Annotated in this window: 182 protein-coding genes, 4 tRNA genes, 6 pseudogenes and 1 riboswitch (1 of these 193 cut by a window edge); of the genes and pseudogenes, 111 read left to right on the forward strand and 81 right to left on the reverse strand. The window is 50.6% G+C overall.

Annotation, left to right across the window (positions count from 1 at the left end; translation table 11 throughout):
• Positions 1 to 299: 299 nt before the first annotated feature.
• Positions 300 to 1,103 carry a DUF3786 domain-containing protein gene (locus FCL47_RS11510; RefSeq protein WP_136813663.1) on the reverse strand — a complete coding sequence of 268 codons (804 nt, stop codon included), beginning with the start codon at positions 1,101 to 1,103 and terminating at the stop codon, positions 300 to 302.
• A gap of 228 nt (positions 1,104 to 1,331) precedes the next feature.
• Between FCL47_RS11510 and FCL47_RS11515 the strand changes: the two genes are divergently transcribed.
• The 3 genes from FCL47_RS11515 to rbr all read left to right on the forward strand — a co-directional run bounded on the left by FCL47_RS11515 (position 1,332) and on the right by rbr (position 3,526).
• Entirely contained in the window at positions 1,332 to 2,582 is a 1,251-nt protein-coding gene (locus FCL47_RS11515; protein WP_136813664.1) for a DUF2279 domain-containing protein, read from the forward strand.
• Positions 2,583 to 2,748: 166 nt separating this feature from the next.
• Positions 2,749 to 2,940, forward strand: coding sequence for a ferredoxin (locus FCL47_RS11520; RefSeq protein ID WP_136813665.1), 192 nt, complete (start codon positions 2,749 to 2,751; stop codon positions 2,938 to 2,940).
• Positions 2,941 to 2,950: 10 nt separating this feature from the next.
• Positions 2,951 to 3,526 carry a rubrerythrin gene (rbr, locus tag FCL47_RS11525; RefSeq protein ID WP_136813666.1) on the forward strand — a complete coding sequence of 192 codons (576 nt, stop codon included), beginning with the start codon at positions 2,951 to 2,953 and terminating at the stop codon, positions 3,524 to 3,526.
• A 57-nt stretch (positions 3,527 to 3,583) separates the two neighbouring features.
• Here rbr and dfsP read toward each other — a convergent pair whose 3' ends face one another.
• The 5 genes from dfsP to FCL47_RS11550 form a co-directional block, all read right to left on the reverse strand.
• Positions 3,584 to 4,240 (reverse strand): DUF166 family (seleno)protein DfsP, encoded by a 657-nt coding sequence (gene dfsP, locus FCL47_RS11530; RefSeq protein ID WP_136813667.1) that lies wholly within the window; start codon positions 4,238 to 4,240, stop codon positions 3,584 to 3,586.
• A gap of 24 nt (positions 4,241 to 4,264) precedes the next feature.
• Positions 4,265 to 4,651, reverse strand: coding sequence for a hypothetical protein (locus FCL47_RS11535; RefSeq protein WP_136813668.1), 387 nt, complete (start codon positions 4,649 to 4,651; stop codon positions 4,265 to 4,267).
• Positions 4,652 to 4,801: 150 nt separating this feature from the next.
• Positions 4,802 to 7,486 (reverse strand): formate dehydrogenase subunit alpha, encoded by a 2,685-nt coding sequence (gene fdhF, locus FCL47_RS11540; RefSeq protein WP_136813669.1) that lies wholly within the window; start codon positions 7,484 to 7,486, stop codon positions 4,802 to 4,804.
• 5 nt (positions 7,487 to 7,491) lie between these two features.
• Positions 7,492 to 9,273, reverse strand: a complete 1,782-nt coding sequence (nuoF, locus tag FCL47_RS11545; RefSeq protein WP_136813670.1) for an NADH-quinone oxidoreductase subunit NuoF — start codon at positions 9,271 to 9,273, stop codon at positions 7,492 to 7,494.
• A 3-nt stretch (positions 9,274 to 9,276) separates the two neighbouring features.
• A complete protein-coding gene (locus tag FCL47_RS11550) occupies positions 9,277 to 9,744 on the reverse strand; it encodes an NAD(P)H-dependent oxidoreductase subunit E (RefSeq protein WP_136813671.1) in 468 nt (155 codons plus the stop codon).
• A 390-nt stretch (positions 9,745 to 10,134) separates the two neighbouring features.
• On the opposite strand from FCL47_RS11550, the gene FCL47_RS11555 reads away from it, so the two are divergent.
• Positions 10,135 to 11,415, forward strand: coding sequence for a radical SAM protein (locus FCL47_RS11555; protein WP_136813672.1), 1,281 nt, complete (start codon positions 10,135 to 10,137; stop codon positions 11,413 to 11,415).
• Positions 11,416 to 11,534: 119 nt separating this feature from the next.
• Complete coding sequence (locus FCL47_RS11560; RefSeq protein WP_136813673.1) at positions 11,535 to 12,116, forward strand: 5-formyltetrahydrofolate cyclo-ligase; 582 nt, start codon at positions 11,535 to 11,537, stop codon at positions 12,114 to 12,116.
• A 62-nt stretch (positions 12,117 to 12,178) separates the two neighbouring features.
• On the opposite strand, the gene FCL47_RS11565 is transcribed toward FCL47_RS11560, so the two are convergent.
• From FCL47_RS11565 to FCL47_RS11625, 13 genes are all read right to left on the reverse strand, one after another.
• The gene (locus FCL47_RS11565; protein WP_136813674.1) at positions 12,179 to 13,900 is read right to left on the reverse strand and encodes a methyl-accepting chemotaxis protein; all 1,722 of its coding nucleotides are present in this window, start codon (positions 13,898 to 13,900) and stop codon (positions 12,179 to 12,181) included.
• A gap of 706 nt (positions 13,901 to 14,606) precedes the next feature.
• The gene (locus FCL47_RS11570) at positions 14,607 to 14,780 is read right to left on the reverse strand and encodes a hypothetical protein (protein WP_136813675.1); all 174 of its coding nucleotides are present in this window, start codon (positions 14,778 to 14,780) and stop codon (positions 14,607 to 14,609) included.
• Between the two features lie 161 nt (positions 14,781 to 14,941).
• A complete protein-coding gene (locus tag FCL47_RS11575) occupies positions 14,942 to 15,115 on the reverse strand; it encodes a histidine kinase (RefSeq protein WP_136813676.1) in 174 nt (57 codons plus the stop codon).
• Positions 15,116 to 15,133: 18 nt separating this feature from the next.
• The gene (locus tag FCL47_RS11580) at positions 15,134 to 15,529 is read right to left on the reverse strand and encodes a hypothetical protein (protein WP_136813677.1); all 396 of its coding nucleotides are present in this window, start codon (positions 15,527 to 15,529) and stop codon (positions 15,134 to 15,136) included.
• A 95-nt stretch (positions 15,530 to 15,624) separates the two neighbouring features.
• Positions 15,625 to 17,583 (reverse strand): anaerobic carbon-monoxide dehydrogenase catalytic subunit, encoded by a 1,959-nt coding sequence (gene cooS, locus FCL47_RS11585; RefSeq protein WP_136813678.1) that lies wholly within the window; start codon positions 17,581 to 17,583, stop codon positions 15,625 to 15,627.
• A 374-nt stretch (positions 17,584 to 17,957) separates the two neighbouring features.
• On the reverse strand, positions 17,958 to 18,737 hold the full coding sequence (locus FCL47_RS11590; RefSeq protein ID WP_136813679.1) for an AAA family ATPase: 780 nt from the start codon (positions 18,735 to 18,737) through the stop codon (positions 17,958 to 17,960).
• Positions 18,738 to 18,827: 90 nt separating this feature from the next.
• Positions 18,828 to 19,142: a DUF3110 domain-containing protein gene (locus tag FCL47_RS11595; RefSeq protein WP_136813680.1), complete on the reverse strand. Its 315-nt coding sequence runs from the start codon at positions 19,140 to 19,142 to the stop codon at positions 18,828 to 18,830.
• A 92-nt stretch (positions 19,143 to 19,234) separates the two neighbouring features.
• Positions 19,235 to 20,125, reverse strand: coding sequence for a dihydropteroate synthase (locus tag FCL47_RS11600; RefSeq protein ID WP_136813681.1), 891 nt, complete (start codon positions 20,123 to 20,125; stop codon positions 19,235 to 19,237).
• 123 nt (positions 20,126 to 20,248) lie between these two features.
• Positions 20,249 to 21,589 (reverse strand): acetyl-CoA decarbonylase/synthase complex subunit gamma, encoded by a 1,341-nt coding sequence (gene acsC / locus FCL47_RS11605; RefSeq protein WP_136813682.1) that lies wholly within the window; start codon positions 21,587 to 21,589, stop codon positions 20,249 to 20,251.
• Positions 21,590 to 21,674: 85 nt separating this feature from the next.
• A complete protein-coding gene (gene acsB / locus FCL47_RS11610) occupies positions 21,675 to 23,885 on the reverse strand; it encodes an acetyl-CoA decarbonylase/synthase complex subunit alpha/beta (RefSeq protein ID WP_136813683.1) in 2,211 nt (736 codons plus the stop codon).
• 44 nt (positions 23,886 to 23,929) lie between these two features.
• Positions 23,930 to 25,948, reverse strand: a complete 2,019-nt coding sequence (gene cooS, locus FCL47_RS11615) for an anaerobic carbon-monoxide dehydrogenase catalytic subunit (protein ID WP_136813684.1) — start codon at positions 25,946 to 25,948, stop codon at positions 23,930 to 23,932.
• A gap of 81 nt (positions 25,949 to 26,029) precedes the next feature.
• A complete protein-coding gene (locus FCL47_RS11620) occupies positions 26,030 to 27,583 on the reverse strand; it encodes an acetyl-CoA decarbonylase/synthase complex subunit delta (RefSeq protein ID WP_205747300.1) in 1,554 nt (517 codons plus the stop codon).
• Positions 27,584 to 27,776: 193 nt separating this feature from the next.
• Entirely contained in the window at positions 27,777 to 29,717 is a 1,941-nt protein-coding gene (locus FCL47_RS11625; protein ID WP_136813686.1) for an ASKHA domain-containing protein, read from the reverse strand.
• 711 nt (positions 29,718 to 30,428) lie between these two features.
• Here FCL47_RS11625 and FCL47_RS11630 point away from each other — a divergent pair.
• The 3 genes from FCL47_RS11630 to FCL47_RS11640 all read left to right on the forward strand — a co-directional run bounded on the left by FCL47_RS11630 (position 30,429) and on the right by FCL47_RS11640 (position 35,329).
• Positions 30,429 to 31,823: an FAD-binding oxidoreductase gene (locus tag FCL47_RS11630; protein ID WP_136813687.1), complete on the forward strand. Its 1,395-nt coding sequence runs from the start codon at positions 30,429 to 30,431 to the stop codon at positions 31,821 to 31,823.
• A gap of 15 nt (positions 31,824 to 31,838) precedes the next feature.
• A complete protein-coding gene (locus FCL47_RS11635; protein ID WP_136813688.1) occupies positions 31,839 to 33,143 on the forward strand; it encodes a (Fe-S)-binding protein in 1,305 nt (434 codons plus the stop codon).
• 422 nt (positions 33,144 to 33,565) lie between these two features.
• Positions 33,566 to 35,329: a YcaO-like family protein gene (locus FCL47_RS11640; RefSeq protein ID WP_136813689.1), complete on the forward strand. Its 1,764-nt coding sequence runs from the start codon at positions 33,566 to 33,568 to the stop codon at positions 35,327 to 35,329.
• A gap of 10 nt (positions 35,330 to 35,339) precedes the next feature.
• On the opposite strand, the gene FCL47_RS11645 is transcribed toward FCL47_RS11640, so the two are convergent.
• The gene (locus tag FCL47_RS11645; RefSeq protein ID WP_136813928.1) at positions 35,340 to 36,548 is read right to left on the reverse strand and encodes an acetate kinase; all 1,209 of its coding nucleotides are present in this window, start codon (positions 36,546 to 36,548) and stop codon (positions 35,340 to 35,342) included.
• A 169-nt stretch (positions 36,549 to 36,717) separates the two neighbouring features.
• On the opposite strand from FCL47_RS11645, the gene FCL47_RS11650 reads away from it, so the two are divergent.
• Positions 36,718 to 37,932 (forward strand): MFS transporter, encoded by a 1,215-nt coding sequence (locus tag FCL47_RS11650; RefSeq protein ID WP_136813690.1) that lies wholly within the window; start codon positions 36,718 to 36,720, stop codon positions 37,930 to 37,932.
• Positions 37,933 to 38,073: 141 nt separating this feature from the next.
• Here the strand turns inward: FCL47_RS11650 and FCL47_RS11655 are convergent, their stop codons facing one another.
• Positions 38,074 to 39,234, reverse strand: a complete 1,161-nt coding sequence (locus FCL47_RS11655) for a glycosyltransferase family 2 protein (protein ID WP_136813691.1) — start codon at positions 39,232 to 39,234, stop codon at positions 38,074 to 38,076.
• 267 nt (positions 39,235 to 39,501) lie between these two features.
• On the opposite strand from FCL47_RS11655, the gene FCL47_RS11660 reads away from it, so the two are divergent.
• A complete protein-coding gene (locus tag FCL47_RS11660) occupies positions 39,502 to 43,140 on the forward strand; it encodes a DUF3683 domain-containing protein (RefSeq protein WP_136813692.1) in 3,639 nt (1,212 codons plus the stop codon).
• 6 nt (positions 43,141 to 43,146) lie between these two features.
• Here the strand turns inward: FCL47_RS11660 and FCL47_RS11665 are convergent, their stop codons facing one another.
• The 11 genes from FCL47_RS11665 to FCL47_RS11715 all read right to left on the reverse strand — a co-directional run bounded on the left by FCL47_RS11665 (position 43,147) and on the right by FCL47_RS11715 (position 61,545).
• Complete coding sequence (locus FCL47_RS11665; RefSeq protein ID WP_167496469.1) at positions 43,147 to 44,478, reverse strand: TAXI family TRAP transporter solute-binding subunit; 1,332 nt, start codon at positions 44,476 to 44,478, stop codon at positions 43,147 to 43,149.
• A gap of 73 nt (positions 44,479 to 44,551) precedes the next feature.
• The gene (locus FCL47_RS11670) at positions 44,552 to 46,222 is read right to left on the reverse strand and encodes a SpoIIE family protein phosphatase (RefSeq protein ID WP_167496470.1); all 1,671 of its coding nucleotides are present in this window, start codon (positions 46,220 to 46,222) and stop codon (positions 44,552 to 44,554) included.
• A 163-nt stretch (positions 46,223 to 46,385) separates the two neighbouring features.
• Positions 46,386 to 47,732, reverse strand: a complete 1,347-nt coding sequence (locus FCL47_RS11675; RefSeq protein ID WP_136813695.1) for a dynamin family protein — start codon at positions 47,730 to 47,732, stop codon at positions 46,386 to 46,388.
• Between the two features lie 185 nt (positions 47,733 to 47,917).
• Complete coding sequence (locus tag FCL47_RS11680; protein ID WP_136813696.1) at positions 47,918 to 48,691, reverse strand: TSUP family transporter; 774 nt, start codon at positions 48,689 to 48,691, stop codon at positions 47,918 to 47,920.
• A gap of 85 nt (positions 48,692 to 48,776) precedes the next feature.
• Complete coding sequence (locus FCL47_RS11685; RefSeq protein WP_136813697.1) at positions 48,777 to 49,727, reverse strand: universal stress protein; 951 nt, start codon at positions 49,725 to 49,727, stop codon at positions 48,777 to 48,779.
• 25 nt (positions 49,728 to 49,752) lie between these two features.
• Positions 49,753 to 51,543 carry an SLC13 family permease gene (locus FCL47_RS11690; RefSeq protein WP_136813698.1) on the reverse strand — a complete coding sequence of 597 codons (1,791 nt, stop codon included), beginning with the start codon at positions 51,541 to 51,543 and terminating at the stop codon, positions 49,753 to 49,755.
• A 298-nt stretch (positions 51,544 to 51,841) separates the two neighbouring features.
• Positions 51,842 to 52,729, reverse strand: coding sequence for an HAD family hydrolase (locus FCL47_RS11695; RefSeq protein WP_136813699.1), 888 nt, complete (start codon positions 52,727 to 52,729; stop codon positions 51,842 to 51,844).
• A gap of 52 nt (positions 52,730 to 52,781) precedes the next feature.
• Positions 52,782 to 54,425 (reverse strand): exodeoxyribonuclease V subunit alpha, encoded by a 1,644-nt coding sequence (gene recD, locus FCL47_RS11700; protein WP_136813700.1) that lies wholly within the window; start codon positions 54,423 to 54,425, stop codon positions 52,782 to 52,784.
• Positions 54,406 to 57,987 (reverse strand): exodeoxyribonuclease V subunit beta, encoded by a 3,582-nt coding sequence (gene recB / locus FCL47_RS11705; protein ID WP_136813701.1) that lies wholly within the window; start codon positions 57,985 to 57,987, stop codon positions 54,406 to 54,408. The genes recD and recB overlap by 20 nt, the downstream gene beginning before the upstream one ends.
• Positions 57,977 to 61,213, reverse strand: a complete 3,237-nt coding sequence (gene recC, locus FCL47_RS11710) for an exodeoxyribonuclease V subunit gamma (protein WP_136813702.1) — start codon at positions 61,211 to 61,213, stop codon at positions 57,977 to 57,979. The genes recB and recC overlap by 11 nt, the downstream gene beginning before the upstream one ends.
• Before the next feature lie 32 nt (positions 61,214 to 61,245).
• Positions 61,246 to 61,545 (reverse strand): hypothetical protein, encoded by a 300-nt coding sequence (locus tag FCL47_RS11715; RefSeq protein WP_136813703.1) that lies wholly within the window; start codon positions 61,543 to 61,545, stop codon positions 61,246 to 61,248.
• On the opposite strand from FCL47_RS11715, the gene FCL47_RS11720 reads away from it, so the two are divergent.
• The gene (locus tag FCL47_RS11720) at positions 61,546 to 62,643 is read left to right on the forward strand and encodes a hypothetical protein (protein ID WP_136813704.1); all 1,098 of its coding nucleotides are present in this window, start codon (positions 61,546 to 61,548) and stop codon (positions 62,641 to 62,643) included.
• Positions 62,644 to 62,694: 51 nt separating this feature from the next.
• Here the strand turns inward: FCL47_RS11720 and FCL47_RS11725 are convergent, their stop codons facing one another.
• Complete coding sequence (locus FCL47_RS11725) at positions 62,695 to 63,174, reverse strand: universal stress protein (protein WP_136813705.1); 480 nt, start codon at positions 63,172 to 63,174, stop codon at positions 62,695 to 62,697.
• A 251-nt stretch (positions 63,175 to 63,425) separates the two neighbouring features.
• Between FCL47_RS11725 and FCL47_RS11730 the strand changes: the two genes are divergently transcribed.
• Both FCL47_RS11730 and msbA read left to right on the forward strand, forming a co-directional pair.
• A complete protein-coding gene (locus tag FCL47_RS11730) occupies positions 63,426 to 64,397 on the forward strand; it encodes a lysophospholipid acyltransferase family protein (RefSeq protein ID WP_167496471.1) in 972 nt (323 codons plus the stop codon).
• A 73-nt stretch (positions 64,398 to 64,470) separates the two neighbouring features.
• On the forward strand, positions 64,471 to 66,201 hold the full coding sequence (gene msbA, locus FCL47_RS11735; RefSeq protein ID WP_136813707.1) for a lipid A export permease/ATP-binding protein MsbA: 1,731 nt from the start codon (positions 64,471 to 64,473) through the stop codon (positions 66,199 to 66,201).
• A 57-nt stretch (positions 66,202 to 66,258) separates the two neighbouring features.
• Here msbA and FCL47_RS11740 read toward each other — a convergent pair whose 3' ends face one another.
• Both FCL47_RS11740 and FCL47_RS11745 read right to left on the reverse strand, forming a co-directional pair.
• A complete protein-coding gene (locus FCL47_RS11740; protein WP_136813708.1) occupies positions 66,259 to 68,097 on the reverse strand; it encodes a nitrogen regulation protein NR(II) in 1,839 nt (612 codons plus the stop codon).
• Entirely contained in the window at positions 68,075 to 69,775 is a 1,701-nt protein-coding gene (locus FCL47_RS11745) for a hypothetical protein (RefSeq protein ID WP_136813709.1), read from the reverse strand. Before FCL47_RS11745 ends, FCL47_RS11740 begins: the two co-directional genes overlap by 23 nt.
• Positions 69,776 to 69,947: 172 nt before the next feature.
• On the opposite strand from FCL47_RS11745, the gene FCL47_RS24390 reads away from it, so the two are divergent.
• A complete protein-coding gene (locus FCL47_RS24390) occupies positions 69,948 to 70,097 on the forward strand; it encodes a hypothetical protein (RefSeq protein WP_153306367.1) in 150 nt (49 codons plus the stop codon).
• A gap of 40 nt (positions 70,098 to 70,137) precedes the next feature.
• On the opposite strand, the gene yihA is transcribed toward FCL47_RS24390, so the two are convergent.
• The 3 genes from yihA to hisI all read right to left on the reverse strand — a co-directional run bounded on the left by yihA (position 70,138) and on the right by hisI (position 72,256).
• Positions 70,138 to 70,725, reverse strand: a complete 588-nt coding sequence (gene yihA / locus FCL47_RS11750) for a ribosome biogenesis GTP-binding protein YihA/YsxC (protein ID WP_136813710.1) — start codon at positions 70,723 to 70,725, stop codon at positions 70,138 to 70,140.
• A gap of 85 nt (positions 70,726 to 70,810) precedes the next feature.
• Entirely contained in the window at positions 70,811 to 71,686 is an 876-nt protein-coding gene (gene hisG, locus FCL47_RS11755) for an ATP phosphoribosyltransferase (protein ID WP_136813711.1), read from the reverse strand.
• A 186-nt stretch (positions 71,687 to 71,872) separates the two neighbouring features.
• The gene (gene hisI, locus FCL47_RS11760; protein WP_136813712.1) at positions 71,873 to 72,256 is read right to left on the reverse strand and encodes a phosphoribosyl-AMP cyclohydrolase; all 384 of its coding nucleotides are present in this window, start codon (positions 72,254 to 72,256) and stop codon (positions 71,873 to 71,875) included.
• A 335-nt stretch (positions 72,257 to 72,591) separates the two neighbouring features.
• On the opposite strand from hisI, the gene FCL47_RS11765 reads away from it, so the two are divergent.
• From FCL47_RS11765 to FCL47_RS11785, 5 genes are all read left to right on the forward strand, one after another.
• A complete protein-coding gene (locus FCL47_RS11765) occupies positions 72,592 to 73,041 on the forward strand; it encodes a peptidylprolyl isomerase (RefSeq protein WP_136813713.1) in 450 nt (149 codons plus the stop codon).
• A gap of 373 nt (positions 73,042 to 73,414) precedes the next feature.
• A complete protein-coding gene (locus FCL47_RS11770; protein WP_136813714.1) occupies positions 73,415 to 76,276 on the forward strand; it encodes a chemotaxis protein CheW in 2,862 nt (953 codons plus the stop codon).
• Positions 76,277 to 76,292: 16 nt separating this feature from the next.
• Complete coding sequence (locus FCL47_RS11775) at positions 76,293 to 76,751, forward strand: chemotaxis protein CheW (RefSeq protein WP_136813715.1); 459 nt, start codon at positions 76,293 to 76,295, stop codon at positions 76,749 to 76,751.
• 8 nt (positions 76,752 to 76,759) lie between these two features.
• Complete coding sequence (locus FCL47_RS11780; protein ID WP_136813716.1) at positions 76,760 to 77,881, forward strand: chemotaxis response regulator protein-glutamate methylesterase; 1,122 nt, start codon at positions 76,760 to 76,762, stop codon at positions 77,879 to 77,881.
• A 1-nt stretch (position 77,882) separates the two neighbouring features.
• Positions 77,883 to 78,716, forward strand: coding sequence for a protein-glutamate O-methyltransferase CheR (locus FCL47_RS11785; protein ID WP_136813717.1), 834 nt, complete (start codon positions 77,883 to 77,885; stop codon positions 78,714 to 78,716).
• A gap of 61 nt (positions 78,717 to 78,777) precedes the next feature.
• On the opposite strand, the gene FCL47_RS11790 is transcribed toward FCL47_RS11785, so the two are convergent.
• A complete protein-coding gene (locus tag FCL47_RS11790; RefSeq protein WP_167496472.1) occupies positions 78,778 to 79,266 on the reverse strand; it encodes a thermonuclease family protein in 489 nt (162 codons plus the stop codon).
• Between the two features lie 606 nt (positions 79,267 to 79,872).
• Between FCL47_RS11790 and FCL47_RS11795 the strand changes: the two genes are divergently transcribed.
• Positions 79,873 to 80,364 (forward strand): cyclic nucleotide-binding domain-containing protein, encoded by a 492-nt coding sequence (locus tag FCL47_RS11795; RefSeq protein ID WP_136813719.1) that lies wholly within the window; start codon positions 79,873 to 79,875, stop codon positions 80,362 to 80,364.
• Positions 80,365 to 80,414: 50 nt separating this feature from the next.
• A complete protein-coding gene (locus FCL47_RS11800) occupies positions 80,415 to 81,881 on the forward strand; it encodes a sigma-54-dependent Fis family transcriptional regulator (RefSeq protein WP_136813720.1) in 1,467 nt (488 codons plus the stop codon).
• Positions 81,882 to 81,902: 21 nt separating this feature from the next.
• Here the strand turns inward: FCL47_RS11800 and FCL47_RS11805 are convergent, their stop codons facing one another.
• The 4 genes from FCL47_RS11805 to FCL47_RS11820 form a co-directional block, all read right to left on the reverse strand.
• On the reverse strand, positions 81,903 to 84,398 hold the full coding sequence (locus FCL47_RS11805) for a chemotaxis protein CheX (protein WP_136813721.1): 2,496 nt from the start codon (positions 84,396 to 84,398) through the stop codon (positions 81,903 to 81,905).
• A gap of 102 nt (positions 84,399 to 84,500) precedes the next feature.
• Positions 84,501 to 84,974, reverse strand: coding sequence for a chemotaxis protein CheX (locus FCL47_RS11810; RefSeq protein WP_136813722.1), 474 nt, complete (start codon positions 84,972 to 84,974; stop codon positions 84,501 to 84,503).
• Positions 84,975 to 85,103: 129 nt separating this feature from the next.
• Positions 85,104 to 85,559 carry a chemotaxis protein CheX gene (locus tag FCL47_RS11815; protein ID WP_240744216.1) on the reverse strand — a complete coding sequence of 152 codons (456 nt, stop codon included), beginning with the start codon at positions 85,557 to 85,559 and terminating at the stop codon, positions 85,104 to 85,106.
• Between the two features lie 26 nt (positions 85,560 to 85,585).
• On the reverse strand, positions 85,586 to 85,957 hold the full coding sequence (locus FCL47_RS11820; protein WP_136813723.1) for a response regulator: 372 nt from the start codon (positions 85,955 to 85,957) through the stop codon (positions 85,586 to 85,588).
• A gap of 333 nt (positions 85,958 to 86,290) precedes the next feature.
• On the opposite strand from FCL47_RS11820, the gene FCL47_RS11825 reads away from it, so the two are divergent.
• The 55 genes and pseudogenes from FCL47_RS11825 to FCL47_RS12095 all read left to right on the forward strand — a co-directional run bounded on the left by FCL47_RS11825 (position 86,291) and on the right by FCL47_RS12095 (position 135,964).
• Positions 86,291 to 88,705 (forward strand): tetratricopeptide repeat protein, encoded by a 2,415-nt coding sequence (locus tag FCL47_RS11825; protein ID WP_136813724.1) that lies wholly within the window; start codon positions 86,291 to 86,293, stop codon positions 88,703 to 88,705.
• A 23-nt stretch (positions 88,706 to 88,728) separates the two neighbouring features.
• Positions 88,729 to 89,151 carry a flagellar basal body rod protein FlgB gene (gene flgB, locus FCL47_RS11830; RefSeq protein WP_136813725.1) on the forward strand — a complete coding sequence of 141 codons (423 nt, stop codon included), beginning with the start codon at positions 88,729 to 88,731 and terminating at the stop codon, positions 89,149 to 89,151.
• A gap of 104 nt (positions 89,152 to 89,255) precedes the next feature.
• A complete protein-coding gene (flgC, locus tag FCL47_RS11835) occupies positions 89,256 to 89,684 on the forward strand; it encodes a flagellar basal body rod protein FlgC (protein WP_136813726.1) in 429 nt (142 codons plus the stop codon).
• Positions 89,685 to 89,690: 6 nt separating this feature from the next.
• Positions 89,691 to 89,990, forward strand: coding sequence for a flagellar hook-basal body complex protein FliE (fliE, locus tag FCL47_RS11840; RefSeq protein ID WP_136813727.1), 300 nt, complete (start codon positions 89,691 to 89,693; stop codon positions 89,988 to 89,990).
• Positions 89,991 to 90,246: 256 nt separating this feature from the next.
• Entirely contained in the window at positions 90,247 to 91,875 is a 1,629-nt protein-coding gene (gene fliF, locus FCL47_RS11845; RefSeq protein ID WP_240744217.1) for a flagellar basal-body MS-ring/collar protein FliF, read from the forward strand.
• A gap of 6 nt (positions 91,876 to 91,881) precedes the next feature.
• Entirely contained in the window at positions 91,882 to 92,886 is a 1,005-nt protein-coding gene (fliG, locus tag FCL47_RS11850) for a flagellar motor switch protein FliG (protein WP_136813728.1), read from the forward strand.
• Entirely contained in the window at positions 92,873 to 93,688 is an 816-nt protein-coding gene (locus FCL47_RS11855) for a FliH/SctL family protein (RefSeq protein ID WP_136813729.1), read from the forward strand. Before fliG ends, FCL47_RS11855 begins: the two co-directional genes overlap by 14 nt.
• Positions 93,689 to 93,711: 23 nt before the next feature.
• Entirely contained in the window at positions 93,712 to 95,073 is a 1,362-nt protein-coding gene (locus tag FCL47_RS11860; RefSeq protein WP_136813931.1) for a FliI/YscN family ATPase, read from the forward strand.
• A 124-nt stretch (positions 95,074 to 95,197) separates the two neighbouring features.
• Positions 95,198 to 95,641, forward strand: coding sequence for a flagellar export protein FliJ (gene fliJ, locus FCL47_RS11865; RefSeq protein ID WP_136813730.1), 444 nt, complete (start codon positions 95,198 to 95,200; stop codon positions 95,639 to 95,641).
• A 55-nt stretch (positions 95,642 to 95,696) separates the two neighbouring features.
• Positions 95,697 to 96,233: a MotE family protein gene (locus tag FCL47_RS11870; RefSeq protein ID WP_136813731.1), complete on the forward strand. Its 537-nt coding sequence runs from the start codon at positions 95,697 to 95,699 to the stop codon at positions 96,231 to 96,233.
• Between the two features lie 6 nt (positions 96,234 to 96,239).
• Positions 96,240 to 97,877: a flagellar hook-length control protein FliK gene (locus FCL47_RS11875; RefSeq protein WP_136813732.1), complete on the forward strand. Its 1,638-nt coding sequence runs from the start codon at positions 96,240 to 96,242 to the stop codon at positions 97,875 to 97,877.
• A gap of 10 nt (positions 97,878 to 97,887) precedes the next feature.
• Positions 97,888 to 98,595 (forward strand): flagellar hook assembly protein FlgD, encoded by a 708-nt coding sequence (locus tag FCL47_RS11880; protein WP_136813733.1) that lies wholly within the window; start codon positions 97,888 to 97,890, stop codon positions 98,593 to 98,595.
• Positions 98,596 to 98,660: 65 nt separating this feature from the next.
• A complete protein-coding gene (locus FCL47_RS11885) occupies positions 98,661 to 99,962 on the forward strand; it encodes a flagellar hook protein FlgE (protein WP_136813734.1) in 1,302 nt (433 codons plus the stop codon).
• Between the two features lie 363 nt (positions 99,963 to 100,325).
• Entirely contained in the window at positions 100,326 to 101,093 is a 768-nt protein-coding gene (locus FCL47_RS11890) for a motility protein A (protein WP_136813735.1), read from the forward strand.
• A gap of 20 nt (positions 101,094 to 101,113) precedes the next feature.
• Positions 101,114 to 101,896, forward strand: a complete 783-nt coding sequence (locus FCL47_RS11895) for a flagellar motor protein MotB (RefSeq protein ID WP_136813736.1) — start codon at positions 101,114 to 101,116, stop codon at positions 101,894 to 101,896.
• A 286-nt stretch (positions 101,897 to 102,182) separates the two neighbouring features.
• The gene (gene fliL / locus FCL47_RS11900; RefSeq protein ID WP_136813737.1) at positions 102,183 to 102,689 is read left to right on the forward strand and encodes a flagellar basal body-associated protein FliL; all 507 of its coding nucleotides are present in this window, start codon (positions 102,183 to 102,185) and stop codon (positions 102,687 to 102,689) included.
• Between the two features lie 13 nt (positions 102,690 to 102,702).
• A complete protein-coding gene (locus tag FCL47_RS11905; protein ID WP_136813738.1) occupies positions 102,703 to 103,680 on the forward strand; it encodes a flagellar motor switch protein FliM in 978 nt (325 codons plus the stop codon).
• 60 nt (positions 103,681 to 103,740) lie between these two features.
• Entirely contained in the window at positions 103,741 to 104,118 is a 378-nt protein-coding gene (gene fliN / locus FCL47_RS11910) for a flagellar motor switch protein FliN (RefSeq protein ID WP_136813739.1), read from the forward strand.
• Between the two features lie 11 nt (positions 104,119 to 104,129).
• Positions 104,130 to 104,537 carry a flagellar biosynthetic protein FliO gene (locus FCL47_RS11915; protein WP_136813740.1) on the forward strand — a complete coding sequence of 136 codons (408 nt, stop codon included), beginning with the start codon at positions 104,130 to 104,132 and terminating at the stop codon, positions 104,535 to 104,537.
• Positions 104,534 to 105,316, forward strand: coding sequence for a flagellar type III secretion system pore protein FliP (gene fliP, locus FCL47_RS11920; RefSeq protein ID WP_136813741.1), 783 nt, complete (start codon positions 104,534 to 104,536; stop codon positions 105,314 to 105,316). Before FCL47_RS11915 ends, fliP begins: the two co-directional genes overlap by 4 nt.
• Before the next feature lie 33 nt (positions 105,317 to 105,349).
• Entirely contained in the window at positions 105,350 to 105,613 is a 264-nt protein-coding gene (gene fliQ / locus FCL47_RS11925; RefSeq protein ID WP_136813742.1) for a flagellar biosynthesis protein FliQ, read from the forward strand.
• Positions 105,614 to 105,623: 10 nt separating this feature from the next.
• Complete coding sequence (gene fliR / locus FCL47_RS11930; protein ID WP_136813743.1) at positions 105,624 to 106,406, forward strand: flagellar biosynthetic protein FliR; 783 nt, start codon at positions 105,624 to 105,626, stop codon at positions 106,404 to 106,406.
• Positions 106,407 to 106,509: 103 nt separating this feature from the next.
• A complete protein-coding gene (gene flhB / locus FCL47_RS11935; protein WP_136813744.1) occupies positions 106,510 to 107,580 on the forward strand; it encodes a flagellar biosynthesis protein FlhB in 1,071 nt (356 codons plus the stop codon).
• A complete protein-coding gene (gene flhA, locus FCL47_RS11940; protein WP_136813745.1) occupies positions 107,580 to 109,676 on the forward strand; it encodes a flagellar biosynthesis protein FlhA in 2,097 nt (698 codons plus the stop codon). Before flhB ends, flhA begins: the two co-directional genes overlap by 1 nt.
• The gene (gene flhF / locus FCL47_RS11945; protein ID WP_136813746.1) at positions 109,666 to 111,027 is read left to right on the forward strand and encodes a flagellar biosynthesis protein FlhF; all 1,362 of its coding nucleotides are present in this window, start codon (positions 109,666 to 109,668) and stop codon (positions 111,025 to 111,027) included. Before flhA ends, flhF begins: the two co-directional genes overlap by 11 nt.
• On the forward strand, positions 111,020 to 111,919 hold the full coding sequence (locus tag FCL47_RS11950) for a MinD/ParA family protein (RefSeq protein WP_136813747.1): 900 nt from the start codon (positions 111,020 to 111,022) through the stop codon (positions 111,917 to 111,919). Before flhF ends, FCL47_RS11950 begins: the two co-directional genes overlap by 8 nt.
• Before the next feature lie 6 nt (positions 111,920 to 111,925).
• Complete coding sequence (locus tag FCL47_RS11955; protein WP_136813748.1) at positions 111,926 to 112,657, forward strand: FliA/WhiG family RNA polymerase sigma factor; 732 nt, start codon at positions 111,926 to 111,928, stop codon at positions 112,655 to 112,657.
• A gap of 14 nt (positions 112,658 to 112,671) precedes the next feature.
• Positions 112,672 to 113,085 (forward strand): hypothetical protein, encoded by a 414-nt coding sequence (locus FCL47_RS11960; RefSeq protein ID WP_136813749.1) that lies wholly within the window; start codon positions 112,672 to 112,674, stop codon positions 113,083 to 113,085.
• Between the two features lie 100 nt (positions 113,086 to 113,185).
• On the forward strand, positions 113,186 to 113,935 hold the full coding sequence (flgF, locus tag FCL47_RS11965) for a flagellar basal-body rod protein FlgF (RefSeq protein ID WP_136813750.1): 750 nt from the start codon (positions 113,186 to 113,188) through the stop codon (positions 113,933 to 113,935).
• Positions 113,936 to 114,084: 149 nt separating this feature from the next.
• Complete coding sequence (flgG, locus tag FCL47_RS11970; protein WP_136813751.1) at positions 114,085 to 114,870, forward strand: flagellar basal-body rod protein FlgG; 786 nt, start codon at positions 114,085 to 114,087, stop codon at positions 114,868 to 114,870.
• A gap of 2 nt (positions 114,871 to 114,872) precedes the next feature.
• Positions 114,873 to 115,820: a flagellar basal body P-ring formation chaperone FlgA gene (gene flgA, locus FCL47_RS11975; protein ID WP_136813752.1), complete on the forward strand. Its 948-nt coding sequence runs from the start codon at positions 114,873 to 114,875 to the stop codon at positions 115,818 to 115,820.
• A gap of 1 nt (position 115,821) precedes the next feature.
• Entirely contained in the window at positions 115,822 to 116,505 is a 684-nt protein-coding gene (locus tag FCL47_RS11980; protein WP_136813753.1) for a flagellar basal body L-ring protein FlgH, read from the forward strand.
• A 106-nt stretch (positions 116,506 to 116,611) separates the two neighbouring features.
• Positions 116,612 to 117,733 carry a flagellar basal body P-ring protein FlgI gene (locus tag FCL47_RS11985; protein ID WP_136813754.1) on the forward strand — a complete coding sequence of 374 codons (1,122 nt, stop codon included), beginning with the start codon at positions 116,612 to 116,614 and terminating at the stop codon, positions 117,731 to 117,733.
• Between the two features lie 18 nt (positions 117,734 to 117,751).
• Positions 117,752 to 118,063 carry a rod-binding protein gene (locus FCL47_RS11990; protein WP_136813755.1) on the forward strand — a complete coding sequence of 104 codons (312 nt, stop codon included), beginning with the start codon at positions 117,752 to 117,754 and terminating at the stop codon, positions 118,061 to 118,063.
• 442 nt (positions 118,064 to 118,505) lie between these two features.
• Positions 118,506 to 119,111, forward strand: coding sequence for a hypothetical protein (locus FCL47_RS11995; RefSeq protein WP_136813756.1), 606 nt, complete (start codon positions 118,506 to 118,508; stop codon positions 119,109 to 119,111).
• Positions 119,108 to 119,395, forward strand: a complete 288-nt coding sequence (gene flgM / locus FCL47_RS12000; RefSeq protein WP_136813757.1) for a flagellar biosynthesis anti-sigma factor FlgM — start codon at positions 119,108 to 119,110, stop codon at positions 119,393 to 119,395. Before FCL47_RS11995 ends, flgM begins: the two co-directional genes overlap by 4 nt.
• A gap of 1 nt (position 119,396) precedes the next feature.
• Positions 119,397 to 119,750, forward strand: coding sequence for a flagellar protein FlgN (locus tag FCL47_RS12005; protein WP_136813758.1), 354 nt, complete (start codon positions 119,397 to 119,399; stop codon positions 119,748 to 119,750).
• Position 119,751: 1 nt separating this feature from the next.
• Positions 119,752 to 121,197: a flagellar hook-associated protein FlgK gene (gene flgK / locus FCL47_RS12010; RefSeq protein WP_136813759.1), complete on the forward strand. Its 1,446-nt coding sequence runs from the start codon at positions 119,752 to 119,754 to the stop codon at positions 121,195 to 121,197.
• 23 nt (positions 121,198 to 121,220) lie between these two features.
• Complete coding sequence (gene flgL / locus FCL47_RS25070; protein WP_240744219.1) at positions 121,221 to 122,876, forward strand: flagellar hook-associated protein FlgL; 1,656 nt, start codon at positions 121,221 to 121,223, stop codon at positions 122,874 to 122,876.
• A 94-nt stretch (positions 122,877 to 122,970) separates the two neighbouring features.
• On the forward strand, positions 122,971 to 123,213 hold the full coding sequence (gene csrA, locus FCL47_RS25320) for a carbon storage regulator CsrA (RefSeq protein WP_136813760.1): 243 nt from the start codon (positions 122,971 to 122,973) through the stop codon (positions 123,211 to 123,213).
• Positions 123,210 to 123,629: a flagellar assembly protein FliW gene (locus FCL47_RS12030; RefSeq protein ID WP_136813761.1), complete on the forward strand. Its 420-nt coding sequence runs from the start codon at positions 123,210 to 123,212 to the stop codon at positions 123,627 to 123,629. Before csrA ends, FCL47_RS12030 begins: the two co-directional genes overlap by 4 nt.
• Before the next feature lie 333 nt (positions 123,630 to 123,962).
• On the forward strand, positions 123,963 to 125,900 hold the full coding sequence (locus tag FCL47_RS25430; RefSeq protein WP_136813762.1) for a flagellin: 1,938 nt from the start codon (positions 123,963 to 123,965) through the stop codon (positions 125,898 to 125,900).
• Between the two features lie 344 nt (positions 125,901 to 126,244).
• A pseudogene (locus FCL47_RS25435) lies at positions 126,245 to 127,804 on the forward strand (flagellin hook IN motif-containing protein); the annotation flags it as partial.
• Complete coding sequence (locus FCL47_RS25635) at positions 127,781 to 128,407, forward strand: flagellin (protein WP_370459552.1); 627 nt, start codon at positions 127,781 to 127,783, stop codon at positions 128,405 to 128,407. The pseudogene FCL47_RS25435 and the gene FCL47_RS25635, both read left to right, overlap by 24 nt.
• Before the next feature lie 351 nt (positions 128,408 to 128,758).
• Positions 128,759 to 129,112, forward strand: a complete 354-nt coding sequence (locus FCL47_RS12045; protein WP_136813764.1) for a flagellar protein FlaG — start codon at positions 128,759 to 128,761, stop codon at positions 129,110 to 129,112.
• Positions 129,113 to 129,147: 35 nt separating this feature from the next.
• Positions 129,148 to 130,620 (forward strand): flagellar filament capping protein FliD, encoded by a 1,473-nt coding sequence (gene fliD, locus FCL47_RS12050; protein ID WP_136813765.1) that lies wholly within the window; start codon positions 129,148 to 129,150, stop codon positions 130,618 to 130,620.
• Positions 130,617 to 131,072 carry a flagellar export chaperone FliS gene (gene fliS, locus FCL47_RS12055; protein ID WP_136813766.1) on the forward strand — a complete coding sequence of 152 codons (456 nt, stop codon included), beginning with the start codon at positions 130,617 to 130,619 and terminating at the stop codon, positions 131,070 to 131,072. Before fliD ends, fliS begins: the two co-directional genes overlap by 4 nt.
• Positions 131,073 to 131,107: 35 nt before the next feature.
• A complete protein-coding gene (locus tag FCL47_RS12060; RefSeq protein WP_136813767.1) occupies positions 131,108 to 131,551 on the forward strand; it encodes a hypothetical protein in 444 nt (147 codons plus the stop codon).
• 335 nt (positions 131,552 to 131,886) lie between these two features.
• Entirely contained in the window at positions 131,887 to 132,234 is a 348-nt protein-coding gene (locus tag FCL47_RS12065; protein ID WP_136813768.1) for a hypothetical protein, read from the forward strand.
• A gap of 121 nt (positions 132,235 to 132,355) precedes the next feature.
• Positions 132,356 to 132,616: a DUF1778 domain-containing protein gene (locus FCL47_RS12070; RefSeq protein WP_136813769.1), complete on the forward strand. Its 261-nt coding sequence runs from the start codon at positions 132,356 to 132,358 to the stop codon at positions 132,614 to 132,616.
• Positions 132,613 to 133,011 carry a type II toxin-antitoxin system VapC family toxin gene (locus FCL47_RS12075; RefSeq protein WP_136813770.1) on the forward strand — a complete coding sequence of 133 codons (399 nt, stop codon included), beginning with the start codon at positions 132,613 to 132,615 and terminating at the stop codon, positions 133,009 to 133,011. Before FCL47_RS12070 ends, FCL47_RS12075 begins: the two co-directional genes overlap by 4 nt.
• 185 nt (positions 133,012 to 133,196) lie before the next feature.
• Positions 133,197 to 133,883: a PilZ domain-containing protein gene (locus FCL47_RS12080; RefSeq protein ID WP_136813771.1), complete on the forward strand. Its 687-nt coding sequence runs from the start codon at positions 133,197 to 133,199 to the stop codon at positions 133,881 to 133,883.
• Positions 133,884 to 133,885: 2 nt separating this feature from the next.
• The gene (locus FCL47_RS12085; RefSeq protein ID WP_136813772.1) at positions 133,886 to 134,560 is read left to right on the forward strand and encodes a PilZ domain-containing protein; all 675 of its coding nucleotides are present in this window, start codon (positions 133,886 to 133,888) and stop codon (positions 134,558 to 134,560) included.
• Between the two features lie 59 nt (positions 134,561 to 134,619).
• Complete coding sequence (locus tag FCL47_RS12090) at positions 134,620 to 135,663, forward strand: hypothetical protein (protein WP_136813773.1); 1,044 nt, start codon at positions 134,620 to 134,622, stop codon at positions 135,661 to 135,663.
• Between the two features lies 1 nt (position 135,664).
• Positions 135,665 to 135,964 carry an EscU/YscU/HrcU family type III secretion system export apparatus switch protein gene (locus FCL47_RS12095; protein ID WP_136813774.1) on the forward strand — a complete coding sequence of 100 codons (300 nt, stop codon included), beginning with the start codon at positions 135,665 to 135,667 and terminating at the stop codon, positions 135,962 to 135,964.
• A gap of 115 nt (positions 135,965 to 136,079) precedes the next feature.
• On the opposite strand, the gene FCL47_RS12100 is transcribed toward FCL47_RS12095, so the two are convergent.
• The 8 genes from FCL47_RS12100 to FCL47_RS12135 all read right to left on the reverse strand — a co-directional run bounded on the left by FCL47_RS12100 (position 136,080) and on the right by FCL47_RS12135 (position 144,216).
• Entirely contained in the window at positions 136,080 to 137,606 is a 1,527-nt protein-coding gene (locus FCL47_RS12100) for a carbon-nitrogen hydrolase family protein (RefSeq protein ID WP_136813775.1), read from the reverse strand.
• 247 nt (positions 137,607 to 137,853) lie between these two features.
• A tRNA-Asp gene (locus tag FCL47_RS12105) sits at positions 137,854 to 137,930 on the reverse strand.
• A 50-nt stretch (positions 137,931 to 137,980) separates the two neighbouring features.
• Positions 137,981 to 138,056, reverse strand: a tRNA-Val gene (locus FCL47_RS12110).
• Positions 138,057 to 138,176: 120 nt separating this feature from the next.
• Complete coding sequence (gene lon, locus FCL47_RS12115) at positions 138,177 to 140,510, reverse strand: endopeptidase La (protein ID WP_136813933.1); 2,334 nt, start codon at positions 140,508 to 140,510, stop codon at positions 138,177 to 138,179.
• Positions 140,511 to 140,601: 91 nt separating this feature from the next.
• Positions 140,602 to 141,873, reverse strand: a complete 1,272-nt coding sequence (gene clpX / locus FCL47_RS12120; RefSeq protein ID WP_136813776.1) for an ATP-dependent Clp protease ATP-binding subunit ClpX — start codon at positions 141,871 to 141,873, stop codon at positions 140,602 to 140,604.
• Positions 141,874 to 141,876: 3 nt separating this feature from the next.
• Positions 141,877 to 142,476: an ATP-dependent Clp endopeptidase proteolytic subunit ClpP gene (gene clpP, locus FCL47_RS12125; protein ID WP_136813777.1), complete on the reverse strand. Its 600-nt coding sequence runs from the start codon at positions 142,474 to 142,476 to the stop codon at positions 141,877 to 141,879.
• Positions 142,477 to 142,625: 149 nt separating this feature from the next.
• Positions 142,626 to 143,954 (reverse strand): trigger factor, encoded by a 1,329-nt coding sequence (tig, locus tag FCL47_RS12130; protein WP_136813778.1) that lies wholly within the window; start codon positions 143,952 to 143,954, stop codon positions 142,626 to 142,628.
• 177 nt (positions 143,955 to 144,131) lie between these two features.
• A tRNA-Leu gene (locus FCL47_RS12135) sits at positions 144,132 to 144,216 on the reverse strand.
• Positions 144,217 to 144,728: 512 nt separating this feature from the next.
• Here FCL47_RS12135 and FCL47_RS12140 point away from each other — a divergent pair.
• The 6 genes and pseudogenes from FCL47_RS12140 to FCL47_RS12160 all read left to right on the forward strand — a co-directional run bounded on the left by FCL47_RS12140 (position 144,729) and on the right by FCL47_RS12160 (position 147,988).
• The gene (locus FCL47_RS12140) at positions 144,729 to 145,166 is read left to right on the forward strand and encodes a YncE family protein (protein WP_136813779.1); all 438 of its coding nucleotides are present in this window, start codon (positions 144,729 to 144,731) and stop codon (positions 145,164 to 145,166) included.
• Positions 145,167 to 145,178: 12 nt separating this feature from the next.
• A pseudogene (locus tag FCL47_RS12145) lies at positions 145,179 to 145,613 on the forward strand (DsbA family protein); the annotation flags it as partial.
• 9 nt (positions 145,614 to 145,622) lie between these two features.
• Positions 145,623 to 146,579: a PhoH family protein gene (locus FCL47_RS12150; RefSeq protein WP_136813781.1), complete on the forward strand. Its 957-nt coding sequence runs from the start codon at positions 145,623 to 145,625 to the stop codon at positions 146,577 to 146,579.
• A 117-nt stretch (positions 146,580 to 146,696) separates the two neighbouring features.
• A pseudogene (ybeY, locus tag FCL47_RS25640) lies at positions 146,697 to 146,987 on the forward strand (rRNA maturation RNase YbeY); the annotation flags it as partial.
• A gap of 75 nt (positions 146,988 to 147,062) precedes the next feature.
• A complete protein-coding gene (locus tag FCL47_RS25645; protein ID WP_370459553.1) occupies positions 147,063 to 147,794 on the forward strand; it encodes a pyridoxine 5'-phosphate synthase in 732 nt (243 codons plus the stop codon).
• A 106-nt stretch (positions 147,795 to 147,900) separates the two neighbouring features.
• Positions 147,901 to 147,988: transfer RNA gene (locus tag FCL47_RS12160), tRNA-Leu, on the forward strand.
• A 420-nt stretch (positions 147,989 to 148,408) separates the two neighbouring features.
• Here the strand turns inward: FCL47_RS12160 and FCL47_RS12165 are convergent.
• From FCL47_RS12165 to FCL47_RS12185, 5 genes and pseudogenes are all read right to left on the reverse strand, one after another.
• A complete protein-coding gene (locus FCL47_RS12165) occupies positions 148,409 to 148,717 on the reverse strand; it encodes a HigA family addiction module antitoxin (protein ID WP_136813782.1) in 309 nt (102 codons plus the stop codon).
• 11 nt (positions 148,718 to 148,728) lie between these two features.
• A pseudogene (locus tag FCL47_RS12170) lies at positions 148,729 to 149,007 on the reverse strand (type II toxin-antitoxin system RelE/ParE family toxin).
• A gap of 260 nt (positions 149,008 to 149,267) precedes the next feature.
• Positions 149,268 to 149,471, reverse strand: coding sequence for a hypothetical protein (locus FCL47_RS12175; protein WP_136813783.1), 204 nt, complete (start codon positions 149,469 to 149,471; stop codon positions 149,268 to 149,270).
• 79 nt (positions 149,472 to 149,550) lie between these two features.
• Positions 149,551 to 150,072, reverse strand: a complete 522-nt coding sequence (locus FCL47_RS12180) for a GNAT family N-acetyltransferase (RefSeq protein WP_205747301.1) — start codon at positions 150,070 to 150,072, stop codon at positions 149,551 to 149,553.
• Positions 150,073 to 150,351, reverse strand: a complete 279-nt coding sequence (locus FCL47_RS12185) for a DUF1778 domain-containing protein (RefSeq protein WP_136813784.1) — start codon at positions 150,349 to 150,351, stop codon at positions 150,073 to 150,075.
• 363 nt (positions 150,352 to 150,714) lie between these two features.
• Between FCL47_RS12185 and FCL47_RS12190 the strand changes: the two genes are divergently transcribed.
• From FCL47_RS12190 to FCL47_RS12210, 5 genes are read left to right on the forward strand one after another with little or no spacing between them, the layout of a single operon-like run.
• Complete coding sequence (locus FCL47_RS12190) at positions 150,715 to 151,347, forward strand: type IV secretory system conjugative DNA transfer family protein (RefSeq protein WP_240744222.1); 633 nt, start codon at positions 150,715 to 150,717, stop codon at positions 151,345 to 151,347.
• A 54-nt stretch (positions 151,348 to 151,401) separates the two neighbouring features.
• Positions 151,402 to 152,778, forward strand: a complete 1,377-nt coding sequence (locus tag FCL47_RS12195; RefSeq protein WP_136813785.1) for an HD domain-containing protein — start codon at positions 151,402 to 151,404, stop codon at positions 152,776 to 152,778.
• The gene (locus FCL47_RS12200; protein ID WP_240744223.1) at positions 152,775 to 153,494 is read left to right on the forward strand and encodes a hypothetical protein; all 720 of its coding nucleotides are present in this window, start codon (positions 152,775 to 152,777) and stop codon (positions 153,492 to 153,494) included. The genes FCL47_RS12195 and FCL47_RS12200 overlap by 4 nt, the downstream gene beginning before the upstream one ends.
• An 18-nt stretch (positions 153,495 to 153,512) precedes the next feature.
• Complete coding sequence (locus FCL47_RS12205) at positions 153,513 to 153,866, forward strand: recombinase (protein WP_136813786.1); 354 nt, start codon at positions 153,513 to 153,515, stop codon at positions 153,864 to 153,866.
• Positions 153,867 to 153,923: 57 nt separating this feature from the next.
• On the forward strand, positions 153,924 to 154,226 hold the full coding sequence (locus FCL47_RS12210; RefSeq protein ID WP_304992078.1) for an HU family DNA-binding protein: 303 nt from the start codon (positions 153,924 to 153,926) through the stop codon (positions 154,224 to 154,226).
• A gap of 399 nt (positions 154,227 to 154,625) precedes the next feature.
• Here FCL47_RS12210 and FCL47_RS12215 read toward each other — a convergent pair whose 3' ends face one another.
• The 24 genes from FCL47_RS12215 to FCL47_RS12330 form a co-directional block, all read right to left on the reverse strand.
• Positions 154,626 to 155,243, reverse strand: coding sequence for a hypothetical protein (locus tag FCL47_RS12215; protein WP_136813788.1), 618 nt, complete (start codon positions 155,241 to 155,243; stop codon positions 154,626 to 154,628).
• Positions 155,244 to 155,376: 133 nt separating this feature from the next.
• The gene (locus tag FCL47_RS12220) at positions 155,377 to 159,645 is read right to left on the reverse strand and encodes a DUF4157 domain-containing protein (protein ID WP_136813789.1); all 4,269 of its coding nucleotides are present in this window, start codon (positions 159,643 to 159,645) and stop codon (positions 155,377 to 155,379) included.
• 24 nt (positions 159,646 to 159,669) lie between these two features.
• Entirely contained in the window at positions 159,670 to 163,479 is a 3,810-nt protein-coding gene (locus FCL47_RS12225) for a DUF6519 domain-containing protein (protein ID WP_136813790.1), read from the reverse strand.
• On the reverse strand, positions 163,476 to 165,647 hold the full coding sequence (locus FCL47_RS12230) for a hypothetical protein (RefSeq protein ID WP_136813791.1): 2,172 nt from the start codon (positions 165,645 to 165,647) through the stop codon (positions 163,476 to 163,478). The genes FCL47_RS12225 and FCL47_RS12230 overlap by 4 nt, the downstream gene beginning before the upstream one ends.
• The gene (locus tag FCL47_RS12235; protein ID WP_136813792.1) at positions 165,644 to 169,243 is read right to left on the reverse strand and encodes a hypothetical protein; all 3,600 of its coding nucleotides are present in this window, start codon (positions 169,241 to 169,243) and stop codon (positions 165,644 to 165,646) included. The genes FCL47_RS12230 and FCL47_RS12235 overlap by 4 nt, the downstream gene beginning before the upstream one ends.
• A complete protein-coding gene (locus tag FCL47_RS12240) occupies positions 169,240 to 170,430 on the reverse strand; it encodes a hypothetical protein (protein WP_136813793.1) in 1,191 nt (396 codons plus the stop codon). Before FCL47_RS12240 ends, FCL47_RS12235 begins: the two co-directional genes overlap by 4 nt.
• Positions 170,423 to 170,815 carry a GPW/gp25 family protein gene (locus FCL47_RS12245; protein WP_136813794.1) on the reverse strand — a complete coding sequence of 131 codons (393 nt, stop codon included), beginning with the start codon at positions 170,813 to 170,815 and terminating at the stop codon, positions 170,423 to 170,425. Before FCL47_RS12245 ends, FCL47_RS12240 begins: the two co-directional genes overlap by 8 nt.
• A gap of 10 nt (positions 170,816 to 170,825) precedes the next feature.
• Positions 170,826 to 171,647, reverse strand: coding sequence for a phage baseplate assembly protein V (locus FCL47_RS12250; protein WP_136813795.1), 822 nt, complete (start codon positions 171,645 to 171,647; stop codon positions 170,826 to 170,828).
• Between the two features lie 2 nt (positions 171,648 to 171,649).
• Positions 171,650 to 172,768: a phage late control D family protein gene (locus tag FCL47_RS12255; RefSeq protein ID WP_136813796.1), complete on the reverse strand. Its 1,119-nt coding sequence runs from the start codon at positions 172,766 to 172,768 to the stop codon at positions 171,650 to 171,652.
• Positions 172,765 to 173,070 carry a hypothetical protein gene (locus FCL47_RS12260; RefSeq protein WP_136813797.1) on the reverse strand — a complete coding sequence of 102 codons (306 nt, stop codon included), beginning with the start codon at positions 173,068 to 173,070 and terminating at the stop codon, positions 172,765 to 172,767. Before FCL47_RS12260 ends, FCL47_RS12255 begins: the two co-directional genes overlap by 4 nt.
• Positions 173,071 to 173,103: 33 nt before the next feature.
• Positions 173,104 to 173,775, reverse strand: coding sequence for a hypothetical protein (locus FCL47_RS12265; protein ID WP_136813798.1), 672 nt, complete (start codon positions 173,773 to 173,775; stop codon positions 173,104 to 173,106).
• Positions 173,772 to 174,005, reverse strand: coding sequence for a hypothetical protein (locus FCL47_RS12270; RefSeq protein ID WP_136813799.1), 234 nt, complete (start codon positions 174,003 to 174,005; stop codon positions 173,772 to 173,774). The genes FCL47_RS12265 and FCL47_RS12270 overlap by 4 nt, the downstream gene beginning before the upstream one ends.
• Positions 174,005 to 175,321 (reverse strand): ATP-binding protein, encoded by a 1,317-nt coding sequence (locus FCL47_RS12275; protein ID WP_136813800.1) that lies wholly within the window; start codon positions 175,319 to 175,321, stop codon positions 174,005 to 174,007. The genes FCL47_RS12270 and FCL47_RS12275 overlap by 1 nt, the downstream gene beginning before the upstream one ends.
• Positions 175,318 to 176,463, reverse strand: a complete 1,146-nt coding sequence (locus tag FCL47_RS12280) for a DUF4255 domain-containing protein (RefSeq protein ID WP_136813801.1) — start codon at positions 176,461 to 176,463, stop codon at positions 175,318 to 175,320. Before FCL47_RS12280 ends, FCL47_RS12275 begins: the two co-directional genes overlap by 4 nt.
• Positions 176,463 to 177,785, reverse strand: a complete 1,323-nt coding sequence (locus FCL47_RS12285; RefSeq protein ID WP_136813802.1) for a hypothetical protein — start codon at positions 177,783 to 177,785, stop codon at positions 176,463 to 176,465. Before FCL47_RS12285 ends, FCL47_RS12280 begins: the two co-directional genes overlap by 1 nt.
• A 5-nt stretch (positions 177,786 to 177,790) precedes the next feature.
• Positions 177,791 to 178,621: a hypothetical protein gene (locus FCL47_RS12290; RefSeq protein ID WP_136813803.1), complete on the reverse strand. Its 831-nt coding sequence runs from the start codon at positions 178,619 to 178,621 to the stop codon at positions 177,791 to 177,793.
• 12 nt (positions 178,622 to 178,633) lie between these two features.
• Positions 178,634 to 179,143 carry a phage tail protein gene (locus FCL47_RS12295; protein WP_136813804.1) on the reverse strand — a complete coding sequence of 170 codons (510 nt, stop codon included), beginning with the start codon at positions 179,141 to 179,143 and terminating at the stop codon, positions 178,634 to 178,636.
• A gap of 12 nt (positions 179,144 to 179,155) precedes the next feature.
• Entirely contained in the window at positions 179,156 to 181,099 is a 1,944-nt protein-coding gene (locus tag FCL47_RS12300) for a phage tail sheath subtilisin-like domain-containing protein (RefSeq protein ID WP_136813805.1), read from the reverse strand.
• A 59-nt stretch (positions 181,100 to 181,158) separates the two neighbouring features.
• Complete coding sequence (locus FCL47_RS12305) at positions 181,159 to 181,413, reverse strand: hypothetical protein (protein WP_136813806.1); 255 nt, start codon at positions 181,411 to 181,413, stop codon at positions 181,159 to 181,161.
• 549 nt (positions 181,414 to 181,962) lie between these two features.
• Complete coding sequence (locus FCL47_RS12310) at positions 181,963 to 183,201, reverse strand: sigma-54-dependent Fis family transcriptional regulator (protein ID WP_205747302.1); 1,239 nt, start codon at positions 183,199 to 183,201, stop codon at positions 181,963 to 181,965.
• 319 nt (positions 183,202 to 183,520) lie between these two features.
• Positions 183,521 to 184,543, reverse strand: coding sequence for a hypothetical protein (locus FCL47_RS12315; protein ID WP_136813807.1), 1,023 nt, complete (start codon positions 184,541 to 184,543; stop codon positions 183,521 to 183,523).
• A 524-nt stretch (positions 184,544 to 185,067) separates the two neighbouring features.
• Positions 185,068 to 185,146, reverse strand: a riboswitch (cyclic di-GMP riboswitch).
• Positions 185,147 to 186,262: 1,116 nt separating this feature from the next.
• Entirely contained in the window at positions 186,263 to 187,186 is a 924-nt protein-coding gene (locus tag FCL47_RS12320) for a glutaminase (RefSeq protein ID WP_136813808.1), read from the reverse strand.
• 135 nt (positions 187,187 to 187,321) lie between these two features.
• Positions 187,322 to 188,509: a putative zinc-binding metallopeptidase gene (locus tag FCL47_RS12325; RefSeq protein ID WP_136813809.1), complete on the reverse strand. Its 1,188-nt coding sequence runs from the start codon at positions 188,507 to 188,509 to the stop codon at positions 187,322 to 187,324.
• A gap of 249 nt (positions 188,510 to 188,758) precedes the next feature.
• Positions 188,759 to 189,034 carry a hypothetical protein gene (locus tag FCL47_RS12330; protein ID WP_136813810.1) on the reverse strand — a complete coding sequence of 92 codons (276 nt, stop codon included), beginning with the start codon at positions 189,032 to 189,034 and terminating at the stop codon, positions 188,759 to 188,761.
• Between the two features lie 383 nt (positions 189,035 to 189,417).
• Between FCL47_RS12330 and FCL47_RS12335 the strand changes: the two genes are divergently transcribed.
• From FCL47_RS12335 to FCL47_RS25650, 9 genes and pseudogenes are all read left to right on the forward strand, one after another.
• Positions 189,418 to 189,822: a heme-binding protein gene (locus FCL47_RS12335; protein ID WP_136813811.1), complete on the forward strand. Its 405-nt coding sequence runs from the start codon at positions 189,418 to 189,420 to the stop codon at positions 189,820 to 189,822.
• A 165-nt stretch (positions 189,823 to 189,987) separates the two neighbouring features.
• Complete coding sequence (locus tag FCL47_RS12340) at positions 189,988 to 190,443, forward strand: hypothetical protein (protein WP_136813812.1); 456 nt, start codon at positions 189,988 to 189,990, stop codon at positions 190,441 to 190,443.
• Between the two features lie 161 nt (positions 190,444 to 190,604).
• Positions 190,605 to 191,705: an efflux RND transporter periplasmic adaptor subunit gene (locus tag FCL47_RS12345; protein WP_136813813.1), complete on the forward strand. Its 1,101-nt coding sequence runs from the start codon at positions 190,605 to 190,607 to the stop codon at positions 191,703 to 191,705.
• Positions 191,702 to 194,815, forward strand: a complete 3,114-nt coding sequence (locus tag FCL47_RS12350) for an efflux RND transporter permease subunit (RefSeq protein WP_136813814.1) — start codon at positions 191,702 to 191,704, stop codon at positions 194,813 to 194,815. The genes FCL47_RS12345 and FCL47_RS12350 overlap by 4 nt, the downstream gene beginning before the upstream one ends.
• A gap of 787 nt (positions 194,816 to 195,602) precedes the next feature.
• Positions 195,603 to 199,223, forward strand: a complete 3,621-nt coding sequence (locus tag FCL47_RS12355) for a hypothetical protein (RefSeq protein WP_136813815.1) — start codon at positions 195,603 to 195,605, stop codon at positions 199,221 to 199,223.
• Positions 199,224 to 199,324: 101 nt separating this feature from the next.
• On the forward strand, positions 199,325 to 202,318 hold the full coding sequence (locus tag FCL47_RS12360; protein WP_136813816.1) for a pentapeptide repeat-containing protein: 2,994 nt from the start codon (positions 199,325 to 199,327) through the stop codon (positions 202,316 to 202,318).
• A 343-nt stretch (positions 202,319 to 202,661) separates the two neighbouring features.
• Positions 202,662 to 203,843: an ABC transporter substrate-binding protein gene (locus FCL47_RS12365; protein ID WP_136813817.1), complete on the forward strand. Its 1,182-nt coding sequence runs from the start codon at positions 202,662 to 202,664 to the stop codon at positions 203,841 to 203,843.
• 288 nt (positions 203,844 to 204,131) lie between these two features.
• Positions 204,132 to 204,749, forward strand: a complete 618-nt coding sequence (locus tag FCL47_RS12370) for a transposase (RefSeq protein WP_240744224.1) — start codon at positions 204,132 to 204,134, stop codon at positions 204,747 to 204,749.
• 55 nt (positions 204,750 to 204,804) lie between these two features.
• Positions 204,805 to 204,912: pseudogene (locus tag FCL47_RS25650) on the forward strand (hemolysin III family protein); the annotation flags it as partial.
• Between the two features lie 197 nt (positions 204,913 to 205,109).
• Here FCL47_RS25650 and FCL47_RS12380 read toward each other — a convergent pair.
• Positions 205,110 to 205,679: a lipid-binding SYLF domain-containing protein gene (locus FCL47_RS12380; protein ID WP_136813818.1), complete on the reverse strand. Its 570-nt coding sequence runs from the start codon at positions 205,677 to 205,679 to the stop codon at positions 205,110 to 205,112.
• 1,034 nt (positions 205,680 to 206,713) lie between these two features.
• On the opposite strand from FCL47_RS12380, the gene FCL47_RS12385 reads away from it, so the two are divergent.
• The 15 genes and pseudogenes from FCL47_RS12385 to FCL47_RS12450 form a co-directional block, all read left to right on the forward strand.
• A complete protein-coding gene (locus FCL47_RS12385; RefSeq protein ID WP_136813819.1) occupies positions 206,714 to 206,893 on the forward strand; it encodes a CsbD family protein in 180 nt (59 codons plus the stop codon).
• A 598-nt stretch (positions 206,894 to 207,491) separates the two neighbouring features.
• Entirely contained in the window at positions 207,492 to 207,917 is a 426-nt protein-coding gene (locus FCL47_RS12390) for a DUF2914 domain-containing protein (RefSeq protein ID WP_136813820.1), read from the forward strand.
• A gap of 4 nt (positions 207,918 to 207,921) precedes the next feature.
• On the forward strand, positions 207,922 to 209,379 hold the full coding sequence (locus tag FCL47_RS12395; protein WP_136813821.1) for a diadenylate cyclase: 1,458 nt from the start codon (positions 207,922 to 207,924) through the stop codon (positions 209,377 to 209,379).
• Positions 209,380 to 209,625: 246 nt separating this feature from the next.
• Entirely contained in the window at positions 209,626 to 211,788 is a 2,163-nt protein-coding gene (gene glgX, locus FCL47_RS12400) for a glycogen debranching protein GlgX (RefSeq protein ID WP_136813822.1), read from the forward strand.
• A gap of 249 nt (positions 211,789 to 212,037) precedes the next feature.
• The gene (locus FCL47_RS12405; protein WP_136813823.1) at positions 212,038 to 212,940 is read left to right on the forward strand and encodes a YihY/virulence factor BrkB family protein; all 903 of its coding nucleotides are present in this window, start codon (positions 212,038 to 212,040) and stop codon (positions 212,938 to 212,940) included.
• 25 nt (positions 212,941 to 212,965) lie between these two features.
• Positions 212,966 to 213,181 (forward strand): annotated as a pseudogene (locus tag FCL47_RS25655) (hypothetical protein); the annotation flags it as partial.
• A 238-nt stretch (positions 213,182 to 213,419) separates the two neighbouring features.
• Positions 213,420 to 214,964 (forward strand): sigma-54-dependent Fis family transcriptional regulator, encoded by a 1,545-nt coding sequence (locus tag FCL47_RS12415; protein WP_136813825.1) that lies wholly within the window; start codon positions 213,420 to 213,422, stop codon positions 214,962 to 214,964.
• Between the two features lie 360 nt (positions 214,965 to 215,324).
• Entirely contained in the window at positions 215,325 to 215,462 is a 138-nt protein-coding gene (locus tag FCL47_RS24395) for a hypothetical protein (RefSeq protein WP_153306368.1), read from the forward strand.
• A gap of 43 nt (positions 215,463 to 215,505) precedes the next feature.
• Positions 215,506 to 215,766 (forward strand): GlsB/YeaQ/YmgE family stress response membrane protein, encoded by a 261-nt coding sequence (locus tag FCL47_RS12420; protein WP_205747303.1) that lies wholly within the window; start codon positions 215,506 to 215,508, stop codon positions 215,764 to 215,766.
• Between the two features lie 89 nt (positions 215,767 to 215,855).
• Positions 215,856 to 217,349, forward strand: a complete 1,494-nt coding sequence (locus FCL47_RS12425; RefSeq protein WP_240744225.1) for a sigma-54-dependent Fis family transcriptional regulator — start codon at positions 215,856 to 215,858, stop codon at positions 217,347 to 217,349.
• Between the two features lie 96 nt (positions 217,350 to 217,445).
• Positions 217,446 to 218,528, forward strand: coding sequence for an ATP-binding protein (locus FCL47_RS12430; protein ID WP_136813826.1), 1,083 nt, complete (start codon positions 217,446 to 217,448; stop codon positions 218,526 to 218,528).
• Between the two features lie 212 nt (positions 218,529 to 218,740).
• On the forward strand, positions 218,741 to 219,910 hold the full coding sequence (clsB, locus tag FCL47_RS12435; protein ID WP_136813827.1) for a cardiolipin synthase ClsB: 1,170 nt from the start codon (positions 218,741 to 218,743) through the stop codon (positions 219,908 to 219,910).
• Positions 219,911 to 220,179: 269 nt separating this feature from the next.
• Positions 220,180 to 220,401, forward strand: coding sequence for a DUF3185 domain-containing protein (locus FCL47_RS12440; RefSeq protein WP_136813828.1), 222 nt, complete (start codon positions 220,180 to 220,182; stop codon positions 220,399 to 220,401).
• Positions 220,402 to 220,475: 74 nt separating this feature from the next.
• The gene (locus FCL47_RS12445; protein ID WP_167496474.1) at positions 220,476 to 229,685 is read left to right on the forward strand and encodes a GH36-type glycosyl hydrolase domain-containing protein; all 9,210 of its coding nucleotides are present in this window, start codon (positions 220,476 to 220,478) and stop codon (positions 229,683 to 229,685) included.
• Between the two features lie 542 nt (positions 229,686 to 230,227).
• On the forward strand, positions 230,228 to 230,686 hold the 5' portion of the coding sequence (locus tag FCL47_RS12450) for a CheR family methyltransferase (RefSeq protein WP_136813829.1). The gene runs 2,409 nt beyond the window's last position; 459 of the gene's 2,868 nt are visible here — the first part of the coding sequence; it begins with the start codon at positions 230,228 to 230,230; its stop codon lies off the right edge, out of view.

Raw genomic sequence — 230,686 nt, forward strand, 5'->3', positions numbered from 1 at the left:
AAAGCATTGCGGGACTCTTTTTAGTGCCCCCTTGAGGGGTATAAGTTCATTAACGAAATAATTTTCTTGCCAAAAGCGCAAGAAGTTTGTCAACAACTCACCAATCCCGCCAAAAAGCATTGCGGGACTCTTTTTAGTGCCCCCTTGAGGGGTATAAGTTCATTAACGAAATAATTTTCTTGCCAAAAGCGCAAGAAGTTTGTCAACAACTCACCAATCCCGCCAAAAAGCATTGCGGGATAAGTTCATTAACGAAATAATTTTCTTGCCAAAAGCGCAAGAAAATTATTTCTAATTCACTAAAAACCGTGCTGCTCAGCCAACTTATGAAACATATTGGCCAATCCTGTTCCCAGAAAATAAGTTGAGTCAACCCCCAGGTTAACATCCACACTTTTATCGAAAAACAGGTTCAGGCTGGATCCCAGCCCTTCATCCGGTTTCCAGTAGCAGATCATAATCGGCACCAGCGGGAAGGGGTACAGGACAACGGAGACATCGGACTCAAAACGTTTTTCAACTCTTTTGCCATTGAACATATGGACAATATCATCGAAAAAATCAGTATATTTGTCGGCAAGCTGTTTTAAAACATCTTCTCCCCTCTTCTTAAAAAGAGCATATTTTTCTTTTCCACCGATAATTTCCCGAAAAGATATCCAGTCACCGGAAACCGGGACGCCCTGGCAATGCAAAACATAATCCAGCAGCGGAATAATCACCCAGGGGATGACATGCAGGTCGGTGGCAAAAGTTCCGTCCGTACGTATGCCGATATTCTTGCCAAGGATGTTAACCGTCAACACACTGCCATGCATCCGGGCACCTATTCGTTCGGCCACCGGTGGAAAATCGAGTTTGATTACGTCATCAATCAGCTCCGCTATATACGCTTCCTGCTGAGCCTCCGGACTATTCTCATTTGCGGACGGTGTCGTAAACTTTGCAATATCCGCACTGCTCAGATTGGGACAATCCTCAATTCTGCGGTTCCCCATATAGACGGCACCTGCAAACGCCAGGCAGGTTTTTTCACCGCATTTTTTGCAGTTACTTTTGTCGAGAATACTAAAAATCTCCATTGCGTTTTTCGCAACAACCATTTGCCAACCTCCAGGTGCTTTATTCGAAAAACTGCAGCTTGCTGCCGCAGAAATAAATCCTCGTCGATTTAATGCTTACCTTACCGATTGATTTTACCCAACCAGTACTTGACGAAACTTCATAATTCAGAGTATCACTACATTTCTTTTTAATATTTTCTGGAACAATGTCTAGGGCTTTATTCATTTTTTCATTTCTCTTTATCTCAAACACCAACACAATTATTCATGAAAAGTCCCATTCGTACAATTGCTTCTTTGGCATGCCTGCAGGCAATCATTGTTGGCAATGCCCACGGGGTGTTATCAGCTGAAAATGTCGAACCTCGGCAGAATCTAGAAAGACTGATGACAACCAGAGGTTGCCGGGGATGCGATCTTACCGGACTCGACCTGACCAGACTTGATCTGTCGGGGGTTGATGTGGAGGGAGCGGATATGTCGCACACCAAACTCTCTTTAACCAATCTGTCCAGTGCAAATCTTAAAAACACCAGGCTGATCGGTGCCATTTTCGCCGGCACAGACCTTGCCGGCGCCGATCTGCGCGGTGCGGACCTGCAGGACACCTCCCTTGACAATGCATATACTGCAGACGCAGTGCTTGACGACAAACCCATGCCCTCGCAACCAGACAATCCGCCACTCCCTTCGGCCCCGTCTCTTCATCCAGCGACAAACGTTGCCGTTTCCGGCCCAGCTACCGATGTATCTGCCGGAAATACCCCCTCAGACAGCTGGTGGTCCCGTCAACCTAAATCACAGAAGATGCTCTACACCAACCTTGCCGCGGCAACAGCTATCGGCATATGGGGATTGGCAACATGGGACTACGGTTCAGAAGGATTTACTATAGGTCATGAGGAATGGTTCGGTCGTGATACCAAATATGGCGGCGCCGATAAATGTGGTCATTTATGGTCAACGTACGCCTTCTCGGATGCACTAACCAGTCTCTACACGGGCTGGGGCTACGAGCCAAAGAAAGCGAACATATATGCCGCTCTGTCCTCGTGGACTGTGCAATTCGCAATGGAACTAGGCGATGCAACCAGTGAAACACAGGGTTTTTCATGGGAGGATATGACCATGAACACCCTGGGCGCACTGACCAGTGTATTGATGGCAAGATACCCGGAACTCGACCGTAAAATTGACCTCAGAGTGGAGTATGTTATCAATGATTCTATCAAAGGTATTTTTGATGACTATTACAACCAGTATTATTCAATGGTTCTTAAATTGGATGGGTTTGACTCATTTGAAAACACATTTCTAAAATACGTCGAGTTATCGGCGGGATACTACACCAGGGGATTCGGCAATCCCGATAAAGAAGATACCAGATCTCTCTTTGCCGGTATCGGTTTCAACTTTTCCAGACTCCTCAATCAGAGCGGATGGAACAAAACAGCCAAAGTTTTTGAATACATACAAGTACCTTACACGGTACCCAAGGTTTCCTATGATCTTGATTGATCTACCTGCACAGGAAATAATGGGTAAGATACGCATTTCCAGGTGGCAAGATTTTTCAGAGACGATTATCTTAGCTTAAATCCTGACAGATTGATCAACGTTACAGCGGTCGTTGTTACTTCCACAACCATACGATGTGGATAAATATGAACTTAAGGAGAGAACTATGAAAGCAGTGATTTCAAAAGAGTGCATGGGCGACAGAAACTGCAATAAATTATGTCCGGAAGTGTTCGAATATGATGAAGATCAACTTCTTTCCATCGTTAAGTTTGACGAAATTCCCAAGCATCTTGAAGCGGTAGTGCGACAGGCTGCTGCCGAATGCGGTGCCAACGCGATCACTATAGAAGAATAGGAGATCGATAATGGCCGTTTTTCGTGACAGCAAGACAGCCAGAAACCTTCTTCTTTCCTATTCAGCCGAGACCCAGGCGCGAACCCGTTATAATTTTTTTGCAACCCAGGCCAGGGAGGATGGGTATATCCAGATAGCCAATCTTTTTGATGAAACGGCCCAACAGGAATATGAACATGGGCTGCGCTTTTTCAAATTTTTCAATGGCGGTGAACTGGAAATTACCGGAATATTTCCTGCAGGCGTCATAAAAGATACCCATGCTAATCTGATCAGTTCTGCAGAACTTGAGTTGTACGTTCACGACCAAATGTATGCAGTCTTTGCCAGAGAGGCCGAAGAAGAAGGTTTTCACCGGGCAGCCGACACCTTCCATGCCATAAATGTTTCTGAGAAAAACCACGAATTAATGTTTCGGGCTCTTGCCGAAAACCTTGTTTCCGGCAGGGTTTTCAAGCGCGATCAGCCTGTTACCTGGAAATGTCTCAGCTGTGGGTATCTCCACGAAGGCACGAGTCCGCCGGATAAATGTCCCGCCTGTGTGAAACCTCCCGGTTATTTTGAAGTACTCAAGAAGAACTGGTAATACAAAAGGCCATCGCCTGTCGGCGATGGCCTTTTGTATTATTCTACTACGTCTTATTTATAAAAGCGCCAGCACCTTCTCAATCGCCTTCTTGAGTTGCTTGCTATGGATTTTACCGGCAAAATGGACCGGGCTTTTGCCATATATAGGATCCCAGCCAGCCGGATTGGCAGAACAGTAAAACTGCGTTTCAAGACCAACCTTCCGCGCCGCATCCTCTGCCGGATGACCAATAAGCCGCCTTGCCACCTCCCACGATGCCCCGCATGGCGCACCGCGAACGACCGTTACCCCTGCTATCTTGCCATCCTCAATCTCAACTTCAAATTCCGGTGCCCCGAAATACTCACCATAATTACCAAGACCTGTCAGACGGGGAAGACCACAGCAGGTTGGTGGGGTAATCGATTTTTCACCCACTATCTTTTTCCCCGAGGCAATAATCGGAATATCCTTTTGCGCGCAGAGAGCGGCCAGGTCGGTTGATAAATCGTTGTGCCGAAGAAAATCAAGCACCAGATCACAGCTGATATTGCGGGGAAGATAGGCCCGGGTATCATCGAGCACCGGCGGCAATATTTTATCAATATTGATAACTTCCAGCTCAAACAAATCTTTGCCGTAGCGCCGTAAACCATTTATTTTTGTTTCACCGCTTCCATTTTGCTGAAAGATCAAGATCTTCTGTTTTGATTGTTTATTATCATTTTTCACAACGACTACCTCATATAAACTCTATCAAATATCCAGACGGACCCAGCGAGTACAATACCTGTAGGCCGCTTCAAGGAGTTTCTTTCTGTTTTGTGATCCATGGGCCAGAACGTGAAAAGAGCCATCCCCGGTACGATAAAGCACCATCCCATCGTCTATCGAAGTGGATTCTTCGCCACAAGTAATAGTCAGTGGGCTGCCGGCTTCGATAATCTCCAGTTCATCATCCTGATACTGAAAATAGGCCATTTGTGCGAGGGCATGATATTCATGTTTAGCACTGGCACTGTCTTTTGCAGTAAATGTTTTGATAAACCCAGCTTCCTGCAAGGCCATCTCAGGAACGAGAATAACACTCTCGCAATCAGTTATTTTTGTCGCTGCAGTTTCAATAAGTATCGAACTGTTCATCTTGTTTACACGCTCTCGGATCAACGCATGATTTTTTAGGTTTTGCCCAAGCAGCAATCTGATTCACCATAAAAAATGGGAAGTTAAGCGCATCACAACTCAACTTCCCATGATGGACCGTTATGTCTTGTTATAGACAACTATTAATCACTACTTCTCGATACGTACAGCACATACTTTCGCTTCCATGATCTTACAGATTGGATCCATAGCATCACTGGTAAGCAGGTTGGCCGCCGCTTCTTTGTAGTGAAATGGGATAAAGACAACATTCGGCGGCACAATTTTGCTGACCTTTGCCTTCAGTTTAATAGAGCCGCGTCTGGAGCTGACCGTCAAAAACTCACCTTGACCGACTCCGAGAACATCCGCATCGGCTGGATTGACTTCTACAAAAGCTTCCGGGGCTATCCTGTTAAGCCCTGTAGACCTTCTGGTCATCGTGCCGGTATGATAATGGAACAGTTCCCGCCCTGTGGTAAGCACGTAGGGATATTCTTTATCCGGCAATTCATCAGAGGCAACAAACGGAACGGGAGTAAAGAGTGCTTTGCCACCTTCTCTGGAAAAGCTTTGTTCAAACAAAAATTTCGTTCCTGGATGATCTGCGGTTGGACATGGCCACTGCAGACCTTCTTTTTCCAATCGGTCATAATTTATACCGGCAATACCAGGCCAGAGTGCTGCAACCTCATCGAAAAGATCGGATGGATTCGGGGATTGATTGACATCTCCCTCCCCTGATACGCGCTTATAGATCTGGTCGATAATATCCAGATCCAGTCTTACTTCCCCGGGAGATTTGATCGCTTTTCTTACCCGTTGTACCCGTCTTTCAGAACTGGTAAAGGTCCCCTCTTTTTCAGCAAAAGTGGTTCCAGGTAGAACCACGTCGGCCAGCTGGGCAGTTTCGGTCATGAAAATATCCTGAACTACCAGAAAATCGAGCGCCGCAAAAGCTTTCACCGAATGGGTAGTATTGGGGTCAGAAAGTGCTGGATTCTCACCAAAAACATACAATCCCTTCAGTGTTCCATCAAGCATTGCTCCAGTCATTTCAGAGGCTGTCAGGCCGACATTGCCTGAAAGAGTTTTGCCCCAGGCTGTTTCAAACTTCTGCTTGATCGCCGGAATATCAACTTTCTGATAACCGGGATACACATTCGGCAAGCTCCCCATATCGCAGGCACCCTGAACATTGTTCTGGCCCCTCAGTGGATTGACACCGGCTGCATATTTACCCACATTGCCCGTTACCATTGCCAGGTTGCCGACCGCACAGACATTATAGGTACCCATGACATGTTGCGTGATACCCATGGCATAGTATATTCCAGCGTTATTAGCAGAGGCGAAGATTCGCGCAGCTTTTTTTATGTCCTCTGCAGGAACACCGGTGATTTCTTCACCATATTCCGGAGTGAAACTTTCAAGAGACTTGACGAACTCTTCGTATCCTTCAGTTCTGTCCTTTATAAACTTCTTATCCTCTAACCCCTCAGCAAGAATAACATTCATAATCGAGTTCAACAGAGTAGAATCGGTCCCCGGACGGTGTCGCAACCAGAGGGTGGCAAACTTCACCAGTGGAATTTTCCGGGGATCGGCGACAATCAGTTTGGCACCTTTTGCTACCGCCTCTTTCATCCGCAGCGAGATAATCGGATGATTCTCCGTTGTATTGGACCCAATGACTAACATCGCTTCATTTTCAGCAATCTCGGCGACTGAATTGGTCATTGCACCGGAACCAAATTTCGTGGCCAGACCGGCCACTGTTGCACTGTGTCAGTAACGAGCGCAGTGATCGACATTATTGGTCCCGATCCCGGCTCGAAAAAGTTTCTGGAAAAGATAATTCTCCTCGTTGGTACAACGGGCGGAACTGAGTCCGGCAAGGGCATCTGGACCGTTCTTCTCCTTTATTTCGTTAAACTTTTTGGCAATATGGTCAAGAGCTTCATCCCAGGTGGCTTTTTCAAAGTGCCCACCCTTTTCTCTTCTGATAAGAGGGGTCGTTAACCGATCAGTGCTGTTAATAAAGTCAAAACCGAACCGTCCTTTGACACAAAGCCAGCCGCGATTATGGTTGTCCGATTTCGATTCCACCCGGATAACCTGATCACCATGGCTGCGCAAGGTGATATTACAGCCACAGCCGCAGTAGGTACAGGTGGTGTCGGTGAATTTAACACCTTCCATACGAGGCTTGCCTGACCAGATGGAACCGGAGAGAGCGCCTGTTGGGCAAACGGAAATACATTGCCCGCAGAATACGCAGTCCAGATCATGACCGAACGGCGGGATAACTTTTGCCTCAAAGCCCCTTTCTGCATAGCCGATCGCACCAATGCCCTGAACCTCGTCACATACCCGAACACAGAGCCCACACATAACGCATTTGTTCTGATCCCTGGTAATAAAAGGATTATGGTCGACACGTTTATGCTCACGCATCGCACCGGCAAAACGATTTTCGCGAATGCCGTACTGGTAAGCAAGTTCCTGCAATACACATTCTCCCGTCCCGATACAGGTCATACAGTCATTCGGGTGATCGGAAAGCAGGAGTTCCACGGTAGTTTTTCGCAACCTGTAGAGTCTCGCACTTTGCGTCTGCACTGACATGCCAGCGGTGGCCGGGGTGGTACAGGAAGTTACCGGCTTTGGCATTCCGGCGATTTCGACAATACAGAGCCGGCAGGCGCCAAATGGCTTCAGCCGGTCGTCATGACACAGAGTCGGAATTTTTATTCCCAGCTGTTTCGCTGCCTCTAAGACAGTAGTGCCTTCAGCAACCTCAATCGACTTACCATCTATAGTTAGATTTATCATGGTGACTACTCCTTTAATACGGCGCTGAATTTGCAAGCATCAAAACAGGATCCGCATTGAATGCAAAGGTTATTGTCAACCTTATGCGGCATTTTTTTCTCACCGGAAATGGCGTTGACCGGACAGGCCCGGAGGCACATACCGCACCCAACACACATATCTTCACGAATGAAAAATGTCAGCAGTTTATTACACACCTTGGCCGGACATTTCTTGTTCTTGATATGGGCCTCGTACTCATGACGGAAATATTTAATGGTGCTAAGCACTGGATTGGGCGCTGACATACCAAGACCGCACAGACTCGAGTCACGCACATCTTCGGCGAGTTCCTGCAGCAACTCAATATCCCCTTCTTTGCCCTCACCCTCAGTGATCCGGGTAAGGATTTCCAGCAAACGCTTGGTACCGATCCTGCAGGGCACGCACTTGCCGCAGGACTCAGATTGGGTGAATTCCAGGAAAAACTTGGAAATATTGACCATACAGTCGGTTTCATCAAGCACAACCATACCGCCGGAACCCATCATCGAGCCAACCGAAGCCAGCCCTTCATAGTCAACCGGCAGATCGATGTGCTGCTGTGGGATACAGCCGCCGGACGGGCCACCGGTCTGCACTGCCTTAAAGAGCCTGTTGCCCTCTATGCCACCGCCGATATTGAAAATTATGTCTTTCAGCGGCATTCCCATGGGGATTTCAATAAGACCGGTATTCCTGATTTTTCCGGTCAGGGCAATAACCTTGGTCCCCTTACTCTTCTCCGATCCAATCGAGGCATACCAGGCGGCCCCTTTGTTGAGAATATGGGGAAGATTGGCAAAAGTCTCGACGTTGTTGATAATGGTCGGTTTGCCCCACAATCCCTTGTTGGCAGGGAATGGCGGCTTTGCTCGCGGCATCCCCCGCTCCCCTTCGATCGAGGCGATCAGCGCAGTTTCCTCACCGCAGACAAAAGCACCGGCGCCCAGTTTAACTTTTATTTTAAAGTTAAAATCGGTACCGAAAAGCTTTTCACCCAGGTAGCCGTGTTCTTTCGCCGCTTTCAAAGCCATATGCAGCCGGTCGACGGCCAGTGGATACTCAGCGCGAATATAAACATAGCCGATGCTGGCACCAATTGCATAGGCACCGATGATCATTCCTTCAATCACCGCATGGGGATTGCCCTCGACAACCGAACGGTCCATGAAAGCGCCGGGATCACCCTCGTCGGCATTGCAGATAATATAATACTGGTCGGATTTATTGGCGGCACAAAAACTCCATTTCAAGCCAGTCGGAAAGCCACCGCCTCCCCTTCCGCGCAGTCCTGACTCTTTAACCGTGGCGATAACTTCCGCGGGAGTCATGGTCGTCAGTGCCTTTTCGGCAGCCTTATAGCCATCCACACCCAAATAATCATTAATAGATTCCGGATTGATCTTGCCCAAATCACCCAGAACTATCTTGGTCTGATTGTCATGAAAGGTATGGTAATCATCGCCCACCAGCCATTCCTTGACCGGCCGTCCCCCGACAACATGGTCCTGAATAAGTCGACTCACCATTTCAGGTTGAATATATTGATAGGTCGAAACGGCACCATCCACATTTACATCGACCAGAACATCGCGGGCACAAAAACCGCGGCAACCAACTTTGTGGAGTTTGCATTTTTCTTTGACAGTAGCGTTTTCGATACCGGCAGCCTCGAACTGCTTGGTGAACTCCTCCATCACCAGGTCGCCGCCGGCAGCGATACCACCGGTACCCATGCACACATTGACAATTATTTCGCTGCTCATGGTTTATCCCTTATAATCTTTGAGACTCTTAACTATTTTACTTGGGGTTACCTTACCAAGCACCTTTTCATTAATCAGAACAACCGGGGCAATACTGCAGGCACCCACACAGTTGACACGTTCAAGGGTAAACAACATGTCCTTGGTTGTATCCTGATCTTCTTTTAGTTTAAGATCTTCGCGAACCTTGGAGATGACACGAGGGGCGCCTTTGACATGACATACGGTTCCGCAGCAAACGGTGACAATATTTTTACCGCGTGGATTTTGATGAAACTGGGAATAAAAGGTTACAACTCCGTAAAATTTGGAAGGTGGGATATTCGTTCGCTCAGAAAACCAGTTTACAGCTTCTTCCTGTATGTACCCGATTTTACTTTGTATTTCCTGCAATATTGTGATAATATTGTCTTCGTTGGCCATACATTTATCATATATGGCCTCCAGCGTTTCCGTCATCTGCTTTTCCATTTACATACCCCATAAATGATGATTATCTACTCCAGGCATATAGCAACTCTTCTGGAGTGTGGAAAAACTTCGTTTCGCTTCTTCATATAATCACTTCCTATCTGGTACCTTGTCGCATTCTGGTTGTGCTGTTATTCTCTCCCCTTTCGTATTTTCTAGTCTTTAAAGAATAAAATCGATATCTATCATCACAAAACGTCCTACTATAACGCAAAATCGAGATTGTTTCCAATAAGTTTAAAATTTATCATTCACAAAATTATTTAATTGATATTGCGTTGATACTCAGCTGTTTGACAAGATTCAGACTATCCGGTAAGTAACACATCCAGAGTCCCTTTATTTTACATCTTCAGTTTGTTATAAACAGAGATTATGCAGCAGAACTCATTGACCACCGTAGAAAGCAGGATTTATGCCACGAAGGACGTAAAAATTACTCACCTGAAACAGGGCAGTACGACCTACAGCAAAATGAGTTTTCCGATACATTGCGGTATATACAGTGAAATTGAGACAAAAGAGTTCATCTTTCAATTTAATCTGAATAGCGAAATATTTCGGGCTAAAGGCAAAGGAAGAGAGTGGGCCCATCCTCATGAATGGCTCAAGCGAACACCGGGCAATGACTGGGTTTATTATTCAACCGGTGGATATACCGGAGTTTTTGAGGCCACAGGCGAATATTACCTGCCAAATTTCCAGTATCCGACCAACAGCATCCTGGGCGGTCACCCTTTTGCCCACGAAGAGATTACCCGGATTTCCGGCTCATGGTACCAGTTTCTTTTAGAACTGCAGGCACAGCAAACGGATTTACCGCGTCATTTCGGCAATTTTCTCAACCAAGTTATCACCAACAGTCCGGAAAAATTAGAACAGAAAGCGCAGCTGCTGCACGAAATCATCGGCGGACGAATCTCTGTTCTCCCCCCGGATGCCAGACATGTCGATTATAACATCATCCCACTGACAATATCCGAGGGTTGTCTGTACAAGTGCGCATTCTGCAAGGTAAAAAACAACACGGTTTTTACCGAAAAAAGCGATGCGGAGATTCGTGCACAGATCAGCCGCCTTGCAAAACTCTATGGTCGCGATCTCATCAATTATAACAGCCTCTTTCTCGGTGAACACGACGCCCTGCAGTCCAGTCCCGAACGTATTCTCTTTAGTATTGAGACCGCCTGTAAAGAGTTCGACTTTGATCATTCTTATACGGCAGGAACCAATGTTTTCCTTTTTGGTTCAGTCACCTCATTACTAAATAAGCCGGATGCTTTTTTTCGACAGCTGGTCGAATCCGGCGCAATGACTTATATCAATATCGGTCTGGAATCAGCAGATCAGCAAACCCTGGACAAAATTGGCAAGCCTCTGACGGAAAGGCTGGTGCAAGAAGCCTTCTGGCGCGGACAGGATATCAACGACCGTTTTCCTTCGGTGGAAATAACGGCTAATTTTATAATGGATGAAAACCTGCCGGACAACCATTATAAAAAAATTCTCCACCTGATCAGGGAACAACAGGTCCACGTAAAACCCAAGGGCTCTATCTATTTTTCACCTCTGACCTTTGATCGACCGTCGCGCACCCGTCTGTTCGAGTTCAACCGGATCAAGATTCAAAGCAGGCTTCCGACCTATCTCTATATAATTCAACGATTTTAGTGAGATGGTAGCAATTCAGTTGTCTTTTTAAATAATTGTGCGGTGAAAGAATTTATCCGGTTCTTTTGGCCTGATTGATGTAAATATTCGATAATTTAACACTCATTGGAGATCATACCATGCTCGATTCAGCCCAGCTGCGAAAAGACATTCTGGCAGCTCGCAACAAACTTACCCAACAGGAAATTGAGACAAAATCATTCGCCATTCAACAACGCCTGCTGGAACTTGATCAGTTGCGGAAGCACCAGTCGATATTTGTCTATGTCAGTTTCAGAAGCGAAGTCGCGACCCTTTCGCTCATCGACAGCCTGATCGAGCTGGGCAAAACTGTCATTGTACCCATAACCAGAATAAAGGAAAAAAGGCTGGATGCCATTCACATCACCAATCGGCTGACCGATCTCGTTCCCGGATATTGCAATATTCCCGAACCAAAAGATGAACTCTGCACAACGGCATTGGTTGCCCCGGAAGAAATCGAGACAATCCTCCTGCCCGGTTCTGTCTTTGATGAAAGAGGCGGACGATTCGGTTATGGTGGCGGCTACTATGACCGGTTCCTGGCCAAAGTCCCGACGGCGGCCCGAATAGGTCTTGCCTTCGAGTTGCAGATCATCGAAAAAGCCCCGTTACAGGACCACGACGAATTGCTTGATCTGGTCGTCACCGAGAAGAGGGTGATTCGTGGCGGCAGGTAATAGTGAGCAGGATACCAATTGAACAGCCATCCCAATTGGTATCCTGTTGGGGGCAGGCCAAGCTAAATCTTAAAACTGCACACGGCATTATGCAAATCAAGCGAAAGTGACTGCAGATTCTGGCTACTGACCTGAACCTCTGAACTGGTTTTCGAAACATCTGTGGACGCCGAATTGACGAGGGCGATTTCCTGGGTGATTGTTGAAGCAACAACGGAGACCTGACTCACATTGATATTCACCTCGCCGAGCCCCTCTGCTGCCTGGTTAATATTGAGAGCAATTTCCTGGGTGGCTTTCGACTGCTCACCGACAGCCCTGCTAATTGTCGCCACAATTTCGTTTACACTATTTATAACAGAGCTGATTTCCTCAATATCTTCCACGGTACCGCTGGTTGTCTTCTGCACATCATCAATTTTAGTTTTGATATCAAGTGTAGCCATTGCAGTCTGCTTGGCGAGTTCTTTTATTTCATTGGCAACAACGGCAAATCCCTTCCCTGCCTCCCCCGCCCGAGCTGCCTCAATCGTTGCATTGAGTGCCAGGAGATTGGTCTGCTCGGAAATTTCAGTTATCGTTTCAGTGACTTTACTTATCGCATCGGCTGATGCCCCGAGTTGCGCCATTCTGACCGAGGTACCCTCTGCCTGTTTAACCGCCTTCAAGGAGATATCATGTGCTTTTCCAGAGTAGTTGGCAATTTCATTGATAGTGGCAGTCATTTCCTCTGCAGCACTTGCTACCATACTGGTGTTTGTCGTGGATTGTTCCATGGCAGCAGCCACGTTATTAAGATTCGCACTCATCTCTTCTGCGGCAGTTGCGACATTTTCAGATCGAGCCGATGTTCCTTGAGCATTTTCAGCAAGATCTGCGGCAAACTTTGACAGATTCATTGATTCCTGTCCCAATGTCTTCGTATTAATTGAGATGGAATTTATAATCTTCTGCAATTTTTCAATAAAAATATTGAACCATTTGGCCAACTCAGCAATTTCATCCTTTGAGTTGAGAACAATACGCTTGGTCAGATCCCCTTCACCTTCTGCGATATCCTGGAAATTCAGAACCATGACCTTTAACGCTTTTGCTATGCCAAAAATAATAATCAGACACAAGGATATTATCCCAATGAAAATTGCTCCGGCAATGAGAAGCATAGTGGTGACATTTTTGGAGACCTGAGAATTGAGCTCTTCTGCCATGGAGGTTTTATAGGCAGCGATATTATCCAGATAAATTCCTGTACCTATCCACATCTCCGTTCCGGGAATCATCTCAGCGTAGCTCAGTTTTGCCACGTCTCCCGCCCCCGGTTTCGGCCATATATATTCGACAAACCCTCCACCGCCTTTAGCTTTATCCCGCAGATCTCGAACAAGGTAAACTCCATTCTTATCCTTCAAATCTCCAAGATCTTTACCCTGCAATTCTTTTTTCGGCGGTAAGGCCACGTTGGTGGTGCCATTATAGACAAAATAATATCCTGAATTGTCGCTTTCAAAACGGATATCGTCAATTAACTTACGGATAATTTTAATTTTTTCATCAAGAACTTCTGTCTCCTCAACAGCGTGCCCCGCTGCCAAGGCAACTGAATGACTAGCTACTTGCAGTTTGGCCTTCTGATCGACAAGCATTACTTCACCAGTTTTGGCAAGCCCCATATCTCGAACCCTATTCCCGTTTTGAATGGCAAAGAACACCATGATTAGAAACAAAGCCAGGATGGCTACTATGATGAGATACATTCTGCCTTTGACAGAAAATCGGTTCAACATCGTACAACTCCTCATTATAAAATATTATTGATATTACCTGCCCATAGGAGCAGCAGCTATTTTTCAACCAGCTATTATCTGATACCGGCGCGGTTGTTTCATAAACGTAGAGACGTATTCAGGACATATCGCGAGATGTATTATTTGCTGTAAAGACAGATCTGATCAGCCAGCCGAGACGAAAAAGGTCGGCTACGTTTGTTGTTACAAAGAACGGGAAACCAACTTTGGTGTATCACTTGCGATTTTAAAAGTGAAGATAAAAATGGAAATCGAATCTCCATCGCCACAGGCAACAAGACCGAATGTTTTGGATCCAACCAGACCATCTTCACTTTTTCAGATTGAATGCACTCAAAAGATCGGAATAATTGGGGCTAGAAAACCTCGACCAGTGGCTTTTCCTGATTTTACAGCCTCAGGAATCGACAAGGCATACCGAAAACTTAAGCGGGCCAAACAATTAATGACGAACAGCAATCAGCGCAGATGGGCAGATCGTCTGTACCTGGCATTTTACCCGGGATGGAATATATGCAGGATGTGAATATGTGATTACCACTAAAGTTCAGCTTAGAAGATACAGAGGGATCTGAGGTTTAGAGGTAAAATCACATTGGAATAAAAAAAACTCCTCTGAAATAGATAATTCCAGAGGAGTTTAAAGGGGAGTTTTTCTGTCAGGCCAAGCTATAGCAGACCGCAGTTATTTCACAGCACAGGTTTTCGGATCGACCACAGCACCACAAGCGGCGCACTTTGTCTTTTTATCAGCTTCATCGGAAAATATTTCCCACTCTTTGCCACATTCCGGACATCTTACTTTTACTTCTTTCAGTGTTTTGTTGCTTTCAAATCCTGGACAATGTTGATCGGTCATGTCTGTCTCCTTTTGGGCAAAATTAACTGTTCTGCTGCATTTCGACATCAACGAAGATTATACGTCGAAAATCGCAAAACGCCAGAAGAAGATAATTGGACCATGCATAAATAGCATCCATTCCTGAAATAGTTTCCCTGCTGCAGGCTGTGTCCGATAACCTACCGTCTGTCTTTTAATATTTGCAGGAGCTGATCCCGCTCGTCTTCAAGCTGCAAGAGATCCATCATAACTGGCGGCTTCACCGAGTGGGCCGGCAATCTCCGCATTGTCTCGGCGATTTCTTCATCCAGCCTGAGCAATCTTTCTTTTATCCGATCAATTTCAAAATCCATCACTATCCCATGCGCAGCTCATTCCCGTTCGATCACCTGCAATTCAGACTCGAGAGGCCGGCGCTTCGTCGTTTTATAGAGGACAGTCGTGCCAATTTTTGTTGACCGGGAAAATAATATAACTTCATATCTGTCCTCCATCGTCAGAAGATCTTCAACCCACAATACCCTTTCAATATCCAGAGAAAAATCATTGCATATCTGTTTTGCAAATTTTTCGGGGTTTGCCGAAATTGACTGCCCTTCACCTGTCGCTGCGTAGATACAGACATACGGTTTGAGCTGCTGTACTTTGTCAGAAGAAGCCACACATTTGAATATTTTCACGTCGTAGGCACCTGAAGACCAGGCAATAGGGTCACGCTCACCGGTTTTTGTTCCTTCCCACCGGTATCTTCCAGCAAAAATAGCCATATGCTTCTCCCGACAACTTTTGTGAAACTGACAATCTGGCCAGCAGTCAGAGGGAGATGCCAGATTTTTTTTTACCTGGCATCTCCCCGTTAAGATTATTCGATAGCAAGTGCTTGTCTGTCAGCCATATCCATCAGAACCCGATCACGCGCCTTATCAATGCCAAGTTCTTTACGCTTTTTGTCAATATGGGCAATCATCAACCTAGCCATTTCTCTCGGATCGTCAGCAAAGCCCCACTTGCCAAAACCAAGTGTTTCAAGATCTTCAAACAAATGCTTCTCGAATTTAGTCCCCTTCGTCATCGGAAAGTTATGGCCAAAAACAGTATATACGCCGGATGCGACAAAATAATGACCAATGGCAATGGCTTTTTCACTCATCCATTCCGGAGCACAACCGGCGGCAGGAAGGTCGGCAATACAGTCGCCAAGGCCACCTACTTTCACCATTTCCGAAGCTGCTATGAGAATCCGGCTATTGTCGACACAGGATCCCAGACCAAGAACCGGCGGCATGCCGACGGTCTCACAGACTTCGGCTAAGCCAGGACCGGCAAGGGCCGCCGCACCGGGTCCGGTGAGTCCGGCTTTGGCAAGAGCCATTTGTGAGCACCCGGTCTGCAGCACCAGCACATCATTGCGGATCAGTTCTTTTACCAGTTCAACATGGGAATAATCCTGTTTGGATCGTGGGTTGGTACACCCAACCACTCCCGCTACACCGCGAATCCTGCCGTTGATAATGTTCTCGTTAAGTGGCGTATAACTGCCCCTGAACGATCCCCCCAACATATAATTAATGTACTCAAAAGAGAATCCGTGCACTCCCTTGGTTTTATTTCTCGGAATCTGTATTGGTTTTTTACGGTTTTTGAACCTGGTAATCGCCTTGATGACAATCTCATCGGTGCATTCGCGCGGATCATGCTCCTCCAGCTGGATATGCTGGGCGCCTTCGATCTTGGCCCGATAATTGGTGGTAATAAAAGGCGTGTCATAAAAATCTGCAACTTTCTGCAGACCTTGTTTAATGCATTGTATGTCAACGGTCATGGCATCAATGGCACCAGTTACCAGCACAGCTTCGGTACTGGAGAAATTCCCCGCATGCGACAGACCATGCCGCGACAGAGCTTCCAGCCCCGAACAGCACATGCCAACAAGATTAATGCCTTTGGCGCCGGCATTTTTAGCCGCCTCGAGCAAAGTCGGATCCGCGACCGAAACAACCATCGATTCCAGAAGATTAGGTTCATGACCATGAACAATAATATTGACGGAGTCTTCTTTCAGCACTCCCATATCAACTTCAACTTCCACCGGTGATGGTGTACCGAATAAAATATCCGAAATATCTGTCGATACCATCGATCCACCCCATCCATCAGCCAGGGCTGTCCGGGTGATCTGTTTGGTTATGTTTTCATAATCCTGATCCACACCCATGGCCGTACGATGCATCATTTCCATGATTTCCCGCATAGCCCCACGAGGAACCACCCCCGCTGCACGCCAATGCTCAAGGGTTTTGGGCGGTACTCTTTTCATCATTGGAATCTCACCGTCAACCTGCGTATAGGTCCTCTCCAGTTCATGATAGAGATCCATTGCTATATCCTTCAGCTCTCGGCCTTCGGTAACAATGTCCAGTGAGGCTGCTATTTCCATCAGTTTGATTGGATCCTTAATCGAATAATCTTTCGTCTTGCCGCTGATGACATCACGGAACAACTCAAGCATTGCCATGCCATGATCGGTATGAGCTGCAGTTCCTCCTGCGACCATCCGTCCAAAATTACGTGCCACTATAGTGTCTACGGTAGCGCCACACACACCAACCCTATCGTATGGGCTATTCACGTTCATCCTGCATGGCCCCATGGAACACATTTTACAGCACGCTGACTTTTCTCCAATCGGACAGGCCTTCATAGAGTTAGCCCGGTCGAAAAAGAGTTCTACTCCGTCATTTCTTGCTTTGGTGATCATTTGCGCAGTAGACTCGCAAATCGTCAGATCCTTTACATTGATGAGTTCTAGTGGTTTTGCCATAATGCCTCCAATTTCAATGGATATCAGGGATTTTCGGTCTTGAATTCAAGAACACACAGCTCAAGAAAAGACCTTTGCTGTATGGCGGCAATCATGAACAATATCACATGGCTACCGTTGTATACAGGCGCCTTAATTCTCATTTGAGAAGTATTCCCAGTTAACCTCAATATTGCACCACCGTGTGGTATTGTCAAGAGATTTATTGCATCTCTGTCATTGTCTCCCATGTTTCTTGACTGAGAAAATTCGACAGAAAAACCAGAAGATATGATGCGAAGCAAGGAATTTAACGGCAGGTGTGGAACTGCAGAGCCGAACATACCAAAAATTTGTTGGGAGAACGGCTCAAGTGTAGAGATGAAGAAAGTCGATTATTTTTTCATCGCAGCTAATTTTCCGACTATATCGAAAAGTTCTTTTGGCGCACAAGTTATATCATCAAACGCTCTTCTGCCGGCTCGATCAGCCTCAACAATCTCATCTTGCTCGGGAACAAAACCGATAATTTCAAATTCAGACAAAGACTGACGAATTAATTCTTCGTCCTCCGGCCCGTTTACCCGGTTGCCAAGAATGAGAATATTTTTAATACCGATATCTTCGCCGAGTTTTCTGATTTTTGTGGCGGCGGCCCTGCTTCTTGCCCCAGGATTTACGACAACAATAAGCGCATCGACAGAAGATGAAGTAGCTCGGCCAAGATGCTCTACCCCCGCTTCCATATCCATAATAACTATATCATCTCTGACCAGAACAAGATGATTCATCAAGGCTTTCAGGATAGTACTTTCAGGACATATACAGCCGGAGCCACCGCTCTGTACGGTGCCCATAACCAACAGTTTCACCCCATCTCTTTGTAGAGAAAAACGATCCGGAATATCATCGACTTTCGGATTGAGGGTAAAGAAACCGCCCATTGTCCCCGGCTTGGCCCCTGTTCGTTCGGCGATCAGCTCAGTCAGTCCAGAGATTGGTGTGATTGGCTTATCTTCGGGAATGCCGAGTCCAGCCGCCAGGTTTGCCACTGGATCGGCGTCAATGGCGATCACTTTATTGTTCTTATCGGCGGCCAGACATCGGGCCAGAAGAGCGGTTATAGTGGTTTTGCCGACTCCCCCTTTGCCGCCTATTGCTATTTTTAAACTCACCTTGGGAAATCTCCTTCAACTCGTTTTTATTGCATTGTATCGTTGATTGTATACGACCCAGAACAGCATACTCTGAACAAGAGCCTGAAATCACTCTTTGATGACCTTTCCATCACTGTCCACCAGAGCTACAGCAAACCCACTTTTGGTTGCAATATCATGTAACTCCTCGATGTGCACAGCCTGCAGTTCATACTTCTTTCCTTTCTCTCTCGGCAGATTCAAAAAGCAGTCATTTGCTTCCTCTCTGGTTTGAAATGCCGGAATAAAATCAACGTCCTTGTCGGCGTTATAGAGTCCTAGAAAACTCTCATCTTTTCCAGGCTCGCAAACAAATACGTACACCCAGTTAGCGGCCTCTTTATTTGCTTCTGCCATAGCTCCTCTCTTTATTGAAGTATACATAGTATCGGTTCACTATTGATGTAACCATTAAACCGACAAAAAAAAAGCCCCATCCCCGAAAGGATGGAGCTTTTTAGGCGAAAAACAGTTGATCAAATTTCCAGGTATGAATCGGAAAAGAGGCTTTCACCGGTGATAACCTTGACGGTTTTCACGTAGTCGCCAAGTTCTTTGGACAAGGTTGAAAGATCGGGAGCATTGCCGTCCATTGCCTGATAAACCACTTCAACGATATCAGGACGCTTTCCTTTGGCAACGGCAATAAGCTCGGCGTCAAGTGGGTCGGCGATAACCGATTTCATACCATAGCGCTCCAACATGATCATGAAAGTGTTGTTCAGAATTGGGCGCAGGTGAACCGGAGGACCATTGGAGATGTTTGAAAGACCACAGGTAGACATGGCGCCTGGGGCAATATCTTCCAGCATCATTTGGAAATTAAGCAGAGCTACGGATTGTGCCTGCTGGATGTTCACCGGAGTGACAATGCCGTCAACCCAGATTTTTTCATTGGGAATACCGGCTTCATTTGCAGCATACAGTAATTCTACGCAAAGAGAGGCGCGCTCGTTCTCGTCACGCGGAAGACCATCAGGTCCCCACATAAGAGCAACAATGTCTGCCTCGTATTTGGCAGCCATCGGCAGCATCTCAGTATATCGCTCGGGACGAGCCATAATGGAGTTGACGATATGTGGCTTGCTTGAAGGTTTAAGCACCTTCAAACCCGCTTCGATCGCAGCGATATTAGATGTGTCGAGGAGAAGAGGCATTTCGGGTACAACCTCCTGGACGACCTGGCAAACCCAAGGCATCAACTCGTGGCCATCTTTTTTGGCAGGCCCGAGATTGATATCAATATAGTCCATACCAAGTTTTTTTTGTTCTAGACACTCCGCCTGAATAGGTTTCGCGTCACGTTCTCTGTATGCTTTTCCAATTACCTTGGAAATAACATTAAGGCTTTCGCCAAAAAGAATCATATTTCTCTCCCTTTATCTAATTGATAACAAACTTCTAAAATGGACCCGTCTCACGATAGTCTATAAAAAATTTGCCGGCGCTTCACAAGAGAAACAGCCGGCAAAAGATTCTATCGCCTGTATTTATCTGCTTTTCAGGAATCCGGCGATATGAGCAGCCTCTCTTGGACCGACGACAATGTTCCAGCCCGGCAGCTCTTCTTCAACATCACCGGCGATCGCGGCAGCGTACCCAGGGATAATCAGCTCAGTATGCTTAACCTTATCCATGATACCGCTTTTCTTCACGAACATACCGACATCGTCACCGCTAAATTTACCCGCAGCCCACGCGGTAAGAACAGACAGTCCCTCTGAGTCTTTGATGAGCAACCAGGCAGGAACCCTGCTCGCCTCGATCTCACCGGAGACAATGAAGTAGGTCAAAGCGAAGTTGGTGGTAACCAGAACCGGAGAATTCTCGTCCGGATTCCCAATCTCAAATATACCTTCGACAACCGTCATTGGCCGCTGCGGATCGGTATAGATATTCAGACGCTCCAACAGCAAAGGGAAAATGACTTCGGTGGTCATATCGGACAGAACGACGATGCCGCCATACTTGGCGACAAACATACTGGCAATGAGTCCTTCCATCTCGATTGTGGAGGCCATTTCGCTCGGGAAACAGATTGTGGGAAAACCAAGGGAACGATTTCCGTCTTTGAGTGCCGCCCGACGAATTGCAACCTGATCTTCGAGCGCCTGTTTTACTTCTCTTGCTCCTGAATCTATAACCAGATCTTTCAGTCCCATGCCCACCAATTTGTCGGTAAGAGCGGTAATTCCATCAATGGAATCAGCCTTAACCGCCAACGGCAACTCATTATCCAGGGCAATTTTACCAAATGCATCAACGTTTTCAGCGGTCGCTGCATAAATCAAAGGACGCTTGAAGCCGGCGGTGGCAACGGCACCACTGATGACTTCGGCCTTATCACTCATCAAAATAAGATTGAATTCCGAAGTTTCGGCAATCAGTTTGGCAAGGGCAGCAAATGCGACACCGTCACCATTAACGTCTTTCAATGCCACCAGTTCCGGACGCAGATTAAGACCTACCCGCTCATACTGCAGCGCATTCCAGGACTTAAGCTTGGCGGCGACATCCGCTTCTGCGCTATCAGAGGTTATAGTCCCTGCCAACAGTGTAGGATTGAAAAATGTTTTTTCATGCCGGTAAAGAACGGTCTCTCCACCAGTCTTCGTCGCACGGACACCTTTACCAAGAGCCACCGGACGAATAGGAGGTGCAGAAGCTGCGGCAAGCTGCGCCCTGGCATCATCAGACACATACGGGCAAGCATCAAGTTCTGCTTTGCCAGACGCGAGGTTCATGGCAAAAGCGAGGCACGTCGGAACTCCACACTCCTTACAGTTGGTTTTAGGCAGGAGTTTGAAGATTTGAATTCCTGTTAACGCCATTTGTGTTGTCTCCTTAAATATATTTCACAGCTGGATGTGCCCGGTTGCAGCTGATGCTGAAACCGGGCATCTGCTAAAAAAATAATCAAATAATCGAAGGCATGCTCAAGGCAGGATGGCCTTTTTCTTTGAGCCATGGCAAAATCTCGTCTTCCGTGATCCCAACAGTCTCATCGGCGATCATATCAGCGAAATTCTCAACGCCCATTTCCGCGCCTCGCTTGTTCAATCTGTCGCGGATTTCATCCTTGACAATTTTAGGCATCCAGACCATTCGGAGTAAGCCACCATCACCGAGGATGAACTTCTTCTGGGTAATGTTAAATTTTGAATGGCCAACAAATCCTGGCGAAGAAGCCCCGCCGCCCATGACACCAGCAAGCGTGGTAAACTTCATACCGGAAGGAGTCTCACCGGTGTAATCGCGACCAACAGTCATGATACCGTTGCAACCAGGCAGCATGGCGGCAATACATTCACAGCAGCCACAGGTGGTCATCGGGGCCTGAACCATGGAGTAGAGATTATAGGTATCGATTGCACCTTTAGATGCACTCTTGATGAATTCATCAACACCTTCAAAACGGCCAAGAACCGGATCAAGGAGTTTACCTTTAGGGATTGGCTGGTTAGGTCCTGTCGGATTGATCTCATAAGACGCTTTACAATCCATCCAGTTATAAGCTCCGCAAAGCCCAGTTCTTTCAGGGCTTACCGTACATACATGACTCGGCGCGAAAGATTGACAGAGACTGCAGGAATAAAACAGCTCAACATCTTCGTCGGTCATTTTGTCGACCCGCTCATCACGGACTTTATATTCGGCCCTGGCTTTGGTCGTCATCTTGTCAACATCTTCTTTGTTGGTAAACAGAGTGACCTGAACCTTATCAACAATCTTCTGGAAATCCTGATGGAATTTAGCATGCAGCACAACGCCGATATCCTTCAGGCTAAAGCCTTTCTCAACTGCGGCTTTACTTATGCGAATCCAGGAGATATCACGTTGTCCAATGTGCATTATTCCCTGGATATAGTTGACCAGGTGATGAATCTGCCTCTCCATGATCGGCTCGAAATCAGACTGGAACTCACGACCGGCTATCTGCACAAAAATACCCAGCGGCAGCGTGTCGCCTTCTTTCATATCCTTGATGTCAGGACCAACAACGGTAACTTTACCATCCTCAATCTCACCCATCTCAGCCATATTGACCAGCTCAGTACACTGGGTTTTACCACCGCCCATCTGACCAAAGAGATCACCGCCACGTACCCGCTCACCCTCAAAGGCCGGTCCAAATGCCAGAGGAATATCAATCTCGGTGACATTGATCTTCAGACCGCGAACCTCAACGGATTTCTGGCAGATCTCATCGTGCGGCACGTTGGCAACAACATGCTCGTAAGTACAGATACCAGTCGGCAGAATTTCCGGAATGTCGGTATCGGCAAGAGTCGGGAAGCCCCAGTTAACACAACCGGCAGCGGCAACAGCCCACTCGGTTCCAACATCGCCCAGTGCGTTGACAAAGGCAAAGATACGATTTTTATTGTACATCAACATCTTGCGATAGTCGCCAGGCTGCACGCCACCAAAGGCCATTGCCGCTCTATTGGCAAAACCGAGGGCGAAGACTGCCGAAGAAATATCCGGACCAAAAGGTACAATACGGGTATTCCAGCCGATCTGCATACCGGCCTGGAGGCACTGCTCGATCACTGTCTTACCGTTGTGGTTGGCGGCGCAGAAGATATAGAGGTTTTTCTTCTGATAATCTTCGACGATCATCTTGGCAATCTCGGCATTGGGGGCTGCACCAACGATTGCCGCAAAGCCGGGGGCCGAGCCGTCAACGAATTCGACGCCACGCTTTCTGAGAATAATGTCACTGGCAGGACCAACCCAGAGTTTCCCGGCATCGATATCCGGATCTTCAGCATCCAGGTAGAAATCCGGCTCACGAAGGATACGCAGGGCCTCCTTGATCTCATAGGCAAATATTCCAGCCATACCTGCATCGAGAAGCGGCCCAAGATAAGGCAGATGATTGCTTCCTTTAATGTGCGGTGGCAACAATCCGCGAGCAAATTCCATGGGTTTTTTCAGATCTTCCAGGGTCTCACACTTCATACCAGTGAGAGAATAGATTACCGGAAGATAGTACGCGGTATTTGGAAAACCAATTTTTGTGCTGGCATCATAGGTCTGAAGAGCCCTTTCAAGATCACCTTCCACCTGGGACACAACCTTGTACCCGCCCTGTATAGCTGCAAATGCTACTAGTCTAGACATGCTTTACTCCTTATATTAGTAATAACGTAATCGCTGATATTATATTATTCCATTCCAAGGGCTTGTCTGTCAGCCATATCCATAAGAACCCTGTCACGGGCTTTATCGATGCCAAGTTCCTTACGTTTCTTGTCAATATGGGCGATCATTTTATGTGCATGCTTTACAGGATCGGGCTCACAATCCCACATGCCGCCATACATTTTCTCCATGTCTTTATAGAGATAGTCTTTGAAGACCGGGGCACCTTCAACAGGCATATGATACCCAAAGACGGTGTAGACACCCGAGGCGACAAAATATTGACCAATAGAGATAGCCTTCTCGCTCATCCACTCAGGCGCACTGCCCGCGGCCGGCAGATCACAGATATCGTTGCCGAGACCACCGGCTTTAACAACCTCCGTTGCGGCAAGCAGGATCCGGCTGTTATCGACACAGGAGCCGAGATGCAGGACAGGCGGGATGCCAACAGTCTCACAAACCTCACGAAGGCCGGGACCACAATGGACGGCAGCCGACTCAGGAGTGCAAAGCCCGTGCATACCGGCAGCAATGGCACTACAACCAGTGGTCAAAACGATGACATCGTTCTTGATCAATTCTTTAATGATAGTGATATGTTCGTCATTGTGCTTGGTACGGGCGTTATTACAGCCAACAACACCAGCGATACCACGAATACGGCCGTTGATGATATTGTCATTCAAGGTGAAATAATCGCCTCGGAAACTTCCACCCAGGTGGTATTTGATTGACTCCACGCCAAAGCCGGCAACCTGGCTTGATTTATGACGGGGAATCATAACCTCGGCACCACGATTCTCATAGTTATCAATAGCAATTTTAACAATGCGGATCGCATCTTCCATTGCATGGTGCTCATCAAACTCGATGTGCAGAACATTCGGCTGCTCCATCCTGGCAATTGGATGCGTAGTGATCAGCTTGGTATGAAAGCACTTGGCAACATTGGCCAGGTTCTGGAAGATACACTGGACGTCAACAACCATTGCATCACAGGCACCGGTAATGATGGCGAGTTCCTGCTGGAGGAAGGTTCCTGCGGGTGGAACGCCATGGCGTTGGAGCACTTCGTTAGCGGTACAGCAAATACCGGCCAACTGTATTCCTTTCGCACCCTTCGATTTAGAATAGTCTATCAACTCCTGGGACTGTGCAGCAGCAACGATCATTTCGGACAAGAGAGGCTCATGACCATGCACGATGATGTTTACGTGGTCCGCTTTCATGACGCCAAGATCAGCCTCGGCCTGCAGAGGAGTAGGAGTGCCGAACATAACGTCCTGCAGGTCGGTCCCGATCATGGAACCACCCCAGCCATCAGCAAGAGATGCCCTGGTTCCCTGCTTCATCAGATTTTTGTAGTCCTGATCAACGCCCATATGGGTACGATGCATGATTTCAACTATCTCGCGATCGACGTTACGGGGAATGACACCTTGTTCCGCCCACTTATCCTGGAGGGGTTGTGGTGCTCTTTTGATCATATGGAGATTGCCGGTTGGTTTACCCCATTCTGCCACAGCCACTTCGCCAACCGCAATGGCAACTTCTCTGAGATCACGATCCTTGACCACGCCATCAACCTCTACGGTGGTGGCAACACCATAATACGGCGCAATCTGAAAGAGTTTTACCGGATCCTTGATCTTGTAATCTTCGACTTCTCCCTTAGCCGCGGCCAGGAAGGTAATAGCGACATTTCGGCCATGGTCGGAGTGAGCGGCTGCTCCACCGGCGATCATACGAATAAAGTTTCTGGCACAGATGGTGTTGGCGGTAGCGCCGCAAAGCCCTTTGCGGGTATCTTCGCCCTGGATGCCATCTTTAGGCAACGGCAGTCGGCATGGTCCCATTGCACAGTTCTTACAACAGATACCCTGCATACCGATGGCACAGGGCTTCATGGTTACCGCCCGGTCAAACACGGTTTCAACGCCGAGCTGTTGGGCTCTGCGGATCATCTCCTGGGTAGACTGGTCAATTGACGCGGTGCTTGCATCAGCTAATTTAACGATTTTTTCTTTTAATTCTGCCATATCAATGTTCCTCTTCATAGAGTTTTGAGATTTTTTTATTATCTCAAGAGCTTTGCTTCATGCATAAATTGATATTCTGATTTATTTTCTCTTGTGGAATCTATCCAACATATCGAGAATTTTTTCCTGGGCGGTTTTTTGCTCCGCAGCGGCGGTCATCGCCATTTCAGCAACAGGTTTACTTGCGGCAGACTCATCATGAGCTTTTTTAGCCTGCGCTCTCAGCCTCTTCAAAGCCTTCTCGTCGTCTTCTCTTTGCTGTGCTTCGGCCTTCAATTTATCTGCTTCAGCTTTTGCTTTGGCTTCGGCATCAGCTTTTGCCTTGGCTTCGGCATCAGCTTTAGCTTTGACCTCGGCGGCAGCTTTGGCCTTGGCATCGGCTTCAGCTTTAGCAGCAGCTTTGGCCTCAGCCTCGGCAGCAGCTTTGGCGGCTGCGGCAGGATCTACGGCAGGTGCAGCTTTTTCTTCTGCTTTTGGCGCAGCCGGGGCAGGTGCGGCGGGAGCGGCAGCCTGAGCAGCAGGTGCAGCGGGTGCTTTAGCGGCAGGGGCAGCGGGAGCGGCCTTCTTGGCAGGACCTGCTTTCTTTTCTTCCTCGACAATGGTCAGATCGGGGGCCGGGGCAAGCGCTGCAAAATCAATTTTCGCTTCTTCCAGGATTTTGGTTATGGCGGCGGCATCAGTCAGCGAGCCACCATCAGCCAGCGCATTGATGAATTGCTTGACCAATTTGATCGCTTCAGGATGACGCATAATAAGAATGTTGGAACCACTGAGCAGATAGGTTACCGCACCAACGGCTTCCATCATGATCCCTCGTTTTTCCTGATCCCCGAGAAGAGGGGCTTCGGCAGATGGCTGCTTGGCTTCTTTGCATTTCCAGATCTCATTGCCAAGGTTGTTGATCATCGGAAACTGGAGTTTTTCATCACCCTGGACCATTGCTGCCATGGCTAATCGCTCCATGACCGAGTAGGTGTATTCCAGACCGTAGCCGAGGCCACCGGTGGTCGGATCAACCAACACGCGCTCCATTGGCATACCGAGGTTTTCCAGGAGGATGTTCACCTGCTTGGCAAGGTTGACATCAATAGGGGAAGAGGAGATGACCGCATGGCCGTAGCCCATGGCCGCAGCGCCGATCCCCTTGTAGTTCTTCTCTTCGACCGGGCCAAGCACCAGATTCTGGCCCTGACATTCCTCGGCAACAACCTTTAATACCGCTTCATCTTTCGCTGGATTTGCACAGCCCCATACGATGACGGGAACGTTGACTGCCGCCAGAACTTTTTTAACCGTTTCGGCAGCTGATTGAGGACTTGCATCTTTGTCATTCGGGTCAATACTTTTCAGCTGCACGACGATTGCATCGGCACCAAATTTTTCGACGCATTTTTTTGCCCAGGCGGCGGGATCGGAGGCTACATCTTTGAATTGGGCCATTACAGGTTCTGCCCAGTCCTCAGGCTCCATATCCCAGATTTCCATTGCAATAATGGGCTTGTTCGGCATGCTGCCTTCGAATGTATAGAAGGGAAAGCATGTCTCACCTCCCACAGTAATAGCTGCATCACCTTTTCCAATGGAAATTGCTTTAATGCCGCCGCTATAGGATTCCTTCTTTAGTTTAAATCCCACTTTTGCCTCCTTACTGGTGAGTAATTTTTCTCCTGAAGGTTGCATCTGACTTCAACATCAACCCTCCCTTTTAACACTAGCCAAACAACAAGAGGTACAAAATGTTTACTAAAAATATTTAATTCATGCAGTACAGCGTTCCGTTCAGACCGGGCAAGAGACGTGCGTTATGCTCTTATTATGCTTTTATATCTCACTTCCCCCTTGCCTTCAAACGTGCCTGCAGTCGTGGAAATTTCTCTATTTCCGTGTGCGGCAGAAACATCGCTGCAATGTAATTATTCATATATGATGGCGTCTCAGAAAGTTCAAAGTTGGTCATTTTCTGAGTCACCGACACGACGTCCTGACGAATTCTGTTCGTCAAAGAACTCATCCGTGCACCCATAAGTGAACCGTTGCCGATAAAGGTAACACGCTCCGGATCGACCTCGGGCAAAAGTCCCAGGACCATCGCTTTTTCCAGATCAATATAACTGCCGAAGCCGCCGGCCAAGATGATGTGATCGACTTCGGCCATCGACAATCCTACTTCTTCAAGCAATGTCATGCAACCACTATAGATAGCGCCTTTAGCCCGAATAAGATTGTCGAGATCCGGTTCGGTCAAGACAATATCCCGATCAAGCTGGGTCTCTTCTTTCCAGGCAATGACATATTCCCACACATGATTGGATTTTCTAACGCGGGAGGTGCCGAGATCGCGATTAAACTTACCCCGATTATTGATCAAACCCATTTCGAACATAACGGCGGCCATGGTAATCAGGCCGGAACCGCAAATACCCTTTGGCCGAACATCACCGATGGTGAAGATCATCGGTTCAAAAGTGATGGGATCAAGAGAAAAATCCTCAATAGCTCCTTGAGCGGCGCGCATGCCGAATTCAATGCCGCCTCCTTCAAAAGCCGGGCCGGCTGAGCAGGCGGTGCAGGCCAGCCAGTCCTTATTGCCGACCACTAATTCTGCATTGGTGCCGATATCGAGAAAAAGTGTCAGCTCTTCTTTGCGATACATTCCGGAACCCATGACGCCGGCAACTATATCGCCACCGACGAAACTGGAAACCTGCGGGTAGATAAGCGCTATGGCATGCTGGTTTATGTTGATGCCGATGGATCCCGCGGTAAACGGCGGATACAGCGTGGCAGTCGGGACGTAGGGGGCTCTGCGGATATTGCGTGGATCAATTTTAAGAAACAGCTGCGTCATGGTGGTGTTGCCGGAAAGCGTAATGGTCGAAATATCTTCCCGGTCGACCTTCGCCTTACGGATGATCTTTTCAAGCACGCTGTTCATGGTGCTGACCACAACCTCCTGAAGTTTCTCGAGTCCCCCAGGTTTTTCCGCATAGATTATACGGGTAATGACGTCTTCTCCGTAACTTATCTGACCATTAAAATCTCCCGCTTCAGCCAGGCACTTGCCGGTGGTCAGATGAATCAGCTGCCCATAAATGGTTGTCGTACCGATATCCATGGCAACGGCGTAAATCTCGTTGGTCGTATCGCCAGGCTGGACATTGATAATAAGATTTTTCCCGTCGCTTCTTACGGGACGGATCACCGTGACTGTTACCTGAAAATCACTTTCCCGCATGACCGAAGGGAGTTTGCGGATAACTTCCAGGGTGAGTTCCAGCTTATGTTCATTAGCCTCCAGCTTGAGATGCTCGATCAGCCTGGTGACATCAGGCATATTATTCTGCGCATCTGGAGGGGTGAGAGTCAGGAATATTTTGGCGACGGGGGGGATAAACAGGCCTTCTTCCTTCAGGCTCTCAAAGTCCATCTGCCGAATAGCGGCAGTCCTGCGTGGAGTCGCCAGCAGGTTCATTACACTTTTGTCGATGGAAGATTCGATCGGAATGCGGACGGTGACGTCTTCAGTTACGCGTGCCAGACAGGCCAGACGGTACCCTTTCGCACTGTCCTCTTTGCTGAGCCTTTCGGAGATACCGCCTGCAACGCTTCCTTTTTCGACAAGGACACGACATTTTCCGCAGACGCCTTCGCCACCGCACGAGGCGTTAATATGAACACCGGCCTGAAGCGCAGCCCGAATGAGACTTTCCCCCGAAGAGACAGTTATGGCTCTATCATGGGGTAGAAATGTGATGGTGCATTCACTCATTCGGTTTTCCTTCTCCGCTCAGGAATTAAAGGGATTTAACTGTTTTCTTTAATTCGCGGTTCAGCAATATCCACCATCAGCAGCATTGATCAGCACAATGTACGAATATTACTTTATTCATAACCTGGCATTGCAAAATCAGACACTTCGATACATCTCTTACTTTCGATTGCTTATCGGGCCCAAATATATCATATATTTTCACACTTACAACTTGTAATTGGGAATTTTTCTCTTGGAACTCCACAAAGTAGATCACAATCAATATTTCTTTTTCTTTGTTATATCACATCGCTAATTCTTATACATGAAGCAAACCGTCCTCATCTCCTTAATATTAGGAGAGATGTTGATGGTGGCTCGAAACACCTTTTCGTTATACCCGCAAAGAACACAATACTAGTCAGTTTTATTTGAGTTTCTCTTCAAAAATATTCATAAATAAATGTCAAGCTAAGCGACTACTGTGTTTCTTCTTTTCAATTATCCTTTCCCATGGCAGACACGGCATAGGCCTATTGGTAATACCAATTTAATCCTGCCCTGGCGTCCCACCACGCCAAATATATTTATATAGTTATATTAGTTGGTTAATAATTTTACCTGGTATTTATTATTATTCTTGACAAGACCATTGGTACATTTTAAGATTGGTACTACCTTTAGAACACTGCAGCCTCGCAAGCTGTTTCAACGTCAACGGAGCACGACATGATTAGAAGTAAAGTTGAGGAATTACAAGCTATTTTTGGTGAAAAGAACGTCCTCACCGAAATCGAGGATATGGTAGCATATAGCTATGACGCCTCGCATGTGGAAATTCAACCGGAGGCAGTTGTGTTTGCAACCGCCACCGAGCAGGTCAGCAAACTGATGCAATTCGCTTATCGCGAAAAAATTCCCGTCACCCCCCGCGGTCAGGGGAGCGGCTTATCAGGTGGTTCGGTTCCCTTGAAAAAAGGCATTGTCCTGTGTATGGACAAAATGAATCGTCTTATTGACTTTGATCCTGCCAACCGCCTGATCACTGTTGAAGCCGGCATGACCACTGCCGACATCGACCCGATAGCCGCCAAGGCTAATCTCTTTTATCCGCCCGACCCGGGCAGCGTCGCTTTTTCAACAATCGGCGGCAACGTCGCGGAAAATGCCGGCGGCCTTCGCGGTTTGAAATATGGCGTTACCAAGGATTATGTGAAAATGATGAAAGTCGTCCTCCCCCAGGGCGATATCGTCACGATGGGCAATAAATGCGTCAAGCATGTCGCAGGATTCAACATGGAAGGCATTTTCGTCGGCAGTGAGGGATTGCTCGGGATCATGACTGAGGTAACCCTTGCCTTATTGCCTGTGCCGGAACATCGCGAGTCTGCTCTGGCAATATTCAACAGCCTAGATGGCGCCGCGCGTGCCGTTTCCGCTATCATCGCCGCCGGAGTAACGCCCTCGACGATGGAGTTTATGGATAATGTGACGATCAATTCTATCCAGAATTTCAAGGATTGCGGACTTCCCCGGGACGGTGCGGCGGTACTGCTGATCGAGACGGATGGCGAGAAAAATTCCGCTATTGCCGAAATGGCTAAAGTTGAAGTGGAAGTCAAAAAGAATGACATCCGTGAATTTGCCAGAGCAAAAAGCACCGAAGAGCGCAACCGGCTATTCGAGGGACGCCGCGTGGCCTTGAACGCCCTGGCCAGCGTCAGACCCAATCTCATTCTCGAAGACGCGACAGTCATGCGGTCCAAATTGCCGGACATGGTCCGCGGCATCAGTCAGATCGCTGCAAAATACGGTCTGCAGATAGGTATCTTCGGGCACGCCGGTGACGGCAACCTCCATCCAACTATCCTGCTGGATATGCAGGACAAAGACGAAAAGGCCCGGGCTGAAAAGGGCGTTGCGGAACTCTTCCAGCTGGCCATCGACCTTGAGGGAACTATCTCCGGAGAGCACGGCATCGGCTTGGAAAAAAAACCATTTTTACAAAATCAGATAGGCGCTGAAGGGATCAGGATGCTCCAGAACATCAAAAAGACCTTTGATCCGCTTAACCTGCTCAACCCAGGCAAGATGTTTGACATGCCTGAGCAACAGTCGGCGTAAGTGAGGTAACAAGATATGAATACGCACGCTGCTGTAAAAAAACAGGCTGAAAACCATCTGCTGCAAGCTGCCAAGGAATTTCAAAAATGCATGCAATGCGGCAAATGTCGGTCAGTCTGTCCTGTTTTTAAAGAAATGGGCAATGAACTCTATGTTGCCCGGGGTAAAAACAAACTGGCGGAAAAAATTGTCTCCGGCGATCTCCAGATCACCCAGAGGGTAAAAGACGCCATCAATGAATGTTTGAATTGCAAGACCTGTTCAGCCAACTGCCCTGCCGGCGTCAGCCCCGAGCACGTTGTTCTGAGATTGCGCTGGTATATTACCACCCAGGAAGGACTCGGTTTTTTGCGGGCGCTTATTTTCCGCCAGCTGCTCTGGCGTAAATGGCCAATCACCGTCGGCGCCATGTTGATTGGCGTTGCCCAGCGAGCTCTCTTTGGTATTGGCCCGAAGAATCCGGTGCGCCATCTCTTTCCCCTTTTCGGCTTTTCCAAGAGAAGATTCTTTCCCCAGATGGCTCTCAGGAGCGCGCAAAGCCAATACCCTGAGGTAATTCCACCTAAAACGGGCCCGACCAAAGGGCGTATCGGTTATTTCACTGGCTGTGCCGGCAATCTGATCTATACCAACGTCGCCAAGTCGGTGGTTGATATCCTCACCGGCTTCGGCTATGAAGTGGTCATTCCCAAGCAACAAAAATGCAATGGCACCCCGGTACTCGCCAACGGCGATTACGAAGGGGCAAAAATGCTTATGGAGCATAATTTTAATTTATTCCAGCGCTATGATCTGGATGCCATTGTCGTCGCCTGTTCGTCCTGCGGGATGTCCCTTAAAAAGGAGATCAAAGTCTTCATCGAAGACAGCCGGGAATTACGGGCTTTCACCGAGAAAGTCTATGACATCAATGAGTTTATTGATAAAAATATCGATATTAAAGAAGATCAGTTAGGTCGCCTGCCCTACCGGGTATCCTACCATGATCCCTGTCATATGGTACGCGGCCAGGGAATCAGCGAACAACCGAGAAGGTTGTTGAAGATGATCCCGGGAGTGCAGTTTAAAGAGATGAAAGACGCTGCGGTCTGTTGCGGAAGCGCGGGAAGTTACTGCATAACCCACTATGATACGGCAATTAAAATCAACAACCACAAGGTAAAAAACATCCAGGACGCAGATGTAGAATACGTCGCCACCGGCTGCCCGACTTGCGTAATGCATATTCAGGACAACCTGCAGCAACACGGATCAGATGAGAAAATGCGTTTTGTCGTGGAAATGCTGGCTGACTCCCTGCGCTCTGCCGGGACTATTTAGTGACTTAGAAGTAATACTCTTGCGCTCTTTGCAAGAGTATTACTTCGTGAAGGAACTTACACCCCTCAAGGGGGTACTGAAAAGAGTCCCGCGAATCTTTTGGGCGGGATTCGACTTAGAAATAATTTTCTTGTGCTTTTTCAAGAAAATTATTTCGTTAAGGAACTTATCCCGCGAAGCTTTTAGGCGGGATTAGTGACCAATTATCAATACTCTTGCGCTCTTTGCAAGAGTATTACTTCGTGAAGGAACTCATCCCGCGAAGCTTTTGGGCGGGATAAGTGGCCAATTATCAATCTCCTTGTGCTTTTTCCAGAAAATTGTTTCATTAAGGAACGTATCCCCCGCACAACACGGGACCGTACTGAGTCCCGCGAAGCTTTTGGGCGGGACGAGTTCCTTAACGAAACAATGAGTACTCCATGACCTGCAAAACACTGCTGCCCGGTAAAGATCTCGCCTTAGAAGATACCATCGATAACGCGACAGCTTTACTGACGGCAATGGATCTTCCGACCGAAGCAGTGAGCTGGTTGAATCCGGCGCCGAACTGCTGGTCCGTCCATATCCAGTCTGTTGCCTGCCCCCATCTCTACACCAACGGCAAAGGGACATCACAGCTGGCGAGTCTTGCCAGTGGCCTTGGCGAGTTTTTTGAGAGACTGGCAACAAATCTGTTTTTTGCCGACTATTTCCTGGGTGACAAGGCGGTCGCCCAACCTTTCTATTTTTATCCCGATGAGGTGTGGTTTCCTCCCGGTGACGACGATTCCATTCCGCACCACAATCGCCAGGGAGTTGAACTGCTGAATAAAGACCTGCGGTCCTTTTACCATAGAGATGAAGAACTGACCGCTGCCCATCTCCGCGACAGCAATATCGACTCGCGGGACGGGGCCATCTGCACCCTGCCCTTCCAGTCTCTCTCAACCGGCCAAACGACCTATTTCCCGGTAAGCCTGCTCAACAATTTATATGTCAGCAACGGTATGGCCGCCGGTAACTCTCCCGCTGAATGCTGCTCCCAGGCACTTTCGGAAATCATCGAACGCTATGTGAAAAATAGAGTTATCGCGCAAGGTATAAGTCTGCCTGATGTACCGCAGACCCGCCTTGCGAAATACCCCAAACTGTGCACCATCCTGGACATGCTTGCCGAAAGAAAACTATCGGTCCGGGTGAAAGATGCCTCTCTTGGCGGCCAATATCCGGTAGTCACGGTACTTGTCGCGGACCCCGACAGCGGCGGGGTCTTTGCCGCTTTCGGGGCCAACTGCCGGTTTGAAACCGCGGTTGAGCGAACCCTGACTGAACTGCTCCAGGGCAGGAACCTTGACCAGTTTAAAGGGTTCCAGCCACCATGTCATGATCTTGAACAGGTGGCCGATCCCTTTAATCTGGAGAGTCATTTTGTCGACTCCGACGGCCTGCTGTCCTGGAATATGTTTAAGGACAAAGCGGATTATAATTTTTCTCCCTGGGATTTCATCGGCTCAACAGAACAGGAATTACACCGGCTGCAGCAGCTGATCACCACCAGTGGTTTCCATGCGTACCGCGCCGAGTACCTGCACTGCGGGATGTATAGCTGCCGGATACTTGTCCCGGGCATGTCGGAAATTTACCCTGTCGACGATATGGTCTGGAACAACAAAGGGAGTGGTGCTGCGCTGCGCCCTTCACTGCTCCGCCTGACGGAGATGAATCAAAGAGAGCTTACCCGGCTGTTTACCCTGCTGGAAACGCTTGGACTCAGTGACGAACAGTTGATTTCGCAAACGATCGGTGTTCTCTTTGACGAGCAGTCACCGTGGGGTACCCTGCGTATCGGTGAACTGAAAGCACTTCTTCTTCTTGCCCTGGGCAGAAAGGAAGAAGCATTTGGCTGGTGCAGTTGGTGTATCGATTATGGTGCGCTCCCTGCAGCCAGAACACGCCTCTACCGGCTACTGCAGTCATTGCTTGATTTTCATAGAACCGGGGCAGATATCCACGACTTCACCGCAAGCCTCACTCTATTTTACCGGGAAAATGAATTGCACGAAGCGATATCGATCGTCAACGGCACAACCCGATTTCCCGGTCTCAATTTCGCGGGAAGCTGGCCGGAGATTTCCGCTGAACATAAAAATATGCTGCAGATCTATAATAAAATCCACAGCATAAAAGCCACATTTCCGGCCTGAATTTTCTTTTTTACGAATTAAGTACAGCTTTGGCTTCTCTGGCTATGGCCAATTCCTCATTCGTTGGAATTCCCCAAATCTGCACCCGACTTTCAGCTTTGCTGAGAAGAGTAGGTGCTTTAACCCGCTGATTATTCGCCGCAGGATCCATAACGACCCCAAAGGACTCCAGCCCGCGCAGCGTCATTTCCCGCACGATTTCATCATTTTCGCCGATGCCTGCAGTAAAGATGATCGCATCCACCCGGCCGAGTACCGCCATATAGGCACCCACATATTTTTTATTGCGATAGGTCTGTACATCAAGAGCAAGTTTTGCGAGCTTATTCCCCTTGGCAATCGCCTCGTGGATATCGCGCATATCGTTCATCCCGCAGAGCCCTTTCAACCCCGAGTCCTTGTTGAGCATCGCATCGATGCCCTCGATATCCATACTGCAGTTACGCACCAGAAAAGCATGAATAGCCGGATCGATGTCACCGCTGCGGGTGCCCATCACCAGCCCTTCCAGGGGAGTGAGGCCAAGCGTTGTGTCGATACTTTGACCATTCTGGATAGCGGTCATGGAACAACCATTGCCAAGATGAATGGAAATCATATTGAGTTCCTCAAGCGGTTTGCCCATGAGCCGTGCACACTCGCTGGCCACGAATTTATGCGATGTTCCGTGAAAACCGTAGCGGCGCACCCGCTGCTGCTCATACAAAGCATAGGGAATGGCATACAGATAGGCATGTGGCGGAATGGTCTGATGAAAGGCGGTATCAAAAATTGCCACCTGCGGGACCCCGGCGAACAATTCCTGCGCCACGCGAATTCCGTCAAGATTGGCCGGATTATGCAGCGGTGCCAGGGGAATGTTTCTTTCAATGGCCGCCAGAACATCCCCGGTAATAACGGTAGGTTTATGAAAATCCTCGCCGCCATGCACCACGCGATGGCCGATTGCATCGATATCGCCTGAATTGGAAATCACTCCCTGACGGGCATCAGACAGCAGGTCAACGACCATCCGCATGCCGCTCTTATGATCGGCTACGACGGTAGCATTTTTGACCACCAGTTCATCTTTTCTCCCTGGTCGCATTGTACATTTTATCAAACCCTCGGTTTCGCCAATTCTCTCGACCAGACCTGATGCCAGAACAGATTCGTCCGCCATCTCAAGAAGTTGAAATTTAATTGAAGAACTACCTGAATTTATAACTAATATTTTCATCATTTCCATCCATTTTTATTGAATAAGCATCATATGAACCCAACTTCATAACCTGTCGATAAAAAGAGAGCAACAATTTATTCCGCTCTTTTGCTCACTTTTGAAATCCTTGACAAACTGCACAGGGAACGAGTAGAAAAATCGTTTTTTATCAATCTCCGGTGACTTCATGCGATTTATAATTCTTCTCTCTGCCTTCATGATGCAGATGTGCCTTGGAGCTACCTACTCCTGGAGTGTCTACGTCCAGCCAATCAAAACAATGCTCGGGCTCGAACAAGGTCCGGTGCAGATTCCGTTTACCGTCTTTTACTTTATGTTTCCTCTTACCATGATGGCTGCGGGAACTTTTTTGCCCAGGATTGGCCCCAGGATCTGTGCCATGGTCGGGGGACTGCTTTTTGGCGGTGGCTGGCTCCTGGCCAGTCTCGGCAGCAACAACTTTATCTTCACTGTTCTTGGCATCGGCGTTCTCAGCGGCATTGGTGCCGGAATGGCCTATATCGTCCCGATTGCCGTGTGCATTCGCTGGTTTCCAAAAAATAAAGGCCTGGTCACCGGCATCGCTGTCGCGGGTTTTGGCGGCGGCGCAGCCCTGGTCAGCCAGACCGGCGGATGGCTGATGAACACAGGCTTGACCCCGTTCCAGACATTTTTTATCTTTGGCCTATGTTTCATGGGTATCATCGTTGCTTCGGGCGCCTGCATGCGCTTTCCGCAACGGATTCGTTTTACCAAGCCATCTCCCATAAAAATTTCAGAAATTCTGACCCACCCGAGTTTTCGCCTGCTTTACGGGGCGATGTTCATTGGTCTTGCCGCAGGTTTTGCCGTCAATGCCAATCTCAAAGAGCTGTTCCCGGCGGGCGACGATGCGGTGCAGATCGGCATCACCGGCGTGTCATTGTTTGCTCTGGCCAACGCCACCGGACGAATCGTCTGGGGCGTGATATTTGACCGGGTTCAGTCGGCAACTGCGATACAGGCCAATTTGTTGCTCCAGGCAATCGTCCTGCTTGCCGCCCCGCTTATGCTTCATTCGGCGGCCGGTTTCTGGCTTTTTTCGATCCTTACCGGCTTCAACTACGGCGGGGTGCTGGTTCTTTACGTAGCATCGGCCGCTCGCTGCTGGGGGGCCGACCGGGTGAGCCATATTTATGGCTGGCTGTTTTCCAGCAATATCCTCGCCTCATTTTCACCGATCCTGGCTGGTCTGGTTTTTGACACCTTCCATACCTTCACCTTCGCCCTCACCGGGCTGGCCGGCTTGCTTATTGCCTGCACCGTCATGATATACACCAAATCACCGGTTGTAAATCAGAAGCGCAGCGTGCACCACTCAGCGAAGAACACACTAACCCCGCCAAAAAGCGTTGCGGGGTAAGTTCCTTCACGAAATAATTTTCTTAAAAAAGCACAAGGGAATTGTCAATTGGCCACTAATCCCGCCCAAAAGCTTCGCGGGATAAGTTCCTTAACGAAAAAATACTCTTGCAAACAGCGCAAAAGTATTTTTTCTAAGTCACTAAAAGATAAATGGGGTTGTCTTGCGCAGCTCGGACAGCGCATAGTGTTGGCCTCGCCAGGTAATTCCTCTGTTTATCAGCGTAACAAGTGCCGATTTCACAATGATATAACACGAAATATAAGGTGTCAGAAGACATCCGGGCAAGTAGCAGCCCGGCAGACCCTGCCGCACTAAGCCCTGATAGAATGTTGCCAGTCGAATAGCTATCGTGGCAAGACAAATACTCCGGACATATCCACTCCCGAAACTCACCCCCCACAGTGGCCAGATACTGGGTATAATAATTGCCAAAAGCGCAACCGGAACAAGAGCAATGCGGTAGTGGAGCACGGCAAACATGTTTTTCTCAAGACCTTTTATCATTTCGCTGACCGAATCGTACCAGGGAACAACGACGAAATCGTAGGCCAGCAGACAATCCTGCGCAAAGCCATTATCTTTTACGGCCCTGCCAAGCATCATATCGTCAACGGGATGCATTTTGATTGCTTCGTGCCCGCCAATCGAGCTGTATACCCGGCGGCGGATCATATTAAAAGCACCAATGCCGACAAACCAATGCGTACCTTTTTTTTTGGCGAGCCAGGGCTTGAAGACAACCATAAGACCGATAGCCGAATCAAGGATAAGACTGTTGAGCAGCCAGCCGTGGGTCATATTTTTGAATATCAGCGTCAGGTGATCCAGCTGATTGCGCTCCATGTATGCAACCGATCTGGCAACCGTCGTCTTCTCCATAACAACATCAGCATCGGTGAAAAGCAGATATTCACCCCTGGCCAGGAGTGCACCGGCAGAAAGGGCGTGACTCTTGCCCATCCACCCCGCGGGCAATTTTTTAACGTCATGAACGATAAGCCCGGGAAAGCGTTTTTTTACTGCATCGAGTACTTGCGAAGTTCGGTCAGTAGAACGATCATTTACGACAATTATCTCTACCTTTTGATATTCCTGTGCAAAAAGCGACAGCAGGGACCTTTCGATATTCTTCTCTTCATTGCAGGCAGGTACGACGATTGATATCAGTGGGCAATCCACCCTTTCTCCGACCGGCATATCGTCTAATTTACGCATTTTTTTCATGCCGACTGCGAACGTTGCCGACGAAATGATGATCGCACAACATCCTACCAGAGATATCATCAGGAATATTGACATACAGTCACCCAACCGAACATGTACCAGCCCATTGTCATCATCTCCGCTCCTGTTTTGTCGGTTTTTTTGACAAAACTACTGGCAAAAATCGACTGACGTGGTAAATGAAAAGGTTCGTCAGTCCTCACTCCCGCTCAGAACAGAGTATTCCGGTCTGATACAGGCAACTATTATAAAGCAGATCGCGCGTATTGCTATACCATCACTTCTCTGCCCAATCCACCCCGATCGACGGGATAAATTTATCGTGCCAAGAACACCTCCAAAATGAACAAAAATATTTATCGTGAAATCCCCTATAATTTCACCTCGGCAGACGACAAGCTGATCATCAACCTGCTCTTTGGCCCCGAAGTCTGGGACGACCTTGAAGAATTGCGAAGCCAGCGTATCAGCGGGCGGTCAGCAAGACTGGTCATGCGTTTTATGGGCGATCTCTTTATTCTCAGGCGCAACCCTTTTCTGTATCAGGAACTTATCGACTCCTCAACCCGGAGACAAAAATTTCTCCAAACCGCGGAGGAAGACCTGACCGTCATTGAAGAGGCGGCCAAAATAGGCAGAGTAGGAACAGAACGAAGCGCCAAAGTGCTCCGTCTCGTCCGCCTGTGTCACGAGCGTCTCGGGGAACTGAAAGAAGAAATTACCGAAGCCGCCGGTCAACGTCAACATATCCAAAAAAAACTGGGCGCGATCGTCGGCAGAGAAAATATCCGTTTCGACCCTTTCACCCTCATCAGCCACGCCACGGATGCCACCGATTGGCGGCTCTTCCTGCCGGTCGCCGTCGTCAGACCGACCAGTGAAGACCAGGTGCCCGCTCTCATAAAAACAATCGGTGAACTGGGCCTGAAAATAATTCCCCGCGGCGGTGGGACCGGTCTGACCGGCGGCGCCGTTCCGGTAACCGGCAACTGCGTCATCATCAACACCGAGAGACTGACCGGAATAGGCGAGATTGAATACCGAGACTTCCCGCACCTGGGCGAGGGTACCAGAATTCCGGTTCTTCATGTTGAGGCTGGCGTGGTAACCTCGGATGCCATGGCCCATGCCGCAGCCAAAAATCTGGTTTTTGCCACCGATCCGACCAGCGCCTGGGCGTCAACCATCGGCGGCAATATTGCCGAGAACGCCGGGGGAAAAACGGCCGTACTCTGGGGAACGGCCATCGACAATATCCTCTCGTATACCATAGCTATGCCGGGGCAGGGTCTTCTCACGGTACAGCGCGTCAAGCATCCGATGCGTAAAATTCTTCCCGATGACAGTGTCTGTTTTCAGGTACTGGACCACCACCATAAGATTCTCCGCGAAGTTACCCTGGCCGGAACCGATATCCGCAAAAAAGGCTTATGGAAAGATATCACCAATAAGGCCTTACTGGGGCTTCCCGGCTTTCAGAAAGAGGGAACCGATGGCGTTATCACTTCAGGAACATTTGTCCTGCACCGGGAATATGAAAAGAAGATAACCTTCTGCCTTGAATTTTTCGGCGCCGATATGGATGAAGCCAGTCGGGTTATCGTCGAAATATCCGAAGAATTTACCAATGAAGGCCAGGAGGCCCTGATGGCCCTGGAGCACTTTGACGAGGAGTATATCCGGGCCATCAAATATAAATTTAAGGCGGCAAGAAGCAGTCACCCGAAAGCCGTTCTGTTAATCGACATGGTGGGCCACACCTCCGAACAGGTATTACGCGGCAAAAAAAGGTTGGAAGAACTCCTCATCCCTTACAAAAACACCGAATTATTTACGGCGCAGGATGCCGATGAGGCGGCTCGTTTCTGGCGTGATCGCAAGCGGCTGGGAGCGATCTCCGCCCGGACAAACGCCTTTAAACTTAATGAAGATATTGTCCTGCCGCTGCACGGCCTTGCCGAATTCGCCCGCTTTGTCGATGAATACAATATTGAAGAAGATATCTACAACAAGGAACAGTTCATCCGTGCTATCAGTCAATACCTGAAAACTGCCGAGCCGATAGAGGATCCGGACTGGCTCGAGGCGAAGATCCCCAAAGCCGAGGAACTCTGCAGAGAGACCATAACGGAGCTTTCTTTGCGCACCATCGAATCGGTTCGGCACGAGGCTTCAATCAAAAAATTGATGGCTGAACTGCTGGAACTGTTCAGCGGGTATGAAATGGTCAGCCGCAACATCGAGACCATCCACCGCGAAATCCGTGCTAAACGGATAATCATCGCCACCCATATGCACGCGGGTGACGGCAATATCCATGTGAACATTCCGGTCTTCTCCAATGACCGCGAGATGATGAAGCGGGCGGAAAAAACCGCCGAGGATGTGATGGCCAAAGCAGTCGAACTCGGCGGCGTAGTCAGCGGCGAGCACGGCATCGGCATCACAAAGATGAAGTTTCTGGAAGAAAACCGGTTGGCAGAATTGACCGCCTACCGGAAAAAAGTCGATCCCGATAATATTATGAATCCGGGAATGTTGTGCGATCCAGCCATCATCGACAAGGTTTTCACCCCTTCCTTCAATCTGCTCGAGCTGGAGGCAAAAATACTGCAGCACGGCTCTCTGGCCGCACTGTCATCGATGATTTCGAAATGTATTCGCTGCGGTAAGTGCATGCCGGTCTGCTGTGTGTATCATCCGGGAAGCAATATCTTTTTTCACCCGAGAAACAAGAACATGGTTATCGGTTCGTTGATCGAGGCCCTGTTGTACGACATGCAGCGTTCCCACCTGCCGCGTTTTAACCAGCTGAAAAACCTTGAAGAGATTGCCGACCACTGCACCATGTGCCGGAAATGCCTCACCCCCTGTCCGGTCGACATCGACACCGCAGAGGTTTCCCTGCTGGAGCGCGAAATCCTCAGCGATCTCGGTTATAAACATACCGCACCGGCCACCAGGCTCTCCCTGTTGTATCTGCAGAACAGAAATGAAACGGTGAATAGTGTTTTCCGAAAAGCAGTTTTAGGGTGGGGCGGCTCCCTGCAGCGCCTTGCGGTCAAAGCCCTGCAAAAAGCACCGGCCTCGATCAGTGAAAAAGACTGGCAGCCGTTGCATCTGCTGAAATCGCCAATGACACCGGCATCACCTTTTACCCTGACCTCTATGCTGCCCCGGTGCACCGAACGCGAAGCGTTGAAGATTCGGCCGCAGGGGGAAATCAGCAAAACCGTCTTCTATTTTCCAGGGTGCGGCTCGGAACGGCTGTATGGCGATATAGGGATGGCTTCGATCTACCTGCTGCTGAAAAACAACATCAGAGTCATCCTGCCGCCCCCCTACCTCTGCTGCGGTTTTCCGGCCAAAGTTAATGCCAAAAAGAAAATGGCCGGACAGATATCGCTCCGCGATACGATCATTCTCAGTCAGATCAGGGAAATGCTCGGGCACCTGAATTTTGATGCATTTCTCATCAGCTGCGGGACCTGTCGTGAGTCTCTGCACGAAATGGGCTGTGCGGAAATATTTGGTTGCCGTATCGAGGATGTATCCCAGTTTGTCCTGGAGAATGGCCCCCCCCAATACGGCACCAAACGAGTGGAACCCATACTCTATCATACCCCGTGCCATGACTCCTTCAACGGTGAAGGAAAAAGCCTGCTCGGCAGACTCTATACATCGGTAACCGGCGTTGCCAACTGCTGCTCCGAAGCCGGCACCCTTGCCATCTCCAGACCGGATATTTCCTATGCCATGCTGCAGCGGAAACGGCAAGCGATTGGTGCCGCCAAAACCGGAACAGAGTCAACAATTATGGCTACGAATTGTCCGTCGTGCATCTCAGGGCTTGGGCGTAATAAAGATATGCATATAGAGCCAAAGCATATGGCGGTTCTTCTTGCCGAGTCAGTTGGCGGACTGGAGTGGGCGCAGGAATTTGCCGGGCTGCTGGGAGAAGCGGAAAAAGTCACATTTTGATGCGGCTCACGCGCCGGGATCAATTTCTGCCTGTCGACTCAGCTGGTTGCGCAGCATTTCAATATGCAATCGCAGGTTGTACAGCTCGTCGGAATAGGAAAGCGGCACCGCCACCTGCCGCACATCGTTCTCTATTGCATCAAGGCCGGCTATGGCTGAGGCAATACCGCTCTTACCAGCGGTTTCCCTCGCCTGCCGGTCAAGCTCATGCAGTTCATCGTACCAGCGATAGATCCGGGAACGCATGCGCCAGCGGTACGTGGGCGGCAGGACCTTGGTCAGAGGAAGGATAAGGGCCACCAGCGGCAGAAGCATTACCTTGAGCCGATCGACGAGGGACGCGGCCCAGAACGGCAGATATCGCTGCAGAAACGGCGGCCCGTTGCGATAAAAACGTTCGGCTTCCTTATTGAGTGGAAGGTCGACCTTTTCCGGCGACGGAAATTCCTGTCCCGCAGTCAGAATCGTCGTATCCTTATGTACGGCTGCGGTCACCTGCATCAACAGATCCGTCAACGCTGGATGCAGCACATCATTGGCGACCAGAGTTGCAGCCGGGGCGACAAGATGAATGTCGCGGGCAGGAATGTTGCGTTCCATATCGAGAACCCCTTCCGGCAAAACAATATGGGAAAGATAGGTATGCAGACGGGTATAGGCTTCAGCGCGCACGAGGTTAACCAGTTGTACGCGCGGATCAAGCAGAAGTTCACGGAGTAGAGGTGTACCGGCCCTGGTAACCACAAAAAGCGCATCGATGTTGTGCGCGAGAAGCTCCTTTGCACCCTCCTTTCCACTGAGCGGCAGGATGGTTAATTTTCCTGATCCGGATAAATTATTGTCATGCAGCATCTGCATGACGACGTGCCGCGTGCCGCTTCCTTCAGGCCCTATTGCAACACGCTTGCCGACAAGATCATGCATGTTGCCCACTTCGAGGTCTTTTTTAACAAATATCCATAGAGGCTCCAGGTATAAACTCGCCAGCCCTCTCAACCCGGGATACTCCTGCTCTGTGCCTATTCCACCCTGCAAAAAGGCCACCTCAACCTTTTTCTCGGCAAGAAGTTTGAGATTTTCCACCGATCCTGATGTCTCAATAATCTGCAGATCAATGTTTTGTCTGGCAAAAAGTTTTCGATATTGCTGCGCAAAGGCAAAATATGCCCCATCGGCGCCGGCCGTGGCAATAGTCAGCGTCTTCGGCGGTGCCGGAGCGACAAACTGATAGGCACCCACTATGATCAGGCAGGCAATGAAAAAAGCGAGTCCATATATTTTTACCAGCTCTTTCAAGGTACTTTTGATTCTGAGCAGCTTGGTGTGGTTCTTTTTCATAGACCGTGGTCCTCTGGCAGCCGGCTGGAAAATTGTACGAGCCGATGAAGACATCTCGAACGTGTCTCGGTATCTACTCAAATTCGTTATTTTTTATCACTACAAGGGTAATATCGTCCTCGGACTTTTGCCCCAATGTAAACTGATGCAGTTCTTCATACACCGCATCAAGGATATCGCCGGCAGCCCTGTCTGCTTTTCTGCGGATAATGTCGCGTAAACGATTTTTGCCGAACATTTCACCCCGCCGATTTAACGCCTCCCAGATACCGTCTGTGCCAATGGTAATGATCTGGCCGCTCGTTAAACCGTCTTTCCGGTTTTCGCTGTATGCGTAACTCTCTGTGACGCCAAGCGCAATGCCACTGCCTTTCAGTTCTTCAAATACATCTTTTGCCGGATCATAGAACAGTGCAGGGTCATGACCTGCACGAACCCAGGAAAGGCATTTCTGTTCCGGATCAAGATTCAGATAGAAAAGCGTCATAAACCGCCCCGTCTCAAGAACATCCTGGGCCAGATGGTGATTCATGGCGGTAATCACTTCGGCAATAGTTCCCGGCTGCGATGCCCTCATCCGCAGAAAGGCCCTGGCCGCGGTCATCAACAGAGCCGAATCCACGCCATGACCGGAGATATCGCCGACCACCACACTGAACGGGCCACTTTTTGACTCGCGCCGCCAGAAAAAATCGTAATAATCACCGCCGATTTCATCGCAAGAAATATTTCGTCCAGCAATATCAAACCCTTGCACATGGGGTTTGTCGTGAGGAAGTAAACTTTTCTGAACTTCCCCGGCAAGTACCAAGGCTTTCTTATGTTCTGTCATGTCGGTAATAAAGGCCATATTGCCGATGACCTGGCCTTTATCGTTTCGCAGGGTATTGCCATGAATCAGTACCGGGATATGTCGTCCGTCCCTGGTGACTACGACCCCTTCCGTCTCGCGCGACTCCTTGGCCTGCAGTATTTCTCTATGGGAGGTCATAAATTGCCGGAACTGGTCGGTGAAAAAATCGAGCGGCATTTTTCCGATCATCTCCTCCCGCCCATAGCCCAGCATCCTGCAGCTGGCATTATTGACATCAACGATAAGAAATTTCTCGTCCATGAGAAAAAAACCCTCCGTTGCCGTTTCGACAATGCGACGGAATTTTTCCTCGCTCTTGCGCAGGGCATCCTCCGCCAGTTTTCGGTTGGTGATATCAATCAGGATACCCTGATTATGGGTTTTCTCACCTGCTTCATTGCGGACAACCGATGTCTGGTCTTCAACCCACCGTATCTCGCCGGTTTTGGTCAGACATCTATATATCTGTGCATATTCCTCGACATCAGCACTCGCATACTGACTGATCTCATCTCTGATTCTGTCCCGGTCATCGGGATGGACAATATCACGAAAAGAAAGACGGCCGGAAAGAAAGTCTTCAGGCTCATAGCCGAATTGCCGCAAATTCTCTGAGATATATTCAAGATGCAGCCGGTCTCCTGCCGGTCGGCGAAATAAAATAACCGGACTCCGCTCAACAATCAAATTCAGCATCAACAACGCTTTTTTGATCTTATTATGCTGCCTGGACTCCAGCTCGAAATCTCTGTTAAGATCATCGTAATTCTTTTTCAGATCGGCGTATTTGTCTTCCAGACTCGTCATTTTTGCCTGCAATACGGCAACTTCTTCAACCCTGGTTCGCAGCGCATCCAACTCAAGAATGAGTGCATCGTTTGTTTTTTCCATATCTGTCTGCATCATATTTCCCGGACAAATCTCACCAATAAGACTCCTGATACCGCATCTACCGTTTCAGGAACAACCGAACAAAGCAGACCACAAAAAAAATGGGCCGATAAATGGACACATTCCATCTGTCGACCCAATCACACAGCCCGGACGAAATCTGTCAGGTTACAATCTTCTCGTAATATTTCTTGAGATCATTGTTCAAAAAGTATTGAATCTTGGCCATTCCTCTACCATAACCACTCCACAGGTCTTTGACCTTCAGATCCTGCAGGTTTTCTTTGACCTTTGTTTCCATTTTTCGCCAAAGATTTTTGCGGTAATCATTGTTGAGCAGGACAAGATCCGCCCCGTTGAGCATCGCTTTTTTACGCTGCTTCTTGAAGGCGATCTTGCTATAGCCAAACGATCCGATGAGCAGAGTGAGCGCGGCAAGCGCGCAGGGGATGATCAGGTTGCCCAGAGAAAACTGACTATTTCTGATCGAGGTGATCAGAGTGGTATCGGGAAATGAGAATATGGCATTCAGGACAACATCGCCAAAGAAAAAGAGCAATATTGCAACACTGACAGTTATTTTGGCATATTTCCAGAAAACCCTCGTCGCTCGATTGAGAAATTCACTGACAGCTTCAGCGACAATCTGCACTTCGTTTACCTGGCGGTCGATATCCTCCAGGATATGACCAATACGAAATCCCGGTGCCCTTTTAATTTTTTCGATGAGCTCGTCGCGCTCCTGAGGCCAGCCTTCAGCCACGGTGTTCGGGTCGACGGCCGACGGCGCGTAGGTCAGGTAAATATGGGGAATGTCCTTGCGCCCGGTCATCTGTGACATATTCCAACAGAGCGTGCCGTAAGAACGGGTAAAATCGCTCAGACTATCGCACTCGTCAATCCTGCTCATGACGAAAACAATCCGATGTTCCCCCGATTTCTCTGGCAGCGTGTGTCGAATGGTATCGTAGGATTCCTTGATGGTCCCGGTCTTATGCGAATCGAACATCAGCACAATAAGGTCGGCAATCTTGGCAAACTCGCCAAGCACCTTCATGTAATCGTATCCTCGATCATTTTCGCTGGTGGCGTCAATCATGCCGGGGCTGTCGATAATGGCCATATTTTCCAACACCGGGCTGACGACCTGCTTCATGCAGATGTGAGAAATCAGTTTTTCGCCAAAGCCCCGGAAATGCTGAAAAGGCAGCCTCTCATCGTTGACCAGGGTCGAGCCGGGAGTCTCTACATTGTTGATGCCGGGATCGGAGGTGATGATGGTAAAGGAGTCATCGGTTGGAGCCTGGCCGGTGCGCTGAATATGCTGCCCCACTAGCTCATTTATAAGAGTTGATTTGCCCGATGAATAGTTGCCGATAATGAGCACGATCGGTTTCCATTTCAAGGCTGCATCAATCCCGCCAAAGTCCATTTTATATCGGGCAAAAAGCGGTTCGAGTTTTTTCTTCACCTTCGTCTGTAATTGCTTCTGCAGCTCTTTTTCGTTCATCGCATAACCCAGTTAAGAATTAATCTGAAAAATACAATTTTGACATTAGTGCACCATAGTACCCGAACTAACAAAAACTCTCGAACATTTATTAACCTTTTATTGCCGGAAAAGGACAGGTTCAGGCCAAATATTTCTCCGCAGCGTCATAAAAACAACACTACTCCAGGCGCGCTCATTCAAAATCAACCAAGCCAACCTTTGGAAAAAGCATATTTTGCCAGCATTCCCAGGCACATGACTACAACAAAGAATCTTAAATATTTAGCATCCATTCTCAACAAACAGTGTGAGCCGCCCCAGGCGCCGACAAATTGTCCAACCATCATGACAATACCGACAAGCCAGACAACTTTTCCAGCCCATAAAAAAATGCACAAAGAGGCAATATTTGTGGAGAAATTAAGAGTTTTGGCAACGGCCGTGGCATCAATTAAACCATGGCCTCGAAGAGACACCCCCGCCAGCGCAAAAAATGAACCGGTTCCCGGGCCAAACATGCCATCATACCAGCCTATTGAAGGGACGATGAACTTCTGATATATCTCTTTGGACAGTCTTGGCTGGGTGTTTATATTGACAGGCTGGGGTGATATGAGGAAATAAACGGCAATCAGCAGCAGGACAGCAGGTATTATCAGACTCAAAACCTCTGTATTGAGAAATTGGACGGCTATTGTACCCAATACCGCACCGATAAAAGCTGAAAGCATGAGAAACTTTACATCAAGCCATTTGACCCTGCTGTTTTTCAGCATCATATAGGTAGCCGTAGCGGTTCCCACAGTCCCCTGCAATTTATTGGTACCTAATGCTGACAACGGTGGTAACCCACTCATCATTAAGGCAGGGAGTACTATCAACCCACCGCCACCGGCAAGAGTGTCAATAAAGCCGGCCACAAAAGCGGTTAAAAATAAAAAAAACAGCAATTCTGCCGTAAAGCCGTACAGTTCCATCCCTGTTCCATATGTTTATGTTGATTTATACAAATTTCAAGCTGCTGGATGATATCCGGATCAGCGGACCATCCGGATTGCACCATCAACTCACCAGCACTATCGTTCTTTCCCGGCAGCGATTGACAAAATCACTGCTTACCGAACCAAGCAGGACCTCGGCGATTTTCGATCGATCCCTTCGGCCGACATAGCACATTGTCGCCCCGAGAGTCTGCGCATGTTCTTTCAAAATCTTACCAGGTTTACCAAAGAGGACGGTGGAAACTATTTTTATCTTCTCCACCCCCTCCCCGACCAGGATATCTTCTGCTTCCTGCATATATTTGTAACCGGTTATGCTTCGCTGCTGGTTATCAAGACCGCTCTTGTCATAAAACCCGGAGGGATCAATAACGTTGACAAGGAAAACCTGTTCGATCTGCGCAACTGCTCTGCCGAGTATTGCCGCAGCCTCATGGACTGCGCGCAGACAGGTCGATGAACCGTCGATGCCGATCATCACTCGAGCCGCAGGAGATACCCCTGGCGCAGGACCTTCTTCCCCGACAAGATAGAGACTGGCGCTGATATGCCGGTTCATGATCCCGGTGATGACCGTTCCCATGAAAAAACTATCTTCCTCCCCTTTTCTGCGGCTCAAAACCAAAGTTGAATATTCCTCTTTCTCACAGATCGCGGTGATTTTTTTCACCGGATCACCATCTTCTATACGAACCTTAGCCCTAAGACCAACGCCACTCTTCTGCAAGAGTTCCTGGATCTGGGACAGCAGCGGGTTGACAAATTCCTGGTAGTGTTTTTCGCGCAGTCGCTGCATGAGCTCTGATGAGAGAACGCGGTCAGCACGAAAATCGATGTTGCGCAGGTGGGTGCTCATAAATGAGCCGCCGACTACATGCAGCAGATCAACCTTCTCCAGTTTGTCGTCCATCGTACTCGACACCAGTTCAACGAGGGGCAGGATGTTTTTGAACAGCTCATAATCTTTTACCGGCAGAAGCAGACGGGTAAGAGCGGGGATACGCTTTCTCATGAACGGACTCCTTCGTTATCCAACCTTAATAGGCGAGCAACAGCCAGACATTAGCCACAACAACACTGAGCAGCATGAACGGAAAGGCTATCTTCATGAACTGGAAAAATTGTATCGGGTAGCCGGCCGACTCGGCAATGCCCAAGGTGACGACATTGGCGCTGGCACCTATCATCGTCCCATTGCCGCCAAAACAGGCGCCAAAGGCCAGTGCCCACCATAATACTCCGGACTCCGCGCCAGGAATCACCTGGGTTAAATAGGCGACAATCGGCAGCATGGTGGCGGTAAACGGAATGTTGTCGACAAAGGCGCTCATGATAGCCGACACCCAAAGGATCAGGCAGATGGAGACAATGAGATTACCGTGGGCGAGATACAGCACCCCGTCGGCGATAATATCGAGCAGTCCGGTTTCCTCAACACCACCAACCAGGATGAACAAAAACATGAAAAACAGCAGAGTCGCCCATTCGATATCCTTTTCAATCAACTCCAGCATATCTACTTTTTTGGTCAGAAGGCCAAAGGTAAAGAGCAGCGACGCCCCGAAGAGAGCGGCGATACTGACCTCCATATGCCAGATACCGTGGGTGAGAAAAAGCGCGACAACGATTCCCATGATAACCAGGCCAACGCCGAGCAGGGTTGCATCGGTGATTTTATATTCCTCGCGCAGCTCGATAATGAACTGCTGAATGTCGTCAACCTTGGCTTTATTATATTCTTTACCAAAGAGATATTTGGAAAATACGAACAGCAAAACCATAACCATGACACAGACCGGGGCGAGATTTTCAGCAAATTGCACAAACGTCAGATTGGCAAAGGAGCCGATCATGATATTAGGTGGATCGCCGATGAGAGTAGCCGTACCACCGATATTGGAGGCGAGAATCTCGGGGATAAGCAGGGCCAGCGGGGTAATCCCCAGCGAGACGGCGATCTCGATTGTCACCGGGGTGAGCAGAAGCATGGTGGTTACATTATCGAGAAAAGCCGAGGCGAAAGCGGTAAAACCCATAAGGATAATAGCCAGCATGTAGACATTGCCGCGGGCCAGCTGGTAGCACTTATAAGCACACCACTGAAAAAGCCCGGTATGTTTTAGAATACCGACGATGATCATCATACCCATCAACAGGAAGATGACATTCATATCGATGGCCTTGATGGCGCTTTCGTAGGAAAGGATATGATATTCGGGATTCATCGTGCCGAAGGTGTAGGAAATCACCAGCATAATGGACGCGCCGAGCATGGCAGCCATGGTTCGATGCAGCAGCTCAAATGAGATCAGGATATAAGCCAGGACAAAAACGACTGTTGCGATCCAGAAGGCGGGCCCGGTGGTGCGGGCAATCTTGATATCGGCAAGGCCAAGGAAGTTCTCGCCATCCCGGGTCAGCTCGTGCCGTTTGATCTCATAGCTGTTCTTGGTAAAACTCGGCTTATAGGCGGTAATCTGCAATGTGCTTTCGCTCGTCAATAACCCGGCCTGCAACCAGAACCGGACCTGGTAGCTGCCGTCCCTCTCGGTATTGAGGCTATCGTCGCCATCACCATGCTGTTTTCCGCCAGCTATTTTCAACGGGGTTCCATCCAGCAGAATCTGGATTTTGGCATCGCCGACGCCGATATTGTGCGAGTTAAGAACCTTCCCAAAAATTTCCATCCGGACCATTCCTGCGGAAGATACCGGTTGGTCCGACGCCAGGCTCAGGGAGGCAAAGAAGAGAACAAAAAAAAGAATCGACAACACGGCGAGTGCATCATCGGTACGACACCTATTTCGAACTCCTCCCACTCGAACCATACCGGCCTCCTCCAGACGTCAAGAGCAACAAAGCTATCTATTCATCCCCGTCGAGACATCATCGGATGACATTGAACCTGTCATACCGATGTCATTTCGCGAAACAACGCGTCGGATCGCAATATGTCACCTCGGCTATTTTCTGTAAAGATGAATTCTTGTTCCACATCAGGGAAATTAACAATAGCTCTGCATAAGATGCCGCATTTAACAGAGCCAGTTGCGCTCGCCGGCATTCTACACACTAGTCTGGCCGGATATTTTAATGGATATCTTCGCCACTTTTTGTTACTCCATTTTACGGCTCAAGCGACAGCAGCCACCGCGCAGCAGCTTCGCCAACGCCACCATTATTATTGGAGGCTACCCCCTCAAAATGAGCTTTCAAGGACGGCGGACCGTTTGCAACAATAAAGCTCCGTCCGGCATAGCGCAGAAGATCCTGGTCATTATAGTCATTACCAACGGCACAGATAGTATGTTGCGCAAGACCAAGGGTGTCGGCGAGCCACTTGACCCCCTTGCTCTTTGAAACGGTGGGAGCGAAGATTTCAACCCAGACAGATTGACCATCCAGCGGGGAGGTGGCCTTAATGACACTGCACTGCTTGAGGGCTCCGGCAATTTCCGCTGCGACCTGATGTCCGGTGCGGGCTGGAACTATACAGAGAACTTGAGTCGCTCCGCCAAAGCTGTCGAGATCTCCAGGAGTGAGACAGGTGGCAAACTTACGATACATTTTCAGTCGCGTGTGGAAGTCAGGGTTACTCCCCCCATTGACGCTATAGAGAAAATAACGCGTATCGGGTACCGGCCTGTGGATCATATAGTCAAGACCGGACCGTGTCAGATATTCGGCGGTAAAACGCACGTCCTCCGGACAGAGGGAGAAACTTTTCAAAAGTCTTTTGCCGGGAAAGTCCATGACCCCGGCCCCCGTTGAAAAAACAACATAATCGACGGGCAGCGAACTTGCGGGCCCTGAGTCTCCGAGATGTGCCAGCAACTGATCAAAAGAATAATTGGACCTTCCCGTGGCAATGGCAACGAGATATTCCTTCTCCCGCAACCGGGCAAGGGCATGCAGATCTTCCCGCGCGATCTGCCGATCCGAGTTCAACAACGTCCCGTCCAGGTCGACGACAAATAACCCACGGTATTTTTTTTTATCACAGCCTTGATTCATCGCCGGCGAAATCCCTCTTCCATGGAACAATTTCTAGTTTTGTCGCAAACCATCACGGCACTCTCGATGACTGTTCGCGGAGCAGATCGACCAGCCCGCTGCAACGCTCAATGTTTCGCGACAAGGCCTGCTTGAAAACCTGTTGATCGGTAACAAGCTTCACCGATTTTTTCGCCCGGGTGACAGCGGTATAGATCAGTTCCCGGCTCAGAATTCGGTTGTCTGCTTCCGGCAGGACCACCACCACTTCATCAAATTCCGATCCCTGGCTTTTGTGGATGGTCATGGCAAAGACTGTTTCACAGGGAGGCAGGCGATAAGGCGAATAACTCCTGACGCCGCCAGCCGATCTTTCGAACCAGACCTGAACAGAGCCATTCGCCGAATCGGGTAAACAAATACCGATATCACCATTGAAAAGATCAAGACTGTAGTCATTTCTGGTTATAAGCACCGGCCTGCCCGGATACCAGCTCTCCGAGCGGCAGGAAAACCCCCTGCGGGCAAGCGCCAGCTCGATCCGGCGATTAAGCCCGTCAACTCCCCGGGCGCCGAAATGGACTGCGCAAAGAACCTGGAAACGGTTAAATGCGATAAAGAGATCTTTCACTGCTGGCCGGGGATTCCGAGCCACCTCTGTCATAAATTGTGCATACTGCTGGCCGATATATTCGATTAAATCCGTTTGCAGCACGGCAATGTTCGCGGCTGCCGATTCCGCCAGCAGCGCCCAGGCGGTGGCACTGTCACCCCTGTTAATACTTGCGGCCAGCTGTTTAATGTTGTCGTCGAAACGGTAGGTTTTCTGCAGTTCAACACTGTTTTCCGGCAGGCTTTTTATAAGATCGCCCAGCACCGCACCGGATTCAACCGAAGCAAGCTGATCTTTGTCCCCGAGGAGCACCACCCTGGCGCCAGGCTTCAGGGCATCGACAAGCTTGCTCATCAGCGCCAGGTCGACCATTGACGCCTCATCAACCACCACCACGTCCCAGCCCATCGGGTTTTGCCGGTTATGGCGAAACTGCGGCGAATGTCGCCGGTAGCCAAGCAAACGGTGCAGGGTTGTCGCCTGGGTCGGTAGAAAGCGGGCGATCTCATCCGGCAGCTGCATCCGGTCAAGACTGCTGCCGATGGATTCGCTGAGCCGCATGGCAGCCTTGCCGGTGGGAGCGGCGAGGGCTATATCCAGCTTTCGACCGGTCACCTGCAGCAGCAGGGCGAGAATTTTTACCACCGTGGTGGTCTTGCCGGTCCCGGGACCGCCGCAAATGATCGTCGGTGTCTTGCGTAAGGCGATCCTGGCCGCCTCTTTCTGCCAGTCGGTGCCCGCTCCGTCAGACGTAAAATGCCTCTCGAATAGATTTTCCGGTACATCCAGCGATACGTTTGTCGCCGCCAGGGCGCTGAGCTGTCCGGCAAGTCGTTTTTCATAGTGATAATACCGGTGCAGATACAACCGGCGGTTGTGCAGGACCAGCGGCGTTTGCCCGCCGTCCGATACGAGGGGGATGTCCTGCAGAAACAGTGCATCACTCTGGCTGACAGGCAGACAGGCGTGTCCGGCATCATACGCCCCACTGAGGGTGCTGACCAAATGCAGAAACCTGTCTTTGTCAGCCCCGCCCAACCGGGATCGATCGGCCAGGAACCTGGAAAAATGCATATCGAGAAGATTAAATTCCGGCCTGCTCATCTTCCTCTCCTCCTATCGCCTGATCCAGCGCCAGCAGCCTATCGTAGTCAGGAATGGTATAATACACCCCGCTTCCTGGAATTTCCGGCGACATGCCCCGAACAAACAGATACATCACTCCGCCGAAATGGAGGTCATAACGATAATCCGGCAACAGGTTCTGGAGATGGCGGTGCAGCACGAGGGTGTAAATCCAGTACTGCAGTCCATAATTGTGCGACTGCATGGCGGCGACCAGCTTATCGGCGGCGTAATCGGTTCTCAAGTCGCCAAGATAGTTTGTTTTATAATCGAAAATATAATATTTGCCTGCATACTCGCCAATAAGGTCGACAAAACCGGTGAGATACCCCCGCATTTCCTTATGACCAAGAGGGGCGACCGTCGACTCATCGGCCAGGATGCTGTTGATCTGCTCAGTTGCCAGGCGGCTGAGATGGAAATAAAAACCCATCTCTTTCAGACACTGACTCTCGGTAAGCATGGCCAGACAAAAGCTCTTTTCGGCAAGCGGCGTGGTGACTACCAGCTCGAGCAACTTCTGCATGGCTTCCGGCGCGGCTTCCACCCCATAACGGGCACATTTCTGCCTGAGAAGTTCCTCCAGTATTTTCTGCTCTCTTTGCCCGGCAATTGCCGAAAACGACAAAGATTCCAGCAGATCGTGAACGACATTACCAAAATTCGGACCGGCAGGAAGGCCGGTAACCGCAACAGTCCCAGGCAGAACTCCCACCGTAGCCGCGCCCTTCTCCGGGCCCTCTTCATGGTCGTATTCGCTGATCGATGCCAGTGCCGAAAAGCTCGACAGCTGCCAGTCGGTATACAGGGAACGTCCGGAGGGGGGCATTGGACGCAGGTCCTGTGTCCGGACAATCTTCGGCTGAATGAGAATCGGCTGATTGATGTCAATGATATGGTGCTGTACCGCCCTGTCTTCAGCGAGCGAAACGAATTTTTGCTGTTGCGCCTGATACCCGGTCGAGCCGTCCGGAAAAAGCAGGTACCCCAGGGCCGACAAACAGGAATCGCCGACCATTCCGGATGGCTTGACATCGGCCCAGGCGGTATAACAGCGGATCTGCGCCCTGGTCAGGGCAACGTAGAGCAGCCGCAGATCTTCAGCCATCTCTTCTTGAGCCGCCTGCTCGCGACGGGCCGCAAACTGGTCGGAACCGAGATCGATAACCAGCTGGTGGGCGGCGTCATGGCAGCGAATCTGAAATTTCTCTGCCTGTATCCGGCTGCCTGAATACCAGAGATAAGGACAGAAAATCACCGGATACTCCAGTCCCTTGGCGCTGTGCATCGTCACAATGCGCACCGCCTGTTCGTCGCTTTCCAGCAACAGTTCCGTGTTCTCACCCGTCCGGTCATCGCGGCTCATCCGGTGCAGCCACTGGAGAAGCTGGGCCATGCCCATATTTTCCAGATTTTCCTGTTCCTGAATTAATTCAAGCAGGTGCTGAATATTGGCGATAGTCCTTTCGGCCAGCCGCCCGGCGGCAAGGGTGGGCAGCACCTCTTCCTCGATCAGGAACCTGTTCATCATGGGCAGAAAGCCCTGCTCCTGCCAGCACTGATTGTACTGCATAAACCGGTTGTAATAGTTGCTCAATTGCTGTTCATCCTGCCACAATCGATAGAGACGGTTGCCGGTCAGGCCAAACCACGAGACAGTCATCGCCGACTTCAACCGTGCCGTTTCGCCGGGTGCTGCGATGGCCTGGAGCAACAGCAGCATTTCCTGGCATTCGCTGGTTTTAAAGACCGACTGCCTGCTGCCGACCACCGCCGGTATCGTCGCCTCGGCCAGTGCCTGCCGGTATTCCTCCGCCTGTCTGTTGCTGCGGACCAGAATGGCGATATCCTCCGGCGCCAGTGGCCGTGGCGGCGAGCCCTGGGCGGCAGACTGCAGCAGGACGGGACACATCGGATCAAGCAGCCGGCCCAGTTCGGCAACGATGAACCCGCGCAATACCGCCGCCGCTTTAGCGGAGCTCCACCTGCCGGTTTTCTCATTTGGATCAGGGACAAGCGTACAGTAAACCATACCGGCCAGGGATTTGCCATCCTGCAGCAGATCAAGCTCTCCTTCTTTTTTCGCCGCAGTTATCGGATGATAATCAAGGGTTTCCTCGGGAAAAAAGAACGGCCTGTTTCTCGATCCAAAGAGCCGGTTTATCTCTGTGACTAGAAAAGGGTGCGAGCGATAGTTTTTATTAAGGGTCAGCAAGATCCCTGCCGATTCCCTGGCCAGAAAATATGAATGGATATCCGCGCCGCGGAATTTGTATATCGCCTGCTTAGGATCCCCGATCAAATAGAGATAATGGTTTTTCCCCCCGAAAAGAGTGGAAAAAATATGCCACTGCTCACTATCGGTATCCTGGAATTCATCGATCAGGGCGACCGAATACCGTTCGCTGAGGAGCTGTTGCAGCGAGCGTCCCTCCTCGCCTTGCAAAGCGGCCGACAGACCGATAATCAGGTCGTTAAACCCCATATTCCCCTGCTGCAGAAGCCGGCGGCTTACTTCCGATCGCAGCTCTTCGGCGAGTTTGACGCGGAAAGTGAGCAGCAGCATGTTGATTGCCGTTATAAGTGCGGCAATCTCATACTCCGGCAGGGGCCAGTCGGCCAGATAGGCCTGTTTTTTTACATCGCCGCGGATCTTGGTGCCATTCAGCTCACCGGCGAGTTCCTGCCGATCGAGCAGATGGAGGTTGTCCGGAATCCGGTCCGTGGTCCCTGCAAAGAAAGAGGTAAGCGACTGATACCACGACGCGAAACCATCGCCAAATGGCTTCTTGAAATTTCCTTCGGCTAAAGCGCCAGCAAAACACGCATGCAAGCTGCCCTGGTATTCAGACCACCAGGCGGCCATTCTCGCCATTGCCGTTTTAAGCTCGGCCAGCACCTCATCAACAAGGCCTACCTTGGGCTCAATCACACCATTGTCACCAAAGACGGCGCTGACACTGGCCAGCAAATTTTCCGGCGCACCAAAGCAGCCGGTAAGAAGCGCACAGGGTAAGGGGTCAAGCGGGTAGATATGTTTGCGCCAGAAGTCATCGGCCACTTCACCGCGCACATGATCTATATCGGCGAGCAATTCGACATCAAAGAGCTGCCCGCTCTCAAGTGCCTGCTCCACCAGCATGCGCTGACAAAACCCATGGATGGTAAAAATTCCCGCCCGGTCGATATCATAGAGGGCAAGCTGCAGGACATCGACCGCCGCCTGGGCATCGTCAATTGTCGCAGCCCAGTCGAGCAGGGTCCGATCAATTTTCCCTGCGTCCATTGCCCGTTTTCCGCTGAGCAGATCCCTGGCTTCCACCAGTCGGGCCCGGATGCGGGTTTTCAACTCCTCGGTAGCGGCTTTGGTGAAGGTGACAATCAGAATCCTGTCGATAGGCTGACGCAGCTCCACCACCGCCCGCAACACCAGCATGCCGATGGCATAGGTCTTGCCGGTCCCCGCACTTGCCTCAACCAGATTGATTCCCTTTGTTAAGTCAAGTCTGGCAGCATCGAATATCTGGTAATCATCCTGCATCTGCTGCTCCCCAGACCGGACACATTATTTCCTGACAGAGTTGCTCAAATGCATTACCCAGGATGACTTTCTCCCCTTGAGCGCCAAGCAGGAGCTGCCATTCCGGTTCATAGCCTTTTTCAAGACTCTGCACAAGCAGCTGCCGGGCCTTATCGATTGGCGGTATATAAGCCTTAGGATTTGCCTGCTGCCGGGCGTAGACAAAGGCCGGCTCGATATACAGCAGCGATGGTTCACGGCACCCCTCGGCAAAACCGTCGAGCAAGCTGTCAAGATCAGGCCGGCGCTGGCTTATATCCTCAGCCTTGAAACAGATACTACTCTCCTCGGCGACAATCCTCGTTTCGGCCATCGGCTGAAGGCGATTGAGCACCAGGTGATGCAGCCAGCCCGACAGAAGATCGCGACCGCGCAGCTTGCCAAACCGAACCAGTACCACTCCCCTTTCATAGACATTGGTGAGCGTGCCAAGAAGGCGGTAGCTGCCGACAGTCAAATCAAGCGGCAGATCACAGCACTTTCCACCCATCTTCTGCGCCTGCACCCTGCCGATAAATTCTTCGATGCTTCGCTGTTTTTCGACAAATGCCAGCTCTCCGGAGGTGCCAAGGGGCCATTGCCCCCGACTCTGAATTTTTTTGCAGACATCCCCTGCAGTCCCAGCAAGCGCCAGCCGGACCATTTCTTCTTCGACAGCATACTTATCAAGCCCGGTCACCGCAAACATCTCCCGGTCATCCGGCAGATCCTCTCCCGTATCCAAGCGGATTCCCAGACAATCCTTAATGAAAAATTTCTGTGGATTGGCATAAAACCGCAGCAAATCCGAGAAGATTACCGTATCACTCGTTTCATCCCGCCGGCCCTGCCACCAGGCTGCGGGTGGAGGCGCTCCCTGTCGCAGGGCCGCTGCCGTTTTACAGTAATAACTGTCATAGCTGAACATTTTCCAATCGCTCTGCTGGTCGAAATATCTGCTGCTGAAAGGATGGAGCGGGTGCCGGACAACTATATCTTTCACGCCGTAGCCGTTTTCCAGGACTTCAAGAAACTCAGTCACCACAACTGACGGCGGGATTTCTTCATTGGTTTTGATCGATTGGCCGATATAGCTAAGATAGAGATGTGATCGCGCCGCCAGCAGCGCCTCAAGAAACTGGTACCGATCATCGGCGCGCGGCGAACGGTCACCCGGTCGAAAATCGGTCCCCATGAGATCGAAGGTGTCATATCTGTCCGTTTTCGGAAACACACCGTCACAGAGCCCAATAAGACAGACCACTTTAAAGGGTATCGAACGCATGGGCAACATCGAACAGAAAGTGAGCTGACCACGGAGAAACCCGCTGCTGGAGCGACTCTCTTTGGCCGATTGATTGAACCATTCACGAATCACCGTGAAGCCGACCCGTTCGGAATGAAAAAGGGTGATTGGCCCGGACAGCTCCGCAATAAGGCTGCGCAGCTCCATCAACTCCTGCTCATACTCCTCGCCAAAGAGCTGCTGCACAATGTGCTGCAGCTTCTCCGACCATTCGCCAAGCAGACGGGTCTGCTGAAAATCAAGCCGCGCTTTCGTAACAACCTCGACAAATTGACAAAGGCCGCCCAGGGCGGATGCGCCTTTTCCTTCAATATCGGTAAATGGCAGCACCCCGTCGACAAAATCGTAGCTGTCAATGGCAAACCCCATAAGCATCCGTTCAAGGCCTGCCTGCCAGCTGGTTTCGGCAAATTCCGGCAGTCCCGCCTCACCCCGTTGTGCGCCGGACAGACCCCAGCGGATTCCCGCGGCCGTTACCCACTGCTGCAGCATTTCGAGATCTTCTGCGTTGAGCTGAAACTGTGGAAAAATTACCGGCCGGCGCAGCAGATCGAGCAGTTCGCTCCAGCCGAACCTGCCCATAAACAGGTCAAGAAAACTTAAAAATGCGGCAAGCACTGCATTGCGTCGCCGCAGGCTGCGATCGGCGATGGAGTGCTGGATGTCGGCAAAAACTGCCGGGATCAGCGGCGCATATTCCTGGATATCCGGGGCCATAACGATGATGTCCCGTAATTCCAGGCTGCCATCCTGGTGCAGTAGATGCAGCAGCTGGTCTTTTAGAACGGTTATCTCCCTCAGCTTTGCATGGCAGGAAACCACCTGAATAGAATCATCACCTGGGACTGGTGCCGCGGCATGGGCGCCAACGGGCAGAAAGCCGTCGAGCAGATCGGCCTGGAGCCGCTGCAGCAGTGTCCCCGCGGCATACTCTTTACCGGCAAGGGGATCGTCATAGCTTGCAAACTCGAGGGCAAAACGGGCATTTTCCAGCATCATGTTCTGCAGGTCGCGTCCCTGGCTGCCAAGAGAGGCAAGAAGCGGATGGTGTTCCTCCTGCACGCCTGCAAGGGCCCGGACATCGCCATTCTTGCTGATGCGGTCTCTAAACTGTGTCCTGCGGCTCTGGACGTTACCCCAGTAATTACGGCATGGGGAAAGGAGAAACAGATGAACATCCATATGACTGGCCAGGCTGTTCAGGTAGTTGAGATACATCGGCGGAAACGTATGCAGCCCGATTACCGAGACTCGCTTCGGCAGACAATCGCCAAGATCCCGTGCCCTGTCGAGCCGGTCAACCACCTGGGTAAACTGCATGCCGCGGTGTACCTCTCCCCCGGATTGGGCCAGCAGCCTGCGCCACAGATCCATCTGCCATTCTTCGGCCGGCTGTGCGGCGACCTGGACGCCACGCTCCCACGCTCGCAGCATTTCCGGCCGCATTATCTGATACTGATCAAAAATATTGGCCAGACGCCGGGCCAGCTGAAATCGCTTTAGCTCACTATTTTCCCCGGCAAGATAGCCGAGGAGCGGCTGGTACTGCGCACCGGAAAGATCCCGCAGCAATCCATCGACTCGCCAGGTAAGGATCTGGCGCTGGAAGCCGTCGGGACTTATGGCAAGCCCCAGTCTGTCTGCGACAAAAGTGAGGAAATCAAGAGGCAGGAAAAATTTAAAATTACAAAAAGAACGGAACACATCGGCCAGGCTCTGGCCAACCATCCGTTCCATGCCCTGGCTCTGGATAAGAAACAGCTCCGTGGCAAAGAGGTTCGCCTGCTTGTCCGCCAAGATGACTTCGGCCATATGGCGAAGCAGATTTTCGGTACGGTTGGAGACATGGAGGTAGAACATAGATAATAAACCAGCAGAAGGAACAACGACAACTTCAGCCATTTACCGGGTGACAGAGCGGTTCAGTCCAGGTATTATGGCCTGCCGACATCCACTCCGGCGTATTCATATATGCCGTAGAACAGCCCGGCCATGATGCCAAGCGCAAAGAACAACCGCAACCGCCTGTCCCATGGCAGCTTTTCGCCGTCGGCCATATATTGCAAAAGGGCAATAATGACGTAGGTTATACCGGCAACATATGGCGCAGTCTGAACGATCTGCCAGCCCGTGGCTTTTACGGTGGCCAGGGCATCGGCTCCCAGACGCAGATTAAACAGCAGATAGCATACGGCTGACAGATAAAACGAAACTTTTTCTTTAATACTCTGCATATGAACTCACTCAATACCCTTTATTTCCCGGGAACGGCCCTCTACTCGATACGCCAGTATCCTCTATTTCTGCTCTTTCCAAAAATCCACCTCATCAAGCCGGTGGAGGAAGATCCTGCCGACTCCAGCAAAGAATCCACAGATAGTTTCATTAAATCGGGATTCTGTCAAGAACATACTCCCTGTCCCCTCGGCGAGAATCGAAAACGGTTCGTCCGCTTGATTGCCGACATCAGCAGCCGCAAAGACGACTATGCCGCCCAGTTGAGTTCCCTGATTTTAGCCTCCCATACGGCTGTCAGCTCTGCCGATGATGACTCGGAGCGGGCGATTATCTCTTCTCTGCAGCATCCCGACGAACTGCAAAAGAAAAAACTGCAGACCGGAGCAGAGGAGAAACTCTGGCAGGCGCGACTGGTTCTGGCAATAGGCGAAATCCTCGACCGGGAAGAAGAAGAAATCGCCCGCAACCTGGCGACCGTCGATGATGAGCAGGCTGCCCTTTTTCAACAGCTGCATGGTGACAGTGACGCGCTGGAGGAAGACGAAATGGAAGACAGTCCTTTCGCCGAACTCAATCAGGTCGAGCGCCATCTGAGCGCTGCCCATTCGGGAAATATCAGGAAGCGATTCAACGGCTGGAAGACGCTCTTTCTTGCAAGCGAGATGCAGGGATGTGAAATTTTTCTGACCACCAGCCAGGATGGCGGGGATTTAATGCTGGAAGCATACGAGAAGAAAACCGGCGCGACCGCAACGCTTTTAGCCGGTCTAGAGCTTCCCGGTCTTATCGGCTTTACCGGCGAAGAGGCCTGCCAGGCGGTCGTCGCGTTCCGGGAGAAAAACAGGGACCTTGCCGTGCAGATTGAAGAGCTCTTCGCCAGGCTGGTCCACACAAAAGAATTTGATGCCGCAAGCACCGCCTTACAATCATTAACCGCGTCATGGAATAAAGCACTTGAAACTGTTTTTCCGGCCCGGCGATTCGGCAGGATTCCAGTCACCTGTTATCTTCTGCAAGAGATAAGCTGCTCGTCGCTGATCGGCGGAGCCACCAATGGCGAGGCGAATAACGGCCTGCTCATTGTGGTGGGGTGATCGGGTAGGGCCGGTTCCCGTGCACCGCGCGGGAACCAGGAAGCCACCGACTTATTTACAGCAGGTGTAGGGATTGATGGTCATAACCGGACAGTTGGCGGCACGGACAACTTTGTCGGCAACAGATCCGAACATGATTTTTTCAAGTCCTTTATACCCATGGGTACCCATGACGATGAGATCAGCCTCGATTTCATTGGCATATTCGACAATTTTTTCACCGACATCACCCATAAAGACCTTGTAATTCAGCTCCTTCACCCCGGCCTTTTTGCAGTAATCGACCATTTCGCCGCAAAAGGAGGCCATTTTTACTTCCGCGCTCTCGGCAAGTTCACCTTCCAGGGTCGGCAAGGTCATCTGAGGCACAAAAAATCCGGAATAATCCTCGAAGTTCTGCACAATAAACACCAGATACATCGATGCACCGAATTTCCCGGCGAGATATCCGGCCGATTCCGCGATCAATTTGGAATTATCGGAGAAATCAACCGGGGTTACAACTTTTTTAATTTCATGAATAATACTCATACACCCTCCTTGTAAAAATGAAAAAACGACTTTATTCCCGTTATCCGGGGTTAATCCCGTTTCGCTATTGCTTTGCGAAAATATAATAATTTCTTCAAGATAAGCAACTTTTGCGCACCAAACAGCAACCCTGCTCAGAAAGGTTATGAGTATTATGATAGATGCAGAACATTAAACCCCCACACAACGGACGCACCCTCAGAAACTGCTTTTATTCCCCTGGCGAGTGGTGTAGTTTACAAGATTTTTGCATGAAACTGTATCGCCATTCAGATTCCAACGATGTCCTGCTCTTACTCATGAATATAAAACACAAATTAGAATATACTATACTTCGAAGCACCATTTTTTTCATTAATCTCCTGCCTGTACCGGTGATTCTTTTTCTCTGTAGCGCTGTCGGCTATGTGGCCTGGGTGGTGTTTCCATTCCGGATCAAGGTTGCCTATAAGAATCTGTCGACGGTTTTCCCCGAGATGGACCATCCGGCAAAAATCCGCTTATTGCGCCGAGTCTACCTGCAATTCACCCGAACCTTCGGTCTGGTGTTCATCCTTCATCGGAAAAGTCTCACCAGGCTGGTAAAAAACGCCAGGATCACCGGACGGGAGAAACTTGACCATGCTCTCGGTCAGGGTAAAGGTGTTATTCTCACCACCATCCATGCCAGCTGGTTTGAAGCCTATTTTGCCTGGTTCAATCTCACCGGTCTGCCGACAAGCCTTATTTACAAGAAACAGAGCAATCCCCTTTCCGATGAATTTTTCGTGCGTCAGCGGCGACATTTCGGCAGCAGCCTCGAACAGCTGAGCAGCTATGAGGGTATGACGGTTTATCAGGAGGCGCTGGCGAAAAACAGGTTGCTTATCGTCAGCCTGGACCAGAGTTATACCGGCACCGGCACCAGCGTCAAGTTTTTCAACCAGCCCCTGGCCTGCGCCAAAGGATCGGCACTGCTGCATCTGCGCTCGGGGGCACCGGTCATGACGAGCGTCTATTATATGCAGGATGGCGAGTTGCATATTGACTTTGATACCGTCGATCTGCCCGAATATTCGGCAATCAACGAAGAAAATATTAACGATATCTCGACACGCTGCATCCAGCTCTACGAACCTTTCGTCCGCCAGCACCCGGAGCAATGGTTCAGCCTCTTCCATCGCCTCTGGAGCAAAACCGGCTATACCAGGGTGAAAAGATCTCTCCGACAGATATTTTTTTAGATGACGGCTTCGCCGGTTCCATGCCGCGCGCGGCAGGCAGCCTATAATTTTTTTCACATATCGAAAATTCCCCATGACCAATAAAGAAATTCTCAAACGACTCTATCACGTGATAAAACCATATCAGGCAAAACTCTTCGTGGCCATGGTGGCCATGGTCTGTGTTTCTGCCGGAACTGGTGCGCAGACATGGCTGGTCAAAGATGTTCTCGATAAAATATTTATCGACCAGAACACTTTCTACTTAAAACTCCTGCCCCTGGTTCTTCTGGCCATTTTTTTCCTCAAAGGCGTGGTCTACTACCTTTATTCCATCCTGCTCGAACAGGTCGGACAATCGGTCATTCGTGATTTTCGGGTCAACATCTTCAACCATATTCACAAACAATCGCTGTCTTTTTTCAATGCGATGCCTACCGGCACGCTGATGTCCCGGATAATCTCCGATGTCGCCCTGCTGCAGCAGGCGGTATCGAATGCCCTGGTCGGTGCGGTCCGTGATTTTTTTCAGGTAATCATCCTGCTCGGGGTGGTGTTTTACATGAACTGGCGCCTGGCGATGATCACTTTTATCGTCTTGCCGATTGCCGCCTATCCAATAACCAGATTTGGTAAACTGTTTCGCAAACTCAGCACTTCGACCCAGGAGGAGGTGGCTCTTGTCTCCAATATTCTGCATGAGACCATCACCGGCAGTCGCATAGTCAAGGCATTTACCAAGGAAGAATATGAAGGAAAACGGTTTCTGCACCAGGTCACCCGCCTCTTTGTCCTGACGATGAAGGATGCAAAATACCGCTGTCTGCAGCATCCCATGATGGAATTTATCGGTGGCGGTGCCATCGCCCTTATTATCTGGTTTGGCGGCAAAGAGGTTATCGGCGGCGACATGACCCCGGGAACATTCTTTGCCTTTCTGACCGCTCTTATTGCCGCTTACGAGCCGGTCAAAGGGGTCACCAAAATCAACTCGACCATCCAGCAGGGACTGGCCGCGGCGACCCGGGTGTTTGCCATCCTCGACGTTGAACCGGAGATCCAGGATAAAAAAGATGCCATTGACTTACCGCCCTTTTCCAACCGGATTGAATGCAGCAATATTACCTTTTGTTACGACGACGATACGACGCCGGTGCTGTCACATATAGATCTCACCGTCCCCGCCGGCGAAGCCCTGGCCATCGTCGGACCGAGTGGCGGCGGCAAGACGACGCTTACCAACCTTATTCCCCGATTTCTCGATCTGAAAGAAGGAAGCATCAGGATAGACGGCATCGATATCCGTGATGTCACCATGGCATCGCTGAGAAATCAAATTGCCATGGTCACCCAGCAGACCATCCTTTTCAACGACACCGTCCGTAACAACATCGCCTATGGCGACCAGCAGGCACAGGAAGAGCAGATCCATGAAGCTGCCAGGGCGGCCCATGCCTACGACTTTATCCAGACCCTTCCCGATGGATTTGACACCATGATCGGCGAGGGTGGGGCCCGTCTGTCGGGCGGGCAACGGCAACGCATCTCCATTGCCAGGGCCCTGTTGAAAAACGCACCGATCCTGATACTCGACGAAGCGACCTCTGCCCTGGACACCGAGTCGGAGCGAGAGGTGCAGAAGGCCCTGGAAAACCTGATGAAGGACCGGACCACCCTGGTTATCGCCCATCGCCTGTCGACTATCAAAAATGCCGACCGGATCATCGTCATCAAAGACGGCGTGATAGTCGAGCAGGGAACGCATGATTCGCTCATCAGTCAGAAGGGTGAATATGAAATGCTGTACAATATGCAGTATAAATAGAGCGTCTCAGCTGGTCCCCATGCGCCGCGGGATCCCGGCAACCACCGTTTCATGGTGTTACGACGCCATCAACGGCAGAATAACCCGGACCTCAGTCCATTCGCCGGCAACACTGCTGACCTCCAGGCGCCCGCCGTGTTCCTCGATTATTTTCGACGACATGGCCAGTCCCAGTCCGGTTCCATTGTTTTTGGTCGTAAAATATGGGTCAAAGATCCGGCTCAGGTTTTCCGGCGGGATGCCGACCCCGGTATCCCGGACGAGAATTACCATCGTCTGCGCACGCAGTTCCGTACGCACCGTCAACTCGCCGCCCTGTTCCATTGCCTGAATCGCATTCAGCAGGAGATTTAAAAAAACCTGGTTCATCTTGTCGATATCAACCGGGAGCTGCGGCAGATCCTCGGCAGTATCGAGTCTGATAACAATGCCATAGGACTGCGCATCCCCTTCTACCAGCGACACGGTTTTGCCGATGATCTCCGGTATTGACGCCGACTCGCGCCTGAGTTGCTCCGGCCTGGCATAATCGAGCAGTTCACCGATACTGCGGTTGAGCCGCTCAACCTCCTTGACGAGAATACCTGCCGTCTCCGCCTCTTTGCTCGGCACGGCGAAACCGGCCTGCAAGACCACCGCCAGGCCTTTAATGGAACTCAGAGGATTACGTAGTTCATGGGCGACACCAGCGGCCATTTTTCCCAGTGCCGCCAGCCGTTCGTTTCTCTGCAGTTCTTTCTCCAGGTGCTTCATCGCGGTCAGGTCCCGTATGAGCAGGACCTCTCCTGCAAAACTCCGGTCAGCTTCGAGGACGACTACGGATGCAAGGTGCAGAGTCCGGTTCATGGCCGATCCAGGATGTAAAGTGACTTCCGCCTGACGCTCGGTCTGCCCGTCCATCTTGGTGCCGGAAAACATCTGCGCCAGCTGAGGAGGCAGACAGACCTCCGGCATACTGTCGATGATCTGTCGGCCCTCAGCACCAAGAAGGTCCTGCGCCGCCTCATTACATACCCGGATAATTCCGCTGCTGTCAGTGGCGATCAGACCAACCGGCAGGGAGGATATAAGGATATCGGTAAAAGCAGTCATCTTGCCGAGACGCAGTTGGGATCCTTTTAATCCCTTCAGCGTCACAAAAGACAAGGCCCCGCCAAGACCGACAAGGAGAATAACGACCAGCAGGATGATGATCTGCAGCAACTGCCGTCGAAGTGGAGAGCTGAACTGCTCGTAATCCAACTGGATGATATAGACAGGTTTCAACCTGAGCAGTCCTTCCATTTCGGCTTGAAACGCGGCAAAATGGGGTCGCTGACTGAAACGGCGCATCATCTGCTCTTTCCTCATGCCGCGCTCGGGTGGTCCATGCATCCCTCCCCCCATGTTCGGCGGCAGATACCAGGCGGCAAGTTGAAATTTCGTGGTCTCCTCCCGGCCATTTTCAACGATTCGCGTCACAAATCTGTCTGAACCGTTGGTGCCGAGCCTCCCGACAAAATCCATATCCCCACCATTAACCTCTTTTGCCGGCATATTTGTCCCGGCCGCGGACAGGATATTACCTGTCGAATCGATCAGCATAACAAATTCAACCCCCGGTTGTTCAACCGCCTGCTGCAGCGCGGCCTGCATATGATCCTGCCAGTGATCCCACTGCTCCCGGGAGCGCAGATTGTTCCGTATGGACTCCCGCACGGAACTGTTGATAAATCGCATCAGGGTCAGCCCTTTCTGGGCCAGGGCATCGACAATCAACTCTTTTTCCCGCTGATAATTGCTCACGGCAAAGAGAGTCAGCAGAATCAGCAACAAGGTACAGGCAGTGGCCAGGAACCAGGGAGAAAAACTGAGCAGTACGTGGAGTTTTCGATCAGCTTTTTTCAGCATCATCATAATTGGTGATCTTTTCCAGGATAACCTTGGAAATCATATAGGTAGACAAGATCCCTTCATCGCCCATCGGTCCCGAAGCCAGGGTCTGCCCGGAAACCATCGGGTTATCCGATGCATAATAGGCATAACGGGTTTTCATATCAGCCGGAATAAAGCCCTGGATAATCGCCCCGCTTATCGCCCGCTGATAATGCCCTCCTTCCATTTCCAGGCCGACCGCCCGCCAGCTGGACGAATGAAACCGTTCGAGTACGTCTCGGTTTTGCAGCGATGTGCCGAGCACAGTGACCATCGGTCCGGTATAGACACGAACACTGTCATGAAAATCGGTGGCCTGGAGATCGTTGTTAACAATATAGTTGTCGCCGGTTCCCTCTATCACATGGGCCGTGGCAAGCATAATATCGCCTTTTTTTCCCGGTAAAACTCCGGCCTTACCCATTATGGAAATCGATTTGATGGATAAAGCCCCTTCATCGCCGTTACGTCGAAAAGGCCGCAGTAATTCATCCATAACATCAAAGGCCTGGGTACCAAAAGCATAATCGATAACCAGCAATACAGGTTGCGCCTCCTTAATTAAATGAACATTCATTTTCAAGGCAGGATGAATATACCTCTCCTCGATTGCGGCGAGATCGATAATATTAATGTCTATATTGGATCCCGAGCTGTCCTGTTGATAGGTAAAACCCCGCTCCCGGGTGAAGACATCAACGACGATGCCACGGTCCCGAATCGCCCGCACCATTTCGTACAGGTCGTCCGGGATCACTTCTCCTGCCTCCTCCAGGACTTTCGGCCCGAACAGCAGATTGCGCATTGAGTGCATATTGGCAATTACCACATGGATTGGCCGGTCCTGACAGTTCAGGCGGCATAACGAATCCTTTAATTTCTCAGCCCACAGCGAAGCATATTTCTGATTATCCATCATCTCGTGCAGCGAAGGAGTAAAATAAACGGTCAGCTCATTTTTTTCTTCAAGATGCTCGGCCATAACCCGCTGCCCGATACCGTAGACTATTTTAAAGAGACCGCTGTTGGAATCCTTCTCCTGTCTGTTCTTTTCCAGATAATCATAGGTGTCTCTGGTCTCTTTATAGGTCCGGCCCAGGATGATCGAAAGATTCCAGATGGCCTGTTCCAGCACTTCATCTTCAAGAGTTGTATCAATGGCCACTATTCGCTGCAGTTCCGCCCATTCAGAGCTTATTCCGTCGACTCTTTTTCTGGCCTGCTGGTAAATCTTCTGCGCCTCGATGTTCAAAAACGTGATATGGGTCAGGATGTCGTAGATTTCGCTTTTTCCGGTTGTGATAACAAAGCACAGCTCCTTGTCGGACACGGCATAGGAGACCCTGCGTCGTTTAAAAGGGACAATTTTGGCAAAAGACGTCTCCTGGAAATCCTCCTGGGCGGTGAGAATTATTCTGGTGCAGTTTTCAATACCCTTAGGCATTCTGTCGATCACATATTCAAGACCTTTGAGCTCAATAATTCTCCCATCCGTCATGGAACCATAAATTTCCGGACTGAGCTGCTTTAAAGCTTCAGCAAGTTTTTCACCGACCTGGCCGGATGGGCGATATGATCCCTGAAGGGAAATGGAATCGGCGAGTATTTTGAAAGTTCGAATGGCGTGTCGCGCCTTTTGCGATTTAGACAATTCCTGCATTTTTTCTCCTTGTCACGGGTGGCTCCTCCGCCACGAAGCAACAGTTCCTCTTTTACAAACGGCATACCAATCCATCAGGACAGCATGAGCCGTCTGCACTTTCCGCTGAACACTTACCAGGTAGCATACATAAGTTTGCTGCCTGAGTCTATTTTTACCTGACAGGGGAACTATGGCATTGGTGTCTGTTTACGAAAAAGAGGCATTACCGGGGGATGGGATGATCTGGACCTGGTCAAAAGTACCAGGCTCAGCCTTTGATGTGAATGACGGGGCTGAATGCCATGAAGAATGGAAGTATGCTACCTTCAGGGTGGTATGAACGATAAGCTTGCCGAATAATGGAATTACCGCATCTCACCTCAAGGAGTCAGGAGGAACCTGGTCAGAGCTGCTTCCAGTTTGTCACGCCCCTGCCCGGTCTTGGAGGAAAAGAGCACACGCTCTTCGGCGTGCAGAGTATGGCCGGCATCGAGTAGGCGGGCATTTTTTTCCCGAATACTGCCGGAAACCTTATCGATTTTGGTGTAGACCGGCAGACATGGAATGGAATTTTGCTTCAGCCATTCGATCAGTTGGGTATCCTGACTCTTCGGCTCATGGCGGATATCCATGATAACAACGACACAGCGCAGCGTTTTTCGCTGTTCCAGGTACGTCGAAATCAGCGACTGCCACCCGTCCTGCATCGCTTTCGGCACCTTGGCAAAACCATATCCGGGCAGATCCACCAGAAAGAAATAATCAGCCACCCTGAAAAAATTCAGCCCCTGGGTTTTGCCCGGCCGGGCACTGACTTTAACCAATTTCTTCCTGCCGGTCAGGGTATTGATAAGGCTGGATTTGCCGACATTAGATCGGCCGGCAAAAGCGATTTCGGGCAGCTCAAGGGGGGGAAGTTGCTTGAGGCTGTGCACGCTCAGGAGAAACTCTATTTTAGAAAAATCCATATTATTCTCCTTGATGATGGCAAAAATACATCATGCCTGGTTCCTATGCAGCGCACGGGAACCATCATGATGCAGATCGTAATTCTTATGAAATGATCTTATTGAGGGCATACTCGATAATTCCTTCCGCCCCCTCTTTTTTTAATTTGGGAATAAGATCCCGGACGATGTCTTCGGAGACAACAGTTTCAACTGAATACCAGTCTTGATTATAGAGACTGGCAACCGTGGGAGCGTTGAGCGATGGCAGGATAGAAACAACGCCATCGAGCTTGTCGCTGGCAACGTTCATCTTCAGGCCGACAATCCGGGCAGCGTTCAATGCGCCCTGAAGCATCAGCGCTATGTTTTCTATTTTTTCCCTTTTCCATGGATCGTCCCAGGCTTTTTTATTGGCGATGAGCTGGGTATTGGACTGCATCAGTTCATGGATAATGCGCAGGCCATGTGCCCGAATAGTACTCTCCGTTTCGGTAACCTCGACAATGGCGTCAGCAAGACCGGCAACCACTTTTGCCTCGGTTGCGCCCCAGGAAAATTCAATGTTGACATTGATGTTCTTATCGGCAAAAAAACGTTTGGTCACATTGACCAGCTCGGTGGAAATTTTCTTGCCTTCAAGGTCCTTAATGGTCTTGATATCCGAATCGCCGGCTACGGCGATAACCCATCTGGTCGGCCGCCGACTCACCTTGGAATAGACCAGATCACAGACCACGACTATATCGGACTTGTTTTCCATGGTCCAGTCTTTACCGGTGATCCCGGCATCGAGCAGCCCGTCTTCGACGTATCGAGACATCTCCTGCGGCCGACAAATGGAACAATTCAGATCCGGGTCGTCAATTTCCGGAAAATAGTTTCTGGCAGCCGGCTTAATAAGCCATCCAGCCTTTTCAAAAAGTTCAATTGTTGCTTTTTCCAGACTGCCTTTCGGCAAGCCCAACTTCAACTGGTCCATACTCTATCTCCCGCAACTACTTCATCATTCTATTTGTTATAAAACGCTAATGGTCCCGTAAAAAAAAATCCAGCTGCAAGACGGCTCAGGACAACGCTCTCCAGACGGCCATCAAAGGTAATACTGGAAACAACGCCGCATAGGAAAACCGCTCTTCGTCTGGAAGTTGTACGACGTCACCAACTCTTATTTTTTCCCGTAGACAACCTTCGGATCAAACACTTTTTCCGCTGTGGTAACCAGGTCGCCATTCTCGAGCCGCCGGTAAAAACAGGACCTGTGCCCGGTATGACACGCAGCCCCGCCCAGTTGTTCAACCTTATAGATAACCGTATCGTCGTCACAGTCGACCAGAATCTGATGGATTCGCTGCACGTGACCGGAAGTTTCGCCCTTCAGCCACAATTGGTTTCTCGAGCGACTCCAATAGTGTGCCTTGCCGGTCTCTAAAGTTTTTTCCCAGGCCATCTGGTTGATATAGGCAAGCATCAGAACTTCGTTGGTTTGATAATCCTGGACAATTGCCGGCAAAAGTCCATCGGTTGTTTTGGTAAAATTAAGCGATATCATGGTGATTGGTTGGTATTTTTAAAAAGACCTCATCCTACTAAAAAGATGACTAAGTTAGACGGCTCGGCCTCCTTTGTCAAGCTACACTAACTGTTTTTGCTCTTTTCACCGTATATACTTGCATAAAGTTGGTCATTTCCTATAGTAGATGACGTTATTTTTCGGTAAATTTTGCTGGCGTCACAAAAAACTCGCCCTTCTTCCTGGTACTCCAGGGACTTGCTCAAGGTGCAGAACATGCTTTCCCCCGCCATCGTCAAGAATTATTTTACTTTTTCACGATATCATTATTTTAACGTTTTCGTTAGAAATTTATCACAACAAGGAGCTCCAGTATGACCCACCCGCAACAAAAGGACATGGTAACAATCAGCTTCACCGGCAAACTTGACAATGGTGAAGTCTTTATCACAATCGACAGGCAGGAACCACTGCAGACGACAATCGGGGACAGCAATCTCCCGCCGACCGTTGAGGAAACGCTGTTGCAGATGCGTGTCGGCGAGACTCGTAAAATCCGCATTCCTCCCGACGAAGGTTTTGGCCCCAGACAAAAAGAGCTGTTGCAGACTATTAACAGTCAGCAGATGATCGATGCCCTTCAACCGAAACCGGGCATGGTTCTTTCCCTCAAAATTGACCGGGACGGCGTGGAGGAAAAAGTTCCGGCGACGGTAATCTCGGTTGAAGGTTCAGAGGTTACCGTCGACTACAACCACCCCCTTGCCGGCCACCACCTCACCTATGAACTGACACTCCTTGATATTCAGCCAAGTGCCGGCTGATTAGTTCAGGTTCGATAACAGGCGGACAAGCCTGTTATCGAACCTCCCGCCATCCCTCCCGTATCTTCCCGTTTTAAAAATATATTTTCCTGCTTTCCGGTTTTTCGGGGAAACTTTTCTTTTCACTTTCGACATTTTTTTTACCTCCCCACCTGTACATTACAATGCGGTTATGTATAACCTGAGTTAGTCAATCACATTATCATTTCCCTCCCGGGCAAACGGAAAGAAAGCCGGGTACTCAGTTCAGTACTCGCTTGACGGGTACTCTTTTTAGTACTCGCTTGGCGAGTATACGATCTTTCACGAAATAATTATCTTAGAAAAACACAAGAAAACTATTTCTAAGTCACTAAATGCACGAGGTATATCTATGGAAATTGAAGACGACGAAATATTGCAGGGATTTATTGAAGAATCATTAGAACATCTCGCCGATATTGAAAATGACCTTCTGACAGTCGAGGAAGCTGGTGCAGACATCGATGAAGACCTGGTCAACAAAGTCTTCAGGGCGGCCCACTCAATTAAAGGCGGGGCGGGCTTCATGGGCCTGACGACCATCCAGGACCTCTCTCATGCCGCGGAGAACGTCCTCGGCATGATTCGGGCGAAAAAGCTTATCCCCACTCCGGAAATAGTCAACGTTCTGCTGATGGCCATGGATGCGCTGCAAAGCATGATTGAAGATGTCCAGAACAGCAACGATGTTGATATTTCGTCACACCTCACTCCGCTCAATGCCATAGCCGAAGGAACTTTTTCTCAGCCGCCGGCTCAACCGCAGACCGTTCCGCAGCCAGAACCAGAAGAACCATCCATGGAAGAACCGGACCTTTGCCTGGACACAGAAGAGGAAGCAGCGGATGAGGACGCCATTGCCGAGGAGACGACGGATGCGGAACATCCGGTTGAACCTCCCGTCATCCAACCCATGCCGCCTGTTGATGTGCCTGCCTCGGTGACGACGGCAACAAAATCGGCCCAGGCCCCGCCAACCAAAACCGAAGCGTCGCTTAGAGTCCATGTCAGTCTGCTTGATTCACTGATGAACCTTGCCGGAGAACTGGTCCTCAGCAGAAACCAACTGCTGCAGACAATCGGCTCGGACGATCTGCGCAATGCCGAAGCGGTAGGGCAGCGTATCGACCTCATTACTTCCGAGCTGCAGGAAGCTATCATGCTGACCCGTATGCAGCCGATCGGCAACGTCTTTAACAAGTTTCCCCGAGTCGTCAGGGACCTCTCTAAAAAACTGGGTAAGACAATCGATCTTACCATCGTCGGTAAAGACGTTGAACTGGATAAAACTATCATTGAGGCGATAAACGACCCGCTGACGCATCTCGTGCGCAATTCAGTCGATCATGGCATAGAGCTGCCCAGTGAAAGAAGACAGCGGGGGAAGACCGAAACCGGCCTGGTCATCCTCAAAGCCTATCATGAGGCGGGCCAGGTCGTCATTGAGATCAGCGACGACGGCAAAGGCCTCGACGGTGACGCACTTGCCGCCAGTGCCGTTAACAAAGGACTGCTCACCAGCGAACAGGCCCAGGTCATGTCCGACAAGGAGAAAGTCAATCTTATCTTTCTGCCCGGATTTTCAACCGCCAAAGAAGTAACGGATGTCTCAGGCCGCGGCGTCGGCATGGATGTGGTCAAGACCAATCTCGACCAGCTCGGCGGCAATGTCGATATTATCTCCGAAAAAGGTTCCGGCACGACAATTTCGATTAAGCTGCCGCTGACCTTAGCCATCATTCCTTGTCAGATTATCGAGACAGCCGGGGAACGTTATGCCATCCCCCAGGTAAATCTTGAGGAGTTGCTCCGTATCCCTGCTGCCCAGGTTAAGGAACGGATCGAAAAAGTCGGCGATGCCGAAGTCGTGCGGTTGCGCGGAGTTCTGCTCCCTCTCATTCGGCTGGCCGACGTCATCGGCATTGAGCGGACATATTACGACCCGGTTACCGACGAAATGCTTCCCGATAGAAGAGAAAAAGTGTCTGACCGACGGGGGAAAAACTCCCCTCTCTTCCATAATCGTGACGGTTCACCCAAAGAAGTTGCGGACAAGCAATTTGAGCACCCCCGATCCATAATCGACCGCAGAGCCTCCGCCGCCAGTGCCCTTAACATTGTCGTGGTGTCCACCGGATCGATGAAGTACGGCCTGATTGTCGACCGCCTGCAGGACTCGGAAGAAATCGTCATCAAACCTTTGGGCCGACATCTGCAACAGTGCAAAGGCTACGCCGGGGCAACGATTATGGGTGATGGCCGTATCGCGCTCATCCTCGATGTCAGCAATCTGGCCCGGATGGCGCACCTTACTTCGGTTGACGGCTCCGATAGAGCCTCGGAAGTAAAAAAAGCTGCCGAGGCCGCAATTAAGGCCATAAAAGACAAACAATCATTGCTTATCTTTAAAAGTTCCGAGCAAGAACATTTCGCCGTTCCGCTCAATCAGGTGGAACGCATTGAAAAGATTAAACGATCCGATATCGAACAACTTGGCGGCAAAAGAGTGATGAAATACCGGGGAGGCAGTCTCAGCCTCATCTGCGTCGATGATCTGGCCATGGTGCAGCCGCTAGCCGATCATGACAGTCTGCTGGTGATTGTCTTTAACATTGCCAAACGCTCGGTCGGCCTGCTGGCCATAGGCCCTATCGACGCACTGGAAGTGAGTGCCGATATTGACGGCACGACCCTGAGCCAACCGGGCATAATGGGATCGATTATTATCGACAACCAAACAACAATGCTGGTCAATGTTTTTGAAATGACGCAGACCCTTTTCCCGCAGTGGTTCACCGAACAGAAAAAGCCGGAACTCCTGGACGCAGAGGAAGGAGAACTCCCGACTATCCTCATTGCCGAAGATTCCAAATTTTTCCGGAATCAGGTGAAAGGCTACATGACCGAAGTTGGCTACAATGTTATTGAGGCGGAGGATGGTGTGGAAGGCTGGACCAAATTAATGGAACATGGGGATGAAATTTCCATGCTGGTTACCGACATTGAGATGCCGAACATGAACGGTTTTGAACTGACCAAGAAAATTCGCAGCGATAAACAATACGCCAAACTGCCGATTATCGCCCTTACCACTCTCGCTTCGGCGGAGGATATTGCCAAAGGCAAAGCGGTCGGGGTTGACGAATATCACATCAAGCTCGATAAAGAACGGCTCATGGCATCCGTCCACGATTACATAAAAAGAACACACTGAGACAAGGATATTTGATATGACAGAGATGAAGGCAACAACGGCCAGCAAAAAAATTGTCGAGCTGGCAACTTTTTATATCGGCGATGCCCTGTGCGGCATGGATATACTGAAGATCCAGGAAATCAACAAACTCATGCAGATGACCAAGGTACCACAGGCCCCTGAATATGTGGTCGGCATACTCAATCTACGCGGCCAGATTGTCACCATTATTGATCTGGGTCGTAAACTGGGACTCGGCAAAACCGACATCAGTCAGGACCCACGAAATATCATTGTTAATTCAGCAGGCGGTCATGTCGGCCTGCTGGTGCGAAAGATCAGTGATGTTGTCTCTGCCGACATGGAAAAAAAAGAATCGGCCCCGGCTAATATGCGCGGCATTCAGGGGGATTATTTCAATGGGGTTTATAAAACCGACACTAATCTTATTGGTATTTTGAATGTTGACAAAGTTCTCAGCATAGAGGATTGAGTGATACAATGATCGGCCAAAAAAATCTGCGTGTCCTGGTTGTCGACGATACCATCGTCTACCGCAAGGCAATTTCCGACATTATTGAGGAAATACCCGGTGTTGAACTGGCGGGTGTTGCCCATAACGGCAAAATAGCCCTGGCAAAAATTGCCACCCTCAAACCGGATATCCTGACACTGGATATTGAGATGCCGCAAATGAACGGCATTGAGGTTTTAGCGGAAATACAAAAGAATAACCTCGGAGTCGGTGCTATCATGGTTTCCACCTTGACCGATGAGGGCAGTAACATGACCATGCGGGCTCTGGAGCTGGGTGCCTTTGATTTTATCCTTAAACCCCAGAACAGTAAAAACCAGCTTGAAGGGAAGAGAGAAATCAGAGCAGCTCTCGAACCAATACTGAAGGCTTTTTCCCGGTCCAGGTTTGGCTCTTCGCTGTTGCAGCGCTCAGGTCGAATCGGTCCTTCCGCTGTACCGATCAAGCCGGTGCCAGGCCGCCTGCCTGCACGTAGCGCTTCGCCCGTGAAACCGGCAGTTGCGCGAAAGGGCAAGTCGGAGATCGTCACCGTCGGAATATCCACCGGCGGCCCTAACGCCTTGAACCAGATGCTGCCGAGACTCCCTGGCGATCTCGGCGTACCGGTTTTGATCGTCCAGCACATGCCGCCGGTCTTCACCAAATCGCTTGCAGCAAGTCTTGATAAAAAATGTCAACTGCATGTCAAGGAAGCAGAAAACGGGGAAAGCATTATGCCCAATATCGTCTATATCGCCCCCGGCGGCAAACAGATGAAATTGGTTGCCAGCACCGATGGACTGCATAGAAAAATCAAAATCACCGACGATCCACCCGAAAATTCCTGCAAGCCTTCCGTCGATTATCTGTTCCGGTCCATCGCGGATTACTATGTCGGCCGAACGACTGCCGTCATCATGACCGGCATGGGTTCCGACGGCACCAGCGGGCTGGGAGTATTGAAAGACAAAGGAGCATACACCATCGGCCAGGACGAATCGTCCTGCATCGTTTACGGGATGCCCAAGGCACCAGCGGAGCTCGGTTATCTTGACACTGTTGTTCCACTCGGCAAAATCGCTGACGAAATAATCAAGAGTGTCAAATAAGATGATCAAGATCACACCAACAGAGCTGACCCTCATCTCACAATATATTCAGGCTATTACCGGGATATATCTTGATCAGAGCAAATCGTATCTGTTTGAAACCCGCCTCAGCTCGATCGCCGAAGCCTACGGTTGCAAATCATACCAGGAGCTGCACAACAAAGCCAGGCAGGAACCATCAAAAAATATCGAAAAAGAAATCATCGATGCGATCACCACCAATGAAACACTGTTCTTTCGCGATAAGGGGCCCTTTGAACTGCTGCAACACAAGATCCTGCCGGAGGTAATCGACGCCCGCTTCAGCCAATCGGCCCTGAAACCGAGGATCAAAATCTGGAGCGCCGCCTCATCAACAGGGCAGGAACTCTATTCAATTGCCATAGTAATCAAAGAATTGCTGAAGGATTCATCCAATTACCTCTTTACCCTGCTGGGCACCGATATCTCAGATGCCGCCGTTGCTCAGGCCAGCTATGGAACATACAACCGGTTTGAAATCGAACGCGGGCTGGATAATAAATTCCTGCAGAAATATTTCACCCTTTTGAATGATTCATGGAAAATCAAAGATGAAATCAGGGCGATGGTCAACTTCAAAAAAATCAATCTGCTGCAGCCGCTGACAAGTCTCGGCAAATTCGATATAATTTTTTGTAGAAACGTGGCTATCTACTTCACCCTGGAGGATCGCAAAAAACTTTTCAATAGACTGGCGGACAACCTTGCCGATGATGGATATCTCATCATTGGTTCTACGGAATCTCTAACCGGCGTCTGCCCGAGGTTCGTGCCCAAACGCCATCTGAGATCAATTTTCTATCAAAAGAAATAGCAGCGGCACCACGCCGAAGACCGGCAACGCCCGGCTACCGACGACGCTCCGAACATCAGGCTCAATGGTGCCGTCGCTCCCGCCACTGCCACGGAGGAATTGGCCGAGCAGCACTCCACAAACCTTTTCTGTTCGCCTTTGCCGAAGCCTCAAGCTGCTGCCAGGAACGGCAGATTTTTTTACGGCAATACTGTGGATACACCCAGGCGAGACCGGCGTTGACCAGTTCACTGTTCAACGTCCGGTCATTGTATTCGACGACGGCTACCAGCCGTTGGTAAGAATCATAATATACCGGACGAACCAGTATTCTTTTTCCGAAAACTTTTCTTTTTACCAGTTTTTTTGCTTTACCGGCAAAAGGCTGATTATATTCGGGGCTGTCTATCCCGTAAAGCCGAATCTCAATGGTTCTTTTCCCGGAAACAATCAGCAGCGAATCGCCATCAATGATTTTTTTAACCGAGCCCCAAAAGGGTTCACCGGCAAAGGCGGGACAAGCAGAGACCGCCAGCAGGACGGCTACGATTACGCCTGTTTTTCTCATCATGAACCTGAAACCTGGTATTATTCTTGTAATCTGGTACATTCACCGCAATACGAGCAAGTCTCACCATAGCGAAATCCTCCCTATAGGAAAAGCGATATTGATATTTTCTGTTGTTTAGTGACTTCAAACTAATTTTCTTATGGTTTTTCCAAACAATTCGTCCATGAAGAAGCGAACACCCCCCTTGAGGGTACTAAACAGCGTCCCGCAATACGGACAAACCTGCCAAGAAATCAATACCACTCTTGTTCAACAGGAGATACCAGCTAGAAAACACTATTGTTTTTTCTCCTTTTGATATGATATGCTTCAACTGGTGGGAACACATGTCAGGCGAAGGAGGCGACCATGTCCAAGGCTCAACCGATAGACTGACTCCCCCTTCAAGCCAGCTGATACCAGGAAAACGGATGCGAGGGTATCATCTTTTCTGAGATAAGATATCCTGCAACCAACAAAGACATTTGATAGATGTGGCCGAAGACATATAATTACAGCCGGAGCTTTGCTATGCACACGTATCTCCGACAAGTACATGGCAAGAACAACAAAGCGCCAGAAACGAACTGCCAGTGATGGACAGACTCTAGTTAAGCAGAAACACATATGTTATTACCTAAAGAAATGAGCGACAGTGAAGAGGAAACCAGATCTTTTCTGATAAATCTGCCAATTTTTTCAAGCTTCAATGTCGACGAACTGTCACTTTTCGCCAAACATATGAGTTACGTACACCTGCAGCGCGGGGAACACCTCTTTGTCGAAGGCGACCAGGGAACCTTTATGGGGTTTGTGGTCACCGGTCTCCTGGAGATTCAGAAAAGAACCGATACCGGAGAAAATATCATTTTGACCCGCTTGACCAAAGGAAGCTCTATCGGTGAAATGGCCCTGATCGATAAATCGCCGAGATCAGCCACGGTGATAGCCAAACAGGCGACGACAATGGTAACGCTCACCGACAGGGGGTTTGAAATATTAGCGGAGAAATACCCTTCTCTGGGGGTAAAAGTAATGCAAAAGATTGCGCGGCTGCTTAGCCTGAATATGCGCAGAACTTCCAGTAAACTCGCGGATCTTATGCAGTCCTCTGTCTGAGATGATCTGTTCGAAATACTCAACCAATTGTTGTTTACCTTCATAATCACATGGCATCAACACCCACAATACTTTTTGCAGACAACCAGGCAGACGGACTCTCGGCCGTTGCGAATATGCTCGACCTGCAGTTTAGCTGCAGCATCGAACAGGTGTTGACTGAGCAGGATCTTGATGCCTCTTTACAAAATAATTCCGTAGCTATCCTGGTCATCGATATCCATTTCGGCACAACCGATGAGACATTAACCCATATCGCCTCGCTCAAAAAAAGACACCCTGATACCGTTATTGTGCCGATTATTCCAGCCGGCCGGCCCCAACTCATCAAACAGGTTCTTGATCTTGATTTATTTTATTTTATTCATCGACCAATCGACCCGGTGGAGACTTCTCTGGCATTAAAAAGGGCCTACGAGACGCTGCCGGAAGCAAAAAAGGCTACAATTCAGCCGGATAAACCCAAATATGAGCCGTTTCACGGCATGATAGGGGGAAGCCCATCCATCAGGCAGCTCTTCGATCTGATTCGCCGAGTGGCCGATGATGACATTTCAACTGTCCTGATCAGAGGGGAATCAGGAACTGGCAAGGAGATGGTTGCCAAAGCCATACACGCCCAGAGTAAGAGACGCGACAAGAATTTTGTGCCGGTAAACTGTGCGGCCATACCCGACGATCTGCTGGAGAGTGAGCTGTTCGGCTATACCAAGGGTGCCTTTACCGGGGCGACCGCCAACAAGCCGGGCCGAATCCAATATGCAGACCAGGGAACGCTCTTTCTCGATGAAATCGGCGACATGAAATCTGCCCTGCAGGCTAAGTTGTTACGGGTGATTCAGGAGAAGGAGTTCGAACCGGTCGGCGCCTTCAAATCAATCCCCGTCAACACCCGCATCCTCGCCGCGACACACTGTGATCTTGAGCAGATGGTCCGTGAAGGTCGATTCAGAGAGGATCTCTATTATCGCCTCAGCGTCGTGCCTCTGCACATCCCCCCGCTCAGGGAGCGCCCGGAAGATATTCCACTGCTGATCGATGCTTTTTTTGCCAAACATGCCGAGAATCGGGGGAGAGAGCGGTTCACCATGTCGCCCCGCGCCCTGGCGGCGATTTGCCATTACGAATGGCGCGGAAATGTGCGCGAGCTTGAGAACCTCATTCAACATATGACTATTCTGTACAGCGGCAGGATGGTTGAGTTACACGACCTCCCCGAGAAATTTCACAGCGTGGATATTCCGCCGGAAGTTGAGAACGTCGTCGCCCAGGATGCCAGCTTGGAACAGGGAAACTCTGAACCAATCCAGCCGGCTGCTCTGCAGCAAGTCGCCTGGGACACCGGCACGGTTGATTTTAATATGCTGATCAATGATTTTGAGACCCAGCTCATTGTCCAGGCCTTGAAATTCACCGAAGGGAACAAAAAAGAAGCGGCTCGTCTGCTCAACTTAAAACGGACGACCCTGCTGGAGAAAATAAAGAAAAAAGATATCGACGGGGATTGGGAAAAATAATCCTGCCGGCTGCGGTACTGATCAGGCAGCCATTTCCAGCAAATTACTATTGATATTCTCTCTGATATCTTCCTGTGAAGCGGGGGTGAGCAATATATCCCGAACCCCATATTTTACCGCTTTAATCACTTTCGTTCTCGTCCACCCCGGCCCGGCGGCGATCAGGGGCACCGAACAGGCAGAGCTGATCTTGATGGCAACGCCAAATGCCTGCTCATTCACCTCCTGCATGACCAGATAGATAGCCTTCAGTTTACCGGGAATAAACCCGTGCAGATTGTCCTTAAAAGACAGAATTTTGATGGCATAGCCTGATTCCCCAAGGACCGCGGCAATTTTTCTTGCCTCCGCGTCGTCATCTCCAACCACTAAGATATCGAGCAGTCCCGAGCTGTCTCCCCCGGCTGCTCGCCCCGGCTCCTGGCCGCTGGCTGGCCCCCCGCCCCCGACAGCCGCACTCGTGGATACCCCCGCCTCATTGTCAGCGCCGTCACTGCCCCCTCGCAGACCATCGAGCTGCAGGAGATCAGCGGGAAAAAGCAGATGAATCTTACCGAGACCGTGAGTCCCCAGGGCAAGATCCATCCGGCTCAGATAGTAGTCCTGGTCAGGGAACGGTTCCGCGTCGGCAATGTCCACTTTCATGGGTGCAACCTGTTGCAGGCCCGTTTTTATAAAACGAACCTTTCGGGGATACATTTCTTCAAACCCTGCGGTATAGACGCCGGCTATGATGTTGGCTATTTCCCCGAATGCATCCTGGGTATCTTCATTGAAATCCTCGGCCGCGGCAACCGAATCAAGCTCCGAACTCGGAAGCATAATTAATGTGCCGCCAATCCGGATGGCATCGCGAAGACCAATCGACAGATAGCTCTTTCCTTCAAGCTCACCAGTCACATCCATGTTGGCTATGACCTGCTTTCCGGTCACTTCATCAAAGAAGAATTCCTCCTTGCCGACGATGAGGTTTTCCAGATTACTCAACGTTACCTCAGTACCAAGCAGCGCACTGACCTCTTCCGCCATGCGATCTCTACAGGCGGCAAGGATTTTGTCTATTATTTTCTGCTGTTTTTTAGCTTCAGCCTGAGATGGTCTGGCTGCAGAATTTCCCCCGGCAGTGCTCACGGCAGCAGTCCGCCCTGCTGTTTGTTCGGCGGGCGGCAAGCTCTCTTTTTCTGCAGACCGGTGCTGTTCTTTTTCCGGGACGGCGGTCTCTTCTTGTTCGTCGGCAAGACGCAATAACGTCGCCGGGAAAAGCATATGCACCCTGCCCAGTTGCTTTTTGTCAACTGCGATGGATACACTGCTTACGTAGTAGGTCGTGTCCGGGATCGGTTCAGTTGAGGCGACGTCGACTTTGGCGGGCTCGATATCGCGTAGTTCCTTGCGAATGAACCTGAGCTTTTCAGTGTACTGTTCTTCAAATACTGCCGTATAGACACCCGATATAATGTTGGCTATCTCACCATAGGCATCACGGGCATCGACACTAAAATCCTGGGCACTGACAACACTTTCAAGCTCGGCAGGCGGCAGCATGATGAGCTTACCGCCAAGATGAATGGCATCCTTGACACTCATGGCGAGGTAACTTTTGACTTCCCCCTCACCGGCAACCTCCATATCGGCCAGGACCTGCCTCCCGGAAACATGGTCCTCGAAAAACTCCTCTTTTTTAAGGATGCGGTTTTCCAGATTGCTCAGGGTAATGTCTGTTCCGAGCAGGATTGCAACCTCTTTTTCTATCCTCGCCTGACATTCGGCCAGCAGCCGGTTGATCTTTTTCTGATGTTTCACCACATCAAATTTTGCAACGGCCGGTGGCTTTTTTGCAACAGCCGTTTCAGTCAGGGTATCTTGCCGGGAATCTTCTCCGGCAACAGGTTTGCTCTCAGACCTTGCAACCACCGTTTCTTTCGAAGGCTGCTCTTTATTCCGCTCGTCTTGCAGCTCAAAAGTCGCGGCAGGCATCAACAGGACCAGATTGCCCATCTGATGCCCGTCAAGAACCATCGAGGAAACAAACTGATAATATGTCCCGTTTGCAACCGGAGTGTCGGCGTCAATATCGACCTTTACCGGGAGCAGAATTTCCTGCTCCTTACGCACAAACCGGCAGGATTTTGGATACAGCTCTTCAAAATCCTTCGTGAAGGAACCGGCAATAATATTGGCTATCTCACCATAGGAGTCCTCTATCTCATCGCTGTATTCTTCCCGGCCTATCACCTCTTTCAGCTCGGCCGCAGGCAGCATAATGAGGGTGCCACCCAGGAGAATGGCATCTTTTATGCCAATCAGCAAACAACTTTTTCCGGTTACTTCACCGGTGATATCCATTTGGGCGCAGATTTGCTTCCCCTGGAGGCTGTCGAACGCCTCTTCTTTGCTGACTAATTTTCTCTCTCCGCCACCGAGGGAGAAATCGGCGCCAAGCAGCGCGCCGACCTCGGCCTGGATTCGTGTTTCAACAGCATCAAGTACCTTGTCTATTCGTTTTTGCTGATTCATGAAAACTTAGAGAAATGAAGAGATCGTCTCGTTATACTGCCATCAATGTACGCCTGATGTTCTTATCGGCAGGACAAAGCGCTGAATTTACCAAAGCGTGTATCATTTATTCGCGACATACATGAGTTCTACCCAGAAGGTGTCATCCGCCATCTGAAAGGGAACTATTATTCTCCTGGCATCAGCAATGCCACTGACATGAAACGATTCTCCAACAATCGACGTTGGAATTGCCAACTCAATATTGGTATCTATCCGGGCATAGGAGACCTTAAGATTTCCTGCGACCATATTGGCAATTTCACCAATTGCATCTTTTACATCATCATTTAACTCGTCAACATCCATGCCAAGAAATGTGCCGGTAATATTTTTCGCTACCGAGGCGGGACAATGAATAGCCAATAAACCACGGAGTCCACCACCCAACCCTATCATACTGGTGAGATTCGATTGTATATCACAACTCGCATCCTCCAGAATGTGGTCACATGCAAGATCGACCATCAACATGGTGGCAAACACGTCTCGGGTGCCGGTGATAATTTCATTCCCTACATTAAACATATCAGCCATATTTTTATTCCTGGAAGAGGTCAAATAAAAAGACAGGATCTGGAGGCTGATACTGTCTTTTCTTTTTCCTTTGGCTCTTGTATTGAAATCTTAAAATCCGAATTGATTTTTTTACTACGACATCAACAGCTATTTTTCCAACTGCAGATCTATCGCAAACTCTCCAGCCGGGCAGGCGAACGGTATGATCACTCTTTCGGCCTCTCTGGTCGGCTGAAAATCATACTGTTTGCCAATGATCGTTGACGGCAGTGACAAATCGATGTCCCTCCCGTTATCCGACAGAATCGATTTAACATTACCACCAAGCATATTGGCCAGTTCGCCAACTGCATCCTCAACATCTGCGTTCATCTCGTTAATTTCCATACCAAGGAAACTGCCGGTGACAGCCATTGCTACCTTACTGGGCATGTGTACTGCCAAAACCCCCTTGTAGGTGCCGGCCAGACCAATGACGCCTGAGATAGAGTCGGTCAAGGGAATCGAGTCTTCCCGAAAGTGACCGTTTACCGTAATCTCCATCATCACCATTGTGGCAAATATTTCTTTCGCAGACTCGATTATCTTGTCACTTATATCCACGCTCCACTCCTTTATATAAATGTGATTTACAGTAGAGGTCCAAGTACCTCATTCACTTTATCCGGAGTAAAGGGCTTCTTAATCGCGCCAAGCGCACCAAGCGATTTTGCCTCCCCGATGATGTCATCACCGGTCTCGGTCGAAATCATCAGCACCGGGATGTTCTGCATTGCCGGTCGAGCGGCTTTCTCCCGCAAAAAGGCAATACCATCCATATTGGGCATGTTGATATCGCTCAAGACAATATCAACATGCTCGTTTTCGAGCACGTCCAGAGCTTCCAGACCATCGGCTGCCTCAAAAATATTATCAAAGTCAATCCCGGCCTGCCGGAGCGAGCGTCCGATAATTTTCCGCATGGTGCTCGAATCGTCTACTAACAGTACATTTTTTCCCATCTTGTTCTCCTATATGGAATTTCGCAATTAATTATGATTCAGTCGCCCTACTTCTGATCAGGCAAAACACCTCTTGCATAGATCATTCCAAATCAACGTTCCAATGATAGTATCAGGAAGTGTTTGAAGAAATCAAATATCTTGCGGAAAAAAACCAGCTCCTGGCCTTTTTTGATGTGGCAGCCTTCTTTTCTCCCACCCACAGAGAGTTATTTTTTTGACAGTTTATTGACACCCCCGACAGTCAATTGTCCTCACCCCGTCAAGAGACGGGTACCAATAGACTCAGAACAAAACCTCCAAAATGGAATATTTTTTGCTATTGGAGATCTCATGAAACGAACTCTTTCTTCCATACTGCTTTTTTTCTGCATGCTGCAATGTAGCGCCCAGGCATCCGAACTTCTCAGGGTCTCGAGAACGGAGAGTAAAGACATTGTCCAGTTCTACTTCACCTTTGATACGGCTCCCGAGTTCACCACCTTCCAGAGCGATAGACGCATCGACATAGAACTTGCCCAGACCACTCGCGGGCCTTCCGTCTCTCTTGGTGAACCCGACAGCGATATTGTCAAAATTTTGCCACGGCCGGAAAAGGATCGTTTTGTAGTATCTTTATTCTTTCGCTACCGGCCACAACACCATAAATTAACCAAAAGCCCCGACGGCAAACTGGTATTCGAAGTGCTGCTGGGCAATGAATACAGCAAATCCTACCAGAACCTTGCCGACCGGCTCAAAGGGCTGACCGTCCTGGAAAGAACCGCGGCCAACAGCACCAATCCCAAGCTGATTTCCCCGTACGCCGCAAACTGGATGTCTTTTTTTGCCCTATACGAATCGCCAGTCACGCTCGACGTGCCGGTCAAATTCAGCAGCCCGCCCTTTCCTCTTATAGCCCTGCTCCCTCCCGGGGGACAAAACAATCTGCGGGTACTCCGCCCGGAGATGATCGAACTTGCCAGACAAAATCTCTGGGGGGAGCTGGGTCAGAAATTATTGGCAACAATTGCGACAACCACGGATCTTGAAACCAAGAAGCTGCTTACACTTACCTATGGGGAAGCTCTCAGCAGAAACGGCAGCTTTGCCGACGCCTACCGGCAGCTCTACCTCCTGAAAGATCAATATCATGACGAAATCCTGGGTACCTACGCGGAATATCTTCTGGCCCACCTGCGTGCCGTCTATGAAGACCCCTATGTTGCCGATAACGAGTATCGGTTACTCGAACCTTCGATCAACAAGAATTTGCCGCTGGCCCCTTATTTTCTGCTCTCACAGATCGAAACGGCACTTGCGACCGCCAATTACCCGAGACTCAATCAGCTTCTCTTAAAAGACAATATCGCCTACCCACAGCCAATCGCGGAAACAGTTCAAATTCGTCAGGCCGATTACTGGTTCGTCATACATCAGCCGGTAAAGGCCCAGGCGGCCTACCAGCTCATCGGTGAATCTGCGGTGCTGCAGACCCTTCCCTCGTCTCTTGCCAACGTCTGCAGTCTTTACTACGACCGGAACAAATTACCGGAGGCCGCCGAGTGCTACGAGACGCTGTCTCCACTGGTTGTCGATGCATCCATAAAAGGTCTGGTCGATTATCGAAAAAACATGGCCAGGCTCAAAATGACGGAGGGAGACAAAAAGTCCATCATTGACCAGTTCAGCGAGGTGGCTGACACCTATGCGCATACGCCGGCTGGTTTTCGAGCAGCGATGAAAAGAAATGACCTGTTATTTCTACAGAACAAGACCTGGGGCTTGCAGGCCATAGAAAATTACCGGGCGATTGCCAGTGAAGCCAATTCCCGCCCTATTCGGGAGGAAGCGCTGTTCAAACAAGCCCTTACCCATGCTATAATGGGGGATGCGGTCATGTCAATTCAGCTTCTCCAGCAATTTCTCAGAGAATTTTTGACAGGGGATGTCAGAATATCGGCACAGGCTCTCCTTATTGACCTCCTGCCGGCCGAAATAAAACGTCTGGTCGATAAAGGCGAGTATCTCAAAGCTCTGGTTTTAGCAAAGCAAAACAAGGATTTATTTCAGAATCACTGGATTGACAGCACCTTTCTGTTCGATATTGCTGAGGCCTACAGTCAGATAGGTATTTATGACGAAGCACAAAAGCTCTATCTTTACCTCATCGGCGTAAGCCCCATAGATCAGAAAGAGGATATTTTTCCCCCTTTGCTGCAGGCGACGTATAATCACGGCGATTTCCCCCTGGTGGAGGATTATGCCGCACAATACACTTATACATACCCCGATGGCCGGCATGCCGAAGAGGTGCTTTTCTATCGACTCAAGGCATTAGTAGCCGATGAACGGCTCAGTGATGCGCTCCAGCTTCTTCCGACCCCGCTTCCGGACAAGAGGAGTGATTACGAACTTGCGGTAACCCTGTTCTTTCGCACCGATAATTATGAAAAATGTGCGCAGGCCGCGAGGAAACTGGAGAAACTGAAAAAACCCCTGTCCGACAGGGAACAATTCATGTATGCCGAAAGCCTCTTCAAAACAGGAAAATTTGCAGAAGCCGAATCAGCCTTTATGGGTGTTTCCAACCAGAGCGATTTTTACGGACAGACGCTCTACCGGCTGGCGGAACTTGCCCGGGAACAGAAAAACGAAGAAAAAGCGCTAAGTTTCTTTCGAAAACTGGTCGAAACAGATAAAAATAGTCTCTGGAAACAATTTGCGGTACGGGAATTGCAATTCGCTAAAACAGCAACCCGCAACTAGCAGCAACGTCATCTAGGAGAAAAATGGATCCTTTCAAACCTTTTGATACCAATATGCAGCTTCTCAGCAAGGTATTGGATCTTCGGGCGCAAAAAGCCCAGGTCATTTCTGGCAATATCGCCAACGCCGAGACACCAGGCTACGCTGCCTCGCGCTTTGATTTTGAAGAAGACCTGGCCAGTGCGTTAAAAAGCGGCGGGAACGGCGGCCTCAAGCTCGCAACCTCAAACGAAAAACACCTTTCTATTGGTCCGAGCAACTTCAATTCCGTCGCCGGCAAGATAATTACCGAAAAGGACCAGACCGGTATTGGTGACGAAAACGGGGTGAGCGTCGATCAGGAAATGCTCGCTCTGTCGGAAAATGAGCTGCTGTACGAAACAACGGCGCTTCTTCTGAAAAAGAAAATGAGCCTGCTCAAACATGTCATCTCCGGAGGACAATAAATGGCTAAATTCAAATCCTACGCCTTCGATATGAAGTTTTTAATCAGCTATTTGACGCTTGGACTATTTACACAATTCTCACTCATTTTTACGAGGAATTTCAGATGGATATTTTAAACACCTTTCGGATCAGCGGTTCAGCCCTCCAGGCCCAGACAACACGCTTGAATACTATCAGCTCCAATCTGGCCAATGTCGAGACCACCTCAACTCCCGAAGGCGGACCATACAAAAAGAAATCGGTTGTCTTCCAATCCACCCCGCTCAGTTTTCAAGAACAACTTGAAGGAATCAGAGGTGGCGCACAGGGCGTAAGCGTGACAAAGATTACCGAAGACACCTCGGCGCCGAGAAAGGTCTACAATCCTTCCCATCCTGATGCAAAAGAGGATGGCTATGTTGAAATGCCGAATATCAGCGTGCTGGAAGAAATGGTCGACATGATGTCCGCCACCCGCTCGTATCAGGCCAACGTAACCAGTATAAAAATGGCCAAGAGAATGGCGATGAAAGCACTGGACATCGGGAGATAACAGATCATGAATACGATAGACGGTCCGAGAAGCATCAGCCTTTTGCCGCCCAAGATTGACGAAACCGGTACGGTGACCAAAAATGCCACCGGCTTTGGCGATATGCTGTCATCTATGCTGACCAAAGTAAATGACAGCCAGGTAGCCGGCGATCAGGCAGTTCAGAAGCTTGAGAGCGGTGATGCGAATCATCTGCATGAGGTTATGATTGCTGCGGAAGAGGCGGATATTTCACTGCGGATGCTCGTGCAGATGCGCAACAAGGCTCTTTCAGCCTACGAAGAAATCATGCGCATGCAGATCTGATGGGGCGAAGCCTTCCTGACGTAAGAGTCTCACACCTTGAAAGCTGGGCCACATAACAAGAAATCCTGAGATACATTTAAAATCAGAAGCTTAGATTCACCGCCAAGGCACTTATACCTCCAGTGGGTGTCAATACCTTGCAGATTTTGTTCCTGCCGTTTTGCAAGCAGATACCCGGCAAGGTACTGAGCCCGGCGCGGTTACGGTTTGCCGGGGTGAGGTTTTTACAAGTTCATCAATAAGAGACAGGGTAGAAATGGAAAAGCAAGAGATGGGTATTGCGACTTCACCACAGTCAAATCCCCCGGATATCATACGGCCTCAGAAAAAAAACGTTTTTGGTCTCGTCCAGGAATGGCCGTTGTCCAAAAAAATTTCAACCGGGGCAGTGCTGCTCATTTCAATGGTGCTCTTTGCTTTTCTCATCATTCAGGCACGGACCGCAGATCAGCAACTTCTCTATGCCAACCTTGCTCTGCAGGATGCCTCGTCGGTTACAGCCTGGCTGAAAAACCAGAAGATAGACTACAGCCTTAAAAACGGGGGAAAGGATATCTGGGTTCCTGCCGACCGGATCTACCAGACCCGTCTCGACCTCGCCGCCAACGGTTTACCAACGGGCGGCGATGTCGGCTTTGAAATCTTCGACAAACAGAATTTCGCCCTCACCGATTATGTGCAGAAAGTCAATTACACCCGGGCATTACAGGGAGAACTGGCACGAACAATCAGCTCGCTCGCACCTGTCGAGTCCACCCGGGTACATCTCGCGCTGCCTGAAAAAAGGCTTTTTAAAAATCAGCAAAAAGACGGCACCGCCTCGGTAATAGTGACCCTTGTCACAGGTCAAAATCTTGACCAGGAGCAGGTCCAGGGCATCATCAACCTGGTGGCCGGATCCGTCACCGGCCTCGAACCCGACAATGTCAAAATAATCGATTCCAACGGTGTTGTCCTCAAAGGACAGAAAAAAGCTCCCGAAAACGAAATGCTCTCCGCTGATATGCTGGCGTTTCAGCAGGAAGTTGAACATCGCATGGAAATTAGGGCCCAGGATCTGCTGGACAAAACCATGGGGGCAGACAATGCCATGGTGCGGGTCTCGGCTACCCTGGATTTTTCCAAGGTGGAAAAGACCCAGGAGTCCTTTGATGGCGACGATCCGGTCATCAGGAGCGAGCAGGTCAGTGCAGAGTCCAGTGGTGCAGCGACAACGGGAGGCGTACCCGGCGTGCAGTCCAATCTGCAGGGTAACGCGGCTGGTTCAGGCCAGAGTGCAACGGCTTCCCCGACAAACAAAAACACCCGGACGACCAATTATGAAATCAGCAAAACCATAAGCAAGGTTGTCAACCCGGTTGGCAATGTTACCGCTCTGTCGGTATCGGTGCTCGTTGCTGATAAAGTGAAAGTCGATGCCGACGGCAAGGTTGAATCGGCCACGCCACGCACCGCCGAAGAACTCAAGTCAATCGAGAACATGGTTGCCTCAGCCATTGGCCTGATGCCTCAGCGGGGTGATGTTATCAACGTACTGTCAATGCCGTTTGTCGATACCCAGAAGGCTTCAATGGAGAGCGAACAGGCTCCGGCAGACCTGCTCTATAAATATATGCCCCTGATAAAATATGCGATGATCGGCCTGGGCATGCTTCTCGTCTATTTCCTCCTGGTTCGTCCAATCATCAAAAATATGAAAAGCGAAGTACAACAGCACAACAAAACAGTCAAGCAGCTTGAGATGGAACAGCGCCGGCTGCTGGAAAGGGAACCTGTCGAGCCACCACCGCCGGTCGATGATGCCATTACCGCCCTGCGTAGAGAAGTACAGCAAAATCAGGTGCCGACAGCCTTTATCTTGAAGAACTGGATCCAGGAAGGCTGATACCTCATGGCTATTGAAACACTTACCGGAGTTAATAGAGTTGCCGTTTTGCTGATATGTCTTGGCGAAGAAGCCACCGCGAAGATTTTTGAGGAGCTTTCCGACGACGAGATCCGACAAGTCACCCGGGCTATGGCGTCAATCGACCATATCCCCATGAACATAAAAGAGAAAGTATTCAACAGCTTTCGAGAATCACAGAATCTCTTCGCCGGTCTTTTTGTCAAAGGCAACAGTTTTGCCAAAAATGCCATCGCCGCCACATCGGGCGAACAAAGGTCAAAATTTCTCATGGACCAGTTTCTGTCGGGAATGGAGACAAAGTCCCTGGAAACAATTGCCCTGATGGCTCCCCTGATGGTTGCCGGACTCCTGGAACAGGAGCATCCCCAGACAGTCGCCCTTATTCTGTCCACCCAGCATATCGAACACGCCGCGGAAATCCTGACCCATTTACCGGAGTCGATCCGGGCCGATGTGGCCTATCGTATCTCCAAGATCGAGAAAGTTTCTCCGGTGGTGCTGAGCAGAATCGAAGATGCACTCCATCGCGAAATAGGCCTGGTGTCCGGAAAGACGCATAAAAAAGTAGGCGGAATAGATGCCGTGGTCGGTATCCTCAACCACATGAAGAATAATCTCGATGCCGATATCCTTGAAGACATGGAACAGACAGATCCGGAAATGGCTGAAGAGATCCGCAAGAAGATGTTCACCTTCGAAAACCTTATTGCACTCGATGGCCGATCACTGCAGATGATTCTGCGCGAAGTCAATAATGACTCTTTGACTTTGGCATTAAAGACCGCATCCGAACAGATGAAGGAAAAAATATTTGCCAATATGTCATCCCGCGCAGCGGATATGATTCGCGACGATCTCGATGCCATGGGACCGGTGCGGCTTTCTGAAGTGGAACTCATGCAGCAGGCAATTGTCAAAATAGCCTTGAAACTGGAAGAAGAAGGCAAACTGGTACTTGGTTCCGGAGGTGGTGATGAGCTTGTCTAAATACTACAAGAACTCCCCTTCCTTTCAGCCTGAAGAGCTGGTGAAACGTGCGGAAAAGAGTCAAGCTTCATCGGGCTGGCAGTCATTGCCGACCCAAGCAGAACTGCCTTTCCAGACCCAGCAGGTACCTGTCGCTGCAGTCTCGCCAAAAGAGACCAAACCGGCATCGATAAAACCATCCGCCAACGTCGCCCCCCCTGATGCTGCCGATTCGGCAATCGGCAAGAAAGAACGCAATAGCGGGCTGGAAAACCTGCCCGAGGCTGCACCGGTTATCGACTTAAGCAACTACCTGGAAATTGCAGTCGCCGAAGCCAGAATTGAAGAGGCGTACCAGAAGGGGCTCCAGGATGGCATCGCGAATTCCGAACAAGATTTTGGCGCCGCCACAAGAACTCTGTTGAACACCTGTCAACAACTTGACACCATTCGCGAGACAATTATCGGCAACAGCAGTGAAGAGCTGCAGAAGTTTGCGCTGGCAATAGCTGAAAGAATTCTTCGTATCTCTGTCCGTGAACAGGATACAACCATTATCGCCACCATTGAAGAAGCCTTGCAGCGCGCGGTTAAATCGGATGAATTCACTATCTACATTCATCCGGAAGATTACCAGACCGTAGCAGACAACTCCGCAGAGATTATCGCCGGACTGACCGGGCTCAATAAAATTGTTCTCAAAAAAGATATCAGAGTGGAACGCGGTGGCGCAAGGATTGAGTCCGAAAACTGTACCATCGATGCGACGATCCTCAGCCAGCTGGATGTGATCCGAGAAGAGATTAAAAAAACCTTTCAATGAGTGCACTGGATAACAATCGCCCCATGCCATTTGATCACACCCGGATACGCAGCCTCAACGTTATCAAGATATGGGGAAAAATCACCAGAATCGTCGGTCTGGTCATTGAGGGATATTGCCCTCATTCCAGTATAGGGTCGCTCTGTGAGCTGACAACCGTTGACGGCGAGCACACCATATCGGCCGAGATTGTCGGTTTTAAAGATGGCAAAGCCCTGCTCATGCCGCTTGGCGATCTGCGCGGACTTGGCCCGGGCAGCCTCATCAGGGTCATCCGCAACAGTGCCACCATCCAGGTAGGCCAGAGTCTTCTCGGCCGGGTCATCGACGCCATGGAAGTGCCCCAGGACGGTCTCCCGTCCCCTGTCCTTACCGAAGAAAAAGATCTCTACTCCATGCCTCCGGGGCCGATGGAGAGACAAAACATCAGCGAGACCCTCGATCTCGGGGTACGGGCAATCAACGGTCTTATCACCTGCGGTATGGGCCAGCGGATGGGCATCATGGCCGGTTCCGGTATCGGCAAAAGCGTCCTGCTTGGCATGATGTCTAAATTTGCGAAAGCCGATATCAACGTCATTGCCCTCATTGGCGAGCGGGGGCGGGAGGTGCGGGAATTTATCGAACGGGATCTGGGCAAAGAGGGATTGGCCAGATCGGTTATCGTCGTCGTAACATCCGACCAGCCGCCGCTTCTGCGCATGCGCGGCGCATTTGTTGCCACCGCCATTGCCGAATATTTCTGCAGTAAGGGGAAAAATGTCCTGCTGATGATGGATTCCGTCACCCGTTTTGCCATGGCGATGCGGGAAATCGGCCTGGCCATCGGCGAACCGCCGACAACCAAAGGCTATACCCCTTCCGTTTTTGCCACCCTGCCGAAACTGCTGGAGCGGGCCGGCCGGTTTCAAGGCAAGGGATCGATAACCGGCTTATATACGGTACTTGTCGATGGGGATGACATGACCGAGCCTGTTGCCGATTCGGTCCGGTCCATTCTCGATGGCCACATCGTCCTCTCTCGGGCCATAGCTGCTAAAAATCATTTCCCGGCAATCGACATCCTGAACTCGGCCAGCCGGGTGATGCGCGATATCACCTTTCCCAGACATCTGGAACTGGCCGGCAAAGCCAGAGAGGTCCTGGCCAGTTACGCCGAGGCGGAAGACCTCATCAATATAGGGGCCTACGCGAAAGGCTCCAATCCGAAAATCGATTATGCACTCAGTAAGATTGATGCCATTAATACTTTTCTGCGACAAAATTACTCGGAAACAACGACCTTAAAAGATACCATTGAACGTTTAGGCAGCGTACTCACGGATCGCAAGGATGAAGAGCCCTTAAAAAAGAACCGCCGCCAAACCGATAGAAACAACGAGTAGTGCGATCAAATTGCGCCGCCGTTTCCTCGCGGCAATGCTTGCAGCATTGCCGTGAGATTTCGTTCGCCGAAACCATTTGGAATTTCGCGCGCTTGACATGTGAACCCTGAATTGCCCTGGCACCATGATGAAACCGTTTAGCCTGCAAACTGTACTGAATCACCGGAAGCGGTTGGAAGATATTGCGCAGCATCGTTATCTCGAAGCAAAAAAAACGCTCAGCATCATAGAAACAAAATTAGACGATGCATCACATGCTTTAACGCTTTTCATCGCCGAATCAGCACAATTACAGCAGGAAGGAATCGGCATAACCGAGCTGATCAGACATGAAGAAAGAATTGCAGCCCAGAGACAGAATATACAGGCGATAAAAAAAAATCTGGCCGAGAAAAAACAGCTCGTTGAAAAAGAACAACAAAACCTGCTGCTCCGCAGTAAAGAACACCAGATTCTGGAGCGCTTGAAAGAGACGCAGAACAAGGCCTGGCACGCTTATTTAAATAAGCAGGAAGCGGCAATGCTCGACGAGATCGCCACGACCCGACACGAGCCCGACCTTTTCTAACGTTTTTAAATTGATACATAAACTTCTTTTCAAAACCCTGGCCCACACACTCACTATGAAATCTTACCTCCACCTGACCTTCCTGTTTTTCTTTTTCACCCTTCTGCCACAAACTATCCAGGCCGCGGACACTGCGCCTGCGCCTGCTGCAGATGCAGCCAAGAATTACGATTCCGTTGAGGAAAGACGACTTGCTGCCACCATCTTGCAGGAACGGGCAAGTATCAGAAGAGAACGCGAAGATATCTCCATGCGTAAAAAGGAGCTAAAGACCCTCGAGGAGGGAGTCGATAAGAAACTCACTGAAATGGATGCAAAACTTGCTGAGCTCCGAGAGCTGCAAAAGAAAATTGACTCGGTTCTTGCGGACAAATCAGCAAAAGAGAAAAAGCGAATTCAGGATCTGGCTAATATTTACCAGAAAATGTCGCCTGACAAAGCCGCCCTCGCCATTACCGGGTTAGACCAGAGGTTGGCGGCCGATCTGCTGGCCAGCATGAAAGTTAAGGCCGCGGCAAAAATTCTGGACCAGACATCCAAACTGAAAACAACTGAAATCAGCACAACTTTTACCACCCTACAACTTGAGTGAAACATTATGCCCCAAACTGCCATCATCCAGCCAGCAACTCCCAAGGGTCCTCCACAGACCCGAACAGCTGGCACACCCGGCAAAAAAGAGCAAAACGGGTTTTCTCCCCACCTCGACAAAGCGGTATCCAATACCAAAAAACAGCAGCAGGCAAACCGAGACGAAAGCCGCACCACAGCCTCTGCAAAGACTGACAAGAAAACTTCTTCTCAATACCCCAGTCCCTCGCCTACATCTCAGGGAACCAGCGATTTGCCAGATGATACACCAACGGCAAACACTGTAAATAATCCGGATGGAACCGAGGCAACTCCCGAGCAGTTGGCGGGCCCTGTCTTTGATGCCGAACCACCAGAAGAAGAATTTTCCACGACAGTTTTCTCACAACCGCAGCAGCTTGAACCATCCGCGCATCGGCTCCAGGATACCCCCAGCGCCCATTCCACAGAAACTGTTCTGCAAAAGACCATGCTGACCCAGCAGACATCGGAATCCGCCGAACCAAAAATCGACAATGCCATACCGTCAACCGCAATTCCGGCTGTGCCCGCGCCGGCAATCCCTGAAACAAAGGCGATGCCGGCAGCGCTCACGCCGGTACTCCCTGAACCGATAATCGACAAGCGCATACAACCAACTGCGACAAAGGATCCGAACCTTTTCATCGACCAGCTGCAGCGCATTATCGATCAGGCCGATGAAGCAGGCACGGTATCCATCACCAAGGCTGCAGGCACCACTCCTGTTGACTCGATACGCAACAATATCAATGGGATTTTACTGCCGGAACCTCCAGAAAACCCCTCACCGGTTCTTGTGTCGACCACAACCGGGTCATCGGCCGCTGCAGTCAACGATTTATTCATGGCGAATGCAGATGGGGCCGAGAAAGCCACAGCGAGACCGGGCGAGCAGTTAAGCGGAATAAGGCAGGACAGTCAGCAGCAATACTTTAATCCGAAAACAGCTACGAAAACCCCTGGCGATGCCAGTCAAAATCCACAGGAACAACGGCGAGGCGACGACCTGCCGCAACAGGGGATGGGAACGGGACCGCAAACCGGACAGGTAAGTGGTCTCTCGAGTGGCACGGAACAGAGCAATACTTTCTCACAGATGGTCACCACAAGCCAACCGGCAGCAACACCGCCAACAACACCGTCAGCAGGCACAACTGCCGGCACGACCTTCCTGCCATCCGGAGTTCCCGTGCAAGAATCTGAAATCATGCAGCAATTAAGTAACAGACTGCAGCTGTCCGGCAGAAATATGGATTCCCGAATCAACCTGAAACTCCATCCGGTGGAACTCGGCTCCTTGAAAATCGATTTAACCGTTAAGGAGGGGTCCATCCGGGCAAATGTCGTCGCACAAAGTCAACACACCTCAGAAATTCTCGAAAAAAATATGACTAAATTGAAATCTATCCTAGAGAATCAGGGCTTTACTGTCGATGAGATATCAGTCACGGCTGAATCCGATTCGGTGAACGATTTTAATCTGTTTGATGGACAGCTGTTCGGCCAGAATGATTACGCCCCAAAAACCCGGAAAGGACGCCGGGAAGATGAGCCGATATTCACCCTGGCCAATAATGTCTTTGCTGCCCCGGCGATGAGCACCGGGGTCAATGTGAAAATCTAGGAGTGGCAAGATGAGTAGTTATATTGATGCATTAAACCAGACCACTACTACTGCAACGGGCAAAAGTACTGCGAGCAGCAGCAAAGAGTCGGTCATGGGCAAGGATGATTTTTTAAAGCTGCTGGTCGCCCAGCTGCAGAACCAGGATCCGCTCAGCCCCGACGACCCGACGGCATTTACTGCGCAGCTGGCCCAGTTCAGTTCACTGGAACAGCTAACCTCGCTCAATACCAGCATGAACAATCTCGTCACATCCAACGCCAACTCCGATCGGTTTTCCACCCTCACCACCATCGGCAAGAACGTGGCGTACAGCAGCAAGGATTTCACCTTCACAGGGGATGCGGTGGAACTCGGCTATCAACTGGATAGTAAGGCCGCAAACGTAACAATGTCTCTGCAGCAGAACGGAGTGACCCTGGCCAGAATTCAAGGGACAGAATTTGCCGCCGGCAATCATTTTATTACCTGGGACGGAAAGCTTGCCAACGGCAGCAAAGCCCCTGTCGGGGACTATAAAATAGTGATCGAGGCAAAGGATACAACCGGCAATAGTGTTGCGACAGCCCCCCTGCAGAGATCAGAAGTTACAGGAGTCGATCTGCAGGGAGAGTATGGAGGGACCCTAATAACCAAAATGGGTGATATAGCGTTCACCTCTATTCTCGGAGTATTTGATCCGGAAACCTTGATACCACAAACGACGGCGACCGAATAATCACCGATTATAAATGATTGTGAGTAGTTTTTAAAAAACTAACTCTATAAAGACAGGAGAGTACGATGGGTATTTCGAGTGCAATGTATAGCGGAGTCAGCGGCCTGAACACCAATAGCCAGGCGATGAGCGTAATCGGCAATAATCTGGCGAACACCAACACCGTTGGCTTTAAAGGTTCCCGGACGGTTTTTGCCGACCTCCTTTCCGGATCGATAAACGGCTCGGGCGGCATGTCCCAGGTGGGCCGTGGAGTTGGAATGTCGAAAGTAGACCAGATTTTCAGCCAGGGTACCTTTGAGACCACCGAGTCAAATCTCGACGTGGCCGTAGAAGGTGACGGCTTTTTCGTTCTCAAAGAAGCCGGAGACGCGACAGCCTATTACTCAAGGGCCGGGTCCTTTCGGTTTAACGAAGATGGATATCTGGTTAATCCGGAAGGATTGATGGTGCAGGGGAAAAGCTTTGATGCTAATGGCACGCTGAAGACCGGTGATGCCGGCAATATCCAGGTTGCAAGCAGCGGCCTGGTAGCCGGCAATGTCACCTCGACCCTCGAACTGACAACAAACCTCGATTCGACGGAACCGATAATTTATTTAGATCCCTTGGATCCTTCAGATCCTGCATACGTTGGCCCCTCCTTTGCGTATAACGATTCGACCACCTATAATTATTCCTCTTCAGTGCAGGTCTTTGACACCCTTGGCAATCCGCATCTCCTCAGCACCTATTTCACCAAAACCGCCGATAATACCTGGGAGTCCTTCTGGAGTGCAGAAAAAGACGATGGATCAGGCGCCATCATGAGCGGCTCCCTGGGAACGCTGAATTTCACTCCAGACGGCGTCCTGTCAGCAGCTACCACCTACACTATCCCGCCGGGAACAGCCGCGGGAGAGCTGAGCTGGGGCAACAGCACAACGAACACAGGCATTGCCGTTACCTTTGATACCACGCAATTCAACAGCGAATCGGTGGTCATTTCGCAAAACCAGAACGGCACTGGCGCCGGAAATCTCACCGGGGTGGAGATTAACTCCGAAGGCATCGTCGTCGCCTCCTATTCAAATGGTGAACAGACGAAAATCGCCCAGCTCATATTAGGCAAATTTGTCAATACCAGCGGTCTGTCACTTGCCGGGAGCAACCTGTATACAGCGACAACCAGTTCAGGCCCGGCCCGTACTGGTTTGCCGGGGCCCGAGCTGGGTAATATTTTCACCAACTCGCTTGAACAGTCAAATGTTGATATGGGTTCCGAGTTCGTCAGAATGATCACCGTCCAGCGTGGTTTCCAGGCCAACTCCAAAATTATTACCACGGTGGACGAACTGCTGGGAGAGCTCATCAATCTCAAGAGATAACAGTCATAATATTGACACTTTCATTCCATAAACCAGAACCAGCTCTCTTTGCTCGTTCTGGTTTGTTGTTTCCCGCATCCGGTAGTGTCCCGTTCCAGGTCATTATTCCCGCCACCGACAGAAATAACCTTCTTATATGGAATGTTATTTGCTAGCTCTTGTTGCAAAAATGTGGAGTCGATACCAGCCGGACAACTTGCGGAAAATATTCATTGTATCGGATGAATCTCGGCAGACACGAGCCACATGCCATGCGAAAAATAGTTTTAACGAACCCAGGCAGACAGATAGACAGCCGGGATAAATCCGCTGTGAGACAGATTTTTTTTCTAAGTCACTAACCCCCAGTCATGGAGGCGTTTTTTGGATCTTTCAACTTTAATAGGCATCGGGGCTGCTTTTGGCCTGATGCTGATGGCAATACTGCAGGGTGGCCCCCTGTCGATTTTTATTAATATTCCATCCATTCTCATAGTCTTTGGCGGAACACTCGGCAACACCCTGGTGCATTATCCCTTCGGTGATGTCTTTGATGCCCTGAATGTTGCGAAGAAGACGTTTATGTACCAGGAGATGTCCATAAACAAACTCATTATTCAATTGATGGAATTTGCCAACAAAGCCAGGAAAGAAGGCATCCTCGCCCTGCAGGGAGCAATGGAATCAGTTGAGGACGAATTTCTTAAAAAAGCCATGCAGATGGCGGTCGATGGCCAGGAACCGGAAACCCTGCGCAGCATGCTGAACACCGAGATTGAATATATCCAGATGCGCCATGGGAAAGGCGCAGACATCTTTATTTCCATCGCAGCATATGCACCGGCGATGGGCATGGTCGGCACCTTGATCGGCCTGGTCCAGATGCTCCAGACCATGGACGATCCCGCCTCAATTGGACCAGCCATGGCGGTTGCCCTGCTGACCACTTTCTACGGGGCAGTCATCGCCAACATTATCTGTGCACCGATGGCCGGCAAGCTGAAAAACCGGTCCGCGTCAGAAGTACTAACGAAAACTCTTATCATTGAAGGGATGCAATCAATTTTATCCGGGGAAAATCCGAGAATCATGGAACAGAAACTGCATGCTTTTATTGCACCGAAACTTCGCGAATCCACCTTCAATAAATAACAGAATAACTGAGTAGAATTATGGCGGATGAACAAACCCAGGCTCCACCCAAAAAAGAAAAAAAGGCGGATGTCGCTCCCGGCGCTCCGGCCTGGATGGTTACCTATTCCGATCTGGTTACCTTACTGTTGACCTTTTTTGTTCTGCTGCTCTCTATGGCCAATATGGACCCGGTACGTTTCGTTGCTGCATCCGGTTCCCTGAAAGACGCCTTTGGTATGCAGCAGGAATCCAACAGCACCGACTTCGCCATTCCAATTTTCCCTCATCAACCGAAGTCGCAATACGCACCGATTCAGATACAATCCTCAGAAAAAGTTTACGAAAAAGTAAAATCCAAGATCGACTCTCTGCGGTTAAACGACGACATAGGTTTTATTAAAAAAGATGACGACTCGATTATCCTGCGCATCAGTGATTCGGTTCTTTTTGCCCCCGGCCAATCGGATATCGCCAAAAAAGCCTTGCCGCTCCTACGGAATATTGCCGAAATAATCAAACCATTGCCCTTGAATCTGCGCATTGAGGGACATACCGACGACTCTCCGATGAGCGGCCCGAGAACGGCCAACTGGGATCTCTCGGTCGAACGGTCGGTGTCTGTGCTGCGCTATTTTTCCCAGAGCGACCTGCTTTCGCTCGACAGGATGGCAGCCGTCGGCTACGGCAAAGACCGACCTGTAGTTGCCAATGTGGATGAAGCTTCCAGGGCACAAAACCGACGGGTGGATTTTGTTCTCCGGCTCAAAGATAACCGTCTCAGAGGCAATACCCCAGGAAATGGTGGTACTATGCCTCTTTAGTGAATTAGAAATAAATTACTTGTTCTTTTCACAAGTAATTTATTTCGTGAATGAACTTATCCCGCGACGCTTTTAGGCGGGATTAGTGAAAGACATTATCCAGCGACGCTTTTGGGCGGGATTAGTGAAGGAACTTATACCCCTCTAGGGGGTACAAAACAGAGTCCCACAAAGCTTTTAGGCGGGATGAGTGAAAAATACCAGCAAGGAATACACCCTTATAAAGAGGGTAACAAACAAACCCGGCTGATTTCCCGTTTACCACGATAAGTATCAAGGACAAAAAATGGCTGAGAAAAAAGAAGCACCAGTTGAAAAGAGCGGCAGCAAGAAAAAACTTTTTATCATCATTGGAGCGGTGGTTGTCGTTCTTCTTATAGGTGGAGGAGTTGGCGCGTGGTGGTTCCTGCTGCGTGACAAACCTGTCGCCGAAGCAGAGAAAGACCCGGCGCAACAAGTTCAGGTACCGGCGATCGGCCAACCGGCTGCGATAGGACCCATGGTGAATATTGAGGAATTTATTGTCAACATAATCAGTGGGGATGCGGCCCATTATGTCAAGGCTTCACTTACCGTCGAACTGAACAATGAACTGGTAAAAACGGAAGTTGAGCAGAGAATGCCGCAGATGCGTGATGCGATTCTGCTGCTGATCGGCAATAAGACGTACGAAGAACTGCAGGATCTCCAGGGAAAAAAACAGCTGAAAGCCGAACTTTTAAGCACGGTCAATTCTTTTCTGCAGACGGGCCAAGTGGTCTCCATTTACTTCACGAACTTTGTGGTTCAATAGCGTTGAAAAAACAATGGATTCAATTCTAAAGAAATCCGAGATTACCGAACTTCTCAATGCAATACGAGAAGGCAAAGTCTCTCTTGACCTGGATGATAACGATCAGGATGCATTTTTGGCATGCAGTCCGATCAACCTGTTTCAACTGGTCAGACCGGACAGAGAACAGTTCAGGATTCCTAACTTTGATCTTATTATCGATCTTTTTTGCCGCTCATACGCCACTTCCCTGACCAATCAGCTGCAGCGTACATTTTCTATTACAAGGACAGCTCTGGACACCCATGAATTTCAGAAATTTATGGCCGACAAACACCAGACCGGCGGGATCGGGATTCTTGATATGCCACCGTTAAAGTACGGGGCGCTGATTGTCATCGATCCCAAGCTGTCCTTTTCAATGATTGAAATCATGCTGGGCGCCACAAGCGAGATGGAATCGTCCCCCCCGGAGCGCAATCTCACGACGATTGAGCTCAGCATTCTCAAAACCATCCTTGCCGATGTCTGCAAAGATTTGGACAAGGCCTTTTCGCAATTGCTTGAACTGAACACGACCATGGTCAAGCTGGAAAACAATGCCCGCCTGGTTTCGATTGTCGAACCGGACGCCGAGGTTATTGTCGGGACGCTGCTTGTCAAGATGGGCGAGCTTTCCGGTGAAATCTACCTGGTATTTCCATACGCAACGCTTGAACCCCTGCGCGACCTGTTGCGTGAACTCCTGAGCATTTCAACAGTTACCCGCGGCACATGGCAAGACGTACTGGAAGAGGAAATTCAGGATATTCCATCTGATGTGACCGCCCAGTCGGGCACGATAACCCTGTCAGTGCAGCAGGTTTTAGACATGAAAATCGGCGACATCCTCGATTTGAACTATGATCCGGGTGCACCTCTTAAAGTTCTGGTTGATGACAAGGTCAAGTTTTTTGCCATCCCCGGAACACACAATGGCAAGAAGGCAATCAGTCTCACAGGCGTTAACTAAGATGATGGCATCTTCGCCATCTTCAACCGGACTTTTTACGATTTCACTGAAGGAACGTACATGGAAACCTCTCATACCAAGAACAGTCGTCCCGATCCGGACGAGATAAAAGAACTATTACAGGAAAATCCTAAGACAGGCCGTATCCCTGCCGGCCATTCCTCTGACCAAAAAACCGGCCGGGGTCTCAACTTTCTCTATGATATCCCCCTGCAGGTATCGGTCGAGGTTGGACGAAGCAAAATTCTCCTGCGCGACCTGCTGAAAATGGGTGAAGGGTATGTCATTGAACTGGATAAGCTGGCCGGAGAACCTCTTGATCTGTATGTCAATTCCAAGCTGATCGCCAAGGGCGAGGCGGTCATGGTGGGAGATAAATTCGGTATTCGTTTGACAGATGTCGTGAGCACTGCCGACAGGATCGAAAATCTCGGCTAAAGGTGACGCCCATGCTCCCGCTTCAGACAAACAGGCTGTTTCATGCCGCATTTCTTTTTGTTGCCCAACTGGCCGTCCCTTCGGCCGTTTATGCCGGCGCCGACCTCGGCGGCGATACAGCCGATTATTTTCGAATGATCTGGGGACTGCTGGTTGTTCTCGGTATCATTTTAGTTCTGTATGGAATTGTCAGAAAGCGATTTTCTCTTCTTTCTCCCTCCGCCGGCGGAAATATCAAGATCCTGGAGGTCAAGGCCCTGATGGGCAAAAAAGCACTTTGCCTGGTTGATGTCAAGGGACAGGAATTTTTACTTGGCATAAGCGGTGAGTCGATCAGCCACATTGCCACGCTCAGTCCCCAGGCCAGAACATCATTTGCTGCAACCCTGCAGGCAACCGAAGTACCAGGACAGTCATGACCTGCAAACGACACCATCTAACGCTGCTTTTACTACCGCTTCTCATCCTTTTTGCTGTGGTCTGTGCTGCGATCTTCACAGCCACTGACGCCCATGCCCTGGGACTGCCGACCATAACCTTCGGCGTAGAAGACGCCAATACTCCGCAGCAGGTATCAAACGCGCTGCAGGTGTTGTTCGTTTTGACCATTGTCTCCGTGGCCCCGGCGATTCTGTTGATGACCACCTGTTTTACCAGGATTGTCATCGTGCTTGGCTTTGTCCGGCAGGCCATGGGCACGCAAAACATGCCGCCAACCCAGATCATCCTCGGGCTCTCCCTGTTTCTTTCGTTCTTCGTCATGTCGCCGACTCTGACCAAAATCAATGAAGAAGCCCTGCAGCCTTACATGAACGAGCAGATCGACCAGACGGCGGCGCTGGAAAAGGCCATCGCCCCAATGCGGGACTTCATGTTCAGTCAGGTCCGTGAAGAAGAGCTGACCCTGCTTACCGAAATCACCATGAAATCGGAGCCGACCGACCAGAAAGACGTGCCGACCATGACCCTTATCCCGGCCTTTATGCTGTCTGAGCTCAAAAGGGCCTTCCAGATGGGTTTTCTGATCTATATCCCTTTTCTGGTCATTGATATGATCGTTGCATCGATCCTTATGTCCATGGGCATGATGATGCTCCCCCCGGTGATTATCTCCATGCCTTTCAAGCTGCTGCTCTTTGTTCTCGTCGATGGCTGGAGCCTTGTTGTCGGCTCGCTTATTAAGAGTTTTGGGCCATGACTTCCATACAACTACGCCAGCTGAGGTACTAAGATGAATCCGGAAATGGTTGTTGATATCTGTCGCAAGGCTATTCAGACAATCCTGATGTGTTCTGCCCCGATGCTGATAGTTGCCCTGCTCGTCGGTCTGCTGGTGTCTATTTTCCAGGCAGCAACCCAGATCAACGAACAGACGCTCACCTTTGTGCCTAAAATAGTTGCGGTGTTTCTGACCTTGCTGATTTTCGGCTCCTGGGTCATCAAAATAGTCTCCGTCTTTACAATAGGCCTTATTGAACTGATGGGAACCTTCTGACGGCACCATAGTGGACTTCCAACTCATCCCGATTGAACAGTTTCAAACCTTTCTCGTTGTGCTCAGCAGGGTTGCCGGGTTCATTGGTGCCATTCCGGTAATTTCATCGGCCCAGACCCCGGGACGCATAAAGACAGCGATGGTTATGGCCATCGCCCTTACCCTGTTCCCCCTGATGGCCGATGCGGTACCAAAAGTCAGCTTTGCTCCCGTCCCTTTTATGCTGCTGATTCTCTCCGAATTGCTGCTGGGCCTCCTGCTGGGCCTGGTTGCCAGGCTTATTTTCACCGCGGTCGAATTTGGTGCAACCGTTATCGGCTTCCAGATGGGCTTTGCCGCAGCAAATGTCTTTGATCCCCAGAGCCAGAGACAGGTAGCACTCATTTCGCAATTTCAGAATGTTTTCGCCATTCTCATTTTCCTGACGGTTAACGGCCATTATCTGTTTCTGCGAACAGCCGTGCGATCCTACGAACTCCTTCCGCCAGGACATTTCAATCTCTCCGGGGAGGCAGTTCCCTATCTCATGGAGCTTTCGTCACATATGTTTATAATCGGGGTACAGTTCAGCGCACCTGTCCTGGCGGTCCTGCTCCTCTCCGGCCTTATCCTGGGCATTCTCGCCCGGGTATTTCCCCAGCTTAATGTTTTCCTCATCTCCTTTCCCATCAATATCGGGGCCGGTTTTATTGTCATTGCTTTGACACTCAATATGCTCTCAATATTGATTAGACGAGAATTTGACACTCTGGGGGATCGATTTATAATCCTGCTCAATTTTCTCAATCAATAACGGCCTGCTAAAATTACTTTGCCCGGAGTGCTATTTGCAAGGATCAGGGAGAATCGGCAACAGGCACAGCAGTTCTTCGTAAATCTCGTCCAGGCAATAGTTCATGGCAGAAGAAAGCTCCTCCGGGGGCGAAAAGACAGAAGCCCCGTCAAGTAAACGACGGGACGATTTTCGTAAAAAAGGCCAGATAGCCCAGAGCAAAGAGGTGCAGACCGCCTCGCTGCTTACCTTCACGCTTCTTTTCTGGGTCTTTTATCTGCCCACTTTCTGGAAGGGTCTGACTGAAATCATCTATTCCCTCTTTCAGTCAAGCGGCGAATTTGTCGTGACACCCTCTTCAATCATGAATCTTGCGAGCTTCCTCCTGGTGAAACTCGGCCTGCTCATCGCCCCATTGTTTTTACTCGTCTTGATTATCGGTTTTTTTTCTAGTTTTTTCCAATTCGGCTGGGTGCTGACGGCAAAACCGCTGATTCCCGACTTTTCCAAACTGAATCCCATCTCCGGAATGTCGCGATTTGTCTCGAAAAAATCTTTTATAGAAGTCATCAAATCGCTGTCAAAGGTCTTCCTGATAGGCTGGATCGCCTACTCAACGGTTCTGGATAATTTTGCCGAAGCCCTCATCCTCGTCGATACCAACGTCGGCACGACCATCAGCTACCTCGGCAGAATATCAACCCTTATTCTCGCTAAGGTGTGCGCAGTACTCATTCTCATGGCCTTTTTCGATTTTCTCTATATCAAATGGGAAATGGAGCAAAAAATGAAAATGACCAAGCAGGAATTAAAGGAAGAGTTCAAGCAAAGCGAAGGCGATCCGCATATCAAGGCGCAGATTCGGTCTATCCAGCAGGAAATGGCCAGAAAAAGGATGATGGCAGATGTGCCGAAAGCGGACGTCATCGTCACAAATCCCACCCATATTTCCATTGCTATCCGGTATGATTCCAAAGAGATGACCGCACCGGTCATTATCGCTAAAGGTGCCGATCACGTGGCGATGAAAATCAGAGAGATTGCCAGGGAACATGACATTCCCATTATCGAAAATCCGCCAGTGGCTCGCTTATTGCATAAGCTGGACATAGGAGCCAATATACCAGAGGATCTCTTCAAGGTTGTCGCGGAAATTCTCGCTCATGTTTATTCACTGAAAGGCAAGACGAATTAATGGAACTGACGAACGTACAAAACAGACTGTCCAACCTGAGTTTTAAACAACTCTTCGGCCGCAGCGATGTCGTCGCCGGCCTGGGACTTGTCTCCATCCTGATGATCATGATCATTCCACTGCCGTCGATCATCCTGGATCTGTTTCTTTCCATGAACATCACCATCGGCCTGCTTATTCTCATCATCAGCTTGTACACGGTAAAGGCCACGGATTTTTCTATTTTCCCTTCCCTGCTTCTGACCACCACCCTTTTCCGGCTGGCGCTGAACGTCGCATCTACCCGTCTTATCCTGATCCACGGTGACGAAGGGCCAGGCGCCGCCGGATCGGTTATTCAATCGTTTGGCCAATTCGTGGTCGGCGGCAACTATGTGGTTGGTATTGTCATCTTTGCCATTCTGGTGCTGATTAATTTCATGGTTATCACGAAAGGTGCCGGCCGGGTCGCCGAAGTCGCTGCCCGTTTTACCCTTGATGCGATGCCCGGAAAACAGATGGCCATCGACGCCGATCTCAATGCCGGACTGATCAATGAAGATCAGGCGAGAGCCCGGCGCGAAAGCATCGCCAAAGAATCCAGTTTTCACGGGGCCATGGACGGTGCGTCAAAGTTTGTCAAGGGCGATGCCATTGCCGGTATTATCATTACCTTTATCAATATCGGGGCCGGTTTTGTCATCGGCGTCGTGCAAAAAGGCATGCCGGTGGCCGAGGCTGCCGCCAACTACACCATTCTTACCGTCGGCGACGGACTGGTCGGCCAGATTCCCGCCCTTATCATCTCCACGGCAGCAGGTCTACTGGTCACCCGAACTACCGGGGATTTGGACTTCGGCAGTGATCTTAAAAGTCAGTTTACCGTTAATTCTGTTGCACTCTGGGTGGTTGCCGGAATCCTCATCGCCTTCGCATTGATTCCAGGCCTGCCGTTCTTCCCCTTTCTCATTCTTTCCTGCAGTCTCGCAGCACTTGCCTACCACCTCGATCAATCAAAGGCAGCCAAGGAAGAAGAGATCATTGAGCAGCCGGAACAGGCGCCGGTTAAGCGGGAAGAAAACTATGAAGAAATGCTCAACGTCGACATGCTGCAGCTTGAAGTGGGCTACGGTCTCATCCCCTTTGTCGATTCGGCCCAGGACGGTGAGTTGCTCAACCGGATTCAATCGATCCGGAAACAGTTCGCCCTCAACAACGGTTTCATCGTTCCGCCGGTACACATTAAAGATAACCTGCAGCTGTCACCCAACCATTACACCTTCTCCCTGAAAGGAGTGAAGGTCGCTGAATCCGAGATCCTGCCGGATCATTTCATGGCCATGGATCCAGGCATGGTGACGGAAACGATGCGCGGGATTGCCACCACCGAACCGGCCTTCGGACTCCCGGCGCTGTGGATCAGCTCGGACAAAAAAGATCGGGCCCAGATCGCCGGCTACACGGTCGTTGACTGCACCACCGTGATGGCAACCCATATCAGCGAGATCATCAAACAGTACTCCCATGAGTTAATCGGCCGTCAGGAGGTCCAGGGGCTTCTTGACAATCTCGCCCGCAGCTATCCGAAACTGGTTGAGGAACTGATTCCGGCCGTGCTGTCTCTTGGCACCATCATGCGGGTGCTGCAGAACCTGTTGAAAGAAGGGGTGTCAATCCGGGATCTTCGCACTATCCTGGAAACCATGGCTGACTGGGCTCCGACAACACAGGATACCGATATCATCACCGAATACGTCCGGCACGCGCTGGCCAGGACCATCAGCAACGACCTGGCGGTCAACGGGGTTATCCCGGTTATCACCCTGGCCAAACCCGCCGAGGATGCCATCAGAAACGGTGTGCAGCACAAGGAGACAGGAGCATATCTGTCCATTGACCCGGTCATTGCCCAGCGAATTCTCGACAGCATCGGCAGGGCGATTCAGTTTTTTGACGGCGGCAGCCGACCTGCCCTGCTGGCCGCACCTCAGATCCGGCCCTTCGTTCGCAATTTAACGGAGAGATATTATCCGTCACTGACCATTCTCTCGCATAATGAAATTACTCCCAATCTTAAGATCAGATCTCTAGGAACGGTGAACCTGGATGCAAGTTAGAGTCTTTCAATCGGCAGACATGGCTTCGGGCCTGAAACAGATCAAGCAGGAACTTGGTCCGGATGCACTTATCCTGTCAACCAGGACGGTCCGCAACGGCAAGCTCGGGATACTGGGCAAACCGATGCTGGAGATTACCGCAGCCATTGATGCCGACTTACCGCAAACGAAGCAAGGTGTCGCCGGCTACCCCGGTTCTCCCAGGCAGGCAAGCGCCCCTGCAGCTGATGCAAGAAGGCAGAAGATTGGTTTTCGCCATACCGTCGACGATGCGGTCGACGGGTATCTCAATGAGCCCCCAGCGACCAATTACCACCCCTACAGCAGGGCCGTTTCACGTGCAGCGACACCTGAAAGAGAAGCGGCACACCCCGCGATGGCGAATGATCCCGGCCTGCAGAGTGAAGTTAATGAGCTGAAAAAACTGGTGAAGAGCCTCGCCGGCCAGATAACGGATCTTGCCGAAAAAGAGAGTGTCACGCATTCTGCCAGACATGCCGCGCTTCAGGTCAAAGGGGCCGAATCAGCGTCCCGGCCCACCGGCAATCCTCTGCAGGGCGACCATATCCTCACCACGCTTATCGACAGAGGTATCAACGTCGAAACATCGCGGACCATTGCCGGCTTTCTGCGGCAGAGCCTGACTGATCTGGAGCTGTGCGACTCGGCTCATGTGCAGGATACGATAATCTCGACCATAGCAGATCTCATTGCCGTTAAACCACCGGTGTTTGCCGCGAAGCAGCAACAGCAGCGTATTGCGCTGGTCGGCCCCACCGGAGTCGGGAAAACAACCACCCTGGCGAAAATAGCCGCAAACTACCTGAGCAAGTATTCCCATTCCATCGCCTTAATCACCATCGATACGTATCGAATTGCCGCCGTCGAGCAGCTGAAGGTCTACGGTGAAATTATGCGCCTGCCGGTGGATGTGGTCATCAACCCGGAGCAGCTTGAACGGGCAATCAACCGGCACAGCGACAAGGAACTGATCCTGATTGATACAGCAGGCAGGAGCCCGAGGGACAGTTACTGCATCGAGGAGCTCGCCTCGTTTCTGCCCGAAAAACTCGATATCGACAAACACCTGGTCCTTTCTGCGGGGAGCCGCGAGAATGAGCTGGTGAGCACCATTAAACGTTTCAACACACTCGGTATCAGTAATACCATTTTTACTAAAATTGACGAATGTGCCAGCCTTGGCGTGCTCCTCAACATACAGATCCAGAACTCTTCCCCGTTGTCCTGGGTGACTAACGGCCAGAGAGTCCCCGAAGATTTACTGGAAGCTTCTCCAGAAATTATTGCCCAGTTGATCATGTCTCAACATGAAGGATCCCAGCATGACTAATACATCTCATTTACCCGGAGATCAGGCCAAAACGTTGCGTGATCTGAACTCTCGCCAATCCGATAGTGTACCGGCCGAGGTCGAGGAGACAACCACCGTCTACTCGATTACCAGCGGCAAAGGAGGCGTCGGCAAGACAGCGGTTTGCGCCAACCTTGCCTACAATCTCGGGACCATGGGGAAACGCGTCCTCATCCTTGATGCCGATCTTGGGCTGGCCAATATCGATGTGGTTTTCGGTTTGTCACCTTCGTATAATCTCAATCATTTTTTTTCCGGAGAATACGAGCTGCAGGATATCATGGTGGATGGCCCGGTGGGTATCAAAATACTGCCGGCAGGCTCGGGTATCCAGAATTTCACCCGGTTGAATTCCAATCAGAAAATGCGCCTGCTCGACGGCCTCGACTCCATGCACAACCATTTCGACTATGTACTGATCGACACGGAAGCGGGAATTTCTGAGAACGTCACCTATTTCAACACCGCAGCCCAGGAGATACTGGTGGTAACGACGCCGGAACCAACCGCGATAACGGATGCCTACGCGCTGATGAAGCTGCTCTCCACCCAGTACCATGAAAAAAAATTCAACCTGGTCGTCAACCAGATCCGCTCGGAAAACGATGCCCTGGATGTGTATCGCAAATTAACCATGGTCGCCAACCGCTATCTCGACATCTCCATCGATTATCTCGGATCTATCCCCGAAGATCGACAGATGATCGACTCTATCCGGAAACAGAAGGTAATCAGCGAACTCAACCCCGGCTCAAAAGTGACGACGGCCTTCCGGCAACTGGCCGGAAGAATATGTTCCGAACCGTCGCAGACCACGCCCAAGGGGAATCTGCAATTTTTCTGGAAAAAACTGCTCAACATCGGGGGCTGATAAGAGATGAACTACAATCACAATCCCCACGCAGAAGACAAATCGAAAATAATCCGCGACCATCTCTACCTGGTGGATATTCTGGTCGGCAGAATGATAACCCAGGTACCGTCCTTCATGAATAAAGACGACATGAAGAGCGCCGGGATGCTCGGTCTTCTCGATGCGGCCAACAAGTATGACACCTCGAAAAACATCCTGTTCAAAACCTTTGCCGAATACCGTATTCGCGGGGCCATTCTAGATGAGATGCGCAAACTCGACTGGTTCTCCAGATCCCTGCGGGAGAAACAGACCCGCATAGGCAGAACTATCGTGGATCTGGAGCTGCAGCTCGGACGAGACCCGGAAGATCATGAAGTCGCCCGGGCGATGCAGCTCTCTCTCGACGAGTACCGGTCAATGCTGGGTGAAGTCGGGCATCTGGGCTGCGTCAGCCTCAATGAAACCCTCGACAACAGCCAGGAAGGCAGCTCGTTTCTCGATTCCCTGGTGGATGAACGAAGCGATATCTCACCGGGGGCGAGAATTGAAGGGCAGCAGCTGACCGCAAAAGTTGCCGAGGTGCTCGCCCTGCTCTCCGAAAAAGAACGGTTGGTCATCTCCCTCTACTACTACGAAGAGCTGACGCAGAAAGAGATCGCCGATGTACTGGAACTCTCCGAAGGCAGAGTCTCCCAGCTGCACAGTCAGGCCCTTATCAAGCTGAAAACCAAGCTGGACGCCAGGCTGCACTGAAATGGAAATCGACCATGGATAAACTACATCCGGCTCACTATGCAACAATCAGCCTGGCAGTTGTCACTGTTTTGTTGCTTGTCCTTCTCTTTCTTCTCAAAAAAAAGACGACGCTCCTGTCACAGCAGCTCGTCCAGCTGACCACGATGCTGGAAATAACCCGAAAGCGACTCGCCAGGCTCCAGGAAAAACATGACAAAATAGTTGCTTTTCAAAACAGTCTCAAAACGGCAGAACTGACCACCATGCTGCAAAAACCCCGTCTTAATGCCCAGAGTACGGCTTCCGGCCCGACCCTTTCCGGGAAATACAGCAGGATCAAGTCTCTTGCCGAAAAAGGTCTGTCGGTCGATGAAATTGCCGCGATTCTCGGCGTCTCAACCCATGAAGCCCGGCAACTGGTAAATTTATCCAAGCTGGCCCAGTGACATCGCGCAGGGAATATTACAGCTTAATGTTTAAGAAAACCGACAACAAACCGATAAGAAAAGAGTCAAAGTAAATCTCTTTTATCTATAGGATGCACATATGGTTTCAGGAAAATACAGCGCGCTGGCCGGAGCGATCTCCAGGGAACAGGCGATAGCCAATCTCAGCAACAACATGGCGAACGTCAGTACCAGCGGCTATAAAAAATCGCATATCAGCTTTGAGTCTATCCTCCAGGAAAAGACCCAGACGGGTGCCGCCAAGGGCATTAACTACGACCGCATTGGTAAAAACTTCACCGATTTTTCACCCGGACCGGTTCGGATGACTGAAAACCCGCTCGACATTACCATTCAGGGGGAAGGTTTTTTAAAAGTCCAGGGTCCTGCCGGAATTTTATATACCAGACGCGGGGATCTGGCGATCAACGCGGCAGGCGAGCTCGCCACAAGCAACGGATTGCCGGTTCTCGATACCGGCAACTCGCCGATTTCCATTCCCGACACCGACATAAGCTCCATTGCAATTGGCGACGATGGGACAATTTACACCCTTGGCCCGCAGGGATCCAGAGCGGAAGTCGCCCAACTGGGGGTTGTTGATATTGACGATAAACTGAAGCTTAAACGGGAATCCGACACGACCTTTTCCCTTGAAACGGGCGCAGCTGAAATTCCAGGTGAAAATTTCAGGATCGTCCAAGGCGGGCTGGAGCTGTCCAACGTCAATATGGCCGAGGGAATGGCCGAGATGATTGACAATTACCGGACTTTTGAAACCTACCACAAGGTGCTGAAGAGTTACCAGACTATCAGCGAGCAGCAGGAAGAACTCGGTACCCTGGCCTGATGGTTTAGTAAAAAGCTTGATATTCGAGCTTTTTACTAAACCATCCTGTGTATGCAGACTTTTCTACGACTTTTCTCTGGTACCCATGCGCCGCATGGGTACCACGGCAGATTTATCATTTACTCATAGAGAACAACAAAGGAACAGATATGATCAGATCACTTTGGACCGGCACCACGGGAATGCACAGTCAGCAGTTGAATATTGACGTCATTTCCAACAATCTGGCCAACGTCAGCACCACCGGTTTCAAGAAAAGCAAGGCCGATTTCCAGGATCTGCTGTATCAGACAATGAAGGTACCCGGCAGTCAAACTTCGGCGGACACCGAATCCCCCACAGGCATCCTCATCGGCCTCGGGGTAAAACCGGCCGCAGTCACCAAGGTTTTTTCTCAGGGCGATCTGATACTCACCGAAAACGAACTGGATGTCGCCATCGAGGGCAACGGTTTCCTTCAGGTAGAGCAACCGAACGGCAACACCGGCTATACCAGGGCCGGGGCATTAAAACGCGACAGCAACGGCCGGATAACAACCTCCGACGGCTATATTATCATTCCGGCAATCACCATCCCCGAAGGTGCCAAACAGATCACCATCGGGGAAACCGGCATTGTCAGTGCCATCATTGACAGTGATACGACCAGCACGGAACTCGGAACAATCGAACTGGCGACTTTTACCAATAATGCCGGTCTCTCCGCCATTGGCAAAAACCTGTTCGAAGAAACAGCCGCCTCAGGCAACGCCCAGACCGGCACTCCCGGAGAGGACGGTTTCGGTACCCTGCTCCAGAGTTACCTGGAGGGCTCCAATGTCAATATAGTGGAAGAGCTGGCCAGTATGATCACCACGCAAAGGGCCTATGAAATTAACTCGAAGACCATCCAGACCTCCGATGAAATGATGCAGACCACCAACAACCTCGTTTAATTATGCAAAAAGTATTCATAATAGTCTGCCTGCTGTTCGGCTCGGTGCAGATAGCCAGTGCCCTGGAAATAACTTTTAAACCCAACAGTTCGGTGGACGACTCCGTTATCAGACTAGGCGATATAGTCAGCTTTGATCAGCAGACCGAAATGGCCAAAGCACTCGCCACCCAGCAGATAGGCCAGGCGCCTGCCCCGGGAGAGACGATTACGTTGAGCTCGATCAGTATCAAGGACCACATCGCCGCCAGCCAGACTCTGCCCCAGGATATCCAGTGGACCGGTTCACCAACCGTCGCCATACTGCGCAGCGGCATTGACATCGGCCCTGAACGGATACAGACAATTATCGCCGACTATATAAAAAAGAACCAAAACGACCTGCCCGAGGCGGAAATCCGCTTTGTGCCGGAATCGCTGCCCCTGCCCTTTACCCTGCCGACCGGTGATCTCAGTTATGATGTAACGCCATCAAATCCCGCTATTCTCGGCAGCTCACGGTTTTCGATAATTTTCAGGGTCAATGATACCGTCGTCAAAAACATGTCGGTACGAGGGAAAATAGAAGCTCTTGCCCAGGTTGTCGTCTGTGCTGGCAACTTGAACAGAGGCGAGATACTCCGTCCCCAACATCTCAAAACGGCGCTTATGGATATCAGCGCAATAGAGAATCCCTGCTTTGAGCCAAATGATCTCATTGGTCAAAAACTGCAGAGGAGCCTGCGGGCCGGGTCTCCCGTTCTGTTATCCATGGTTGAAACACTGCCAATAGTACGACGGGGCGAACGAGTGAAAATTGTCATCAACTCAGGTCCACTGCATCTTAGCGCGACGGGCCTTGCCAATAGTGATGGAGCGCTGAACGAAATGATTCGGGTCCGCAATATCAATTCAAATAAAATGGTCTATTGCCGGGTAGCCGCTCCGGGTCTGGTGGAGGTAATGCTCTGAGATGAAAAATCTACTGTTCGTAATATGCTGTGGCCTGCTGCTTGCCGCCTGTGCCCCAACCCAACCTTTAATGACCATCCAGGAACCGCTGGAAGAAATTCATGCCGCCGAACCGGTGATCAGGGAACAGGGTTCGCTCTGGCAGAATGGCAACCGTTCGATGTTTTCCGATCAGAAAGCCCGGGATGTCGGCGATATCGTTACCGTCATTATTTCTGAAACGGCCAGCGCATCAAAACAAGCCTCAACATCGACTGACCGGTCATCCAGTGTCTCCGCCTCAATACCCAATCTCTTTGGCCTGGAAAACAGCAAGGTCTTCACCGGCGATAATCCAATCAATCTCAGCAGCCTGGTCAGCGCCGATCTGAGCAACGGCTTTGACGGCAGTGGCTCCACGACCAGAAAAGAAGACCTGAAGGCCTATCTGACGACCCAGGTTGTCGGCCGGTATCCCAACGGACAACTGAAAATTCGCGGCGGCAAGGAAGTCATGGTCAACAGTGAGGTCCAGATTATTTATCTGACCGGCATTATCAGACCGGTGGACATCACTGCAGCCAATACGGTCAACTCGGCAAAAATCCTCAATGCCCGGATCAGCTACACCGGTAAAGGTGCGATCAGCGATAAGCAGAAGCCCGGCTGGGGTGCGCGCATTCTTGATAATGTCTGGCCGTTTTAATAACCTGTGACTATCCAGCTGGTTCCCATGCGCTGCATGGAACCTTTTTACCGCATATGATAGTTTTACTACCTATTGGAATAAATAAGTTATCAATGGATTTGGTATGAAATCATGTATCGCTCTTGTCATTTTCGCGTGCTTTTTCCTGGCGTTACCAGGAACAGATGCCCACGCAACCAGGGTGAAAGATATTGCCCAGCTGCATGGCGTCCGCGACAACCAGCTCTTAGGTTATGGACTGGTTTCCGGCCTGAACGGCACCGGCGATGATATGAAAAAGTCGGTTTTTACCCTGCAGGCCATCTATAACATGATGACCAGACAGGGTATCACCATCAATCCCGACAATATCAATGACATCAAGGTCAAAAACGTGGCGGCTGTCATGGTCACCGCGTCTCTGCCCCCCTTTGCCAAATCGGGCTCGACCCTGGACGTTCAGGTATCCTCCATGGGCGACTCCAAGAGCCTGGCCGGCGGCACCCTGCTGATGACCCCTCTGGTCGGCCCGGACGGTAATGTTTATGCGGTTGCCCAGGGTTCTCTTACTGTCGGGGCCTTCTCTTTTGGCGGCAAGGCGGCGCAGGTACAGAAAAATCATCCGACGGTAGGCCGCATTGCCAGCGGCGCGATTGTCGAAAAAACGATTCCGGTGGCCCTGGGTACCGATGGCCGTCTCCAATACCAGCTGCGGGATGCAGACTTTACCACCGCCTCGAATATGGCCGAATCAATCAACCAGAATTTTGGCAAAGGTACTGCTTTCCCAGACAGTCCCGGAACGATCCAGGTGAATGTCCCACAATCGTATAAAGCGAAGCTGGTCGATTTTATCGCGGCAGTTGAGGTACTTAATGTCCAGGCAGATACCGGGGCCAAAGTGGTCGTCAACGAACGTACCGGCACCATCGTCATGGGCAAGGATATCCGCCTGTCCACAGTGGCTGTCTCCCATGGCAATCTGAGCCTTATTATCCGCGATGATCCGGTGGTGTCGCAGCCAAATCCATTAAGCGACGGCCAAACCGTCGTCGCCCCGCGGACCAACGTTTCCGTGGTCGAAGAAGATGGCCAGCTGGTCCTGCTGGATATGAAAAAAGGCGTATCCATCGGCGAGATTGCCAACGCTCTGAATGCCATTGGCGCCACCCCAAGGGATCTGATCGCTATTTTTCAGGCCATCAAAGCGTCCGGTTCTTTGTATGGCGAACTCATCATCTTATAACATCAGGAACAGAGTAATATGGACTTTAAGATAGACCCACGAATTCTTACCAGCCATGCCACCCAGCCAAGCACTGACAAGAAAGCCAGGAGTCTGGAATCATTGAAAAAATCCAGCCAGGAATTCGAGACGATGTTTGTCATGGAAATGTTCAAGGCAATGCGCAAGGCGGTACCGGACGGTGGCCTGTTTGAAAAAAGTTCGGCAACGGAAATGTTCACCGAAATGCTCGATACGGAAACCGCCAAAGCCGCCACCTCCGGTAAAGGTTTAGGAATTGCCGAGGCAATGTACAATCAGATGGCCGGACTCATCGAGAAAAAGAAATAAATGTCATATCCGCCTTCTGCGGCTGCTTCTGTTCTTTTTTCTTATCCTGTCTTCTCTACATTAAAAATGGAGGGAGGACGGGATTTTTTTTTGGTGTTTGCTGGACTGAAACTTTTTTAGTGCCCCCTTTGAGGGGGATAGGTTCGTTCACGGTAAAATCCCGCCCAACAGCTTTGCGGGGTAAGTTTATTCACGGCCGAACCCCGCCAAAAAGCGCTGCGGGGTAAGTTCATTCACGGCCGAACCCCGCCAAAAAGCGCTGCGGGGTAAGTTCATTCACGAAATAATTTACTTGCGAACAGCTCAAGTAAATTATTTCTAATTCACTAAACTTCTTTAACCCGACAACCGATATAAAATATAACAGAAAATTAAACGGTATCAACCAGCTGGCAAGCCAGTGCAAGGACGCACGACATCAACACTGCAAGGAGGCAATAAAATGATCGCGAACACATCCGGAAGTTCACCGCTTACAGTAAATTATCTGACATTAAATCGATCAGTTACAGCTGACTGCTACCAACAGAGCGGGTCAAAAGTACCACAGGAAATTTTTCAGTTCCGCGGGGATAAGGTAGATTTAAAGTATAATTCACCAACAGTTACCCGCCATGGCAGCCTTCTGTCTCTTGCAAATAAAATAAGCGATGGCTATGATCTGTTACAGGGCCTGTTCTTAAATATATATAAAAACCAGTCCATTGTTTATACAATCGCGGCCGCGAACACAAAGGCAGATATCAAGGCCTTAACCCCGGAAAAAGCTCAGGCACTGATAGCCGACGATGGCTTTTTCGGGGTAGAAAAAACTTCTGAACGAATAGTAAAGTTTGCCATAGGTATGGCAGGAGGCGATCGGAGCCGAATAGATGCCATTCGCCAGGGAATCGACAATGGATTTCAGGAAGCTCTGGAGGCCTTTGGCAACTGGCTGCCGGATATATCCCATGATACCTATGATAGTGTAATGCAAAAACTCGATGCCTGGGCAACCATTGATCCCCACAGTAACAGCCCAGAATCCCAAACTCAGGTGAAGTCATGAGCGTAGAATTTTTTGGAGTAGGCGGACCGGGACAGATCGGCAATCTGAAGAAAACCCAGAAAGCCCAGGCCGATAAAAAAGTCGAAGGTGCCGGCGAAGACAAGGTACAGTTTTCCTCGGTATTGCAGGACGTCAACAAGGCCAAAGCGACAAACCAGAGCAGCGACGCGGAAAGGACCGAACGTGTCCAGCAGTTGAAGGCCCAGATCAAATCAGGTTCTTATGAACCGGATCTTAATAAAGTTTCTGCCTCTCTGTTACAATTTCTCGTCGAAGGAAAGTAATATGGAAACCACAACCACCCATGACTATCTCGTTCGACTGCGTGATCTCATTTTCGAAGAAAGAGCATGTGCCAAGGCACTTGACATGAAAGGAATGATCATCGCAATGAACAGGAAGGAAGAACTTGTCAAGGTGCTGAACCACGTCAAGGTCATCGACGAGCAGGACAAACCGATTGCCAGGCAGATCCGTGAGGAAAATCGCCGCAACGCCTTTCTGTTCAAATCAACACTGGGCTGGATACGTCAGACCATGGAATTCTTCGGTCAAAAAACCGTCACTACGACCTATTCAGCATCGGCATATACGGTTGCCTCCCGGGTAAACGGCCGACTCCTTTCCGGGAAAGTCTGACATGGCCGGTCTCTTTAACGCGCTCAATTCCGCCCGCACTTCTCTTGAGGTAAGCCAGAAGTCGATAGAGATTACCGGCAATAATATCGCCAACGTCAACACCGAAGGATACTCCCGGCAGAAGGCCAACTACGAGACCTATCCGGCCATGAATTTCGGGGATTTTTTCATCGGCCAGGGTGTCAAAATATCCGACGTCAGTCGAGACCACGACGTCTTTATTGATGCACAGATCAAGCAGAAAGCCATTGATTTCGGTCTCCAGGACGCGTCGACCCGCCCTCTTTCCGAACTCGAAAGCGTTTTTAACATCACCGAAGACAATATTTCCACCGATATTGATAATTTTTTTGATTCGCTGCAGGAGCTGTCCGCCGACCCCAGCGACCTTGTCCAGCGCAACAACGTCATCCTCCAAGGCGAGGTGCTGGCCACCAGCTTCAATAACACCATGAATCAGTTGAACTCCATTAAGGAGAACCTCAACGAAACCATTCTGTCAAAGCTCGACGCTGTCAATGCCCAGATTAACGAGATAGCCGATCTTAACGACCGGATTTACAGCATTGAAATCCATGGTCAGACGGCGAACAGCGCCAGGGACCAGCGGGATATGTTGGCCAAGAGCCTGGCCCAGACCCTCGGTGCCCAGTCCTACGAAAATGACAACGGCATGTTGTCGGTCGCTCTGCCGGGAGGAATGCCCCTGGTCCAGGGGAATATGGCAATGACCATTACCGCCGATGAAAGCGGCGCAGACCTGACGCTCAAACTCAAAGCCGGTGGTGTTACCAGGGACTTGACTCTGAAAAATATGGGCGGTGAATTTAAGGGGCTGATGGACATACGCGATAATTTCATCCCGGAACTCACCGCCGATATGGATAAGCTCGCCTACGAGCTGAGTACCCAGGTAAATCTCCAGCACCAGGCGGGGGGTGGTCTCGATTCCAGCACCGGCAATCTTTTCTTCAGCATTCCCCCGAACTATGTGGCCTCGCCGCCCGGACCGGCGCCAACGGCAACGGAATACGCCGGTGCAGCCAGGCAGATGAGTGTGGTTATTACCGATCCGGCTAAAATTGCTGCCGGTGCCGCTGCGACCACAAGTGCTTCGGGCACCGTCGCCCCCGGCGATAACAGCAATGCCCTGACCCTGGCAAACATTGCCGACACCTACCTCATTGGCGGCGTCGATAACTTCAACTCTCTGTATGGAAAAGTTGCCGCCAAGGTTGGTGTCGAAAGCAACCAGAACCAACTGTCGCTGAAAGGTGCGGAAGACGCCCTTGATCAACTGGAAAATTTTCGTGACGGCCTGGTCGGAGTTTCCCTGGAGGAAGAGATGATCAGCCTGATCCAGTATCAGCGCGGTTTTGAGTCTTCCGCCAAGTTTCTGTCCACCGTCGATGAGATGATGACGACAATCCTGGATATTAAACGATAGCCTAGTACAAGTGTGAAAAGAGTATGAAAGTCACCGACAATTCCACCTACCGCTTAATGCAGACCAATCTGGACCGAATTACCAACGATCTGCTGACGCTTCGCACCCAGGGTGCGACCGGCCTGAAGCTGAACAAATCCTCCGACGATCCCGGCGCCATTCGCCCGGTGCTGACGACCAGGTCCCAACTCCAGCAAAATGACAGATATCTTGAAACCATGGGCCAGGCCGGCGATAAAATGGCCGCCACGGATGGTCATCTGGCCCAGGTTGAGAATGTGCTCGTCCGGGTGAAAGAAATTGCCATTAATTCAGTCAACAGCGCGCTCAGCCAAAGTGATCGAGCCTCTCTTGCCGATGAAATCGCCGAATTGAAAAACGAACTCCTCAGCACCGCCAATGCGGTCGTTGACGGAAAATATATCTTCGCCGGGTATCAGGAGGACACCAAGCCCTTCACCGCCAATCCCGATTACGATCCCGCCCTCTACGATGTTGGCAAGGTAACTACCTGGCCATATATCTACCATGGGGACAACAACCCCACGAAACTGGAAATTACCCCCGGCGAAGTCATCGAATCGAATTTAACCGGCAATGAGGTCTTTTTCGGTATCACCAACAAGATAGCGGCCAATGGTTATGCCAATCCCTACCAGGGTGAAATCAAGATTTCCGGGCCGATTGGCGTTGGCACGGCTGGCAACGATATAACCATTACCGCCGGGACCAATCCGCCAGTTACCATTGACGGGGGCACCGATCTCACCGACCCCGCCGGGGAGAATAACTACGCGGGCAAAGTCGCCGCCCTTTTCAGCCAGGCGGGAACCGGTCTCATCGGCACCGCCAGTGCAGCCAAAGCAAATCTTGGTCCTCTGGCGCTTAGCAATTTCGTCGACACCGAAGACAGCTACACGCTGAACATTACCTCCGGCGGCAACAGTATTTCAGCAAGCCTCGACGGAGCCTCCGGCAATTACGATTTTACCCTTGGCGGCATGGCGCTGGCTTTAGCCAACACCGCCGGCGCCAAGAATCTTACCGCGACAAGCGGCACCCTGGCGAACGGTGTCTCCTACGATATCTCGAGCGGTTCCCTGGTGCTTACCGGGCCGGCAGACGGTTCGGAAATTGAGCTTACCGAGACAACTTCTGATGGCGCTGTGACCGGAACACTTCCCTCTGGTGGTATTTCCGGGGGAAATCATACCGCCTACGGTACCGTTACCATTGCCCCAAATTCATCTACTGCGGTGAATATTGCCGGTACCGGTCTTTCCAGCGTCGGCATGGCCGCCGACACCCTCGACGGCGCGTCGGGAAGGATCGATCTTTTCACCATACTCACCCGGGCCGAAGAAGCCATCCGGGCGGGAAATACTGACGATATCAATGGGGCCGGCGGCTCTATCCAGGCGCAGATAACTAATCTCGAAATTGCCGCCAATCAGAACCGTGGCTACCGGAGCACGCTTGGTGCACGGGCCCAGCGTGTCGAGTCGGCGACGCTCCATCAGGAAGATGCGCAGATCGATCTCAAGCAAATTCTTTCACGGTATCAGGACGCGGATATTTTACAGATTTTCAATGACATAACCCAGAAAGAATCCGCCTTCCAGGCTGCACTGAACGTCACCGCACGGGTGTCGAAGATATCAATTCTTGATTATTTCTAGCCACCGATTAGAATTGTTCGGAGTACTCAATAGACAGCAGTCTATCATCTCCAACCTTCCAGGCGAAAGACGCCATTAAAAGGGAGCAAAACACATGCTGGTCCTTACCAGAAAACTCGGTGAAGGTATTGTCATCGGTGACGACGTTACCATTACGATTGTTGAAATGAAAGGCGGCAATGTCAGAATCGGCATTGACGCCCCTCGGGATAAAAAAATCTATCGTCAGGAAATTTATACCCGCATTGTTGAGGAAAATCGCGATGCCGCTCACTGGGATATGATTGATCTCGATAAGATAAGCGATAACCTAACCGTGAAAAAAGAGAAAAAATGAAAAAAATCAACACCCGTTTTGGCGAAGTGGAATACGACCCAAATAATCTGCTGCATTTTCCTGCCGGACTCATCGGCTTGCCAAATCTCCGTCATTTTATCGTTATGCCCAATAAAAAACAGGGCCCGCTCTTCTGGATTCAAAGCGTTGACGATCCCGACATCGCCTTTGTCCTCACCGATCCGACAAACTTCTTTCTCGATTACCAGTTAATGCCGGAGGAAGCTGAACGACAGAGCCTCGATCTTGACCAGGGCGATGAATGTTTCATCCTCAGCGTTGTCACCGTACCGTCAGATCAAAATATCACCTTAAATCTGGCCGCCCCAATACTTTTTGCACCTAAAACGAACAAGGCAATCCAGGTTATCGTGGAAAACAGCAGCTACTCCTCCAAAACGCCCCTGCCCCAATAATAAAGACCACCGGGCGACTGGTTCACCACTGGCCACTGGCACCCATGCGCCGCATGGGTGCCAAAAAGATATCACCGGGTCAGCAATTTCGCCGACCACCTGGTACCCATGCGCTGCATGGGAGGCAGAAGAGATTGCACCGCCCTACAATAATCGCTGTAATCCAAGAGTATAACGCCCTGCTTTTTCTTTCATCCCGACGTATTTTTCCCTAAAGAAAACCCTCCATCAAGACGACAAGTATTTTACCTGCGAGGTAAACCAAAGAGACAATACGTTTGTAAAAATGATTGACAACGACGCCAATGCACCCTTTCAAGGAGGATCTTTACCATGGCACTTACAATCAATACAAACGTCGCATCACTGAACGCCCAGAGAAATTTAGGTAAATCACAACTCGATCTTTCCCGCTCCATGGAGCGGCTCTCATCCGGTCTGAGAATCAACTCAGCCAAGGACGATGCCGCCGGACTGGCCATATCCGACCGGATGACCTCACAAATCAGAGGTCTCAACCAGGCGGCCAGAAACGCCAACGATGGTATATCCCTGGCTCAGACTGCAGAAGGCGCCCTTTCGGAAACGACCAATATTCTTCAGCGTATGCGTGAGCTGGCTATCCAATCCGCCAATGACACCAACAGCTCATCTGACCGCGCTTCCCTGCAGGCTGAGATAAACCAGCTGAAGCAGGAAATAACGCGTATTGCTGAAACCACGACTTTTAACGATCGCAATATACTGGACGGATCTCTCAGCGATGCGCAATTTCAGGTGGGTGCTAGTGCCAATGAAACTATCTCCTTTTCCATATCCTCTGCAAAAGCCGCAGCCCTTGGTGATAACGCGTTAACGAGCAATAACCCGCTCGGCATAGAAGCCGCCACTACTCGGGCAGATACTTCGGCGGGCAACAATGTCAAGGCGCAGGAGTTAACTATCGTCGGCGAGCGTGGCACTGAAGTTGTAAAAATTGAGGATGGCGATACCGCCAATCGTATAGCTGAACTTGTCAATATTTCCTCACAGGTTACTGGAGTGTCAGCGGATGCGCGAACCACAGCGACTCTCAGTCATCTCGCAGCTGACGGTACAGTAAGTTTTGAACTGGCCGGCATTAATACTTCCCCAATCGCCATAAGTGCTTCGGTAACAACAAAGGATCTGTCCCCCCTGGTGCGAGCCATCAATACCCAACTCGGATCCACTGGAATCTCCGCGTCACTCTCCGCGGATAAAGCAAGTATTACCCTTTCTCAAAGTGCGGGGTATGACATTAAGATCAGTAATTATGGCCACAGCGCCGCAGCTGGAGAGCTCCAGTCTCTTCGCGTCACCGGTTCCGAAGGGGTTGGCACCAACCTTGTTGAGGGGACAACTGCCGAAGCCGTTGCAACAATGACACTGTCAAATCTCTCGGAAGCTGGTGTAGTAAATCTGAACATAACAGGGGCTACAGGCGGTCCTACAGCCATTGATGCAACCACCATTACCGATAAAAGCGACCTCAGCGCACTTGTAGATGCAATCAACAAGATAACTACTACCACAGGTGTCACTGCGGCCTTTACAGACGTCTCAGGAACCGACAAGAGTAGTATAACCTTATCCGATTCTACATCAGCTAGTACAGCGCTGTCGGTCGACTCCTTTCTGGTCGGCTCGTCTACCACGGCCACGATGGCTGTTAGTAGTGGTGATGGAGGCACTTTCAATAATGCTGCTGCTTCTGTCGTAGAAACCACCAGTATTTTAAGTGGTGCGGCTTCTGCTACTGCTGGTACAGATACGGCCACGTTTAAAGCAAAAGGTACTGCAGGCGACTCAACCGTTATCGGCGGTGAAGTATCCTTCTCAAGTTCAGGGAATTATAACGTGAGTAGTTCGGTGGCCAACGATGACGGCTCATTGTTTAAGGGTATCGAAGATTCGGTCAATCCCTCCGAGCTCAATTCAGTCGATACGATCGACATCTCATCGGTTGCAGGTGCCAACAAAGCTATCCAGATCGTCGATGGCGCAATCGGCCAGATCGACAGCCTGCGGGGCAACCTCGGTGCTATTCAGAACCGATTTGAGTCAACCATCTCCAATCTGAATAACGTCTCCGAAAATCTTTCCGCCGCCCGCTCGCGGGTACTTGATGCGGACATTGCCATGGAGACCTCGGCGATGACCAAAAATAATATTCTGCAGCAGGCCGGGGTGTCAATTCTCGCCCAGGCCAACCAGACACCACAACTTGCATTACAACTCTTACAGGGATAACCTGTTAAAATAAAATGTAAAAAGGCCGACGCTATGAGTCGGCCTTTTTTATTTATAAAAAAAATAAAATTTTTAATGTTTTTTCCTAAAGGAAAATTTTCGACCAGCCGATACGTAATTTAGGAAAAAAGATTATTTAAGAAAAATTGTGAAATTTATTTCTAAATCACTAAACCTTTTTCGTCAGAGTACCGATAGGAAATAAAACAAAGAAAATTTTAACCAGAGGAGGTGCCAAAAAAGAAGAGCAACACAAGCTGTTTTTATATTTTTAATTTTAAGATGCTGTACCAGGGCAAGGATGCCCACCTGTAACCCATAGAACATATTCAAGGAGGAATATCATGGGACTTTCAATTAATACAAACGTAATGTCTCTCAATGCCCAACGTAACTTGGGTAACTCTCAGAACGCGCTGTCCAAATCAATGCAGCGTCTTTCTTCCGGTCTTCGTATCAACTCAGCAAAAGACGATGCAGCCGGACTGGGAATTTCAGATCGTATGACCTCGCAGATCACCGGTCTGAATCAAGCAGTACGTAACTCAAATGATGGTATCTCTCTGGCGCAGACTGCTGAAGGTGCGCTCCAGGAAAGTACCAACATCCTCCAGCGTATGCGTGAGCTGGCTGTCCAGTCGGCAAACGATACCAACAGTTCTTCCGATCGTGCGTCTCTGCAAGCTGAGGTAAACCAACTCAAGCAAGAGATGACCCGTATCGCGGATACCACGCAATTCAACGGTAAAAACCTGCTCGATGGGACTCTGGGTTCTGCCCAGTTCCAGGTAGGTGCCAACGCCAACCAGACCATTTCTTTTGGCATTGAGTCTGCTAAGTCCGCAGATCTTGGTAATAATAACCTTAAGACTGACAATGCATATGGTATTGAAGCGGCTACTCGAACAGGTTCTATGGTTACTGTAGACAATCTTGCAGCCGGTGAAACTTACACAGTTACTAAACTTGACGGGACTACAAAAACAGCACTAGCGGGTGCAACTGCAGCTGTTTTGGCAACTAATCTTGGTACAGCAACCGGTGCCCCAGTTACGAGTAGTTACTCAAACGAATTGGTGCTAAATGTTTCAGAATTAGCTGATCCAGATGCGACAGATGGCACTATAGCAATAAAGTACAACACTACTGGCGGTGCTCAAGAAACAGCAACATTAACTCTGGGGGCATCTGGCGCAGGCACTATTAGCTTTGGAGATTCCACTAATAACGCCAATGTCAAGGCAGAATGGACTGCCGGAACGACTGCTGGAACTGGAACAATCAAGATATCTTCATTGTCTACAGAGGGTGGTAACATAACTCTTGATTCTGTCACTTATGCAGGTGGTGCAACAGGAAAAATTGACTATGTTAAAGCCGACGGTACCGATGCCACGCAAATAAGTGCAGATGCTACCCCGGCCTATACACAACGTGCGACAGCAAGCTATACTATAGGTTCAAGTGGTGATGCTGTCTCAATTACTTCTGATGGTGATTCTCTTGGAGTACCTGCCAATGCAGAAGGATTGAAAGGTACAGGTATTGCGGATATTTCATTAGCAACAAACAATACTGCCAAACAGACCCTAACTGTGGTTGGTAGCGAAGGTTCTAAAGAAGTTGAAGTCGGCCTTGGTGACTCAGCAAAAGAAATTGCTAGTAAAATAAACCAGGTCAGCAGTAATACCGGCGTGACAGCCAAGGCAAGTACAACAGCAACACTTGCAAATCTGTCGGCTAATGGCAGTGTCTCCTTTGATCTTCAGGGAACAAATACAGACGCTGTTAGTATCAATGCCACAGTTGAAACTGACGATCTTACAAACCTGGTCTCAGCTATCAATGACAAATCCGGTACGACGGGTATTACTGCAACGATCAGTGCGGACAAGGCAAGCATCGAACTCAAGCAAAGCGGTGGAGCAGACATCCGTATTGCTGATTTCACGCACAGTGGTTCTACTGCAGGGACCCAATCGCAATCCATGACGGTTAAAGGGACTGAAGGAACAGCCACTAAACTTGAAGATGGTCTTACTGTTGACCCAGACCTTGATCTTGATTCCACTATCGTTGGTGGCGAGGTTAGTTTTTCCAGTCCTTCTGGTTTTAGTGTTACCAGTACTGCTGCTGGTGCAGCTAAATCTCTCTTTAGCGAAGATGCAAATGCTGCTAATGTAAGTGAACTGAAATCTATCGATAATATTGACATCACCACCGTACAAGGTTCTGCTGATGCCATTGACGCAATTGATGGCGCTTTGTCACAGATTGACAGCATGCGCGGCGAGCTCGGTGCTGTGCAGAATCGATTTGAATCAACCATCTCCAACCTCTCCAACGTTTCGGAGAACCTCTCCGCGGCCCGCAGCCGGATCCTCGATGCGGATATCGCCCAGGAGACTTCAGCGATGACCAAAAACAATATTCTCCAGCAGGCTGGAGTCTCTATTCTGGCTCAGGCCAACCAGGCTCCTCAGCTGGCCCTGTCTCTGCTCGGATAAGATTAACCTTTTCGGTACTATCGGGGCCGGCTTCGGCCGGCCCCGGCTTGTTTTAGGTGTTTCGGGTAATCCTTATAAAAAGGTCTTTTTAAGCACTCCCTTGAGGGGCACTTTTCTATGCTTGCCTTGTATGAGGTTAAATTAATTGCTGATTTTTGGGAGGGGTAATCCCGCCTAAAAGATTTGCGGGATAAGTTCATTCACGAAAAAAAATCTTGTCAAAAGCACAAGAAAAAGGATTTCAAGAACACTAACCCCGCCAAAAAGCGTTGCGGGATAAGTTCATTCACGAAATAATTTTCTTGTAAACAACACAAAAAAATTATTTCTAATTCACTAAAGGTGTAATCCATGAATGTCGATACAATCAGTAGTCCGGGGGCAACGATGCAACAGCCGCCTAAAGCTGCCGAGGCGATTGATTCCGGCCGCAAAAATAAAGAATCGAAGGGTTCGGAACCACAGGCGGCGGCGGACACCCCAAAGGTCCAGCCGGAAGAATTGCTCGACCAGATCAAATCCATAACCCAGGATGGATTGTACAGTGTCCGTTTTGAAAAGGGTGACGATGCATCTGATATGGTCGTAAAAATCTTCGATAATGCAACCCAGGAAGTCATTCGCCAGATCCCGGCTGAAGAATTGCTGAAATTCAAGGCTAATTTTTCGGAACTGGTTGGCAACCTGGTGAACACCAAGGGATAAAACCGAAGGTTTTCGGCCTCAAAAAAGGTAAGGATATGTCTATTACATTCAGCGGTCTCGCAACGGGGCTTGACACGGACACAATTGTCACCGATCTCATGGCGGTGGAACGTGCTCCGATCGATAGGCTTACGGCCAAAAAAACCAGCGAAACCCAGAGACTTAAGGCATATGCCCAATTCAAGGCCAAACTCGACAACCTGAAAACCGCTGTTGCTGATATGAGTATCACCAGCCAGGTTCGAACCACCAGCGTGTCGTTGAGTTCGGAAGACGCCTTTACCGCCACGACCACCAGCGGCGCGGTCGGCAGCTATAAGGTATCCGTTGTCCAACTGAGTCAGGTGCAAAAAACCGTCACCCGAGGCTTTAGCTCCAACAGTGAGTCGGTACTCGGTACCGGGACGATTTCGGTCAATGGCACTGACATTGCGGTCACCGAAGACAATAACTCGCTGCTCGGACTGGTCAGCAGTATCAATAAACTCTCTGGAACCACCGGCGTCCAGGCGTCAATTATCAACGATGGTACGGATGACTCCCCCTACCATCTGGTCTTTACCGGCAAGGATGCGAAAACCAATTTTACCATCGATGAAAGCAAGCTGGGTTTGACAACGGCGGGAGATCTTGATTTTGAGATCAACGATGTGCAGTCGGCGCAGCAGGCGGTAGCGATCATTGACGGTATTACCGTGGTCAGCGACACCAATACTATAACCGGAGCGATAAACGGCGTGACTCTCAATCTTAATAGTGTCAACGCTGCCATATCGAGCGGAAGCCAGATAGAAGGCGAAGAAGACGTCGATCCCTGGAACTGGCAGACGCCTCCGGTATACGAGACAACGAAAATGGACATTAAGTCCGACACCGGTGCCCTGAAAGAAAAAGTGACAACTTTTGTTACCGCCTATAATGAGGCCATGGAATGGATTCTTTCCGGCTATGATGAGTTCGGCGGGAGTTCGGCGATACCCGATAGCACTGATGGTTCCACCGCAGATACAGAACTCGGTGCGGTCCTGCGAGGCGATGCGACCATCAACAGCATGAAACGGCAGCTGCAGGGTGTGCTTACTAATTCGGTGAAAAATAGTGGCAAATTTCACATCCTGTCGGAAATCGGCATCTCGACAAATTTGAACGGCACCCTCAAACAGGACAACACCAAGCTTGATGCCGCTCTGCAGGATAACTTTGACGATATGGTCTCCCTGCTCTCAGGAGATGATGAAACAGCAGGAGTAATGAAGAACTTTAATTCGCTGCTTCTCAATTTAACCAGCAGCTCAAAAGGCATGTACGCCGTGAAGAAAACTGCCTATGACAGCGCGGTAAAAAGCTTTGATTCCCAGTTGAATCAGATGGAGTTGCGCATGACCAAAAGGGAGGCAATTTTACGCAGTCAATTCACTGCCATGGAATCGCTTATCAGCAGCTTGAATGCCCAGGGAGATTTTTTAACCCAACAAATGAACGCTTTAAACGGGACGAGTAACTCATGAACCCATATATGAACCAGTACCAGCAAAACCAGGTTATGACCGCTTCTCAGGAGCAGATATTGATTATGCTTTACGACGGGGCAATAAAATTCTGCCGGCAGGCCATTGCCGCCAACGAGGCGGGAAATGTTGGTGAAAAATTAGGTCGGATTTCCAAGACCTTTGCGATTATCACCGAGTTCTCCAACTCACTCAACCATGAGATTGGCGGCGAAATTGCTGCCGATCTTGATGGACTGTACCACTTCATGCTGCGAGAGTTAAGTAAGGCCAGAACGGACACCAGTGGCGATCATCTGCGCAGTGTCGAAAAACTGCTGGTCGACCTGCGGCTGACGTGGGGGGAGGCGGTTGAGATCAATAGAAAGGAGCTCGGCCTGCTGGTCAAGCAGCAAAAGGAAAATGAACATGATAATCAGGCTCCGGTACGCAGGCTGTCAGCTGCAGGCTAAGCGAAATACAAAATCAACCTGAACGGTATATACAGATGAGCCACATCCTTCAAGAAGAAAAGGGCCCGGCGGCGCAATACGATACCTTGCTTGAGCAGGCAAACGGGATATACCAGGAAATCGAATTGCACTATCAAACGATGCAAAACGATCTCTTAGCGACCTCAAGCCGGCAGACTATGCAGACCGTTGACACTCTCAACACCCTTTTGCACAAGGCACGGGCTGCCGATAGTCTCATAGCTGACGCCCTGTACAATGGATCTGGCTTGTCGGCATCGACCAGCGCCTTAATGGAAAAAAGAGCTGCGATACTGAACAGGCTCTACCAGGCCAACCGAAACATCGCCGCCAGGGCAAGAAATGTGCAATCCCTGCTCCGCCATGAAATATCGTCGCTGTCTACGAACTACAAAGCCATTACCGGCTATAAGCCTTCAGGATCTGACAGAACACATATTATTCGTGCTGCATTTTAGTGAATTAGAAATAATTATCTTGTGCTCTTTACAAGATAATTATTTCGTGAATGAACTTATCCCGCAAAGCTTTTAGGCGGGATTAGTGACTTACCATTAACCATGTTGTGCTCTTTACAAGATGTATTTTTTCGTGAATGAACTTATCCCCCTCAAGGGGGGACTAAAAAGAGTCCCGCAAAGCTTTTAGGCGGGATTAGTGACAAATTACCCCAGAGAACTTTCCCCCCGCCAGGGGAATCAAACCGAATCCCGCAAAGCTTTTAGGCGGCATGAGTGTCTAAAAAATAAATTGCCCCACCTCCACCCTCTTAACCGGAGCCACCCAAAAACGCATGCAAAGTAAAAGGACAATAACCCCTAATACCCAGATAACCGATGTTGCCCAGTTTTTCGCGGCAATAACGGAAGAATATGAGTATTTCGAGGGCAGTGTCCTGCAGATAATAAACAATATCCCTACCTGTTCGCCCCAGGAGATCCAGGCTCAATGCAGCAAGATCGGCGAACAAAGGAACAAACTGGCAATTATGGATGAGCAGATGTTTGCCATCATCGATCTGGCTGGAAACGAAATCGCCCAAACCCCGATGATCCAGACCTATCGGGTGGCCTTTGCCAGAGCCACAATGGCCTGCAATAACCTCTATCAAAAATTACAGGCATTACGCGCAACCATGTAAGCCATCAGGCTTTTCAAACGGACATTTGATATAATAGGGATGGAACAATGCCTTGACAGAAAAGCAGAGTGAATGCATATTTTAATGTCACAATGCTGGCAAAAAAATTCAAGGAGAAAAAATGGGCTCAATATCAATACGGGGACTTGATGACGAACTTTCATCCTTGCTGAAAAAAGCGGCGGCTGCAGAGAAAAAGAGCGTCAATCAGTTTGTTCTGGAAACGCTGAAAAAACATTTAAATTTAACGAAAGAAAAACGATTTTCCCAGGAATGGCATGATCTTGACAGTCTCTTCGGTCAGTGGTCAAACGAAGAGTGTTCACTCATCCAGGGCAAAATAGACGATGAACGAAAAATCGATGAAGAGCTCTGGAAATGAATAAGATTCTCATTGATACCAATATCTATTCCGCAGCGCTCAGAGGCGATCCCGAGGTCGTCCAGATTTTACGACATGTTATCCACATCGGCATCTGTGCCGTTTCCCTTGGTGAGCTTCTCTCGGGTTTCAAGGGTGGAAACCGGGAGCAGGAAAACAAGAAATCATTAGGCTTTTTTCTAGATTCCCCGCGAGTAGCAATTTACAGCATTGACGAATATACAGCGGAATATTACAGCGCCATCCTTAATCAACTCAAAAAGCTCGGCACTCCTATCCCAACCAACGATATCTGGATCGCAGCAAGCGCATTTCAGCACGGGCTGCAACTCTATACTCTCGATAAACACTTTGCCAATATTGAAGGTCTGCTCTTGCACAATAGTCAGGTTTGAAAAATTGAAATTGACAGCAAGCAAACCCGGCTGATTTCGCTTATAAATAACAACCGACTGTTTCTGACTGCCATGTTCCCCCTGGCCGCTTCGCCTGCCTCTCTTTGCTTGCTGCCGATCTTGTTTAATGCTAAAATAATTGATCTACCATTTTTTAATTTTTTTTATTTTCATACAGGAACACTATGCGCTCCGACACCAACATCCTGCAGAATATCCCCGACGGAAAGCCCGTTCGAATCTTCCTCCCTCTTCTGAACCGACCAGAACGGGTCAGAGCCCAGTGTCTCTATCAGAAAAGTGAACCACCAAAATTTTCCCTTTTGTTCAAATCGGGAGTTCTGCCTGTTGAGGAAGTCGATATAGAAAAGCCGTGCATTATCAGCATCGACATGGGCGGACCGACCGTGTCATTAGAAGCCATGATCCAAAAGATCAGCAATCAGCAGACCCTGGCCATGATCGTGCAAAAGTCGATAAGCCATGATCAGATGCGTGAATATTTCCGAGTTGATGCGGTGACCAGAGTAATTTCAAAATCCTTTCAGACTGAGCATTTCAACAATCAAACTGAACCATGGTCGGCTGAGGGGCATACCGTTGATATCAGCGGCAGCGGGATTCTGGCCATATTTAACGAAAAGCCCCAGCCGGATCGGCCGGTGACACTGGAAATCATGATCCCGTCCCTTGAGCCCGAGACCATCAAGGTTCTGGCCCATCAGATTCGGGTGCAGGAATTACATGACGGCCGTTTTGAGGTTGCCTATCATTTTGACGATATAACCACTGAAGACCGAGATAAAATTATTGGCTGTTGTCTTGTCATACAAAGGAAAATGCTCCGCCTGAAAGTGATGGTGAAAGAGTAGTTATGTCCACAGATATCATATCCATCGTCGAATCCATCCCTGACCGCCAACCGGCATCTCTTACGGTAACTGACCCGACGGGCAATACGATCAAGCTCCCCTGCAACTTTAAAGAATCGGAAGCACCTGGTTTTTTCCTGTTGTTCTCCGCCGGGACCATCCCAGAAAATATTGGCAAGGATTGGCGATGCGCCCTGGTCAGTAAAGACTCAAACGAAGAGACGGTCACCTTCTCCGCAAAAATTGTCGAGCTGCTGAACAACCGGGTTATTGAGCTGGTGGCGAAAAAATCAATCCGCCCCGAAGATCTCCGAGAATATTTCCGGGTGAATATCAAGGCGCCGGTAGCTATTTTCTACGACCCAGGCACAAAGGGCAGTGATGAACAGCCACTTGAACTGAAGGGAGAAACGGTCGACATCTCCCAGACCGGGGTATTGACAATGCTCTCTGATGACTGCCGGATTTCCTTACCGGTAATTATTGAGCTGAACCTGCCCAATCCGGCCGAGACGGTTATCTGCACGGGTTGTGTCGTCCGCTCGAAAAGGGTGCGTAAAGGTCGCTGGCTGACCTCTTTTCATTTCGATCAAATATCCGATAAAGCAAGAGATATTATCGCCAAAAACTGCTTTGCCGAACAACGCCGCCAGCTGCGAGAGAATATCCATACTTGAAGCAGGGGCTGGCTGATTCTCCGGATTAATTTTTCACTGCCCTCGACGGATAAAAACATATGGCCACTATCCTCCCCCTCACCTCCATAGCCACTATCGGCTCTGCGACGTCGCAAGGCAGAGGGCGCAGCCAGGGACAACAGCCGCAGACCGAAGGCCAGCTGCTCAAAGCTTTAGTCGTTGAGGCCAGGGGAGACAACCGTTTTATCCTGGATATTGGCGGTACCCGGCAGGCCGTCCGCTCAGAGGCGGCTCTCGCCCCGGGCCAGTCGCTCAGGCTCCAGGTGGTCAGGACCGAGCCGCAGGTTGAGCTGCAGATTGTCGCAAGTCCTCTCAGCCAGCTCCAGGGCAGGTCTCTGACAATGCTTGGCAAAGCGATAGATCTGACCGGTCTGGTGCAAAATTTTCAGCAACAGGACCCATCACTGCTCGAGAGACTCTCCCCCGCCACCCGCTCAACCCTTGAAGGCTTCTTTACCCTGCAGCAAAGCGGGGTGGAGGGAAAAGAAGGCGGTCTCGTGCTCAGGCAACTCATCAATACTCTTGGCCTGAACCTGGAACAATTACTTGCCCGGGGCGATAAAGACAGCGCATTGCACACCCTGAAGGCGGCACTGCTGGAAATAACCAACAGTTTTACATCTCCCGGCGATATAACCGAAAGCACCCGAAAAATCCTCACCACTCTTGAACTTTTTCAACTTGTTCAACTGCAGACGACCAATGATACGCAGCTCATCCTCCCCCTCCCGTTGCCCTTTCTCGAACAGGGCTATTTGCTCATTAACCAGGACGACAAGGATTCCGGAGAAAACAATACCGCCGGTGCGGAAAATCGTTTTTCCGTGCACCTGACCGTCTCTGGGCTTGGCAATCTTCAAGTCGATTTTTTACAGAATGCTGAAGGACTGTTTATAAGATTTCGTGCCGACTCTCAGGAAAAAGCCGATTTTATAGCAACATACAGTGCAGATCTAACAAAGGCTCTTACAGATATTCCGCTGATAAATGTATCGTTTTCCGCTAACGCCCCCGATCCAATCCAGGACCTGGTCCGCCAGCTTGTACCAGCCGGCAACCAGATACTTGATACCAAGGCTTAAAATGGTTGAACGAAAATCGACAGGAAAAACGCCGGCGAAAGCCATTGCTATTGTCTACAACGAAAATGAGTCGGCGGCACCGAAGGTGGTTGCCACCGGCAAAGGGGTCATTGCCGAAAAAATTATAGCCACCGCCAGAGAAGCCGGAATCCATATCCAGGAGGATGCCGACCTGGTCGAGCTTTTGGCAAAGATACCAATCGGTGATGAAATCCCGACGGAACTGTACCAGACCGTCGCCGAAGTGCTCGCGTTTGTCTATCAGATAAATGAGAAATTCAAGGAGAAGACCAGCAGGTAAAAAAGGCGGGCTGCCCCACCTGCGCTTCATACTTTACAGCCTGACAGGGAGAATGAACCCAGCAATACAAGAAGATGCTACTTCGTTTACAAATTTTTCTGGCTCGGCAGAAGTGTCATGGTTTTTTTAACTGAATCTCATAAATATCAGTTCTCCTGTCTTTTAGATTGGTAACACTCCCTACGTTATGAAGTTCTTTCAAGAGCTCCAGATCAACATCGACAACCAATATCATCTCTGTGTTGGGAGTAGATTCTGCTTTAATACCATCCGGAGGAAAGGCGAAATCACAGGGAGTAAATACAGCTGATTGAGCATATTGAATATCCATATTCTCAACTTGCGGCAAATTCCCAACACATCCGGCAATTGCGACATAACACTCATTTTCCACCGCTCTTGCCTGAGCGCATATTTTTACTCTTGAAAAACAATTTTGCGTGTCGGTCAGGAAAGGGACAAAAAGTATTTTCATCCCATAGTTAGCTAGAATTCTCCCCAGTTCCGGAAACTCACTATCATAGCAGATAAGAACGCCTATTTTTCCACAATCGGTATCAATGACTTTTAATTCATCCGAACCTTTCAGCCCCCAAACTTTTTTCTCGTCTGGCGTAACATGCATTTTTGCGTATTTTTCGACCAAGCCATCTCTTTTGCAGACAAAACCGACATTATATAGATGTCCATCTCGAAGTTCAGGCATACTACCGGTTATTATATTTATATTATAGGCGATTGCTAATCTTGAAAATTCATCTTTGAATTTTGGGGTGAATTTAGCCAATTCTCTGATGGCTTCAGCTTCCCCCAAATGATTGAATGTGGCCATTAACGGGGCGTTGAAAAACTCCGGAAACAGCGCAAAATCACTCCGGTAGTTTGAAACAGCGTCAACAAAATATTCAGCCTGTTCCAGCACTTCGTCAATATTCTTGAATGGTCTTACCTGCCATTGAATGAGACCCAACCTAATGACAGTCTTCTGAGACATAGGCTTTTTTGACGGCTTGGAATAATAAATATTATCCCAGGCTAACAATGAAGCATATTCACAACTTTCAACATCCCCCTCAAGATAATTTTTTAAAACCCTTTTCACATAGAAGTCATTTGAAAGCTGAAAATTTAATACCGGATCGTAAATCTCTCTTGCTCTGACCTTTGCGATATATTCTTTTGGCGTTAATTCGTTGGAGTGCTCTTTATAATTCGGCAACCTGCCACCGAACATAATACCTTTGAGATTCAGCTCCTCACACAGCTCCTGCCGAAATTCATACAATCGCCGGCCAAGCCGCAAACCGCGATATTTTTGACTAATAAATACATCAATACCATAAAGGGTATCACCTTCATCGTCGTGCGTATCAAAGGTATAGTTTCCGGTTATCTCTTTATAGGTATGGGAATCGTCAAATTTGCTGTAATCAACGATGATACTGAGCGCAAATCCGGCCAGACTGCCATTTATCTTTATGCCAACCTGACCTCTCGGGAATTTATTGAGCAATGCGGAAAATTCTTCATATGTCCAGCTTGAATCATCTAAATGCCTATATTCGTCTTCCATCAATGCAACAATATTTGCATGGTCATCGAGAGAAAGGTAGGTAAGTTCAATCTTATCTATGGAATCCATATTTTTACCTTTATTACGTTGAGATGGAGTTGGGCAGAAGATGTTAATTGTGCTGAACGCCCGGTACGCCTCGGTCCAGGAAACAACGGAACCGGGAATATTATATTGAGGGAAATTACACCGACACTGAAGAGGTTATAGACCTCCTCGAACGTGGCAAACTTGTAAAATGATCATGAAATTGACGCAGTATTTCACGCTCCAAACAAAAAAGGGTTTACAGAAAATTCTGTAAACCCTTTATATTTGGCGGAGCGGACGGGACTCGAACCCGCGACCTCCGGCGTGACAGGCCGGCATTCTAACCAGCTGAACTACCGCTCCAAAATTGCTACTGATTTGATGCTAACCTATTACATTCATTTTTTTGGTTGTGGTGGGCGACACAGGGCTTGAACCTGTGACCCTCGGCTTGTAAGGCCGATGCTCTCCCAGCTGAGCTAGTCGCCCCCGTCGCAACCAATGGTGAACGAGTATTTACCAATTTCACCCCCCTGCGTCAAGAAAAAAAAAGCCATTCCGCAGATTATCATCATAATTATGATTTTTATCTTTTATTTCAAAAAGATATTACGCTTTAAAGAGGCTTTGACCTTCCTGTAACAGCAAGGCGTGGCCCAGCACTTCATCCATATGATTGACCACGTCAATGGTCAGAGATTTTCTAATCTTAACCGGAACATCGTTCAGGTCCCGTTCGTTTGCCTTGGGGATAAGAACATGGGTAATGTTGCCGCGTTTTGCCGCAAGGAGTTTCTCCGTCAACCCGCCGATCGGCAGCACCCTGCCCCTGAGGGTAATCTCTCCGGTCATAGCCATATGATGCTTGACCGGAATCTTCAGCAAAGCGGAAACCAGGGTCGTTGCAATAGTAATTCCCGCCGAGGGGCCATCTTTGGGAATGGCGCCTTCAGGGACATGGATATGGATATCCAGCTTCTGGTAAAAATCCTCATCAAGCCCCAGCACCTTGGCTCGGGAGCGTACGTAACTGAGAGCGGCCTGAGCCGATTCCTGCATAACTTCCCCCAGCTTTCCGGTGATGGTCAATTTCCCGGCACCGGTCATCAGGGTAGCCTCAATCTGGAGGAGTTCACCGCCGACCTCGGTCCAGGCAAGACCGGTAGTCAGGCCGATCTCGTCATTTTCCTCGGCCAGCCCGTATCGATATCTGGGGGTGCCAAGATACTTGCCGACCGATTGGACACCGATGCGATATTTTTTATTCTTGTTGCTCTTCGTAGTTCTGCCGTTTTTCTTTAATCTCTCCCGGGCAATCTTACGACAGAGAGAGGCGATGATTCTTTCCAGATTTCTAACGCCTGCCTCCCGGGTGTAACGCCGAATAATTTCCAGGATACCACCATCGGTCAGCTGGATGTCATTGGGTTTGAATCCATTTGCTTCCAGCTGTTTGGGAATCAGGTAGCCCATGCCGATTTTCAATTTATCTTCTTCGGTATACCCGCTGATCTGGATGATCTCCATCCGGTCCTGCAGCGGCACCGGAATGCCATGCAGGTTATTGGCGGTAGTGATAAAAAAGACCTCGGATAAATCATAGTCGATGTCGAGATAATGATCGTTGAAGGCAACGTTTTGTTCGGGATCCAATACCTCCAGCAAGGCTGAAGATGGATCGCCCCGAAAATCCATCGACATCTTATCCACTTCATCAAGACAGAAGACCGGGTTGGCTACCCCAACCTTTTGCATTGACTGGATAATCTTGCCCGGCATCGCCCCGATATAGGTTCTTCGATGGCCGCGGATTTCCGCTTCGTCCCGCACCCCGCCAAGAGAAAGACGGGCAAATTTTCTACCCATGGCCCGGGCAATGGACTTGCAGATGGATGTTTTACCGACGCCGGGAGGGCCGACGAGACAGAGAATCGGCCCTTTTATCTTTTTTACCTGGGTCTGAACCGCCAGATATTCCAGGATTCTTTCTTTGGGTTTAGGCAGACCATAATGATCCTCATCGAGGATCTTTTCGGCCTTGTTTATGTCAATCTTTGAGGTATCCTTTACATCCCAGGGCAGACTGACGATACAATCAATATAGTTGCGAACGACAGTCGTTTCGGCCGACATGGGCGGCATGCTTCTAAGTTTCTTGAATTCTTTCAGTGCCTTGTCTTTGGCCAACGCCGGCATTTTTTTATTTTTAATGGTCTCTTCGAGCTCACCCATCTCATCGAGGCCATCTTCATTCTGGCCAATTTCGGTCTGGATCTCCCGGACCTTTTCGCCAAGATAATAATCCCGCTGGGTCTTGCCCATGCGCATTTTCACCTTGGCGTTGATCTTCATCTCGAGCTCCGCGAGTTCGATTTCGCGGTCTAATACCTCCAGCACCTTGGCTATTCTTTCGGTGAGTGGCTCAATTTCCAGGATCTCTTGTTTTTCCTCACTTTTAAGCGGTAAATGCGCACAGATGACATTCAGCATTTTCAAAGGATTATCCATCGACTTGACTGAACTGACGACCTCTTTGGCAATTTTTTTATTGCTGGTCGCATACTGCTCAAAGAATTTTCGCAATTCCCGCTCAAAGGCGATCAATTCAGTGGTCGGCTCGAGATTATCTATCCGTTCCTCGACTTCCGCCTGCAAAAAATCATCCTTTGGAACATAGGAAATAATCTTCGCCCGGTTTTTTCCTTCAACCAGGGCTTTGATCGTTCCATCGGGCAGTCGGAGCAACTGCATTACCGTCGCGAGTGTGCCAAAGCTGTAGAGGTCATCACTGGCTGGATCGTCAATGGTAGCCTTGCGCTGTGTTACCAGAAGAATATCCGTCTTCTTTTCCATTGCATCTTCGAGTGCCTGAATGGACTTTTTCCGGCCGACAACTAATGGGGCAACCATATGCGGAAAAATGACTATATCCCGAAGTGGCATCAAGGGGTAAAGTTTTGTCACAAAATCTCCTTTGAAATGTACATTACTGTTGCAACGATAAAATACCTAAGCGAAGATAATCAACGAGCTATCAGGCTGTTTTCAACTGTTCATCCGCACTGTCACTGTGGTACAAGATAACCGGATATTCACCCTGAGTTATGACCTGCTCACTGATTACGCATTCCTGCACGCCTTGCCTGGAGGGAAGATCGTACATCACTTCCAGCATGGCTTCTTCCATAACCGATCGCAGACCGCGAGCCCCCGATTTTCTTTTCAGGGCTTTGGCTGCAATAGCTGTCAGGGCCCCTTCGGTAAAACTGAGCGTGATACCGTCAAACTCAAACAGCTTCTGGTATTGTTTGGTCAAGGCATTTTTCGGTTCCTTCAGGATGCGGATCAGATCCGCTTCCACCAGTTCTTCCATGGTAGCAATAACCGGCAATCGTCCAACCAGTTCAGGAATGAGACCAAATTTCAGGAGATCTTCCGGCTGGACCATTTTCAACAGTTCGCCGATTTTCTTCTTTTCATCACCGGTAACCTTTGCCCCAAAACCGATGGATTTGGCACCCTGCCGCCGGCTGACCACAGAGTCAAGCCCGACAAACGCTCCGCCACAGATAAATAGAATATTGGTCGTATCTATCTGGACCAGTTCCTGCTGGGGATGCTTTCTGCCGCCTTTTGGCGGAATAGAGGCATTGGTTCCTTCGATAATTTTCAAGAGCGCCTGCTGCACGCCTTCCCCGGATACGTCTCTGGTGAGTGACGGGCTGTCAGATTTTCGGGCAATTTTATCGATCTCGTCGATATAAATAATTCCCCTCTGGGCCTTCTCCACATCGTAGTCTGCCGCCTGCAGCAGGCTTACCAGGATATTTTCGACATCTTCGCCGACATAGCCGGCTTCGGTAAGTGTGGTTGCATCGGCCATACAGAAAGGCACATTTAATATCCTGGCCAAAGTCTGGGCCACCAGGGTCTTGCCGGAACCGGTCGGCCCTACCAGAATTATATTCGATTTCTGCAGCTCGACCGAATCATCCTCCACCGGTGCGTCAATTCGTTTATAGTGATTATGCACCGCAACCGAGAGAACTTTTTTGGCATATTCCTGGCCAATCACGTATTCATCGAGGTAGGCGTTGATTTCCTTTGGTTTCAGAGAAATCCTGCGATCTTCCACCGGCTCTTCGAACTCCGGGCCATCCTTGTCGTGGACTATTTCATTGCAGAGCTGAATACACTCATCACAGATAAACACGTCCGGCCCGGCAATGAGTTTGCCGACCTCATCCTGATTTTTTCCGCAGAAAGAGCATACACAATCAGGCCCGTTGTTATTTACATCATCCATACTTTAATCCTCGACTAATTCTTCCCGTTTAGTAAGTACCTTATCAATGATACCATATTCCTGGGCTTCACTTGCACTCATAAAATAATCGCGATCGGTGTCTGCGGTAATTTTTTCGAGCGGCCGCTTGGTGTGATGGGCGAGCAGACGGTTCAGCTCGTCTTTCATCCGCAGGATTTCCCTGGCCTGAATATCAATATCCGTAGCCTGGCCCTGGAATCCACCCATCGGCTGGTGAATCATGATCCTGGCATTGGGCAGCGAGTAGCGTTTCCCGTCGGTTCCCGCAGCCAGAAGAAAGGCACCCATGGACGCAGCCTGGCCCATGCAGAGAGTCGCAATATCGCACTTGACATATTGCATGGTATCATAAATCGACATACCTGCAGTAACCGAACCACCGGGGGAATTGATATAAAAAGTTATATCCTTTTCGGGGTTCTCCGCCTCAAGAAAGAGCAACTGGGCCACAATCACATTGGCCACATCGTCATTGACTCCTGAGCCGAGGAATATAATCCGTTCTTTTAACAGACGTGAGTAAATATCGTACGCGCGTTCCCCTCGGGGACTCTGCTCCACCACCATCGGCACAAGATTCATAGGTAACTCTCCTTAAAACGGTTCGACTGCAAGAGGCGCGGAGCCCTATGCAGTCGTTAATATTTAAAAGCTGTCAATTACATATCCAGCAGGGCTCCCCACCCGATATGCTATTATAATTCTTTTCCCGGCGTACGCAAGCTGACCTATCAGCTTTTTGCAGCAGCGTCTTCCTCGGTTTCCGGTTCCGCCTTAACAGGGTCGACAAGAACCGCCTCTGCCCGAAGAAAAGCAAGGATTTTCTCGTTCAGCAATTCATTCATCAAAGGCAGGAGATCGTCACGATTTTTGAAGTATTCTTTTACCTTGGCAACGGACATGTTGTACATATCGCCGATACGCTTCAGGCCTCTTTCCATATCTTCTTCTTCGACTTTGATCTCTTCAATCTCGGAAATTTTCTTTAACAGAAAATCGCCCCGGACCCTTTTTTCTGCCATTACGGCATTCTGTTCCGCCAGTTTTTCTCTGCTCAAGCCGGCAGCTTCGAGGGTCATGCCACTCTGTTCGAACTGTTGTTCCGTCTGCTTGATCATCTGTTCAATTTCAAATGCGACCAGCCGTTTCGGCACTTCAAATTCATGAGCATCGAGCAGTTTCTGCATTATCTTGTCGGTGAGCGCACCCTCGGCCCGCTCCTGGCGCTGCTTGGTGAGCCGCTCTCTGATCGACGCTTTCAAATCGTCCAAAGTCTTGAATTCTTCGCCAGCATCTTTGGCAAATTCGTCGTTGAGTTCGGCAAGAACCCGCTCTTTAATATCTTTGACGGTAATACGAAATTCTACTTTTTTGCCTTTAAGGATAGGGTTGGGATGCGTCTCCGGGAAATCGACTTCCTGGGTACCCACTTCCTCCCTGTTCATGCCGATCAGTTTTTCCTCGAACTCCACTCCCATATTGCCTTCACCGACTTCAACGGAGTAGTTTTCGTTTTTGACCTGAGGCATTGGAGTGCCGTCGTGGTATCCCTGGAAATCGACAATGACCACATCGCCTTTCTGGATCGCTCTATCGGTCACCGAACGAAGCACCGCCAGATTTTTCTGCATTTCGGCCAACTCAAGCTGGATTTCTTCATCGGTTACCAGGATTTCTTCTTTTTCGACTTCGAGGCCTTTATACCCGGCCAGTTCAAACTGGGGACGCACGTCGACTTCGGCAACGAAGGTAAAGGAGCCATCGTCGTTGAACTTGACCTCTTTAATATCGGGATGAACAATGGGATCAACTCCATTTTTTTCAATGGCATCGAAATAATTGTCCTGCACCAGCTTCTCTCCAGTCTCTGCTTCAACCTGGCCTTTATAGTATTTGATAATGACAGAAAGAGGCACCTTGCCACGACGAAAACCTTTCATCTTCACTTCTTTCTTCAGCTTATCGTAAGCCTGGTTCAGTTTAGGTTGAACACTGTCTTCGGGTAGCGTGACCGTTATTTTTCTTGTGAGAGCGCTAAGCTCTTCAACATTTACATCCATCGAGTCCCATCCTTTCGTTTTAAAATTATCATAAACACCTGAATCCACATTTTTCCAGTCACCCACCGCCGTTAAAAAACAGCCAATTTTCAGTGCTGGGGGTCAGCAAAATAACAAAATAAAATTGCAGTGGATTAATACTGCCACAGGTGAGGTGTACAGCATATCTGAAAATTTTGGTGCGAGAGGGGGGAGTCGAACCCCCACACCGTAAGGCGCCAGATCCTAAGTCTGGTGCGTCTACCAGTTCCGCCACCCTCGCAGCCAGGTTTTTTGTGGTTTCAATGAAATTACACTCACCAAAACGCTACTAAGTAATTCACATAACAAATACAGTCAAGCCCGTACTTGATATTGTCTGACTGAGAACACAAAAAGTTGCTATAAATACCATCTTGCATGTTTGCTTACCACTTTTTTTTAAGAATGCCGCTTTTTTTGCCGTTTAGAGTATCATTTAATCTTTTTTCCAGCTTTCCCTACCCGGAATAAACGCGTTGCGGCTCATGTTGCTATATCGATAATCTTGCGGAAACGAGCAAGAATGGATACAGTAGCCGCTAAACATCCGCTGCTTATCGTTACGAAATATATTCTATTTATTGAATTATTTTTGATGGCGTCGTAAAAATCCCGGCAAGGGCGAGCGATTTTCTCTCTTCCCATCGTCGCCCAGGGACTCTGCCGATATGTACCGGTAATGTTTTTTTACTTAACCATCTTGCATTTAATCCTTTTACGAGTGTCTTACTTATAATCTTTACTGAGGCTTTTATGAAATTTCCTAGACTGTATACTGGTTGTTTAATTACATTGTTTTTGGCATCCGGGGCCAATGCCCTGGCGGTACCTGATGCAGGTCAGGATAACCGGGTTGAGTGGAACGTCCTGCAGAAGTGGCCCACGGGCGGCAAAACACTGGACATGGTTCACTCTCTCGACGGAAAATATGTCTATATTCTCAATGACAAACAGATGGTCCAGGTCTACACCACTCAGGGAAAGCTGCAAGGTTCCATTCCGGTTGAGGAAGGAGTTTCAGCCATTGACATCGCACCACTGGGAGAAAAGCTCTACCTGATCAATAACAAAAATCAAACGTTCAGTTCCATCGCGGTTTCCTTTATTGTCGATGTCGACATCAGCGGATCACCTTTCAGAGGACCAGCCGATGCCCCGGTTACCATCGCTTTATTCACCGACTTTGAGTGACCATACTGTGGCAAAATTGAGCCACTTCTCGAGCAGTTGCTCGAAAAAAACCCGCAAACCGTAAAATTAGTCTTTAAGAACATGCCTCTTAATTTTCACAAGATGGCCCTGCCTGCGGCAAAAGCGGCATTGGCCGCCCGGGAACAGGGAAAGTTCTGGGAGTTTCATGACCAGCTCTTTGCCGTACCAAAATTGACGCAAGAGGCCATTGATAAAATTGCCGTCGATCTGAATCTGGATATCCCCCGCTTTCGACAAGACATGGAATCACCAAAAATCCAGGCATATATTGAAAAAGACCTGCAGGATGCCCAGAATGCCGGAGTTACCGGAACACCAACTCCTTTCATTAATGGCCGCCTCCCGAAAGAGCGCAGTCTGGATGGTTTCCAGGCTATAATCAATGATGAGCTGCAAAAGCTTACTAACCCGGTAAAAGGAAAATAATCTACCCGCATGAATGGAAACTTTATCCAGCAGGATCTTACCTTTACCGACAACAACCACGCCTGTGCGTTGTACGGCGATCTGAATAAAAACCTGCAGACCCTGGAAAAAAGTAGTGGTGTCACCATTAACGCCAGGGGAACGAACCTCCGCATCACGGGTCTGCCCCACGATGTGGAGTTGATTACCACCCTGCTGAATCAACTCTATGAGCTCATCGGCAAAGGCTATCCGGTGTACAGTTCCGACTTTGCCTTTGGGCTGAAGATCCTTGAATCAACGCCCAAGGCAAGACTGGATAGAATCTTTCTCGATAAGGTCTATGTGACCACCCAGAACCGGGTGGTCTCGCCCAAGACCAAAAATCAGAAAATCTACATAGACGCCATCCGCAATAACGATATTGTTTTCGGCATCGGGCCTGCCGGGACCGGCAAGACCTATCTTGCCGTGGCAATGGCCGTTTCTGCCCTGACCAGTGGTCAGGTCCGCTCGATTATCCTGGCCCGACCGGCGGTCGAAGCAGGCGAAAAACTGGGTTTTTTACCGGGCGATCTGGCCCAGAAGGTAAACCCCTATCTGCGTCCCCTGCACGATGCCTTGAATGATCTGCTTGGTCCCGATAAAGCCTTTGATTTCATCGAACAGAATATTATTGAAATTGCCCCCCTTGCATTCATGCGCGGACGCACGCTGAGCAATGCCTTTATTATCCTCGATGAGGCGCAGAATACCACCCGGGAACAGATGAAAATGTTCCTTACCAGGATCGGTTTCGATTCCCGCGCGGTAATAACCGGCGATACCACCCAGGTGGACCTGCCGGTAAAGAGTCAATCGGGTTTAGTGGAAGCCAGAAGATTACTGTCCGATATTGACGGCCTCAAGTTCTGTTCTTTCTCCAAGGAGGACGTGGTCCGCCATCCCCTGGTCCAGGCAATTATCAACGCCTACGAAAAACAGTAAGCAAAAGGGAAAAAACTCGTGTCCACCGATCTTACCATTCACCGCCTGGCTGACGGATATCCTCTCAATAAAACGAAGCTCAAAACACTGGCCAACCGGCTGCTGGCGGAATGCGGCGTGCAGGACCATTCCCTCAGCCTGCTCATTACCGGCGACGAGGAAATTACTCGGTTAAACGCCCAGTATAGAGACAAAAACCAGCCGACAAATGTGCTCTCTTTCCCTTTTTCTGATGGTGCGGATCCATCCCTTGCCCTGCTGCCGGTGCATGAACTGGGCGATATTATCATCTCGGTCGAGACTGCCCAGCGGGAAGCCATCGAATACAAACAGACCTTGCATGAACGTATGAGCTGGCTTATCGTCCACGGCCTGCTCCATCTCCTCGGCTATGATCACGAGCGGTCAGAGAACGATGAGAAAGAGATGCTGGATAAAGAAAATGCATTATTACAAAAGCTCAACAGGTACAGGAGAACAGCAATGACTAAACTGGCTATCAATGTCGATCATGTGGCGACCATACGACAGGCAAGAGGAATCAGTGAGCCCGATCCGGTTAGCGCTGCCGCGATCTGTGAACTTGCCGGAGCCTCTGGCATCGTCATCCACCTGCGCGAAGACCGCCGCCACATCCAGGACCGCGATGTCTTTCTGCTGCGACAGACGATAAAGACCAAGCTCAACCTGGAAATGGGCGCCAATAAAGAAATCGTCAAAATAGCCTTAAACGTCAAACCGGACCTGATCACTTTAGTGCCCGAAAAACGCCAGGAGCTGACGACAGAAGGCGGCCTCGATGTTCTCTCCCAAAAGAAAAAAATCGCCAAGGTTATTGAAAAAATGACTGCCGCATCGATTCCTGTCTCCATCTTTGCCGACCCCGATCCGGACCAACTTACCGCCGCCTACGATGTTGGTGCAACTTTTGTTGAGCTGCACACCGGTAAATACTGCGATGTAATTGGCGAGAACAACCGGCAGCACGAATTCCAGCTTCTCCAGGAGGCAGCCGAAGCCGCCGCACAAATGGGTTTACGGGTCTGTGCGGGACATGGCCTGAACTACCAGAACACGGTACCGATTGCCGCCATCGACACCATTGAAGAACTCTCCATCGGCCATGCGATCATCGCCCGGGCAGTTTTTGTCGGTCTCGACCAGGCTGTGCGGGAAATGCTTGCTCTTATCCGGCAGGCCGATTCAACAATGTAATCCGCACCAAATGCTGCCAAAGGACTGACCGCCGCCATTCAAGCGGAAACGAGGTGCTATTCTGGATTGACAAGCTTGAACCGGTTATGGTAAAAGCAACCATCTTGCCTGGATGGTGGAACTGGTAGACACCCGAGACTTAAAATCTCGTGCTCCTTGTGAGCGTGCGAGTTCGATTCTCGCTCTAGGCACCACAGATTTATCCAAAGACTTCCACCAAAGTCTTTTAAACCCGCAGCTGGCAACAGTTTGCGGGTTTTTTCTTGTCTTTTTTGTCTATTGACATCCATTAACCTCCAGCAAAATCCGCTGCAAAAAGGGTATATTAAAGGGTATATTTAAATCGATCATCGAACTGAGTTTCAAAATATACCCTTTGGAGACTGTTATGCCCAAATTAACTGCCCTGGAGAACATGCCTCCCAGTCGTCTGCCTGATGGGCCGAATTCTTTTATCTGATTACCCCTCAAACTCAGCTTGTCAAAATGGAGGGGTGCGGGCTGTTCGTTTTACAGGTCTCTGCATGTCTTGAGTGAAATAGGCTCTGTACATATATAAAAGAAAAGCCGTCCTCCCAAGGAGATGGCTATCGAGACAAAACAAACGGAAGCTATTAAGATAGGGAAGAGTTAGTTTCCCTGCCTTGCAGAGGTTTTACTTTCGGGCGTTTTGTTTTACCTGCCTGCCAGAGGTCACAGGAATCCTGCATCCGCAACCAGAGTTCAGGGGTTGTGCCAAGCCACTGGGAGAGGCGCAATGCCATATCCACCGAGACACCATTTTTGCCGTTTAACAGTCTGGACAAGGTGACGCGGGAGACCCCCAGTTGCCGGGACGCCTCAGTCACACTTATACCTTCCGCTTCCAGTACATCTTCTTTAATAATTTCCCCAGGGCGGGGTGGATTATACATTGCACTCATATCTTTTCCTCTTAATCGTAATCCAGGTAATTTACCAGCTCTACATCATCCCCGACAAATCGAAAAATAACACGCCAATTGCCATTAACTCATACTGAGAAAAAACCTTGTTGCTTTCCCGTTAAAGGGTGCAGCCTGTATCCGGGCAAGCTGACATCTTCTATTTTTGTTGCCACGCCCAATACACCAAGTATCCTTCTCAGCTTGGGAGCGTGATTAGCCTGAATACCTGCTTTACTGCCGGTTGTGTAAAAATTCTCCAGCCCTTTATGTTGAAAACTTTTTATCATGTTTTACTGTAACTCGTATCTTTACAGTACACAAAAAAAAGCCGTCCCCCGAAGAAGACGCTATCGTTAGTAGAAAGTAGATCAGGCTGGCACAACTGACAGACCGGTGTCCGTCCGTATCAGCTCAGCCATTTTCTCCGTTAACAACCAGAGAGCCTGGTTCAGTTTGATGTTGCGATCAAGGGCTTTGACTGGACGTGTGGTTTTTCTCTTCAGCCGTCCATTGCTGTCTCTATTTAGACCTTTGAGACCGCTGCGCCTTATATTTTGTTGACCACATTAAAGGTTGTCCACAGATCTTTGTTGTTATCGTCTAAACGCCGTTCGGCAAGCAATTGATCCAGCCGGACAGGAGCGTTTGCCGGTTCATCATGTACCAGACTGTGGGCTGCTTGGGCGTAGACACCACGTTCGTCTGGGCTCATCTCGATAACCTCCCGGTTGGCAAATTCCGACGCCACCATCAGGCCGTTGCCGCATATTTGTCGCCACTGAAAAATGCAAGTTAAAATTAATTTCCAGATGCTTTTTTGCGATGGTGTTTCAGAGTTGCTGTATCACCTGCATTGGTACGAACAACCGCATCGGATTATCTGAAAAGGCATGGAATACGTCGAAACGATTATAGAAATTCAATGCATCTTCGTCCAGGACATCAAGAACCACACCAATTGAGGGGAGTCCCCTATCTTTAAGGATGACTGCTTGGCGAAGAGCCGTTATTAATGTTTTTGTTCCAAGCCCTTTCTTTTGATATTTCTCAGAGACAGCAAGGCGAGCCAGCAGAGTAACCGGGACGGGATAAGATGGTAGTTCTTTCTGGTTTATTGGAAGTGTTTCGCGGGTGACGGTTGCGACCGCCAGGGTATAATATGCGGCCACTGGAAATTTCTTTTTCCCTGCCTTGTCCTCTTCAAGCAGTACCCATGTTTTACTGATCCCAAGTTCGGCATTCTTTAAGGCATAACGAATCAGGAAGGTATCCATCTGCGGTTTGCCGCAACGGAACCGTCGTACATCTTGATGTGTAGTATCGAGATCGACAAAACCTTTTTGCAGTGTCAATTAATACCCCTCACTGTCCAGGCGTTTTGCGGCTTTCAGCAGGGACTTACTCGGCTTCAAAGTCTTGTCGTTACAGACAGCAATAAAGTTATCAAACTGGGCATTGGTTAATTCGATCGTTTTTTGTTGCGCTAGAATACTCGGCGCGTGCTCTCGAATCAATCGAGTCACAAATTCAGTGAGTGAGCTGCAGCCCATTGCGGCAGAAGCCCTTTCTGCTAAGTTTTTTACCTCCGGACTCACACGCATTTCTATACGTTCACGTGCTGTTGTGGCCATGACAACCTCCTATTAAATTTTTTCATATGATCCACCTATAATATTAACACATGTGCGGCAAATAGCCGCACATAATTCTAAATAAATTTTTTGTCCCCCTTTTCAGTAACAGGTCATCTCTCCAGAAAAAAGGATATAGAACCGACAAGGATGAGTTGTCCTCTAAACCAGTACAACGGGATGAAAAATTCATGCAGAACATCATAGACTTGTTTGCCAAGCAATATGGGTTGACCAGAAGCGAAGTAATGGCAGAGATCGAAAATGTTTTCTCTTCAGTACTTTCCCGGTGGTATCGCCTTGAGGTGATGGTCTTTTTCCGAAGTAATCTGCAGCTGGAGGCCGTGGCGTACAACAAAATCAATGATCAAACGGCTGGAACAGGGCAAAGGCATCATCCTGGTGGTGCAGTTGGGCTCTCTTCTTACCAAGCGGGCTGCCTACACGGCAGGCAAAGTGATTATCTCGATGATCCAGGCCTTCGTTGGTCGGGTCTATTCCAGCGGCAAAAGTGTCACGCCCTCGCTGGTACTGCATATCGACGAAGCCCAGTCGGTTCTCTACCATGGAATTGAAGATTTATTTGCCAAAGCAGGCGGGGCTGAAGTCCTTATCCACGGCTATTGCCAATCGATCAGCCAGTTATATGCCGAAGTCGGAGAGGACCGAGCCAACACTATTCTGGACAACTGCAACACCAAGCTCTTTATGCGGGTCCCGGACGCAAACACCGCAAGCTATGTGTCTAGGCATCTCGGCGAGGAACGGAGGTTCTCGCCGATCATCTCTGTTGGTGGCGGTTTATCGATACGGGAAACTGAAGAGATCAGGATCAAACATACCGAGATTCTTAATATGGCCCCTCGCGAGCTGTTCCTTAGCACCTATTCCGGCACGTATAAGGGCAAAACTGCTACTGTCAGTGACGGGGAGTTGACGGTGATATTTCCGGATCTGTCGAAAAGAAATAAAGTCAATCGACCAAGTGGCATCTGATAGTTGATGTTCACCATTGGCAACTGGCTCAGGATTTTTGACTGGAGTCACTACATGTTATGGCTGGCTTTGGGGTTGGCTGTGGTCGTTATTATGATCCTGTTTTTTGGTAAAAAAAAGATAGCCAAAGAAATTCATCTTCATGAGTTGTCGAAGATCTGGACAAAAGAGGGCTCCAAGACAATTCATATCTCGGAACTCTCGCCTCTTTGGCGAAACCAGCAGAGTGTCCCAGGAGACGATGAATTTTTTGAAATGCGCAGTCCAAGAGCCGTCGCATTTATGAAAAATATTCTGCATAAGCCTCTCTTTGAAAAATTTCCGCAGCAGAAAGCCGTTTGCGGGCGAATCCTCAAACTTCTGGACAAAGAGGGTAATTGTCCCTCAGTTGTTGATATACATGGAGATGTTGAAGGCAACTGGGATGAAAACACCTACCGGTTACTTGCCCAAACAACTTTGCTTGATCATTCACTCAATGTAGCCGAACAGGTTGTGCAGATTCTTTCCGACAATAAGGCCTGGCACGTTATTCCGGATACCATGGTAGCGGCCTTAGCTCACGATTTAGGCAAGTTGCAATCGTTGCGAGGCTATCTCTATTCCCTGGGAGAACACCCCCTGGCCGCAGGCCGACCTTTGGCTGGAATTGGCGGTTTTAATGAACTGCCTAAAAAGGATGAAATTCTACGGGCAGTCAGGCTGCACCACAAGATGGTCCAGGGACTACTTGGCAAAACCTTGAAAAAAGCCGATCAACTGGCCCGGCAGAAAGAATTGGAAGCTACAGTCCTGCATGAAGACACCGGAAAGGAGGTAAATGAAAATATCCCGGCGGATATGGTGCAACCAGAGACAAGAAATATAACGACAGCAGCTCGCCAGGTCCAGGCGGATATTTACAGCGACAACGATGCGTTCGACCAGGAAAAATCTAAACCCATCGCACCGAAATTAATGGATATCTCCGGTTGGTTTGATGCTTCGCAGTTTTTGGAAGATCTAAAACCGTATATCAACAAGATGTTTGGGCGCCGATTCCTGGCCTTTTCCATGCCGAACGGCCATGTCTATTTTCAGGTGAAGGTACTGGAAGAAGTGGCACGGAAGCAGGCAGAGAAGGCTGGTAATATGGAAATTGCGGCAATGGCCCAGAAGGATGAAACCATGCGACAGGTCCTGTTCACCATTGTCCATCATCTACGGGCAGAACATGAGATTATTGATCGAGGGCTGATCAAAGATTCTTTTTTCGGCGGCTATTTTACCGTCACCCGGAAAATCGGTAAGTCCATCAAAGGCTATTACACGCCATTTCATGCTGAACGCTTCGGGTCTATCGCCGAGATGGAAGAAGAAAAACCCGCGATGCTGCGCGATATCGTAAAGGTCAGTCCATATCTCGACAACAATGACTCACAGGATGCATGATGGCTAAAGATTGGGAAAATAAAGGGCAAAGCGATACCAACGCGCAGATCATTACCACCGATAACGGCAGGATTTATAAACCCAGCAACCTGCTGAACGCCATCTCCGAGATTCAGCAATTTTACGTTATCGAGAGTAAGGGCCAAAATATCCCTGCGGAATTCCTTACCCTGGATCGAACGCTGGACTTTTTTAAGATCGGCATAAAAAGCGGCTTTCACGAAGGTTTTGCCCTGATACTGCTTTTCCCGGTCTTCCATTTCTATCTCTTTCCCTTCGTCTTTCATAAGCTCGATGCTTTCAGCCATTTGATGTTCGGCTCTATCCCCTATCTGGTCCTGCTTATCAATACCGCGATGTGTACCTATATCAGTCGTTACTATGTCGGCAACATCACCAGAAAGGCAATCAACTCATTGCTTCTGGGCCGAGCCATGTCCCTGCTGCTCAAGGCATTCCTCATATACGTCATTTATCTGCTGCTCTATCGACTCAGTACACCTGAGAACGTCTGGAAGCTGGTCATCCATTCTGGGTCCATGGCTGAGAAAATATATTACGGGTTTATGGAGATAAAACCGCACCTGTTGCCGGTGGCCGTGAAAAGCTCCATGCTGATGGTCGTAGCGGCCATCTGCCCATATGGATCAGTATATTTTCTGGACCTCTGGCATCGATATCGAATCAAAAGGAACGCAAAAATCATTTCCGCATAACTAAAAGGTGAGAGAAAAATGGCTGAGAATAAAGAAACGAAACCAACCTGGCAGGAGATTCAGGAAAAAAAGATCAGTATGGTCAAGGAGCGGGGATCACGGGTGCTGAAAATTAATTCTCCGCTCAGCTCGACCATGTTTAATATCCTGCGCCAATTCGATATGGCGTATATCAATTTCAAGGCAAGACTTGGCGAACTGGATGGGATCTCGCACAAGGAAGGAGAACAGTTGATGGAGGAAGGCCGCGAAATTGTTATGGCCTTTTCCGACTATACCGAAAAGCTGAGCAAGAGGATACGGTTCCGATATTATACGCCCAGGGAAATCAGTGAATTCATGAAAAATGACCAGGAAATGGATTCAAAATAATCTTGCAAAACCCCGGAGAACCTACTATTTGAGCAATAAAAAGCACTCCCTCTCCATATCACTCCAACAAATCAACAAGGAAAGATTATGAACAAAGGCGATCTGATAGAAAAAGTGGCAAGAGAATGTGGCTTGAGCAAGACTGCAAGCGATCAGGTGTTGAACAGCATCCTGAATGCAATCACAGGTGCCGTGGCAACCGGCGACAAGGTCACCTTGATCGGTTTTGGTACATTTTCGGTGAGCGCGCGGCCGGCTCGCGAAGGCCGTAATCCCCAGACGGGAGACATCATCCAGATTCCAGCCAGAAAGGTTGTTAAATTCAAGGCCGGCAGCAAGCTGAGTGATGCGGTGAAATAAATTGAAAGCCTGGATCTCAATCTGACTGGATCGGTTTATAGCTGGTAGACTTAATTTGACTGACACTATTGCAAAAAACGCCGCTGAACCTGTTCGCTTAGGCCTAAAATTGTTTTTCAGTAATGCCCAGTTTCGTTACTAGTGGAACCCACATGCCGAAAATTCCAGCCGAGTGATGCAGGAGCACACCCCGGCAAGGCAACCGCTTCACCCATAAGTATGCAGGCACGATCATAGAAGAACGAAAGGGCGGATAACCCGCCACCGCCATCAGGAATTATGATTTGCTTTCGAAACTCCAAACTCTAATCCACAAATTTTACTGTTAAAAAATTTATGAGACGCACTGACACCAGATCAAAAAATCAATGGTAATTACTCATTGCCAGCAAATCTTTTTTATGACCTAGCCGATTGAGCATCGGCTTGAGACGAATTCTTCTCATCTTGCGGAAACGTTTTCGACAAAAAATGTTCCCCTGTCTTGTGGAATCTCAGCTTAGATTCTTCGATGCTAATACTATGCCCCATGTCCTGGCGCATTTTTCTTATCAGTTGCTGGTACAATACAGTTAGCTTTTCGACAGCCTCATTGTTGCTGATAGCTTCTACAAGCTTTCGGTGGGCTTCTATGACCGAACTATCGGCAAGAATGGTCATCTCAGCATTCAATTCACTTATTCTACCCAAGGTTTTTTTTTGTGATTGCGCGGTCGCGGCTTGCGAAACTGACAAGTAAGACCCATACAAGTCCACCAGGGTTTTATACAGGTTGATTTTTGCCCCGACCATGCGCCCCTTGTTTTTAAGTTGCGCGGATGACTTGATCGCACCAGCCAATACAAAACAACCAACCAGAAATACCGCAAAGGATGAAAGCAGAATCAGCCGCAGGGTTGCGTCCAGTTCCACATACAGATGCCAGACATAACCGATGGCCAGAAATCCGCCAAAAAAAACGACAGCGATGGCTGCGAATACCATCAAAACTCCGATATATGTCATTTGTGATTTCATTGCAAATCTCCTCTCTGGATATATTTTTCCGTAAACTTGTAGTTTACCTTTAATTAAAAAAACAATACTCATCTCATTGATTACTACCGTTGCCGGGAAGATCTCTTAACGACATTAACAACATACGAAAATTTTACGTATCTTGTTCATTAAATTTACTTTGTGCATTCTCTAACTCTGTGGCAACTGATCCGATTCCATTCGACACGGAAGCGCTATTGTCTTCCACCGGATTTGTCACGGTACTATTAAAAGATAAGGTACCAATATCACAGCCTGACTCCCCCGCATTAGCGATCGCACCATTCGGCGCCACGCGTTGAAAATGAGTAATTCGAACTTCATATCGACTTGGTCTTTTATCCAGATAACTATCGGAAACATCTGCGTCGTTATAATTATCAGGTGGTCCTACTCTTCTACGAAACTCACTAACAATGTTAACATTATTTCTATTACTAAAAACACGCTGCCAATGATCCTTTGACGTTGATCCTGTGGTTCGCACATCTATTTTTACCGCCATACTGGTACGAACCATAAGCTGTTTTAACGGGTTCTCCAGACTCGTGAAAATCGGAGTGTTCGCTGTACGTTGTTGCGCGGCCAAGTTTTCTGGCGCGTTTGATCCGGTAAATTGCGAACCAATTAAATGACCTCTGGCATCCAGTCCATGTGTTTCAAAACTCGAGTCAGGATTGGTTTCCCCACCAGTAATTGCACCTAACCATCCTCTCGAGTGCTGACCATTGCTGTAATTCAGAATACCCTCCCAGTGTCGAATAGGTCTGCCATCGTGCTCTACAACCATATCGTTAACCACTCTCAACCTTGGTGCTGCTTCAGACTGTCCCTGCCGGCGAGCAATAATTTCCATACCTTTGACCGAGTAAGTGCGATAGTACTTTGCCAAACCCAACCTCTCTGAGTCATTATTCAACGCCGTTTCTAAATTTGTAAAGGGTCGGTTTAAATAGGGCCCCAGTGCTTCACGTACATCCTCATTCACTAAATTTAATATGTTTTGAATAATGACCTTTAATTCGTTTTCTTTAACACGCACATTATTTTCCACTTGATTCATACGGCCGGCATTTTGACTACTGTTTCCACTGCCACTTTGAGCCGCTTCTGTTAAACTGGCCTCTTGATCCGCAAGTGTTTGCAGGTCGCTTCGTATGGAATTTCCTTGCTGCCAGTACGTTTGTGCCTGTTGTTTTTTATCGGGATTGGCTATCGCATTAATCCTTTCCTGCATTTCCATAAAATGTTGCTGCACGGGTTTTTCGTCACTGCGCATCATTATCCGAGCATGGGTACCGTCTCGATTGATATACAGAGTGTGGGTTTCGTCTTCTGCATTGACAGTCAAGACCTCCCCAACCACATTATCAACATCTATGCCCTCAGTATTTACAGCACTACCCTCTGCACCACCGCCAAGCCCTATCGCGTTGAGAAAAGACGTTCCCGCACTGACCGCCCGATCCACCAGCCAGGTCAGCGCGCGGTCAACCATTTCGCGCACGCTTTCGATCATTTCACCAATGCGGCGACCGATGCCGCTGAGTCCAACCTGGTTGGCTAGAAAACCGATCGCGACCGGCATACCTTGTGATAGGGCACCCTCTAGAAAATTGGCGGCGATAGTGACATTGCCGCGTGCGATTTCCGCCACCCCGACCACAAAGGAATTGACGATATTGAGCATTTCACGCAGATAACGGATGAACGATTGCACCGCATTGTAGAAAGCGATAAAACCATTGACCACGGCCATGATGCCGGTTGGGTCGAGCATGCTGAGCAGGCGTACAATGATGCGCTCGATGATGCGCGTCACAACCCAGTTGCGCACTGCTTCAAGCACTGTATCCCACAGGTTGCTCAGGCGCTCCTGGATGTATTCCCAAATGGCGATCGGGCCGCGCGTGGCGACATCCTTGACGAAGGTCCAGATGCCGGTCAGGCGATCAATCATACCGCGGATGCGGGCGACGCGTTCCTCGCCGATGCGTTCGACCAGTTTCTGCCAGATGCGTTCGACAGTTATACCGAGCACATCGAGCACAAAGCCGAGGATAGAACTGAAACTGAGGTCCGTCGGCGGGTTGATGTTGGCATCACGCATTTCACCGAACAGCCAGCCGGTCAGCCCGTTGAGCAGGTGACGCAGGATATTGCCGAAGAATTGCTGGAAGCCGGTTTTCACCGCGAGCAGCAGGTTTTTCAAAAATTCGATCGGGTCGCGCTTGATGTCGTCGATGGCCGCCATCGCGCGGCTGATGATGTTTCGGATGAGATCAATGGGGAAGTTCATAATTTCCATGATCACTTCGATCACCACGCGGATGATCTCTCCAACGAAATTGATCAGCCGCAAGATCGGACTGGCGAAAACATCCATCAGGCGCGCGAAAGCCTCGAACGGTACCGCCAGGTCCTGCAGCGAGAAACTGTTCCAGGCGCGCTCGAATAAGCCACGTATATACTCCCAGGTAAAATTGAGTATGGCCATCACGGCCTCAACGCGGCCGCTCATGCGTGCAATCGCGCCACTCTGCTCCATTTCCTGGTACTGCTGTTCACCGTTTTCCATCAGGCTCATAAAGCCGCGGATGATGTTGGCGGTGTTGCGCTCCACTGGTTCCTGTGAAAACGGGTCCTGGCCAAGAATGACTCCTATGAGCGGATAGCCGCGCACCGTGCGTGCATAGGTGACCAATCGGTTGATCAGCGCCTCCTTAATGAAGCCAAGAACGCGGACAGCGATCTCTATGACAAAGCTGATGATACGGCCGACCGGACCGGCGAAGATGTTGTAAAGCTGGCGGAAGGTGCCGGGCGGGTTCAAAAGGTTTTGAATGGTGACTAGATCCCAGGCGGCACTGAAGGTTGCACGGATCACGTCCCAGGTGATGTTGAGCCGAGTCACCGCGCCATCCAGCCAGTCGGCGGCGCGTTGCAGACTGCCGCTTTCTTCCATTTGCCGCAGCTGTTCCTGCCCGCTTTCGGACAACTGCATGAACCCCCGCAGCAATGCGATGGGGGTACGTTCAACCACCTCGTTGGAGATCGGGTCGCGCCCGAGGATCACCGTCAATAACGGGTAGGCGTTGGTGCGCTCGCGAATAAAATCGATCAGCGTCGAGATGACGTAATCCTTGACGATCTGCAACAGGCGTATCGCGACATTGACCGCGAAGCGGCGAATCCTGCCGAGCGGTTCGAGTATGATATTGGCCAGCCGGTTCATCACCGTCGGCAGGCTGGTAACATCGGAGATACTCAGGCTACTCCAGAAACCGGCAAACTGACTGGCGATTTCGGTTGGACTGAAATCCAGTTCGCGAATTTCATTGTCCAGCCAGGTAGCCGCTTCTGCGAGGGCCCCTTCTTCCTCCAGTTTTTGTTTCAGTGCCTCCCCATTCGGGATCACATCGAGGCCGGCCTCAATGAAATTACGGCCATTACGCTCGACCTGCCTGCCGGTGATCGGATCGCTGCCATATACCACGGTGAACAGCGAATAACCAGGCATGTCACGGACGAACTCAACCGCCCGTTCCTTGATGTACTCCACCGCCTCGCCGATGCTGTCGCCAACCCATTCCACCGCGCTGCTGACCGCACTGGAAATCGCGGTCACCGGGTTCCACAGTCGTTGAACACGGGGCGTGGTCGCGCTGATTTCACGCGACGAGGCGCGCATCCCGCCCCGTTGCTGCACCACGTGGGTGGCCTCGTGCGCCATCAGGTGCAGATCCGATTGCGATTGCCCCTCGCCGAGCCAGATATCGTTTTTTTGGGTAAAAGCACGAGCATTGATCGATGCCGCGGCCTGGTGGGCGCTACTGTCTTCATGCACGCGCACCGCGCTCAAATCCGCCCCCATGCCGGATTCCAGCGTCGCCCGAACATCCGGTCGCAGCACTGAACCTGGTGAAAAATCATTCACCGCCAGGGTGGCGGTCGGAACTGAAGTTATGGCACCTCTTGCCTGGATCGGTTCATCTTCCTCTTCTTTGGCCTGGCGTTGCAGCAACCGGGTCTGTACCGGTTGTTCCTCATCTTCATCCACCTGGCGCTGAACTTCGGGTTGCTGTTTTGGTTCTTCCTGAGTGGATTCGCCTTGAATCACCCGGCTGACGGGATAGGTGAAATGCCCCCTGACCGAAGAAATATCAGCGACCGGTTGATTGGCGACCACACGATCGGCGACCCGGTCCGCTTCCTGTTCGAAGCTATCGTTGGGTTGGCCTATTTTAAGCTTTGGCTGCACGATCCGATGAATCGCTGCCAGTTGCCTCCGCAAGCCGGCGCCCGGCGACAAATGGACGGAACTGCTCTTCACCCGTGACGATGGTGCAGTCCCCTGATGCTTTGCCGCGAACGTTTTCATCTCTTCATGCCTAGATTCCGTGTATTAAATAATCCTCAAGAAATTGGCTCTGACGGAGTCGTAAAAATCATGCAATATCTGTTCGATGACGATATCCCCATCCATGTTCTGAGTGAACGACATGTTGCCCAGGAAGATACCGCGGTAGCCCAGGGTGTACGCCTGGGTGATTCGCCTCTCCTGTTGAAAAAAAAGAAACTGGTTGCCGTTCAGGGTCATGAATTTGCTGATAAAACTGCTCTGATCTTCATCAAAATAATTATCTGTAATGCTCATCGATTCATAGGCATTCAATGTGACGTGCGAATCCTTTCCAAGAACTATATCCTGGATAGCTTCAAAGGTTTCGGGTAACACCATACTGTGCAGTGCCATTATCTTGTTGCCCCGCAGGGTTAACTGACCTTGCGCTCCCCATGAGGCAGTCATATTTTTTTTTGCCCAATTGGCTTTATTCTCCAACTCGGACTGATCCCCGTTCGATTTCCAACTCAGCGGAGCCATTTTTTCCGTGTCGATGTAATGCAAGCCGATATATCCCGAAATTTGATTGTTGTTGATGGCACCGCTGACCGCGCTGGATGCAAGCGCCAATGCATAATCAGGCGAAGTCACCAGCGACGCCAGCACACGGATACGATCAAGCAATTTTTCTGCATCCGCAACTCCCAGCGATTTGATATCAGTATAGAAAGTCTCGATCTCGTTTTTTGGCGCGACGGCAAGTGCCATCCGCATCATCGCACCCCCACCGCTATCCCCAGCTGCACCGCTGGAGATAGTATGACGACCTGATGCCGTCAATCGCCCGATCACTGCCGGATTGCGCCGGTTCAGATGAATTAACTCTACCGGCAGGTTATCAATACGATCGATGGCGCGGGCATTGATAAACTCATCACGCTCGGCATCATTTAAGGACACAAGGTTTTCGGCAACCGCTTTTAATTTTTTCTCGTAAGTGGTCGGATCAATTAAGGGGTTCAAGTAGAAGAACTCCTCAAGTTTAAGCGTCGCATCGAGCGTGGCACCGGCGAGAGCACCCTTGTCCGGAAGAAAAGCGCCACTTATCTCTTCATCAATTCGACTCGCCGTCATGTGGTTTCCGTGCCAGTTCAGCTTGACTAGGCCTTCCACCCTGACCAAAGGCAGCCAGCTGGCGGAGTTTCCCTGGAAAACCCTGCTGAACAGACAGTTCTCTACCACGATATGAGAATTTTTCTCTCTACCTCCGGCAAGGATTAGACTCCCCCGTTCCGTGGATTCACCTGCCTCATCGCCACCAATGATCGATACATCGCGCAACTGGATTTCCTCGGCACCAAGCTCCAACTTGTCGTAAACAAGATAAATCTTTGAAAGCATTGCACCGCAGCCTCTGATACGGATGCTCAGCCGATCTTTTAGCTGATGTGCTTCTTTGACTATATGATTACCGGGCAACAGGCAGATGGAGATGGCAATTTCATCCATTTTTTTAAAAGTCGTGAAAGCCTCTTCCAGCGTGGAAAACCAGCCACCCTCGCCCACAGTAACCTCACAGCATTTGTGGGTACACAAATAATTCAGCGCTTGCTGGACGGTTCTGACATCGCTATCCGCCTTCAGACCTGGACATAGTTTAGGATCGTTACGATCGAGCGGCAGATCATCGGCGTTGAAGTCACACAGCAGCGCATCCAGCACGGCATCGACCTTAACTTCACTACCCGGCGTTATTCCCAGGCCACTGCGCACGCTGGGTGACGGGGAAGTGCTGCAGTCCGGCACCTGGTAGCGAATATCGGTGCTTTCCAGATTTTCCGCCAGGTCGTCAATTGCCTGCTGCACCGTGGTGGGACGATCACCGTCTTCGTTGATATCGTCCCAGCGAGCGCCTTGCTCTTCCGGATCATAGGGGACATGCTCTGCCTCAAGCCGGCACAGCAGCGTATCGAGCACATCCTTGACGGTCAGCAATTCGTCGCTGTTGAAGTCCAGATCGGCCAGCAGGTTCCCGACCGTATTGCCGGTACAAGCCGGATCGTCATAAGGGATATGGTCCGCCTTGAGTTCACACAACAGCGCGTCCAGCACTTCCTTGACAGTGTAATAGCCATCCGCGCCAAGGCGTGAATGATCCGGACCTAATAAAAGATGATGCACGGTGGACACGGTGGCATCCGGCGGACAATTCGGCTCGTAGGCCACCTGGTCGGCGGATATCAGGTTGGCGTAAAAATACACCGGTGGTCTAAAATCGTTTGCTGGATCAGCCGGATGATCAGGATCTACCAAGGCTGCCTTGACCCGACAGGCCGTACCGATGACGGCATCGGGTGTCCATTCGCATTCGGCAATCCCGTCCGTATTGGTAAGACCGCCATTAACCACGCTCAGAGTACCACCGCCCTCTTCAATCTCGAAACGCACTGTGGCCCCTATGACCGGCCACTCACCGTTTGCTGCCCCAACACGCAGCGGTTGCGGCAGCGCTTCACCGGGGACGATTTCCTGCCCGTCGCCACCAGCCATGAACAGGCTGGTCATCTCGGTCAGCGCAGGGAAGGCGTACTTGCGGTCGATTTCCGGGTTGGATTGCAACACCCCGCCATTCACCCGGCCCAGGGTGAGGTAATAATGCGTTATGCCCTGAGGCGGTTGGGCATCGATCAGCACACTGCCTTCGCTGTGCTCCGCCTCGCGCACATCAGCCAGCCAGAAGTCGCCGGCAACAAACGATTTACTGGACAGTTCCAGCTCAAGGCTGAGTGAATTAAGAGCCATCTCCAGCACCGAGCCAACACTGACATATCCCAGGCTGTCGGGAGTTGTTGTTGTGGACAATAAAACGCCGCGATCGATTCCTCCCAGCAGCACGCCGCTATTCAGGTCCACTTTGCAATAACCATCCCAGCGACGTATAAAAGTTTGTGCGTCGCTCGAGCCCGGAATGGTCGGCACACTGTAGCCGCCGGAAGCCTCACTGAATTCCTGTAGGGCAAGCCGTGCCGGCTGCCAGGCGGTGCTGTTGAGATGCACGCCGAGATGCCGCTCACTGGTTTCATCGAAAAATTCGTACACCCACTTGTCGCTGATAAAACCGGCCGGCATCTCTTCCGCGGTGGGCAGCGCCAGGAACTGTTCGGCACCGTTCTCACTCGACCATTTCAGGGTGATTTCGCTGGGGTTGTCAGCATCGCCCTGCACGTCGTGGACTTCCACGCGAAACAGGTAATTGCCGATCCGGGTATCTATATCCAGTTCCGCCGCACAGGGATCGCAACCATCCGGGTCGGCGGTCTTCTGCAACAGGGTCAGAGTCAAGGCTGCGTCGCCCCTGGCCGGATTATGGCCCGACTGTTGCGGGTCGATACTGTCCGGACACCACTTGATCTGCGCCAGCATCTGTTTGCGGCTGCAGGTATCGGCGCCATGCAGACCCTTGTCGCGCAGGCGCTCATCCATCAGCTGGGTGACAGTCCACTCCCACACGTCGGCATACAGCACGTAGTTGCCGCTTGGTACCGGAGGTGCGGGGAAATCCTTTTGCTGGTCGTACGCGAGCGTCGCATCACCGGGCAGAGAGGCAGCCATACCGTCGATATAAATATGGCCGGGCTGAATCTTGACCCCGCCATCTTCTACAATACGTAATGCGCGATGCCGCGGTGTGCCGCCGATGCTGCCCTGCTCGCTGCCAACCACGTCCCTGAGCGCTTCGCTGAGTCGCTCCTTGAGTATATCCACCAACTCGTTCCAGTCGGAATCGGTCAGCATGCGTCCCTGTTGCTGATAGACCCCGCTGTAACGCTTTTTGGACTGGTGGCTGTCCCTGGAAATTTCGGTTTTCATGATGATTCCCCATGACTGCTATTCTTTATTTCCGGCGGCAAGCGCAGCAGACGCCGATCCAGGATCAATACCGGTCCGATGCCGACGGGCAGAAATTGACGTAACTTGTCCAATACGGCCTCGATTTTGAGGCTGTAGTATTTATGGTGATGCGCCCCCATCTCAGCCCCATCTTCAGCGCCAAAGCGGATAGCATCGGGCGTGAAACGATCGAGCACGCCATAGCCCGCTTCGCCAGATTTCGCGACACGCTGCTCATAGGCGCTGCCGCTGCAGTTATCAAAGCGGATAAACACCGGCATTTCTGTGGTGTTGGTGCTGCCATGTCCGGAAAATACGTTCAATGATCTGCCATCAAATTCCACGGGAATACGCGAGTAACGCAAGCAGCCGGACTCAGGTTCCCCTCCGGCCCCATCGGTGATGCTGCCGACAAAGATGGAGTCACTGGCCTGCAGGCGCTTACAATGTGCTGCCCGCATTACCGTGCAGTATTCAAGTCGGGACAACCCATTGGCCACGATGATTTCATCGAACAGGCAATCGCACGCATCCAGCGCCGGAAGATCACGACCATGGACATCGATGGATAAGCCTGCGTTGACAGTCAGCTTGGCGATCGCGCAACGCTGCACGACGAACCTGCCACTACGCACTTCAACATCGCCCTCGAAGATGACATCCTGCAGTGCATAGCCGCCCTGTGTTGGCAGATGCAACGCATCGACGGTACTGAAGTCACCGTCCAGCCGCACCGGCCGTCCTTCACGGCCATGATGAAAATAACCCAGCTCGCCGCCGTCACTGGCGCCCTGGTAAATACCGGCAGGTGTGTCCGGTGCCAAAACGGACCGGGCATTCAGCGCGATTTGATGGTGAAAGAATACCGGTTCATCGCTGGTGCAATCTTCGATCGTCATGTCATTTTCGCTGAAAGGGGCCATAGACGGATAGCGCGTATATTCGACGACACCGGAGATATCAGTGCCCACAATCCCCATCAGCAGGCAATCCCTGGCCTGGATTGATGTAAGGTATGCCTGTTCGCGCACGGTGCAGCTATCCAGCCGCACCAGGCCGCCGACAGACAGCACACCGATCAGGCAGTCGTTCGCGGTTACCACAGGATCATCGGTTGACGGAGTGGCAACATCGACACGTCCTGCTTCGACATTGACCAGCGCCAGTGTTCCGCCGCTGGCTACCTTCAGTTCACCGATGAAATTGATCCCTTCAATTTTGTACAAGCCCGCATCCAGGCTCACATCATCGGTGACTACCACAACCCGGCGGGTATTGTTCCGAATAACCGTGACACCATTTTCAACAGTCTGTTTGATCAGGTGCTCATACAGGGATTCATTTCGCTCGGACCAGGTCAGCTTAATGGCATCAAACGGCATCAAACCGTCCGGCGGCGAGACATAGGCCAGCAGGCGCTTATGATGATAATGACCGTGATGTGCGCTTTCGCTGCGGATATCAACGGTACGTCGGGATAAATCATCGAAACTGCCCGGGAAGCAGGGAACGCCGTGGCGGTTGAGCTGGCGCCAGTACAGGTTCTGACCGCCAAAACTCGATTGCTTCGCCGCCGGGTTGGTGGCCGGAGCTTCAACCGCCCGGGACGGTCGGCGCAGATCCACCATCGCGGCGGGCAGAGACGGATGTCGTGCCGCCTGCGAGGGTATTTTTTTATCAATCTCGAGCGAGCTGTCCACCACGCTAACCGGCATCAGCGGCATGTCGATACGCGGCGTCATCGCCACGCGCTTCCATCCTTCCTGGATTTCCGCCTCCATCTGTCCCACCGCTTCGGCAATCTCCTCGGCGACCTTGAGCGTGCCCTTGCGCTTGCGCCACGAAATCGCCTGAGCTACTTCGGCATGTTTGCCGGCGGCGTCAGGTGACACGATATCGACCGCGAGCAGTTGCCCGAAATACGGCAGCAACCAGTCCTGGCTGGTAGTCGGCAAGGTATCCCTCAGCTGCTGTTGCAGTGTCCCATGAATCAGATCCAGCAACTGGCCATGGGCATCCAGGTATTTCGCCAGATCTTCATTGCGCGCCTGGCCCGTCTTTTCGTCGTATCGGTCACGCGTGCGATAGACTTCCGGCAGCAAGCGGTAGAGTTGTTTACCAAGCCTGGAATCGAAGATATAGCTCATGGCCGGTATTCCTCTGGTAGGATGGTTAATGATGAACCAGCCGCCGTATCGAGATAAACGACGCGGTTCCTGTCTTCGGCCCTGACGACACGCACATGGTCATTGAGCGCACAGACCGAATTCTCCACGCCCTCAATCCCTTCGACCACCCTGTACACTTCACTTAAGTATAGAGGCTGCCCGAGTCCCCGTTTCTGCAGCGAGAAATGGCGGATCAATTCCACCTCAACCGCGGCGGCAATTTCCTGTGGAATAAACGCGGCAGAATCGACCCGGAGCGTGACCTGTAAATCGACGATTTGTGGCTGGTAAAATTCAACCACGACCCGCACGCCCGGCATCGAATGTTTCTGCAGGTAAGTTTGCAGATCGGTTTGCAGATCAGGTATCAAGACCCCGCCGGCCGGGACGACAATCACGGTGACCTGCTGCAGCCGGCCGCCTTGCAGAATCTCGTTAAAAGCCCGGGCTTGCCACATACTGCTTTGCGCTCCCGCCAGGTGAGAGAAGTCTTTAAGTGAAACCGCGCGTTTGAGCGCCAGCAACGTCGGTGGCGCGTTGCTTCGTAACGAGGTCTGATCTTCCATGTCACCGCCGCCGCCGGCCGGCAGGTATTGTACGACATGATCTACCAGTGGATTGGGCTTAATCGCTTTGTGCAGACTGCCCGCAGATACATTCCCGACAACCCCGGAACCGACCCGGTAACGCACCCTGATATTATTCTTACCGTTGGGCAGGCGACGACCATTGCTGCCATCACCAAAAATAATCTTCACATAACCGTCATCGGTCATACGGATTTCATAGTGCTGTTCATCGGCCGCTGAATCCTTCAGTGACGAAACCTGCTCCCACACCCTGCCCGCCACCACTACCTCGATTGCTGCGGCGACTCCGGCACTTTTAGTGGCATCGGAGGTAAAGGAAATTCCCGCAATTTCCAGCGTGAACATCTGGTTGTTTTTTGAAGCATCTCCGCTACCGAGGATTTTTTCCGGCTGAGCCTCACCGTGCCCGGCCACTACGACATTGCCGTTCAGTACCATCCTTCCGGCCAGGCAGCTTGTCAAAGACGGTTTGCAGGTAATCCGACCACCGTGGATTGCGGTAATGGTGACCAGATAGGGTTCGCCGCATCCGGTGACCAATATCGAACGGCCGATCTTGAGGTTTGCAGGCACCTGTTCCAGCTCAAAGTTTTCCGAGTCGATAGGCGACAGGTTGATGGTCGCCTCGTAAGGCTGCAGCTCTCCTCTGAAATCGGCATGTACGCGCTTTAATTCACCCGGCTGGCTTGGCAAAGCATCAAACCTCAGACCAAAACTTGCTGTTTTGTCCGCATCGATAAATTTTTCAATTTCGCTGATTTTTACCGCAGCCAATCCCTTGTCGAACTCGGCTACCACCCAATCGCCTTCCTGAATCCTGTCCGGGGTACTATCGAACATGTAGAGTGGGTCGGGAGCAATGACCTCGGCAATTCTGTCAGCCTGCTTCGAAATGGCCAGCATCGGTCCTTTCTGTTCAAGGCCCATCTTGATTTGCTGAAACAAGGGGGTGTCGCCGATTGCTGCATTACCTAAAAGCGTCAGCAACTTGGCTTCACATTCCGGCGGGCTGTCTTCCCAGTGCACGATTTTAGTTCCATTCACCTCCAGGCCATCCAAAAAATCATATAAAGCAGCGGCAAGGGCGCTGAGTGTCGGTTCGGCTGGATTCAACCCATCGATACTGGGCGGGAATCCTTTAATGACGAACTCCCCTGTGCTTGGAATTTGCATCAACCCTAAGCTCAGCATCAACTCAACTGCAGCCTTGACCAGGTCAACAGGCAGAAACGGGGAAGGAAAGAGAAATGAACCGATACCCGGAAGGCCGCCCGGCAGGCTGACAGAAAGTGCTGAATCACTGAATTCTGGAATATCGATAAGGGTAAAGATGTCATCAGTGCCTGGAACAGCCATGCTCACATCCTCAACCGCTTCCTCGCCTGCCATATCGCCGGAGTCCGCATCGAGCACAACTACCACGTCAAGGTTGGCGGCAACCCGCCTGCCTTCTACCGGAGTGAGTTGGTAGAGCACCGTGCCGATTTCCGGCGGGGTAACACCTTGTTCCAGTCGCAGGTTCATCCGGTCGCTCTCAATCACCTTTGTGTATTGCCAGTTGTCGTCGCCATCTTTCCAACCGATGTAGGCCTCGGCAGTAAGCCCATGTGCTTCTTTAGTTCGAATCACATCGGCACCACTTAACCAGGGTTTTTTGTGCCAGCGTGACGAGTAATGCAACAGTGTATTTCCCTTCGCCCACTGGCCCCAGCTGTTCTGCAGGGGACTGGTTCGAAATTCGAGTTCCAGCAGCGGTGGCTCACCATCGACCGGCTCTACCCGGCTGATAGTCACGGCCTCAGCACGATCATGCCCGGAATCCATGACCATTGCCATCTCGCCCGGTTCTACTGCCGGCTTGGTCGGGACATACCAGCTGATTTTGACCGATGATCCTGCGGAAGGCCGACCAATGACGAGTTGCTTATACTGAAGTGTTACAAAGCGCTGGTGGTCCAGACAAACCTCGACCATCCCGATTGCCTGTTTCAGGGCAGCGGCCATTTCCAGGGTATTACCACTTTGCTCTGCCAGGCTCTCGGCACTCTTCGCCGCAATCTCCGGCAGAAGGGCATCAGCAATCACCGACCAATCACCTGGTGGGGCGAGCCGGTGCAGGAAATCAGCCTTGGCCTTCCATTCAGACAGGCTGGTCGTGTTGATATCCAATCCCGTGCTATTTGGATCCAGGGTCAGGAAATCCTTGATTTTGAAGCCATCACCCTCCGCTAAAGAATCCAGTTTGCCGGCCTGCACCGTACCGATACCCTGCAGCTCTATGGCCGGATCCTCCATCACTTCTGCCAACAGAGTGGATGAAACGGCAGTGATCTCGCCTGAGTTTGCCGGCTGGTGCAGGGGCTGCTCGGATTTATTCCAGCCCTTGGGGCGTAGTTCATTCAACTCGGCATCGATGAACACGTCTTCGAGGGTTTCAAAGATAACCTTGTCGCTCCCGGCCGGCGGGCTGTTTTTGACCTGAAACCCCCTGGGAATGACGCCACTCTTACCTTCCTTGGCGGTCAGGCTGAGCCAGGTGTAGGCCGAAGCCGGCGGTGCCGGATGGTAATCCAGCATCTCTACCAGGCAGCGCACATTGTCCCACTGGGTGGCGGTACCGAGAAATCCTTCGTTCGCGTAGGCGTTAGCGTGTTCGGTCAGCATGTGGCAGCAACGGGCGAAGGTGCGGCTGATCTCCCAGGCCCAGTCGCGGCGATCCTGCAGATAGGTCTCCAGTAAGCGCTGGTTCCTCAACCTCAGACGTTGCTGGCGCTGTACCAGGTTTTCCCCGTCGACCTCCACCTCCCTGGGCGGGATGTTTTGCGGCGGATTGATCCATTTGCATAAACCGGTGGTGGGATCGGCAAAATGCCTGACTAATTTTTGACGCAGATATTCCAGGTATTCCACCGCATTGCCGTCGATGTAATCGAAGCGATTGAGCCCTGCTCGGTTCCAGCGGGTCAGATCCTTGCGTTCATTCATCCTCTGCGCCCTCCATGCAAGGTCAAGCGGTAATATCCCCGTGCGGGATCGCCGGGATCGTTATCGCATAGCACAACTTCCAGCCCATCGAGCGCAATAAAGCCGGCCTCGACCCGATCCGGGTACTGGCTGCCGATGCGCTTGAAGCGGTTGAGGCAGACATTCTCCACACCGTCCAGCGCCATCAACACCTCGATGATATCACTACTGTACAGGTCCACACCGAAGCTGTGCCTGCCCGGTGCAAAGAAACCGTCCGGTCCATGCCCCAGCACCTGGGCGATGGCGTGGCGGATTTCGGACTGGAAGTGGTTGGGTCCTATCTTCACCGAGATGGCCATGGAGATACCGACGAACACCGGGTCCTGCAGGATCACTTCCTGACCCACCATGCGCAAGGCATCCAGGTATGGGCGTAATATCATGCGCACGCTGGGTGAGGGCGTGGTGTCCAGGTTGGGCGCCGACAGTCCGACCTGCTCGTGAAAATTGATAACACGCAGTTTCAGGTCGTCGTCATACGCTTCCGGAGAAGTCCCTTCATCCGGATCCAGTCGCCGGCCACCTTCGGCAATCACTGCCAGATGAAGAGTAAGCCAGGAGCCGCTCCACTCAGTCCAGGCATGTGTACTTGCGACGAGGGGGTGCTCGCGCAGACGCACCGCGTAATCCTCAGTGGTGACCATGCGCTTCTGGGTATGGATATCACGCGGGCCGGCCAGCTTCGCCTGGGCCATTGCAAAGGGATGGCTGTGCCAGTAATTTTCCAGTGCCCGGATCGCCGCATCACCGGAGAGGCCGCCATCAATTTGATCCTTGCTCTTGGCGACGGCGACAGCATCGTAGCCGATAAAGCCGAGCAGCCCCCGCACGGTTTCCGGGCGCCGGGCTGTTTCCAGAAAAGATTCCGCCGCTACCCGGTCAAGCATGTCCGACAGCTGATCGAGCACGCAAGCCAGCACCTCCACCAGCACCACCTCAAGGTCCGCCGGAGTCCAGCGTGTGCGCTCGGGAAAGCGGGCGTACAGCTCTTCCAGCATGAACATGCGAAAGTCGTCGTAATCACGTACACGCCAGTCAAAATCGTCACCGGGATTGGGCAAGGCCGCCGGCAGATGGACCTCGCGCACCCCACAATCGGGGCAACGACCTTCAAAGCGGAGCTGCATGCGGGGTGCTTCAGCCATGGCTGTCTCCTGCGATGGTGACGGCATGTGATTCCTGGCGGTTGATCGCCGCCAGTTTGTAGGAAATAAGGATGATCAATTGGCTGTCCTGCGACTGCAGGCTGACCTCAATCGTTTTCGAGTCGACCTCGCCGTGCAGCGCTTCGGCCAGTGACGACAGCAGCTGTTTGTGGGTGATATTCCACAGCGCCGTATTGTTTGGCTCAAACACCAGGCGGCGGATACCGACACCAAACTCGGGGCGAAAGACACGTTCTTTCGGACTGGTAAACAGCAGTTGTTCGATCTGTTCACGGACATGGTCGGCACGCGAACTGGTCAGTGGTCCCTCGGCGTTGATGGTAAACGGAAACTTCAGGTACTGTGTTTCACTCAACCTGGGCATGGGCATCTCCTCAAATGGTTTTCACCGTGGTGGACAGGCTGCTCATCTCACCCTGCGGAATCGGTGGGGAGGTCGGTCCACCGACGGTCGGCGCGACGGTATGGATGTGGGTCGCAAACAGCGACAGAAAGCTCTGCCCCTTAATTACCGGTTCGCCGCCTTCACCACCCAGATGTACCTGCCCACTCTGGAGTACGATTTTGGGCGCTTCCGCGGTAATGCCCGCGGCTGCCATTTCGATCACGTTGCCGTTGGCATCTTCGACCTTGGTGCCGCTGCTGTTCATCGTCATCACGTTGCCGTTGGCATCCTCCACCACCACTTCGCTGCTCGCCGCGTCCATCCTGAGCACCGCACCGGAGGCATCGTTGAGGGTGATGGTGCCCTGCTTGTCGATGATCATTTCTGCATCCGCCGGGTGATACAGGCGAAAGCGTTCCTCACCCTCTTCATCGTCGAACTGCAGAATGTGTCCTGAACTGGTCTGGATCATGCGGGTGGTGGGTTCCTCTTTGACAGCATCCTCAGGTGTATCGCTTTGCTGCTGCCAGAAGGTGCCAACCCAGATCGGCCGGCTGATGTCGCCCTCCTCGAATTCCACCCACACCTGGGCATCGATATCGGGAATGAAAAACAGGCCCTGCTGATCCAATCCACCGTAGGGCAGGCAGGGCAGCGCCCAGTCCGAATTCTGTTCCGCCAGTACCGACGGAATACGCAGCTTGAGCCGTCCACGTTTCTGCGGATCCTGATTGTCCACTACGACGGCGCGGTACTTTCCGAAACGTTTCTCATCAATAAAGCGTGCCAGACGGATCACAGTCTCTTCCATAGTCACCTCACACCCGCCAGGGCATCATTGCTTTCGGGTTCGGTATTCTGACCAGTGGCGTTGCGCAAAAGCCTGAATGACTGACGGTATCCAGTCTGAGCAAATACATGGGTTACCTTGTCGACGTAATACAACCCACCATAGGTATCACCGATGCCATACACCCCGACCAGTTTATTGGTCAACAACACATGGCCATAGAGCGAGCCGTCCAGTTCGCCTTCGGCGATAATTTTCCAGGCGTTTTCATTGGCCTTGGCCTGTGCCCTGGCGCGCGCTTCTTCCAGCGAGCTTCCGGCGGGTCGCGACATTTGCCAGTTAAAGGGAACCAGGCCCATGCCGCCACTGGTCGCCGCCTCTCTGCCCAGAAGAGTCAGATTGGGGGTAAAGCTTTCCTGTTCCAGTTCGGTACCGGTTTCCGCTGCACGAACCAGGGTGACTTCATCCGGTTTGTGGCCATCATGCTGCACGCTGATACGCAGACAATTGCTACGTTCACCCATGTAGGCCATGATCGATGCCTGGGGGTCCTCGTCGAGCTGTGGCGGCTTGAAATAGACCGTACCTTCACGGAAATAAAGCTCGTACCCATTTGCCTCGGCCCGATCGCGTAGAAAGTGGATACTGGTCGAGTCCTGGTTCAAGCTGAGATTGTTCAGCCCGACTTCGCTGTCGACATCAAACCGGGTACCGGCAATCTCATGGACGATATCGCCGTCGGTCATTGCCTCATCCTCTGTAGACCAGACGCGGCGTATGTGTTCACGGTCCAGCAACAGGCTCTCATCCTGGCACATCACAATGACTTTCGCCTTGCCCATCTGCTCGGGGGTATCAGACCACACTTCCTTGACATATCCGCGCATGACCTCCTCCGAGTAATCACCGAAATGCGCTTCGATGCGAAGTGGCTTCCACGGCAGAAACACGTCGGCATCCTGCACCTTCCAGCTCTGGTCTTCGAGGCGGAAGGTATCGAAGACCAGCGTGCACACAGCTGCTGCTGCGCGGCTGGTTTCAACAGTAGCCTCAACCAGGTAGGGTTTGAGGTCCACCACTTCTTCCCCATCCACGTAAATCCTGCAGATGGCAGGCTGGCGAAAATCCTGTGCCGCTGTCATCGCCCTGCTCCGGGTTCAGTCGCACGCGGAATAAGGATGGTTGCGCCGATTGATTCCTCTAGGCTCAGGTCCGGTCCGAACACGATCTCGGGATTGGCATCGAGAATACGCCACCACATGCGGCTATCGACATAAAAGTACAGCGCCAGCAGGTCAAGTCGGTCATCGGCCTTGACGGTATATTCCAACACCCCGGCAGCCGGGCCGATATCTCTTGCTCTGCCACCTTTAAACAGAGGCGCCTTGTCATCCTGCCCGGTAAACGGCCTGACGTTCTGATATCGACTGCTTTTCGTCGCCATCGTTATTCCTTATTGATTTTATGCAGGTCACCATCAGCCATCCCCGGTCGACTGATACCCCTGCAGCGAACCCACCGCGCTTTGCGCCGAGTTAAACATCCGTTCAATTTCCGGGGTGTAAAAATCATTCCGGCTCTGAATCACCTGCAGCGTCAGCGTGGCCTCAGCTCTATAAGGTACAAGCGTGGGGAGATAGGCCTTGACCTCGAACTGCACCTGGGTCATGAATACCGGCAACACCTGTTTTCCCCATGAGAACAGCAGCACCGAGGGGTAGGGCTGTTCATCCCCGGCATTATCGGACAGCGCCGCCAGGGTGGATGCGCCGTCCGGTGCCTGGAGCTTGGGCTCCACCATGCTGTACAGAATATCCAGCTCGGGCTGCACGCCCTTGGTGTTGGCATCGGCATCATCGGCGTTCATGCGGTCGGTGGCATCGAGCAGGATCTTCAGGGTGAAAGTTTCCGCCTTGACGGTCGCGCCTTGTGCCACACGCGCGATTTCACTGGTACCGCTGAAATCGCGACCACCAGCGGTGGCCTGCCCCTCGCCGAATTCTATCTCGATGGCGCGTGAACGCGTGATGGTCGAGGGGTTGAACTCGAAATGCAGTTCCAGCGGATTGTCACCGCCGGTGTGTTCTTTAAGCACACCTCGGGTCACCCTCAATGGCGACTGGTTGCCAGTTGCAACAGATGATGTCATCGCAATCCTCCTGCGTAGCCGGCAATAATCTGGTTCGCGATCATCTGGGCGATCTCATCGTCAGAGGTAATCGGGTGGATGCGCTGTGGGGCTATGCTGACGATGTCGATCGACACATCCTGCGGCACAGACTGCCTGGCCAGCACTTCACCGACGCGCCGTACGATCGTGGCCGCTCGATGTTCGAAACCAGCCGGGAGATGCAGGCGGATACGCTCGATTTGAATCATTATCGATACTCCTCGTAAAGGTAATGGGCAAACTTGCCCATGTTGACCGACGACTGTTCGCCCCCCTTTTTTGAGAATTCGGTCCACACTGCGCTGGCTATATGCGCCATGCCGATCGGCCGCGACTCACCGGCGGCGAGAAACGACGCATGCAATGCGGCATTGCGAATCTGTCCACCGCTGAGATTGAACTCACTCCCCAGCAGTTGTGTGTTCACATCCGCATCTCGCGGCGCATTCGGGGGAATGTGCAGATTCCACAGGCGGGTACGGGCTGCTGCCTCCGGGCGTGGAAAATCGACGATCATCTGGAAGCGGCGCGTGAACGCAGGATCGATATATTTGCGCAGGTTGGTGGTGAGGATGCATGGCCCGCTGTGGTGTTCGATACGCGACAGCAAATGGCTGACTTCCATGTTGGCGTAGCGATCGCGCGCTTCCCTGACCTCGCCGCGCTTGCTGAACAGGCTGTCGGCCTCATCGAACAATAATACAACCTGGCGGCTGCCGGCGGCGTCAAACAACGCATTGAGGTTCTTTTCAGTTTCGCCGATGTATTTGCTGACCAACAGACCCAGATCGACACGAAACAACGGCCAGCCCAGGGCATTGGCTACCACCTCTGAGGCAAAAGTTTTACCGGTACCCGATGGGCCGGAGAACAGAACCACCGGGCCACCGCCGACACGCCCCCCCCACTCTCTTTCAACCTTTTGCCGATGGGTAACCCATAAAATAAATTCCCGCAGCTTGCGCAGGCAATCCTCTGGCAGCACCAGGTCATCCCAGCTGACTCGGCAGACAACTTCCACCGCACCCGGCACACGCATTTTTTCCAGCAGCGGCCAGCCCAGCAGCTGGTGAAGCGCACGCTTTGACGGATGCAACGGCTGAAATAAGCCATAGGCCTCGCCTTCCACCAAGCCACTGCGCAACAACGGCGAGTTCAGCAAAAGACGCTGATTGAAAAACTTGGATTCCTCGTTGTTTAAGACAAACATTTCGCGAATCAAGGCCGGCGTCGGATATGGCGACGAGATACCACGCTGCAGATCCTGGTACATCCAACCGAGTCGCGGCTCGGCCTCCGGCGCCAGGCAGCAGGCGAGAATATCCTGGTCCAACGCTTCCAGTCCACACTCGCTGCTCAGCGAACGCCACGGATCTCTGTCGCGCAGGGCATTGACGTCACTTTGCACGTGGTCAAGACGTTGACTGACTTCCTTCGGGATCTCGACCCCTCGGCGGTAGGCGCTCAGGCAGGCACCGAGCAGATCGATGCGCTCCCATTCGGCAGCCAGCGGCATCGCATTCATGGCTTCACTCCGTAAAACATCACCGTATTGCTTTTGATAAAAGTGGTGATGGTTCGGCTGCTATCGAACGGATCTACGTAAACCCATTCGTGCACTGCGTGCAACAGTGCCTGCCAGGTTTTGGTATCCGAGGCATTAATCTCCACCGGCAGGCGTACATGGAAAATGCTGTTGTTATGGATATTATCAGGATCAATGGTGCCCGGGGAAAACACATCGGTAGCGTTGCTGATGGTTTTTTCCGTTGGCGACTCAAGGTCGGCGATGTCCTCTTTCCATGCGACAATGCCGTTATCGGTTTTTTTGTGCCATACGCTCCATAACAGTTTCACCTGGCCACCCGCCTTGCCGGCAATCAGGATATCGAGAGCCGCACTCAAATCCCCTTCCAGCTTGAACACGTAATGCAGTTTCCTGCTGCTATCGGCGGGTGTTTCCAGATAACAGATATGCGGCATCCAGCCGCTCACGTCAGTATCAACTTCGACATATTCAACCGGCGGCTGCAGGCGGATCAGGCCATCCTGCTCATGACCTGGTCCCCGCGACATTGCACCCCATGAGACCATCCGCGAATCACCAACCAGGGGCGATCTTTGTACGGCCACTGCCTGCGGTACCGGTGCCAGAGCCATTTCGTAGGCCACCGACAGGCGATAGGAGATATCGGTTTGGGTGGACCAGATGTGGTTGAGGTTATCCAGGCTCATGGTGTGCGGAATCACCTGCAGAACAGCAACTTCGTTACCTGCTGAATCGGCAACCGGCAACAGGGGTTGCTGGTGCAGAATACGCATCACTTCACCAATCAGGCGTAATTCATTTTCGCCCTTGCTGACATCGCGTTCGCTGGTGCTACCGGGCGACTCTGGTTCCTTACTTTTATAGCCAAACGCGGTGATCAGGCAATGCAGCCGCACATAAAAAGGGTCATCGTTGCTCCCATCGGCGGGGTAGCCGTCATAGTTGACGTTGTAGAAAAACAGGTTGAGGCAGTTTTCCTCTGCTTCATCGAGATCCTTGATGTTGTCAGCCGGGTGGCCGATACGGATACAGTTAATATCACTCAGTTCATCGATGTTCTGCAGGAACAGTTTGCGTAAGCTGTAGGCTGCGGTGGACAGGGCGCTTGGCGGAAGCATCACAATCTCCTCAGGTAGTGGCGACTGGCCAGTGAGAGACCGGGCCGTGTTCCCTGGCGGCTGGAAGAGACGGCTCTCGGTGATTTCTCGATGAACACATCCACCTGGCCAATCTTCACTTCTGCGGTTCGGGCTGGTTGAAAGCCGGCCGCGTTTTCACGCCGGCGTTCAGCTGCCTGAGGCACAGCCGCGTGGTTGGTCAGACCTGTTGACCGGGCCTCCATCATCCCGACCTGTCCCTCGATACTCGAAAATTCCTGCTGGAGTTGCCGGTTTGCATCCTCGGTTTTTAATGGCCTCTGCGCCTTCTCTGCAGGCGCAATCGACTGCACCGTCTGTTCCGAGCTGGAATCCTGCAGCGAAGATTGTTTTCGCGCTGAATCAGCGACATCCCCGGGTTGTTTCGGGTCGGATCGAATAAATACATCCGTGTCCTTGTGCTGTTGACCCACCTCAATGGCTACGGGCATCTCAGGGCGCACCCTAAACGCCAGCGCGGCCTCGGGTTCGGTTAAACTACTCCTCAGGACGAGAGTGTGCTCTGGATCCTCTTTATCTTTGATCCCGTCCCGAAGGTGATCGATTGCAGTTGTTCCTGTAACAATCGCTTGCGTGCATTTGCTCGGTTCGCTGGCAGCTGCTACCACATCTTTGGCCCCTGCCTCATCTCGTTGCTGGCCGGCGTGTTGCCCTGGCGATGGATGCTTGGTATGACTGGCAGCTGATCTCGCCGCTACAACAGCCCTGGTCTCGGCAGGTTCCTGCGGCCGCTTAAAGGGCGTCGAGTCACCGGACAAAGGTATGAGCTGCTGCGGAGCCTCTGTCTTCTTCTGGGCTTCGGAATTGAATTCAGAGGGTGTGTTGTCGAAACCCTCGCTGCTGATCGTCACTCCGGGCAGACCAGACCTAGCTTTCAGCAGGTCACCTGAAACCGGCCATGTTGGCATTTCTGCACCCAATGGCAGAGGCTGAACCTTTTTTGAGTGGCTCAGCTGGACATCGCGATGGGTACCAGTAGCATGGGCGGCCAAACTCGGTGAATCACGATCGAGGCGCCTGGATAAATGGAAGTTGCCTTCAGGCATGCTTTGATGCTGATCTGGGGGGTAACCGGACGGGCCATGTCTCTCCACGGAGCGCTTCATTTGACCTGTCGGTCCGGCCTGTGGCATGGCAATTCCATGCTCTGGGGCAAGGGCAGCAGAATGACCTGGATTCATTGCCGAAATCGGATGTACCGGCATCGCCGAGGCACCCTGCTGCGAGCTCTCAGCAGCCTTACTTGGCCTGGCATCGCTGATTACCGATTTAAACAGTCCCATGGCATTTACCCCCTCCCATAACCGGCGGCAGAGCGGTTGATCAGGTCAAGATAACGCCGCCGTTTGTGCTGCGGCAAATCGAGGATATCCGCTTCGCTCCAGTGATAATGACTGGCCAGGGTATGAATCTCATCATAGAAAAAGTGTTCATCCAGACCCAGCTGAGCGTAATGATCAAGACGGGTGCACTGCTCACAGCTGCATTCCGGGCAGGTGACGAGCAGTCGATCGCACACCGCGGGTGACACGTCATCCAGAGCCTCATCGATCGCCGCAATATCGGCTTCGGTCAATTGTGCAAAAAAGGCGTCTGTAGGCGCCTGCCCGTTAACCGAATAGACACACTGCCTCAGCAGCCAGTGCACGGCCTGCTGCTCTTCGAGTCCCCTGATGCCTTCCTGGTCCTTTCCGGTAGGCACACCTGCATCAATCTGCCAGTCGTTGATTGCGATCATGACATGGGGAAAACCATGCCCGGCCGGCTTGACCGGCAGCTCGCTGCGCTTTACTTCAACATCAAATAGCGACTGACAGTGGCTGCATTGAACATTCAACCAAAGCTGCTCACCATTGAGCATGGCAGCCAGACGGAGCATCAGATATTGGCGATCAGCCACGGTTAAACGTGCCACAGTGTCCCTGTCAATAGGAAGATCACCGATACTCTTGAGTGCATGGCTTAACACGTCGGTCACATAAGCCGGACGATCCGGATTGTGCGCGGATTCAATCAACGCCTGCTCGATACGACCGGTCATCGGCTGAAATCGAACCCTGCGTTCAATCCGGCCGTTGTCAGGTAAACCACCTGGAAGATGGACCTCCATGATCAGCATAACCGTCTCTCATCAGCTTTCTGAGGGTTCGCTGACCGCATCATCACGATCCCAGCCTTCGTGTTCAAGCTTGATGGTCTGGATGCCCACGGTGTTGGTGGTACCCGCATCAAACTCTGGCAGGGCCTGGTATTCGGAAACCCAGGCGCGCTTTACGTGATAGCTGATCGCCACCGTACCCTGCAGGTTCAGCACGTTGATGACGATATCCTTGCGAAAATTCACCAGCGACATCGCCGCATCGCCATCGATGTTGTTAACCAGGTTGGCCCATTGCTCAAACACGGGGTCGTGAGTCAATCCCTGCTCCAGCGTGATGGCCTCATACTTGGTGCCACCCGGCAGCTTCCGAACATGGGTCTGGTCGCCCCCGGTGCGCCAGTCAACAGCTTCGGTGGTTTTTTTCAAAGCGCCCATTTTCCTCAGGCCAGCCACGGGCTGACCGTCGATCAGTACCTGGAACTTGAACGTGCGATACGGGTCGTGTCGGTGCGCATTGGCGGGAAACATTGGTGCAGCCATTTCAAGTCTCCTTTATTCCATGTTGACTTTTTGTTGAATTCGGACAATGACGAATTCTGCGGGTTTGAGTGGCGCGAAGCCGACGATGACAATCACCTGTCCCGCATCGATGTCCCCTTGGGTCATGGTATCGCCTAATCCGCAGCGAACGAAATAGGCGTCCGAAGCTTTTTCACCCTGGAATGCTCCCGAGCGGAATAAGCCATTCATGAAGTTACCGATGTTGGCACGCAACGATGACCACAGACGATGATCGTTAGGTTCGAACACGGCCCAATGAATCCCTTCGAAGATGCTGCGCTCGATCATAATGGCGGTGCGGCGAACAGGGACATAGCGCCACTCCGGATCTGCCTTGGTGGCCAATGTTCTGGAACCCCACACGACCAATCCCGCACCGGGCATTTTACGTATACAGTTCACCCCCCGATTATTCAGCTGATCCTGCTCGCCATCCTCGACAACAAAGTCCGGACCGGTCACCCCGGCCACACCCAGCAGCCCTGTTGCCATGCCTGCCGGTGCTTTCCACACGCCGCGTTTACTGTCCGTTTTTGACCATATACCTGCTGCAAAGGCGGAAGGTGCCACGTCGACATTTTTTGCCGCCGTTGGATTTTTTTCCGCGTGGTACATCGGATTTGACACCTTCAACCAAGGGTAGTAGAGCACGGAATAGGTCGACGACGGCAGGCCCAGCGCATCAACGGTTGCGCCCTGGTCCAGTACGGTCGTAGCCGGCGGATCGACAATGACCATTCGATTGCCCATGGATTCGCAATGCGCCAGTGCCGCATCGACAAACGCTTTGCCCGTGGAGTCATAACTCTTTCCAGGCAATACCAGGATACTGACGTCCCTAACCTTACGCAGTTTATTGCTGAAAAAATTCTGATAGTCCTGGGACGTCGCCAATCCACTTGTACCACCGGCCAATTGCTGCCCCTGGCTGCTCGATCCGACGACCCCACTCGGAACCACCTTCTGGCTGCCGTGGACCGAAACTGCAGCGGTGTCACTTAACTTAAGATTGCCGACACCGTCACTTGCATAGACAACGACTGATGAGGAAGGTGATGATGTCCCTGAGGTTAGTAAGAATTTACGATCAGTGGCATATTCACAGCCAAAATAGGCATAGGAAGGCTGTGGACCGATGGCTTTAACCATATCCTCGATTTTTTGGGCAACTTTAGCTCCATCGGCGGCGTTATCGCCGGCAAGAGCGAGATCGGCCTTGGGCCCAAGATTGATCGTCTTGACACCGAGTCCATCGATATTAATCCGGAACTCAAGATTATCTTTGATCACCGTATTCCCTGAACTGAACAGGTTCGCCCCGACTCCCATTTGTGCACCGGTCAGGCTACCTTTCTGGTAGCCATTGGAGCCTGCAGCAGGGTCTGCTTTCCCAATCAGTTCCACCATAACGAGGGCTGAGACGCCGTTTACGCGTTTAAGTACAAAGTTATCACTGGTGTCGTTCATATTGATAGATGAAAACGATTCATCCTCGACGAACGCATTGCTCTCCTGATGACCGACCTTCAATGCAAATTCAGTGGGTTTTGCCGAGTCGACCACGATCTTTATATATACGCCGTTTCCCCAATCTCCGGGACTGGATGCAGATATCTTTAACGTATTGCCTACTCCCGCACCATTCCCCGCAACGTCATAAAAAGAGGTTGTGGCATTTGCAAGCCGTGCTATAAATGCGTCTTTGCCACCGTTCAGGTAAAACGCCTGAACCGCAAACCCCATGGCATCACTTTCTGACACAACTCCACCATACTCGTTCACATAATCATCCCAACTATGAACAAGAACTGCTTCGTTAACAGCCCCTCGTTTAGCTTCGCCGATAAATGCAGCAACCGATGTCGCCACACCCTCTATCGGCCTTGACCCACTTGGTATTTCCTCGATATACACACCAGGATGTAAATATGCCATTGTGCTCCTCCAAACGAGATAATTTTTAAATAGGTCACGTCAGGAACCTGTGATCCCAATTAATCTCTTGATGGTTTTTGTTCCGGCTTCAAGCTATAAACCGCTACACAATTTAGATTGATTTTCTTGGAGATCTTGCCTTCTTCGGTCAATTGTTCGAGGGCTTGTTCAACCAGGATTTTATTCTTAATGATGGATTGCTGCACGAGCCACCAGTAAACCACACCATCGAGTGTGTCGGAGGCCATTGGATGTTGTCGCAGGTACTCCATTATTTCTGCAGCGATCGTTTTGGTGTCATTTTCCTTAGTCACTACATCTCCCTTGATTACATCACTCAGCAATGCAGCATCCGTGCCATACGTTCGAATTCACATAAACCATTAATTTGAAGTGCTTTAGATCGATATACTTAAAATTACTCTGGGGTAATTTTACCCCTATGGAAATAAGTAAGAATGTCAGAGACCCTTTCATATCAACACAATCTCTTAAATATACACGTAAGCAGATGTGGCACATTTGCCTCACATCCAGTTCGCCCGGGAAATTACATTTGCTTGATTTTTCCTGACAAAAACAAAGAAACACAGCACAATAAATCGCAAAATATTTTGCATAGACTCTCAGCTTCTGGTAATTTCCGAGGCGCCTAAAACAGCAAATAAAATATCCCCAAATCGACATGTTTCGAAGATGCTTGGAGAACACGCTCAGCTAACAGCATGGAGCTTTACCGGTTAACCAATACAGTGATCGAGCTCTGCTATATCACCGAGGGTATGGCGGTCATGGAGTTTTTAATACGAATGTTTTACTTTTCAGTAAGCGATGGGGGGGGACCCAAAGGGAAAAAAGAGGAGCTAATAACTTTTCTTCTGGAAGTTGTTCAGGACATATTTTTCCAGCAGACGGGTAAATGACCTACGTTCTTTACCGGCCAGACGAGCCGCTTCCGAAATATTGCCCTTTGCCCTATCCAAAGTCGTAACAAGATAGTTTTGTTCAAAATCTTCTACAACACGTGCCTTTGCCTTGACCATTGGTTGAGTCATCAAATTTTGTAATCGACGGTCGACACTGGAAGCTCGTCGTTCTCGCTTCTTTGATTCCAACTCATTGATGGAAACGTATTTGCCATCAGCCATCAGAAACTCCCGGTGCAACATATTTTCCAGTTCTCTTACATTACCTGGCCAATCATGATATTTGAGTGCTGCCATCGAGTCGGGATGCAGCACCCTATCGGGCTGCTTATACTGAAGCTGAAACTGGCGAATGAAATGCTCTGCCAGCAGGCTGATATCGCTTCGTCGCTTTCTCAGTGGCGGTAGCTGGATATTCATGATATTTATCCGGTAGTAAAGGTCCCTTCTGAAATCCCCCTGCTCAACCATTCTCGTAATGCTTTCGTTAGTCGCGGTGATCACCCGCACATTTGCATGCTTAGCCACTTTGCTACCCAGCGGTCGATATGTCATGTTTTCAAGAAAACGTAACAATACAACCTGGCATTTATACGAGAGGGTTTCTATTTCATCTAGGAATAACGTGCCGCTCTCTGCCTGTGATATCAATCCTTCTCTCGTATCGGTTGCGTCAGTATAAGCCCCTTTTTCGTGACCAAACAGTTCATTTTCAACCAACTGGTCCGGAATGGCCCCACAATTGGCAGCAATAAAGGGCTGGTCTTTTCTTGAACCAAAATAATGTATTGCTCTGGCCGCAAGCTCTTTTCCCGTACCAGTTTCACCTTCTATGAAGACCGGGGCGTCACATTTGATTATTTTATATAGCCTTTTGAGCATGTGTTGAAATTCAGGAGAATTTCCCACCATGTTCACTCTTCTAAAAAGGTTGGTGACAATATCTTCACACCCAAAATCACGGCATATTATTTTTCCCAGTCGATAATCAAGTACCTGATTAACACATGGAAACGACTCGATTTCGCTGCAGGCTTTTATAATGGTCTGATCAAAAATTGGATATTGCTTTGAAAACAAGCCTAATACAGGCAATGAATGAGCATGCTGCAAAATGTTAGTGATGTCGCCTTTACATTCACTTTTCTCTGTTAATAACAAAACCAGTGCTTCCACAACACCCTCCTTGAGCAATTTTATTACGCGAAGAGGGTTTTTAACGATGTAGATATTCTTATATCCAAGATACGTCATTTGTAGAGACAACTGTTTTTCATCTTCTCTACTGGCACAAGAATAGATGATAATTCTATTTAATTGGTTCTTCATGCTTAAGTGACTGGAAACAAATAGCAAAATGATAATTTGCACACATTCAGAGAATAGCATCTGAATTGGCAGTAAATGAAAAATGATAAAATCAAGGAGACCAGAATAGCAATTTGCTCGTTTTTTTATAAAAGGAACGGTTAGTGAACAGAGTTGGAATATATCCTCAGTGCTGTCTAATATGTTGCTTTACAATCGAATTCAGCAACGTAACCCTTGATACCAGTGAATTGTATCTTGTGTTCTGCGTCACAGCTATATAATCAAAATCAAAGGCAAAGAATGCCTCGATCTGGCGTTCGGCTGACCAACTCTCATCCAGGCTGTCTTTATACAGAACCGGTCTGAACAATTCCTCAAGCCTGCTTAGACTAATTTTTTTGGGTGGTTCTTTATTTTCCACTTCATTCCCCAGCTCATTTGCAAAATATTGCTCCGCCAAAAGTGGATTCGGCAGTCCGGTATTACTATCAAAGGCCATCCATTGATGCTGTGTCGCAAGTCCTGGTAGCATCCAGACTGGTTGTGGCGGATCAATTCCTGCTGCAGAAGGCTCAACCATTTCCCATTGACGAGCCGCGGCCAAAGCTTTGTGATAGCATAGAGGATATTGGGGATGGGCCTGTAACAGAGACCTTAAAAGTTTGCTGGCGTCGCCCCATCCCTGAAAACACCCGCCAAGACCGCCGTCCTTGCCGATGAAGACCAGTATTTCAGGTCTTCTTAGCCTTACCGCTCCGGCAAGAAGAACAAGCAACCTTGTTTCCCACCACGCCTGCCCATCTTCAAGATCTATGATAACAACTTTGCATGCCGTTGCCTGTCTGAGCGCGTCAAGGATTTGGGTCGTACTGCTATCAGTTACTGCCTGGCCAGAAACACCGATATTTGGGGGTACCGTGAGGCTGGCTACCGCACCCGACGAAACCTTCGAGAAATCGAACTTTACGCCTCTGTATTCGACCACACCACCACGATCGATAATGGCATCGACCAATGAAAGTAAAATTGGCAACAAACTCAACAGTAGAATGCCGAGGAGCACAGTCGTTTCAGACTCCTTGCCGGGCCATCCGGTGAGCGCTCGCAACATGGAAAAGACAAGCAACAGCCCAACGAGTATAAAAGGTGTAGCAACAATCCTCATTTGTGAACTAAATGGCCAAAGTCTGCTATCTGAATTTTGCATACTCAACTCCTCAGCCGTTCTTAGACACTACTATCGGTGTCTATAGCAATTGTATTTTGTTTCAACGTAAATGTTTCAGTTGCCTTATTCAGCAAGTCAATGAATAGACATACGAAACGCTATCATCCACCGACATCTATCCGTTCAAGGCAACTCAATTACGGCATTTACAGATATTTCCACTCCTATACTAATTAAGCCTAGGGATAAACAACGCCTCATAATTCCAAAAGCCGCGCCGACGATAGCATAAATCATCGTAATTACATTACGTTCGTCGGACTCCTCTGATAAGCAGACTTTGTCAAAGGCAAGTGTCCAATAATCTCTGCAGCGCTTCTATAAAAGAAAGCTCCTTGATCTCTTCACCGCAGGCAAAAAATAAACAACCAATAGTTCTCTGATCAACAATCGTTACTCAACTGCGAGGAAAATATATAGTTCCATAGCTAAATAGGCTATTATTTTTGTATCTTTAGAGCCGCAACTACCGAATAGCGAAAAAAAACCGAACTACCTTTTTCCAAGGCAGCTCGGCTATCTTTTTTATGAAGATCCGTAGCTTTCCATCACTACCTCACGGCAGGTTTGGCTCCATCTCGAATCAATATAGATGAACTTTAAGTTAAATGGACCTTATGGATAGTCTGACCAAAAGTCAAGACTACAGCGTAACATTCCAGTGTTTTTTCACCTTTACTTTTGCAAGATTGATCGGCCTTCTTTCTTAGAATACAGGATGATTCCATCATCGTCAGACCATCAATCCTGTTGAACATTGACCATCCTTTGTCCGCATAATTCTCTGAAGATCTACCACCAATCAAAGAGAGGAATTGTGATAATGAAAGTATGCCAAGGCTTAAAGCCTATCCACATCCTCAAAGATTACTATTAGCCGGCTATCGGAAATCCATCCTTCTTTTTTGACACTGCGCAATCAGAATATTACCAATCTATTTTTTCTTCTAAAGTAATCAATTGAGGTCTGAAAGAGTCCACGAGAGGCTGCCGACAGAGTAAATCTCAGGTGGTTTTCCAGGTGGTTTCTAGTGTATTAAAATGCTAATTAGTGCCCTGTAACTAGCTGAAATCTCATGGGGAGTGCGCTACAAATGGGCCTCTCACGCCTTTTCCGAAAAACCCTTGCTAATATGCGACTGACTTAAATCAACCATGTATTCCAAAATTAATGCTAATGTTCAGCCACAGACCCAGAAAAAGCCTTTGAACACCTTTTCACCCAATCGAAGAAACTCAAATGTACCTATATATTTGGAATTGTGACAGCGCTTCGAATAATGTAACTTAGTGACTGGATGGCAGGTGCGATTTATAAATGCATTTAGATTTAACTGTGAAGGGAGGCATCTGCAACGCTCCAGGAACAAATAGAGATAGCTATAACATAAAGGGTGTATCAAGGGGTATATTAAAAAATATCGAACTCAATCACCCCAACAAACTAACTGTAATTTAATGAAAAATAAAATGAGTTCCGCTCCCGCTCTAGCACCAGAGATTTATCCAAAGACTTCCACCAAAGTCTTTTAAACCCGCAGCTGGCAACAGTTTGCGGGTTTTTTCTTGTCTTTTTTGTCTATTGACATCCATTAACCTCCAGCAAAATCCGCTGCAAAAAGGGCACTTTGCCGTAGATTTATTGCATACAGCCAAAATGTAGACTGGGTCCGACTACGTTTTTCGCCTGCCAACCCTTCAAAATATTGATGATTGAGATTTTGTGGTTACTGACTCAAGCAGCTTCATGCCTTTATATGAATTTCCTTTCTTATTTAATTTAGGGCTCCAAACAGCAACACTGAATTTCCCGGGATGAATTGCGACTATACCGCCTCCGACACCACTCTTTCCAGGCAAACCTGTTCTGAAGGCAAATTCACCAGCTTCGTCATAAAAACCACACATTTGCATGATCGAATTAATTCGTTTCGTCTGCCTGGGGCTGACAATCATTTCATTTACGACGGGACTCACTCCGCCTGCGGCTAAGAACAAAAAGGTTTGAGCTAATTCCTTGCATGTCATTTCAATCGAACATAAATGAAAATACATATCTAAAACTAATTCTATCTCGTTATGAATATTACCAAAATCTTTCATTAAATTGACAAGAGCATAATTCCTGTAGCCACATTTTTTTTCGGACTCGGCCATCCTTGGATTATAGCCAATACTCGATATACCGGTACTTGCTCTGATGAATTCCAATAGTCTGAATTTCGGATTGTCCAAACAGTCAACCAAGATATCACAAACAACAATCGCTCCGGCATTGATGAGTGGATTGCGCGGAATACCTTTTTCATATTCCAGTTGTACCAATGAGTTAAAGGCTGACCCAGACGGTTCAACGCCCACTCGATCCCATACTGTATCTCCCACTATTTTTAATGCCAATGTCAGAGACAATACTTTTGAGATACTTTGAATAGAAAATTTTTCATTAGAATCACCAAAATAAAAGTGGCTGTTGTCAATGGTCACAAGGTGGATCCCCATTTTTCTGGAATCCACATTCCGCAATTCCGGGATATACGTGGCGACCTCACCGGGATCATCGATGTCCCGGAGTTCAGCGGCCACCTCATCCAGCATTTTTTGATAATCGATATTCGCCATGGCCTTTTGCTGTTCCACTTGAACAATAGATTTTTTCCAATTGAGTCTCACTTTACCACCCGCTGGATGCCCCAGGTACCCTCAAGCATGACGCGTTTGCATATGGCTTTTGGCTATGGGCTATGGGATATTGGCTCAAATTTCGGTTGCTTGGTCTTGCGTTTCTACCTCCAGTTCAGGTAACTGATTTAACCTATTATGAATGGCATGGTGAATAAATGACAACTTTCTGCGGACCGATTGTGTTAAGACAAATGGATAGGCATCTTCCAAACCCATGCTGCGATTCAATGAATTGAGGATCACGGAGAAATCCATCCAGGTATCCAGAATATTGGCAATCGGTGTCTGCACAGAAAAATAGTATTGGTCTTGGGGTAATTCCAATTCGCCGACATCTTCATTATCAACTGCGCTGCCAGAAGTTGATCCGGTGAGGGAAAAATTTTGTGCCGTCTCTAACGTGTCGATGACGTGCATGTAATGCGCCCAGGTCTCCGCCCAATCTTCATAGGGATGCATGGTGGCATATTCACTAATAAACGTTTTATGCCAATCTGCTGGCGCACCTTTCGCGTAATGTTGATCCATCGCTTCTTGATAATCCAATGCATCGTCACCAAAATATTGTTTGCATAACGCGTGTTTTTCCGGTGAGTTGGCAATTAATTGGTCAAAATAATAATGGCCCAGTTCATGGCGAAAATGCCCAAGCAAAGTACGATACCGTTCGCCCATGGCCATTTTGGCATGAGAACGGGCGACGTCGTCGGCTTCAGCCAGGTTAATGGTTATGTGACCACAGTCGTGACCAGTAAACACCGCTTCATGATGTGTTAATTTGCTGACAAAGTGGTCATTCACGTTACGGTCGGTAATAAAATCAAAACTTAATCCGCTTTCTGGGTCTTGACTAATAGTACGTAACGGTACGGGTAATGCGTTTAGGGTATACAGAGCGCGGCGCTTGGCCGTTTCCATTTTTTTCCACAACGGAATGTGCTCAACAATGGTTAAATCCGGAATGGTTTCATTAAAACGACAAGCAAAACACAACACCTCAGCTGCATCGGCGTCAGGCACAAAGGTGTTTAAATTAACCATGCCATTACAGGCTTTGAATTGAGCATTGTTATCACATTTTTGATAGCGAATTTCAGGGTGTGCTGCTTTAAAAAATTGCCCGCTTCCTTCATCTAACTCATAAGGCTCCACTTGGTTAAATTTGTCATCAAGCCCAACAGTTCTGTCACAAGCAATACAATGGCTGCTTTCAAAAAATAGAGTCGGGTGATCTTTGCAATTACATTGAAATGTTTTCATATATATATTGGATTCGTATAAGTGGAAGATGGAGAAACAGTCTGGGCAGAAAAATCCCGATGCCGCATAAAAAAATTATCATACATTACAGTATGTAATCAGGGTTGGGCAAAAAAGTGGAGCTTTGCATGTTTATTACAAAAGGGGTCACCATTGCAGGCAGGCTTCTTAAAAGCTAGCCTGTTGCGACGAAGACAGACTGGCGCTGCACCATAAAGAGGAATTTTCCGTTAATGGCCAACGGTGCAATCAACTTTCTTCCTCCAATCTGTTCAACTCGTTTTCATAAGAACTGATAAGTTCGCCCACACTATCGTTGAAGCTGTGTTGTTTATCAAGGAGATCTTCAATCTTTTCGGCGATTTTTTTCTGCTTCAACTCATCTTCGATTTCCAGGTAGAAGCCGGTAAGCTTTTCGATATTTGAGATCGAATAGTGCTGCATTTCCTTGATCTGCGAAAGAATATCTCTGGATCTTTCAAGTGGCGTTTTCTCGACAGGTTCGACAGGGGTGTTTTCAGACATATCAGATCTCCTTCTTGTCGTTTTGTGTTGAAAGGCTCAATGCATATCAGCGGTAAACATCTTCATCAAGCACTTGATGTCCATCTGGAGCACCATGAAACAGAACTGCATGCGATTCTTATCACCAGGAATTACCCATAAGCGTATCAAAAAGTTTGTCCTATAAAAGGATAGGCATCCCACGTTGCTTATGCCAATAAAAAACGGAAATAAATCAGGTCTGCTTGTTGAGCAATAATGGAGACCATATCAAAAAGAAGTGGACCAGGAAAATCAAACAAGCCTTAAGGTGGAAAATACGTTTGACAACAACAATTCCTCATTGATGCTCGATATTTTTAAAAATTAACTGTCTGTGCTTTTTCCGATAGCTTTTTCCCTCCATGACTGCTCCGGTCAGCCAACAGCGTGCACAGGTAAAGTGGGCCGTCAGTTTCATGATGCCGGCTGCCAATACCATGGAAACGCTGCCGACTGACGATGAGCCGAACATCACCTTACGGCAGGCTCCTGTGCGCCGGGTGGCAGCCGTTCGGTATACCGGTTTCTGGCGTGAGGAAAAGTATCTGCTCCACAACGAAAAACAGGGAAAACAGATCAAAGATAACCGCTTTAACGTTACCGGTGACCGGTCTGGGCACGCTACAATTAACCCTTTACAGCGAAAGCGATTACTTATCACCCATCGTCGACTCTCATTCTGCGAACCTGATGGTTTGTGGCTATCCCTGAGTTGTCCCCCCTTCCCCGACTGTTTTTTACATAAATTTATCGCTATTCTAAGGTGAGGCTCAAACGATCCCTGTGCCGAGGCGCCATTTCTCCAGGATTTGCTATTCAGACTTTTCGTATTTATTGTGGCTGTAATGCACTATCTCTATATCACACTTTCACACAGGCGTATCAGGGAGAGTGGATGAGATAGCTGACCACTGTGGATACGCAGTCGAAAGATGCCATCACACCTTCACTTTCGCGCCTTGCCGGCCGTCATTCTCTGCACCATATTTAAGGCAGGATGCAGTGTGCATATCATAAACAGGGACCCTGCACTTCTTCTTGCGCCTCCCGCCCGCTATAGTGAAACATCTGCGACCGGGAATTCGCCCGATGCGCTTTGGTGGGCGCTCTTTCATGATAATAACCTGGATGCCTTGATGGACACTCCGCCGGACGACCAGTACAGGGTTGCTGCGGGGACTCAGTTCATCGATGCCGGCGCCCCGCCATTTATCAGCGTTCCAGCTGGTCTGGTGTTCGGGAGACCTGATATTCGTGCCCTGTGGAATGAGCAGGTTACTGCCGATGCAGAAATCGACCAAGCAATACCCGCGCGTTCTCAGAAAATTATTTTGCGTGGTTCTCTGTTCGATGAGGGCGGGGGCAATCCCGACGGGATGACCGGTTAGCGCCCTGTTCTTGATGCACTGAAGGGTCTGAGGCGCCTGGAGCATATTATTATCCGGCAGGAGCGTGTACTGCCGGGCTATCGCTTTTGCCTGCATCGCGCCTAAGACGGCAGTCTGCCGCCGTTTTCTCCGAAAGGCTACATTTATGAGGAGTATTTCAAATGAGAACTATCGCTCAGCACTTTCAAAGCACCCTCTTGCTGTTCGCTTGCTGGTTTCCCGCCTTGTCGCTGTTGCAAGCGGAGGCCGCCCAGCCGGTACCGGTGATACTCCAAAAAGTGGAGACCATCAGTTTTACTGATCGGGTCGAGGCAATCGGTACCCTGCGGGCCAGGGAAACGGTGGAGATCACCGCCACGGTGACGGACACCATCACCGCGATCCATTTTGACGACGGGCAACGCGTCCAGCAAGGGGATATTCTCATTGAAATGACCAGTGCAGAAGAGCACGCTCTCCTTGAAGAGGAGATGTCGACTCAACAGGAAGCACGAAAGCAACTCGAGCGTTTACAACCACTGGTTAAGCGTGGTGCTGTTGCAAAAGCCGTTCTGGATGAACAACAGCGTAAACTGGAAACCGCCCAGGCCAGGCTGCGGGGCATAGAATCCCGGCTACGGGACCGCTTGATCCTGGCCCCTTTTTCAGGGGTGGTTGGGCTGCGCAACATCAGTGCTGGAGCGCTTATCGAACCGGGGGACCGTATTACTACCCTGGATGATGACAGCACTATGAAACTGGATTTCACCATACCAGCGGTTCACCTTGCTGCTCTTCGTGAGGGTCTGGCCATTGAGGCAAAATCGCCTGCCTATGGTGATCGGGTCTTTCTGGGTCAGATTGACAGCATGGACAGCCGGATTGATCCGGCGACCAGGGCAATTGTGCTCAGGGCAGTCCTGAAAAATGATGGGCGGCTGTTGAAACCCGGGCTGCTTATGACGGTGACCTTACTCAAAAACCCACGAGATGAGCTGGTCATCCCGGAAGGGGCCTTGATCCCGTCCGGCAACAGCAACTATGTTCTGGTGGTACAACCTGATGTCCCCTCCCCCGTGGCCGAGAAGCGCCCGGTGCAAATTGGTGCACGCCGACCCGGGGAGGTCGAAATAGTTGCTGGTCTTACGGCCGGTGAACATGTGATTATCCATGGAACCCTGAAGGTCAGACCGGGTCGACCGGTCTCCATTATCGCCATCGCAGAAGGTGGTGAAACCCTTGCAGAACTTCTGAAGAAAAACGAGGGGGACAAGGGCAAATGATACTTTCCGATATTTCGGTTAAACGGCCGGTTTTTGCTTCGGTGCTCTCTCTGCTGCTGGTGGTTTTTGGTCTGGTGGCCTTTAAGGACCTGCCCCTCAGGGAATATCCCGATATTGATCCGCCTGTCGTCAGCGTGGAAACCCTCTATCCCGGCGCCTCGGCCAATGTTGTCGAAACCCAGATTACCCAGCTCATTGAGGAGCGGATCGCCGGCGTCGAGGGGATCCGCTCCATTAGCTCGCAGAGTGAAGATGGCCGGTCTGCGGTGACCATCGAATTCAGCACCGGTCGCGATATCGATGGGGCCGCCAACGATATCCGGGACCGGATATCGACAATTGTCGATGATCTCCCTGTGGAGGCCGATCCTCCTGAAATTGAAAAGGTTGACTCTAACGATGATGTCATCATGTGGTTGAATCTGACCAGTGACCGGCTCAGTGTACCGCAGTTGACCGACTATGCAGACCGCTACCTGGTTGACCGCTTCTCCGTGCTTGACGGAGTGTCGCGGGTCCGAATCGGCGGCGGCCAGGATTTTGCCATGCGCATCTGGCTAAAAGGCAACGAGATGGCGGCCAGAAATATTACCGTCAGCGATGTTGAAAGCGCCCTGCGCAGTGAAAATGTTGAACTGCCCGCCGGTTCCATTGAATCGGTAACGCGCAGCCTGACGGTGCGGGTGGGCCGTACTTTTCACACGGCAGAGGATTTTCAGCGTCTGGCGATAAAACGGGGCGAAGACGGCTATGTCATTCGGCTGCAGGACATTGCCCGGGTGGAACGGGGGACCGTTGAGAACCGCACCTTTTTCCGGGGTAATGGCGAGTCGATGGTGGGGCTGGGAATCATCAAGCAGTCAAAGGCAAATACCATTGACGTGGCCCGGAGTTCCAAGGCAGAGATGGTCAGGCTGAATCAGAATCTTCCGGAAGGCATGGAAATTAAGCAGAGTTTTGATACTTCAGTGTTTATTGAAGAGGCCATTAAGGAAGTCTACAAGACCCTGCTGATTGCCATCGGTCTGGTAATTCTGGTGATTTTCCTCTTTTTAGGAGATGTCCGGGCGACCATTGTACCGGCTATCACGGTGCCGGTTTCGGTGGTGGCGACCTTTATTGCGCTTAAGGTTTTTGGCTTTTCGGTGAACCTGTTGACCTTACTGGCCCTGGTTCTGGCCATCGGCCTGGTGGTGGATGACGGTATTGTGGTCTTGGAAAACATCCATCGCCGCATCAAGGAAAACAATGAATCGCCGCTGGTTGCTGCCTATCTGGGTACCCGTCAGGTTGGTTTTGCCGTTGTCGCCACCACCCTGGTGCTGATTTCGGTCTTTGTGCCGATCGCCTTTCTGCAGGGTGATGTTGGCCGCCTCTTCTCCGAATTTGCCCTGACCATGACCGCAGCGGTCAGTTTTTCCAGTGTGGTTGCATTGAGCCTCTCGCCAATGCTGGCATCTTTGCTGCTCAAACAAAAGCGTTCCCCCGGGATATCCCCAGCCCGAATCGACCGCTTTTATCGCGGGATACGCAAACTCTATCGGCGTACACTGCTGGCCACCCTGAGACGACCCGTGCTCGTGGCAGCATTGTTTTTCGGGCTGTGCGGCGGTATCTTCTGGCTGTTTGAGAAAATCCCCGGCGAATATGCCCCAAAGGAAGACCGGGGAGCATTCTTTGTTCTGGTCAATGGCCCTGAGGGGGCAACCTTCTCCTACATGCAGGAGTATATGGATGAGATTGAACGGCGGCTGCTTCCTTTTGTCGAGAGCGGTGAAGCACAGCGGCTGCTGGTGAGGACCCCGCGCTCCACTTCAAATTTTGCCAACTTCAACAGCGGGATAGTGATCTTTACCTTAAGCAGCTGGAGCGAGCGCCGTTCCGCCTGGGCCATTATGGATGAGGTGCGGGCCCTGCTGACTGACCTGCCAGGCGTTCTCGCCTTTCCCGTGATGCGTCAGGGGTTTGGCGGCGCAATTCAGAAACCCGTACAGTTTGTCATCGGTGGCGGCACCTATCTGGAGCTTGCCGCATGGCGCGATACGCTCCTGACAAAGATTGACGAAAAAAACCCCGGTCTTACCGGCATTGACTGGGATTATAAGGAAACAAAACCCCAGCTGCAGGTCAATATCGACTATACCCGCGCGGCAGAACTGGGGGTAACCATCGGCAGTATCGGCAGAACGCTGGAGACCATGCTCGGCTCGCGCCGAGTGACCACCTTTTTGGAGGAAGGTGAGGAATATGATGTCATTCTCGAAGGTGAGCGTGACAGCCAGCGGAGTCCCGTCGATCTCCAGGCTATATATGTGCGTTCCGGGAGAACAGCTGAGCTGGTTCCCCTGGGCAATCTTGTCACCTTTGAGGAATTTGCTGATTCCAGCACCTTGAATCGGTACAACCGGGTACGGGCCATAACCCTGCAGGCCAATCTTGCCGATAACCTGGTGTTAGGGGATGCGCTCGACTATCTTGAAAATCTGGTCCGCGAGCATCTGCCGGAGCAGGCAATTATCGATTATAAAGGTATTTCCCGAGACTATAAGAGTTCATCGCAATCGATTCTTTTTGTCTTTCTGCTCGGTATACTGGTGGTTTTCCTGGTGCTGGCCGCCCAGTTCGAAAGCTATATCCACCCTCTGGTCATCATGCTAACCGTGCCCCTGGCCATGGCTGGCGGACTGCTGGGACTCTATCTTGCCGGCAGTACCTTGAACCTCTACAGCCAGATAGGGCTGGTCATGCTCATCGGGCTCGCTGCCAAAAACGGTATTCTGATTGTTGAATTTATCAACCAGCAGCGCGCGGCAGGGAGGTCTTTTTTCAGGGCCATACTCTATGCCTCAGAGGTACGACTGAGACCCATCATGATGACCGGAATAACTACTGCCGCCGGCACGGTTCCCTTGATTCTCTCCTCCGGAGCAGGGGCCGAAACACGGATGGTGATTGGTGTCGTGGTACTGGCCGGAGTCTTGTCCGCGACCATCTTCACCCTCTACGTAGTGCCGGTGGCTTACAGTTTTATTGCAAGAAATACCGGTACCCCAGGCGCCCGCAGTCGGCAGCTCGAACGGGAACAGCATCTCCTGACGGCGGGGAAGTGATGGCGGAACTGGCTTTTTCTCATACGCCCGTATGCATGCCTCCGCATCCAGAATACTGCCCAAACCCCTTTGTTGAGGAGGTTGATTGTTTTTGTATCCATTCTCTTTCATTGGGTGAGTATCTGCCGGAGAATTCATTTTGTGATTTTTCCTTGACATTATTGTCTTCAAAATTAACTTCATTTTATGGTTTTGAGATATCAATCGATATGACTAAAAGGTTCAATTTTTTACTTATCCCCATAACCTGACCCTTATCCCTGGTGTCCCAAACCAGGCACCGTCACGAGGAGTAATGGCGAAACTAATCGGGTGTGTGATCTGAGCGATTTCGACGTAAATCCAACAGGCACATTGTTGTAAGCTTCGGCCATGGTGTTGACACCAAAAGGAAATATATACCCACCCTGTCTCGGTTGTTAAGGGATTCCAGTAACAATAAAGCAATATTGAATGATCCCTCCTGATTTCGTGGCAGAATTCCATTGGCGCCAATGCTTGTTCCATCGTATTGCAGGCTGGCTATTGTAAGAACTGTTTCCCCCCGCTTTCCTCTGAGCCATTCAAACGACATCGGTTCATGCTTTCCGATACCGGCTCTCTTCAAGACACCGTGCTCCTCACAACGACGTACGTACCGGGCCGGCATGATCGGTTTGCAACGAAATTTCCGGCTCCACTCTTTCCGACAAGAGATAGAGCTCTTGTTGGTTCTTTTTCGACGTAGGTGCATCCGGCTCATCGGCCAACCATTCTACGGAAGAAACTGTGACATGGAGGTGATTTCATGAAGACTACACAAAAGCCAATAAGCATACCTTCTTCGGGAAAAAAAATAAAACCACCAACCAAATCAGCAAAGATGCAGCGTGCTCCCAGGTCTCGAAATACTATAGACCTTCTGCACGATCCCCGTCCTTCTGCCAAAGCAAAGGCGAAAGTCAACCTGCTGATGGAAGCCATGCAGGCCGGTGTCTCCCGGCGTGATGTTCTGAAAGCAGGGGCAATAGCCGGAAGCCTGGCAGTCTTACCGGCAAATCTGCTTGCCAGTGGACGAGACAAGAAGCGACATCCGGCCCGCCCCCCTCGGTCTACCCGGTCTACCGAGACACGTACATTTTTATTCGACTTTTCATGGTGCGATACCAGCAACCACGATGTTGTCCTTGCCGCAGGCAAAAATTATCACCTCCTGTCTCGAACCTCACCGGGCAAACTCAGACGATTGCGCAGACAGCATCCGGTTTTAATCCAGGTTCCCGATTCACGGGCTACCCATCATGTCGTTCTCGATATGCCCGCTGATGCGATTCAAATCTGTTATCTGCAGCGTTTTGAGCGCAGCCCAAATCGTCGTTCGGCCTCTCATAAAAAAAATGATGACAATGGATTCGAGGCAAGAGATGAACATAGCAGCCATAACATCAGTCCCCGCTTCAGGCATTGTCCTAATGATGGGAGTTGGTCCATGCTCGGCATGTTCATGCATCATCCGATATCCGCACTGATCGCCGCCGCCGAAAAGGAGGCCAGTCTCTTGGGCTCATTCGAATTTCCCAAGGTGCCGGATAAGTGGAAAAGGCTCGGCCTGACAGGTCAGGATATAGCCGTACTCGGCGACCCGCTGGGTCTCGATACCTTCAAGGACAACAACGATACAGCTGCCGCGATGATCACCGGCCACCCGGAAATGTTGTGTTTTGACCCAGACCAGAGCAAATATATTCATGACACCATCACCTCGCAGAACACCGGCGATCTTGCCGACGCCCTCACCTTCCAGGGTCCACCCACGCCGCAGGAGAACTGGGCGGGCTGCGGCACACCTCTTCAGGCGAACGCGACTGGGTGGGCGACCCTCGTCCCGGTATGCAATGAGGATGGAACCCAGGCCACAAACAGTCAGACGCAGGCCCTGCAATATATTCCGGTCTATTCGGATCAGACCAACAGCAGTCTCAACAGCGACGGCATTCAACCTTCACTGGCTTCGGCGAAACAGGATACCACCCTTGGCGCGAACAACAACGCAAACCCCGATCCGACCCCGGGCTTGATCTGGCGTACCGAAGACGGCGTGACAACATCGGCCCAGGACGCCACCTCACTGGGGGTAAACACGGGGCTCAGTTACACCACCAAGGATTTTTCACCGGGCCATGGATATTCCGTGGAAATTACCGATGTCAACGACAACCCGACGCAGCCGACGGTCGCCGCGGTGATTTCAATCAGGGTGAAAAACTGGTTCATCCGTTATCTGGGCCTGTATGTTCGATATCTTCGCAGTGACGGGTCAGCTATTCCACTCTCTGAACTTATTGGCACCGACCTTTCCTCAGACGTTATCGACCAGTATTTTCAATTCAACAGCTGCTGCTCTGACTTCAATTCGGACCCCGATTTGTTTCTCGATCTGTTGTCACCGGAATTCGAGCTCTATGGCATGCCGCTCAGTGAAACGAACAACACCTACAATATCCCCGTCCCCTATCAAGCCACCAGCGTCGTGTTTCTCGCCAGCGGGATGGGTGCGTCAAACAGCAGCTCGAATCCCTTCAAGGAATCTGTGGCCCTTGGAGCAACGATGACCGGCGTGGTCTCTTTGGGCTTGACCATGTTCTTTCTTGCCCTGGACGCAGCACAGGGGCTCGCCCCATTTATCAGCGGCCTGGAGGACAGCGATACTATTTTCACCCTGTTGCCGCTCATTATCGATGAGTTTGAGGAAATTATAGAAGCAGTTGCCTTTAACGATCCGTCGGCCTTTATCGGTCTTGGTGTCGATATTGGTAATGTCCTGCTGACTTCCGGTTCTAAAGCACTGGTGACGTATGTAGCGAAAAATATAGCCGAAGGCGAGACAGAAGCGGATGTACTTGACGCCATTCCGGTCTTTGGGATGATGTATTCTGCCATTTGTGCCATCGGCACCCTTGCGCAACTTGCCCAAAGCGCGACCGACGTTCTGGTTTCACCATCGACCTACGCCTATGAAATCACCCTGACCCATGATATCCCTGTCACGGTGAGGCCGAATCTTACCGACGACCCCAATGGCTGGCCTGCCACGGCGACCCATTTTGAAGTGCTGGCTCACTTTGACGGCGGCACGCCGACAACTGTAGCGGCGGAAGTGCCATCGACGACAACCACCGAGCCGATCACGGTTACCCTGGAATCGGTACCGCTCGGCGGCACTGTTATCCTCAGTGTCGGGGTCTATTCCAGTACCGATTTTCTGGTCGGCAGAGCCATTGTCGGTCCTAATGATAATTATGAGAACGTAAGCTTTGATATAACCTTTCAGGAGTTGTTGGTGCCGCTCGAGGCCTCGACTGTCTATAGTCACAAGGAAGTCATCGAGCTGGATGCGGCAGGTGACCACATCTGGGTGGCAACAACGACCCCGCCGGAGCAGAAGGCAAGCGGCTGCAATCCTTCCCAGGGGCAGCTCTGCAGTCTGGACGGCGTTACCGTCAACACCTCGGCCGGGGCGGTTGGTCAGACTTTTCAGTCCTACAACGATGCTGTGGTGGAGTGTGCGAATCACACATCGAAGATCAATGGATACCAATTCTCCAATATCTCGTCGACCGAAAACCCTGAATCGGGATACTTCTTCAACGGGTGCACCTTCACCAGATCGCCGCGGCTGGTTTACGACCTGCTGAATAACAAGAACTACAATTTTTATCTGGATACTACCTCGAGCGGCCCCAACTATCAGGGGGTCATTCGTCAGGTTCGTCTGGATCCGAACAATAATCCAGGTTTCGACGAACCCGACTCGAACCTGGCCTGGGGCAAGCTGCAGCATCCTTCCGACGCCCTCTTACTGCATCCGGCTGGCCAGATCATCAGTATCGCCAATACCCAAAACAAATTTGAGGTTGTCGATCTGCCCGCTGCCGCGATGTCGGATGCCGACGCACCCTTCAGCAATACCTACTCTGCCAAAGGGTTGCGGCCCGGTTTACTCGATGGTCCGGTGTTGGCTGCGCTCGATCCGGATGGCACGATCCTGGTTATCGAGGCCGGAAATAAGCGTATCCAGGCCTTTGATCTGCACGGCAATGCGGCGCCTATCTTTCCGAACGGGACCTACTTCGTGCCGCTCAAAGTGCAGTCTGTTGTGAAGTATCTGGATTTCTCCGTGGAATTCAAGGGGTATATGTTTGTGCTATCAATTGTCAACGATTCAGGCAGCGATGTCTTCACTCTTGATATTTATCAGCCGACCGGAGAATGGCTGGCTGCCACCACCGGCTTCAATGCTGCTCGAATTGCGGTGAACTACTGGCGTGACATATACGCCCAGAACTCGCAGGTACTTTTGTTACCCAACGGAAGTCTGCCGGCAAGGACCGAACCGTCGATCAGTCACTGGATCCCGAGTACCCCGTAAAGTTCTTACCGCGAACGACAACGGTGGTTGCTTGAGCCCGGGTGATCATTCCCGGATCAAGCAGGCAGAAGAAGTACCTGATTATATGGGGGAGGAAAGAAATGATTAAGCGAATTGCCATAATATTTTTCAGTATAACGGGTCTGCCTCTATTGGCCCTCGGCAAGTCTGTCCCTACTCCGGCCGTGACAGTTATCGACAGTCCCTGGGTATACGAAGAAGAATTTCTCACTCATCCAACCCTGCATGCCCGAAACAACCAGACGGTGATCCTCAACCTGGAGAGTTCGGTGCAAAAGGGCAGAAAAAACCTGGAGGAAAGGGCGTTCCGCGGGGAATCGAAGGACAGGGCCGATCGTGGTAAGAGAAATATTGTCAAGGGGAACAAATCTTCGCATAAGGATAGAGGAAAATCGCACCAAAAAAAGGATTCTCTTATTAAAAATTCGGTGCGCTTTCTCGTCGAAGAAGAACAGAGGTACAGTTTCTGTATACCGGACGAAGAGCCGTACATCGTCCGGATCAAATTAACCGGCAGCTCCCGTAACACAATGCTGAATACCCGTAAAGGTTCGGCCTGTAAGGCAGTACTGCTTGAGCCAGGTCGGTATGCACTCGACATTTATCATGACGGCAGTCGTGTCGGTGCAGGCAAGAAGGCCTTCCTGCACCGTCCGGCGCGGCAACGGCACCTGCGCAGCCAGAGCCCGGTAGGCACCACACATGGCGGGACCCTGCAGGAGCAACTTACCTACCCCAACTTTTTTGCTCTGTCTGCAGGTACCAATTCCATAGGAAAAATGTATCTCCATTCCGATACCAACACCGATCCCCCGAAGCTGGCTCTGTCAGCCAGCAGCAATGGGGTGATCGACAAGTTTGTTTTGAGTTTTTACAACGCTACTACAGATTTTCAACAATTCCAAAACAGCCGGCCTCTGGCTCCCTGGCTCCCTCAATCCGAATGGGATAGCGGTTTTGCACCGGTTACGATCACTCCCTTTGTGAACAGTACTTTCCAATATGCACCTTATACGATGAGCCTTCACGCCCAATACTGCCCCACGAAGGTCGACAACAGCACCTTTTTCTGTACCGTTGGCTTTATCCTCAACGACGCAGGTGACGGGACCTATACGATGTGGGCTGACACAGATGTTGACAATTTATTCCCCTGGGTTGAGGCGCAGCCGGGAGGCCCCGATAATCATGTTCCCGTTGTTGTCTCAAGTGTCAGTGGGAACGTAGACGACCCCAATGCCCTCAACTGGGATTTCACCTTCATTGGTTACGCCGACGCTTCGACAATGCCGCCATTGCAGGAGGGCGAATTTGCCATCTATAGCCAGTGCGATTTCAAAGGCACAGCCTTCGTCTTTGATAGTGATGTGGATTTCAGCGAGTTCAGTACCATGACCCAGGCGGCAATAACTCCGCCTTCCAGCATTAAAACGATCAAGCTCGGGCCGTCGACTTTTCTGCAGATGTTCAAAAACGGGCAGAGTGTCGCCAATATCGGAGCGGATGTCAGTTGTGCCTCCGAGCCCATTGTCGCCGATCAGACCAACGTATTCATCGATGTGTTGAAGTTCATCGCAGCGACGAACTCCTGTATTAACTGCAATCTTGCCGGAGTTGACTTCAGCGGAGACGATTTCAGCGGGGCTGATTTCGGCGATGGCACCAAGGGGGTCGATTTCTCCGGGGCCATACTGACCGGGGCCAACCTGGCAAACGCCAACTTCTCCAATACCAATCTGACCGATGCAGACCTGGATACGATCACCGGAACGACTGTCAGTTCTATGTCCGGCGCCAGCTTCACCGGTGCAAGCCTTGACTGCACCTCCTTCAAGGGAAGTGATCTCACCGGTGCCGGTTTCGGCAACAACACCTTCATGGCCGATCAGAGGTGCTATGTGGATCTCAGCGGTGCGACGTTTGACTTCGCCACCTTCGACAAGACCGTCTGGCGGTATCTGGATCTTTCCAGCTCGACTGCCGAAAATGTCCCCGATGTCATATCCACGGCGGCTGAGCCGCTCGATCTCTCGGGTGCAGTCCTCACCAATGTGAAATGGTTGAAGGGGAAAACCCTCGATTATGTCAATCTCGGGTGCAACCGGAGTGATGCCCAGACGACGACGGTTTGCCCGGCCTCCAGCGGCACAGAGGTCTGCACAACGCTGCAGGGTGCAGAGCTGACCGGGGCAAGTCTGATAAAGGCCTGTCTGAGCGGTGCCTCGATGGAAGGCGTGGATCTGGCGTTCAGCAATCTTGACGGCACCGATTTGAGCAACGCAGTGCTGGAGGCCAATACCGGTGGGACAGGCTCCGGCAGGGTCGGAACCCTGGAAGGGGCATTCATGCGCGATGTCGACATGTCCGGGGCAAACTTGACCGGCGTAAACGCCAGCAACGTCAATTTTTACAGTTCCTCGTCGACACCAACCGCCATCGCCAACGAGATAACCGCGCCGGGAGCCGATTTTTCCGGCGCCTATATGGCCGGAGCCGATTTCAGTGGCTCAACGTCCAACCTGCAGAGTACCAACTGGTCGGGAGCCATGCTGATCAACGCCAATTTTTCCCAGGCCGACCTGTCGGTCAACACCTCGGGCGGCGTCAATAGCGGCACGAACAGCACCTTCAAGGGAGCCTACCTGCAGGGGGCAATCTTCGATGAGGCGAACATCAGCGATGTCGATTTCACAAGCACCTACTGGGATGCCCAGGGTAGCGGCGGAAAGTTCAATTTCCTGATCCCCAGGCAAAACCTGGGTTTCACCGGCTATTGGAAGGGCCCGGATGTGCCTGAATGCCCTGCCCCCGAGCTGAAATATCCGGACAGCATATTGCCTCCGTCGGCTACCAATGAAGACAATACCTGCCCGGATGGCGGGACCGGTCCCTGCGATACGGTTTGGGATCAGCCCAGGGACGATATCAGCGATGCATTCTTTCAGTCGTCAACAACTGGTTTCCCCCAGGTTGGTGGGTTGAATCCTGCCGATCAGTGCGGTGGTACAAGCAATCCTGCAGACTTCTGCTGGAATGTTACGAATAATCCCGTGCAGTGTCCCGAGAACCAATAACCGCGGGTACCTTACCCAGGGAGAGTTTTATGCATCCATAACTCGTTGAAAATTGCCTTTCCAGCGCAAATGCGGCCACAAACTGGCTGTTGCGGCAACTTCGGGATGATGGTTCATACGGTCCTGGCATACATGGTCTGGCCTGCTCTTACAAGTCGCCCTGTCTCTTTTACATCTCAGGGGAAATCGCAGCCGCAAGGCGAACGTGGCGGTATATCAAGCGGACGTTTATGCAGAAAAATGGCGACCTTAGAACTTCAGAGGCAAACGGTACCGTCATTGCGTACCGGGCCTACACCAACTGAAATAGATTGTCCGAACCAAACAATAAGGAGGCTTGCGAATGAATCTACAGTGGAAGATCTTCAGTAGGATTGTTGCCGTTGTCCTCTCTTGCGGAGTTGCATTGATGGCTTGTGTCAAAAAGGACTTGGCAATGTCGACCGAGCCGATAGTCCTGGGAGCCGTTTACTCCCTCACGGGGGATAAATCGGATATGGGGGAGCCCTCTTCCAAGGGAGCCCGATTGGCAGTCGAACAGGTAAATAACCGCGGTGGCATTGACGGGCGGCAGGTGCGCCTGATTCTTGAGGACAGCAAGAGCGACCCTGCCACGACAAGACAAGCGGTCGAAGCGATTATCAACGATGATAACGGGATTCCGGCCCTTTTCGGCCTCTCAGACAGTGACCTTGCACAGGCGGCGGGAGAGGCTGCGGCTGAAAAACACCGGGTCTTTCTTACCTCAGGTGCCACATCGCCGTTACTCCCAACGCAGGTCCCGGATTATCTTTACCTGGCCTGCTTCGGCGATAACGTTCAGGCGGCAGCTGCTGCCGAGTGGGCCTACCGTGCACTTGATTCCCGTACTGTAGCCGTTGTTTACGATTCGACGGAAACGTATACCACTTTGCTGCATAAATACTTCATCGACCGTTTTCAGTCACTGGGCGGCCGGGTACTGGCCATCCAAAAATATGATCCTGCCGATATGAGCAAAATAGGGCAGGACCTGCCTCAGGTTGCCTTGGTGTTCCTCGCGACTGGGAACGCTGAAGATGCCCAAAAAGGCATTCAAAAATTACGGGCGTCCGGTATCACCGTACCCATTGTGGGCGGCGATGGCTACGACTCGGAAGATGCCTGGGAAGCCCACCCTGAGATGAGGGATATCTACTACACGACCCATGTCTACCTCGGTGACGACAACCCTGACGTCCGGGTGCAGAATTTCAGAGCAGCATACCACTTGACGTATGGGGGCAACCCTCCGGATGCATTCGCCGCACTGAGCTATGACGCGGTCAATTTACTGGCCGAAGCCATCACCCGCGCAGGCACGGCTTCACCTGATGCCGTCCGCCACGCGCTGGCAAGAATTGATGGTTTCCAGGGAGTGACCGGCACGATCAGTTTTGTGGGTGGTCGGCAGATCCCGCATAAACCAGTAACAATTATCGAAGTTAAAAATGGCCAGCGGGTTTTGGTGAAGTCGTTCATGCCGGATGTCATTCCGCGGCCTTAAATGTTCAGGAGGTAGCTACGAAACAGCTTACAAAAATAATGCCCTGAGAAGACCAAAGGTATTTTTATCGAAGCTGGTATAACCTGAGTTCCCGGAAAGATATAACGATGAAACAGGAGGCATTTATGGCAGCTATCGTATACCAGACCAATAAAAAGACCGGGATCACTTAAGCATACGAGTCAATTTCTTATTGGGACAAGGAAAAGCAGCAGTCTCGGGCGAAACGCAAGTGCATCGGACGGGTGGATCCCGAGACCCAGAAGATTATTCCTACCCGGAGAAGGAATGCACCGGTTGTTGAGCGGACAACCAAACGTGGACCGGGAATACCTGGCGTATGACAGTACGTCCGTCTCCAGTTATTCAAAGTGCCTCAGGCAAGTCCGTTACGGTAAAAACAAAGATCATGAGCACCTGGCACAAATAAATCTGCGCCTGCTTTTCGGACAACAATCCCGTCTGCCCTTTTATTACCGGAAGCTGGCGGGAAACATCCCCGACGTGAAAACCCTGAGGAAACTGCTGGCCGACATGAACACGCTGGGATATGAGAAGATCAAAGTAGTCCTGGATCGCGGCTTCTTCAGTGCGGCCAACATCAACGATCTGTACCGGCATCATCTGAAGTTTCTCATTGCCGCCAAGCTGTCGCTGAAACTGGTGACAACACATCTGGATACTGTTCGGGACACGATGCGCAACTGGACCCATTACAGCCAGGCCTACCAACTCTATAGTTATTCCTTGCCGGTCACCTGGAACTATGTCCAGGATCGCCCTTACAAAGGAGACACAATCACAGCAGATCGCCGAATGTATCTTCATCTCTATTCGACCTTATTGAATGCTTTGAAGTGCCAGGTCAGCAGCTGCACGTTGGCGAAACGACAAAACGACAGTTAGACCTCTATACCAAATTGGGCGTTAAGCCACCTGCCTCGTTACAATAGTCCGGGAATTTAGGGTAAACGATTCCCGGCTTAAATACGGTCACCTAATCTGGCATTTCTTTGTTATGGCCGACAGTTCATGCCATTATTTTGCAATACTCTGGTATGCAGCCTGACGTTTAGGTAATGAGATGAGCAAATTCGTTACTCTTATGGCGAGGCCGGGCGAGAGTCAGGTGTGGACTCCTCGCCGCATCCTGTTCTCCCGGCTTTTACCCCTCTTGAGTCATTATTTGGCAGGTTTGCGCACCCGTGTGGGGGCAATCAGCCAGGAGATATACGATCGCTCTTTTCTAGGCTTCTGTCTCAGATATCACAATTTTTCAAAGGTGAATTTCTGTCCGCCGACGGAAAATTCGTACATGAGACCGCCCTTGGTATGCACGAAGGTGGCCATGCCCTTGACATAGTCGACCTTCGCCTGAACGCCAGTCTTCGGTCCGGCACTGGCACCGGCACTTTGCCCTGCGGTACCTGTCCTGGCCTGCGCTCCAGCTGTTATGGCCACCGCCTGGGCAGTCGCTCCGAATTCGAAATTACCGTTGGTGAACTCAGCATAGGCCCGTTTATCCTGGAAGAAGATGATTTCACTGAAAGCCTCGGCGCCCAGCTGGAGTCCAATCGATCCCTCAATCACCGTTGATTTTCCCGTCACCTTCTTACCGCGATAGACCTGCCCGACACCGTAGGAACCACCAATTACATACCCGGCTTTGCCGATGGTTGGAAAGACCGCATACCCGTATGAATCTTTGAAAAATTTCGCCAAGGCAGGCGAATCCCGAAATACCTTGATGGTGCTCGAATAGTTATCCGCTGCAGCAGCAACAGTCGATATCCCAAAAATTAAAGCTAAAATTAATAATACTGGTATCTTCTTCATTTTCGTACTCCATTTTAATGTTATTTTCTACAGGATCAATGGTCCTGCACAACCAAATATTGCATAAAAACTCCAATCACTCTCGTCTTATCTCTTCAGCATAAGGTTCCTCCAATTTTGCCGGGTTGGCAGCTTTCCTAAATTTTTACCTAACTCGAGTTATTTCCAGAAAGTGTCAAGGGTAAACACCGAAAGAAGCGTCGAAGTACAACGTGATACCTTTTGTCCAGTTCCAAGCTGAATAACCCATTTCTCGTGGCGCACATCTTCTCTCAATTGTCATGCCAGGAGGCAAACTCACAGTTTTAAATCACCCATCACCCTTATATATTGAGACATTTTGCTAAAACTGGATCGATAAAGCAACTATCGCCAGCCACAAAAAGAAGGTCACATGTAACCAGTGGTCGCATGTGACCACATCCGTAAGGAGCAAATAAACCGTTGCAGGCGAAAGGAAAAACTCAATGCAACCGCATCATCAACTGGAAGACCGAAAAGGTTATATATGACCAATTGGTTACATATAACCCTTTGGATTCATTTTTAAATAGCCCCCTGTAACCCCATTTTTTGGTTACTTATTGCTAAAAAATCAAAACGATGGATGACGTAACGCCGTACGTTGTAAGCATGGCATAAAGATTGCTTATCAAATTATGACGCATGGCACTCTTACACTTGCCTTGCACCTGAGGTCCATCATTCCTCGCTATGGTCTATGAGAAAAGAAGGGAGAAAGTTTTAGAGGTTGAATCACCTGCATGTACCGTAATCTGGAAGAACATAATGAGGTCTCTGCTCTGAATAGAGATGCCTGGCTCCCAGGAGTCGGGATGAAAAGACCTGGTCTTTTAACGTGCCATGGACGTCCCCGATGTCAAGCTGGGGATCACTAAAATGACCATCGAGAGAATCTCACCCATAATCAACTTAGACTGCCGGCCTGTAGCCGCCTCTAGTGGGATCTGATAGAGGATATAGCGGATTCCTGCAACTGTTGCTCAAACTAACATTCAACTGGGAGAAAAACCATGAAATCAAGCACAAAAGACAACATAGAAGGCAAGATCCACCAAGTGAAAGGTAAGGTCAAACAGACCATCGGAAGTGTAGCCAAAGACCGTGATTTGGAAGCCGAAGGAAAAATTGAAAATTTAGAAGGGAAAGTTCAAGAAAAGGTCGGCGAGATCAAGAAAGTTGCTGGCAAGTAGTCCTTCAATAAAGAAACGCCACAAATGAAAGAAGCACCTTTCCGAAAAGAGCGAGAATGCCGGGCGGTTTGTTACCAGAAAAGACTCTGTAGAAATTACGATACAGACATCAAGCATCCCCCCAGCTCTCCTTAGCAGTCGATGGTCTGCTCTTCCAGCCATGCCAAGGAGCTCTGGCAAAGGTTAGATATGGCCATTTGCGCAAACCTAACCATCGAGCAAACCAGAACCAATCGCAACTAAGGCCTGTCGGCTTGGGGCGGCCTTTTTTCATGGGCACCATTTTTGATAATCTCGTCAAAACCGCAGATTTGAAATGGTTAAGTAAAAAACTCGTATTCGAGGTGTGTGAATTTTGCTATTATTTCGGTGGAATAAAGTACGTTGTAATGATAGTGAAATTCATTACAACAAAGAATATGAAGAATTTTTACGACACCATCATCTTCGGTTCCTTGGAAAGTGTATACAGGCAATGGTAAAATTATCAAGAAAGGTTACCTTATGATTACTAAAAACCTCGCAGTTTATGGAATCTATCCGAAGGGGCTGAGGCTGTCACTGGGCAATCGGGAGCTGGGTTGCTGGTGAAAAATCCATGAAAACACCGATTCGGAAATTGTGCCTCATCGTTGCCCTGGCTTTGGTGCTCACCACTCCCGATGCCGCTTGGAACCAGGAGGCCTCGGCCCCCTCTGCAGGCCCGGTGCTTATCAAAGCCGTTATGTGCGAGTCCATTCAGAAATTAGAACCTGTCAATCAGGCTGTCGTCTTTTCCATCGATCTGGGCCGTGTCTCATGTTTCACGGAGTTTGACCAGGTGGTCACCCAAACCGTCATTTATCATAAATGGTATCACAAAGGGAACTTGATTTCCGCAAAACAGCTTTCACTCAACCCGCCCCGCTGGTCGTCCGTCTCCAGTATGCAGCTCAGGGATGCAGACAAAGGACCATGGCAGGTAGCTGTCACTGATGAAAACGACAATCTCCTGTATACATTACGTTTCAGTATAACGGATTAAAAGTATGGACCCACTGATACAATCTCTGGTCAGTCTGCGCTGGCAGGACATCGTCGATATCCTCCTCAACAGCTATATTTTATTCAGGCTCTACGTGCTCTTCCGGGGTACCAATGTGATTCGGATGGTCATTGCCATCGCCATGCTCTGGATCCTTGAACGGATGGCGATGAGCATGGGCCTAATCGTCACCAGCTGGGCTATGCAGGGTATTATTGCGGCCGCTGCCCTGATAATCATAATCGTATTTCGCAATGAAATTGCCGGTGTCCTGCAAGCCCGCAGTCTCAGGTCCTTCTTCTGGGGCATCCCCCAACGTCAAATCCAGACGCCGATAGAGATCATTGTAGAAAGCGTCTACGAATTGGCTCGCCATAAACTCGGTGCGCTGATTGTTCTGCCGCTGAAAAAAGGCATCGAGTCAGTGGTGCACGGGGGAATTCCCTGGCAGGGGAAACTCTCACGGGAGATGCTGTTAAGTATTTTCTGGCATGGAACACCGGTACATGACGGTGCCACAATCATCCAGGGGGATCAGATAGTGGAAGTCGCCGCCATTCTCCCTCTATCGAAAAGTAACGATCTGCCCTCTCACTTCGGCACTCGGCACCGTGCGGCCTTCGGACTGGCCGAGAAAACCGATGCCCTGGTCATCGTGGTTTCCGAGGAGCGTGGTGAAGTCACGGTGTTCAAGGACGGAGCGATCATCAACATCGAGGACAGTATTGACCTGGATCGGATGCTGCGTGAACATGCCGGCACAGTACATGCCACCAAGGGAGCCAGGCATCAGACAATGGAACTGGGACTTGCGGCCATGATCTGTCTGGTGAGCATAACCAGTATCTGGTTCAGTTTTGCCCGTGGATTTGAGACCTTCATAACTATGGAGGTGCCGGTTGAGTTCATGAACAAGGGGCCGAAAATGGAGCTTTTGGCTACATCCGCGAGCAGCGTAACGCTGCAGCTCAGCGGGTCGGGATCGCTGATCAGGTCGGTCCGGCCCGATCAGGTGAAGGTCAAGCTCGATCTGGCAAACGCGGCGGCAGGCAGCAATCATATCGCCATTGCCAGGGACAGTATCGTCCTGCCGCCGGGCATTCATCTCAAGCAGGTGGAACCGCAGATACTCAAGGTTAACCTCGACATGCTGGACCAGAAAAAACTGCCCATTCAACCGGACTGGAGTGGTAAACTGCCGGCCGGGCTTATCCTGCAGGATGCACGCGTAACCCCCGACCTGGTAAAAGTTACGGGCGGCAGCCTGGCTCTCAAAGATATTCAAACCATCTATACAGAAAAAATCCCATTGGAGAATATTACCACCGACGGAAAGATATCCGTCGGTCTCATGCTGCTTCCCTCATATCTGAAGCTGGACGACGAGTCTCAAAATCATGTCGAGGTGACTTACAAAATAGCCAGAAAACCACCTCCATCTGACGATGATGCTGCTAAGTGAGACAAGAATGCAGGTATTCATTCCTCAAAAATGAAATGGAGACTGATTAGATATCAAATGATAGGGATGCACCACACGTGCTGTTAACCTGGCACAATGATTGCGCAGCAATAGTGAATTCCGCCGGACCTTGTTGTTTGCCAAACTCGCGGCGGGGACTTATGTTGTTGAAAGTCGCCAAAGGCGACGAGAAAGCAGTGTGTACTGTTTCCATTTCCGGGCAAAAGCAGCTGACATGGTGACACTATGACACATCAAAAAATGGCAATCTGGCCAGGCAATCCCTACCCGTTGGGTGCTACCTGGGACGGTGAGGGGGTCAACTTCGCCATCTTTTCCGAGTGTGCCGAGAAGGTTGAACTCTGTCTCTTTGATCAGCAGGGCCGCCAGGAGATCGAACGCATCAACCTGGCCTGGAAGACCGACCAGGTCTGGCACTGCTACCTGCCCGAGGCGCGGCCCGGCCTTCTTTACGGTTACCGGGTCCACGGCCCTTATGACCCGGAGCGGGGTCAGCGCTTTAACCCGGCGAAGCTGCTCCTTGATCCGTATGCCAAGGCAATTTCCGGCCGGCTGCGATGGCATGACGCCCTGTTCGGCTACCAGATCGGCCATCCCCGTGAAGATCTTTCCCGCAGCCGAGCCAACAGCGCTCCCTATATGCCGAAATGCAAGGTGATCGATCCGGCATTCACCTGGGGCAACGACCGCCCACCCCATACCTCCTGGCATGACACCATCATCTACGAGCTGCACGTAAAGGGCTTTACCTGGCAGCATCCCCAGATCCCCGCAAAGTTGCGCGGCACCTATGCAGGCTTGTCCAGTGCCCCGGCGGTTGATTACCTGAAACGTCTCGGGGTTACCGCGGTGGAACTCATGCCGGTGCATGCCGGTGTCGACGAACGTCACCTGATAGAAAAGGGTCTTTCCAATTACTGGGGCTATAATTCCATTGGTTTCTTTGTCCCGGACGGACGATATTCAGCCTACGGACTGATCAGCGAATTTAAAACCATGGTGAAAATTATGCATTCGGCCGGCATTGAGGTCATTCTCGACGTGGTGTACAACCATACAGCTGAAGGCAACCAATTAGGCCCCACCCTCTGCTTCCGGGGCATTGACAACCTTGCCTATTACCGGATTGAACCGAAAAACAACCGCAACTACATGGACTTTACCGGCTGCGGCAACACCCTGAACATGTGCCATCCACGGGTACTGCAGCTGATCATGGACAGCCTGCGCTACTGGGTGCTGGAGATGCACGTGGACGGCTTCCGTTTCGACCTGGCCTCGGCCCTGGCCAGGGAGCTTTATGAGGTGAACCGGCTGGGTACCTTTTTCGATATCATCCATCAGGACCCGGTGCTCTCCCAGGTCAAACTGATCGCTGAGCCTTGGGACTTAGGCGAGGGCGGCTATCAGGTGGGCAATTTCCCCGTGGGGTGGACCGAATGGAACGGCAAGTACCGGGATACTCTGCGCTCCTACTGGAAAGGCGAGGGCGACAATATCGGCGAATTCGCCCACCGGCTCACCGGCTCCAGCGACCTTTACGAAAAAGGGGGCAGACGCCCTTATGCGAGCATCAACTTTGTCACCTGTCATGACGGCTTTACTCTGCACGATCTGGTGAGCTACAACGAGAAGCACAACGAGGCCAATCTCGAAAACAACCAGGACGGAGAATCGAATAACCGCAGCTGGAACTGCGGCAGCGAGGGGCCGACTGCCGATCCGCAGATTACCGCCCTCAGAGCTCGCCAGATACGCAACTTCCTCGCCAGCCTCTTCCTGTCCCAGGGGGTGCCCATGCTCCTTGCAGGCGACGAAACGGGCCGGAGCCAACAGGGCAACAACAACACCTATTGCCAGGATACGCCCCTAAGCTGGCACGACTGGACGCTCGATGTCGAACAGGAAGAGCTGCTCAGTTTCGTCCGTCGCCTGATCGCCTTGCGCAAAGCCCACCATGTCTTCCACCGCCGCCATTTTTTCCAGGGTCGTCCCATCAAAGGGTCAGGGGTCAGGGATATCATCTGGCTGGCTCCGACGGGCACGGAAATGACCGACGAGGAATGGCAGCATTCCTTTGCTCGCTGTCTGGGGCTTTACCTTGCCGGGGATGCCCTCGAGGAACAGGATGAAAAAGGAAACCGCGTTGTGGACAACAGATTTCTCCTTCTGGTCAACGCCCACCACGACTCCATTTCCTTCACCATCCCGGATTTAGCCTCTGTACGCCGCTGGCAGCTCATACTCGACACCAGCTGGTCCAAGGGCGACCCGGGGGAAAAAATCCTCTGGGAGACCACAGCCTGCTACCCCCTGCTCGAACATTCCATGGCACTCCTGGCGGAGTCCGATGGGTGGAAAAAAGACCCCGATGACAGCCCGACGTGAGCAACGGATGGCGTTCGAATCGAAAATATAAAATTATCATAGCTGCTCAGGTTCGTCATTAATGCCTTACTCCTGAAAGCTTGTCATTCGGTTCAATCCCCCCGCGGGTTGCTCTGTTCAGTATCCTCTTCGAGGGGCATTATAAAGAATCCGGGCTTATTTCCCGATTACTTGCAAAAATACCCCGCAATTGCTCTGCGGACGGTATTTTCCCGCAGTTGTCTCTATGTTGAAATTCTTTATCCAATCATGAACAGACCACACAATACCTATCAATTGATAATCCGTCTCCTCAGTTTCCTGCTGCGGGTGGGCCGTGGGTTTATCTCCAACAAGGGACTGCTGCTCGCCGGCGCTGTCGCTTATTATACCTTGTTGTCAATCGTGCCATTGTCCATCCTTGCCCTGATTGTGCTCACACAATTCGTTGAAGAGCAGCAGTTGATTCTCACTTTGTCAACCTACCTGAACATGGCAGTCCCCGGTTATGCGGCAACACTGACCCAAGAGGCGCAAGCATTTCTTGAACACCGAAATGTAGTCGGAATCATAGGTTTTTTAGTCATGTTGTTTTTCAGTTCTGCAGCCTTTTCCATGCTTGAGAATGCCATGTCGGTGATCTTTTATCAACAGGACAGGATTATTCGGCGAAGATTCTTCATCTCCGTTATTATTCCGTATGCGTATATCTTTGTGATGGGATTCGGTATAGTGCTGGTGTCGTTTATTGTGGGTGCAATTAAGACTCTGGAAAGCAGGCATCTGATAATCCTCGGTTGGAGTTTAAACCTAGGAGGTACAACCGGACTGGCACTGTCTCTTCTGGGAATTATCGGTGAAGTGTTGATACTCACCTCGATTTATCTGGTGATGCCCGTGGTGCGGGTCAGGTTTCGTCACGCGCTCATCGGGGGACTGACCGCAACGGTATTATGGGAGATCACCCGCCGAGTGCTGATCTGGTATTACGCCACCGTATCCATGGTTAATATCATTTACGGCTCCATCGCCATAACAGTGGTGGCTCTCATAAGCATTGAGATCGTCGCAGTAATCCTGCTCCTTGGAGCCCAGGTTATTGTAGAACTGGAGCGTAAATCCGATACATTGACCGAAGAGAAAAACGATAGCTGGCATGATCCGGGTGCCTAAACCCTGGCACAATGATTGTTCGATAAATTACCTGATCATACTGGCTGTGGCTCTGGTTGCGGTGATCATTGGTGTTGCAGTCTTTCGCGAAGACCAGATACTTACAACTCTGCAGTTCGCCCTGGTATTGACCGTGGCAGCGGTTACCGTGGCCCTGCCGACAGTGTTGTCGGTGACCATGGCAGTAGGAGCTCGATTGGTCGCCAAGAAGAGGGTGATTGTGAATAAGTTGGTGGCAATCATTTTCCCATCAAAATTCACAGGATATCTGGTAGTGCCTATTGTTTCGATTATATCATGCAGCATATTGCCATAAGGCATCTTGTCAGCAGCTGACTTTTTACACCCGATTTTTTGTTGCTTCATGGCATGTTGATCTTATATTGATACCGCAAAAGCGTATACAAACAATCGTACTTATACTTAGATGATATCCAGATGATAAAATTGATCCAGAACGCGAAGATGGTAAGCTGACCATGAAGAGTGCTCGATCCCCTTTGGGACGTGAGGCAAAAAAAATAAACCCCGAGCTGAACCAACAGATAACACCAGCATTTCTTGCTATTCTGGACGTCATTCTGACTTCAATCCACGAACCAGTCCTGGTCCTCGATGCCGAATTTAAAGTGATGCGGGCCAATCATGCATTCTTCCGGACCTTCCATGTCAATGCCGATGAGGTCGAAGGGGTAACCATATATGATCTCGGCAACCGGCAATGGGACATCCCCAGACTGAGAGAGTTGCTGGAAAACATCCTTCCTGAAAATTCAAAATTTGACAACTTCGAACTGGAACATAATTTTGAATCCCTGGGCCATAAGATACTTCACTTGAACGCCAAATGGATCCTCAGCGACAATAACCAGACCCAGCTTATCTTTTTGGCGATTGCCGATGTAACAGAGCTTGAATATAACCGAAGAGGTCTTGAGCAACTGGTCGAAAAGAGGTTGGTCGACCTCATCGAGGCAAAAAAAGAGGCGGAAAGCAGAAAACAGATAGCGGAAACGTCCCTGCTCGAAATAAAAAAGTTGAAAGACCTGCTGGAGGCGGAAAGAGCCTATCTGCAGGATGAAATAAAGCTGGAATACAACCATGAGAATATTCTCGGCAAAAGCGACGGGCTTAAACAGGTCCTCTATAAGATAGAACAAATTTCACGCAGCAATACAACCGTTCTGATCCTTGGTGAGACAGGAACAGGCAAAGAGCTGGTTGCCCGAGCCCTGCACGGCTCCAGCCTGCGGAAAAACAGGGCCCTGATAAAAGTAAATTGTGCGACCCTGCCGGCAAACCTTATTGAAAGCGAATTATTCGGCCACGAGAAAGGTGCTTTCACCGGATCCCAGACCAGACACCTGGGTCGATTTGAGGTTGCCGACGGCGGTACCCTGTTTCTCGATGAAATAGGAGAATTGCCCCTGGAGCTGCAGGCAAAACTGTTGCGAGTTATCCAGGACGGCGAGTTTGAAAGACTCGGCAGCTCTCATACCATCAAGGTTGATACGCGGCTCCTGGCCGCTACCAACAGAAACCTGGAAGAAGAGGTCCGCAACGGCAGGTTCCGTGAGGATCTCTGGTACCGTTTGAATGTCTTTCCGATTACCATACCGCCTCTCCGGGACCGCCCGGATGACATTCCGCTTCTGGTCGATTTTTATGTCAAGAAGATTGCCAAACGGATCGGCAAGACTATTGAAATCATTCCGACAGGCATAATGAATGCCTTACAGGACTACCACTGGCCCGGCAATATTCGGGAACTTGAAAATGTCCTCGAACGGGCGGTGATCAACTCGTCTGGCCCAAAACTGCGACTGGCCGATGAACTGAAGAAGCCGGTCAAGGAGCGCGGAGCCAGTCGGAAATCACTGCAGACAGTAGAGAAGGAGCATATCCTCCAGATACTGGAACAGACGAAGTGGAAAATAAGCGGCAAAGACAGTGCAGCCGAAATCCTTGGTCTTGATCGCAGCACCTTGCGCGCTCGCATGCGCAAGCTCAATATCGAAAAATAGCATTCCCTTTTCCACGACAGAACCGGCAACTGCTTCCAACTGCCCCTTACCGGTATATCTTCCTCCCCTCCTCATCCTCTTGCCCGAATTCATCCGGGCTCCTTCTCTCAGGTCATATCTGACCACATGGTCATATATGACCTGAGAGAGATGGCTATGAGTTCTTATCGATACGCTGCCTTTCAGGCAATTTTCCACAATAATCATAGGGATAGAAGAATCATTTTGAGAAAGCGCTGTCTGGCACAATGCTTGCGATATAAACCATAACAGGTCACCGCCAGGGAGTTGTGGAGTGGCGTCAGATCCGCATGAAGGCTTACAAGGACGTTCGACTGAAAAAGTGAAACAAAAAGGAGTATGATCATGGGCGACAAAGGTGGCAAAAAAGACAAAAGAAAGAGCCAGAAACAAAGCAGCAATAAGCAGGAACAAAAAGAAAAGACTCAGTTGCAAAAGCAACAAAAAGACAAACCGACACAGATATTGCCGAATTAACAGCTCTTTTCGTTCTTGAGGAAATCTTTCCAAAGGAGATGCTATGAAAATCACAGGCTTGATTATATTTGCGCTGATCGGTGCCTGGGCTGGCTGGCGGGCAATGACCTTTATGAAAGGTGGCAAAATCGCCGCGCTGCCTAACGCAATAATTGGTGTACTCGGCGCGATTGCAGGCGGCCTGCTGTTCTGGTTTCTGACAATTAACATAGGCGGTTTAACTGGCTCGATAGTTATAGCTATTGTAGCAGGCATTTTTCTCCTTTATTTAATGGGATTTTTCAAGAAAACTCGAACCCGATAACTGACACCTCACAAAGGGGCATGAGTATCTTCACGAAATTCCTTCATTAAATACAAGAAACGATATCCACATTGCCCGGGAAATCAGAAGTGAACAGACTGATTACAGAACCAGCCATTGAAGATTTTGCCGATATTCTGGATTCCATTCGCGAGCCCATTCTGCTGCTTAATGCCGATTTTAGAGTTGTAAAGGCTAATCATTCCTTTTACCGGACCTTCCGAGTCGAACAGGACGAGACGGAGGGAGCCAGCATTTACGATCTTGGCAAACAACAATGGAATATTCCAGGACTGAGAGAACTGCTTGAAAAGATCCTCCCTGACAATTCGAAATTTGATGACTTCGAGGTGGAACATACCTTTGCGACCATCGGCCGAAAAATAATGCACCTGAATGCTTGCCGGATCGAGAGAGACACAACAGAAAACCAACTGATCTTTCTGGCCATTGAGGATGTAACCGACCGGGTAAATCACAAAAAACATCTTGAGAGGCTTGTTAAGAGACGAACTGCCGAACTTGTCATGGCTAAAGAAGAAGCGGAGAGAGGCAGGCAGGCTGCGGAAAACTCCCTTGCCGAAATACAGAAGTTAAAGGTTTTGCTGGAAGCAGAACGAGCCTATCTGCAGGAAGAGATCAAACTGGAATATGATCATGAGACCATCGTCGGACAAAGTAACGGTCTGAAATATGTACTTTACAAAGCTGAACAGATCGCCGGCAGCGATACCACCGTGCTGATTTTGGGCGAGACCGGAACCGGAAAAGAGTTGGCTGCCCGTGCCATTCACGGGCTCAGTCCGAGAAAAAACCGTGCATTGATCAAAGTAAACTGTGCCACTCTGCCGGCGAACCTCATTGAAAGCGAACTGTTCGGGCATGAAAAGGGTGCCTTTACAGATTCCCAGGCCAGACACCTTGGGCGCTTCGAGATTGCCGACGGGGCGACCATCTTTCTCGATGAAATCGGCGAATTACCTCTGGAATTGCAGGCCAAGCTGTTAAGAGTAGTCCAGGAGGGAGAATTTGAACGTTTGGGTGGCTCCCACACCATCAGGGTCGATGCCCGGATTATTGCCGCCACCAATCGCAATCTTGAGGAGGAGGTCCGAAAAGGCACTTTTCGTGAAGATCTTTGGTATCGACTGAATGTCTTTCCGATTACTATGCCGCCGCTTCGGGACCGGCAGGACGACATCCCGCTCCTCGTCGCTTTCTTCCTGAAAAAGATCGCCAAGCGACTGGATAAACATGTTGAAATTGTTCCAAAAGAAACCATGCGTGCATTGCAGAATTACCGCTGGCCGGGCAATATCAGGGAGCTGGAAAATGTACTCGAACGGGCGATAATCAACTCGGATGGCCCCAAACTTCATCTGGCTGATGAACTCAAGCAGGAGGTTAAAGGCTTCTCTGTCAGCCCAAAAACCCTGGAAGCGGTTGAGCGGGAACATATGACCCAGGTGCTGGAACATACCAATTGGAAAGTAAGCGGCAAAGACAGTGCAGCGGAAATCCTTGACCTTGACCGCAGCACCTTGAGAGCCCGCATGCGCAAGCTCAAAATCCAGAAGCCCTAAGAGTCTGGCCATTACCTGCCAGCGCAACCATTTTCTCCATCTCGACGATTTCCCACGTCGGCAACATGGGAAAAATCCCTTAACCATCGGTACCTTATGAACGAAGACCCAAATGACATTGGCAGACCAGAAGAATACTCACACAGAATCCTCGAACTGAGTGGGGTCCATTTCGAGCCGGAAGCCGCTGTTGACCTCTGGTTGAAGATCGTAAAGCATAAATGGCTGCTATCAGAGAAACTGGGTCGAGATGTAGGCTTGCGGACTTCCTGTATAGATTTCCTCGAGAACATCGAGCAGGCCCCCGATGAGTTCATTGCCTATCAACGGCAAAGCATTCTTAATGAGCTGGGAGCCCAGATCATCGGCAGGGAGTTGTGGGATACCATAGCCGATTCCCAGCCTCCCAAGCAGCTGGTCCAACGGAGAATTATCCTTCCGCTTATGGAAGAAGACCTCTCGAAAAAACATGGCGTTGTCCCGCCCAAAGCCATCGTTTTCTTTGGACCTCCCGGTACGGGCAAGACCCATTTCGGCAAGGCGATAGCCGGCATCCTGTCCTGGCAGTATATAGAAATCGTCCCCAGCATGCTCATGGCAGACGGAGTCGAAAAGATCGGAGCCAACCTCCGTGAGATAATGGAACAGGTAAGAAACCTCGACGAAGTAGTGCTTTTTATCGATGAATTCGATGAGATCGCCGGCAGTCGTGACCGGGCCGACCGAATCGACAAGTCCATCACCAACGAATTTCTCAAACAGATTCCACTATTCAAAAATCAACAAAACAAGCTCCTTTTGATGTGCGCGACCAATTACATTCGCCAGCTGGATGCGGCAATGCTACGTCCCGGCAGGTTTGACTGCATTATTCCGGTAGGTGGTCTGGACCGGGAGGGACGGACAACTATTCTCGAACATTTTCTGTCAAAACTCAATACCGGTCACATCGATTTGGACCGCATCATAGAAATGACCGCGGGATTCACGCCTGCGGATATCCAGTATCTTTTTCAGCAGGTTGCCCATTTTGCATTTGAACAGGAGTTGGCCAGTAAAGAAGATTATCTGGTAACTGCTGAGACTTTCGGCCTCATCAGGCCGAAAATACTACCCTCTTTGAGTGATAAGGTAATAAAGGAGTTTATTAAGGACAGTGTCACCTATTCACGGGTCTAACACGCTATGTGGCTCGGTGGACGCGATCATATTGCGAGGAAACGGTGCATGATCTTTACCCAGATCTGATTGCCACTAAAGTTCAGCCCAGAAGGTCCAGAGGGATATGAGGTGACCTTTTGACGGGACGCCATATACCCAAATAGCAGCAAATTATTCCTTCCGTGCTGACAACTCCTCCCAACCACCCGAATGTTCAAGATCATCCTTCTATGGCTGCAATGAATCCAGACAATCAGATTACCCTGCTGCACAATGGGGAGGCTTATTTTCCGATGCTTGAAGCAGCCCTAGACCGGGCTGAACATCGAATATACCTGGAAAGCTATATTTTTGAAAATGACCAGACCGGGCGACGGATTGCTGAAGCGCTCCGACGAGCCGCCTTGCGTGGGGTAAAAACCCATCTGCTGATTGATGGATTCGGCTCGGACAGTCTGCCGAAAACCATGATTGCCTACCTTGAGGAGGCTGGTGTGTCGGTCATGAAATTCCGGCCCAAGATATCCCCCTGGACATTCCGGCGCCGGAGGCTGCGCCGCCTGCACCGGAAAATCGTCGTCATCGACCGGCAGCTGGCCTTTGTCGGCGGCATGAACATTATCGGTGATATAGAAATTCCCGGCTGTAAATCGCCGCATTTTGACTACGCGGTAAGCGTCGAAGGGCCGCTGGTGCATCAAATCTATGTTTCCTGCCGTCGGCTGTGGTTACGAGTATCCTGGTCCCACCACCTGCGTTTCATTCGGGACCGGGACCACGCAAGACACATTCCTCCGCCAAAAGCCGCGGGACATATGCGCTCCAGCTTTCTGGTTCGCGATAATTTCCGCCATCGACGTGATATTGAAGATGCCTATCTGCAGGCAATCGACCAGGCAAAAAGTGATATTATTCTGGCAAATGCCTATTTTTTGCCCGGTGTGATTTTTCGCCATGCACTTGTGGCTGCAGCCCGCCGTGGAGTCCGGGTGGTTTTACTCCTGCAGGGGAAAATGGATCATCGATTGGCTTACTATGCATCACGTGCCCTCTTCGACAGCTTCCTCGATGCCGGAATCGAAATCTATGAATACCACAAAAGCATCATGCACGCCAAGGTCGCGGTGATCGACAGTCACTGGGCAACGGTGGGATCTTCAAATCTCGACCCTTTCAGTCTGCTGCTTGCGCTTGAGGCAAATGTCGTCGTCGATGACCCGGATTTTGCAGCCGCATTAAAGGACAGCCTGGAACAGGCTATAATGATGGAGCCGAAGCGGCTCTCTGAACAGAAATGGCGATCACAGCCGATCATGCTGCGGCTGATAAGCTGGCTCAGCTATGGGCTTACTCGAATATTGATCGGAATAGCGGGCTATGCTCCGAAAACCGACCGATGAAGCTGGTGCTCATCCCCCTGCTTCTTCGTCTGCCACGAATCGCAGCCGGAAAACGGGAAATTGGTCAGATATGACCATCGGTTATATATGACCGTTGTCATATGGCGGACCACTATTTTTTCTGCCCTTTTTATTTTTTATTGTCTTGCAATATCAATCAGATAAAACTCCACGACAAACGAAAAAAACCTGGCACAGCGCTTGCTTAACTGTACTTAAACAAGAAATACCCGGACACTCCCGTTCGGACACTTTATGAGAGGGAACAAATGAAAACAAACACACTTCTGGCTATCATCCTCATAGCGTTGGGGATTGTGGCATTCGTCTATCAGGGAATCACCTATACGACTAATGAAAAGGTGGTACATATCGGTCCGCTCGAAGTGACGGCGGAAAAAACCAGAACAATACCGGTACCGCCAATAGTTGGTGCTCTAGCTCTCGCCGGAGGAATCATGCTGCTGGCAGTTGGAAGGAAAAAAGCCTGAACAACCTTTCCAGCGGGTGAAATCATTCATGTTGCCTGAAAATCCTGCAAACTAAACACCAAAAAGGACAAAATTTGAGCCGCACCATAATTAGAGGTTATTATGCAAAACAGGATGAAGCTCGAAAAGCCCTTCTTGAGTTGACAAAAAAAGGATTTTCGGCCGCCGTCCTGATGCAAAAAGGCGTGAACGGCGCGACTCAGACAGTGGACCCGTTTTGCCGGCGTCGTGCTGCCAGAGCAGGTTTGGTTGCCATACTGTCCGGTGGAACTGGCACCGTTATCTGCCTTTTTCTGCACTGGTTGCAGTGGTTTACTGGCGGGGATATTTTCATTTTCCCGACAGTGATCCTGATGTGGGCAATAATCGGCGGACTAGCGGTTCTGGCCCTGTTCCGGCGAGAAAAGTTTGGCGTTACGCGCAGCATTATACGAAACCATGCCCGCTGGCTTGTGCCCGGAGAATCCGTCCTTATTCTCAACGTGCCGGTAGATCTATTACCGATCGCAATGGTATTATTGCGTGAATGCGGCGATACCCCTCCTGCACTTTTTGTCCTGCATGCCGGCCGCGAGCGCCGTTTGGAGGCTCGGGGCCAGACGGAAAAACTCTCCCCGACCCAGATTCTGGAACACGCCAGGCGCCATGCCAGCGAGCAGCAGGTGGACCAGAATCCCTGCCCTAACACCGGCTTGCTTAAACGTATCAGGCAGACTCGGCATTGGCTTCGTCAGGTATGCGTGGATCTCGCTGCGGCAAGCCGCCTGGAACAAAAAGCCACCCCGGCTGCCGATTGGATACTCGATAATGAGTACATTCTGGAGGAGAATGCCCGCGATGTGCTGCTCAACCTCCCGCGACGCTTTTTTCAGCAGTTGCCGAGCCTGGCCTCCGAGCCCTATCGGGGATTGCCCTGCATCTACGGTCTTGCCAAGAACCTTGTCGGCCATATGGATTTGCACCTGGATCGGGAGAATATTATCGCCTTTCTTGATGCCCATCAATCGGTGCGAACACTGACCATCGGAGAGCTCTGGGCAATCCCCCAGATGCTGCGTATCGCCCTTATTGAAAGTATCCAAAGCCTGGCGGTCACGGCCCTGGCTGATCTTCGCGATCGGCAGTTGGCCGACTTCTGGGCGAACCGGCTGATCGCCGCCAATCGTCATGATTCCAACCAGCTCTTTGCATTTCTCTCCGAGCTTACGGTATCAGAGACCAAGCCCAGCCCCTATTTCGGCGTGCAGATGATAGGCCTGCTCTACGATGAGGCCGCCGCCCTGTCGCCAGTCCAGAACTGGCTCGAACGCACACTGAAAACGCCCCTGCATGATCTTCACCAGCGTGAATTGAACCGCCAGACCAGGGACCAGTTGACCTGCGGCAACGCCTTCACCAGTCTGCGCCACCTTGCGCTCTTGGACTGGCGGGAGATCTTCGAAAAGCTCAACCGGGTTGAACAGATATTGCGATTCGATCCGTCCGGTAACTATCCCGGCATGGATTTCGCCACCCGCGACCGCTGCCGTGGGGCGGTTGAAGCAATCGCCCTTGCTGCAGGACAGCCCGAGGAGGAGATTGCCGCACATGTCATCAAGCTCGCCAAAGAAGCCATGGGGGCGAAAGGGGACAACGAACGCCGCAGCCACGTTGTTACCTGGCTTATCGGCGAAGGTCGGGCCGACCTGGGCCAACTGCTCTCTTTTCGCGAAGCTTACCATTACCGTTTTCTCGCATGGATCTATGCCCATCACACTACAGTATATTTCTTTACTATTGGCTTCTTCTTTACCCTGTTCCTGATGCTGGTAACCGGCTTCGCACTGCACCCCGGTCTGGGTGCGGCCGGAAGTTCCCCCGCTGCCTTTTTCGGCTTACTGTTGCTCCTGGTGATTCCCCTCAGCCAGCTGGCAATTGAGGTGGTAAATTACCTGATCACTCGTTTTCTGCCGCCCCGACCTTTAGCAAAAATGGACTTTGCCGATTCAGGGATTCCCGACAGCTGCCGCACTCTGGTGGTCGTGCCGATGATGCTGACCGACAGCGAGACGATCAGATCCGAAGTAGAGAAGCTGGAGATCCGTTATCTGGCCAATAAGGAAACAAATCTTCTCTTCAGCCTGTTTTCTGATTATATCGACGCTGACGCAGTCTCCCTTCAGGGCGACAGCCTCCTGCTAAAGGATGCAAAAGAGCATATTGAAGCTCTTAACCAGCGCCATGAGAACGGACGTTTCTTCCTGTTCCACCGCGAGCGCACCTGGAGCGAATCCGAACAGAAATATATCGGCTGGGAACGCAAACGGGGCAAACTGGAGGACCTTAACCGCTTTATTGACGGCACACGGCCCGAGAATGCACCAGTCCTGATTCATGTAGGAAACCCGGACCATTTGGCGAACGTCCGTTTCATCATCACCCTGGACAGTGATACCCAGTTGCCGCACGCGACCGCCCGCAGGATGGTCGAGACCCTGGCCCATCCACTGAATCAGCCCCGCTTCGACGATTCCGGCCGGATCGTTGCCGGTTCCTACACTATCATCCAGCCGCGGGTGAGCCCGACCCTGACCAGCACGAGTATCTCGAACTTCAGCCGTCTTTTCGCCGATGCCGTCGGGATCGACCCCTACACCGCGGCTATCTCCGATGTCTATCAGGATCTCAGCGGCGAGGGGTCGTACCAGGGCAAAGGTATCTACGATGTACGCGCCTTCAGCCGGATTCTGTCGGGACGATTCCCGGAAAACTGGATCCTGAGCCACGACCTGATCGAAGGCGCCCATGTCCGGGTGGGTCTGGCCAGCGATATCGAGCTGTTCGATGACTTTCCGCAAGGATATCAAAGCTATGCCAAGCGGGCTCATCGGTGGATTCGCGGTGACTGGCAGATTGCCGGCTGGATTTTCCCCCGCGTACCGCAGGCGGATGGCAGCCGGGGACCAAATCCGCTGTCGCCACTCAATCGCTGGAAGATTATCGACAACCTGCGCCGGAGCCTGCTGCCGGCCGCGAGCGTTCTGCTGCTGCTGGCATCCTGGCTCATTTCGCCGCGGATGGGCGCGTGTGCCGCACATGTTATCGGCATACAGCTGGTCTTCCATCCTCTTGCTCAGCCCTTCACCATGGCCACTACCATAAAAGGATTAAAATATTTTGACCTCCGACAGTTGGGCCATGACATCCTGCGGGCGATAACCGACGCCGCCCTGCTCCCGCACCAGGCGGCAGTGACCCTGGATGCCATTGCCAGGGTCGGCTACCGTCGGTTGATTTCCGGGCGCCGACTGCTGCAGTGGACAGCCCAGGCAACCATTTTGAGTGGACGCAGGCGGGGAGACGGTGCACGGAGACAGTCCCTCTTCGTAGCGGGACTCACATTCGGCAGCCTGTTCAGCATCGCCGTGACCTGTACCCTCTACTTTTTGACACCAAAAAGCCTGCTGCTTGCCGCTCCCTGGCTCGGCCTGTGGTTTTTCTCTCCACTGATCGGCTGGTTTTTGAATCTGCGTCCCGTCGAACTAAAAATCGACCGCCCTCTGCCGGAGGCGGACCACCGTCTGCTCAGACAGGTCGCCAGGCGGACCTGGCACTTCTTTTCAGCATTTGTCGGCGACAGTACTTCATGGCTGCCGCCGGACAATTACCAGGTTGCCTATCAGGATCGCCTGGCCATGCGGACAAGTCCGACCAATATCGGCCTCTGGATGGCCAGCACCATGGGTGCTTATGATTCCGGCTACCTCACCATTGACCAGGTCTTGAGCCGTTTGACCGACACCATGGCGACAATCGGCCGCCTGGACAAGTATCAAGGACATCTCCTCAACTGGTATGATTTAGAGACGCTGACCCCTTTGGAACCTCGTTATGTCTCGACCGTCGACAACGGCAACCTGCTTGGCGCCCTCTGGGCCTTGCGGCAGGGTCTCGAAGAACTGGTTCGCGATCCGCTTATTGATCGCAAATCTTTTACCGGATTAGCCGATGCCGGCGAAGTACTGAAAGAGGTAATGATCCGGAATGAGTTGGTTGATTTCAATCACCGGGCCCTTGACGCACTTCTGACAGACTGGAATGCTTCCCCGTCCTCCCTGAATGAGTTGCTGCATGACTTGGAACGAATGGCAGCCGATGTCGAAACAGTAGTTATCGCCGCGACAAACATACCATGGGCCAAAGAACTGGCTGATCAGTCGACTGCATGGCAATCCCTTGCCGAGCGCTATCTCGTCTGGACTCGTATCCTTGCCGAAAAATCGGCTGTGGAACTTGCCTTGCTGGGTGAGGCTGCCGTATTGGCCATCGACAAGGATCTCTCCCGGGCACCATCGCTCCTCGATCTGGCTCAGGGGAATAGTGATTCGATCGGGCTTCTGAGAAAAATTCGACAAAAATCTCCGGATACCTGCCCTGCCCTCACCGCCTGGCTCGACCGTGTTATTGATGCTTTTGCCACCGCGCAATGGCTGGCCGGAGAAACAATGGCGGTAGCCGAACAGTTGATGACAGACATTGACAGCCTGGCATCCGCAATGGACATGCGTTTTCTCTACGACCCCAGTCGCAAACTATTTGCTATCGGCTATAACGTTTCCACCAGCCGTCTTGATGGCTCCAGTTACGACCTGCTGGCCAGCGAGTCACGACTCGGCAGTTTCGTCGCCATTGCCCGGGGCGACGTCCCGCTGGAACACTGGTTCACCCTCAGTCGGCCTTACGGTGCAGTCGGTGGGCGGCGGGTGTTGCTCAGCTGGACCGGCACCATGTTCGAATATCTGATGCCGCTGCTCTTCCAGCACTCCTACCCCCATTCCCTGCTCGACAAGGCGGCGGGAGATGCGGTGGCGATCCAGATCGCCTACGGTCGCACTCATGGAGTGCCCTGGGGCATTTCCGAGTCCGCCTACGCCGATCTGGATCTGGACAAGACCTATCAATACAAGGCCTTTGGCGTTCCGACCCTCGGCCTGAAACGCGGCATGGAAGAACAGCCGGTCGTCGCCGCTTACGCCTCTCTGCTGGCATTGAACCAGGCGCCAGGTGCGGTATTGCGGAATATGAAACGGTTGAACAGTCTCGGTTTGCTCGGCGATTACGGCTACTTCGAAGCAATGGATTTCAGCCGCCAGCCGCAGCGCGATCATTCCAGCAAAGTCCTGAAACACGGAGTAATCGTCGAGACCTATATGGCCCACCACCAGGGCATGTCTTTCCTGGCCCTCACCAATTTCCTCCATGACAACCCGTTCCCGCGTCGATTCCACAGCGACACGCGGGTCCGTGCCTTCGAGGCACTGCTCCAGGAACGCATCCCGACCCTGCCACCGATTCACCTTATCTCGATCCGGCAAAGCGAACCTCAGCTACTGGCTGTCGACCTGGTCGCCCCGGCAGGCACCACCATTACCACCCCCCACACCAGCCTGCCCAGAGCGCTGCTGCTCAGCAATGGCCGTTACGGGCTGATGATTACCAACAACGGCGGCGGATACAGTCAGTGGGGCAGCCGAGAACTTACCCGCTGGCGATCCGATCCGACCTGCGATACCCAGGGAACTTTCTGCTATATCCATGAGGTCGACACCGATCGCCTCTGGTCGACGACCTATCATCCGGTTGGTGGCAAGGTGGACGGGTACTCGGTCGACTTTTCCCTCGACCGGGCGGTATTCAGGCGAACCGACAACTCCATTTCCTGCGAAACCGAGATCATCGTCTCCCCGGAAGATGATGTGGAAATTCGACGGATCACCCTGGTCAACCACTCCGTTCAGGCCCGCCGTCTCAACCTTACCAGCTTTGCCGAACTGGCTATGGCGCCGCATAACGCCGATCTCCAGCACCCGGCCTTCAACAAGCTCTTCATACAGACCGAGGCTGTTCCGGAGCATGACGCGCTGCTGGCCTGGCGGCGGTCAAGGGGCGAAAACGATCCACCCCTCTATGTTGCTCATTCTCTGATACTTCAAGGAAAAGAAGGCGTGAAACGGGAAGGACAGGCATGGCAGTTTGAGACCGACCGGGCTCATTTCATCGGCCGCGGCCGGACACTGGTACGGCCCATGGGGGCAATGCAGGATCTCACCGGCAGCCAGGGTTTTGTCCTCGATCCGATTCTCAGCCTGCGAAAAAACATCACTCTTGCGCCAGGCGGACGCATCCAGGTCCATCTGCTGCTCGCCGCCGGGGCAGGCCGGGAACAGGTGCTTTTGCTGCTTGATAAATATGGTGGTCCCCATGACACCGAGCGGGCCATGGATTTTGCCTGGCATTCAGCCCAACAGCAGTTACAGATGCTACGCATCCAGTCGGACGACGCCCGAAGATTCCAGCAACTGGCAAGTCACCTGCTCTTTCCCAATTCGCTGCTGCGCGCTTCCGCCAGACGACTTGCTGAAAATCACAAAGGTCAGGCCGGCTTGTGGCCGTATGGTATCTCAGGCGACCGGCCAATGGTCCTCATCACCATTAGTGAAGCACGGGAGATCGCTCTTGTCCGACAGATGCTCCAGGCGCACACCTATCTCCAGATGCATGGCTTATCATTTGATCTGATAATCCTCAACGAAGAGGCGGGAAGTTATCAACAACCGCTCCAGGAAAGACTGGAACAGCTGATTCAGAGCCATACTCTTTCATCTACGATGGAGCAGCCGGGGGCGATTTTTCTCAGAAGCCTGGCGCAAATCCCGGAGGTAGATCAGAAGCTTCTCAAGGCGGCAGCATCTGTTGTCCTGGTCGCAGCCCGCGGCCCCCTTCCCCAGCAATTGGGAGTGCCGGTGGAGATACCGGAACTGTTGGAGAGACTCACGAAAAAGCATGGCCGCCCACAGCCTTCTGCCCCGCTGCCCTTTATGGAACTGAACTATTTCAACAGCCTCGGCGGCTTTACCCCGGACGGCCGGGAATATGCGATCTATCTCGGCCCCGGCACCAGCACCCCGGCCCCCTGGGTCAACGTTATGGCCAACCCGACCTTCGGCACCATGGTCAGCGAGACGGGGTCCGGCTTCACCTGGTATGGCAACAGCCAGCGCAACCGGTTGACCGGCTGGTCAAACGACCCGGTGCTGGATCCGGCTTCCGAGGCGCTGTATATCCGCGACGAGGACAGTGGCACCTACTGGTCGCCAACCGCGACACCGATCCGCGAAGAACCCGCCTACAGGGCCAGGCATGGAGCCGGCTATACGGTCTTTGAACATAACAGCAACGGGATCGAACAGGAGCTGACCGTCTTCGTTCCGGTGGATGAGAAAGGCGGCAGCCCGGTCAAGCTCCAGCGCCTGCAGCTCATCAACGGTTCCTCAGCCAAGCGCAGGCTGTCGATTACTTATTATGTAGAGTTGACTCTCGGGGAAAACCGCGAAACCACCCAGATGCATATCTCTACCCACTGGGATGAAGAGACTTGTGCAATGCTGGTCAAAAATCACTATCATCCAGAGTATGGCGATCGGGTCACCTTTGTGGCCATCACTCCGGAGGCCGAATCATTCAGCGGCGACCGAACCGCCTTTATCGGCCGCAATCGTTCGTTGGCCATACCAATAGCCATGGAGCTGACCAAACTTTCCGGGCGGGTCGGGGCCGGGCTGGATCCCTGTGCGGCTCTCCAGGTCACCTTCACCATGGCACCGGGCGAACACCGATGTATCACCTGCATGCTGGGCCAGGCCGAATCGACTGCTCAGGCCCGGGAAATTGTACTTCGCTACCGCGAGGATCATGCCGTGGCGGACGCTCTGCAGAAGACCAAATCCTGGTGGAATGAGCTGCTCGGGACCATTGAAGTACACACCCCGGAACTGGCCGCCGACCTCCTTATCAACCGCTGGCTGCAGTACCAGTCCCTCAGCTGCCGACTCTGGGGCCGCTCCGCTTTCTATCAGTCGGGCGGTGCATTCGGTTTTCGCGATCAGCTTCAGGATGTCATGGCCTTTTGCTATGCCAGGCCCGAAATTGCGCGCGACCAGATCCTGCTGGCGGCGAGCCGGCAGTTCACTGAAGGGGATGTCCAGCACTGGTGGCATGAACCGGCCGGTGCTGGAATTCGCTCCCGTATTTCCGACGATCTGCTCTGGCTGCCCTATGTGGTCGCACACTATGTCCGTACCACCGGAGACACGGATATTCTCCTGGCGGAGATCCCCTTCCTGCAGGGTGGTTTGCTGGCAGACGACCAGCATGAACTCTTCTCCACCCCTGATATCACTCAGGAACATGCCACACTCTTTGAACACTGCCGGCGCGCTGTCAACCGCGGTCTGACGGCCGGGCCCCACGGTCTGCCATTGATGGGCACGGGAGACTGGAACGATGGCATGAATCTGGTCGGTGCCAAAGGAAAGGGAGAGAGTGTCTGGCTTGCATGGTTCCTCTGCGATTGTTTACAGGGAATGGCTGAGCTGGCAACTTTGATGCAGCAGCCGGAACTGAGTCAGGCTTATCGGGAGAAAAGATCTGTCCTCGCAGCGCAGGTCGAAAAATCCGCCTGGGACGGCGCCTGGTATCTGCGTGGCACCTTCGATGACGGCACCCCGCTCGGATCAAACAGGAATTCTGAGGCCAGGATCGATTCCCTGCCCCAATCCTGGGCATGGTTGTCAGGCGTGGCCGATCCCAAACGGGCCGGAGAGGCTATGGAATCGGCCTGGCACCATCTCGTTCATGAGGATGAAGGGCTGACGCTGCTCTTTACCCCACCTTTTGATCACTCGGAACCCTCGCCCGGCTATATCAGAGGATACCCGCCGGGAGTACGCGAAAACGGCGGCCAGTATACCCATGCCGCCCTGTGGATGGCCATGGCCATGGCCCGTCAAGGCGATGGCGAGCGCGCTGCAGGATTGCTGCGCCTGCTCAACCCGATCGAGCACACCCGCGATGCAAAGGCGGTCTGGGACTACGTTGTCGAACCCTATGTGGTCACCGCCGATGTCTACCGATTGCCCGGGCGAATCGGCCGGGGCGGATGGTCCTGGTACACCGGGTCGGCGGCATGGATGTACCGGGCCTGGATCGAAGAGGTTCTTGGTCTCAAGGTACGGGGGAATCGTATGGAAATTGACCCGGTTATCCCGGCGACCTGGCCTCGCTTCAGCCTCAATTACCGGCATGATGAGACAACCTATGCGATCGAGGTGGAAAATCCTTCCGGTTGTGAGCGCGGCGTAATCTGGGTGGAGATGGATGGAAGACGCGTGGTCGATGAGGTTATCCTGCTGGAACGGGAACTGGTCAAACATCGGGTCATCGTTATGATGGGGCAATCGACCTGACCCGTGGAAGCTGCCATCGATCTTCCAAAAACTTACAGACTTTCCGCATAGCGTTCGCCTACTGCTAGCCAGCAGCCTGGCCACGCACCAGGTCGTCAGGCCGCAGGGGACGCATCGCCTGGAAAACCATGGCAAGCAGGGCAACTACCTTGAACAAATGGTTCCGGATCACATCACTCCAACAACGACGTCTTGAGTTCCGGAATTTATGTGCAAGATTTAAATGATAACCACTTTTACTGTGTCATCTGATCGATATCGTCTCCCTGTCATTCAGGTCATATATGACCACTTGGGCATATATGACCTGACCTTCTGGATCAGGTTGCAACTGTCTCTTCCGTCAAATTCATAAATATTGTCGAAAAATAAAGAAGATAGATGACACAGCCGAGTACTTTGACACCTGGCATAAGGATTGCTTTGTAAAGAGAAGAGAGCGCCCCCTCCAACTGTGACGGTCTGCATCGGCAAACAAATAAGCAGTGGATAGTATAATTCCCGGGGAATTTCATGGCCATTAAGGGAAAAAAACTTAAAAAATGAACACCACAGAGTCGTCCTCAAAATCGATACGATTATTGCCGCCCAAGCAATCCGGCGGTGCTGCAGCCTCGGAGAAAGAGATAACGCAAGCGAACGTCGAATCGGTGAAACAATTCCCCATCGTCGGCATCGGTGCCTCAGCCGGTGGACTGGCAGCCTTTGAGGCCTTCTTCTCGGGTATGCCAGCGGTAACCGATCCCAACATGGCCTTTGTCCTGGTACAGCATTTAGCCCCGGACCATAAAAGCATCCTTACCGGTCTCATCCAGCGCTATACCCGCATGCAGGTCTCCGAGGTCAAGGATGGGATGGAGGTGCATCCGAACTGTGCCTATATCATCCCGCCGGGTAAGGACATGGCCTTTCTGAACGGCACCCTTCGATTACTCGAACCTTCCGCGCCTCGCGGTCAGCGACTGCCTATCGATTTTTTCTTCAGATCGCTGGCCAGGGAT

Source organism: Desulfopila sp. IMCC35006 (genome assembly GCF_005116645.1).
In the GTDB taxonomy this organism is placed as follows: domain Bacteria; phylum Desulfobacterota; class Desulfobulbia; order Desulfobulbales; family Desulfocapsaceae; genus Desulforhopalus_A.

Excerpts from the sequence above, each read along its gene's own strand:
- FCL47_RS11510 (WP_136813663.1), bottom strand. The coding sequence starts at position 1,103 with ATGGTTGTTGCGAAAAACGCAATGGAGATTTTTAGTATTCTCGACAAA.
- FCL47_RS11515 (WP_136813664.1), top strand. The coding sequence starts at position 1,332 with ATGAAAAGTCCCATTCGTACAATTGCTTCTTTGGCATGCCTGCAGGCA.
- FCL47_RS11520 (WP_136813665.1), top strand. The coding sequence starts at position 2,749 with ATGAAAGCAGTGATTTCAAAAGAGTGCATGGGCGACAGAAACTGCAAT.
- rbr (WP_136813666.1), top strand. The coding sequence starts at position 2,951 with ATGGCCGTTTTTCGTGACAGCAAGACAGCCAGAAACCTTCTTCTTTCC.
- FCL47_RS11535 (WP_136813668.1), bottom strand. The coding sequence starts at position 4,651 with ATGAACAGTTCGATACTTATTGAAACTGCAGCGACAAAAATAACTGAT.
- nuoF (WP_136813670.1), bottom strand. The coding sequence starts at position 9,273 with ATGAGCAGCGAAATAATTGTCAATGTGTGCATGGGTACCGGTGGTATC.
- FCL47_RS11550 (WP_136813671.1), bottom strand. The coding sequence starts at position 9,744 with ATGGAAAAGCAGATGACGGAAACGCTGGAGGCCATATATGATAAATGT.
- FCL47_RS11560 (WP_136813673.1), top strand. The coding sequence starts at position 11,535 with ATGCTCGATTCAGCCCAGCTGCGAAAAGACATTCTGGCAGCTCGCAAC.
- FCL47_RS11565 (WP_136813674.1), bottom strand. The coding sequence starts at position 13,900 with ATGTTGAACCGATTTTCTGTCAAAGGCAGAATGTATCTCATCATAGTA.
- FCL47_RS11570 (WP_136813675.1), bottom strand. The coding sequence starts at position 14,780 with ATGACCGATCAACATTGTCCAGGATTTGAAAGCAACAAAACACTGAAA.
- FCL47_RS11575 (WP_136813676.1), bottom strand. The coding sequence starts at position 15,115 with ATGGATTTTGAAATTGATCGGATAAAAGAAAGATTGCTCAGGCTGGAT.
- FCL47_RS11580 (WP_136813677.1), bottom strand. The coding sequence starts at position 15,529 with ATGGCTATTTTTGCTGGAAGATACCGGTGGGAAGGAACAAAAACCGGT.
- cooS (WP_136813678.1), bottom strand. The coding sequence starts at position 17,583 with ATGGCAAAACCACTAGAACTCATCAATGTAAAGGATCTGACGATTTGC.
- FCL47_RS11595 (WP_136813680.1), bottom strand. The coding sequence starts at position 19,142 with ATGTATACTTCAATAAAGAGAGGAGCTATGGCAGAAGCAAATAAAGAG.
- FCL47_RS11600 (WP_136813681.1), bottom strand. The coding sequence starts at position 20,125 with ATGATTCTTTTTGGCGAAAGCCTTAATGTTATTTCCAAGGTAATTGGA.
- acsC (WP_136813682.1), bottom strand. The coding sequence starts at position 21,589 with ATGGCGTTAACAGGAATTCAAATCTTCAAACTCCTGCCTAAAACCAAC.
- acsB (WP_136813683.1), bottom strand. The coding sequence starts at position 23,885 with ATGTCTAGACTAGTAGCATTTGCAGCTATACAGGGCGGGTACAAGGTT.
- cooS (WP_136813684.1), bottom strand. The coding sequence starts at position 25,948 with ATGGCAGAATTAAAAGAAAAAATCGTTAAATTAGCTGATGCAAGCACC.
- FCL47_RS11625 (WP_136813686.1), bottom strand. The coding sequence starts at position 29,717 with ATGAGTGAATGCACCATCACATTTCTACCCCATGATAGAGCCATAACT.
- FCL47_RS11630 (WP_136813687.1), top strand. The coding sequence starts at position 30,429 with ATGATTAGAAGTAAAGTTGAGGAATTACAAGCTATTTTTGGTGAAAAG.
- FCL47_RS11635 (WP_136813688.1), top strand. The coding sequence starts at position 31,839 with ATGAATACGCACGCTGCTGTAAAAAAACAGGCTGAAAACCATCTGCTG.
- FCL47_RS11640 (WP_136813689.1), top strand. The coding sequence starts at position 33,566 with ATGACCTGCAAAACACTGCTGCCCGGTAAAGATCTCGCCTTAGAAGAT.
- FCL47_RS11645 (WP_136813928.1), bottom strand. The coding sequence starts at position 36,548 with ATGAAAATATTAGTTATAAATTCAGGTAGTTCTTCAATTAAATTTCAA.
- FCL47_RS11650 (WP_136813690.1), top strand. The coding sequence starts at position 36,718 with ATGCGATTTATAATTCTTCTCTCTGCCTTCATGATGCAGATGTGCCTT.
- FCL47_RS11655 (WP_136813691.1), bottom strand. The coding sequence starts at position 39,234 with ATGTCAATATTCCTGATGATATCTCTGGTAGGATGTTGTGCGATCATC.
- FCL47_RS11660 (WP_136813692.1), top strand. The coding sequence starts at position 39,502 with ATGAACAAAAATATTTATCGTGAAATCCCCTATAATTTCACCTCGGCA.
- FCL47_RS11665 (WP_167496469.1), bottom strand. The coding sequence starts at position 44,478 with ATGAAAAAGAACCACACCAAGCTGCTCAGAATCAAAAGTACCTTGAAA.
- FCL47_RS11670 (WP_167496470.1), bottom strand. The coding sequence starts at position 46,222 with ATGGAAAAAACAAACGATGCACTCATTCTTGAGTTGGATGCGCTGCGA.
- FCL47_RS11675 (WP_136813695.1), bottom strand. The coding sequence starts at position 47,732 with ATGAACGAAAAAGAGCTGCAGAAGCAATTACAGACGAAGGTGAAGAAA.
- FCL47_RS11680 (WP_136813696.1), bottom strand. The coding sequence starts at position 48,691 with ATGGAACTGTACGGCTTTACGGCAGAATTGCTGTTTTTTTTATTTTTA.
- FCL47_RS11685 (WP_136813697.1), bottom strand. The coding sequence starts at position 49,727 with ATGAGAAAGCGTATCCCCGCTCTTACCCGTCTGCTTCTGCCGGTAAAA.
- FCL47_RS11690 (WP_136813698.1), bottom strand. The coding sequence starts at position 51,543 with ATGGTTCGAGTGGGAGGAGTTCGAAATAGGTGTCGTACCGATGATGCA.
- FCL47_RS11695 (WP_136813699.1), bottom strand. The coding sequence starts at position 52,729 with ATGAATCAAGGCTGTGATAAAAAAAAATACCGTGGGTTATTTGTCGTC.
- recD (WP_136813700.1), bottom strand. The coding sequence starts at position 54,425 with ATGAGCAGGCCGGAATTTAATCTTCTCGATATGCATTTTTCCAGGTTC.
- recB (WP_136813701.1), bottom strand. The coding sequence starts at position 57,987 with ATGCAGGATGATTACCAGATATTCGATGCTGCCAGACTTGACTTAACA.
- recC (WP_136813702.1), bottom strand. The coding sequence starts at position 61,213 with ATGGCTGAAGTTGTCGTTGTTCCTTCTGCTGGTTTATTATCTATGTTC.
- FCL47_RS11715 (WP_136813703.1), bottom strand. The coding sequence starts at position 61,545 with ATGCAGAGTATTAAAGAAAAAGTTTCGTTTTATCTGTCAGCCGTATGC.
- FCL47_RS11720 (WP_136813704.1), top strand. The coding sequence starts at position 61,546 with ATGAACTCACTCAATACCCTTTATTTCCCGGGAACGGCCCTCTACTCG.
- FCL47_RS11725 (WP_136813705.1), bottom strand. The coding sequence starts at position 63,174 with ATGAGTATTATTCATGAAATTAAAAAAGTTGTAACCCCGGTTGATTTC.
- FCL47_RS11730 (WP_167496471.1), top strand. The coding sequence starts at position 63,426 with ATGAAACTGTATCGCCATTCAGATTCCAACGATGTCCTGCTCTTACTC.
- msbA (WP_136813707.1), top strand. The coding sequence starts at position 64,471 with ATGACCAATAAAGAAATTCTCAAACGACTCTATCACGTGATAAAACCA.
- FCL47_RS11740 (WP_136813708.1), bottom strand. The coding sequence starts at position 68,097 with ATGATGATGCTGAAAAAAGCTGATCGAAAACTCCACGTACTGCTCAGT.
- FCL47_RS11745 (WP_136813709.1), bottom strand. The coding sequence starts at position 69,775 with ATGCAGGAATTGTCTAAATCGCAAAAGGCGCGACACGCCATTCGAACT.
- FCL47_RS24390 (WP_153306367.1), top strand. The coding sequence starts at position 69,948 with ATGGCATTGGTGTCTGTTTACGAAAAAGAGGCATTACCGGGGGATGGG.
- yihA (WP_136813710.1), bottom strand. The coding sequence starts at position 70,725 with ATGGATTTTTCTAAAATAGAGTTTCTCCTGAGCGTGCACAGCCTCAAG.
- hisG (WP_136813711.1), bottom strand. The coding sequence starts at position 71,686 with ATGGACCAGTTGAAGTTGGGCTTGCCGAAAGGCAGTCTGGAAAAAGCA.
- hisI (WP_136813712.1), bottom strand. The coding sequence starts at position 72,256 with ATGATATCGCTTAATTTTACCAAAACAACCGATGGACTTTTGCCGGCA.
- FCL47_RS11765 (WP_136813713.1), top strand. The coding sequence starts at position 72,592 with ATGACCCACCCGCAACAAAAGGACATGGTAACAATCAGCTTCACCGGC.
- FCL47_RS11770 (WP_136813714.1), top strand. The coding sequence starts at position 73,415 with ATGGAAATTGAAGACGACGAAATATTGCAGGGATTTATTGAAGAATCA.
- FCL47_RS11775 (WP_136813715.1), top strand. The coding sequence starts at position 76,293 with ATGACAGAGATGAAGGCAACAACGGCCAGCAAAAAAATTGTCGAGCTG.
- FCL47_RS11780 (WP_136813716.1), top strand. The coding sequence starts at position 76,760 with ATGATCGGCCAAAAAAATCTGCGTGTCCTGGTTGTCGACGATACCATC.
- FCL47_RS11785 (WP_136813717.1), top strand. The coding sequence starts at position 77,883 with ATGATCAAGATCACACCAACAGAGCTGACCCTCATCTCACAATATATT.
- FCL47_RS11790 (WP_167496472.1), bottom strand. The coding sequence starts at position 79,266 with ATGATGAGAAAAACAGGCGTAATCGTAGCCGTCCTGCTGGCGGTCTCT.
- FCL47_RS11795 (WP_136813719.1), top strand. The coding sequence starts at position 79,873 with ATGTTATTACCTAAAGAAATGAGCGACAGTGAAGAGGAAACCAGATCT.
- FCL47_RS11800 (WP_136813720.1), top strand. The coding sequence starts at position 80,415 with ATGGCATCAACACCCACAATACTTTTTGCAGACAACCAGGCAGACGGA.
- FCL47_RS11805 (WP_136813721.1), bottom strand. The coding sequence starts at position 84,398 with ATGAATCAGCAAAAACGAATAGACAAGGTACTTGATGCTGTTGAAACA.
- FCL47_RS11810 (WP_136813722.1), bottom strand. The coding sequence starts at position 84,974 with ATGGCTGATATGTTTAATGTAGGGAATGAAATTATCACCGGCACCCGA.
- FCL47_RS11820 (WP_136813723.1), bottom strand. The coding sequence starts at position 85,957 with ATGGGAAAAAATGTACTGTTAGTAGACGATTCGAGCACCATGCGGAAA.
- FCL47_RS11825 (WP_136813724.1), top strand. The coding sequence starts at position 86,291 with ATGAAACGAACTCTTTCTTCCATACTGCTTTTTTTCTGCATGCTGCAA.
- flgB (WP_136813725.1), top strand. The coding sequence starts at position 88,729 with ATGGATCCTTTCAAACCTTTTGATACCAATATGCAGCTTCTCAGCAAG.
- flgC (WP_136813726.1), top strand. The coding sequence starts at position 89,256 with ATGGATATTTTAAACACCTTTCGGATCAGCGGTTCAGCCCTCCAGGCC.
- fliE (WP_136813727.1), top strand. The coding sequence starts at position 89,691 with ATGAATACGATAGACGGTCCGAGAAGCATCAGCCTTTTGCCGCCCAAG.
- fliF (WP_240744217.1), top strand. The coding sequence starts at position 90,247 with ATGGAAAAGCAAGAGATGGGTATTGCGACTTCACCACAGTCAAATCCC.
- fliG (WP_136813728.1), top strand. The coding sequence starts at position 91,882 with ATGGCTATTGAAACACTTACCGGAGTTAATAGAGTTGCCGTTTTGCTG.
- FCL47_RS11855 (WP_136813729.1), top strand. The coding sequence starts at position 92,873 with ATGAGCTTGTCTAAATACTACAAGAACTCCCCTTCCTTTCAGCCTGAA.
- FCL47_RS11860 (WP_136813931.1), top strand. The coding sequence starts at position 93,712 with ATGCCATTTGATCACACCCGGATACGCAGCCTCAACGTTATCAAGATA.
- fliJ (WP_136813730.1), top strand. The coding sequence starts at position 95,198 with ATGATGAAACCGTTTAGCCTGCAAACTGTACTGAATCACCGGAAGCGG.
- FCL47_RS11870 (WP_136813731.1), top strand. The coding sequence starts at position 95,697 with ATGAAATCTTACCTCCACCTGACCTTCCTGTTTTTCTTTTTCACCCTT.
- FCL47_RS11875 (WP_136813732.1), top strand. The coding sequence starts at position 96,240 with ATGCCCCAAACTGCCATCATCCAGCCAGCAACTCCCAAGGGTCCTCCA.
- FCL47_RS11880 (WP_136813733.1), top strand. The coding sequence starts at position 97,888 with ATGAGTAGTTATATTGATGCATTAAACCAGACCACTACTACTGCAACG.
- FCL47_RS11885 (WP_136813734.1), top strand. The coding sequence starts at position 98,661 with ATGGGTATTTCGAGTGCAATGTATAGCGGAGTCAGCGGCCTGAACACC.
- FCL47_RS11895 (WP_136813736.1), top strand. The coding sequence starts at position 101,114 with ATGGCGGATGAACAAACCCAGGCTCCACCCAAAAAAGAAAAAAAGGCG.
- fliL (WP_136813737.1), top strand. The coding sequence starts at position 102,183 with ATGGCTGAGAAAAAAGAAGCACCAGTTGAAAAGAGCGGCAGCAAGAAA.
- FCL47_RS11905 (WP_136813738.1), top strand. The coding sequence starts at position 102,703 with ATGGATTCAATTCTAAAGAAATCCGAGATTACCGAACTTCTCAATGCA.
- fliN (WP_136813739.1), top strand. The coding sequence starts at position 103,741 with ATGGAAACCTCTCATACCAAGAACAGTCGTCCCGATCCGGACGAGATA.
- FCL47_RS11915 (WP_136813740.1), top strand. The coding sequence starts at position 104,130 with ATGCTCCCGCTTCAGACAAACAGGCTGTTTCATGCCGCATTTCTTTTT.
- fliP (WP_136813741.1), top strand. The coding sequence starts at position 104,534 with ATGACCTGCAAACGACACCATCTAACGCTGCTTTTACTACCGCTTCTC.
- fliQ (WP_136813742.1), top strand. The coding sequence starts at position 105,350 with ATGAATCCGGAAATGGTTGTTGATATCTGTCGCAAGGCTATTCAGACA.
- flhB (WP_136813744.1), top strand. The coding sequence starts at position 106,510 with ATGGCAGAAGAAAGCTCCTCCGGGGGCGAAAAGACAGAAGCCCCGTCA.
- flhA (WP_136813745.1), top strand. The coding sequence starts at position 107,580 with ATGGAACTGACGAACGTACAAAACAGACTGTCCAACCTGAGTTTTAAA.
- flhF (WP_136813746.1), top strand. The coding sequence starts at position 109,666 with ATGCAAGTTAGAGTCTTTCAATCGGCAGACATGGCTTCGGGCCTGAAA.
- FCL47_RS11950 (WP_136813747.1), top strand. The coding sequence starts at position 111,020 with ATGACTAATACATCTCATTTACCCGGAGATCAGGCCAAAACGTTGCGT.
- FCL47_RS11955 (WP_136813748.1), top strand. The coding sequence starts at position 111,926 with ATGAACTACAATCACAATCCCCACGCAGAAGACAAATCGAAAATAATC.
- FCL47_RS11960 (WP_136813749.1), top strand. The coding sequence starts at position 112,672 with ATGGATAAACTACATCCGGCTCACTATGCAACAATCAGCCTGGCAGTT.
- flgF (WP_136813750.1), top strand. The coding sequence starts at position 113,186 with ATGGTTTCAGGAAAATACAGCGCGCTGGCCGGAGCGATCTCCAGGGAA.
- flgG (WP_136813751.1), top strand. The coding sequence starts at position 114,085 with ATGATCAGATCACTTTGGACCGGCACCACGGGAATGCACAGTCAGCAG.
- flgA (WP_136813752.1), top strand. The coding sequence starts at position 114,873 with ATGCAAAAAGTATTCATAATAGTCTGCCTGCTGTTCGGCTCGGTGCAG.
- FCL47_RS11980 (WP_136813753.1), top strand. The coding sequence starts at position 115,822 with ATGAAAAATCTACTGTTCGTAATATGCTGTGGCCTGCTGCTTGCCGCC.
- FCL47_RS11985 (WP_136813754.1), top strand. The coding sequence starts at position 116,612 with ATGAAATCATGTATCGCTCTTGTCATTTTCGCGTGCTTTTTCCTGGCG.
- FCL47_RS11990 (WP_136813755.1), top strand. The coding sequence starts at position 117,752 with ATGGACTTTAAGATAGACCCACGAATTCTTACCAGCCATGCCACCCAG.
- FCL47_RS11995 (WP_136813756.1), top strand. The coding sequence starts at position 118,506 with ATGATCGCGAACACATCCGGAAGTTCACCGCTTACAGTAAATTATCTG.
- flgM (WP_136813757.1), top strand. The coding sequence starts at position 119,108 with ATGAGCGTAGAATTTTTTGGAGTAGGCGGACCGGGACAGATCGGCAAT.
- FCL47_RS12005 (WP_136813758.1), top strand. The coding sequence starts at position 119,397 with ATGGAAACCACAACCACCCATGACTATCTCGTTCGACTGCGTGATCTC.
- flgK (WP_136813759.1), top strand. The coding sequence starts at position 119,752 with ATGGCCGGTCTCTTTAACGCGCTCAATTCCGCCCGCACTTCTCTTGAG.
- flgL (WP_240744219.1), top strand. The coding sequence starts at position 121,221 with ATGAAAGTCACCGACAATTCCACCTACCGCTTAATGCAGACCAATCTG.
- csrA (WP_136813760.1), top strand. The coding sequence starts at position 122,971 with ATGCTGGTCCTTACCAGAAAACTCGGTGAAGGTATTGTCATCGGTGAC.
- FCL47_RS12030 (WP_136813761.1), top strand. The coding sequence starts at position 123,210 with ATGAAAAAAATCAACACCCGTTTTGGCGAAGTGGAATACGACCCAAAT.
- FCL47_RS25430 (WP_136813762.1), top strand. The coding sequence starts at position 123,963 with ATGGCACTTACAATCAATACAAACGTCGCATCACTGAACGCCCAGAGA.
- FCL47_RS12045 (WP_136813764.1), top strand. The coding sequence starts at position 128,759 with ATGAATGTCGATACAATCAGTAGTCCGGGGGCAACGATGCAACAGCCG.
- fliD (WP_136813765.1), top strand. The coding sequence starts at position 129,148 with ATGTCTATTACATTCAGCGGTCTCGCAACGGGGCTTGACACGGACACA.
- fliS (WP_136813766.1), top strand. The coding sequence starts at position 130,617 with ATGAACCCATATATGAACCAGTACCAGCAAAACCAGGTTATGACCGCT.
- FCL47_RS12060 (WP_136813767.1), top strand. The coding sequence starts at position 131,108 with ATGAGCCACATCCTTCAAGAAGAAAAGGGCCCGGCGGCGCAATACGAT.
- FCL47_RS12065 (WP_136813768.1), top strand. The coding sequence starts at position 131,887 with ATGCAAAGTAAAAGGACAATAACCCCTAATACCCAGATAACCGATGTT.
- FCL47_RS12070 (WP_136813769.1), top strand. The coding sequence starts at position 132,356 with ATGGGCTCAATATCAATACGGGGACTTGATGACGAACTTTCATCCTTG.
- FCL47_RS12075 (WP_136813770.1), top strand. The coding sequence starts at position 132,613 with ATGAATAAGATTCTCATTGATACCAATATCTATTCCGCAGCGCTCAGA.
- FCL47_RS12080 (WP_136813771.1), top strand. The coding sequence starts at position 133,197 with ATGCGCTCCGACACCAACATCCTGCAGAATATCCCCGACGGAAAGCCC.
- FCL47_RS12085 (WP_136813772.1), top strand. The coding sequence starts at position 133,886 with ATGTCCACAGATATCATATCCATCGTCGAATCCATCCCTGACCGCCAA.
- FCL47_RS12090 (WP_136813773.1), top strand. The coding sequence starts at position 134,620 with ATGGCCACTATCCTCCCCCTCACCTCCATAGCCACTATCGGCTCTGCG.
- FCL47_RS12095 (WP_136813774.1), top strand. The coding sequence starts at position 135,665 with ATGGTTGAACGAAAATCGACAGGAAAAACGCCGGCGAAAGCCATTGCT.
- FCL47_RS12100 (WP_136813775.1), bottom strand. The coding sequence starts at position 137,606 with ATGGATTCCATAGATAAGATTGAACTTACCTACCTTTCTCTCGATGAC.
- lon (WP_136813933.1), bottom strand. The coding sequence starts at position 140,510 with ATGCCACTTCGGGATATAGTCATTTTTCCGCATATGGTTGCCCCATTA.
- clpX (WP_136813776.1), bottom strand. The coding sequence starts at position 141,873 with ATGGATGATGTAAATAACAACGGGCCTGATTGTGTATGCTCTTTCTGC.
- clpP (WP_136813777.1), bottom strand. The coding sequence starts at position 142,476 with ATGAATCTTGTGCCGATGGTGGTGGAGCAGAGTCCCCGAGGGGAACGC.
- tig (WP_136813778.1), bottom strand. The coding sequence starts at position 143,954 with ATGGATGTAAATGTTGAAGAGCTTAGCGCTCTCACAAGAAAAATAACG.
- FCL47_RS12140 (WP_136813779.1), top strand. The coding sequence starts at position 144,729 with ATGAAATTTCCTAGACTGTATACTGGTTGTTTAATTACATTGTTTTTG.
- FCL47_RS12150 (WP_136813781.1), top strand. The coding sequence starts at position 145,623 with ATGAATGGAAACTTTATCCAGCAGGATCTTACCTTTACCGACAACAAC.
- FCL47_RS25645 (WP_370459553.1), top strand. The coding sequence starts at position 147,063 with ATGACTAAACTGGCTATCAATGTCGATCATGTGGCGACCATACGACAG.
- FCL47_RS12165 (WP_136813782.1), bottom strand. The coding sequence starts at position 148,717 with ATGAGTGCAATGTATAATCCACCCCGCCCTGGGGAAATTATTAAAGAA.
- FCL47_RS12175 (WP_136813783.1), bottom strand. The coding sequence starts at position 149,471 with ATGGTGGCGTCGGAATTTGCCAACCGGGAGGTTATCGAGATGAGCCCA.
- FCL47_RS12185 (WP_136813784.1), bottom strand. The coding sequence starts at position 150,351 with ATGGCCACAACAGCACGTGAACGTATAGAAATGCGTGTGAGTCCGGAG.
- FCL47_RS12190 (WP_240744222.1), top strand. The coding sequence starts at position 150,715 with ATGATCAAACGGCTGGAACAGGGCAAAGGCATCATCCTGGTGGTGCAG.
- FCL47_RS12195 (WP_136813785.1), top strand. The coding sequence starts at position 151,402 with ATGTTATGGCTGGCTTTGGGGTTGGCTGTGGTCGTTATTATGATCCTG.
- FCL47_RS12200 (WP_240744223.1), top strand. The coding sequence starts at position 152,775 with ATGATGGCTAAAGATTGGGAAAATAAAGGGCAAAGCGATACCAACGCG.
- FCL47_RS12205 (WP_136813786.1), top strand. The coding sequence starts at position 153,513 with ATGGCTGAGAATAAAGAAACGAAACCAACCTGGCAGGAGATTCAGGAA.
- FCL47_RS12215 (WP_136813788.1), bottom strand. The coding sequence starts at position 155,243 with ATGAAATCACAAATGACATATATCGGAGTTTTGATGGTATTCGCAGCC.
- FCL47_RS12220 (WP_136813789.1), bottom strand. The coding sequence starts at position 159,645 with ATGAAAACGTTCGCGGCAAAGCATCAGGGGACTGCACCATCGTCACGG.
- FCL47_RS12225 (WP_136813790.1), bottom strand. The coding sequence starts at position 163,479 with ATGAAAACCGAAATTTCCAGGGACAGCCACCAGTCCAAAAAGCGTTAC.
- FCL47_RS12230 (WP_136813791.1), bottom strand. The coding sequence starts at position 165,647 with ATGAGCTATATCTTCGATTCCAGGCTTGGTAAACAACTCTACCGCTTG.
- FCL47_RS12235 (WP_136813792.1), bottom strand. The coding sequence starts at position 169,243 with ATGAATGAACGCAAGGATCTGACCCGCTGGAACCGAGCAGGGCTCAAT.
- FCL47_RS12240 (WP_136813793.1), bottom strand. The coding sequence starts at position 170,430 with ATGGCTGAAGCACCCCGCATGCAGCTCCGCTTTGAAGGTCGTTGCCCC.
- FCL47_RS12245 (WP_136813794.1), bottom strand. The coding sequence starts at position 170,815 with ATGCCCAGGTTGAGTGAAACACAGTACCTGAAGTTTCCGTTTACCATC.
- FCL47_RS12250 (WP_136813795.1), bottom strand. The coding sequence starts at position 171,647 with ATGGAAGAGACTGTGATCCGTCTGGCACGCTTTATTGATGAGAAACGT.
- FCL47_RS12255 (WP_136813796.1), bottom strand. The coding sequence starts at position 172,768 with ATGACAGCGGCACAGGATTTTCGCCAGCCTGCCATCTGCAGGATTTAC.
- FCL47_RS12260 (WP_136813797.1), bottom strand. The coding sequence starts at position 173,070 with ATGGCGACGAAAAGCAGTCGATATCAGAACGTCAGGCCGTTTACCGGG.
- FCL47_RS12265 (WP_136813798.1), bottom strand. The coding sequence starts at position 173,775 with ATGACATCATCTGTTGCAACTGGCAACCAGTCGCCATTGAGGGTGACC.
- FCL47_RS12270 (WP_136813799.1), bottom strand. The coding sequence starts at position 174,005 with ATGATTCAAATCGAGCGTATCCGCCTGCATCTCCCGGCTGGTTTCGAA.
- FCL47_RS12275 (WP_136813800.1), bottom strand. The coding sequence starts at position 175,321 with ATGAATGCGATGCCGCTGGCTGCCGAATGGGAGCGCATCGATCTGCTC.
- FCL47_RS12280 (WP_136813801.1), bottom strand. The coding sequence starts at position 176,463 with ATGCTTCCGCCAAGCGCCCTGTCCACCGCAGCCTACAGCTTACGCAAA.
- FCL47_RS12285 (WP_136813802.1), bottom strand. The coding sequence starts at position 177,785 with ATGGGACTGTTTAAATCGGTAATCAGCGATGCCAGGCCAAGTAAGGCT.
- FCL47_RS12290 (WP_136813803.1), bottom strand. The coding sequence starts at position 178,621 with ATGCTGATCATGGAGGTCCATCTTCCAGGTGGTTTACCTGACAACGGC.
- FCL47_RS12295 (WP_136813804.1), bottom strand. The coding sequence starts at position 179,143 with ATGGCTGCACCAATGTTTCCCGCCAATGCGCACCGACACGACCCGTAT.
- FCL47_RS12300 (WP_136813805.1), bottom strand. The coding sequence starts at position 181,099 with ATGGCATATTTACATCCTGGTGTGTATATCGAGGAAATACCAAGTGGG.
- FCL47_RS12315 (WP_136813807.1), bottom strand. The coding sequence starts at position 184,543 with ATGCAAAATTCAGATAGCAGACTTTGGCCATTTAGTTCACAAATGAGG.
- FCL47_RS12320 (WP_136813808.1), bottom strand. The coding sequence starts at position 187,186 with ATGGCGAATATCGATTATCAAAAAATGCTGGATGAGGTGGCCGCTGAA.
- FCL47_RS12325 (WP_136813809.1), bottom strand. The coding sequence starts at position 188,509 with ATGAAAACATTTCAATGTAATTGCAAAGATCACCCGACTCTATTTTTT.
- FCL47_RS12330 (WP_136813810.1), bottom strand. The coding sequence starts at position 189,034 with ATGTCTGAAAACACCCCTGTCGAACCTGTCGAGAAAACGCCACTTGAA.
- FCL47_RS12335 (WP_136813811.1), top strand. The coding sequence starts at position 189,418 with ATGACTGCTCCGGTCAGCCAACAGCGTGCACAGGTAAAGTGGGCCGTC.
- FCL47_RS12340 (WP_136813812.1), top strand. The coding sequence starts at position 189,988 with ATGCCATCACACCTTCACTTTCGCGCCTTGCCGGCCGTCATTCTCTGC.
- FCL47_RS12345 (WP_136813813.1), top strand. The coding sequence starts at position 190,605 with ATGAGAACTATCGCTCAGCACTTTCAAAGCACCCTCTTGCTGTTCGCT.
- FCL47_RS12350 (WP_136813814.1), top strand. The coding sequence starts at position 191,702 with ATGATACTTTCCGATATTTCGGTTAAACGGCCGGTTTTTGCTTCGGTG.
- FCL47_RS12355 (WP_136813815.1), top strand. The coding sequence starts at position 195,603 with ATGAAGACTACACAAAAGCCAATAAGCATACCTTCTTCGGGAAAAAAA.
- FCL47_RS12360 (WP_136813816.1), top strand. The coding sequence starts at position 199,325 with ATGATTAAGCGAATTGCCATAATATTTTTCAGTATAACGGGTCTGCCT.
- FCL47_RS12365 (WP_136813817.1), top strand. The coding sequence starts at position 202,662 with ATGAATCTACAGTGGAAGATCTTCAGTAGGATTGTTGCCGTTGTCCTC.
- FCL47_RS12370 (WP_240744224.1), top strand. The coding sequence starts at position 204,132 with ATGCACCGGTTGTTGAGCGGACAACCAAACGTGGACCGGGAATACCTG.
- FCL47_RS12380 (WP_136813818.1), bottom strand. The coding sequence starts at position 205,679 with ATGAAGAAGATACCAGTATTATTAATTTTAGCTTTAATTTTTGGGATA.
- FCL47_RS12385 (WP_136813819.1), top strand. The coding sequence starts at position 206,714 with ATGAAATCAAGCACAAAAGACAACATAGAAGGCAAGATCCACCAAGTG.
- FCL47_RS12390 (WP_136813820.1), top strand. The coding sequence starts at position 207,492 with ATGAAAACACCGATTCGGAAATTGTGCCTCATCGTTGCCCTGGCTTTG.
- FCL47_RS12395 (WP_136813821.1), top strand. The coding sequence starts at position 207,922 with ATGGACCCACTGATACAATCTCTGGTCAGTCTGCGCTGGCAGGACATC.
- glgX (WP_136813822.1), top strand. The coding sequence starts at position 209,626 with ATGACACATCAAAAAATGGCAATCTGGCCAGGCAATCCCTACCCGTTG.
- FCL47_RS12405 (WP_136813823.1), top strand. The coding sequence starts at position 212,038 with ATGAACAGACCACACAATACCTATCAATTGATAATCCGTCTCCTCAGT.
- FCL47_RS12415 (WP_136813825.1), top strand. The coding sequence starts at position 213,420 with ATGAAGAGTGCTCGATCCCCTTTGGGACGTGAGGCAAAAAAAATAAAC.
- FCL47_RS24395 (WP_153306368.1), top strand. The coding sequence starts at position 215,325 with ATGATCATGGGCGACAAAGGTGGCAAAAAAGACAAAAGAAAGAGCCAG.
- FCL47_RS12420 (WP_205747303.1), top strand. The coding sequence starts at position 215,506 with ATGAAAATCACAGGCTTGATTATATTTGCGCTGATCGGTGCCTGGGCT.
- FCL47_RS12430 (WP_136813826.1), top strand. The coding sequence starts at position 217,446 with ATGAACGAAGACCCAAATGACATTGGCAGACCAGAAGAATACTCACAC.
- clsB (WP_136813827.1), top strand. The coding sequence starts at position 218,741 with ATGGCTGCAATGAATCCAGACAATCAGATTACCCTGCTGCACAATGGG.
- FCL47_RS12440 (WP_136813828.1), top strand. The coding sequence starts at position 220,180 with ATGAAAACAAACACACTTCTGGCTATCATCCTCATAGCGTTGGGGATT.